General features: G+C 41.0%; 197 protein-coding genes, 1 tRNA gene, 1 other RNA gene and 1 pseudogene (2 of these 200 only partly in view). 107 read left to right on the top strand and 93 right to left on the bottom strand.

Annotation, left to right across the window (positions count from 1 at the left end):
• The 6 genes from FD725_RS22055 to FD725_RS22030 all read left to right on the top strand — a co-directional run.
• Positions 1-3056 carry the 3' portion of an AAA family ATPase gene (locus FD725_RS22055; RefSeq protein WP_179051642.1) on the top strand. It extends 2899 nt beyond the left edge of the window, so the window shows 3056 of its 5955 coding nt (coding positions 2900-5955); its start codon lies off the left edge, out of view; the stop codon is at positions 3054-3056.
• A 6-nt stretch (positions 3057-3062) separates the two neighbouring features.
• Positions 3063-3692: a response regulator transcription factor gene (locus FD725_RS22050; RefSeq protein WP_179050127.1), complete on the top strand. Its 630-nt coding sequence runs from the start codon at positions 3063-3065 to the stop codon at positions 3690-3692.
• A 217-nt stretch (positions 3693-3909) separates the two neighbouring features.
• Complete coding sequence (locus FD725_RS22045) at positions 3910-4491, top strand: DsbA family protein (protein ID WP_179050126.1); 582 nt, start codon at positions 3910-3912, stop codon at positions 4489-4491.
• A gap of 38 nt (positions 4492-4529) precedes the next feature.
• Complete coding sequence (locus FD725_RS22040; protein ID WP_179050125.1) at positions 4530-10514, top strand: AAA family ATPase; 5985 nt, start codon at positions 4530-4532, stop codon at positions 10512-10514.
• A complete protein-coding gene (locus FD725_RS22035; protein WP_179050124.1) occupies positions 10511-11140 on the top strand; it encodes a response regulator transcription factor in 630 nt (209 codons plus the stop codon). Before FD725_RS22040 ends, FD725_RS22035 begins: the two co-directional genes overlap by 4 nt.
• 217 nt (positions 11141-11357) lie before the next feature.
• The gene (locus FD725_RS22030) at positions 11358-12263 is read left to right on the top strand and encodes a WG repeat-containing protein (protein ID WP_256871703.1); all 906 of its coding nucleotides are present in this window, start codon (positions 11358-11360) and stop codon (positions 12261-12263) included.
• 155 nt (positions 12264-12418) lie between these two features.
• Here FD725_RS22030 and FD725_RS22025 read toward each other — a convergent pair whose 3' ends face one another.
• The 5 genes from FD725_RS22025 to FD725_RS22005 form a co-directional block, all read right to left on the bottom strand.
• A complete protein-coding gene (locus FD725_RS22025) occupies positions 12419-13147 on the bottom strand; it encodes an AIM24 family protein (RefSeq protein WP_179050122.1) in 729 nt (242 codons plus the stop codon).
• Between the two features lie 92 nt (positions 13148-13239).
• Positions 13240-14463: a DUF4336 domain-containing protein gene (locus FD725_RS22020; protein WP_256871701.1), complete on the bottom strand. Its 1224-nt coding sequence runs from the start codon at positions 14461-14463 to the stop codon at positions 13240-13242.
• A 61-nt stretch (positions 14464-14524) separates the two neighbouring features.
• Positions 14525-15505, bottom strand: a complete 981-nt coding sequence (locus FD725_RS22015; protein ID WP_179050121.1) for an aldo/keto reductase — start codon at positions 15503-15505, stop codon at positions 14525-14527.
• 191 nt (positions 15506-15696) lie between these two features.
• A complete protein-coding gene (locus FD725_RS22010) occupies positions 15697-16176 on the bottom strand; it encodes a hypothetical protein (protein WP_179050120.1) in 480 nt (159 codons plus the stop codon).
• A gap of 272 nt (positions 16177-16448) precedes the next feature.
• The gene (locus FD725_RS22005; protein ID WP_179051640.1) at positions 16449-17603 is read right to left on the bottom strand and encodes an extracellular solute-binding protein; all 1155 of its coding nucleotides are present in this window, start codon (positions 17601-17603) and stop codon (positions 16449-16451) included.
• Positions 17604-18021: 418 nt separating this feature from the next.
• On the opposite strand from FD725_RS22005, the gene FD725_RS22000 reads away from it, so the two are divergent.
• Positions 18022-18393, top strand: a complete 372-nt coding sequence (locus FD725_RS22000; RefSeq protein WP_179050119.1) for a hypothetical protein — start codon at positions 18022-18024, stop codon at positions 18391-18393.
• 688 nt (positions 18394-19081) lie between these two features.
• Here the strand turns inward: FD725_RS22000 and FD725_RS21995 are convergent.
• On the bottom strand, positions 19082-19357 hold the full coding sequence (locus FD725_RS21995) for a hypothetical protein (RefSeq protein WP_256871699.1): 276 nt from the start codon (positions 19355-19357) through the stop codon (positions 19082-19084).
• A gap of 210 nt (positions 19358-19567) precedes the next feature.
• Here FD725_RS21995 and FD725_RS21990 point away from each other — a divergent pair, with 210 nt between their 5' ends.
• The 7 genes from FD725_RS21990 to FD725_RS21960 all read left to right on the top strand — a co-directional run bounded on the left by FD725_RS21990 (position 19568) and on the right by FD725_RS21960 (position 28289).
• Positions 19568-21391, top strand: a complete 1824-nt coding sequence (locus FD725_RS21990) for a tetratricopeptide repeat protein (RefSeq protein ID WP_179050118.1) — start codon at positions 19568-19570, stop codon at positions 21389-21391.
• A gap of 149 nt (positions 21392-21540) precedes the next feature.
• Positions 21541-23931: an ATP-binding protein gene (locus FD725_RS21985; protein ID WP_179050117.1), complete on the top strand. Its 2391-nt coding sequence runs from the start codon at positions 21541-21543 to the stop codon at positions 23929-23931.
• Positions 23932-23978: 47 nt separating this feature from the next.
• A complete protein-coding gene (locus FD725_RS21980) occupies positions 23979-24476 on the top strand; it encodes a response regulator (RefSeq protein WP_179050116.1) in 498 nt (165 codons plus the stop codon).
• 224 nt (positions 24477-24700) lie between these two features.
• On the top strand, positions 24701-26479 hold the full coding sequence (locus tag FD725_RS21975; RefSeq protein WP_179050115.1) for a hybrid sensor histidine kinase/response regulator: 1779 nt from the start codon (positions 24701-24703) through the stop codon (positions 26477-26479).
• Between the two features lie 97 nt (positions 26480-26576).
• Positions 26577-27458 carry a tRNA pseudouridine(55) synthase TruB gene (gene truB, locus FD725_RS21970; RefSeq protein ID WP_179050114.1) on the top strand — a complete coding sequence of 294 codons (882 nt, stop codon included), beginning with the start codon at positions 26577-26579 and terminating at the stop codon, positions 27456-27458.
• Positions 27459-27502: 44 nt separating this feature from the next.
• Complete coding sequence (locus tag FD725_RS21965) at positions 27503-27868, top strand: Lin0512 family protein (protein ID WP_179050113.1); 366 nt, start codon at positions 27503-27505, stop codon at positions 27866-27868.
• A gap of 37 nt (positions 27869-27905) precedes the next feature.
• Positions 27906-28289 carry a nuclear transport factor 2 family protein gene (locus tag FD725_RS21960; protein ID WP_179050112.1) on the top strand — a complete coding sequence of 128 codons (384 nt, stop codon included), beginning with the start codon at positions 27906-27908 and terminating at the stop codon, positions 28287-28289.
• A 993-nt stretch (positions 28290-29282) separates the two neighbouring features.
• Here the strand turns inward: FD725_RS21960 and FD725_RS21955 are convergent.
• The 4 genes from FD725_RS21955 to FD725_RS21940 all read right to left on the bottom strand — a co-directional run bounded on the left by FD725_RS21955 (position 29283) and on the right by FD725_RS21940 (position 34992).
• Positions 29283-29489 carry a hypothetical protein gene (locus tag FD725_RS21955; protein WP_179050111.1) on the bottom strand — a complete coding sequence of 69 codons (207 nt, stop codon included), beginning with the start codon at positions 29487-29489 and terminating at the stop codon, positions 29283-29285.
• A 268-nt stretch (positions 29490-29757) separates the two neighbouring features.
• Positions 29758-31926, bottom strand: coding sequence for a peptidase domain-containing ABC transporter (locus FD725_RS21950; RefSeq protein WP_179050110.1), 2169 nt, complete (start codon positions 31924-31926; stop codon positions 29758-29760).
• Positions 31927-32055: 129 nt separating this feature from the next.
• A complete protein-coding gene (locus FD725_RS21945) occupies positions 32056-33882 on the bottom strand; it encodes an HlyD family efflux transporter periplasmic adaptor subunit (protein WP_179050109.1) in 1827 nt (608 codons plus the stop codon).
• Between the two features lie 498 nt (positions 33883-34380).
• Complete coding sequence (locus FD725_RS21940; RefSeq protein WP_179050108.1) at positions 34381-34992, bottom strand: hypothetical protein; 612 nt, start codon at positions 34990-34992, stop codon at positions 34381-34383.
• Positions 34993-35362: 370 nt separating this feature from the next.
• Here FD725_RS21940 and FD725_RS21935 point away from each other — a divergent pair, with 370 nt between their 5' ends.
• The gene (locus FD725_RS21935) at positions 35363-36214 is read left to right on the top strand and encodes a sulfurtransferase (RefSeq protein WP_179050107.1); all 852 of its coding nucleotides are present in this window, start codon (positions 35363-35365) and stop codon (positions 36212-36214) included.
• A 98-nt stretch (positions 36215-36312) separates the two neighbouring features.
• On the opposite strand, the gene FD725_RS21930 is transcribed toward FD725_RS21935, so the two are convergent.
• Positions 36313-37359, bottom strand: coding sequence for a sulfonate ABC transporter substrate-binding protein (locus FD725_RS21930; RefSeq protein WP_179050106.1), 1047 nt, complete (start codon positions 37357-37359; stop codon positions 36313-36315).
• A 43-nt stretch (positions 37360-37402) separates the two neighbouring features.
• Positions 37403-38158, bottom strand: a complete 756-nt coding sequence (locus FD725_RS21925; RefSeq protein WP_179050105.1) for a dienelactone hydrolase family protein — start codon at positions 38156-38158, stop codon at positions 37403-37405.
• Between the two features lie 716 nt (positions 38159-38874).
• Between FD725_RS21925 and FD725_RS21920 the strand changes: the two genes are divergently transcribed.
• Together FD725_RS21920 and FD725_RS21915 are read left to right on the top strand one after the other, a co-directional pair.
• Entirely contained in the window at positions 38875-41874 is a 3000-nt protein-coding gene (locus tag FD725_RS21920) for a COR domain-containing protein (protein WP_179050104.1), read from the top strand.
• 359 nt (positions 41875-42233) lie between these two features.
• On the top strand, positions 42234-43055 hold the full coding sequence (locus FD725_RS21915; RefSeq protein ID WP_179050103.1) for a RodZ family helix-turn-helix domain-containing protein: 822 nt from the start codon (positions 42234-42236) through the stop codon (positions 43053-43055).
• 77 nt (positions 43056-43132) lie between these two features.
• Here the strand turns inward: FD725_RS21915 and gatA are convergent, their stop codons facing one another.
• From gatA to FD725_RS21875, 8 genes are all read right to left on the bottom strand, one after another.
• Positions 43133-44590, bottom strand: coding sequence for an Asp-tRNA(Asn)/Glu-tRNA(Gln) amidotransferase subunit GatA (gene gatA / locus FD725_RS21910; RefSeq protein WP_179050102.1), 1458 nt, complete (start codon positions 44588-44590; stop codon positions 43133-43135).
• Between the two features lie 197 nt (positions 44591-44787).
• Positions 44788-45312 (bottom strand): GNAT family N-acetyltransferase, encoded by a 525-nt coding sequence (locus tag FD725_RS21905; protein ID WP_179050101.1) that lies wholly within the window; start codon positions 45310-45312, stop codon positions 44788-44790.
• A gap of 7 nt (positions 45313-45319) precedes the next feature.
• Complete coding sequence (locus FD725_RS21900) at positions 45320-45781, bottom strand: GNAT family N-acetyltransferase (protein WP_179050100.1); 462 nt, start codon at positions 45779-45781, stop codon at positions 45320-45322.
• Positions 45782-45942: 161 nt separating this feature from the next.
• Positions 45943-46671: an HAD family hydrolase gene (locus tag FD725_RS21895; RefSeq protein WP_256871698.1), complete on the bottom strand. Its 729-nt coding sequence runs from the start codon at positions 46669-46671 to the stop codon at positions 45943-45945.
• On the bottom strand, positions 46668-47192 hold the full coding sequence (locus FD725_RS21890; protein WP_179050099.1) for a GNAT family N-acetyltransferase: 525 nt from the start codon (positions 47190-47192) through the stop codon (positions 46668-46670). Before FD725_RS21890 ends, FD725_RS21895 begins: the two co-directional genes overlap by 4 nt.
• A 282-nt stretch (positions 47193-47474) precedes the next feature.
• Entirely contained in the window at positions 47475-47816 is a 342-nt protein-coding gene (locus FD725_RS21885) for a ferredoxin family protein (protein WP_179050098.1), read from the bottom strand.
• Positions 47817-47829: 13 nt separating this feature from the next.
• Complete coding sequence (locus tag FD725_RS21880; RefSeq protein ID WP_179050097.1) at positions 47830-49500, bottom strand: FAD-binding protein; 1671 nt, start codon at positions 49498-49500, stop codon at positions 47830-47832.
• 387 nt (positions 49501-49887) lie between these two features.
• Entirely contained in the window at positions 49888-50655 is a 768-nt protein-coding gene (locus tag FD725_RS21875; RefSeq protein WP_179050096.1) for a sulfite exporter TauE/SafE family protein, read from the bottom strand.
• A gap of 522 nt (positions 50656-51177) precedes the next feature.
• On the opposite strand from FD725_RS21875, the gene FD725_RS21870 reads away from it, so the two are divergent.
• The 11 genes from FD725_RS21870 (at position 51178) to FD725_RS21825 (ending at position 63044) form a co-directional block, all read left to right on the top strand.
• Positions 51178-52515 carry an LLM class flavin-dependent oxidoreductase gene (locus FD725_RS21870; protein ID WP_179050095.1) on the top strand — a complete coding sequence of 446 codons (1338 nt, stop codon included), beginning with the start codon at positions 51178-51180 and terminating at the stop codon, positions 52513-52515.
• Positions 52516-52598: 83 nt separating this feature from the next.
• Positions 52599-52847, top strand: a complete 249-nt coding sequence (locus FD725_RS21865; RefSeq protein WP_179050094.1) for a hypothetical protein — start codon at positions 52599-52601, stop codon at positions 52845-52847.
• 403 nt (positions 52848-53250) lie between these two features.
• Positions 53251-55617 carry a response regulator gene (locus FD725_RS21860; RefSeq protein WP_179050093.1) on the top strand — a complete coding sequence of 789 codons (2367 nt, stop codon included), beginning with the start codon at positions 53251-53253 and terminating at the stop codon, positions 55615-55617.
• Between the two features lie 144 nt (positions 55618-55761).
• Complete coding sequence (locus tag FD725_RS21855; RefSeq protein ID WP_179050092.1) at positions 55762-59130, top strand: PAS domain S-box protein; 3369 nt, start codon at positions 55762-55764, stop codon at positions 59128-59130.
• A 544-nt stretch (positions 59131-59674) separates the two neighbouring features.
• The gene (locus FD725_RS32645; protein ID WP_256871697.1) at positions 59675-59848 is read left to right on the top strand and encodes a hypothetical protein; all 174 of its coding nucleotides are present in this window, start codon (positions 59675-59677) and stop codon (positions 59846-59848) included.
• Between the two features lie 196 nt (positions 59849-60044).
• Positions 60045-60341, top strand: coding sequence for an Rpn family recombination-promoting nuclease/putative transposase (locus FD725_RS32640; RefSeq protein WP_256871696.1), 297 nt, complete (start codon positions 60045-60047; stop codon positions 60339-60341).
• 18 nt (positions 60342-60359) lie between these two features.
• Positions 60360-60899, top strand: a complete 540-nt coding sequence (locus tag FD725_RS32635) for a hypothetical protein (protein ID WP_256871695.1) — start codon at positions 60360-60362, stop codon at positions 60897-60899.
• 179 nt (positions 60900-61078) lie between these two features.
• A complete protein-coding gene (locus FD725_RS21840; RefSeq protein WP_179050091.1) occupies positions 61079-61453 on the top strand; it encodes a response regulator in 375 nt (124 codons plus the stop codon).
• Between the two features lie 226 nt (positions 61454-61679).
• On the top strand, positions 61680-62117 hold the full coding sequence (locus FD725_RS21835) for a hypothetical protein (protein ID WP_179050090.1): 438 nt from the start codon (positions 61680-61682) through the stop codon (positions 62115-62117).
• Positions 62114-62410 carry a Mo-dependent nitrogenase C-terminal domain-containing protein gene (locus FD725_RS21830; RefSeq protein ID WP_179050089.1) on the top strand — a complete coding sequence of 99 codons (297 nt, stop codon included), beginning with the start codon at positions 62114-62116 and terminating at the stop codon, positions 62408-62410. Before FD725_RS21835 ends, FD725_RS21830 begins: the two co-directional genes overlap by 4 nt.
• A gap of 160 nt (positions 62411-62570) precedes the next feature.
• The gene (locus FD725_RS21825) at positions 62571-63044 is read left to right on the top strand and encodes a CRR6 family NdhI maturation factor (protein WP_179050088.1); all 474 of its coding nucleotides are present in this window, start codon (positions 62571-62573) and stop codon (positions 63042-63044) included.
• 100 nt (positions 63045-63144) lie between these two features.
• Here the strand turns inward: FD725_RS21825 and FD725_RS21820 are convergent, their stop codons facing one another.
• A complete protein-coding gene (locus tag FD725_RS21820; RefSeq protein ID WP_179050087.1) occupies positions 63145-64104 on the bottom strand; it encodes a glycosyltransferase family 9 protein in 960 nt (319 codons plus the stop codon).
• Between the two features lie 159 nt (positions 64105-64263).
• Between FD725_RS21820 and ispD the strand changes: the two genes are divergently transcribed.
• Entirely contained in the window at positions 64264-64953 is a 690-nt protein-coding gene (ispD, locus tag FD725_RS21815; protein ID WP_179050086.1) for a 2-C-methyl-D-erythritol 4-phosphate cytidylyltransferase, read from the top strand.
• A 196-nt stretch (positions 64954-65149) separates the two neighbouring features.
• The gene (gene scpB, locus FD725_RS21810) at positions 65150-65689 is read left to right on the top strand and encodes an SMC-Scp complex subunit ScpB (RefSeq protein ID WP_179050085.1); all 540 of its coding nucleotides are present in this window, start codon (positions 65150-65152) and stop codon (positions 65687-65689) included.
• Positions 65690-65694: 5 nt separating this feature from the next.
• On the opposite strand, the gene FD725_RS21805 is transcribed toward scpB, so the two are convergent.
• Positions 65695-66654: an alpha/beta fold hydrolase gene (locus tag FD725_RS21805; RefSeq protein WP_179050084.1), complete on the bottom strand. Its 960-nt coding sequence runs from the start codon at positions 66652-66654 to the stop codon at positions 65695-65697.
• Positions 66655-67043: 389 nt separating this feature from the next.
• Between FD725_RS21805 and infC the strand changes: the two genes are divergently transcribed.
• The 7 genes from infC (at position 67044) to FD725_RS21770 (ending at position 74852) form a co-directional block, all read left to right on the top strand.
• Positions 67044-67577 carry a translation initiation factor IF-3 gene (gene infC / locus FD725_RS21800; protein WP_179050083.1) on the top strand — a complete coding sequence of 178 codons (534 nt, stop codon included), beginning with the start codon at positions 67044-67046 and terminating at the stop codon, positions 67575-67577.
• Positions 67578-67934: 357 nt separating this feature from the next.
• Complete coding sequence (locus tag FD725_RS21795; RefSeq protein WP_179050082.1) at positions 67935-70943, top strand: MFS transporter; 3009 nt, start codon at positions 67935-67937, stop codon at positions 70941-70943.
• 277 nt (positions 70944-71220) lie between these two features.
• On the top strand, positions 71221-73167 hold the full coding sequence (locus FD725_RS21790) for a di-heme oxidoredictase family protein (RefSeq protein ID WP_179050081.1): 1947 nt from the start codon (positions 71221-71223) through the stop codon (positions 73165-73167).
• A 111-nt stretch (positions 73168-73278) separates the two neighbouring features.
• The gene (locus FD725_RS21785) at positions 73279-73716 is read left to right on the top strand and encodes a hypothetical protein (protein WP_179050080.1); all 438 of its coding nucleotides are present in this window, start codon (positions 73279-73281) and stop codon (positions 73714-73716) included.
• A 48-nt stretch (positions 73717-73764) separates the two neighbouring features.
• Complete coding sequence (locus tag FD725_RS21780; RefSeq protein ID WP_256871693.1) at positions 73765-74025, top strand: DUF4351 domain-containing protein; 261 nt, start codon at positions 73765-73767, stop codon at positions 74023-74025.
• 135 nt (positions 74026-74160) lie between these two features.
• Positions 74161-74484 (top strand): hypothetical protein, encoded by a 324-nt coding sequence (locus tag FD725_RS21775; protein ID WP_256871692.1) that lies wholly within the window; start codon positions 74161-74163, stop codon positions 74482-74484.
• The gene (locus tag FD725_RS21770) at positions 74403-74852 is read left to right on the top strand and encodes an HNH endonuclease (RefSeq protein WP_179050079.1); all 450 of its coding nucleotides are present in this window, start codon (positions 74403-74405) and stop codon (positions 74850-74852) included. The genes FD725_RS21775 and FD725_RS21770 overlap by 82 nt, the downstream gene beginning before the upstream one ends.
• 37 nt (positions 74853-74889) lie before the next feature.
• Here the strand turns inward: FD725_RS21770 and FD725_RS33005 are convergent, their stop codons facing one another.
• The 3 genes from FD725_RS33005 to ndhD1 all read right to left on the bottom strand — a co-directional run bounded on the left by FD725_RS33005 (position 74890) and on the right by ndhD1 (position 80316).
• Entirely contained in the window at positions 74890-76929 is a 2040-nt protein-coding gene (locus tag FD725_RS33005; RefSeq protein ID WP_306296883.1) for a tetratricopeptide repeat protein, read from the bottom strand.
• A 3-nt stretch (positions 76930-76932) separates the two neighbouring features.
• Positions 76933-78498, bottom strand: a complete 1566-nt coding sequence (locus FD725_RS33000) for a CHAT domain-containing protein (protein ID WP_306296882.1) — start codon at positions 78496-78498, stop codon at positions 76933-76935.
• A 240-nt stretch (positions 78499-78738) separates the two neighbouring features.
• Positions 78739-80316 carry a photosynthetic/respiratory NAD(P)H-quinone oxidoreductase subunit D1 gene (gene ndhD1 / locus FD725_RS21760; RefSeq protein ID WP_179050078.1) on the bottom strand — a complete coding sequence of 526 codons (1578 nt, stop codon included), beginning with the start codon at positions 80314-80316 and terminating at the stop codon, positions 78739-78741.
• 351 nt (positions 80317-80667) lie between these two features.
• Here ndhD1 and FD725_RS21755 point away from each other — a divergent pair.
• The 3 genes and pseudogenes from FD725_RS21755 to FD725_RS21740 all read left to right on the top strand — a co-directional run bounded on the left by FD725_RS21755 (position 80668) and on the right by FD725_RS21740 (position 84191).
• Positions 80668-82716 (top strand): annotated as a pseudogene (locus tag FD725_RS21755) (restriction endonuclease subunit M).
• Between the two features lie 55 nt (positions 82717-82771).
• Positions 82772-84079 carry a restriction endonuclease subunit S gene (locus FD725_RS21745; protein WP_179050075.1) on the top strand — a complete coding sequence of 436 codons (1308 nt, stop codon included), beginning with the start codon at positions 82772-82774 and terminating at the stop codon, positions 84077-84079.
• The gene (locus FD725_RS21740) at positions 84045-84191 is read left to right on the top strand and encodes a hypothetical protein (RefSeq protein ID WP_179050074.1); all 147 of its coding nucleotides are present in this window, start codon (positions 84045-84047) and stop codon (positions 84189-84191) included. The genes FD725_RS21745 and FD725_RS21740 overlap by 35 nt, the downstream gene beginning before the upstream one ends.
• 45 nt (positions 84192-84236) lie before the next feature.
• Here the strand turns inward: FD725_RS21740 and FD725_RS21735 are convergent, their stop codons facing one another.
• The 5 genes from FD725_RS21735 to FD725_RS21715 form a co-directional block, all read right to left on the bottom strand.
• Positions 84237-84533 (bottom strand): type II toxin-antitoxin system RelE/ParE family toxin, encoded by a 297-nt coding sequence (locus FD725_RS21735; RefSeq protein ID WP_179050073.1) that lies wholly within the window; start codon positions 84531-84533, stop codon positions 84237-84239.
• Positions 84530-84760, bottom strand: a complete 231-nt coding sequence (locus FD725_RS21730) for an addiction module protein (protein WP_179050072.1) — start codon at positions 84758-84760, stop codon at positions 84530-84532. Before FD725_RS21730 ends, FD725_RS21735 begins: the two co-directional genes overlap by 4 nt.
• Positions 84761-84924: 164 nt before the next feature.
• The gene (locus FD725_RS21725; RefSeq protein WP_179050071.1) at positions 84925-87015 is read right to left on the bottom strand and encodes an NAD(P)H-quinone oxidoreductase subunit 5; all 2091 of its coding nucleotides are present in this window, start codon (positions 87013-87015) and stop codon (positions 84925-84927) included.
• A 254-nt stretch (positions 87016-87269) separates the two neighbouring features.
• The gene (locus FD725_RS21720) at positions 87270-87656 is read right to left on the bottom strand and encodes a co-chaperone YbbN (protein ID WP_179050070.1); all 387 of its coding nucleotides are present in this window, start codon (positions 87654-87656) and stop codon (positions 87270-87272) included.
• A 381-nt stretch (positions 87657-88037) separates the two neighbouring features.
• Positions 88038-88754 carry an NnrU family protein gene (locus FD725_RS21715; RefSeq protein WP_179050069.1) on the bottom strand — a complete coding sequence of 239 codons (717 nt, stop codon included), beginning with the start codon at positions 88752-88754 and terminating at the stop codon, positions 88038-88040.
• A gap of 186 nt (positions 88755-88940) precedes the next feature.
• On the opposite strand from FD725_RS21715, the gene FD725_RS21710 reads away from it, so the two are divergent.
• The 3 genes from FD725_RS21710 to FD725_RS21700 all read left to right on the top strand — a co-directional run bounded on the left by FD725_RS21710 (position 88941) and on the right by FD725_RS21700 (position 92687).
• Complete coding sequence (locus FD725_RS21710; protein ID WP_179050068.1) at positions 88941-89954, top strand: LysR family transcriptional regulator; 1014 nt, start codon at positions 88941-88943, stop codon at positions 89952-89954.
• Between the two features lie 342 nt (positions 89955-90296).
• A complete protein-coding gene (locus FD725_RS21705) occupies positions 90297-91634 on the top strand; it encodes a serine/threonine-protein kinase (RefSeq protein ID WP_179050067.1) in 1338 nt (445 codons plus the stop codon).
• 27 nt (positions 91635-91661) lie between these two features.
• Complete coding sequence (locus FD725_RS21700) at positions 91662-92687, top strand: PstS family phosphate ABC transporter substrate-binding protein (RefSeq protein WP_179050066.1); 1026 nt, start codon at positions 91662-91664, stop codon at positions 92685-92687.
• 420 nt (positions 92688-93107) lie between these two features.
• On the opposite strand, the gene FD725_RS21695 is transcribed toward FD725_RS21700, so the two are convergent.
• A complete protein-coding gene (locus tag FD725_RS21695; protein ID WP_179050065.1) occupies positions 93108-93866 on the bottom strand; it encodes a Crp/Fnr family transcriptional regulator in 759 nt (252 codons plus the stop codon).
• A gap of 306 nt (positions 93867-94172) precedes the next feature.
• Between FD725_RS21695 and FD725_RS21690 the strand changes: the two genes are divergently transcribed.
• Positions 94173-95003, top strand: a complete 831-nt coding sequence (locus FD725_RS21690; protein ID WP_256871691.1) for a glutamate acetyltransferase — start codon at positions 94173-94175, stop codon at positions 95001-95003.
• A gap of 463 nt (positions 95004-95466) precedes the next feature.
• Here FD725_RS21690 and FD725_RS21685 read toward each other — a convergent pair whose 3' ends face one another.
• The gene (locus tag FD725_RS21685; protein ID WP_179050063.1) at positions 95467-96318 is read right to left on the bottom strand and encodes a Cof-type HAD-IIB family hydrolase; all 852 of its coding nucleotides are present in this window, start codon (positions 96316-96318) and stop codon (positions 95467-95469) included.
• A gap of 20 nt (positions 96319-96338) precedes the next feature.
• Positions 96339-96968 carry a phosphoribosylanthranilate isomerase gene (locus FD725_RS21680; RefSeq protein WP_179050062.1) on the bottom strand — a complete coding sequence of 210 codons (630 nt, stop codon included), beginning with the start codon at positions 96966-96968 and terminating at the stop codon, positions 96339-96341.
• A 128-nt stretch (positions 96969-97096) separates the two neighbouring features.
• Here FD725_RS21680 and psaK point away from each other — a divergent pair, with 128 nt between their 5' ends.
• The gene (gene psaK, locus FD725_RS21675; RefSeq protein WP_179050061.1) at positions 97097-97351 is read left to right on the top strand and encodes a photosystem I reaction center subunit PsaK; all 255 of its coding nucleotides are present in this window, start codon (positions 97097-97099) and stop codon (positions 97349-97351) included.
• A gap of 298 nt (positions 97352-97649) precedes the next feature.
• On the top strand, positions 97650-98843 hold the full coding sequence (locus FD725_RS21670) for a site-2 protease family protein (RefSeq protein WP_179050060.1): 1194 nt from the start codon (positions 97650-97652) through the stop codon (positions 98841-98843).
• 87 nt (positions 98844-98930) lie between these two features.
• Here FD725_RS21670 and FD725_RS21665 read toward each other — a convergent pair whose 3' ends face one another.
• Positions 98931-99758: a lysophospholipid acyltransferase family protein gene (locus FD725_RS21665; RefSeq protein WP_179050059.1), complete on the bottom strand. Its 828-nt coding sequence runs from the start codon at positions 99756-99758 to the stop codon at positions 98931-98933.
• A gap of 91 nt (positions 99759-99849) precedes the next feature.
• Entirely contained in the window at positions 99850-100368 is a 519-nt protein-coding gene (locus FD725_RS21660) for a leucine-rich repeat domain-containing protein (protein ID WP_179050058.1), read from the bottom strand.
• Between the two features lie 483 nt (positions 100369-100851).
• On the opposite strand from FD725_RS21660, the gene typA reads away from it, so the two are divergent.
• Positions 100852-102642, top strand: coding sequence for a translational GTPase TypA (gene typA, locus FD725_RS21655; protein WP_179050057.1), 1791 nt, complete (start codon positions 100852-100854; stop codon positions 102640-102642).
• A gap of 256 nt (positions 102643-102898) precedes the next feature.
• Positions 102899-103741 carry a hypothetical protein gene (locus FD725_RS21650; RefSeq protein ID WP_179050056.1) on the top strand — a complete coding sequence of 281 codons (843 nt, stop codon included), beginning with the start codon at positions 102899-102901 and terminating at the stop codon, positions 103739-103741.
• Between the two features lie 54 nt (positions 103742-103795).
• Here FD725_RS21650 and FD725_RS21645 read toward each other — a convergent pair whose 3' ends face one another.
• The 4 genes from FD725_RS21645 to FD725_RS21630 form a co-directional block, all read right to left on the bottom strand.
• A complete protein-coding gene (locus FD725_RS21645; protein WP_179050055.1) occupies positions 103796-104002 on the bottom strand; it encodes a hypothetical protein in 207 nt (68 codons plus the stop codon).
• 114 nt (positions 104003-104116) lie between these two features.
• On the bottom strand, positions 104117-104719 hold the full coding sequence (locus FD725_RS21640; protein WP_179050054.1) for a superoxide dismutase: 603 nt from the start codon (positions 104717-104719) through the stop codon (positions 104117-104119).
• Positions 104720-105605: 886 nt separating this feature from the next.
• On the bottom strand, positions 105606-107210 hold the full coding sequence (locus tag FD725_RS21635) for a bifunctional pantoate--beta-alanine ligase/(d)CMP kinase (RefSeq protein WP_179050053.1): 1605 nt from the start codon (positions 107208-107210) through the stop codon (positions 105606-105608).
• Positions 107211-107410: 200 nt separating this feature from the next.
• On the bottom strand, positions 107411-108517 hold the full coding sequence (locus tag FD725_RS21630; RefSeq protein ID WP_179050052.1) for a septal ring lytic transglycosylase RlpA family protein: 1107 nt from the start codon (positions 108515-108517) through the stop codon (positions 107411-107413).
• A gap of 820 nt (positions 108518-109337) precedes the next feature.
• Here FD725_RS21630 and glsA point away from each other — a divergent pair.
• The gene (gene glsA, locus FD725_RS21625) at positions 109338-110312 is read left to right on the top strand and encodes a glutaminase A (protein WP_179050051.1); all 975 of its coding nucleotides are present in this window, start codon (positions 109338-109340) and stop codon (positions 110310-110312) included.
• Positions 110313-110674: 362 nt separating this feature from the next.
• Entirely contained in the window at positions 110675-111049 is a 375-nt protein-coding gene (locus FD725_RS21620; RefSeq protein WP_179050050.1) for a hypothetical protein, read from the top strand.
• Positions 111050-111257: 208 nt separating this feature from the next.
• Here the strand turns inward: FD725_RS21620 and FD725_RS21615 are convergent, their stop codons facing one another.
• Positions 111258-112535, bottom strand: coding sequence for an aspartate aminotransferase family protein (locus FD725_RS21615; RefSeq protein ID WP_179050049.1), 1278 nt, complete (start codon positions 112533-112535; stop codon positions 111258-111260).
• 140 nt (positions 112536-112675) lie between these two features.
• On the opposite strand from FD725_RS21615, the gene FD725_RS21610 reads away from it, so the two are divergent.
• Positions 112676-113740: a TrkA family potassium uptake protein gene (locus tag FD725_RS21610; RefSeq protein ID WP_306296881.1), complete on the top strand. Its 1065-nt coding sequence runs from the start codon at positions 112676-112678 to the stop codon at positions 113738-113740.
• Positions 113741-113743: 3 nt separating this feature from the next.
• Here the strand turns inward: FD725_RS21610 and FD725_RS21605 are convergent, their stop codons facing one another.
• The 5 genes from FD725_RS21605 to FD725_RS21585 form a co-directional block, all read right to left on the bottom strand.
• Entirely contained in the window at positions 113744-114301 is a 558-nt protein-coding gene (locus FD725_RS21605; protein WP_179050048.1) for a methylmalonic aciduria and homocystinuria type D protein, read from the bottom strand.
• Between the two features lie 271 nt (positions 114302-114572).
• On the bottom strand, positions 114573-114779 hold the full coding sequence (locus FD725_RS21600; RefSeq protein WP_179050047.1) for a glycogen debranching protein: 207 nt from the start codon (positions 114777-114779) through the stop codon (positions 114573-114575).
• A 358-nt stretch (positions 114780-115137) separates the two neighbouring features.
• Positions 115138-115770 carry a MotA/TolQ/ExbB proton channel family protein gene (locus FD725_RS21595; protein ID WP_179050046.1) on the bottom strand — a complete coding sequence of 211 codons (633 nt, stop codon included), beginning with the start codon at positions 115768-115770 and terminating at the stop codon, positions 115138-115140.
• 257 nt (positions 115771-116027) lie between these two features.
• Positions 116028-116627 carry a Uma2 family endonuclease gene (locus FD725_RS21590; RefSeq protein WP_179050045.1) on the bottom strand — a complete coding sequence of 200 codons (600 nt, stop codon included), beginning with the start codon at positions 116625-116627 and terminating at the stop codon, positions 116028-116030.
• Positions 116628-116670: 43 nt separating this feature from the next.
• Positions 116671-117852, bottom strand: coding sequence for an AGE family epimerase/isomerase (locus tag FD725_RS21585; RefSeq protein WP_179051634.1), 1182 nt, complete (start codon positions 117850-117852; stop codon positions 116671-116673).
• A 70-nt stretch (positions 117853-117922) separates the two neighbouring features.
• On the opposite strand from FD725_RS21585, the gene FD725_RS21580 reads away from it, so the two are divergent.
• Positions 117923-118960, top strand: coding sequence for an isochorismatase (locus FD725_RS21580; protein ID WP_179050044.1), 1038 nt, complete (start codon positions 117923-117925; stop codon positions 118958-118960).
• Positions 118961-119132: 172 nt separating this feature from the next.
• Here the strand turns inward: FD725_RS21580 and tatC are convergent, their stop codons facing one another.
• A complete protein-coding gene (gene tatC / locus FD725_RS21575; RefSeq protein WP_179050043.1) occupies positions 119133-119927 on the bottom strand; it encodes a twin-arginine translocase subunit TatC in 795 nt (264 codons plus the stop codon).
• Between the two features lie 290 nt (positions 119928-120217).
• Here tatC and FD725_RS32630 point away from each other — a divergent pair, with 290 nt between their 5' ends.
• The 4 genes from FD725_RS32630 to FD725_RS21560 all read left to right on the top strand — a co-directional run bounded on the left by FD725_RS32630 (position 120218) and on the right by FD725_RS21560 (position 121673).
• On the top strand, positions 120218-120346 hold the full coding sequence (locus tag FD725_RS32630; protein ID WP_256871690.1) for a hypothetical protein: 129 nt from the start codon (positions 120218-120220) through the stop codon (positions 120344-120346).
• Positions 120347-120369: 23 nt separating this feature from the next.
• Positions 120370-120549, top strand: a complete 180-nt coding sequence (locus tag FD725_RS21570; RefSeq protein ID WP_256871688.1) for a hypothetical protein — start codon at positions 120370-120372, stop codon at positions 120547-120549.
• A gap of 84 nt (positions 120550-120633) precedes the next feature.
• Positions 120634-120975, top strand: coding sequence for a hypothetical protein (locus FD725_RS21565; protein WP_179050041.1), 342 nt, complete (start codon positions 120634-120636; stop codon positions 120973-120975).
• On the top strand, positions 120975-121673 hold the full coding sequence (locus FD725_RS21560; RefSeq protein ID WP_179050040.1) for a DUF6745 domain-containing protein: 699 nt from the start codon (positions 120975-120977) through the stop codon (positions 121671-121673). Before FD725_RS21565 ends, FD725_RS21560 begins: the two co-directional genes overlap by 1 nt.
• Before the next feature lie 104 nt (positions 121674-121777).
• On the opposite strand, the gene FD725_RS21555 is transcribed toward FD725_RS21560, so the two are convergent.
• The 8 genes from FD725_RS21555 to FD725_RS21520 all read right to left on the bottom strand — a co-directional run bounded on the left by FD725_RS21555 (position 121778) and on the right by FD725_RS21520 (position 131301).
• On the bottom strand, positions 121778-123619 hold the full coding sequence (locus tag FD725_RS21555; protein ID WP_179050039.1) for a VWA domain-containing protein: 1842 nt from the start codon (positions 123617-123619) through the stop codon (positions 121778-121780).
• Positions 123620-123754: 135 nt separating this feature from the next.
• Complete coding sequence (locus FD725_RS21550; RefSeq protein ID WP_179050038.1) at positions 123755-124501, bottom strand: M50 family metallopeptidase; 747 nt, start codon at positions 124499-124501, stop codon at positions 123755-123757.
• Between the two features lie 104 nt (positions 124502-124605).
• Positions 124606-125448, bottom strand: coding sequence for an FHA domain-containing protein (locus FD725_RS21545; RefSeq protein WP_179050037.1), 843 nt, complete (start codon positions 125446-125448; stop codon positions 124606-124608).
• 355 nt (positions 125449-125803) lie between these two features.
• Complete coding sequence (pgl, locus tag FD725_RS21540) at positions 125804-126526, bottom strand: 6-phosphogluconolactonase (RefSeq protein ID WP_179050036.1); 723 nt, start codon at positions 126524-126526, stop codon at positions 125804-125806.
• Between the two features lie 320 nt (positions 126527-126846).
• Positions 126847-127560 carry a ribonuclease PH gene (rph, locus tag FD725_RS21535; protein ID WP_179050035.1) on the bottom strand — a complete coding sequence of 238 codons (714 nt, stop codon included), beginning with the start codon at positions 127558-127560 and terminating at the stop codon, positions 126847-126849.
• 225 nt (positions 127561-127785) lie between these two features.
• Positions 127786-128379, bottom strand: a complete 594-nt coding sequence (locus FD725_RS21530; RefSeq protein WP_179050034.1) for a nucleoside monophosphate kinase — start codon at positions 128377-128379, stop codon at positions 127786-127788.
• Positions 128380-128629: 250 nt separating this feature from the next.
• Entirely contained in the window at positions 128630-130309 is a 1680-nt protein-coding gene (locus tag FD725_RS21525) for a hypothetical protein (RefSeq protein WP_179050033.1), read from the bottom strand.
• A 41-nt stretch (positions 130310-130350) separates the two neighbouring features.
• Positions 130351-131301, bottom strand: a complete 951-nt coding sequence (locus tag FD725_RS21520) for an ABC transporter ATP-binding protein (RefSeq protein WP_179050032.1) — start codon at positions 131299-131301, stop codon at positions 130351-130353.
• A gap of 423 nt (positions 131302-131724) precedes the next feature.
• Here FD725_RS21520 and FD725_RS21515 point away from each other — a divergent pair, with 423 nt between their 5' ends.
• The 3 genes from FD725_RS21515 (at position 131725) to FD725_RS21505 (ending at position 134347) form a co-directional block, all read left to right on the top strand.
• Positions 131725-132927, top strand: a complete 1203-nt coding sequence (locus FD725_RS21515) for a hypothetical protein (RefSeq protein ID WP_179050031.1) — start codon at positions 131725-131727, stop codon at positions 132925-132927.
• Positions 132928-133031: 104 nt separating this feature from the next.
• Positions 133032-134234 carry a murein hydrolase activator EnvC gene (locus FD725_RS21510; RefSeq protein WP_179051633.1) on the top strand — a complete coding sequence of 401 codons (1203 nt, stop codon included), beginning with the start codon at positions 133032-133034 and terminating at the stop codon, positions 134232-134234.
• 40 nt (positions 134235-134274) lie between these two features.
• A tRNA-Arg gene (locus FD725_RS21505) sits at positions 134275-134347 on the top strand.
• 347 nt (positions 134348-134694) lie between these two features.
• Here the strand turns inward: FD725_RS21505 and FD725_RS21500 are convergent.
• The 3 genes from FD725_RS21500 to FD725_RS21490 all read right to left on the bottom strand — a co-directional run bounded on the left by FD725_RS21500 (position 134695) and on the right by FD725_RS21490 (position 137129).
• A complete protein-coding gene (locus tag FD725_RS21500; RefSeq protein ID WP_179050030.1) occupies positions 134695-135609 on the bottom strand; it encodes a TauD/TfdA family dioxygenase in 915 nt (304 codons plus the stop codon).
• Positions 135610-135631: 22 nt separating this feature from the next.
• Positions 135632-135790 (bottom strand): hypothetical protein, encoded by a 159-nt coding sequence (locus tag FD725_RS21495; protein ID WP_179050029.1) that lies wholly within the window; start codon positions 135788-135790, stop codon positions 135632-135634.
• Between the two features lie 94 nt (positions 135791-135884).
• Positions 135885-137129 carry an RNA-guided endonuclease TnpB family protein gene (locus FD725_RS21490; protein ID WP_179050028.1) on the bottom strand — a complete coding sequence of 415 codons (1245 nt, stop codon included), beginning with the start codon at positions 137127-137129 and terminating at the stop codon, positions 135885-135887.
• A gap of 69 nt (positions 137130-137198) precedes the next feature.
• Here FD725_RS21490 and tnpA point away from each other — a divergent pair, with 69 nt between their 5' ends.
• The 5 genes from tnpA (at position 137199) to FD725_RS21465 (ending at position 143214) form a co-directional block, all read left to right on the top strand.
• Positions 137199-137597: an IS200/IS605 family transposase gene (tnpA, locus tag FD725_RS21485; RefSeq protein ID WP_179050027.1), complete on the top strand. Its 399-nt coding sequence runs from the start codon at positions 137199-137201 to the stop codon at positions 137595-137597.
• Positions 137598-137753: 156 nt separating this feature from the next.
• Positions 137754-138008 (top strand): YlcI/YnfO family protein, encoded by a 255-nt coding sequence (locus tag FD725_RS21480; RefSeq protein WP_179050026.1) that lies wholly within the window; start codon positions 137754-137756, stop codon positions 138006-138008.
• Entirely contained in the window at positions 138001-138432 is a 432-nt protein-coding gene (locus tag FD725_RS21475) for a type II toxin-antitoxin system VapC family toxin (RefSeq protein WP_179050025.1), read from the top strand. Before FD725_RS21480 ends, FD725_RS21475 begins: the two co-directional genes overlap by 8 nt.
• 181 nt (positions 138433-138613) lie before the next feature.
• Positions 138614-138997 carry a hypothetical protein gene (locus FD725_RS21470; protein WP_179050024.1) on the top strand — a complete coding sequence of 128 codons (384 nt, stop codon included), beginning with the start codon at positions 138614-138616 and terminating at the stop codon, positions 138995-138997.
• Between the two features lie 20 nt (positions 138998-139017).
• On the top strand, positions 139018-143214 hold the full coding sequence (locus tag FD725_RS21465; RefSeq protein WP_179050023.1) for a tetratricopeptide repeat protein: 4197 nt from the start codon (positions 139018-139020) through the stop codon (positions 143212-143214).
• Between the two features lie 123 nt (positions 143215-143337).
• Here FD725_RS21465 and FD725_RS21460 read toward each other — a convergent pair whose 3' ends face one another.
• From FD725_RS21460 to FD725_RS21450, 3 genes are all read right to left on the bottom strand, one after another.
• Positions 143338-145545 carry a transglycosylase SLT domain-containing protein gene (locus FD725_RS21460; RefSeq protein WP_179050022.1) on the bottom strand — a complete coding sequence of 736 codons (2208 nt, stop codon included), beginning with the start codon at positions 145543-145545 and terminating at the stop codon, positions 143338-143340.
• Positions 145546-145940: 395 nt separating this feature from the next.
• Positions 145941-146423, bottom strand: coding sequence for an HNH endonuclease (locus FD725_RS21455; protein ID WP_179050021.1), 483 nt, complete (start codon positions 146421-146423; stop codon positions 145941-145943).
• 18 nt (positions 146424-146441) lie between these two features.
• Complete coding sequence (locus FD725_RS21450; protein WP_179050020.1) at positions 146442-146714, bottom strand: hypothetical protein; 273 nt, start codon at positions 146712-146714, stop codon at positions 146442-146444.
• 399 nt (positions 146715-147113) lie between these two features.
• Here FD725_RS21450 and lgt point away from each other — a divergent pair, with 399 nt between their 5' ends.
• Both lgt and cobM read left to right on the top strand, forming a co-directional pair.
• A complete protein-coding gene (gene lgt / locus FD725_RS21445; RefSeq protein ID WP_179050019.1) occupies positions 147114-147980 on the top strand; it encodes a prolipoprotein diacylglyceryl transferase in 867 nt (288 codons plus the stop codon).
• A 324-nt stretch (positions 147981-148304) separates the two neighbouring features.
• Positions 148305-149090, top strand: a complete 786-nt coding sequence (gene cobM, locus FD725_RS21440) for a precorrin-4 C(11)-methyltransferase (RefSeq protein WP_179050018.1) — start codon at positions 148305-148307, stop codon at positions 149088-149090.
• 67 nt (positions 149091-149157) lie between these two features.
• On the opposite strand, the gene FD725_RS21435 is transcribed toward cobM, so the two are convergent.
• Positions 149158-151233 (bottom strand): SPFH domain-containing protein, encoded by a 2076-nt coding sequence (locus tag FD725_RS21435; protein WP_179050017.1) that lies wholly within the window; start codon positions 151231-151233, stop codon positions 149158-149160.
• A 359-nt stretch (positions 151234-151592) separates the two neighbouring features.
• On the opposite strand from FD725_RS21435, the gene FD725_RS21430 reads away from it, so the two are divergent.
• The 5 genes from FD725_RS21430 (at position 151593) to FD725_RS21410 (ending at position 156802) form a co-directional block, all read left to right on the top strand.
• Positions 151593-152090 carry a DUF6174 domain-containing protein gene (locus FD725_RS21430; RefSeq protein ID WP_179050016.1) on the top strand — a complete coding sequence of 166 codons (498 nt, stop codon included), beginning with the start codon at positions 151593-151595 and terminating at the stop codon, positions 152088-152090.
• Positions 152091-152308: 218 nt separating this feature from the next.
• Entirely contained in the window at positions 152309-153199 is an 891-nt protein-coding gene (locus FD725_RS21425) for a hypothetical protein (RefSeq protein ID WP_179050015.1), read from the top strand.
• Positions 153200-153290: 91 nt separating this feature from the next.
• Positions 153291-154049: a red chlorophyll catabolite reductase gene (locus FD725_RS21420; protein ID WP_179050014.1), complete on the top strand. Its 759-nt coding sequence runs from the start codon at positions 153291-153293 to the stop codon at positions 154047-154049.
• Between the two features lie 165 nt (positions 154050-154214).
• Positions 154215-155276 (top strand): nitrilase-related carbon-nitrogen hydrolase, encoded by a 1062-nt coding sequence (locus FD725_RS21415; protein WP_179050013.1) that lies wholly within the window; start codon positions 154215-154217, stop codon positions 155274-155276.
• A 113-nt stretch (positions 155277-155389) separates the two neighbouring features.
• Complete coding sequence (locus FD725_RS21410; RefSeq protein ID WP_179050012.1) at positions 155390-156802, top strand: aldehyde dehydrogenase family protein; 1413 nt, start codon at positions 155390-155392, stop codon at positions 156800-156802.
• 214 nt (positions 156803-157016) lie between these two features.
• Here the strand turns inward: FD725_RS21410 and FD725_RS21405 are convergent, their stop codons facing one another.
• The 4 genes from FD725_RS21405 to FD725_RS21390 form a co-directional block, all read right to left on the bottom strand.
• A complete protein-coding gene (locus FD725_RS21405; protein WP_179050011.1) occupies positions 157017-157376 on the bottom strand; it encodes a helix-turn-helix domain-containing protein in 360 nt (119 codons plus the stop codon).
• Positions 157377-157385: 9 nt separating this feature from the next.
• Entirely contained in the window at positions 157386-157754 is a 369-nt protein-coding gene (locus tag FD725_RS21400) for a type II toxin-antitoxin system RelE/ParE family toxin (protein WP_179050010.1), read from the bottom strand.
• A gap of 171 nt (positions 157755-157925) precedes the next feature.
• Positions 157926-158993: a histidinol-phosphate transaminase gene (gene hisC / locus FD725_RS21395; protein ID WP_179050009.1), complete on the bottom strand. Its 1068-nt coding sequence runs from the start codon at positions 158991-158993 to the stop codon at positions 157926-157928.
• Positions 158994-159199: 206 nt separating this feature from the next.
• Positions 159200-159880 carry a Uma2 family endonuclease gene (locus FD725_RS21390; protein ID WP_179050008.1) on the bottom strand — a complete coding sequence of 227 codons (681 nt, stop codon included), beginning with the start codon at positions 159878-159880 and terminating at the stop codon, positions 159200-159202.
• Positions 159881-160068: 188 nt separating this feature from the next.
• Here FD725_RS21390 and FD725_RS21385 point away from each other — a divergent pair, with 188 nt between their 5' ends.
• From FD725_RS21385 to FD725_RS21365, 5 genes are all read left to right on the top strand, one after another.
• A complete protein-coding gene (locus FD725_RS21385) occupies positions 160069-160272 on the top strand; it encodes a hypothetical protein (RefSeq protein WP_179050007.1) in 204 nt (67 codons plus the stop codon).
• 5 nt (positions 160273-160277) lie between these two features.
• Positions 160278-160634, top strand: a complete 357-nt coding sequence (locus FD725_RS21380) for a type II toxin-antitoxin system VapC family toxin (protein ID WP_256871687.1) — start codon at positions 160278-160280, stop codon at positions 160632-160634.
• 304 nt (positions 160635-160938) lie between these two features.
• On the top strand, positions 160939-161178 hold the full coding sequence (locus FD725_RS21375) for a hypothetical protein (protein ID WP_179050005.1): 240 nt from the start codon (positions 160939-160941) through the stop codon (positions 161176-161178).
• A gap of 70 nt (positions 161179-161248) precedes the next feature.
• Positions 161249-162436: a sigma-70 family RNA polymerase sigma factor gene (locus FD725_RS21370; protein WP_179050004.1), complete on the top strand. Its 1188-nt coding sequence runs from the start codon at positions 161249-161251 to the stop codon at positions 162434-162436.
• Positions 162437-162441: 5 nt separating this feature from the next.
• On the top strand, positions 162442-163581 hold the full coding sequence (locus tag FD725_RS21365) for a DUF1822 family protein (RefSeq protein WP_179050003.1): 1140 nt from the start codon (positions 162442-162444) through the stop codon (positions 163579-163581).
• A gap of 185 nt (positions 163582-163766) precedes the next feature.
• On the opposite strand, the gene FD725_RS21360 is transcribed toward FD725_RS21365, so the two are convergent.
• The 6 genes from FD725_RS21360 to FD725_RS21335 all read right to left on the bottom strand — a co-directional run bounded on the left by FD725_RS21360 (position 163767) and on the right by FD725_RS21335 (position 168394).
• Positions 163767-164105 carry a P-II family nitrogen regulator gene (locus FD725_RS21360; protein WP_010996475.1) on the bottom strand — a complete coding sequence of 113 codons (339 nt, stop codon included), beginning with the start codon at positions 164103-164105 and terminating at the stop codon, positions 163767-163769.
• A 414-nt stretch (positions 164106-164519) separates the two neighbouring features.
• Positions 164520-165107, bottom strand: a complete 588-nt coding sequence (locus tag FD725_RS21355) for a hypothetical protein (protein ID WP_179050002.1) — start codon at positions 165105-165107, stop codon at positions 164520-164522.
• 405 nt (positions 165108-165512) lie between these two features.
• Positions 165513-165800, bottom strand: a complete 288-nt coding sequence (locus tag FD725_RS21350; RefSeq protein ID WP_179050001.1) for a hypothetical protein — start codon at positions 165798-165800, stop codon at positions 165513-165515.
• 82 nt (positions 165801-165882) lie between these two features.
• The gene (gene chlG / locus FD725_RS21345; RefSeq protein ID WP_179050000.1) at positions 165883-166905 is read right to left on the bottom strand and encodes a chlorophyll synthase ChlG; all 1023 of its coding nucleotides are present in this window, start codon (positions 166903-166905) and stop codon (positions 165883-165885) included.
• Positions 166906-167013: 108 nt separating this feature from the next.
• Positions 167014-168114, bottom strand: coding sequence for an ArsA family ATPase (locus tag FD725_RS21340; protein WP_179049999.1), 1101 nt, complete (start codon positions 168112-168114; stop codon positions 167014-167016).
• A gap of 88 nt (positions 168115-168202) precedes the next feature.
• On the bottom strand, positions 168203-168394 hold the full coding sequence (locus FD725_RS21335; RefSeq protein WP_179049998.1) for a DUF2862 domain-containing protein: 192 nt from the start codon (positions 168392-168394) through the stop codon (positions 168203-168205).
• Positions 168395-168613: 219 nt separating this feature from the next.
• On the opposite strand from FD725_RS21335, the gene FD725_RS21330 reads away from it, so the two are divergent.
• The 13 genes from FD725_RS21330 (at position 168614) to FD725_RS21270 (ending at position 183942) form a co-directional block, all read left to right on the top strand.
• A complete protein-coding gene (locus FD725_RS21330) occupies positions 168614-169453 on the top strand; it encodes a Uma2 family endonuclease (RefSeq protein ID WP_179049997.1) in 840 nt (279 codons plus the stop codon).
• 118 nt (positions 169454-169571) lie between these two features.
• Complete coding sequence (locus FD725_RS21325) at positions 169572-170378, top strand: ABC transporter permease (protein ID WP_179049996.1); 807 nt, start codon at positions 169572-169574, stop codon at positions 170376-170378.
• Complete coding sequence (locus FD725_RS21320; protein WP_179049995.1) at positions 170379-171119, top strand: ABC transporter ATP-binding protein; 741 nt, start codon at positions 170379-170381, stop codon at positions 171117-171119.
• A 59-nt stretch (positions 171120-171178) separates the two neighbouring features.
• Positions 171179-172726 (top strand): bifunctional 2-polyprenyl-6-hydroxyphenol methylase/3-demethylubiquinol 3-O-methyltransferase UbiG, encoded by a 1548-nt coding sequence (locus tag FD725_RS21315; protein WP_179049994.1) that lies wholly within the window; start codon positions 171179-171181, stop codon positions 172724-172726.
• Entirely contained in the window at positions 172723-173769 is a 1047-nt protein-coding gene (locus FD725_RS21310) for a glycosyltransferase family 4 protein (protein WP_179049993.1), read from the top strand. Before FD725_RS21315 ends, FD725_RS21310 begins: the two co-directional genes overlap by 4 nt.
• Positions 173766-175064: a glycosyltransferase gene (locus tag FD725_RS21305; RefSeq protein ID WP_179049992.1), complete on the top strand. Its 1299-nt coding sequence runs from the start codon at positions 173766-173768 to the stop codon at positions 175062-175064. Before FD725_RS21310 ends, FD725_RS21305 begins: the two co-directional genes overlap by 4 nt.
• Positions 175065-175423: 359 nt before the next feature.
• Positions 175424-175699, top strand: a complete 276-nt coding sequence (locus tag FD725_RS21300; RefSeq protein WP_179049991.1) for a hypothetical protein — start codon at positions 175424-175426, stop codon at positions 175697-175699.
• A gap of 366 nt (positions 175700-176065) precedes the next feature.
• The gene (locus FD725_RS21295; RefSeq protein ID WP_256871686.1) at positions 176066-178921 is read left to right on the top strand and encodes a YfhO family protein; all 2856 of its coding nucleotides are present in this window, start codon (positions 176066-176068) and stop codon (positions 178919-178921) included.
• 161 nt (positions 178922-179082) lie between these two features.
• The gene (locus FD725_RS21290) at positions 179083-180024 is read left to right on the top strand and encodes a glycosyltransferase family 2 protein (RefSeq protein WP_179049990.1); all 942 of its coding nucleotides are present in this window, start codon (positions 179083-179085) and stop codon (positions 180022-180024) included.
• A complete protein-coding gene (locus FD725_RS21285) occupies positions 180025-180402 on the top strand; it encodes a GtrA family protein (protein ID WP_179049989.1) in 378 nt (125 codons plus the stop codon).
• Between the two features lie 308 nt (positions 180403-180710).
• A complete protein-coding gene (locus FD725_RS21280) occupies positions 180711-181682 on the top strand; it encodes a GDP-mannose 4,6-dehydratase (RefSeq protein ID WP_179049988.1) in 972 nt (323 codons plus the stop codon).
• A gap of 5 nt (positions 181683-181687) precedes the next feature.
• Entirely contained in the window at positions 181688-182848 is a 1161-nt protein-coding gene (locus FD725_RS21275) for a glycosyltransferase family 1 protein (RefSeq protein WP_179049987.1), read from the top strand.
• A 5-nt stretch (positions 182849-182853) separates the two neighbouring features.
• Positions 182854-183942, top strand: a complete 1089-nt coding sequence (locus FD725_RS21270) for a glycosyltransferase family 1 protein (protein ID WP_256871684.1) — start codon at positions 182854-182856, stop codon at positions 183940-183942.
• 78 nt (positions 183943-184020) lie between these two features.
• Here FD725_RS21270 and FD725_RS21265 read toward each other — a convergent pair whose 3' ends face one another.
• The 3 genes from FD725_RS21265 to FD725_RS21255 form a co-directional block, all read right to left on the bottom strand.
• Entirely contained in the window at positions 184021-185853 is a 1833-nt protein-coding gene (locus tag FD725_RS21265) for an ABC transporter ATP-binding protein (protein ID WP_179049985.1), read from the bottom strand.
• Positions 185854-186019: 166 nt separating this feature from the next.
• Entirely contained in the window at positions 186020-189100 is a 3081-nt protein-coding gene (locus FD725_RS21260; protein WP_179049984.1) for a DUF4912 domain-containing protein, read from the bottom strand.
• Between the two features lie 603 nt (positions 189101-189703).
• Entirely contained in the window at positions 189704-190642 is a 939-nt protein-coding gene (locus FD725_RS21255) for an NAD-dependent epimerase/dehydratase family protein (protein ID WP_179049983.1), read from the bottom strand.
• Positions 190643-190912: 270 nt separating this feature from the next.
• Here FD725_RS21255 and FD725_RS21250 point away from each other — a divergent pair, with 270 nt between their 5' ends.
• From FD725_RS21250 to FD725_RS21225, 6 genes are all read left to right on the top strand, one after another.
• A complete protein-coding gene (locus tag FD725_RS21250) occupies positions 190913-192058 on the top strand; it encodes a glycosyltransferase (RefSeq protein WP_179049982.1) in 1146 nt (381 codons plus the stop codon).
• A 110-nt stretch (positions 192059-192168) separates the two neighbouring features.
• Positions 192169-192927 (top strand): exopolysaccharide biosynthesis polyprenyl glycosylphosphotransferase, encoded by a 759-nt coding sequence (locus tag FD725_RS21245; protein WP_179051631.1) that lies wholly within the window; start codon positions 192169-192171, stop codon positions 192925-192927.
• Between the two features lie 386 nt (positions 192928-193313).
• Positions 193314-194396, top strand: coding sequence for a GDP-mannose 4,6-dehydratase (gmd, locus tag FD725_RS21240; RefSeq protein ID WP_179049981.1), 1083 nt, complete (start codon positions 193314-193316; stop codon positions 194394-194396).
• A gap of 22 nt (positions 194397-194418) precedes the next feature.
• Complete coding sequence (locus FD725_RS21235; RefSeq protein ID WP_179049980.1) at positions 194419-195363, top strand: GDP-L-fucose synthase; 945 nt, start codon at positions 194419-194421, stop codon at positions 195361-195363.
• Positions 195364-195427: 64 nt separating this feature from the next.
• Positions 195428-196015, top strand: coding sequence for a 5-formyltetrahydrofolate cyclo-ligase (locus FD725_RS21230; protein WP_179049979.1), 588 nt, complete (start codon positions 195428-195430; stop codon positions 196013-196015).
• A gap of 44 nt (positions 196016-196059) precedes the next feature.
• Positions 196060-196899 (top strand): carbohydrate ABC transporter permease, encoded by an 840-nt coding sequence (locus FD725_RS21225; protein WP_179051630.1) that lies wholly within the window; start codon positions 196060-196062, stop codon positions 196897-196899.
• A 1-nt stretch (position 196900) separates the two neighbouring features.
• On the opposite strand, the gene FD725_RS21220 is transcribed toward FD725_RS21225, so the two are convergent.
• The 3 genes from FD725_RS21220 to polA all read right to left on the bottom strand — a co-directional run bounded on the left by FD725_RS21220 (position 196901) and on the right by polA (position 202051).
• Positions 196901-197566 carry a sugar transferase gene (locus tag FD725_RS21220; protein WP_372726688.1) on the bottom strand — a complete coding sequence of 222 codons (666 nt, stop codon included), beginning with the start codon at positions 197564-197566 and terminating at the stop codon, positions 196901-196903.
• 538 nt (positions 197567-198104) lie between these two features.
• Entirely contained in the window at positions 198105-199076 is a 972-nt protein-coding gene (locus FD725_RS21215; protein ID WP_179049977.1) for an alpha/beta hydrolase, read from the bottom strand.
• Between the two features lie 44 nt (positions 199077-199120).
• Entirely contained in the window at positions 199121-202051 is a 2931-nt protein-coding gene (polA, locus tag FD725_RS21210; protein WP_179049976.1) for a DNA polymerase I, read from the bottom strand.
• A gap of 291 nt (positions 202052-202342) precedes the next feature.
• Here polA and FD725_RS21205 point away from each other — a divergent pair, with 291 nt between their 5' ends.
• The 4 genes from FD725_RS21205 (at position 202343) to FD725_RS21190 (ending at position 205910) form a co-directional block, all read left to right on the top strand.
• Entirely contained in the window at positions 202343-203059 is a 717-nt protein-coding gene (locus FD725_RS21205; protein ID WP_179049975.1) for a choice-of-anchor E domain-containing protein, read from the top strand.
• 250 nt (positions 203060-203309) lie between these two features.
• Positions 203310-203783: a hypothetical protein gene (locus tag FD725_RS21200; protein ID WP_179049974.1), complete on the top strand. Its 474-nt coding sequence runs from the start codon at positions 203310-203312 to the stop codon at positions 203781-203783.
• A 184-nt stretch (positions 203784-203967) separates the two neighbouring features.
• Complete coding sequence (locus FD725_RS21195) at positions 203968-204636, top strand: iron uptake porin (protein ID WP_218653129.1); 669 nt, start codon at positions 203968-203970, stop codon at positions 204634-204636.
• Between the two features lie 629 nt (positions 204637-205265).
• A complete protein-coding gene (locus tag FD725_RS21190) occupies positions 205266-205910 on the top strand; it encodes a DUF1361 domain-containing protein (protein ID WP_179049972.1) in 645 nt (214 codons plus the stop codon).
• A gap of 200 nt (positions 205911-206110) precedes the next feature.
• Here the strand turns inward: FD725_RS21190 and FD725_RS21185 are convergent, their stop codons facing one another.
• Positions 206111-207196 (bottom strand): AI-2E family transporter, encoded by a 1086-nt coding sequence (locus tag FD725_RS21185; RefSeq protein ID WP_179049971.1) that lies wholly within the window; start codon positions 207194-207196, stop codon positions 206111-206113.
• A 109-nt stretch (positions 207197-207305) separates the two neighbouring features.
• Between FD725_RS21185 and pdxH the strand changes: the two genes are divergently transcribed.
• Positions 207306-207950, top strand: a complete 645-nt coding sequence (pdxH, locus tag FD725_RS21180) for a pyridoxamine 5'-phosphate oxidase (RefSeq protein ID WP_179049970.1) — start codon at positions 207306-207308, stop codon at positions 207948-207950.
• Between the two features lie 104 nt (positions 207951-208054).
• Here pdxH and FD725_RS21175 read toward each other — a convergent pair whose 3' ends face one another.
• The 5 genes from FD725_RS21175 to FD725_RS21155 all read right to left on the bottom strand — a co-directional run bounded on the left by FD725_RS21175 (position 208055) and on the right by FD725_RS21155 (position 213001).
• On the bottom strand, positions 208055-208915 hold the full coding sequence (locus tag FD725_RS21175; protein ID WP_179049969.1) for a DUF3153 domain-containing protein: 861 nt from the start codon (positions 208913-208915) through the stop codon (positions 208055-208057).
• Between the two features lie 121 nt (positions 208916-209036).
• Positions 209037-209573, bottom strand: coding sequence for a tetratricopeptide repeat protein (locus FD725_RS21170; RefSeq protein WP_179049968.1), 537 nt, complete (start codon positions 209571-209573; stop codon positions 209037-209039).
• Positions 209574-209743: 170 nt separating this feature from the next.
• Positions 209744-210637 (bottom strand): acetylglutamate kinase, encoded by an 894-nt coding sequence (gene argB, locus FD725_RS21165; RefSeq protein WP_179049967.1) that lies wholly within the window; start codon positions 210635-210637, stop codon positions 209744-209746.
• Positions 210638-210859: 222 nt separating this feature from the next.
• A complete protein-coding gene (locus FD725_RS21160; protein ID WP_179049966.1) occupies positions 210860-211390 on the bottom strand; it encodes a shikimate kinase in 531 nt (176 codons plus the stop codon).
• Between the two features lie 6 nt (positions 211391-211396).
• The gene (locus FD725_RS21155) at positions 211397-213001 is read right to left on the bottom strand and encodes an NB-ARC domain-containing protein (protein ID WP_179049965.1); all 1605 of its coding nucleotides are present in this window, start codon (positions 212999-213001) and stop codon (positions 211397-211399) included.
• A gap of 468 nt (positions 213002-213469) precedes the next feature.
• Between FD725_RS21155 and FD725_RS21150 the strand changes: the two genes are divergently transcribed.
• A complete protein-coding gene (locus FD725_RS21150; RefSeq protein WP_179049964.1) occupies positions 213470-213664 on the top strand; it encodes a hypothetical protein in 195 nt (64 codons plus the stop codon).
• A 109-nt stretch (positions 213665-213773) separates the two neighbouring features.
• Here the strand turns inward: FD725_RS21150 and FD725_RS21145 are convergent, their stop codons facing one another.
• From FD725_RS21145 to FD725_RS21135, 3 genes are all read right to left on the bottom strand, one after another.
• Positions 213774-214469 (bottom strand): LapA family protein, encoded by a 696-nt coding sequence (locus FD725_RS21145; RefSeq protein ID WP_179049963.1) that lies wholly within the window; start codon positions 214467-214469, stop codon positions 213774-213776.
• 244 nt (positions 214470-214713) lie between these two features.
• The gene (locus FD725_RS21140; RefSeq protein WP_179049962.1) at positions 214714-215331 is read right to left on the bottom strand and encodes a flavin prenyltransferase UbiX; all 618 of its coding nucleotides are present in this window, start codon (positions 215329-215331) and stop codon (positions 214714-214716) included.
• A 16-nt stretch (positions 215332-215347) separates the two neighbouring features.
• Entirely contained in the window at positions 215348-217705 is a 2358-nt protein-coding gene (locus FD725_RS21135; protein ID WP_179049961.1) for a ribonuclease R family protein, read from the bottom strand.
• An 838-nt stretch (positions 217706-218543) separates the two neighbouring features.
• Here FD725_RS21135 and FD725_RS21130 point away from each other — a divergent pair.
• Positions 218544-219389 (top strand): hypothetical protein, encoded by an 846-nt coding sequence (locus FD725_RS21130; RefSeq protein ID WP_179049960.1) that lies wholly within the window; start codon positions 218544-218546, stop codon positions 219387-219389.
• Positions 219390-219540: 151 nt separating this feature from the next.
• On the opposite strand, the gene clpP is transcribed toward FD725_RS21130, so the two are convergent.
• Positions 219541-220155, bottom strand: a complete 615-nt coding sequence (gene clpP, locus FD725_RS21125) for an ATP-dependent Clp endopeptidase proteolytic subunit ClpP (RefSeq protein WP_179049959.1) — start codon at positions 220153-220155, stop codon at positions 219541-219543.
• Positions 220156-220680: 525 nt separating this feature from the next.
• On the opposite strand from clpP, the gene FD725_RS21120 reads away from it, so the two are divergent.
• The 4 genes from FD725_RS21120 (at position 220681) to FD725_RS21105 (ending at position 224020) form a co-directional block, all read left to right on the top strand.
• Positions 220681-220833: a hypothetical protein gene (locus tag FD725_RS21120; RefSeq protein WP_179049958.1), complete on the top strand. Its 153-nt coding sequence runs from the start codon at positions 220681-220683 to the stop codon at positions 220831-220833.
• Positions 220834-220943: 110 nt separating this feature from the next.
• Complete coding sequence (locus FD725_RS21115) at positions 220944-223001, top strand: thioredoxin domain-containing protein (RefSeq protein ID WP_179049957.1); 2058 nt, start codon at positions 220944-220946, stop codon at positions 222999-223001.
• 6 nt (positions 223002-223007) lie between these two features.
• Complete coding sequence (locus FD725_RS21110) at positions 223008-223388, top strand: VOC family protein (RefSeq protein WP_179049956.1); 381 nt, start codon at positions 223008-223010, stop codon at positions 223386-223388.
• Positions 223388-224020: a molybdenum cofactor guanylyltransferase gene (locus FD725_RS21105; RefSeq protein WP_179049955.1), complete on the top strand. Its 633-nt coding sequence runs from the start codon at positions 223388-223390 to the stop codon at positions 224018-224020. Before FD725_RS21110 ends, FD725_RS21105 begins: the two co-directional genes overlap by 1 nt.
• Positions 224021-224184: 164 nt before the next feature.
• On the opposite strand, the gene FD725_RS21100 is transcribed toward FD725_RS21105, so the two are convergent.
• Complete coding sequence (locus FD725_RS21100) at positions 224185-224574, bottom strand: hypothetical protein (RefSeq protein WP_256871683.1); 390 nt, start codon at positions 224572-224574, stop codon at positions 224185-224187.
• Between the two features lie 724 nt (positions 224575-225298).
• On the opposite strand from FD725_RS21100, the gene FD725_RS21095 reads away from it, so the two are divergent.
• Positions 225299-226927 (top strand): alpha/beta hydrolase, encoded by a 1629-nt coding sequence (locus tag FD725_RS21095; protein WP_179049954.1) that lies wholly within the window; start codon positions 225299-225301, stop codon positions 226925-226927.
• An 85-nt stretch (positions 226928-227012) separates the two neighbouring features.
• Here FD725_RS21095 and FD725_RS21090 read toward each other — a convergent pair whose 3' ends face one another.
• The 5 genes from FD725_RS21090 to FD725_RS21070 form a co-directional block, all read right to left on the bottom strand.
• Positions 227013-227471, bottom strand: coding sequence for a response regulator (locus FD725_RS21090; protein WP_179049953.1), 459 nt, complete (start codon positions 227469-227471; stop codon positions 227013-227015).
• 496 nt (positions 227472-227967) lie between these two features.
• Positions 227968-229020 carry a Gfo/Idh/MocA family protein gene (locus tag FD725_RS21085; protein WP_179049952.1) on the bottom strand — a complete coding sequence of 351 codons (1053 nt, stop codon included), beginning with the start codon at positions 229018-229020 and terminating at the stop codon, positions 227968-227970.
• 87 nt (positions 229021-229107) lie between these two features.
• On the bottom strand, positions 229108-229827 hold the full coding sequence (gene rnc / locus FD725_RS21080; RefSeq protein WP_179049951.1) for a ribonuclease III: 720 nt from the start codon (positions 229825-229827) through the stop codon (positions 229108-229110).
• Positions 229828-229981: 154 nt separating this feature from the next.
• An RNA gene (rnpB, locus tag FD725_RS21075) (RNase P RNA component class A) lies at positions 229982-230424 on the bottom strand.
• A gap of 59 nt (positions 230425-230483) precedes the next feature.
• Positions 230484-230686, bottom strand: partial view of a hypothetical protein gene (locus FD725_RS21070; RefSeq protein ID WP_179049950.1) — the end only. It continues 502 nt past the right edge of the window; the window shows 203 of its 705 coding nt (coding positions 503-705); its start codon lies off the right edge, out of view; it ends in the stop codon at positions 230484-230486.

Raw genomic sequence — 230686 nt, 5'->3', positions numbered from 1 at the left:
ACGTCTGTTATGGAATTGTTTTGTGTGGCATAGTCCAAGATATAGAGGCTGGTTATAAATTTGGCAAATTAGCTTTAAGCTTAACCGAACGATTAAATATTAAAGAAGTTAAGGCGAAGATAGTGTCTACATTTGCTGTCTCTGTAATGCATTGGCAAGAGCATCTTAAAGAGACGCTACCACTTTTGCTAGAGAGCTATCAAAGCGCAATGGAAACTGGCAGTTTTGAATTTGTTGGTTATGGTGGATTTCACATACCCGAACATTCATATTTTATTGGACGGGAACTGACAAGCTTAGAACAGGAAATAGCAACCTATAGTCAGATCGTCAGCCAAGTCCGAAGGGAAAGTCCCTTAAATTGGATTGCCATACTTTGGCAGTCTGTTCTTAACTTACTGGGACGTTCTCAAAATCCTAGCTATTTAATGGGTGATGTTTATAATGAGGAGCGATCGCTCCCTCATGCAATTGAAATCAATGATATCAGTGAGCTTGTCTTTTGCTATCTCAACAAGCTGATCTTAGATTATTTATTCGGAAATTATGCTCAAGCTATTAAAAATGCCATGCTGACAGAGCAGTATCTCAGTGGCATACCAGGAAGGATTGCTGTGGGGATATATCATTTTTATAATTCTTTAGCGCATTTAGCTAGATTTGCCGAAGTTTCCCATGTAGAACCAGAAACTTGGCTGATTCGAGTTAATGCTAGTCAAGAAAAGATGCGGATATGGGCAGATCATGCTCCACAGAATTATCAGCATAAATATGACTTGGTTGCAGCTGAGAAAGCGCGAGTCTTAGGACAATTTTTGGCAGCAGAAGAACTATACGAACAAGCAATTCAAGGCGCAAGAGATAACGAATATCTCCAAGAAGAGGCACTAGCGTATGAGCTAGCGGCTAAGTTTTATTTGGCACGGGGTAGAGAGAAGATTGCTCAAACCTATATGAGAGAAGCTCACTACTGCTATCAGCGCTGGGGGGCTAAAGCCAAAGTCAAAGATTTAGAAACTAAATACCCCCAACTCCTGATTCAATCACCGACAATTCGCACGACAGATAGGCAGACAATCTACTCTACAACTTCCAGCAGCCACTCAGGTGAAGCATTAGATTTGGCAGCAGTCATGAAAGCTAGTCAGGCGATCGCCAGTCAAATCATGCTCGATCAATTGCTAGCTTCATTAATGAAAATACTGATCGAGAGTGCAGGAGCGCAATCTGGTTGTCTGATTCTAAACAAAGCTGGAGAATGGGCGATTGAAGCATCGGCTGTCATTAGTACTGATGCTGGTAGTGATATTTATACAACAGAAGTATTGCAATCTCTGCCCATCTGCGATCGCCTTCCTACATCCATCGTTTACTATGTCAACCGCACCAAGGAAAGTGTGGTTGTTAATAATGCAACGTTTGAGAGCGACTTTGCAAATGATTCGTATATTCAAATCCATCAACCTAAATCTATTCTATGTGCGCCCCTGATTGATCGAGGCGAACTAATTGCGATTGTTTATTTAGAAAATAATTTGGCAGTTGGAGCCTTTACCCAAAAGCGAGTAGACGTAGTTCAACTGTTATCTGGACAGGCAGCGATCGCCATTACCAATGCAAATCTTTACGCTCAAGTCAAAGAACGAGAAAGCCGATTAACCCAATTTATTGATGCAATGCCTGTTGGAGTCTCAGTGCATGATCTAACTGGGCAAATTACTTATGCCAATCAAGCCGCATTTCAGTTAACTGGTACTGATGCCATCAAAACAGCAAATATCGAGCAAATTTCGGCAGCGTATCAGGTTTATATAGTGGGAACAGGTCGGATTTATCCTACCGCTCAACTGCCTATCGTGCGCTCGTTAGCAGGTGAAACGCTCAAAGTGGACAATATGGAAATTCATCGTCCCGATCGAGTCGTTCCTTTGGTTGTCTCAAGTACACCCATCTTGAATGAAAAGGGCGAGATTACTGGAGCGATCGCAGCTTTTCAAGATATTACCGAGCGCAAACAAGCGGAGAAAGTTTTAGCCGATTACAACCGGATTCTGGAGGCGCAGGTAGCCGAACGTACCGAAGCTTTGCGGCAGCAGAAAGAACTCCTGCAAACCATCTTTGACCATATTCCTGTCATGGTAAATCTATATGACGCAAATGGTCGAATTCAGTTGGTCAACCGAGAGTTAGAAAAGGTTTTAGGGTGGAATAGTGCAGAACTTCAAAACATCGATTTACTAGTAGAATGCTACCCCGATCCAGAAGTGCATCAGCAAGTTCTAGAACACATGATGATTGCCAGTGGCAAATGGCAGGACTTCAAAACTAAAACTAAAAATGGTCGATATATCGATATGTGTTGGGCGCAGATTAGCTTGAGTAATGGAATGCATATTGGGATCGGTCAGGATATTAGCGACCGCAAACGAGCCGAAGCAGCCTCCATTCTAGAAGAGCGCAATCACATGGCACGAGAAATTCACGACACTTTAGCCCAAGCATTTACAGGTATTATCATTCATGCTCGCTCTGCCTCTAGTAAGGTAATAGCAGACCCAGAAAAAGCGCAAACTCTCCTTACCCAGATCCTCGACTTAGCTCGTTCTGGGTTGGCGGAGGCACGTCGTTCCGTAGAGGCACTACACCGCCCATATCTTTTAGAGAACGGTAACTTACAGGAGGCATTAAGCCGTCTTGCTGCTCAATTAAACTCCTCGATTGCCACTCAAATCGTCTACGAAGTCATTGGTACAATCTATCCCCTATCTTCCGATCTGGAAAATAATCTGTTTCGGATTGGGCAGGAAGCCTTGACAAATGCAATTAAATATGCAAAAGCGGATTTCATTCGTATTGAACTGATCTATGAGCCGACGCAGTGCAGCTTGCGAATTAAAGACGATGGGCAGGGATTTGAGGTAGAAAACCAGGCGATGCGGAATGGCTTTGGTCTACTGGGGATGGCAGAACGGGCTGAACGCATTAGAGCTGAATTAAAGATTCAAAGTGACTTAGGGCGAGGGACAGAAATCACAGTATCTATTGGTCGGGGGTAAGTTAGCATGAATCAGCCCAGTAGTATTCGCGTTCTGGTTGTGGATGATCATCCTGTTGTCCGTCAGGGTTTGATTGGATTGTTGGAGGAGGCTCCAGATATCGTTATTGTGGGTCAAGGGCGAAATGGGCATGAGGCGATCGCAGTTTTTCAGCAACAGCAGCCTGATGTGACTTTGATGGATTTACGGATGCCCCAGATGGGAGGTGTCCAGGCGATTACAGTGATTTGCAATGAGTTTCCCAATGCCCAAATTATTGTGCTAACCACGTATGACAGCGATGAAGAGATTTATCAAGGATTGCGAGCAGGGGCAAAGGGGTATTTACTCAAGGACTCTGAGCCAGAGGAATTATTAACAGCAATTCGTACTGTAGCCAGGGGACAAAAGTATATACCCCCCAACGTAGCTGCCAAGCTAGTCCAGAGGCTAACTGCTCCAGAACTGAGCGATCGCGAGCTAGAAGTTCTTCAGTTAGTCGGGCAGGGAATGAACAACCAGGAAATTAGCACTGCTCTAAATATTAGTGAAAGTACAGTGAAGACTCATATCAACCGAATTTTAAGCAAGTTAGATGTTAAAGATCGCACCCAGGCAGCAATTATTGCGTTGAAACGCGGAATTGCTAGCTTGTAAGGCAGGCAATCAAACCTAAGTTTGATTCGTTCTACTCCTTTAAATTGAATTATCCTCAATCATTTTGTTGATTAAAATACAGACCTTAAATTGACGACAATCCTCAACAAGGATCGTACATTAACCTCATACAAACGATTATAGGGTTAAAGGAAATAGATTTCAGAGTGTACGCGATGAATCTCTTTTTCGCAAAGATTTAGAAGCACGGTTTAAAATGAGCAATGTTATTCTTAACGACGCACTTGGCGATCGCCATCAATTAGTTGTACCCCCTTTTGAGCAAGACCATCGGCAAGGATCGTTCAATGCTCGCGTTGTGCTTGTTGAGTATGGGGATTATCAATGTCCTCAATGTGGTAGACTTTATACCACAATTATGGCAATTCAACGCCAGTTTGAGGCGACCTTATTAGGGAGAGATTCTCTATGCTTTGTATTTCGGCATTTTCCTCAGCCGCAAATCCATCTTCAAGCTCAAAAGGCAGCAGCAGCCACAGAAGCAGCCTCAGCACAAGGGCGGTTTTGGCAGATGCACGAGATGCTATTGAAGTATCCGCAAGCGCTGGGAGATGGGGATTTAGCAGAATACGCTGACAAGTTAGGGCTTGATGTGACTCAATTTCTTCGAGACATTGCTCGGAAAGTGTATGTTGATCGCATCAATCGAGACATTGCTAGCGGAATGGATAGTGGGGTGGTTAGCACTCCAGCCTTATTTATCAATGGTGTGCGTTATGTAGACGCTTTAGAGTTTGAGCCACTACTCGTTGCGATCGCTAAAGCTTCTTATGGCTAGTGATTTCGTCAATAAACTGCATCAAGGCTGTCGTGATCATGATTTCCTTACCCAATGTTGCGATTCAAGGAAAAATCTATGAAAGCTCTAATTCCTTAGTTTATCGAGGAACTAGAACACAAGATAACTTGGCTATTATTCTCAAAGTTCTGAAGCAGGACTATCCCGCTCCATCTGAGATTGTCCGCTATAAGCAGGAATATGAGATGACTCGCTCACTTAATCTTGAAGGGATAATCAAAGCTTACGCACAGCAGGAATATCAGAGAACACTTGTTATTCTCTTAGAAGATTTTGGTGGAGAATCTCTAGAACTTTGGATGCATCAACAACCAGAGATTTTCTGCCCCATGCCTCTATCTGCGTTTCTCAAGCTGGCGATCGATCTCACTGACATTCTTGGCAGAATCCATGCTGCTGGGGTGATTCATAAAGATATTAATCCCAACAACATCGTCTTGAATTCCCACACTGGCGTTGTTAAGATTATTGACTTTGGGATTGCTACTCAGTTTAATCGCACCAGTCCGACCTTCAAAAGTCCGCACGTTTTAGAAGGCACCCTCGCCTACCTGTCTCCAGAGCAAACCGGACGGATGAACCGTGCAATGGATTATCGCACCGATTTCTACTCGCTTGGTGTCACATTCTACCAACTGCTGACGGGACAACTACCCTTCCCCACAACAGATGTTCTGGAGTTAGTCCACTGTCACATTGCTAAATTGCCTACTCCACCGCATGAACTGAGTAGAACGATTCCTCAACCTGTCTCAGATATTATTCTCAAGCTGATGGCGAAAAATGCAGAAGATCGCTATCAAAGCGCTTGGGGTATCAAAGCAGATTTAGAACAGTGTGCTGAACAATTAGCAGCAAGCGGTCAAATTAATCACATCCAACTGGGTCTACAAGATGTCTCGGATCGGTTTCAAATTCCCCAGAAGCTCTATGGACGAGAAGCGGAGATTGCAATATTACTGGCAGTCTTTGAGAGAGTTGCAGGAAAGAGAGACGATACAGAGAGTGATAATACCCCCGCGTCCTCTGAAATGCTGCTCGTCTCTGGTTATTCTGGCATTGGCAAATCAGCGTTAGTACAAGAACTATACAAACCAATTACGGCAAAGCGGGGTTACTTTATCTCTGGTAAGTTTGACCAACTTCAGCGTAATATTCCCTATAGTGCGATCGTCGATGCCTTACGAAAATTAGTGCAGCAGTTGCTCGGTGAACCCGATGAGCAAATGCAACAATGGCGATCGCGCCTGCTCACGGCATTAGGCAGCAATGGACAATTGATTATTAACGTGATTCCCGAAGTGGAGTTGATTATTGGCAAGCAGCCGCCTGTAACAGAAGTAGGAGCAACAGAGGCACAAAATCGGTTTAACCTTGTCTTTGGGCAGTTCATTCGGGTGTTTTGTTCAAAGGAACATCCGCTTGTCATCTTCTTGGATGATTTGCAGTGGATTGACTCTGCCACGCTGAAATTAATTGAACTGATGATGCTGGATGAGCAAACTCAAGGACTGTTCCTGATTGGAGCATATCGAGACAATGAAGTGAGTCCAACTCATCCACTAGTACTGACGCTGGAAGGATTGCAAAAGCAAGGAGCAGTGCTGCATCAGATTGTTCTATCTCCTCTCACCCTGGAGCCGTTAAGCAAGTTAATTGCCGAGGCACTATATAGAGATACTCATACTGTGCTTCCCTTAGCTGAATTGGTGTTGCGTAAAACCGGGGGCAATCCCTTCCTTGTGTGTGAATTTTTGCGCTTGCTGTACAGCGAAAATCTGTTGCGCTTTGATGCCGATCACTTAAGCTGGCGGTGGAACTTTGATCAGATTCGAGATTTTAATATTACTGATGATGTTAATGTAGTAGATTTGCTGCTCAACAAGTTGAAGAAGCTACCAGAAGTGACACGGCAGTTACTCCAATTAGCCGCTTGCATCGGGGCTGAATTTGATTTGGGGACGTTGGCGATCGTGTATGAGCAATCGCCTAAGACAGTTTTTCAGAATTTATTAACAGCAATACTAGATGGACTCATCCAACCTTTGTCTGAACTAGACGAAGACTTGTTAGTTCAAGACTATAAGTTTTTGCATGATTGCGTTCAGCAAGCTGCATATACTTTGATTGATCCGTCGCAGAAACAAACAGTACATTTGCAAATTGGTCGTAATTTGCTGGAAAAAACTTTGCCAGAACAATTCACCGATCAATTGTTTGCGATCGTGGATCATCTCAATTATGGGATTGAGTTAGTTACCGATCGAGCCGAACGAGAGGAAATTGCCAGACTCAATCTATTGGCAGGTCAAAGAGCAAAAGCGGCGATCGCTTACAGTGCAGCCTTAGCCTATTTAGCAACGGGAATAAAATTGCTGGCGATTGATAGCTGGGGATGCCAGTATCCGCTTACTTTAGCTTTGCATGAAGAAATAACAGAAGCAGCATATCTAAGCGGCGACTTTGACGAGATGAAACGATGGGAAACGGTTGTCTTACAACAAGCAAAAACCGTTTTAGACAAGGTAAAAGTGTATCAGGTTAGACTTCAAACCTATATCTCACAGAACAAACGGTTAGAAGCGATCAAAATTGCCCTACAGATACTAGAGCAGTTGGGAATCAGTTTACCTGAAGCACCAACACAGTTAGATATTCAACAGAAACTGGCTCAAACAAAGGCTGCTTTGGCTAACAGAAGCGCTGAGTTGGCTGATCTGCCTATAATGACGGATGCTAATAAGCTAGCAGCCATGCAAATTTTGTCAAGTATTACTGCGTCTACCTATATAGCTGCACCTGATCTATTTTTACTAACTGTACTTGAACAAGTACTCTTATCGATTCAATATGGCAATGCTCAAGCCTCAACCTTTGCTTATGCTAGTTATGGAATAATTTTAAACGCAGTGTTTCAGAGTACTGAAGAGGCTTATCAATTTGGACTTTTAGCAAAAAATTTAGTAGAAAAGTTAAAGGCTAATTCATTTAAAAGTAAGACATTTCACGTTATTGCCTACTGTCTGATTTACAGAAAATACCATATTCGAGAGTCTATATCTCTTTTTGACAAGGCGTACTCTAGTGGAATAGAAAACGGAGATTTAGAATTTGCAGGATTCGCTATATTTAAGAGATGCCAACATTCCTATTGGAGTGGCTTTCAATTAATAGAACTAAGCAATGAATTTAGAATTTGCAGTCATACTTTAGCTCAAATTAAACAGAAAGGCATATTAAAACATAACCAGATATTTCAGCAAATGATTCTTAATTTAGTCTCAGTTCCTCAAGATCCCTGCTATTTGTCAGGCGACGCTTATAATGAGGAAGAATTGCTTTGTCATCCCATTGAATCAATTGATAAAGTTGAGCTTCTCTACTTCTATTTCAATAAATTTACTCTTAATTATTTATTTGAGAATTACCATCAAGCAATAGATTATGCTACCTTATCTGAGCAGTATTTAGACTGCATACCAAGTTCGGTTACAGCTTCTATCTTCCATTTCTACGATTCTCTCTCACGCCTAGCAATCTATTCACATCTTCCCAATTCAGAGCAAGAGAGCCTGCTTTTAAAGGTGAACAGTAACCAAGCGAAAGTGCAGACATTGGCCGTCCATGCTCCCATGAATTTTCAGCATAAATACAATTTAGTAGAAGCTGAAATAGCTAGAATTCAGGGCAATATTCTGGAAGCAGAAGAGTTTTACGAACAAGCTATTCAAGGTGCAAAAAACAATGAATATTTGCAAGAAGAAGCTTTAGCCTATGAATTAGCCGCCAAGTTTTACCTATCTCGTGGTCGGGAAAAGTTTGCCCGAACATACATGAAAGAAGCACATTGCTGCTATGAGCGTTGGGGCGCAACTACAAAAGTCAAAGATTTAGAGACTCGATATTCACAATTCTTTTCTCAGTCATCAGACACGACTAATATAGCAAGCCATAAAACCTCCACAACAACTTCTAATAGTTCACCAATTGCTTTCGATCTAGTAGCGGTATTAAGGGCATCCCAAGCAATTTCCAGTGAAATTGAATTCGATCAGTTGCTTCGCTCGCTAATGCAGATATTGATTGAGAATGCGGGCGCACAAACTGGATGCTTGCTCTTGGAAACTTTAGGAGAGTGGATGATTGAGGCTGCTTGTGAACTCAACGATGCTACAAATGCCTGTGTGACGCGAGTGCTACAGTCGCTGCCAATGACAGATCAACTGCCGGAATCCATCATTCAGTATGTGATTCGCACTCATGAATCTGTCATCCTTAATGATGCAACTCGTGAAGGTAACTTCATCAATGAGCCATACATTCAGCGCAACCAAACGCAATCACTGCTCTGTTTGCCTCTGTTGAAACAAAGTCAGCTCGTCGGCGTGTTGTATTTGGAAAATCGCTTGGCAACTGGTGTTTTTACACCCGCACGCTCAGAACTGTTACATCTGTTATCCACTCAGGCAGCGATCGCGATTGAAAATGCTAAACTCTACGCAAAGCTCCGTGCCAGCGAAAGTCAGATGAGTCAATTTCTAGAAGCGATTCCGGTGGGAATTGGCATCATTGACGGGACGGGTCGCCCTTACTATGTCAACCAGAGGGGGATTGAGCTGATGGGTAAAGGTGTCGATCCTGCCGCGACACCAGAGCAGCTTGCAGAGATTTATCAATTTTATGTGACGGGAACCGATCAAATTTATCCGACACAGAGAATGCCGATCATCCGGGCGCTGAGTGGCGAACGCACCAGGATTGATGATGCAGATATTCGCCAAAACGACATAAATATTCCCTGCGCAGTATGGGGAACTCCAGTCTTTGACGAACAGGGGAATGTGGTTTATGCGATCGCCGCCTTTCAAGACATCACCGAACGCAAACAAGCCGAGCGACTACTAGCCGATTACAACCGAACATTGGAACAACAAGTCATCGAGCGGACTTTGCTCCTGTCGCAAGAGATTGAAGAGCGCCAACGATTTGAAAACGCCCTGCGGCAGAGTGAAGAGCAACGTAGGCTGACAATGGATTTTACCAATATCGGCAGTTGGAACTGGAATATCCTAGAGAATACAACAGAGTGGAACGATAACCACGCTCGATTGCTGGGGTTAGTCCCAGGTGAAGTTGAGAGCAGTTATCAGGTATGGCGCGATCGCGTTCACCCAAATGATATTCATCGGGTTGAGCAAGCTGTGACAGTGGCTCTAGCAACACACACTGATTTTGAAGCTGAATATCGAGCGATCTACCCAGATGGTAGTATTCACTGGTTAGTTGGCAGGGGTCGAGGCATTTACAACGCCGCCGGACAGCCTGTACAAATGTTAGGTGTGATTCTGGATATTAGCGATCGCAAACGTGCCGAGCAAGCTTCAATTCTAGAAGAACGCAATCGCATGGCGCGAGAAATTCACGATACGCTAGCGCAAGCCTTTACAGGAATTTTGGTTCATATGGGTACTGTTGCTCGGTTAGTGACAACTAACCCAAAAGCAATACCAACGCATATTAACACTGTGCGCGAGCTAGCTCGTAGTGGGCTGGTAGAGGCTCGACGCTCCGTTGCGGCACTGCGTCCTCAGTTGTTAGAAACTGGCAACCTGTGGACGGCGCTGGAGCAGTTTGTATCACTGATGAAATCCTCAACCGAAACCAGCTTGATTTGTGAGATTGTGGGTACGCCTTACACATTATCCTCAGAAACAGAGAATAACCTTTTGAAAATTGGACAGGAAGCATTTACGAATGCAATTAAGTATGCTCACGCCAACGAAATTCGGATTGAATTAGTCTATGAACCTACCAGATGTATTTTACGGATTAGAGACAACGGACGAGGATTTGAAGTTAACGACACAATCTTAAGTCAGGGGTTTGGTTTGCTGGGTATGAGCGAGCGAGCGGAGCAGATTGAGGCACAGCTCTCGATTGAGAGCCAACTGGAGCAGGGAACAAAAGTAGTCGTATGTGTGAATCGGGAGACAGCAACATGAGTCAGTCCGCAGAAATTGGCGTTTTGATTGTTGACGATCACTCAATCGTCCGACAGGGACTCGCCGCAATGATTGAGAATGAGCCTGATATGAAGGTAGTGGGGCAAGCGGGTAATGGGCAGGAAGCGATCAACCAATATCGGCAACTACAGCCTGATGTCACCTTAATGGACTTACGGATGCCCCTCGTGAGCGGAGTCGATGCAACTGCGGCCATCTGCACTGAATTCGTTTGTGCCAGCATTATCATACTAACTACTTATGATGGCGATGAAAATATTTATCGCGGACTACGCGCCGGAGCCAAGGGTTATCTGCTTAAGGATGCCGAACCAGATGCACTGCTTAATGCTATTCATCTGGTTCATAGCGGACAATCATGTATTCCTTCTGAAGTCGCCGCCAAGCTGGTGCAACGGATGAACAATCCAGAGTTGAGCGAGCGCGAGCGCCAGGTAATCGCTCTGATGACACGCGGTTTGAATAATCACGATATTGGTATGGCTTTGAATATTACTGAAAGTACCGTCAAAGCCCACATCAACCGAATTCTCAGCAAATTAGGCGTGAGCGATCGCACTCAAGCGTTGATTGTAGCATTGAAGCGGGGAATTGCCGAGTTGTGATTGCCATTCATCAATACAGAAATAATCCGACTACAAGAACTTTTTTACCCGTTACCAACAAAAAAGAAGGTATTTTCCAGTGCAGCAATATATTTGTTTTTACCTGTGTTTAAATATTATATGTGGCATCTTCGCTAGTAATAATCAGCACTTACAAACTTCTATTCTGCCTGATCAACACAAGCAATCCTCAAGTTCATCACCAGAGTCTAAGATTGTGTCAACTCCACTATTTCGCATTGTTAAAAATGGTCAGTATGGTTTTATTGATCAAACAGGTAAGATAGTCATCAAACCACAGTTTGATTTAGCTTGGAGTTTTATTGACGAACGAGCGCAGATCAAGATTGATGATAAGTATGGCTATATTGATAAAACAGGGAAAAAAATCATACCACCCCAATTTCGGTTATCTTTTGCTTTCTCTAATGGATTGGCACTAGTATTAATTAATTATAAATATGGTTATATTAATCCTCGTGGTCAGGTGGTTATCAAGCCTCAATTCGATGAAGCTTTAGCTTTCAAAAATGGTTTAGCTGCGGTCAGTATTGATGATAAATGGGGTTATATAGATTTTACTGGTCGATTAGTGATCAAACCACAATATGATAAAGCTTTACACTTTAATGAAGGACTAGCAGCAGTTGAAATTAATAATCGCTGGGGTTATATAAATGCTAACAATCATTTAGTAATTCCCCCAGAATTTGATGAAACTTTGTTTTTTTCTCAAGGTTTAGCCGCAGTAAGAGTCGGGGATAAATACGGTTATATCAATAAATCTGGTAAGCTAGTTATCCAGCCACAATTTGATGATGCTTGGGAATTTACCTCGAATTTAGCAGTAGTGAGAATTGGGGAAAAATGGGGTTATATTAATCCCAATGGGGAGATAGTCATTGCACCTGAATTTGATAAAGTAACTAAATTTTCTGAGGGATTAGCTGCTGTTAAAGTTAAAAATAAATACGGTTATATTGATGAAAAAGGCAAAGTTGTTATTCCCCCAAAATTTGATTTGGGCTTGAGTTTTACCGATGGGCTGGCATTAGTATATATTGACGGTAAAGCCAACTATATTAATCAGCAGCAAGAGTTTATCTGGCAACAGGAAAATTAATATAGGAATCATATTTGATTTCCGTTGGCGTAGCCTGTGCTTACACAAAAAAACTCAGTACACCTCTATTACTTCTTTTTCTGTTACCTGTTACCTGTTACCTGCCTTCGCAAGAAATTTCAATAATCAAGTCGGATTCCTATATATAATCGGCTTTAACCTAATCCCATACCATCGGTTTCTGATATTAATAATTTACCTTCACCTTCATAAAACCAAATAAAACCTTCGCCACCCCCTTTACCAAAATGTCCTAATTTTCGATAATCTTCTTGAATCCCATTGGTAAATCCTTTAACTAAATCATAGTCAGCAATGACAGTTTCCCCTCTGTGGATCTCAATAATTCTAGCTGGTGTATTTGTGCCGGTGACAACTCTAGCTTTTTGTCCTGTTAAAGCTCGAATAGCAATGCGCCATCTCCCATCACTAGAACCTGACATTTGCCGAAATTTGAGTTTTTTAGTGCCTAAAACAACGTTGTCAGAACAAAATTGAAATATTCCATCATCAAATTCCCATTGTTCTTGATCTGATATTTCAATTGGTGTGTAATGTAAGAAATGACCTTTGGCTCTAGGTTCAAGATATACATTACCACTACCTTTGTAGACAGGGGCATTGTAATCTATCTCTGTCATTAAAGCTACCCAGACATCTTTTAAACGGTTATCAGTTTTATAAATGCCATGAGTAAGTTTACCAAGACATCTGTGCAAAGCACCCTTTTGAATAACTACACCAGAGTTTTCTAGTTTGATTTCAACTTGTTGGACAAAGGGAATATTTTTTGTGGGATGATAATATTTGTTTGTTTCTTTATTGATGTTGTTTTGCAGATACCACAAATCTGTTGGTTCTAAAATATTGACTTGGTAGTGCATAAATTTGATTTTATTGCATGAGTATTCAAAAGAATATACTTAGTGGTTATCACCAAGCATGAAAATCTTTTTGCCTAATCTATCGCTTTACGTTATAGCTTATCTTTTGCAGTTGGGACAATGCCAGTTTTAGATAAACCTGTATCAATTTGTTGCAAAATTTGAAAATCTTCTGCTGGTAAGGGATAACTGCTACTACTCAATAAACCTGCACTCACAGCAGGTTGTTTTTCTAAAAAGGAGAAGGCTTGACGAAATTGTAGAGGTGCGGCTTTGATTGGTGCATGAAAATGACAGGGAATAATCCATTGAAAAGGCCAACTTGCTACTTTATCAGCCCAGTTAATAGTTTCCTGGGGTGCGCGGTTGAGAATCAAAGTTTGTAGAACTGGGGCGACAAATAAACGTCCATCCCCTCGCAAGGCTGTAAACGATCGCTCCCAGTCCTGTTGCCATTTGAAGGGATACAAGCCAAAATAAGCTCTATATGAGCGTTCTGGTGCTTTAAACGCGGCGCTGATGGCTGCAATTAATGTGGGTATTTGTAAGGCACTAGGACGAAAATACAAAGCAAATAAAGTAATGCGTTCCCATCCCTTACGACGGTTGGCTTGATTATCCACCACCATATCTGAAGCTTGATCTTTAGCGTGGAACAGCAGAGGATAGGGATCTAACTGGACGATCGCCGGCGGATCTGCTGGTATGGAAACCACCGAGTCTGTTACTAATAGAGTATGCGATCGCCTGTGCAAAAATGCCACTTCTGCAAACTTACCAGGGCCGAGATCAATCGTATCTAAGATGGCATAGTCAAACTCAGCAGCAAAGGGCGTTTGCTTACTGTCTTGAGGCAGTACTTGTGTCCGTTTAGCAGGTAAACCCAGCCAACTCAAGGGCAGGTTGAGTGGAAAACTCCACTGATTAGGAGCGACAAACACCTGTGCTTGGGGAAAATATCTCGCAAATGGCCCGACAAAAACCTTATGTTCCAGTCCCGATATCGTGGGTAGAATAATATACTTCACATCACCGTGTTCTACCACTAATTCATTTACCAACCGGATACATTCTGGCGTAGGTGCAACAGGTGCATAAACCAACAATCCTCCCTCATCCAACTTCACCACAGTCATACGGATGGGGACAACCACATAAAAAATACCCTGTATTTGGTCAAAAGTCCAAATAGTATCTTTAATGATTTCCTGTCGGAGCGTCCGCCGCTTACCATAAGGGTAGAGTGGCAATGTAAACCAGAAAGACCATGACCAGTCTTTTGGGTTAATCAGTTCTAAATTCTCATCATCCACCACTCTGCCAACCCTCCAAATTCGCCGTCCCTAAACTATTATTGATTGGAGTGCTGAGTACTCTTCATTTAGTTTGAAAAATATTTTGCACCATTTTCTTATCTGAACTTGCAGCTGCTTTGTCTAGTTCAGCGATTTCGCCGGAGTCTAATTGCCAACCCAAAGCGCCAATGTTTTCCTGTGCTTGTATTACAGATTTTGCCCCAGGGATGGGAATTGTGCCTTTAGAGATGCACCAATTCAGGGCTACTTGAGACATGGTTTTATTTCTTGATTGGGCGATCGCCTGTAAAGATTGTAAGAGCGATCGCACTCCCGGCAACAATCTTTTAAATAAAATTCCGCGCACACCTTTTGGTAAGGGACTTTGCTCTGAATATTTCCCTGTCAACAATCCCAAAGCTAAAGGACTGTAAGCAATCAATCTTATCCCCAATTCATCACAAACATCTTTTAACCCCAATTGGGTAACGGGGTATGTAGATAATAATGAATATTGAACTTGTAGCGTCTTAATTGCTACTCCTCGCTCAGAAAACTTCTGATGTACACGTCGCAGTCTTTTCGTCCCGTAATTAGATAGTCCTACGCCTCTGACTAAACCTTGCTCATATAAGTCGGCTAAACCATCTAAAAGTCCTTCTTCTTGCCAAGGTGCATAATTGGCTGTTGACCAGTGCATCTGGACTAAATCAATATTTCTTCCCAAGCGTTGAGCAGAAGACTTGCCAGCATTTATCATGGACTGACGTGTCCATCGCCAAGGGTAAGCAGCCAATTTAGTGGCAATGCAAATCTCTGGTTGATTGACACCTATATACTCTCTAGAAAATTGCCCCAGCAAAGACTCACTACGCCCGTTTAATCTGCCTGTTCCATAAGAATCGCCAGTATCAAACAAAGTCACACCTTGACTCACACAGAGGTTAAACACAGCTTGTAATTGGCTGTCCATGCTTTCGTCATATCCCCAAAGCAGTTGATTACCCCATGCCCAAGTTCCACAACCCATATTAGGGAGGGATAATTCTTGGCTAGTCTGCATTTTCACCCTCTGTAGATTGCCTGTATTTTTCTAAAATTATCATGTTTGTAGTACAAACTTTAGTTAGTAAATATGGCATTGCTAAACGTGTAATGATTTCTATAGCACTATGCACAACAAAAGCACTTGTTCAAGTTTTGCAAATCCTCAATTTCATTACTGTCTCAGCGACCAGTGTTAAAATATCTGCTTTAAATTTGAGTCATTTGGATTGGCTGACCAAGCACTTGTTCTACAATCTGAGGTCGGATGGACTGTAAATACTGATTTGCAAGTTCAGGAGGCAGAAATTCTATCAGCAGTCGATTCTCTAACCAAAACTCAACCACTTTGAACACCCCACGGTCACTAAGCGCAACTTGCCAACCTTCACGCATACCGATTTGCTCAATCTGCTCTTGGCTAGCAGGGACAGAAATCGCGGCATGAGTTGCCACAAAGCTTGACGAACTGGACATTTGGATAACTTTGCTTGGTTCTGTGTCCGAACTGGGAACATACACAGATCCTGAAGGAAACACTTCAATTCCAGTGCCATAATCATCAAATAGAACCACGGCATAACTACCGACAGGATTTGGGAAATCAAAGAGCTTACCGTGACAAATTTCTGCCAGTACGCTGGCAACGCGAAGCGGATTTTGAGCAGCGATCGAAATGTGATGAATCATCAGGATAACTCCATTAATCAAGTTGAATCGAGAAAATTAGGTGTAGTCTGAGGGTGTTGGGTTACGCCTGTAACCTGTAACCTGTAACCTGTAACCTGCTCCCTCTCTTCACAAATGAATTTAATTTTGTGCGACTACTTACAAATTACGTCTGATGTGAATTATAAATATCAACGCAATATCGAGGATTTCGCGCTTGGTAGAGACGTTGCAATGCAACGTCTCTACACGAGAATGCGTGGTTTCAACGTCTAATACACATTAGGCGTAAATTACGAATTAGCTCTAATTTTGGCAAACAAAGATTCATACTCTTTTGTTGTCTCTGGTGATAAAGGTAGTAAAAATTCACCTTTATTTAAAACCTCCTGACTATTAAGTAATAAACTGCGGAAGGATTCTGGGATATCAGAGGTGACAATATTTGTGGCAATTGGCGAGTTAATTTTAGTGAGTAAAGCAATTTGTTTAGCAATGTTTGGCTGCCAACAAAAATCAATCCATTGTGATGATAAATTATCCTTAGCGGCAGCTGTAGGACTGACCCACAAATCTGCCCAGATGGCTGTACCAGAACGAGGGATAATTACATTCAGTTGGGGATAGCGGGGCAAAATTGAAATCAGATCACTTGACCAACCCACCGCTAACCAAGTATCTCCCATCAAGAGAGGTTCTAGGTAAGTATGGGAACTGTAGAGTTTTACTTGTTGGTTGAATTTTGTGAGTTCTGTTTCTAAATCTGGGACGGTTGCCAGATTTTCTGTATTATAAGACTTGCCTAGTTTCTTTAAAACTAAACCTATCACTTCTCTGGGTTGGTCGATGATAGAAATACGCGATCGCAACTCATCACGCCACAAATCACTCCAATCTTCGGGTTGCCATCCCAATTTTTGGAATTTATCCCGATCATATACAATAACCGTACTACCCCAACGATAGGGAGCTGCCCAAACTTTACCTTCGGAGTCTAAAATTCCTTGATCATTACGTCTGACTAATTGCTGCCATTGAGAACTGAGACTAGGCCACTGTTTTATTTGTGTGACCTCTAGTGGTTGAATTAGTTTGCGTTCAATTGCCGTGGCTAACCAATAATCACCCATAGTTACCAAATTAGCCACACCAGGCACTTGGGCTGGTCTAAATGGAATGAAGCGATTCCACCATCCTTCATCTTGCGCTTTTGGGTTATCTTGCCAACTAATTAGCCGTTTGTATAACTCTTGTAGCTGTTCAACTGGAGCAAACTTTAACTGTACCTTTTGTTTTAAACTGCGCTGAAACTGATTAACTACCTGACTGGGGATAGAACCTTTTAAGAGTTGAACATTAAGTTTTGTCTGGTTGCTGGCATTACAGCCTATCAGCATCTGTGATAGCGTCAGTCCACCGAGACTGAGCAAAAACGACCGTCGATTCATGGATTTGGGATGATTCATAAAATATTTATAACCAGACATAACCCCAGGCTGAGTGGTAAAACCAGCATTATATTGACTAATTTTAGGGATATAAACCAAAGATTTTGATTTTTTGGCGATAATTCTATCTCACTGTTGATCAATAGCGATCGCTTGTGATTTTTCCGACTCTTGATTATGACATTAAGTTGCCATAAATCCTTATACCGAAAGCTTTTGCTGATCAAAATATAGATAATTAATTTCCATGAGCGTCTAAATGAGTATTAACTATTGTAAACATTTAAATTTGTTTATAAATAAATAACTATGTTTCGTATTCCAACAGAAGATTTGAATAATTAAATAAATCATAAGTATATTTAACATTGCCAGTAAATTGAATAACATAGAGAAAATGTGCGGACGAGGGTATTAAATGGATTCATTACAACAACAAATCCTGACTTTGAGTCATAAGCTGGATGCCCTCTGCCAGGTGATAGAGCAGCTTGACATCAAAGTCGCTCAAACTTTTTCAGAATGTTCCCTAGCCAGAACTGAAGCAAAGGATAATTATCTGGAAAATAATGATCATAATCACACCCAGCTAAAAGGACATGGTAGTTTTAGTTCAGAATTAGAACATAAGGATGTATTAACAGACGGCTATTTAGACATGAATCGCCAAGGTGGAGATAGAGTCTTATCACCAGAAATTCAAATACAACGACTCACGGCACAACTAACAGCAGCCTATAACCGGATTGCCGCTTTAGAAGAACAATTACTCAGAGAAAGAATTCATTAAGATTCAAAAGGTAGGAAACCAGCACTCACGAGGTTTCCAACAGTTAATTTAGTCAAAAGTCAATCCCCCGATGCTCTGCCGGTATCTCTATGAGTCCGGTATTTTTTATTGGTCAATAGTCAATAGTCAATAGTCAATAGTCAGTGGTCAATAGTCAATAGTCATTGGTCAATAGTCAATAGTCAATAGTCAATAGTCAGTGGTCAATAGTCAATAGTCAGTGGTCATTAGCATTTCTTCTTCTTCCCTGCACCCCTACCAAATCAGTTACCAGTTATCAGTTATCAGTTATCAGTTACCAGTTAATAAACGTTCACTGTTCACTGTTTACTGTTCACTGTTCACTGTTTACACCCCTCACTCCCCCACTCCCTGACTTCCCTACTCAGCACGGGCTAAACGCCCCGCTACCGCTAACAGCACTCAGCACTCATCAGATTATGTTGGGTTACGCAAAGACTCCACCCAACCTACTAATACTCAGCACTCAGCACTCCCTCACTCAGCACTCAGCACTTGTATCCAAGTTACACGACTGTATAAATTATCTGCCAAAAAATTAATTGCGGGCAGTAATTTAGGACACAGGTTTATCGTAAATTTATAAAAAGCCTGTAAAATCTTTTTTTGAACATGAGACATTTAAGTATATACTTAAGTATACGGTTGATGGCTAGTTAGTATCTTGTTAATATAAGTCAGTTTTTATTTTAATTTTGCCAACAGCCCTACCAACTTTTTCCCAATCTCTAGCCGTTTCTAGGTCTTGCCAGTCGGTGCGGAGACACTGGGCTTTTTCATAACAAATTTGAGACATGATTTTGAGTATATCTGACAGATTCATACTATCTAGCAAAGCTTTGATGTCATCTTCGTTGTACATATCTTTATCTCCATCTGAGGTATCTAGTAATATAGCTCTGAGGTTATATTTATCTCTACTAGGGATATTTTGATAATACATGGGGGTGGAACATATTTATATATTGCAATGGAATGAGATAAAACCTAATCTGACTGCATCTAGGTATATGTCTTCTGACTAAATTGATTGTGAAATCAACACAAAATATCCTATTGTATTACTAGTGTTGTTTAAATTAGGGCGGCTAGAGTGGGAGTAGGTAACACCTACATCATCAGTTTGAGAAAGTGTAAAAACACGAAAAATTAGATGAATGCTGACTATTTTTTAAACCAGGGATTACACACAAGTTTGCTTGGTGATTATCAAAGAAAGATTACAGATGATACCCCAGCCAGCAAGACCAATGCTGATGCCGAAAAATACTGTAGTCGGGGAATTATCCTTAGTGGTGAACAGAAGGATTATCAAGGAGCCATTGCGTTTTTTAGTTTGGCAGTGGAAATTAATCCGTATCTAGCCAAAGCGTACTATCATCGGGGAAATGCACGGTACTGTTTAGGAGATTTTACGGGAGCGATCGCTGATTACAACGAGACGCTACAAATTAATCCCAAATTGGCAGAATCTTACTACAGTCGTGGCAATGCTTACTTTGCCCTCAAGGAGTATGATAAAGCGATCGCTGACTATATCAATACCATCGAACTGAACCCTCAATTAGCCAGCAATATTGGCATCAACATCGCTCATGCTTATCATAATCGGGGTGTGGCTCGTGGTGAGGCAGGGGATACAGGGGAAGCACTCACAGACTTACAACAGGCTATACAGTGGCATCCTTACTTAGCCGCAGCTTATGGCAGTCGGGGTAATATTTACTATAGTTTAGGGGAATATCAGCAAGCGATCGCTGATCACGAACGGGCATTACAACTAAACCCCAACATGATAGAAGCATACCAAAATCGGGGAAATGCTTACTACGCGCTCGGAGATTATGAAAAAGCGATCGCTGACTATAACTGGACACTAGAAATCAACCCTAATTTTGCGGGAGCTTATTACAATCGCGGGGTGATATACTATTGTCTCAAAGAATATCACCTAGCTTTTGCCGACTTAAATCAAGCTCTAAAACTGAACCCAGAAGATGCTCAAGCATATTATCAACGGGGTTTAATTCAAGAAATTTGGGAAGAATATCACAACGCCCTAGCAGATTATAGCCAAGCCCTAAAGATTAATCCTGATTTAGCCATAGCTTATGGTTTTCGTGCCAACATTCGCCGCCGCTTAGGAGACTATCCCGGTGCTTTGGCGGATAGTAACTGCTTATTAGCACTTGATCCGCATTTTGCTGAAGCATACTGCGATCGCGCCACAGCCAAACGCTGCTTGGGTGATTATCGAGGAGCAATTACCGATTATAATCAGGCTTTGCAGATGAATCCCCATCTGGCTGAAGCTTATTACGGTCGAGCCATTGCCCATGCTAACCTCAAAGACAATCTTGGCGCGATCGCTGATACTACCCAAGCTATCAAACTATCACCAGATTTTGCGCCTGCTTATTGTCACCGAGGCAACGCTCGTCGTCAATTGGGAGACACCAGAGGAGCTTTAGCAGACTATAATCAAGCTATCAAAATTAATCCGCGATTGAGTGAAGCTTATTACAACCGAGGCTCACTGTATTACGAACAACAAAACTATCAAAGTGCGATCGCTGACTATACCCAAGCCTTACACCTGTATCCCCACTCTGCTAGATTTTATAGCGATCGCGCCCATGCTCACTATGCCCAACACAACTATCAACAGGCGATACTAGACTACACTCAAGCAATTACCCTCAACCCCGGTTATGCTGAAGACTGGTACAATCGAGGTCGGAGTCATTTCCTGTTGGGAGAGTTAGAGCTAGCGTTAGCTGACTTAAACCAAGCCTTACAACTACAACCTCATTGGGCTTCTGCTTACCTGTTACGGGCTGATATTAGTCGTAGTTTAGGTGATTATCAGCAAGCAATGGTAGATTTCCAAACCTCTGCTCACCTTTACCAGCAAGAAGGGAATACACAATATTATCAGCAAATTCTAGAGCTAATTAGTGAACTTCAGACAAGTTAATTTACTCACTCATATCCTACTGTGTAATTTAACACAGAGGCACGGAGACACAAAGGTGTTAAGTTACAATTAAGTGTGCGTAGTTTTTCTCAAATCTTACTGGACTCATATATATTAAGTTCTATTAATAACTTGATAAAATTGATTATATGAGCCAGTTTCCAGATATTAATCACCAGATAAATATATTAACTGAACACGATCGCATCCCTATACACATACCTGGTTCGATTCAACCTCATGGTGTCTTGTTGGCACTCAATCCAGAGCTAAATGTACTCCAAGTAAGTCAAAATACGCAAGTTTACTTAGATAAAGATGTTCAAGATGTATTGGGTAAGCCTCTGAGCAACCTATTGGCAAATCCCTACGTAGAAGTTGTTAAACAGTGCTTAAGGAAAAACATTGGTAGTACAACGGGATTTAAAGTATCTATGAGTACACCATCAGGTGAACGATACTTTGATGGCATTGCTCATCGTACAGAAGATGGGGTGATTCTGGAGTTAGAACCGACAGACTCATTATCTGAGTTGAGTTTTTTTAACTTTCATAGCTTAGTGAGTACAGCGATCGCTAAAATGCAAAGTACTTCCAACCTCAGTGAATTTTTGCATTTACTCGCACAGGAAGTACAAAACATCACTGGTTTTGATCGGGTAATGATTTATCAGTTTGACTCCCAAGGAGCAGGTGCTGTAGTGGCAGAAGTCAAACGCGAGGATTTATCATCCTATTTGGGACTCCATTACCCAGCGACAGATATTCCCCAAGTAGCTAGAGATTTATATACACGTTGTTTGATTCGCTCTATACCCGATTTAAATGCTCAACCAGTCAAGTTATTACCAGAAAATAATCCAGTCACTCATCAACCTCTAGATTTAAGCTGGTGTGTACTCCGCAGTTTTGATCCTTGCTGTGTAGAATATCATCAAAATATGGGGGTATCAGCGCTTTTAGTCATATCTCTCATCCAAGAACAAAAGCTTTGGGGATTAATCGCTTGTCATCATCAAACACCAAAACAGATTCCCTATGAAGTGCAGCAGATGTGCGAATTTCTGGGACAAATCGTCTCGTTGGAATTAGCACACAAAATCAGTCACTCAGAATGGGACTATAAAGTTAAACTCAAATCTCTACAGTCGGAGTTTTTAGCATCAATTTCTCAAGCTGATAATTTTATCGATGCGTTGATTAAACCAGAAATCCGGTTGTTGGATCTTGTGAGTGCATCTGGTGCAGCAATTTGCTTAGATGATGAAATTACCCTTGTGGGAACAACGCCAAATATTGAGCAAGTACAAGCAATCATTGCATGGGCGGATACTCAAGTTAGAGATAACTTGTTTGCTACTGATTCTCTACCCAAGTTGTATCCAGAGGGATTGATCTTTAAAGATACAGCTAGTGGTTTATTATTGCTGCGAATTTCTCAAGTCAAGCGTTATTATATCCTTTGGTTTCGCCCCGAAGTTATGCAAACAGTTAACTGGGCAGGAAATCCCCAGGAATCTTTGAGAGTTGCGGCTGATGGTAGCGTTACGCTTTGTCCACGCCATTCCTTTGCATTATGGCAGGAAACAGTTAAACTAACTTCCTTACCTTGGAAACAGTGTGAACTTGATAGTGCGATCGCTCTCCATCAGGCGATCGTTGGTATTGTACTCTCTAAAGCCGACGAATTAACCAAAATCAACCAAGAACTAGAACGCAGCAACCAAGAATTAGCCTCTTTTGCCTACGCTGCTTCCCATGATCTCAAGGAACCTCTGCGGGGTATTTACAACTTCTCCAGTGTGCTGTTAGAAGACTACGCTCAGATATTAGACAATGAGGGAGTTGAGTATTTACAAACAGTAGTTTCCTTATCCGTGCGGATGGAGACTTTAATTAACGCACTCTTACGGCTATCGCAATTAGGACAAGCACAACTGCGACGCAAAACCACAGATATTAATGAATTAGTTAATCAAGTGATTGATGTGTTACGGGCTAGCCGTCAAGACTCCCAATTAATTGATATTCGCATTCCTCAACCATTACCGACAATCGAGTGTGACTCAGTTCTAGTGAACGAAGTCTTCAGTAACTTGATGAGTAATGCCCTGAAATATAACGATAAGACAGAAAGATGGGTGGAAATTGGCTACTGGGAAACACAGGTGGAGGGGATCAATGCAAAATTCAAAATTCAAAATTCAAAATTAAGAAATCATGATTTTTACCCAGATGGGATTAATAATATTTCTACCCAGCACTTACTTAATGCCTCCCTACCGTTAACAGAACTTCCTCATGCCTCATATCCAATCATCTTCTACGTGCGAGACAACGGTATTGGTATCCCCGAACATCATCGAGAAACCATTTTCCGCTTGTTTAAGCGCCTGCACTCGCAAGAAAAGTACGGTGGAGGTGCTGGTGCAGGGTTAGCAATTGTTAAGAAAATTGTTGAGCTACATGGCGGAAATATTTGGGTTGAGTCTAGCCTCAACGTCGGTTCAAGCTTTTACTTTACCCTGGATATAGTTTAAAATGATAAACAAATATTTCTTTTTGTTAAGTTTTTTAAAAATTACCGATGACAACAAAACTTCATGAGCCTTTGCTCGTTGTCGAGGACAGCAATGAAGATTTTAAAATGCTGCAACGCCTGATGCGACGCATGGCTGTTCAGAACCCCATACATCGCTGCACTAGCGGCGATGAGGTTTTAGATTTTCTGACACAACAGAGACGCAATGGGTTAAAACCAAGTCAAAAAGATGGCCTTGCGCCCAATGTCGCTGAACGCAACTCAGATGTACTCAAACCTTCTGTCATCCTACTCGACTTAAACTTACCAGGAATTGATGGTCGTGACATCTTAACCAGACTCAAGCAAGACCAAAGCTTTCGAGAAATCCCCATCGTTGTTTTTACCACATCATCCAACCCCAGGGATGTAGAATTTTGTTACCAAAAAGGCGCAAATGGCTATCTAGTCAAGCCAATGGATGCTCAAGAACTCCAAAGAACAATCCAAGCCTTCGTAGACTACTGGCTGCAAGTCAATACTCCGCCAGTGAGTGATGAGTGAGGGAGTGAGGGAGTGAGGGAGTGCTGAGTGCTGAGTGCTGAGTGCTGAGTGCTGAGTAGTGACCATTGACCATTGACCATTGACCATTGACCATTGACCATTGACCATTGACCATTCCGTAAAGAAATTTAGCTTTTATTTATATTTATTTTAGTTTTTCCTTAGAATTATGTAACAAATCACAATCTAAATCCGTGGGAGCTAAAATTTCTCCCTGTTATTCTATGTTAGATACATGGACGCTACTCATCATTGATGATTGTGCAGCAGATCGCAAAATATATCGTCGTTATCTTCTGAAAGATCCACACCAGTCTTACCAGATTTGGGAGGCAGATTGTGCAGCAGAAGCGATCGCTTTATGTCAGGAAAAGCACTTTGATGTGATTTTGCTGGATATTTGCTTGCCTGATATGAGTGGGCTAGAACTTTTAGATCAACTCAAACAGTATATGTTTACGGCTCCTGCACCTGTGGGTGTAATAGTCTTAACAGGGCGTGGTGATGAAGAAATCGCTGTGCAAGCGATGAAGCGAGGTGCGTTAGATTATTTAGTTAAACAACAACTTAAACCCGATGTATTACAACCAGCAGTCCGTAATGCCATCAAGCAATTATGGTTGCAGACTCAATTAAACAAAACTCAAGAACGACAGCGCCTCATTGCCACAACTGCCTTACGAATTCGCCAATCTTTAAACTTAGAGGAAATACTACACACCGTTGTATCAGAAATACAACAACTTTTGAAAAGCGATCGCCTCTGGCGCGGTGTCAGCCATCGCGTTATGGTCTATCAGTTTACCTCAGACACAAGCGGTAAGATAGTCGCCTCCTCCGTTGACTCCAGCCAAATTGCGGGAATGTGCTTTTGCGTCACTTCTCCAATAGATAATAGCCTGCAATGTATTTGCTATGAAGGGGATTGGGGATTGGGAATTGGGGACAAATCAATTCAAAATTCAAAATTCAAAATTCAAAATGAAGGAAGGGGACAAGGAGATAAGGAGATAATTCTTTCCCCCCATCCCCCCCTCTCCCCCTCTCCCGATCCCCTCTCCCCAATACCTCATCTAGTAGTTCCCATTAATATTAATAACAGTGGCACTACTAAGCTTTGGGGTTTGTTGATTGCTCATCACGATTCAGACACGCGACAATGGCAAGCTGATGATGTAGAAATGCTCTCGGAAGTTTCAGTGCAACTAGCGATCGCTATTCAACAAGCAGAATTACTGGCTAAAACTCAAGCAGCCCTGAAAAAAGAACAGCAACTCAACGCTTTAAAATCCCAAATCATTGCTACAGTTTCCCACGAGTATCGGACACCGTTAACTTCCATCTTGGCAGCAGCATCAACACTAGTCAAACATGGCCAGCAACTAGATGAATCTAAACAGCAAAAGTTTATGCACATTATTGAGCAAAAAGCAAGATATATGTCTGAACTTGTGGACAGTATGCTTTTAGTTGATCAGATGGATTTAGCTCCAGCCAAGTTTAAGCCTATCTCACTTGATTTGCAGCAATTCTTCTGGGAACTCATCGAACAAGAGAGAGAAGTTTTAGGGAAAAATCACGAAATAATAGGGAAAATTACTGGAAGTATTACAGAATTTTGGGGCGATCGCGGACTTTTACAACAAATATTTGTTAATTTAATATCCAACGCCGTTAAGTATTCTCCAGATGGCGGTACGATAGAATTCCATCTCATTGACCAGGAATCACAAGTCATATTTCACATCACAGATCAAGGAATTGGCATACCACCAGGAGAACAAGAAAACCTCTTTCAATCTTTGAGTCGTGGCAGTAATGTTGGTACAATCTCCGGCACAGGCTTAGGACTAGCGATCGCAAAAGCTTGTGTTGATTTACACGGCGGTGATATCAACCTGTCCAGCCAAATAGGACAAGGAACAACAGTAACAGTCAGCTTACCAAAGCAAATCAACACATGGGGAGCAAGAGTTTCTCCCGTTGAGGTGAGTGCTGAGTGAGGGAGTGAGGGAGTGAGGGAGTGAGAGAGTAACAATTGCTATTGACTATTGACTAATGACTATTGACTATTGACTAATGACTAATGACCATTGACCAATGACCAACGGTTTTATCAATCTCAACAAACCCTTTGATTGGACTTCCCACGACTGTGTGGCGCGGGTGCGAAAACTGCTGCGTCTTAAACGTGTGGGACACGCAGGAACTTTAGATCCCGCCGCTACTGGTGTGTTACCAATTGCATTGGGTAAAGCTACCAGATTATTGCAGTATCTCCCAGGCGACAAAGCTTATCAAGCGACTATTCGTTTGGGTGTGCGTACCACAACCGATGATTTACAAGGCGAAATCATTACTTCCCAACCTATCACGGGATTGAGTTTAGCCGATGTGGAAACTGCACTGACAAAATTTATCGGGAAGATTGAGCAAATACCGCCAATTTATAGTGCTATTCAAGTTGCAGGACAACGTCTGTATGATTTGGCACGTAAAGGTGAAACAATAGACGTGCCATCACGAATAGTAGAAATTTTTAAGATAGAGATTTTAGATTGGAGAGAAGGAGATTTTCCCGAATTAGATGTGGCGATCGCCTGTGGTAGTGGTACATATATTAGAGCGATCGCTCGTGATTTAGGTGCTGTGTTCAATACTGGCGGAACTCTCGCTGCTTTAACTCGCACACATAGCAGTGGTTTTGATTTAACCAATGCTCTCACCTTGACAGACTTAGAAACTCAACTGCAAGCTAACACATTTCAACTAGTCTCTCCTGATGCACCTTTACAACATTTACCCGCAGTGACGTTACCAACCATCTCTGCACAAAAATGGTGTCAAGGACAGCGAATTTCCCTCACTCCGGAAATGACTAGTAAAGTCCGAGTCTACACAGATGAAACTCGTTTTTTAGGTATTGGCGAATTCGCAGAAGGTGTATTAATTCCCCAGATGGTTTTTGAACCAGTTTCTTGATGAATTGGGCATACAGTAAAGAGTGAAGATTTGAGGAGTGAGGTGTGGCTTTAAAGCGTTTGATTATTGAAATGGGGATGGGAGTAGATCAGCATGGACAAGAACCGACAGTAGCAGCAGCAAGGGCTGTGCGTAATGCGATCGCACATAATGCTTTACCCGGTGTTTGGGAAGTCGCTGGTTTAAGTCATCCCAATGAAATGATTGTCGAGGTTCAGATAGCAGTACCCTATCCTGAACAAGTCAGAGAAGAAGAAGTACTAGCTGTATTACCTTTCGGGCGCAAAAGCCTGACTGTGGAATCTGGCGGTATGGTAGTTCAAGGGCGTGCTATCCCGGAACTTCAAGATAAAAATGATGAGATGCTAGTAGCGATCGCATCTGTAACAGTTTTAGTGGAAATTAATTAATTATTCTCGCTTGTCAACTATCAACAGAACGAAAATCATGCCACACGAAACCATTGAACAGGTGATTGCTGCCTACTTTGCCAATATTGCCGCGATGAATCCAGAAGGCTGGATAGATAACTTTGCTGAAGATGCTGTGAGTCACGATCCTGTGGGAGAACCACCCACAAAGGTTCATGAAGGATATCAACAATTCATCGGACAATTGCAGGCGGTGTTTGCGAAACTGGAGGCGACAACCGAGCATATATTTATTGCTGCTAATGAAGCCGCAGTTAAGTGGACAATGTCTGGAGTTAGTAAGAGTGGTAAATCAGTAACATTTGCCGGCATTACAATTTTTGAGGTTAATGCAGCAGGGAAAATACAAACGACTCGTGCTTATTGGCATCCAGCACAGATGATTGCCCAACTACGTTAGTATGACAAAAGATAAAAGTAAAGTTTACATTTTACTTTTATCTTTTATCTTTTGACTATTTAACAGTGAACAGTTATCAATGAACAGTTATCAGTCAAGATAATTGAATCAGCGTTAACTGATAACTGATAACTGATAACTGATTTAAATCCCCCACCATACGTCGTTAGGACTCTTCACTGATAACTGGTAACTGATAACTGATAACTGATTTAAAACTCCTGTTCTTCTTCATAAAACCAAATTTCAGCCAATAAACTTAAGCCAATTAGCCAAAAAAAGGCAAAAACCGTCCATAAAAATATTCCCATCATTTCTATTACCTCCACAAACCAAAACTATTGGTATTTCGACTTGGTTAAGTAAGATTGAAACATCATCCTCTAAGAGGACGCTTGAAAAGTCTGTTTCTTTGTCATGTTGAATGCAGCGTAGCGGAATGAAACATCTCGGTATCTGCCACAAAACCTAGATTCTTCCTGACGCGGAGCGTAAGGAAGAATGACATTTTTATACATAATGAAACTTTTCAAACATCATCTAACTAAAAGTCATAAATTTCCTAGTCATAGCCTGTTTGGCTGATTACTGAATAATCAAACTTGCTCTTGTAGCCAATTAACAACCCAATATATGTTGATATGTTGGGTGGCACTGCACTCTACCCAATCTACAACTACAACTTAAAACCCAAGTTAATTATTACCGAAAATTCCCAAAATTATTTACATAGTTAATAAAAATAAACCAAATAAGGCTTTGCGTACGATCTATCAGACTCCTATTTGCTTTCTATCCTCTAATTAAAAATGTAGGCTGGGTTGCGCTCTACCCAACCTACATTTTTTTGGCTTACGTAAGTCTTAAAGTTAAAGGCAGATATTATATTGACTATCTACCCTGACTAATTCTGCCTTATCTGTCTAATATTTTATCAAAAAATATCAGACTTTCTAAGACTAATGAAATTTGAGGAAAATGTAACTAGCATTTTCAACTTAGTTTGCGAACACTAACAATTGCAAAACTTCTAATTCTGTAACGACGAACACCAGTAGAAGAAGTATCTGAAGAGGAAAAATTATCGTCATCATCATCGCTTGTACCTGTATCTTCAGACAATCTTCCACCAGCTAGAAGTTGCTGTTGTTCTGCGGAAAGATCCATCATTAAATCATTGGTGGTCATTTGAGTAAGCATAAACTATTTACCTCACTTGAGTATATAGGTGTGTCATCACCTATGTTTCTATTATTAGGTCTTTTATGATGATTTAAATTATCCTAAAGTCAGAAAATAAAATAATATATTTACTTCTTTAGAACCATGAATTTTTTATATTTGATCTGGCTAATTCTTATTGTTTTTTGTTTTTCAAAACCAATTAAAATAATATTTATATATAAAAAAAGGTATACAATAGTATACCTCTAAAAATTTATATTTAATATTATTTTTTAACTTGACATTACACAGATAAAAACTTCAAATGTTCTCCTGGTAAAGCAAGAAAATCATCTAAAGTACCTTGTAATTGTACTTGACCTTGATCTAGTAAGACAATCCAATCAGCCCGATGAATTACACTAGGACGATGAGTAATCAGAATTGTAGTTTTACCTTGACGGGATGCTAAAAGCCGATCTAAAACTTGAGTTTCGCTTACTGGGTCGAGTCCAGCTGTTGCTTCATCGAGAATTAATACAGGTGGATGAGTTAAAATACCTCTAGCGATCGCTAATCTTTGTCTTTGTCCTCCAGAGAGGTTTGCACCAAATTCTCCTAACACTGTTTGATATTTATTAGGTAGTTGACTAATAAAACTATCAGCATCAGCAATATGACAAGCTGTCACAATTTCTTCAAAAGAAATATGCGGTGTTCCTAAACGAAAGTTATCTAAAATTGAGCGACTCCAGAAATGAGGTTCCTGGGGTACATAAACTACTTGTTGTCGCAAACAATCAAGCGCAAGGTCTTGAATATTATAGAAACCAATGCGAATATTACCAGAATTGGGTTGATATAAACCTGCCATGAGTTTCGCTAAAGAACTTTTACCACAGCCTGATTTACCAATCACAGCAATAACTTTTCCTCCTGGTAGCTTGAGAGAAAAATCTTCTAATAGGTCAACTCTACCAGGATGATGAAAATTGATGTGAGAAAAACGAATATCTGCATCACTAGATATTTGAGCAACAGGTTTTTGCGTCGTTTCATCTACTTCTGGAGTTGCATCAATAACTTCTAAAAGGCGAGACACAGCAGTTTGAGAACGAAAATATTCATCAACTAAACCGACTAAAGAGCTAATTAATGCCAAAACATTAATCTGAAGGGCATTAATCGCCAACATTTGTCCGATACTGATATTGCCTTGAATGACAAAAATACTCCCTAGTCCCAGTAAAACTACACCGCCAATAGTCGAGAGAAACTTAGCAATAGTATTGTTAATAATGCCTATTTGAATAGTAGTAAATGTGAGATTAGCTAAACGACCAAAACGATTTTGTAATTCATCCCAAAATTGCGGTGCTGCATTTGTAGTTTTTAGTACTTGTGCGCCTTTAAATGTTTCTACTAACACCCCTTGATTTTCTGAACCTAAAACTAAAAGACTGCGAGTTTTTTGCTGCAATATCGGTAAGAGAGGCAATGTTGACAAACTCATCAATGCACCGATAAATATCACTGCTAAAGATAGTTGCCAACTATAAAACAGCATTAAACTAAAAGAAATTACCGCAATAAAAAACTGGCTAGGTAAAAGCACAACAATCTGAGATACTAACTGGTTAATTTCATTAATATCTCGCAATCTGCTAGTGATTTCTCCACTACGCCGAGCTTCATAGTAAGACAATGGTAATTGTAAAATTCTCCGCCCAAATTCTAAAACTAAACTTAATTGCAGCCGTTGACTAAAATGAGCAATCATCGTGGATTCTAATACTTGCAAGCCACTACTAAATAAATTCATCATCACAACGGCTGTGACCACCACAGTTAATAGTTGAGTATCTCCCCGAACTAGAACATCATCTGTCAGCAATTGAATAAGTACAGGCGCACCCAAAGCTAATACACCCAAGACAATATTTAGCATCAAAACTTGAGATAATAGCCCACGATAAGGCAAAATGCGCTGAAGAAAACGTGTAAATCCTGGTTGTGGTTTTTCATGTGGTTGTTGAAAAAAGCGCTGATGATCTAGCTCAATTAAGAGCATGACTCCATTCCAAGCATCTGCTAATTCTTCTTTATGAATATAACGAATACCTACTGCTGGATCGGCAATGACATATTTTCTGCCATGTTTGCCATGTAAAACTACCCAATGATAGCCCCGCCAATGAATAATTGCTGGTAGTTTAATTTCCTTGATTCTATCTAAAATAGCTGGTGAAGCTTTCACTGCTCTAGCATTAAAACCTAGATTTTCAGAGCCGCGTTTTAGTCCTAACAAAGTTGTACCTAATTGTCCAGTTCCTACTGCTTCTCGGCTTTTATTCATGCTTAAGAAGCGTCCATAATGTCTACAAATTGCAACTAGACAAGCAGCGCCACAATCTTCTTCACTTAACTGCAAAACAGAGGGATATTTTTTGGATGATTTGAATAAGCCAAACATGGTAATAATTAGTTATTAGTCAGTAGTCAATAGTCAATGGTCAATAGTCAATAGTCAATAGTCATTAGTCATTAGTCAACAGTCAAAATTATTTTCCCCTTGTCCCCTTGTCTCTCACTCCCTCACTCATCACAAATCGGCAATTAATCTGGCTTTTCTGAGAATGAATTGCATGACTGTTTCTTGGCGAGAAATAATATCGGCGCGTCCTTCCATTCCTGATTTAAGTTGACATTGCTTGTCAGCTTTACCGACGTATGGTGTTTGTGGTTCAATAGTTACTTCATAAGCAGTTTTATTAGCATTATTAACAGTATTTGCTGATGTATTTGTCACAATTGGTAAAGCATCTGGAGCAATGGTTTTCACTATTCCTTTGAGAGTACCGTAGTCTGGATATGGACAAGCGGAAACTTGCATTTGGACTTGTTGACCGGGTTTGATTTTGTTAATATCTTGAGACTGAACATTAGCTTTAATTTGGATTGGTGCATTTATGGGAGCAATTTGGGCGATCGCATCACTTGGTTGTACAATTTGACCAGGGTTACGAAGGTTTAATTGCAGCACTGTACCCGCAATAGGAGCGCGAATTATACTCTGACTTAAATCATTTTCTAGCTGTTGTAATTCTTTGCTAGTTCTATCTAGTTGTTTTTGAAATTCTAGGCGTTGTTGCAGTAGAGTCTCTTTTTCTTTCTTCAACGCGGCTAAAGTAACTTCTCCCTTTGCCTGTTCTTGCTGAATTCTTTGAGATGCGACGGTGACAGTATAATTATTGGGAGCAATTTCCGTTTTCGCCTTAGCGAGATTTGTTTGAGCAACTATTAAAGCTTGGCCTTTTTCGTCTACGAGATTTTTAGCATTAGCCTTGGCTTGTTCAAGTTTAGCTTGTGCCGAGATGACAGCTTGGTCTTTTTCTTCCAGGAGATTCTTCGCATTAGCCTTGGCTTGTTCCAATTTCGCCTCCGCCGAGATGACAGCTTGGTCTTTTTCTTCCAGGAGATTCTTCGCATTAGCCTTGGCTTGTTCCAATTTCGCCTCCGCCGAGATGACAGCTTGGTCTTTTTCCTCAAAGAAATTGCGAGCGATCGCTCCTGATGCTACTATCGGTTGTAATCTAGCTCGTTGCACTCTAGCTAAAGTCAAAGCTGCCTCTGCTTCGTCTACAGTTGCAGTTAAAACTTTTTCTCGTTGCAATCTATCTTGTTGTGTTTTAGCTAGTCTTAAAGCTGTTTCTGCTTCCTCTATAGTTGCTGTTAAAAATTTTTCCTGTTTTAACCTTTGTCTTTGCGTTCTCGCTAAATTCAAGGCTACTTCCGTTTCCTGTACAGTGGCTTGTAAAAGTTTTTCTCTTTGTAATCGGTCTTTTTGCGCCCTTGCCAAAGTTAAAGCTGATTGTGCTTGCGTCATATCTGCTATAGCTTTAATTTGCTGGTCTGCATAGTTGCGTTGTGTACCACTGAGTTCAGCTTGAGCAGATATATTCGTCTGGTTATTTAAGTTAGTTTGTGCTGCAAGTTGCACATCTATTTCTCCTAGTTGAGCATCTATTTTATTTAGTTGTAATTGACTCTGCTGAATCATATTTTTTAGTTGACTTTTCTGGGTTTGCAGTCGGGAATCATCAATATAAGCAATAGCTTCTCCCTCAGTTACTATTTGATTTTCTTTAACAGCGATTTTTTGAATTTTCCCACTAATCGGTGATTGCACAACCCGTAGTTCTCCCACTGGACGCAGGGTAGCTGGCACTTTCACAGTCACGTTGTATTTAAAAACAAATGCTAACGCCACTCCAGCTATAAAAATACTCAAGATAACTCCCCCACCAATACTTATCCATTTACCAATGTGGGGAAGAAAATCGTTAGCTTCTAATATAGGCAGATGTTCGGTAATCTGCTCATTTGACCGATGCCAAAAATCATTTTCTCGACGATGTAAGGTGTTCACAATGTTGCACCTTTCGTATGTGAATATAATATGTAATTTGATTTTTATTCGCGTAGCTAAATTACTTGCTTAAATGTAGGTTGGGTTGACTTTAGGAAACCCAACACCAAGATATCGGTTAAGCTTTCAGTATCTATGTTGAGTTGCGCTGCGCTTAACCAAACCTACATCTGCTACATCTGCCATATCTGTGGCTTGTGAGAAATGCAGGATCTCTATTTAACAGAATACCTGTAAATTTAAGAATAACGACCTCTGCAATAATGATTGCAGATAATTACAGTTAGACCGATATTTAATAAAGAAATAACTGAAATATATAAATTTGCTTGACATAATTCCAGCCTCAGTTATGTGATTAGTTTAAGCCTCATCTCAGAACTTAACTATAAGCACTGTCTGCTAGTAATTCATAAATCTAAAGACATAAATCAGACTTATATTGTTACTACTTGCAGTAGTAGTAAAATTCCTTAAGTTGATTATTGATTATCAAATTTATAAGCCATCCCATTGAAATTCAGCTAAAATTAATAAGCATAAAGCCATCACAGCACCAGTAGTTAAAAACTGCCAAGCCATAATGTAAGGCAGTAAAAAAATTAATAGTAGATGCAGCATCCCTGTAAAAATTAAAGCCCGCGATCGCACACCCAATCCTGTACATAAGTAGCCAATTGTACTCAATCCTAACCACAGCGAACACAAATTTAATAGTATCCCACTCCAACCCATAAAAATACTGACATCGGTTAAAATTATACCAAAAAGTAACAATATTACCCAGCAAGATAATACCCATCTCACCTGTCTAATGCTTACCCAGTACTTAGTCCAACTGACCATGATAGTAATACCAATACAACTTAATATTGACCAGAGAGTCGCTTGTAAACTCCAACTAAGAGGCAAAAACTGAGCAGTAAAAAACATCGGGATAATTAATAAACTCCAAACTATACAAGCTTGATCTACACGAGTATAAAAAGTTGAATACAGTTTAGTGTTACCAATCTGCCAGTCAACATACACAAGTCCTTCTAGTTCATCAACATCGATATTTGTTTGTTTACGCCGTAAAATTGGCTCTGAGAAATCAAATAAACTCATTTTTTAAAAAACTGAATTTTTAAACCAATAATTGTTTTGGTTTATTTCTATCTAAACGTAATTAAACTGTGTCCAAACTCTTTCTAGAGTCATAAATCTAACTATGTTTGCTCAAGCAGAATCTATTTGATTTTTAAAAACCTCAGTACAAATTGCCTCCAAAAATAAATGTAGAGACGTTGCATTGCAACATCTCTACTGTTCCCTGTTCCCTATCACTTCTTTTTGTGTTACCTGTTACCTGTTCCCTACCTACACAAGAAATTTCAATAATCAAGTCGGATTCGTATAGTTCTGTGACTTTTAAGCCAAAATGTCAATTTATTGGAGGCGATAATGACAACTGACACGATAACAGAAAAATGAAAACGTGGATACAAACCTCCTAATTTCTCCTCAGAAACTCACGTTACTGTTAGTAGGAAATTCATCACAAATAGTTGTTATAGATACACGTACTCCTGAAGAATATGCTATTTCACATATTCCTAAATCTATTAATATTCGAGATTTCTTCACTTATCTTTTAGAGGATTCTTCCCCAGCAGGATTTAAAAAATTACAAGAGTATTTTGCAGAAATTATGAGTCGGGTAGGTATATGCGGTAAAGAACGGTTAATTGTCTATGAAGATACTTTAGATAGAGGTTATGGTCAATCTTGTCGAGCCGCTTTTCTACTCAAGTATTTGGGATGTCCTCAAGTCTCTGTATTGCATGGTGGATATCAAGGCTGGCTAGCTGCTGGCTTACCCACAACAGATGAAGTCCCAGAACGTGAAAGCAGCATTTTTAGACTCCATCCCCAGTCTGAAATGATGGTGACTACAACCGAGATGTTGCAAGCACTTGATAACCCATCAATTATAAAATTAGATGTGCGCGATCGCCCAGAATGGCACGGCTTAAGTTCTTCTCCCTATACACCTGATTTTTGCCCCCGCAAAGGTAGAATCCCTAACTCTGTATGGCTAGAATGGCATCGTCTGATGGACTATACATCAGGAATTCCCTTATTTCGTTCCCCAGCAGAAATCTTAGAAATTTGTCAATCAGTGAGTATTAATACTGATTCTATCGTATATATCTACTGCTTTAAAGGTTCTAGAGCCGCAAATACACTTATTGCTCTTAGCATAGCTGGAATTAATGCTAAAAATTATTTTGGTTCCTGGAATGAATGGTCACGTGATTTTTCATTACCTATAATTGATGGTGAATAAAGACATGATTAATTACATCTTTATTCACCAATAGTTTTGACCGAAAACTCTTCAGAAATCTATTGATTGACAACTGTCTAATTTTTAAATCAACACCGCTATTTCTGACTAATAGTTGCTGGGGTAATAGCTGCGTATTGTTCCGTAGTTAGCATTGCTTCTTTGATTTCAATCCGTTTAGGAATCACCTTTTCTTGAGCAAATAAATCAGCAATCTTTTGTTGTCCTGCCATAATTTCTGGAGTAATCGGTCTTAAGCCATAAGTCCGCCGTTTTACCATTGTAGTTAAGATATCTGGTTCTAGTTTGAGATGAGGTGCAGTTAATTTAACAACTTCTTCTGGATTTTTTTCAGCCCATTTACCAATATTATCTATTTCCTCCAAAACTAATCTTACCAACTCTGGATTTTCTGTGGCAAACTTGCGGGCAGCCATGTAATATCCACCTTGAGTAGCAATACCACTAGCATTTCTTAGTATCCTGGCTTGAGATAATTTCTGTGCTAAGGCTAGGTTAGGGTCCCAAGTTACCCAAGCATCTATTTTACCTTGAATAAAAGCGCCACGTGCTTCTGTCGGTGGCATACTAATTGGTTGGATATCACTGTATTTTAAACCAGCTTCCTCTAGGGCTTTTATTAATAAGTAATGAGAGGCAGAACCTTTTTGAAAAACAATTTTTTGCCCTTTCAAATCAGCTAAAGTCCGAATGGGTGAATTCTTCTGGACAACAATTCCACTACCTTGACTATTTCCAGGTTTATTACTAGCAATATAAACCAATGATGTCCCTGCCGCTTGAGCAAATATCGGGGGAGTTTCACCAACCGAACCAATATCTACTCTCCCTACATTCATCGCTTCCATTAATTGAGGGCCTGCGGCAAATTGCGCCCATTCAACAGAAACACCCAAAGGTTGCAATCGTTTTTCTATGACTCCTTTTAGTCTCACGATATCGCCAGGACTTTGATATCCCATCCGCACAACTTTAGTCGTAAAACCAGTAGTTTTATTTGCTGCTGTGGGAGTGTTAACTGAGCAACTGGTTAATGTAGTTGCCAGAGTAAATAAGCCAGGAACAATAAACAATGAAACGCGCTGGAAGATATTAATTTTTAGTGATTTGGCTGAAGTGATCATTGTTTTTAAAAGCTAGGAAAAATCAGAAACGGTATGATTGAATTTAAACTGTCTGAAGTTGGAGGGTTTTTTGGAAGAGTTCAAGAACTTTTTGCCAAGCATCAGTCGCCGCTTCAGGGTTATAGCTAGCACGATGATTGCAGAAAAAGCCGTGTCCCGCGCCAGGATAGCGGAAGATAGCATGAGGAATCTGATATTTCTTTAATTCAGCTTCTATTTGTTGTGTCTGTTCTAGGGGAATTCCTTGATCTTCATTACCAAAGAAGGTGTAAATTGGGTTTTTGATTGCTGATGTGTGTCTGATTGTCGGTTCACCACCTCCAGGTGTAGAGTTGGGAATACCGCCACCATAGAAGGATGCTGTAGCTTTGATATCTGCTAAAGTGGCTGCTAGGTAAACAACATGACCACCAAAACAGAAGCCGATAGAACCGATCGCATCTCCTTGCACATTTGCTAAAGTTCTTAAATAGGCTATCGCTGCTTGAATATCACTCAGGATTTCTGCGGCTGTTGTCTGTTCTTTATAGCCTCTCCCACGCTGGATATCTTCGGGGTTGTATCCAGCCTCAAAACCAGGTGCAATACGTTGATACAATGTTGGTGCGATCGCTACATACCCTTCATGAGCAAATCTCTCAGCGACTTCTCGGATGTGAATATTAACACCAAATATTTCTTGAATCACAATCACCCCTGGAAACTTTCCCGGTCTTGTCGGTTCCGCTAAGTAAGCATCGATTTGTAAATCACCATTGGGAACTTTGACGTAATTGGTGCGAATTTCTGTGTTTGTCATTTTAGAAAAAGTCCACTGTTGCTTTAGCCAGCCCTTAAACTACTTAAAATCTATCGATTTACCGTATTTTAAGAGTAGTATTTCATAAACTATTTATAAAGACAAGTCATAGTACTTTTGCACTATCTCACTATTGACCGATCCTGAAGGCGATAGAAGAAAAAACTGACACAAAATTTTTGGGATAAAGTAGGCGGATTTTTGTCGGAGCATCCGCCTATCACAACAAACAACAACACTATGAACTGATTCATCATGGCAGTTAATGAGTGTAGTGCAAAGTACTTAGTTTCTAAAATTTCATGCAAGCTATGCGTAAATTACATATTTGCATTGGGGATGGGGAAGATAATGGACTCTCATTCAAGCCCTACACAAATCCTGTGATATCAATTTCAATAATCTTGGTGACACATTAATAACTCTCAGAAATATCGATTGAAGATGAATTAAGGACAATAGCAAGGGAATTTTACTCAAGCAATTCTGGATACAAGCTACATTATTAGTTAGCTCAGTTACTCTGCTGCGTGTACAAGAGGATATCTGAAAAGTACTATACTTACAGACCCCCTATGGAGAGATGCTTTGAACCCTCCCTTAGGGATTAAGGGGTTAGGCTTCATTTCATCAGACACATAGTTCAACAAAATACTGATCAGATATGCTCAAAGCAGCAATTCGTCGTTACACATTGTCTCTGTAATCATATCTAAATGACTAACGAAGAACTGCTACAAATTATTGAACAAGCAGCCAGGGAGAAAGTGACCGTATTAGACCTCTCTGGGAAAGGTTTAACAACGCTTCCAGCAGAGATTAATCAACTTTCTTGTCTCAGTCTGTTTAAACTCAGTAAAAATCAACTGATGGTGTTGCCAGCAGAGATTAGCGAACTTTCCAATCTCAGTCAGCTTTACCTCAGCTACAATCAACTGACGACGTTCCCAAAGGAGATTAGTAAACTTTCCAACCTCAGTCAACTTTACCTCAGTTATAATCAACTGACGACGCTACCACCGGATATTGGTCAACTTTCTCGTCTCAGTCGGCTTAAACTGAGTAAAAATAAACTAACAACACTGCCCTCGGAAATTGGTCAACTTTGCTACCTAAGTCAGCTTGAACTAGTTGATAATCAATTAACAACGCTACCCCCAGAAATTGGGCAACTTTCTCGCCTTAATTATCTCTACCTTAGTAGCAATCAACTGACAACACTACCACCGGAGATTGGTCAACTTTCTCGTTTGAGTCACCTTTATCTCATTGGCAATCAACTGACGACACTACCACCGGAGATTGGTCAACTTTCTCGTTTGAGTCACCTTTATCTCATTGGCAATCAACTGACGACACTACCACCGGAGATTGGTCAACTTTCTCGTTTGAGTCATCTTTATCTTAGAGACAATCAACTGACAACACTCCCAACACAAATTGGTCAACTGCAACATCTAGAAACTCTTGATCTTGAAAATAATAACTTGATCAATTTGCCACCAGAAATACAGCAATTAACTCAACTTAAACAGCTAAATCTGCGTGGTGAAGGAAACACGAAGTTACAGATTCCAACAGAAGTTTTAGGAGATTTATGGGAAAAATTAGGTGAGCCAGCTAAAATTCTGAGCTATTATTTCTCTCTCCAAGCAGAACCAGATAAACCACTTAATGAAGCTAAAGTATTATTAGTAGGACAAGGTAGTGTAGGTAAAACTTCCTTAATAAAAGGGCTAATTGAAAATATTTACGACCCCCATGAATGTAAGACAGAAGGTATTAACGTCCAGAACTGGCAAGTGATTATTAATCATCAACCCATTCGGTTGAATGTGTGGGATTTTGGTGGACAGGAAATTATGCACGCCACTCACCAATTTTTTCTCACTAAACGCAGTCTGTATTTGTTGGTACTAGATGCTCGTCTGGATGAACGACAAAACGAATTAGAATACTGGCTAAAAATAATTCAAAGCTTTGGTAGTGATTCCCCGATCATTATTGTAGGCAACAAGATTGATCAACATCCCCTAGACATTGACCAAAAAGGACTCCGCGAGAAGTACACAACCATTAAAGATATCGTCTCTGTTTCCTGTGCAACTGGTGCAGGTTTACAGGAATTACGGTCAGTTATTACCCGTGAATTAGCAGCTTTAAAAGATATTCACGATCGCTTACCGAAAAGTTGGTTTCAAGTTAAAAATTGCTTAGAAGAAAAGAAAGAAAGCAAAATTGACTATATTTCCTACAAACAGTATCAAGATTTATGTAATGAAGAGCAAGTTACAAGCGATCGCCACCAATCCACTTTGATTGAACTATTACACAGACTCGGCATTATCCTCAACTTTCGTGATGACGATCGCCTAGAAGACACAAACGTTCTGAACCCAGAATGGGTAACAAATGGTGTATACAAAATACTTAATGACAACCAACTATTAACAATATTTCGAGGCATTTTAGATCGTGAACAACTCAACCGCATCTTATATAGTGCTTGCTATCCCCGAAATAAACAATTATTCATTGTTGATATGATGCAGAAGTTTGAACTCTGCTTTCCTTTAGAAGATGGTAAATGCTTCCTCATCCCCGACTTACTTCCCAAGGGAGAACCAGCCACAGGTAAGTGGCAAAATGTTTTAGCCTTCCAATACCATTACAATGTCCTTCCTAGCAGCATTATTTCTCGTTTCATTGTCAGAATGCACCACCTTGCCGATCAACAAACTTGGTGGCGTAGTGGAATTGTGTTGAAACACCGCGATAATCGTGCCTTAGTAAAAAGCGATCGAGAAGACCAAAAAATCTTCATCTCTATAAGTGGTAATTACTCTGGTAGACGAGAACTATTAGCCATGATTCGTTCCCAATTCGATGCGATTCATCAGACTATTAAAGGACTAATTACTCAAGAAAAAGTGCCTCTCCTTGCTCATCCTCAGATTTTAGTAGACTATACACATTTACTCGATTTAGAAGAGTTGGGTGAGACCAGCTTTATCCCTTCTGGGTTAAAAACAAAAGTTAGTGTCCAACAATTGTTAGATGGTATTGAACCGCGAACACAACGGCGAGAGAGACAGCATGATGACGAATATACTGATTTTGATCCATCTCTAATTACCCGTCAATCTCCATCAATCTTAGAGAAAGAAATTTTTATATCTTATACTTGGCAAGGGGAAAGCGAGGAATTTGTCAATAATTTAGACCAAGTATTACAGTCAAAAGGTATCACTACTGTTCGAGATAAGCGAGATTTAGGATACAAAGGACTAATTAAAGAGTTTATGCAACGAATTGGACGCGGTAAATGTGTGATTACTGTAATTAGCGATCGCTATCTCAAATCACCCAATTGTATGTTCGAGTTAGTCCAAATCGCTAAAAATGGAAACTTTTATAATCGCATTTTTCCTATTGTCTTACAAGATGCAAAAATATATGATCCCATTGACCGTGCAGACTATATCATCCACTGGGAAGCAAAAAGTCGAGAACTAGAAACAAAAATTAAACAATTATCTTCTACTGCCAACGTACCAAGTTTACAGAGGTCTATCAACGAATATACGGAAATCCGAGCCACTATTGATGGATTGGTAGATATTCTGCAAAATATGAATACACTGACAGCTGATATCCATAGCGAATCAGGATTTACAGAATTGCAGCAGGCAATCATAGACCGTTTAGATGAATAATGTATACAAATAGAACAAAAAACGATAAGCTTTGTCCACAGTAGGCAATGACGTTTCGCTTGGCGTAGCGGATCGCAGCCATTAAGGTAAGTTAGTACGGCTAAAACCCTTTTGTCCCCTACGTCTAAACTTTTACTAATATATTTTGGCGATTACCCCATAACTGCGATAATTGCATAAACATCAATAAATCAAACAATTATTCACTAACTTCTAGATGATAATATTCTTCAATTATAATTTCCCACTAAAATAAAACTGAGTACAACAATTTATTAAGGAAATAGTCATAATATTTACTTTACTGAAGTAGTCTCACTGCGGCATAGTAAAAATTAGCTCATATTTAGGAGAAGACAGTGAACCTATTAAATGAGGCTCAACAACAGCAACTCAAAGAAATAAGTAAATATTTAGTCCAGGTAAGACAAGAGCAGTCTATAAGGATAGAAGAAGTAGCTGCTAAAACACATATTAGACTATATTTCTTACAAGCTTTAGATGCTGGAAAATTTGCAGAATTACCTGAGCCTGTTTACATTCAAGGCTTTATCCGGCGGTATGCAGATATTTTAGGCTTAGACGGTCAAGCTTTAGCCAACTCTTTTACCGTCAATCCTCCACCGATTGAATCTCCAAATAATCCGCCAAAATCAGAATCAAAACCCAATATCCGCATCCCCCTATTTATACCCTATCTGGGATTACTAGCAGTTGCAGCGATCGCACTTATTTACATACTCAATCCCAAACTCATATCCCAGTCTCTAGCAAAAAAACAAGCATCCACAGTCACCAAAACCCAACAAACCAAACCTCCAGCAAAAAAGCCAAACTCAGTAGTTACCAACCCCCAACCAGCAACCCCATCACCCATAGCCACATCCCTAACCAATAGCCAAACAGTAACGCCATCACCCACAGCCAACGGGAATCTAGCAGTTACTTTAGAATTACAAGGCAAATCATGGTTACAAGTAAAAGCCGATGGTAAAACTGAGTTTATCGGTGAGTTAAGCAAAGGAGAGCGCAGAACTTGGACAGCCAAGAAACAATTAACTGTCCGTTCTGGTAATGCTGGCGCTGTCTTAGTTTCCGTGAATGAACAACCAGCCAAACCCCTGGGGATTAATGGCGTTGTCAAAGAAGTAACATATACGCCAGAGGTGATTAGTCAATAGTCATTGGTCATTAGTCAATAGTCATTGGTCATTGGTCATTAGTCATTAGTCATTGGTCATTAGTCATTTGTCCTTGTTCATATTTGTGGCTGTTGTAAATGCCAACTGGTAGACTGCTCGTAAGCATAGGCTACTTGTAGTATTTGATCTTCTCGTAGGACTTTGCCAATTAGTTGCAAACCAATTGGCAATCCTTGATCATCAAAGCCACAGGGGACGCTGATACCAGGTAATCCAGCTAGATTGACAGGAATTGTCATCAAGTCTAGTAGATACATACTTAAAGGGTCAGTATTTTTCTCGCCTACTTTAAACGCCGTTGATGGCACTGTCGGACAAGCTAGCACATCAACTTGCTTAAAAGCTTTCTCAAAGTCTTGTTTAATCAGGGTGCGGATTTTTTGAGCTTTCAAATAGTATGCGTCATAATAGCCGGCAGACAAAGCATACGTACCAATCATAATCCGACGCTTAACTTCCGCGCCAAAACCAGTGGAACGAGTCCGTGTGTACATTGATAACAGGTTATCTGCATCAGGTGCGCGGTAACCATATTTAACACCATCGTAACGAGCTAGGTTAGCTGATGCTTCCGATGGGGCGATGATATAGTAACTAGGTACGCCATAACGGAAACTGGGACAGGAAACAATATGAATTTCTGCACCCAGACTTTGTAGTTGGTCAATTGCTTTAGTAACTGCTTGTTCTACAACAGAATCTAAACCTTCGCCAAAAGTTTCTTTGATAATCCCAATGCGCATTTTACCTCTGGCTTTGAGGTCTGGTCTTAAGCTAGCTGCATAGTTAGGAATCTCCACTTTCAGACTGGTAGAGTCTTTAGGATCATAACCGGCGATCGCACTCAACAAAACTGCCGTATCTTCGACTGAGCGTCCAAAAGGGCCAATTTGGTCTAAAGATGAAGCAAACGCCACTAAGCCATAGCGAGAAACTAACCCATAAGTCGGTTTAATTCCCACAACACCACAAAAAGATGCTGGTTGACGGATGGAACCACCAGTGTCAGAACCCACAGAAACCACACATTCCTCCGCCGCTACAGCCGAGGCTGAACCTCCCGAAGAACCACCAGGAACCCGCGACAAATCCCACGGATTGAGAGTGACGTGATAAGCTGAGTTTTCTGTGGAACCACCCATCGCAAACTCATCTAAATTAGTTTTGCCAACAACTACTGCTCCTGCATCAAGTAGCTTTTGTGTCACCGTTGATTCATAAGGCGGCACAAAATTTTCTAACATTCGAGAGGCGCAAGTAGTGGGAATCCCTTTCGTACACAGATTATCTTTAACGCCAATGGGAATTCCCGCCAACAAACCAATTTCTTCACCTGCCGCTATCTTGGCATCCACAGCACTAGCCTGCTCTAACGCCTTCTGTGCTGTTACGTGTAAGAAACTATGCAATTTTGGCTCTAGAGTTTGAATACGGTCTAAAGTTTCTTGGGTAATTTCAACAGCAGAACGTTCTTTTTTTACTAGTTGTTCGTGCAACTCGCGGATGGATGCCATGATTGCTCTTAGTAGGGACTCAAGTCATTGATTTTAGTACATTTGTGAAGAATTGAGTATAGGGTGTAGGGTAGAAGACAAGGGGATGAATCAATTCAACATCCAAAAATGGCATCAGGGTACAAGGTGAGACAGCGCTGCCAGAGGGTTTCTCAAGGGATGATAGCGCACTGAGGCTTGGGGAAACAACCCCAAATTCATGGAGAGCGATCGCTAATTGTTAAGCGATATAATAAATGGGGTAAACTTGCATGGACAATTTGGCGATCGTATTGAAAACCCAACTTTTCCATAACTCTTTGTGACGCTTTGTTAGTCGTTAGAGTCAAGCAAATTATCTCCGGTAACTTGAGTATTTCCAAACCAATTTTTAATATTTCTGCACCCATTTCTGTTGCTAAACCTTTACCCCAGAATTTAGCTATCACAGCGTAAGCTAATTCTACCTCATCATTGCCTTCTATATTGGTATTCCGAAGACCAGCACGACCGACAAACTGATTGTTAACTTTGTCTCGAAATACCCACAAACCGAATCCAAAACATTGCCAATGATGCAAGTTATTGAAAATGAAAAGTCTTGTTGCTTCGCTAGAATAAACACCACCTAAAGTTGCCATCACTTGTGTATTTTGGTGCATATGATAAAGTTCATGCAAATGTTGAAAACGTAAGCGTTCGGCAAATAAACGAGGTGTAGAAAAGGTTTCTATTAACTGCATATTTTTACTAAAGCAATTGTTTCTGAAAAGCTAAAGACTGTTTTATATTGATGTAGCCAATTTTTTCATAAAATAAATGTGCCTCTTTGCGTCTAACATTAGAACGTAATATAACGGCTTCACATCCAACTAGAGAAGCCCATTGTTCAATTTGTTGCATTAAAATACGTCCAATTCCCTTGTGCCGATAATCTTTGTCAACAACTAACCCTAAAAGCATCGCTTGAGTGGGAATAACTAATAAATCACTAACATGAGCGTGCGCCCAACCAATAACATATTCATTTTCTAAAGTGGCAACATATACAATATGAGCATCATTATTTTGAATTTTAGTAAGTCGCTGCTCTGTTTGTTGATTTGTCACGGAATATCCAAGTTGTTCACAAAGATTCGTAATTCGTTGTGCGTCTCTAATATCAGCTTGTCTAATTTTAATTTGCTTGCCTACAGTGATCTTATTTGTCATAACTTTAAATTATAATTATTTAATTATCCACCGTGGCGCGGATGAAACGATAGCCTAAATCAATCTCTGTCAAATTGTGAATATCTCCATATTTTTTAGTCCATTCTCCAGTACTTAAATCTGCTGCTCACATCTTTTAAATAGGTTTCAACCAAAATTAATTATTTAAATAATTCCAGCAATTTTAAGAGTTTGTTTATCATAAATTTTGGTTTAACTTCTGGTGCTAAAGCTAGATTTTTTCTGTTGTAATAGCAAAAATCAATATTCACTTGCATTGCTCCCGCATAGTCATGATTGAGAGAATCCCCAACGTAAAGTACTTGTGCTGGTTTTAAATCTAATTTTGATAACGTATGATGAAATATTTCAGGAGATGGTTTAGCAAACCCAATTGCTTCCGAAACTACAATTTCCTGGAAAAAGTGGTCAATTCCCGCAGCTTTCATTCTGGGTACTTGTGCTGATACAAAACCGTTTGTGATGACGGCTAATCGATAACTGGGTGCGAGAAAAGTTAGCACTTCATCTACATCGGGTTCTGTTATAGCTGAATTATTGAAAATATGCCAAAAGCTTTGACTAAGATGGTTAGTTTTATCTGTTTTTATTTTTAAATGAGCAAGTGTACTTTGATAAGACATCTCAATTATTTTATGAGGAGAAAACACATCTCGTTGTCTCCAATACTGTGAGTTATAAGTTTCAAACACTTGCAAAAAAGTAGTTTCACTTATTTCATGTAAATCTAAAGATATTGCACAAACTTCTAACGCATCAAGAATGGCTTGACGTTCGCATAGCTCAAAGTTCAACAGTGTATTATCTAAATCAAAAATTATTGCTGAATAACCCATTGTAATTTTATCAAGCTCAAATAAATTTGTCATAAATCAATCCAATAACGAGAAATTACTTTGTCCGAATTTTCCCATAATCCCTCACTTGTTAATTTACCTTGATTTTTCTGAATTATACGGGCAGAAGCAAGATTATCCTGGTCACAAGTCAAAAGAACGCGACTTAATCCCATATTTTTAGCTTTCTCTAAAGTCATAGCGAGTATTGTTGTACCATATCCTTTACTTCTCTGGAGAGGACGAATCATATATCCAATATGTCCTCCTCGATGTTCTAAAGTAGGTACTAGCCAGTGACGCAATTGGCTTTCGCCTAGAATTATTTTACTGTTCATCACTAACCAAAAATTTGTCGCCGGCACAAAACCCGGCTTTAAATTAATACCTTGGGAATTATTTTCTAAATATTGAATATAGGTTGAAAAATCTTCCTGGATTAACGTCAAGTTATTTTGATCGAACATACGAAACTCACCAGCTTGCTGATATTCAGCAACCAGATCGAGAAACTCTAAATGTAAATTGTAAGTTGGGGTAATTAGTTCCAGCATTTCAGATAAAAAAACTTTTTAGCGATGAATTTTTGTTGAGTTTCAGAAACTTTCACCCAATTATAGAAGATGGCGATCGCATCATCACTAAAAGGTTCTTCCGAATGATTGCGTCAGGAAGCTAAAACCACGATAAATCGATAGATTTACCGTGGTTTAATTATAGATCATTGCCCAGTTACAGTTACAATACAAGTACTGAGGAAGTAAAGTATACGTAACTCAAAACGCCTCTGGATATTGCTGAAGATAAATTGCGATCGCCTCTTCACCCTAATGGAATTAACTTTGATAAGGGCGTGGCAATTGACGTAGTTTATGAGCAGTATCTAATTCACTATTATTTTTTCTACCATATCCCCAACCCAATATCCGACGATATTCACCCATAATGCCACTTTCAATTAACTTATCTTCATTGACTGCAACCTCGGTATGAGATTGGGGGGCAACATAAAGCGCATCCGCCGGACAATATGCCTCACACATAAAACAAGTTTGACAATCTTCTTTACGGGCAATTACAGGTGGTTCGTCGGGAACTGCATCAAAGACATTAGTAGGACAAACTTGAACGCACAGATTGCAATTAATACAGAGTTTATGGCTGACAAGCTCAATCATGATATTGCTCCTGCTACAAATTTGATACAACAGGTGTAGTTTGAGTTGTTTGTAATGGTGCTGAGGCCAGAGTATCCGTAATCCAATCACGCCGTACCCATAGCTTATCTAAGCCGCCTGTGGCTTGATAATAACGTTGGTGGGGATCAGTCTGGAGATAGTCTACGCGGATATGTTCGCTGCGAGTTTCCGTGCGGTGTAAAGCACTAAAATATGCCCATCTCGCTACAGCTGTGAGCGCAACGGCCCGACGAGAAAATTCTATATCGCGCACAGTATCTTGTTTGGGACTTTTTTGTACCTGTTGCCACAGAACTTCTAGTTTGGCAAGAGAATCGAGAAGTTTTTGCTCAGAACGCCAGTAATTTTTCTCTAACGGGAACATCTGCGCTTGGACACCGCTTACAATCTCCTCACTATCAAATTTTTGAGACGCAGGAGAGTTTGAGCGCAATCCCACTTGACCAGCTGCACGTGCAACCCTTTCATTTGCACGTGCGCCCAGACTCTTGGCAAAAGCAGCAGCGCCTTCTCCAGCCCATTGTCCTGTAGAGATTGCCCAAGCAGCATTAGGGCCACCACCACCAGAAGCTAACCCTGCTAAAAACTCCCGCGATGCTGCATCACCAGCCGCAAAAAGTCCAGGCACTTTTGTCGCACAATGATCATTGACAATCCGAATTCCACCCGTACCTCGGACTGTACCTTCTAAAATCAGGGTTACAGGTACTCGCTCCGTATAGGGATCAATGCCAGCTTTTTTATATGGTAGAAAAGCGATGAAATGAGACTTTTCAATCACTGCTTTAACTTCAGGTGTAGCTTGATCTAAACGAGCATAAACGGAACCTTTCGTCAGAGCATCAGGGAGGAACCCAGGATCGCGACGACCATTGATATAACCACCAAGATCGTTACCTGCCTCATCAGTATAACTAGCCCAGCCAAAAGGAACACCCCTCGTCACCGTAGCATTAAAAGCCGTCGAAATTGCATAGTGATTGGACGCTTCCATACTGGAAAGTTCACCACCAGCTTCTACTGCCATCAGCAGTCCATCACCTGTATTAGTATTGCAACCTAAGGCTTTACTCAAGAACGCACAACCACCATTTGCCAAGACCACCGCACCAGCACGAACGGTATAGGTACGATGGTGCTGCCGTTGCACACCTCTTGCTCCTGCCACTGAGCCGTCTTCAGCCAATAAAAGCTCTAAAGCCGGACTTTGGTCGAGAATCTGCACACCAGAACGCAACAGGTTTTTCCGCATTACCCGCATATATTCTGGGCCATAATAACTCATGCGCACAGATTCCCCATTTTCCTTGGGAAACCGATAGCCCCATGTTTCTACTAGGGGCAAACTGAGCCAAGTTTTTTCGATGACACGCTCAATCCAACGTAAGTTAGCTAGCTCTTTTCCTGCGCGATAACGCTCTGATACAACTTTGTCCCAATTCTCCGGAGAAGGAGCCATAATCCCATTGCCACTGGCCGCAGCTGCACCGCTTGTACCCAGAAAACCTTTATCAGCAATGATGACTTTGACACCTTGAGATGCTGCTGCCCATGCTGCCCACGCAGCAGCAGGGCCGCCACCAATTACCAGCACATCAGCACTTAGTTGTAGTTCATTTTCTGTTAGCAATTCCTTTTCCTCCTGCTTGGCAGTCAGTTTCATACTTTGTTACTGCGAATGGCTTCTACAGGCAAAATCTACACGCTTGCATTTCTGCTAGTAATTCGTCATTAATGCCATCTTCGACAATGAGCTACTATACTGGCGTGTTTTGCTTATCTGTTTTTTTGTTGATTGAATTGCGTTAGCGGTAGCGATAACTGAGTTATCGCTAATTTGTTTGTGACTAATCAATGCTGCTTTGTCTAAGTTTGCATGATATTTACAAAGAGTATGTACAGCACATCACAAATAGTATCATACTCTAATTATTAGTTTTTCTAACAATAAGTAGTGCAAGTTAATTTTCTATCTGGCTGAAACGGTTGTGGCGCAAAAATCTTTTAGGGACAGCCGTCTTCATCCCCTACACCCTTCTTGTTGACATCACTATTTCTTGAAGAAGAAGTAGGAGGTCATTGCAAAACCAACAACCGTTACAAACCGCTTCACCCACTTTGGGTCTAACTTACGGGCATAGTAAGCGCCACTGTAACCTCCTGTCACCGATCCTGCCATCATTAGTAGCGCTTGTGGCCAAGCAACAATTCCAGCTAACACAAATGTAATAACCGCAAAACCATAGGTACAACTAATTAACAACAGTTTCAGAGCATTCATCTCATGTATTTGCTTTATTCCCAGTATTTGTAGAGTAGCAAGGATCAAAAAACTAATGCCTAAACCGTAAAATCCACCATAAACAGCAACAAAAAAAAAGATAAAAGCTACTTTCAGCAGATGATACCAGTTGGCTTGGTCTACTTCTGTAGGATTGCTCTGTAAGCGAGTCGTAATGGAATTGCCGAAAGTAAAGAGCAACATGGATACCAGTAGTAGATACGGTACAAGTCGATCGAATGTTGCAGTTGGAGTGTAAAGAAGCAATATTGCACCCAATATTCCACCAACTAAACTCACGCCACTCAAAAGCCAAGAGAGACGCAGATGATTCTGCAATTCTTTGCGGTAGGCAGCAACACCTACAATATGACCTGGCCAGGAAATGACTGTGCTTGTTGCATTCGCACTGATGGGAGATAAACCAACAAGTATGAGAGTTGGAAAGGTGATTATCCCGCCTCCACCCGCAACAGAATTTAAGGCTCCGCACACCCAGGAAATCGGAAACAGAACACAAGCCTGTGCAAAAGTCATATCTATTGAATAAAGCTAGGAAAACTTTAGAATCTTATATTTAGCGTTTCGGTAAATCAACTTCATAACTAGCATCAATCAGTTCATCTGGCGCATTGAGAGGGCCAAAGTTACCCCCAACAGGCGACCAAATACCGTAGCGTGGTTTTGACATTGTCTATCTCCAGATTAATTAAATAGGAACTGGGGAAATACAGAATCTACCTACTCCCTTGTTTTTTATCCTCATATATGCAAATCTCATAAAATACTACTACAAATCTACCGATTTAACGTAGAATACTTCAGCTACAAAAGTAAAGTTTTAATGCCGACTACAAAGGTTCGAGAAAGCTATGTCTGAACTACGCTATGGGATTTGGATTCCTGTTTACGGTAACTGCGGCGTAATGAACCATCCTCTTGAACCTCGTGATGCTAGTTATTCACGAGCCAAGAGCCTGATTTAGTTGGCCTGCTGAAAAAGTCTGATAGCGAGGACAGGGAACAGTTTTACCCTGATATTGATAATACGGAGGAATAATGAGCAAAGCGAAGCAATTGAAACTTGGTGCATTCATGCGTCCAGTAAGCATACATACAGGGGCTTGGCGTTATCCTGGGGCTTTGCCTGATGCTAATTTCAACTTCTCAGCACTGAAAAAATTCATCCAAAAACTAGAACAGGGCAAGTTTGACGCATTCTTTATGGCAGATCACTTAGCGGTGCTAAATATGCCAATCAACGCCCTGAAACGCAGTCATACTGTCACCTCATTTGAGCCATTTACTCTGCTTTCTGCCCTCGCTACCGTCACCGAACACATCGGACTAGTAGCTACCGCTTCTACAACCTATGACCAGCCTTACCACATTGCTCGCCGCTTCGCCTCCCTCGACCATATCAGTGGTGGTCGCGCTGGCTGGAACATCGTCACCACAACCAATCCAGACGCAGCACTTAACTTTGGTTTAGAAGAAGAGATAGAACATGATGAACGCTATCGGCGGGCTAGAGAATTTTATGATGTTGTCACAGGTCTTTGGGATTCCTTTGCTGACGATGCGTTTATTCGAGACGTGGAAGCAGGGATCTATTTCGACCCTGACAAGCTTCACGTTCTCAACCATCAGGGAAAATATCTCTCAGTGCGGGGGCCATTGAACATTGCTAGACCTGTCCAAGGCTGGCCAGTAATCGTTCAGGCTGGTGCATCCGAAGCCGGACGGCAATTAGCTGCCGAAACCGCCGAGGCTGTGTTTGCACCTGCTGGTAATCTGGAGGCTGGTAAGGCTTTATTTGCAGATATTAAGGGACGCGCCAGGGCAATTGGACGTGACCCTGAGAGTATAAAAATCCTGCCAGGAGCTTTAGTTATCGTAGGGGAAACTATCGCCGAAGCACACGCCAAGCGTCTTTATTTGGATAGCCTAGTACATTATGACAGTGGGATTGCTAGCCTCAATGGTGCGCTTGGCTACAACGTGTCGGGTTTTGATCCGGATGGCCCCTTGCCCGAAATCCCACCGACTAATGCTGGTCATTCTTCACGAGAAAGAGTAATAGCCCTAGCGCAACGTGAGAATTTGACTATTCGACAACTGGCGCAACGCATTGGTAGTTACGGGGGGCTGGCTTTCGTCGGCACACCACAAGCGATCGCCGATGAGATGGAACAATGGCTATTGGAGGAAGGTTCTGATGGTTTTAACATCATGTTCCCTTTTCTGCCTGAAGGATTGGATGATTTTGTAGACAACGTTGTGCCAGAACTCCAACGGCGCGGTATCTTCCGCAAAGAGTATGAAGGCAAGACACTGCGCGAAAACCTCGGACTGGCGCGCCCCGCTAACCGCTTCTTCCAGACAACTGTCGTATAAGTACAGCTTCAACAGGTATATAAAGTTACTTTTGGGGGTGGGTGAACGCGATAGCGATCGCATTCTGCCTTAATGGTAAATATATGTTTCATGACACAGAAAGAGAATTATTAGATGGAGAGGATTGGTTATTTGGGCAGCAGGCTCATTTACCACATGATCTCGAATTATCAGATCAGCAAAAAGATGAAATATGTGATGTCTGGGAATTACCACTACAAGAATCTACTGATCATGAACTTATTCCCCAGGGAAAGATAAAAAAGGTTGAGGTTTTGAGTAAGTTAAAAAGTTTTTGTTTAAAAGCGATCGCCCAAAAAATCACTTTTTAAGAGTCCAGTAGGCTTGTAAGTATACCGTATTTTACTGATCTGCTGCTGGGAAGATTGCACAGACTATTTTTAGATCAGTTATTTGACGGGATTAGACATCTGGTAGAAATTAATTCTACGTTGCCCGAAATCCTTGTAGAGACTTTGCAGTGCAACGTCTCTACATTCATTTTCACCAGATGCCTATTGGTAGATAAATGCAGCCAATGATACATGACAGCTGACACGCGAAGCTTCATAAATTACGTAGCTTGCTTCTCGCCTTTGGCGAGTATTACGAATTACAAATTAGTCATGAGGTAAAGTGAGTTAGCCTGATGATGTAACTTTCCTACAGTCTTTACATAGAGTTATTTATTTTTTTTACAATTGATTAGATACTGATTCGCGGTGATTAACCGCTATGAGAATCCTTTTAGTAGAAGACGATGAACTTGTTGCTGAATCACTGATCAAATCGCTGACAAGTCAACATTATGCCGTTGATTTTGCCAAGGATGGACAGGAAGGCTGGGATTTAGCTGAGTTATTTACTTATGACTTAATTTTGCTAGATTTAGTATTGCCTAAACTGGACGGACTTAGTTTATGTCGGCGATTACGAGCGAGTGGTAATCAAACACCAATTCTGTTAATAACTGCCCAAGACACCAGCACCATTAAGGTGACTGGCTTAGATGCTGGTGCAGATGATTATGTTGCCAAACCTTTTGATTTCCAAGAATTATTAGCACGAATTCGAGCTTTATTACGTCGTGGTGGTTCAGCTTTACCACCGCTATTGGAGTGGCAAAACCTCCAACTTGACCCCAGTACGTGTGAGGTAAGTTGTGATAGTAATATATTACACCTGACACCAAAAGAATACGGTCTTTTAGAACTTTTTCTGCGTAACAATCACCGCATATTCAGTTGTAGTGCTTTGATAGACCATTTATGGTCATTTGAAGAACCACCAACAGAAGATACAGTTAGATCCCATATCAAAGGATTGCGGCAAAAGCTGAAAGCTGCGGGTGTAACTGAAGATCCCATCGACACGGTTTATGGAATTGGGTATCGGCTTAAGTTAACACCTACAGTTAAAAAAGAAGAACCTCCAGAGATAGAAGTACCAGAACACTCAGTAGACAAAGTCATGAGTTTTTCCTCTGGGATGCCAAATCAGCTAGTGACGGGAGTCAGTCAAGTTTGGCAAGAGGTAGTGGAGAAACTAGAAGAAAGGGTAAGTGTGATTGAGCAAGCTGCTAGTAAATTGCTACAAAGTAAACTGAGCGAGAAAGTGCGATCGCAAGCCAAACTAGAAGCACATAAATTAGTTGGTTCCCTGGGAATGTTTGGTTCTGATACAGGTTCTCGTCTCGCTCAAGAAACAGAATCCTTGTTAGAACAGGGCAATACCTTGAAAGCCCCAGCAAAACAGCATTTGGGACAAGTAGTAACAGCATTGCGCCAAGAATTACAACAGTTAAAAACTGGGTATAAAACGAAACTATTTGTTGGCAATAAATTAGTAGATGAACGTCCTTTACTGTTGATTATTGATCAGGATCAGGAATTTGGGGAACAGTTAGAGAGAGAAACGAATACTTGGGGTTTGAGGGTACAAATTGCCCCCGATGCGATCGCTGCTAGGCAATTAATTGCTGAAAATTCCCCCAGCTTTGTCCTGATGAATCTTGCTGTCGATGCGCCACAAGAAGCGCTGAATTTAATCACCGAACTGAGCTACTTAACACCTCCTGTACCAGTTGTCGTGCTGACTACTCAAGGTAGTCTGTTAGATCGGGTAAAAATTGCCCGTTTGGGTGGACGAGGCGTGTTACAAAAACCCATAGCGCCAATGCAAGTTTTAGAAACAGTCAATCAAATATTACAGCAATCTCGTGCTACAGAAGCCAGGGTCATGGTTGTAGATGACGATCCGCAAATACTGACGGCACTGCAAAAATTACTGAGTCCTTGGGGTTTAAAAGTATACACCTTAGATAATCCTCTACGCTTTTTAGAAGCCCTGGAACTGGCAGAACCAGAACTATTAATTTTGGATGTGGAAATGCCGGGGGTTAGCGGTATAGAATTATGCCAAGTTATTCGCAATGAACCGCAGTGGAGCAACATACCAGTTTTATTTCTCACGGCTCACGGTGATACAGTTACAAGACATCAAGTATTTGCGGCTGGGGCTGATGACTACATTAGTAAACCCATTGTTGAACCAGAATTAATGACAAGGATTCTCAACCGCTTAGAACGGACAAGATGGTTAAAGAATCTAGCAGAAATCGACACCTTAACGCTAGTAGCCAATCGCCGCAAATCTACACAAGATTTAAATCGCTATCTGCAATGGAGCCATGAACATCATCAGCCCCTCTGCTTTGCTATTGTCCAACTAGATGAATTGAAGCAAATTAATTATCAGTATAGTCATGTCGTTGGCGATCGCGTCTTATCTCGACTAGGAGAATTGTTACGGCAAATGTTCCATGCTCAAGATGTAGTCGGACGTTGGGGAGGTACAGAGTTTATCGTCGGTATGGCTGGGATGACCAGACTTGAAGGAGTACGTAGACTTGTAGAGGTGCTAAAAAGTTTTCGCCAAATGGAATTTACTACAGGTAATACGCAAACTTTCCACGCCACTTTTACCGCCGCAGTTGTGGAATATCCCCAAGCCGGAGACAATCTCAAAGCACTCTACCAAGCAGCCGATAAAGTACTAAATGAAGCAAAAGTAATGGGTAGAAATCGAGTGGTTAGTCAATAGTCAATGGTCAATAGTCATTAGTCATTGGTCAACAGATTCTCTTCTTGTCCCTCACTCAGCACGGGCTAAACGCCCCGCTACCGCTAACAGCACTCCCTCACTCAGCACTCATCACTCTCTCACTCAGCACTCTTAAAAACCTATATGTTAGAACTATTACACTCAATTTTTATTTCCAGTCCTTTTGTGCCGCATGGGCATTGCTATCTGTGGAATCCAGGGTTGGTGTGGTTACATTTGTTATCTGACACTATAATTGCGCTGGCTTATTACTCGATTCCTTTGACGTTGTTTTATTTTGTCAAGCAGCGTCAAGATTTTCCTTTTATCAGGATTTTGTTACTCTTTGGTGCTTTTATTGTTGCTTGTGGCACTACTCACATTATGAATGTGTGGACGCTTTGGTATCCTACTTATTGGCTATCTGGGTTGATTAAAGCAATTACGGCGGTGATTTCGCTGTATACAGCATTTATTTTAGTGGATATTGTGCCAAAAGCGCTGGAATTGCCTGGTACAGCAGAGCTAGAAGCTGCAAATCAAAAACTGCAACAACAAATTAGTGAACGTCAAATAGCAGAACAGGCGCTGCGTGAGAGTGAGAGAAGATTTCGGGCTATCTTTGACCAAACCTTTCAAATGATAGGGCTATTACAACCCAATGGCATACTTTTAGAAGCGAATCAAACTGCGCTTAATTTTGCGGGCATTACTGAAGCTGATGTCATGGGGAAACCGTTTTGGGAAACTGACTGGTGGACATTTTCCCTAGAAACACAAAATCAATTAAAAAATGCGATCGCTCAAGCTGCTTGTGGAGAATTTGTCCGTTATCAAGTAGATATCAGAGGTGCTGGTGATAGATTTGCCACGATTGACTTTTCCCTCAAACCTGTGTTTGATGAAACTGGGCAAGTAGTATTATTGATACCCGAAGGTCGTGATGTTACCAGTCGCAAACAAGCCGAAGCTGCATTACGTCAAGCCTATGATGAGTTAGAACTACGTGTCCAAGAACGTACTACAGAGATAGTCGAGTCTAACGCAGCATTACAAGCGGAAATCAAAGAGCGTCAGCGCATTGAGTCGGAACTCAGAGACACTACAAGGCTACAACAAGCCATTTTAGATAGTGCCAACTACACAATTATTTCCACAACAAAAGACGGCATTATTATGACATTTAATGCTGCTGCTCAGAAGTTTTTAGGATACACACCCCAAGAAGTAGTTGGTAAAAAAACGCCGATTATCATCCACGATTGGGATGAAGTAGTCCAAGCATCAAAAGAGGTATCTCAAGAACTGGGGATAGAGATTGAGCCTGGATTTGAGACATTTGTGGCCAAATCTCGACTAGGACAAATTGCAGAAAGAGAATGGTCTTATATTCGCAAAGATGGTTCCCGCTTCCCAGTGCTGTTGTCAGTGACACCTTTGTATGATGCTGAGAACAATATTACAGGTTTTTTGGGTATTGGTAGTGATATTACCACGATCAAACGAGCAGAAGAAGAACTACGTCATTTAAGCAAAGCTTTAGAGAGTGCAGTAGAGGGTATATCGCAGTTAGATACACAAGGGCATTACATCAAAGTCAATCCAGCCTATGCCAACACAGCAGGTTATCAACCAGAAGAAATGATTGGCATGGAATGGCCTGTGACTGTCCATCCAGAAGATATGGACAAGATGATTGCTGCTTATCAACAGATGTTGAAAAATGGCAAAGTCGAACTAGAAGCTAGAGCCATCCGTAAAGATGGTTCAGTGTTTGATAAACAAGTAGTGATGATTACAGCTTATGATCAACAACAGCGATTCATTGGGCATTATTGCTTCATGAAAGATATTAGCGATCGCCGAGAAGTCGAAAGGCTCAAAGATGAATTTGTCTCAGTAGTTAGCCATGAATTGCGTACTCCCCTCACTTCCATTTCTGGTGCGTTAGATTTGCTGGCAAGTGGTGTTCTAAGAGCCGATTCTGAAGATGCCCAAAGAATGTTAAATATTGCAGCGAATAATACAGATAGATTAGTTCGTCTCATCAATGACATCCTCGATATTGAGCGCATTGAGTCAGGTAAAGTCCAAATCACCCCTCAAACTTGTAATGCTGCCGATTTAATGAATCAATCGCTCGAAATTATCGCTGAAATGGCAGAACAAGCCGAGGTAAAAATATCTGTTTCATCAGTATCGGCTCACCTCTGGGCTGATCCTGATCGCATTATCCAAGTTTTTACCAACCTCTTGAGTAATGCCATTAAATTTTCACCTCCAGGTTCTATTGTTTCAGTGAGTGGTGAATTAATAACTGGGGAAAATCAGCACAAAACTAACCGAGGAATCAATCAGGGCAAAGAATTGACGACTCCTCTTGCCAACAACATCAGCGAAAAACGTTATGTTCTATTTCGAGTCAAAGACCAAGGCCGGGGTATCCCAGATAATAAACTTCAATCCATCTTTGAACGTTTTGGACAAGTTGATGCCTCAGACTCTCGGCAAAAAGGAGGTACAGGTTTAGGTTTAGCGATTTGTCGCAGCATCTTACACCATCACGGAGGAGAAATCTGGGCTGAAAGCACCTTGGGCGAAGGTAGCACTTTTTTCTTCACCCTACCAATTGTTTCAGGAGAAGACGATGAGGGGACAAATCAATTCAAAATTCAAAATGACGCTCGCGGACTCGCTAACGCTGCGCTAACAAAATTCAAAATGAAAGAAGGGGACAGGGACAAGGAGATCATTTATTCCTCTCCCCCCCCACACCCTTTAATACTGCAATGTGACGATGATCCCTCAGTTCGGGCTGTTGTGAAAACTATGCTAGAACGGCAAGGTTACAGGGTGATGACAGTCGCATCAGGACAAGAAGCAATAGAACAAGCAACATTAAACCAGCCTGATGTGATCTTACTCAACTTAGTGATGCCAGAGATGGATGGTTGGGAAACCTTAGCCATTCTCAAACAGCAACCACAGACTCAAAATATTCCCGTGATTATCCTCAGTGGTGTTTCACCGGAAACGAGTCATAGTATTCCCGATGACGTGAGTGCTTGGATTATCAAACCGCCAAACGTGAATTTATTGTGTCAAGCTTTAGAAAAAGCTACAGCCAAACCACAACAAAATATTAAGGTACTAATAGTAGAAGACGATCCAGATTTGGCACAAGTGTTAATTGCCATGTTTAATCGCCACGGTACAACTACTTTCTCTGCCCAAACAGGACGAGAAGCTATACAAGTTAGCCAAAACCTGATCCCTGATTTGTTGGTGCTAGATTTAGGATTACCAGAATGTGACGGTTTTGCTGTGGTAGATTGGTTACGCCAGCATCAAAAGATGTGCCATGTGCCATTAGTAGTTTACACAGCTCGTGATTTAGATGAGAGCGATCGCCAAAAACTAAAACTCGGACAAACACTCTTTCTCACCAAAGGACGCATTAACATATCAGAGTTTGAACAGCGAGTGATTAACTTGCTAGATCGAATAATTTAAACGAGTGATGAGTGAGTAATGAGTGCTGTAAAGTCCTTCTCCTCAAGGAGACGCTACGCGAACGGGCATGGCTGCGCCTAGAGCGGAAGCGGGGCGATGCAGCCCGTGCTGAGTGAGGGAGTGAGGGAATGAGTGAGAGAGATTTTTGTAGTGACCCTTGCTACAAAGCGGTCTATGATGACCAAGGTTGGGACGGTCTACTACTTCTCTTAAGATACAAGGTTGGGGAGCCACTCACGTGGGCGGGTTCCCCGACTTGAGTGAAGTGGCGTTGGAGGCACAAGTAGTATCTTGGAAACACAATGAGTAATTAATATTGTGCCGTAACCCAACGAGAGATAATATGAATTGTAGAGAATGATTCAATATAGAAAAAATATTAACAATTAATTTTGTTCTAGAGTTTTAGAGGCATTTATAGTAGAAATATTTTCTGTTTTACTAATAGGATTTGCTGGGTTCCACTGTGTTCCAGCCAACCTACGGGAGATGGCGATAAGCAAAGCTTAAGCCTTCGGCTATCGCGTTTTCTTGCAGAATCAACATGACGACAGACTCAAGGAATTTAAAAGTGAATTTTTATGAACTTTTACAAGAAATTAAAAGAAGACCAGCTTTGTATTTAAGTAGAAAAAATATTTTTGATTTTCACTCATTTCTTCAAGGTTATGAAATAGCACGAATAAATCTTGGATTTACTAAAACTGAAGAGAAATAGAGTTTGATGACTTTTTAGAGTGGCTAAGAGAAATATGTCCTGTAAAAACACATCATACATGGTCTAATTTAATACTGTTTTACTCAGCAGATGAACGCGATGCTTTGGATAAATTATTTGCATTGTTTGATGATTACCAAGCACAAAAGCATAATGAAACTGAAAATGATGCCGGGTCAAAACAGGAGAAAAAATTATGATCGACCATGACCGCTTGTTCAAAGAATTAATATCTACATTTTTTGTTGAGTTTTTAGATTTATTTTTGCCTCAAGTAGCCAGCCAAATAGACCGAGATTCTATTCAATTTTTACCCCAAGAAGTTCTTACTGATGTCACCTCTGGAGAAAAAAAGGAAATTGATTTGCTGGCTCAGGTGCGTTATCAACAGCAAGAAACTTATTTTTTAATTCATGTTGAAAATCAGTCTTACACCCAGACAATATTAGCTAAAAGGATGTTTAAGTATTTTGCTCGGCTGCATGAAAAATAGGATTTACCGATTTATCCAGTGGTGATTTTCTCTTTTGATGAACCGAAGCGTCCTGAGCCACACAATTATCGCGTTACTTTCCCTGATTTAAATGTACTGGAGTTTCAGTTTGCAGCTATTCAATTAAATCGTTTAAGTTGGCGAGATTTTCTTACACAGCCAAATCCAATAGCAGCAGCTTTGATGTCAAAGATGAATATCTCCAAAAAAGAACGCCCGCAAGTAAAGGCAGAATGTTTGCGGCTGCTGGCAACTCTAAAATTAGATCCAGCCCGAATGCAATTAATTTCTGGGTTTGTGGATATGTACTTGCGCTTGGATGCAACTGAAGAGCAATCTTTCCAAGCGACCATCAGTACAATGGGGTTAACTGAGCAGGAGGAAATTATGGAAATTGTTACTAGTTGGCAACAGGAAGGCGCACAAAAAGCTTTAGAGAAAGTAGCGATAAATTTACTGCGCGAGGGGATGGCAACTGAGACAATTGTACGTGTAACAGGGTTAACTTTAGAGCAAGTGCAGCAATTACAGACACAGCCTCAACAAAACAATAACTAGATTTTGTCGATTAAGCACCCAAGGTTGGGACGGTCTACTACTTCTCTTAAGATACAAGGTTGGGGAGCCACTCACGTGGGCGGGTTCCCCGACTTGAGTGAAGTGGCGTTGGAGGCTTTGCGTAACCCAACATTCTGATCTCTAATGACTAATGACTAATGACCAATGACCAATAACCAATGACGACCAAAAAAATTCTAATTATTGATGATGAATATGATATCCGAGCAGTGGCTGAACTAGCGCTGAAGGCAGTCGGGCTTTGGCAAGTGTCAACAGCTGCATCTGGTAGCGAGGGAGTAGCTAAAGCAATAGCTGAACAACCAGATGTAATTCTTTTAGATGTGATGATGCCCGACATGGATGGAATCGCTACTTTTCAGGCTTTAAAAGCCAATCCCGTCACTCAACAAATTCCTGTGATTTTGTTGACAGCAAAGGCACAAGCCTCTGAACAAAGGCGATTTGCAGAATTAGGAGTTCGCGCCATCATTACCAAACCCTTCAAAGTGATGACATTGCCAACTCAAATCTCTACCGCTTTAGATTGGTAGCCTGGAAAAAAAATCTCTATCTTTAGTCGTATCTCCACAACTTCTGCATTTTTCAAGTTTAAAGTTAGAAGCAACTAGGAAACTAACACGTGGATAGTAGTTTTACCAAGAGGTGTATCAATAATTCTCTCTTACCAAGCTCTAGTTTTATCCTCAAAAAACTAAACTACTAACTTCCTGGTGAAAAATAGGTTATCTAGTTGTTTTTACCTAATATCTTAGTAAAATGAACGAGCTAGAATTATTCCATTTTCATCTTGAAAGAGCTATTTATATTTTTAATTTCCAAGATAAACAGCTCATTGAAACCTGGATAAATCAGTTAAATCATAGTTTGGAAACTGATTATATTGAAGCTTGTCTAACCGCAGCTATTTTAGAACTTTCCAGTACACATTCTGATACCTTTCACTGGATTGTAGATAATTTAACTGACTGTAAAGCTTGTGTACAACTACTGGAAGCTGTCACCAGGTTTGCTCTCAAAAAGCTGATTCAACATGGGTTTATTCCCGGTCAAGATTTCAGTTTTACGGCTGATGGCAAAATCTTACTGATGGAAAATACCAAAAATTTAATTATCCAAGATGCTGCACCGACAGACGGTCTCTTACTAGAAAAAGTCTTGTTAACCCCACAACAAAATCACTTATTCGTGACATGATGTCTAATATTACATTCACTTTCATCTCTGTTGTCAATCTGCTACTGCAACCAATTCGTCAATGGCTAGAATCTCTAAAAATTGAAGACTACCGATTTGCACTGTGGGTTTGCACAATTATTCCTGCTAGCTGTCCATTTGAACGAGAAATCAAATTTGGCGATCGCACTATCGTTTACATTCCGCCTCTATGTAAACTCAATCCTTTTTACGAACAACTAGTCGAAATTCGTTTCAAAGCCTTAACTTATCTAGCCGACACCTGTGGTGAAGATGTTACACAGTTTTGTTAGAAGAGTGCTGAGTGCTGAGTGCTGAGTGCTGAGTGCTGAGTAAGAAGTATGTTCCCTTTTAATCTCCACTCCCCAAAAAAAGATAGCGTTAGTTCCAGAAAGCTGGTACTGTGGATTCTCAAGCCTACTACTGAGCAAACAATAAGTAGCTGTTGAGTCCATGACAATCACGATCGCACTCAATACTAACGCCGTCAACAGTCTTGATTTATCAACTGCACAAGCGGTAATAAGTCAAGTACTGCAAGAGGAAGTTATTACTTCCTACGAACAACAATTGCATTTTGATATCGACTATCCCCTAGAACCAGGCGATCCCCGCGAATTGTCAGAAATTCCCGAATTAAGGCTGTGGTTTGTCCGGTTGGATGCAAAATATCCCTGGTTGCCATTTTTACTGGACTGGAAAGCCGGAGAACTGGGACGTTATACGGCGATGCTTGTACCTCATCAATTCAGTTCTAAAGAAGGCATCCAGTATAATCCCGAAGCTTTAGAAATATTTTTAATGCACAAGATATTTATTTTAAGCGACTGGTTAAAGCAACAAAATATACCCTGGCAATCGCGTCTCAAGTCAATGGCGCAAATGCTGGGTTACGAATTGGAAGATGCTTTTTTCGAGATGATTTGAGGTTGAGGAGGGACAAGGAGACAAGGGGACAAGGAGACAAGAAGAAAATTACTTAATTACTCTTTCTCCCCATCCCCCACTCTCCCCATCCCCAAAGATTTCAACCGCCCCAGATTTTTTCCAGGACGGTTTTGGGTGAAATATCAGCCACCCTGGCTGTCGGAGATTTGATACCCAGGAATTTATCGCTTTTTGGCAATAACCTGGCTGGATCTGTGGGGCCGACTAGGGCAATGGTATAAGTTTGGACTGCCACACTTAGGTGTAGTGGTGAACTGTCGGTAGTCAACATCAAGTTAGCGCCGCCAATCATTGCAGCCAGTTTACCCACATTATCAGGGGAAGTTACTTTAATGTCTAAAGATGAGTCTCTGAGCGATCGCACAAATTGCTCATCATCAGGGCCTTGAATGACAACCACGGGTAAATCTGGTTGTTTGTATCGAAAGTCTTGAATTATTTCCTGCCAGTTTTCCACAGGATAGATTGTATCAGCAACTGGAGATGGAGATATCCAGCTAGAGCCGCCGTGAATGAGGACGTAACCTGTTTCACTCACACCCAAACGTTTTTGCTCGTTTTGCGCCCAGTCAATGTCTGGTTTCGGCACATTTACAGCCAATTCTGGACTAGGACTTTTTATACCTAATGGTTCTAGCAAATCGTGATAAACTGCTGCTCCATATTGGGACGGTTTAAACGGGACAACATTGGTGAAAAATGCTGCTCCTTTGCCCTGGTAACCGATACGTGTGGGAATTCCTGTTAACCAGAGTAACAGTCCCACTAACCAGCTTTGCCCCACAGCAATGGCGACATCATACTCGCGATCGCGAATTGTGCCGACTAGGTTACCCCAATCTGCTAGGCTATTACGGTCTTTGTAATCGAAGGTCAGTACCTCATGCACTGACTTACTCACCCGGTAGGCTGCTTTTGACCGGGGTTCCACAACAACATCCAACTGAGCGTTTGGGTAATAGCGCTTCAGATCGTCTAGAGTCGGAAAGAAGAGAATTTGATCGCCAATTCCGCCAGGTACAAGGGCTACTACTCGCATAATATTTATTGACGCTTACTCGCTCCTTATTTTAGGGGAATAAGGGGAATTCAAAATTCAAAATTCAAAATTCAAAATTAAGTCACTTTGAATTCATAATTTGGAATTGGGGGATCACGAAAGTTTTCTGTATGGTAGTCCCTTAATGTTGAGGAAACTGTGTATTTATTAATTCCTGCTGCCGGTGTTGGTAAAAGAATGGGGAGTCATCGCAATAAACTCCTCTTGGAGGTGCGATCGCAACCTCTCATCGCTTGGACTCTGTTAGCTGCACAAGCAGCAGAGGAAATCAGTTGGATTGGGATTATTTCTCAGCCAATAGACTGGCCTGACTTTAAAACGATTCTTGCCGATTTAAAGCTGACTAAACCAGTGGAATTTATCATTGGTGGTTCCACTAGGCAGGAATCAGTTTATCACGGCTTACAAGCGCTGCCAAAGGAAGCAGAACAGGTTTTAATTCATGATGGGGCTAGATGTCTGGCAACGCCAGATTTACTCAACTCCTGCGCGCAAGCTATTCGTCAATGTGCTGGTTTAATTGCTGCTGTCCCAGTCAAAGACACGATTAAAGTTGTTGATGCACATGGCATAATTCAAAGTACACCCGACAGAAGCAATCTCTGGGCAGCACAAACTCCCCAAGGATTTAATGTTCAGTTATTGAAACAGTGCCATGACCAAGGTGTTCGCCAAGGTTGGGAAGTAACTGATGATGCGGCTTTGTTTGAAAAGTGCGGTATGGAAGTGCGAATTGTGGAAGGTGAGGAAACAAATCTCAAAGTCACTACTCCCCAAGATTTAGCGATCGCCGAATTTATTCTTGGTAGTCGAGATTTGAAGGTTTAGGGGTGTAAGGGTGTGGGAGTGTGGGGAGAAGCTTTCTGATAACCAGCTTAAATACTCTTGACTTACAAGCCAAAAACAAGTATAATCCCACACACTTATGAACAGTGGATCATGAGAACTAGACAACAGTCAACGCTCAGTTACTAATGACGAATGACTATTGACTCTTGACTATTGACCATTGACTCTTGAATAAATGATTACACTCACAGCAACTAACACAGCAACTAAGATAGAAGCGATTCTCTACTTGAAAGGTAAGCCGTTGTCGGTCGGTGAAATTGCCGAGTATGCCGCCTGCGATCGCGCCACTGCCGAGGAAGGTATTATTGAGCTAATGGATAGCTATGCTCACAGAGATAGCGCCTTGGAAGTGATCGAAACCCCAGATGGTTATAGCCTGCAATTAAGGCCAGACTTCCAGGACTTAGTACAAACGCTGATTCCTGTAGAATTAGGGCTAGGTGCATTACGAACATTGGCAGCGATCGCTCTCAATAGTCCCATACTCCAAAGCGATTTGATTAACCTGCGTGGTTCTGGAGTATATCAACACGTTCCCGAATTAGTTGAACTCGGTTTCGTTCGCAAACGTCGAGATAATGAATCTCGTTCCTACTCACTACAAGTAACACCAAAATTTCATCAATATTTCCAAATAGAACAACTACCCCAACCCTTTGAACCAGATCAAAAGCAACAGCAATTAGAGTTAAACCTGGAAACAGAAGTTTAAAGGTTTCAGATAATATCTTTATGCTCTTGTATTGACGCAGTAATTAACTGTTGAGAATCTCCAAAAAACCTGCTCATCCAGTCTAAAATTGCTTGGTTTACCTGTTCTGGACATTCATCATGAGGACAATGCCCCACATCTTCTAAGTTGAGTAACTCTAACTTTTCGTTGTATTGAGCAAATTGGTTAGCCAGAATGGGTGGGACAAAGCGGTCTTTTTGCCCCCAAATTAGCAGCATAGGAATTGTTAAATTTGGTAAAATTGCTTTGACATTAGGACTAAAATTAACACCGATCGCCGCCTTAAACAAAGCACTAAAAGCACGCGCTGAACCCCTATCTTGAGGAGGCCCCGCTAAAATCTCAATCAGTTCATCAGTAATAGCATCGGGATTAGCATAGGCCAAACCAGCCCAGCGACGTAAGATACTTGGCCGACGGACGAAGTAAAATACAGGTTTTAAGAATAATGGTGAAGCGACAATATTTTTAATTGTCTTTACTACTGGTCTGAGGAGAGGCGGAATCATTTCTTGCTCTAATGATGGATCAGGTAGACTCATCATCACAATCCCTTTCACCATATCGGGATGAGCCGCAGCCGCAGCCAGAGAAATCAGTGAACCATTGGAATTACCTATTAATACCACTGGTTGACCAATAAAAGCTCGCCAAAAATCATATACCTGCTCCACCCAAAGTTCGATGCTGTAATTGGCTGGGGCTTTTTCCGAACCACCAAAACCCAACATATCTAGAGCATAAACTGTGTGAGATTTACCTAAAATTTCTAAGTTATGTCGCCAATGACCAATAGAAGCCCCAAAACCATGTAATAGTATCAGAGGAGTATTTTCTGAGCAATTTTGGCTAGCGCGGATGTAGGTATAACGAGTCTGCCACCCCCGCCAAACCCAATCCCTCTGATTTCCCACCCGTTCTCGCCAGTGAATCGTAGTAATCACACTTCCCCCCATTTCAGCAATTTACCTTCTATCTTACAAAGTGGGTATTGGGTATTGGGTATTGGGTATTGGGTATTGGGTAAGAGTTTTACCAATTACCAATGACTATTGACTATTGACTATTGACCATTGTTACAATAATTAACTATTCGCTAGGTTGTGTGATTAAAATTAACGATCGCAGAGAATTTATCCGAGAGTGAGTAGAATAACAAATACAGAGACAACAGACTAATTCATGGATTAGCCACAAAGACTATAGACTCATTTTTAAGTCCTCAGTTATTTTAGTATTATGCTGAGGCATACTAATCAAGACAAGGCTAACTTTAGTCCCATCTGTATCAAGTCCACATTCAATTCTTCACAAAGAACTCCCAAAAATCATAATGCCTGTGATTGAGAAAAAAAGAACTCGCGATCTGCCCCAAATTAACGAACGAATCCGCTTCCCAAAAATTCGAGTCATTGACACTGATGGCTCCCAGCTAGGAATTCTGGCTCCACAGGAAGCGCTGCAACTAGCAGAAGAAAAGGAGCTGGATCTGGTACTGCTCAGTGACAAGGCTGACCCGCCAGTGTGTCGGATCATGGATTACGGGAAATATAAGTTCGAGCAGGAAAAGAAAGCGCGGGAAGCTCGGAAAAAGCAGCACACGGCTGATGTTAAAGAAGTTAAGATGCGTTACAAAATCGAAGAACACGACTACAATGTGCGTGTGAAACAAGCAGAGCGCTTCTTGAAAGATGGTGATAAAGTCAAAGCAACTGTGATGTTCCGGGGTCGAGAGATTCAACACAGTGATTTAGCAGAAGATTTGCTCAAGCGGATGGCAACGGATTTAGAACCGTTTGGTGAAGTGCAACAAGCACCGAAAAAAGAAGGGCGTAACATGATGATGTTGATATCGCCGAAGAAGTAATACGCAAAGTATTCTCAAACCCAAGTAATCGACCAACGAAAATATCCCAACGGCTTAACTGTCGTTGAATTTGATTAAAAAGTGATAGTCCTGAACTCTGAGTGGGAAACATAATACTCAGTTGTTCAGGACTTTTGCTGTTTGGGGACGAATCAATTCAAAATTCAAAATGACGCGACGCTCCTGCGTCGCTAACGCTGCGCTATCGCGGACTCGCTAACGCTGCGCTAACAAAATTCAAAAAAATACAAGGGGACAAGGGGACAAGGAGAAAATACTTGTATAGGTTCTTTCCCCCCATCTCCCCATCCCCCCATCCCCCTATCTCTCCTTCTCCCCACTCCCTAATAAATAAATATGGAATTGAAAAATTACTCGTTGGCGGCGAATGCAAGTTTGCTGACGCAAATGTTGAAGTGGGTAAATCTACGTCCAGAGGAAGGTGAGCGAACTTGGCTGATGTTTGCTTTCTATACTACTGTGTCTGTGGGGTTGCGTTGGGCTGAAGATACTACGGTAGCTTTGTTTTTAGATGAATATGGTGCTGGGCCTTTGCCGTGGATGTACATTGCCAGTGCGGTGATGGGTATGGGGCTAGTTTTTCTCTATTCTTGGTTGCAAAAGATTTTTCCTTTGCGCTGGGTGGTGGTGGCGATCGCTCCTTGTATGGTTGCCCCATTAATACTGCTAGTATTATTACGCTGGGGTATTCATGTTTCTTATTTATCAGTCATTGTGGTGTTTTTACTGCGGTTGTGGGTGGACTCGCTGTATGTTGTCAATGACTTGAATACTTCTATTGTTGCTAATCAATTGTTCAATATCCGGGAGATTAAACGCACCTACCCCTTGGTTAGCAGTGGTGTACTCGTGGCTGATGTGATTAGTGGCTTTAGTTTGCCTTGGTTATTAGAGTTTGCCAAGCTGAACCGGGTAATTATCATTGCCTGTGGGGTGATTATTCTAGGCTCTGCTATTCTCTCTTATTTAAGTCATCATTATCGAGCTGCTTTTCCCGATGTACCACAGCGCCTAATTCCCCAAGAACAAGCTTCGCGCCACCGTCGTCTGGAAGCACCACTCAAGCGTTATACATTACAGTTATTTGCCTTTGTTGGTTTTTTACAAGTAATTGGCTTATTAATCGATTTTCAATATCTCCAAGAACTCAAAATTAATTTGGGTGACAAAGAGTTAGCCAGCTTTTTGGGTTTGTTTGGTGGCTTTGTGGGATTGTGTGAATTAGCAACTCAGTGGTTTCTCTCTAGCCGACTCATTGAACGTTTCGGGGTGTTTTTTACGGCTGCACTTTTACCTGTGGCTGTAGGCTTTATTGTCCCTATACTGATTGCTGTACTGAATATAGTTCCGGGAATCCAACCAGTTGCTTTTTTCTGGGGACTGGTAGGTTTAAAATTTTGTGATGAGCTGCTGCGTTATACCTTTGTTGTCAGTAGCGGCCCTGTATTATATCAACCGATTCCTGAGCGCATTCGTAGCCGGATGCAAGCTTTATCCGGAGGTACAGCAGAAGCGATCGCTACTGGTTGTGCAGGATTAATTATTATTGCTACTCTATTATTTGGTGGGCATTTTCTCTCGGCAACAGCACAAAAGTGGGTGTTTGTGGGAGAAACAATTTTAGCTGCTATGGCTTGTTTGCGGGTTGTTTGGTTGTTGCGATCGCGGTATGTTGATTTACTAGTGTTAAGTGCCGAACGTGGCGAACTGAGTGCGTCTAATGTGGGTTTACGTGCCTTTAAACAAGGGGTAGTTAAAGCTTTAGAAGAGAAAGGTAACACGGCTGATAAACACTCTTGTATTGAACTTTTAGCCCAAATTGATCCCCAAGGAGCAGCCGAAGTGCTGGCTTCGATATTATTTAAGCTAGCGCCAGATTTACAACGGCACAGTTTAGAAGTCATGCTGGCAACTGGTGCAAATCCTAATTATGTCTCGGAAGTGCGTTGGTTATTAGAAAGACATCCAGAAAATATTGATCCAGAAGTTTTTGCTTTAGCACTGCGTTATGTCTGGCTAGCTGATCCCAATCCTAATCTCAGCCAAATTGAAGAATACCTCAATTCCCGTCACCATTCACTCATCCGCGCCACGGCGGCGGCTTTACTTCTGGGACAGGGTACAGCTATGCAAAAGGTAGCCGCAACTAAAACTATGCGCCGGATGCTAACTCATAAGCAAGAACAAGAACGAGTGAACGGAGTTAAAGCTTTACGAGAAGTGGTTTATTTACAGGCCCTGAGAATACATATCCCTAATTTGTTGCAAGATGAATCCTTACGGGTACGGTGTGCTGTCTTAGAAATGATTGCAGCGACTCGCATGGAAGAATATTATTCAGCACTCTTGGCAGCGTTGTACTATAAGTCAACTCGCTCTACGACTATGCGCGCCTTAGTCAAAATGGAGAATGAAGCTTTAGAAATGCTGTTGCAAATGGCTACAGATGTTTACAAACCAGAAGTATTACGGATGTATGCTTGGCGGACGATAGCGCAAATCTCCACGACAAAAGCGGTAGAGACTTTATGGTTACATTTAGAATCTTCTTGGGGTGCTACTAGATATCATATTCTACGTAGTTTGTTGAAAATTCAGAAACAATCAGAAATCTCAAATTTAGTAGATCGATTTCAACATAGCCGAGTAGAAACTTTAATAGACCAGGAATTACGATTTTTAGGTGAGATTTATGCTGCTTATTTAGATTTACAACTACCAGCTAATGAGCCAGCCAATCAACGAGTTTTAGTTGTTGCTGATTTATTACAACGCGCTCTAGCAGAAATGGAATGGGATATTCGAGAAAGGTTATTGTTGCTCTTGAAACTGCTTTATTCTCCCGAAAAAATGCAAGCAGCTGCTTTTAATCTGCGTTCTGAATCGGGGGTGAATTTAGCGAGGGGATTAGAGATATTAGAGCATACAGTCAACTTACCCACAAAATCTCTGTTGTTGAATATTTTAGATCAGCGATCGCCCCAAGAAAAACTCCACTATCTTATAGAAGCAGAATTCACCGAATATGACCAGTTATCAGCCAGCGAAAGACTCCGCAAAATGCTTACTTTGGGGAATTTTCTATCTGATTGGTGCTTGGCTTGCTGTTTTCATTTTGCCCAAGTCAGCCGCATTCGCCTTACCATTAACGAGATTTTACTGGCTTTACGTCATCCTACCAGCTTTGTCCGCGAAGCAGCGATCGCCTATCTCAATGTAGTCTCCCACCGCGTCCTCTTAGAACTTTTACCTAAATTACAAAAAGATTCTCACCCCTTAGTTGCAGCTCAAGTCAAAGAATTGATAAGTAAACATTCCCTGACAAATCATCAAAAAAATTCATAAGTAGAGACGTAGCAATGCTACGTCTCTTGTTTTTTGTGAATAATTAAGAATTTTTATATTATTAAAGAATATAAGAAAAATTACCATTTAAATTTATGTACTTAAGAATATGCTATAGCTACTAAAACGCTTTTAACGTACTCTGCAAGATGAAACAAAAAAAAACAACCCTAACAATAGTATCACTAGGGTTTTATTAGGTTTCAAAACGAAGCTGTTTTTATTAGTGTGCGTTTTTATCACTAGCTTGTTTGGCATTTTGTTATCAAACTTATTGATGACCAATCAAACAGCATTCGCTAAAATCGACCTCTTACAACCAGCACCAACACAGCCAATCGGATATTACGATTATTTCGGCAAACTCCTCAGCCCCCAAGCAGCATCACAGCTAGTGGCTAGCAAAGGACTAGATACTCAAGACCCTGTATCCTATGAAAAAATAGGTGCAGTTCATATTACCCAAGATTTAATCGCCAAAGGTCAGAACATCTTCTTCAACCGCAAAATTGGGGATGATTTTGGACTACAAGGAGTCTTTGGTTTTGGACTAGGCGTTGAGAGAATTTTGCCAGAAATAACGACAGCAATAGTTAAATTGCAAGGTCAGCCAACAACAAACCTAGTTATTACCCTGGAGAAAGATTTAAAGATCGGGAATAAGGTATTTCTTAGAGGATCTGATATTAGCACAGGTTTAAAAATACCAAAAGGTAGTTTTTCACCATTAGGAATAACTGCCCAAGGGGGAATTACCTGTGTTGTCTGTCATGCCTCTGTATCCAAACAGGGTGATATTCTTACAGGAGTGCCAAATAATGAACTTGCTATTTCTTTATTGGTGGCTTTAGCACCAAATTCAGCTGCGGCATTTCCCCGATTAAATTTAAATCCACTTGATCTCAAATACAGAGGAAAAGGGCAGATTATTCGGGATAGTAAGGGAAATAAAGTCGAATTACCTGATCCAGATAAATTTGAAAGAGCGTTTGATGATGCAGTATTAAGTGTCCCATTTGGTAATTTTGAAAGTTCCACAGATGGGATTAGCAATACAACTCAAATTCCCAGCGTTTTTACATTTCAGCGTCAACCTTATGGTTTCTCGGGAGAATCTGGGTTTGGGCCATTTGCTGGACTGAGTTCATTAAACAATAGTGTTCACTCTTCAGAAATTAACTTGTTAGCAGCAGCTCAACTGAGTCAAGAACTTCTGGGTATTGATCCTGAAGTTTATATTGGTATCTTCCTACAAAATGCGGCTAATCCCAATTTACGTATACAACCAGGATTTCCAGGCAAACCCTCAGATTGGCTACGAACAATTTTATCTGATCCCACACAAGCAGAATTACAAGACCAAGTTCCGGCTCCTGGTACAGGAACTTATCCTAACCTCAAACCCAACTTATTTACATTTAATGGTTTGGTTTTCAGCCCCAATACTAGCAACTCTACTGACATTGCTAGTGGCAAATTTATGTTTGCTAACAACGCCATGTCTGCTTTCCAAAATAGCTTAGTTCCACCTGCAAACCGCACCCCTGAAAACGAGCTAGCCTTGAAAAATAATTCTGTTAGGCGTGGAGCAAAAGTTTTTGAGAAAGCTAATTGCGCCAGTTGTCATATTCCCCCCTTCTTCACTGACAACAAAATTTATCCACTTAATAAAATTCAGACTAACCCAGCTCGTTCTCAGGCGCGTTTAGCATTTAAGAACTTGTTAGTAGCGCCAAAACTCTACAGTTTCAATACTCCTGTTCCCATACCCGCCAATGCAGAAGTCATAGATGTGCCAACCCAAGGTATATCAGATACTCCCACAACCCTACCCAAACAAGGTTACAAAACTACTTCTTTGCTGGGGATTTATGCAAGTGCGCCCTATTTACATGATAGTGGTGTAGCAGTACGGGAAAAAAGTTTAACTGTTTATCCCAACGGGACTTTTACGATAGCTGATCCCAGTGGCTTGGGATTACCCGGAACTCTGCGTTATGGTATACCTGCGGATGCTGCTAGTAGTTTACGAGCTTTAGTTGATCGCAATCTGCGTACTAAAGTCATAGAAGCTAACCAGAAGGATCTAGGTTTAAGAGTTAGTAACATTGATGGCACAGGACATAACTTTTATGTAGACTGGCAAGCTGGGTTTAATCCTCAACAGCAAACAGATTTGATTAATTTCTTACTGGCGCTGGATAATGATCCTGGTAGTTTTTAGTTAACAATCAAGAGCGCAAAACTTTGCGCTCTTACAGAAATGAGGTTAAGTAACTAGTTTAAGATTTACTTGATAAATAGTCTTCTATGATTGCTTTAAATCTGAAACAGTATGAATGCACAACTAACTCCAGACGAAATTCACTCAGTACGCGAATTACTCAAGGAATATCAACCAGCAAACAAAGCCATTGATGCGGTGGAACGTCACAACGGGAATCTCGATACCTCTTTTGAGGAAATGTGGATTGAGAAACACGGCAAACCAACCATGACAGGAAAAAACATCTGGCAAACGACATTAGATGTTTTGCGGGATGAACTCTGTGGTGATGAAGGTTTTCGATCGCGTTTGAGCGATTATACCAAAAGCCCGGAAAATGCTGTGTTACTGACGGCAGCAATTACATCCCTCATGGCTTTAACCGCAATTCCTCTTGATCCATCGATCGCTACTATTATTGTTCTCTACATCCTCAAAATCGGCTTAAATGTCTATTGTAAGTACACCGAACCAGGTGATAGAGAAAATTTACCACCGGGGAAATAAAATACAGCTGCGATAACTTCTTCATCCGCGCGATCGCACAATAAAACCTTGATTCGTCAATTGCTAAGTGAGGACATGATGCAAGAATCAGTAATTTATCAAGATATTTTGCAAAAAGGTAAACAACAAGAAGCTTTTTCTTTATCTATGTCTCTAGTGAAAGAACGTTTTGGTGACATTGATGAATCAATTTATCAAAAAGTTCAAAGTTTAAAAATTGAACAATTAGAAGCTTTATGTCGATCGCTCTTAAGAATGTCTGAGATGAATGATTTAGTCGCTTGGTTGGAACAACAACAAAGTAGTTGAAGTTAAATAGATTTCCAGAAAGCGATCGCACTCCCCACAAACCCAAATACGTAGACTCAACGCGGCTTGTCGCTAGACATCGCATATTTGGGTACAAAAGCTAAAATATAGAAGTTGCATTCCATATTCCAACCTATGACGACTCCCAAATTGATGATTGAACCTTCATATTGGTTAGAAACGGGAATAAAATTGGAAAAAGTCAATAATCTCAATATTTTTAAATTTACCGACGAATTACAATCTCGTTCGGATGAGCTTTTAGAAAAAAGTAAATTGGGATTAATTACAGCCGCAGAAAAAGCAGAGTTAGATGGTATATCTGAATTAGCGCAAATTTTTACTTATGCTAATTCGGTTTTAGCTTCTCAATCTACATGGTCTCCAATTACATCCGAGAAATTGTTGCAGAAAGAGCAAAATACCTGTGCGAATATTGCCACTCCCCAGAATTTATAAACACAGACCGCTTTACTGTAGATCATCTTATTCCACAATCTCTAGGGGGTTCGGATGAAGTCGAAAATTTAGCTTTATGTTGTCGTCGCTGTAACGAACGTCGTTATAATTTCATATCAGGTATCGATCCTGAAACAAAACAAGAAGTCAATTTATTTAATCCTCGAAAGCAAAAGTGGTCTGAACATTTTATTTGGTCGCTCGATTGTGTAAAAATTGTTGGTATAATCCCTATCGGTAGGGCAACTTGTAATCGGCTTGATATGAATGATGAACGTAATGGCAATGGATTTATTCAAAAATCTCGTCGGTTATGGGTTTGTGCTGGTTGGCATCCTCCCCAAGAAGATTCACGTCAGGAAATTTAAGATTAATAGCACTCTAAAACTATCGCTCATCTTTCCCCTACTCCGGTAAACCCTCTAAAATCTCCCGCACTACCGTAGCCCAATATTCATCCTCAAACTCAACATATATCTCCAACGCTCTCTGCAAATTAGCCCTAGCCTCTGAATAGTTTTGCTCTGCTTGTGCCAGGGTTCCTAAACAATGAAGAGTGAGAGCTTGCGAATAGCGATCACCAAATGGGATTTTGATTTCCAGGGCTTGTTGATAATAATCCCGTGCCTGGTTGTATTCCCGCAAATATTGAGCAACCATTCCCAACTGGTGGTAAGTAATAGCACAGGAGTAGCGATCGCCAAATGGGATTTTGATTTCCAGGGCTTGTTGATAATAATCCCGTGCCTGCTGGTATTCTCGCAACTCTTCGGCAACCCTTCCCAACTGGTGGTAAGTCCTAGCACAAGAGTAGCGATCGCCAAATTCAATATATATCTCCAGGGCTTGTTGATAATAATCCCGTCCCTGCTGGTATTCCCGCAACTCTTGGGCAACCATTCCCAACTGGTGGTAAGTCCTAGCACAAGAGTAGCGATCGCCAAATTCAATATATATCTCCAGGGCTTGTTGATAATAATCCCGTCCCTGGTCGTATTCCCGCAACTCTTCGGCAACCGTTCCCAACTGGTGGTAAGTCCTAGCACAAGAGTAGCGATCGCCAAATTCAATATATATCTCCAGGGCTTGTTGATAATAATCCCGTCCCTGGTCGTATTCCCGCAAATATTGAGCAACCATTCCCAACTGGTGGTAAGTCCTTGCTAAGGAAGACTTGATTTGTGTTGCTTCTACACCTTGGAGTTGTTGAGATAATTCGAGAATTTGCAGATAGGATTCTTTGGCTTGGAGATAATTTTTTGTGTCTAAATAACAACTAGCCAGGCGAGAAAGTGCCATCAAATTTTCCCAACCTATCTCACCTGTTCTAATTTCTGGTGGATAAGCGACTTGAGCGTTATAGACAAATTCCGACAGTTTCAAATTACTGAGAATATCATGATTTATATAAAAGTATTGAAACAAGCAAAAGAAAATATCAACAGTTTCTTGTTTCTCTAAACAAATTTGCAACGCATTATATAAATTTTCATACTCCAGCCGACAGAAGAAAATCCCGATCTGTCGTTCTTGCGGTTCCTTGGATTCCATATAGCGATTGTAGTCACTAGCTAAACCGATATAGTGGTTTTTAAAACCCTCCCATAATGCTTCGCGGGTAGCTGCGTCGAGTTCTGCTAATTTCGCTTTTAAAAAGAAGGGAAAAACAGGTTGAATTTGTAGTAACCTTTCTTCCCCTCTCTCAGGAGATGGGTTAGAGGAAATATCAGAAAGCAAACCCCAATTGATCGCTTCTTGAATTGCTCCATCAAACTTATCAAAGTCATAATGCTGAAACGGCTCTAACTTCTGTAATTCATTGGCATAAAGAGGAATACAATCCCGCCAAATAAACCCACTGAAGGGAGCCAAACACAATAACAACTTCTGAGCATCCGGTGACAAATTACTGTGGGAATATTCCACACATTTAAGAATACTCTGGGTTTTATCCTCACTTCCCGTATCTAAGTTAATATCTGCTGCTGCCAACTTCACCAGAATTTCCTGACATGACAGATTTTTCAAATTCCCTAACACCACCTCCATCGCTAAGGGATACCCCGCCAACACCTTCATCAACTTCTGAAAATCCCCATCTTCTCGTATCTTGGCTATCTTCCTTGCATCCCCCACATTCCGTTCTAAAATCTTATTGGATAACTCCGTCCTCGCTTCCCCATCCAATCCCCGCAACTGATAAATATTCTGTCTAAAAGCCCCTTGTAACCAACTTTCATCACTGCGAGAACCTAAAATTACCCGCGTTTCTCCTCCTACCAACCGCGTCAAAAAATCCCGTAGTTGCTGTTGCTCTGCTGCTGGTAAAGTATTTGGAATTGCTAAAGGTTGTCCCGTCACTGATTCCAAATTATCCAAAATCAAAGTATGCGATTCTGACCGCAATTTTGCCAATAATTTCTGCATCTGAGCAGTTAAATTCATCGCCTAGAAATTCGCTAACTCAAACCTTTTATATAACCGCTTGCCAATCTCAAATAAAATCTGTGTCAGCGTCCAAGCCCTTTCATCGTAACTAAAATAAAATATCTCCGGTGCAAAATTCGTCGTCTGCCACCAACTCCGCAAATAATTTAACAGCGTTGTTTTCCCAGTTCCACCCATTCCCTGCAACAGCAAAATATTATGACGAAACAAAGCCTTTTCAATCTTCAAAATCTCCAAGTCTCGCCCAATAAAACCATATTCAGGCGGCTGATATTGATATAAATTCCCTAACTTCTCAAAATACGCTTCCTCTTCCTCTGCTCTAAATTGCCGCAAATGTAAATTCACCTGTCGGTTACTATAAACCACAGGCAAAAGCCAATCTTCCAAATCAATATTCGTATTAAAATAAGCCTTGCGCGTCTTATTATTAAATAACTCCCTTCTCCCTAACCGAATCGCTTCCGTGATCTCCTTCCCCCCAAACAAGTTTTGATAAACCTGTTCCATCATCAACCGCGCCGCCGAAACCGTCACCGAATACCCCATTGCTACCACCATTTGCATTCCCGCAGTCATCAACCGACTACCCAAACTCGTCTCTCTTGTCTCCCCTGCTCCCCCTGCCTCCTCTGCTCCCTGCTCCCCATCTCCTCGTACCTGCTTCCCCGACTGACAAGCATTGAGAATACAAACAGGAATCCCCTTCCCCGTCAACAAATTGGCTAATTCCCCCGCTTCTACAGGATCGGCTTTTCCCTGACTTTCCCCATCCAAAAACAAAAATGCCTTTACCCCCTCATAGGGTTGAATATCTTCCCGTCCCCATCTGGCTTGATAAGTATATCGGTTGCGTTTCACCCCATCCTGAATATCTGCGTATGCCATCAACGCCCCATGACAGTCAAAATGGATGATATGATAATATTCCGCCCCCATGGCTTCTAAATGCCGTTCTAAACTTTCATAGGTTCCCGGACGCAATAAGTCAACATTTACAGGCAATTGACTCTTTTGAATCACTTCAATCAACGGACGAGCAATGGTACGATAACCTACATCATTTTCTTCATCTGGTCGGGAAATTACCACCAACAAGTTAATCACCGGAGATTCTGCTAGATGGGTTGCCACTGATGCTGATTTATCAATCCGCTTCCGTACCATTACGCAATCCACACTCAAAGGACGTGGCAAATCCTTATCCCGCATAGCTTCCCAGTGCAGCGCGTGAAATTCAGGACTATTACCAACTATCTCAATTTTTACCTGCTTCAGATTTCCCCGCAGTTGACGATAATCGCTATAAGCATCAACATCAGCCTGAAAAACCTGCTGAAATAAACTTTCCCCGTAACTAACAACACTCGTTTTCGCCGCTTCCGCCTTCTGAGCATTCAACATCGGGAAAGTCAGCCATTCCTCAAAATACCATTCCAGCACCCTTTCTTGCTGTGGTGTAAACGGGTCGGTAATATTAATTGCATACTCACCACCCTCAAAAATCAAACTTGCGGCAAAACCCGTCTCTGTTGGCTGCTTTTCCCGAATCGTGATGACTGTCATGCACAACACCATTAGCTCGACGTAAATACCAAGATATATTTAGATACTTACGCATAACCGACAATTTCAGCAATTTTTCACCAAATTTACTCTCTTGCTGACAAATTGGTATTAGAGGTAGGGTGTCTTATGCCGTAGGCTAACGCACCTGAGATTATTGATGGTGTGTTACTACATAAAAAAAGAGCGAGTATTAAACTCACTCTAAAAATAATCTCAATGGAAAGTATCAATCTTTGACTAATTACCAATTGCCGGTGCATTGAAAGAAACTTTTGATGCTTCTGGTTTTTCCTGTGCCAAAGTAGGAACAGAATCACGCAATCTCGCTGTCAGTTGTACAGTTGTAGAGTCGTACATCTGAGTTAACAGCTTGGGATAGAAACCGATACCAATAATGGGTACTAACAAGCAAGCAATGATAAACACTTCGCGGGGTTCAGCATCGATGAGTTGCTGATGAGAAACTAATTCTTCGTTTTCTTGACCGTAGAAAATTTCTCGCAACATTGAAAGCAGGTAGATGGGAGTTAAAATTACCCCAACTGCCATCAAAAATATGACGATGACTTTAAATGTAGAGCTATAAGCATCGCTCGTGGCAAAGCCAACAAACACCATTAATTCGGCGACAAAACCACTCATTCCTGGCAATGCTAAGGAAGCCATTGAACAAGCAGTAAACATGGCAAAAATCTTTTGCATCCGCTTACCGACACCACCCATTTCATCTAACATCAAGGTGTGTGTCCGGTCATAAGTTGCACCCACAAGGAAGAATAAACTTGCCCCAATTAGCCCGTGAGAAACCATTTGCAATACTGCCCCACTCAAGCCTAAATCAGTGAAGGAAGCAAAGCCAATAATTACAAAGCCCATGTGGGAAATTGAGGAGTAAGCAATCTTTCGCTTCAGGTTACGCTGGGCAAAGGATGTTAAGGCGGCGTAGATGATGTTTACCACCCCCAAAACCACCAGCACAGGTGCGAAATAAGCATGGGCATCGGGGAGCATTTGGGCATTCATGCGAACAAGGGCATAACCACCCATTTTCAGCAAAATACCTGCCAGCAACATATGTACAGGGGCTGTAGCTTCGCCGTGGGCATCTGGTAGCCAGGTATGTAAGGGGATAATGGGCAACTTGACAGCGTAGGCAATCAGGAAGCCAGCATACAATAATAACTCAAAATTCAAGGCGTAATCTTTGAGTGCGAGCGATCGCATATCAAAAGTCACATTATCGCCATAAAAGGCCATTGTCAAAGCCGCTACTAAAATAAATAGCGAACCACCAGCCGTATACAAGATAAACTTGGTGGCTGCATATTGGCGCTTTTTACCTCCCCAAATTGCCAACAGTAGGTAAACCGGAATCAATTCTAGTTCCCACACCAAGAAGAACAGCAGCATATCCTGAACGGCAAACACGGCGATTTGACCGCCATACATCGCCAGGAGTAAAAAGTAAAATAGCCTGGGTTTTAAGGTTACAGGCCAAGCTGCTAAGGTCGCTAGGGTGGTAATGAATCCTGTCAACAGAATTAGAGGCATAGACAAGCCATCTGCCCCTACCGACCAATTTAAATCTAGCTGGGGAACCCAAGGATAACTCTCCACCAGTTGCAAATCGGGGTTAGAGAAGTCATACCCGGTATAAAAAGCGTAAACAATCAGAGCAAAATCAATCAAACCGACAATTAAGGCGTACCAACGTATTGTTTTGCCGTCTTTATCTGGGATAATGGGAATTAGTAGCGACGCTGCGATCGGTAACAAAATAATCGTCGTCAGCCACGGGAAGTTAGCTGTATTCATTGCAATTTGTCTGCTGTCAAAATCATGTTTGTCAATGAGGCACTAGCTATTAAGTAACAGCTTTTTGCGAATTTGCCCTTCATTGTTAGGTTGATTTAATTAAATTGGCAACCCCTGATTTTTTCTTGAGGGAATCTATTTTGACATTTCAAAATGGCAAATATACGTAATATTACTGTCAGTAAAGTCCAAATATGAGCTAAAAAATACTTCTAAACTAGAATTAAGCAATCCTGTGTGGTAATTGTTCAAAAAAACGGTTTGTGCGATCGCCAAGCTTACCTTAACTTTATGCGGGCGATCGCATATCATTTATCTACTGTGTAGTCTGTCTCCCATAGCAATAATTTCATGCCCTTCTCCGATTTCACTAATCCTTACCAAAATCCGGCTAACATACCGCAGAACTATCGCCAGCATATAAATCTACAGAAGTTATTTAAAGCTGATGGTTCTTATGTGCGTCCAGCAGAAGACCCTGTAACGATGTGGGCGCTTCAGATTTTAGTAGAAGAGTACGGTGTTCCACTAGAGGCAATGGAACTAGAACTAAATTCAGATTTTGCCGAGGGAACTCATCAAGGTGGGCGACGCTATCTAGGACGGGTAGACGTTGTAGTTTACGATGACCGTTATGCTGATTCTGTAGGTAATTTGGATGTAGCCTTCATTGTGGTGGAGGCTATGGAACCAAATAAAAGAGTTGGTGGAACTGAGGCAGAAGGTTGGGTAGAGCATCTTAACCGACTCAATGCTTACATGAGTGCTTCACCATCTGCCCGTTATGCCATTTTAACCAGTGGTAAACATACAGTAATTTATCGCCGTGACCTTGACTACCCAAGAAAATTAGAACCTATTGGCGATTTACCTAAGTATGAAAGCGCCCGTGAAGCCGCACAGCACAGTCCTTATACTGTAATCCTTAATCCCAGTGAACCAGATGGGATTCAAACAGGACTCACGCCCTTATCTCGTGATAGGTTTCGGGAGGTTTTGGGAGATACACGCTCTGGTTGTCACTCTATTCTCAGAGATAACGAGGGTTTGCAGCCACAAGAAGCCGTTGATGCAATGGTTAAATTCTTGTTTGCTAAGTGGTATGACGAACAGGCAACAATTGACTTGGTAAAGCAAAAAGGCGAATCACGGGCTTATGTATTTAGTGTTAGTAATGAAACTGACCCAGAACGTTTATTAGTTCAGGTAAGAGAGACTTTTGAGAAAGCAAAGCGGTGGGAACAGGAAACACTAGCGAAAAAATTTGGTGATGATTTGGGTGTACGTTTAGCTTTTAATGAGGCTGATGTGCTGCAATTCAAGCCTCACACGACAATGGAAATCGTCAAGCGTTTACAGCCCTGGAGTTTGCGAAAATCTTCAGCAGATGTCAAAGGTGGGGTGTTTGAGGATTTTTTGAGTAAGACTTTCCGCGATGATTTAGGGCAATATTTCACACCTACACCAGTAATTAATTTAATGGTAGGGATTTTGCAACCTACAGTAAATGATTATGTTGGCGATCCTGCTTGCGGTTCAGCGCGGATGTTGACGCACGTTTTGGATTATGTGCGTAAGCAGGAGTATGCAAAAGCGATCGCAAATAATGGTGGTAATACTGAAGGGATTAATCCTGAAGAACCAACACAAGAGTTTATCAAGTTTCGAGATAATCATTTATTTGGTGCTGAATATTCTCGAAATGTTATGCACGTAGCGCGAGTTAATACTTTAATGAATGGCGCACAATATGCCGATTGAAAAGTAATGGATTCGCTGGAGCGATTGGGTAGCATTACAGGAGGAATTACAGAAGGGCTTCCAGAACGTCCTGGGTTTTACATGGGAGGGTTGACAATGATTTTAACTAATCCTCCATTTGGTTCTAAATTGACAAATGAAAGTGTTTTGAAAGACTTTGCTGGACGAGATGGGGTGACAAAAAAAAAGTGTAAGATTGCAAAAAGTATTCCTCAAGAAGTTGCTTTTTTAAATCGTTGTTTGGAATATATTGCACCAAATGGAAAGTTAGCAATTGTTTTACCTGATGGCTTGTTAGCGAATAGTTCAATGCAGGATGTAAGGGACTGGATTTTACGTTGGGCTAGATTAAAAGCAGTCATTAGTTTACCACAACAAACATTTGCACCTTATGGTGCAGGTGTTAAGACTAGCGTAGTTGTTTTAGAAAAGCGGAAAATAGCTTTATTAGCTGAAGGACAGTTAGAAATAGGACAAACACTTGTTGAAATAGATGAAGATTACGACGTTTACATGGCTCGTATTGATGATATTGGTTACGACGCGGCTGGTCGTATGTTTGTCTCTGAAGATGAGTCTCACGAACCGCTACAAGTCAAGGAGACAATTGCAGATTTTGCTCTGAGGCTGGGATGGTAGGGTGGTAGTTAAAGAATCAATGATTTTGCAAAACTGCTAGGTGTTTTAAGGAGAAATGAATAGAAGTTGGATAACTAAATCACCGATGATTATAGGTCATCGTTGGGATCATGGATATCACGCTTTTGAGCAATTATCTTTCTTTGATATTTGGTCAAAAAAGTTTGAGCTAGTGCCTCTAGGTGACATTATTCAGGACGATTCGTATGGCATCCTCACTCCGGGGGATGTTTATTTATCAACACATCCTATAACTTATGTTCGTGTTACTGATATGCGTGATAACCTACAAATAGACTTTGAGCAATCACTAAAAGTTCCAGAGGAATATTATCGTCATAAGCGAGCAAGACTCAAAAAGTATGATGTAATCTTAGCTGTCAAAGGAGCGTCAATTGCCTCGAATAAATCAGTGGCATTTATTGCTCGTGAAGTTGCTTCAAAAACAATAGTTAATGGAACTATTTTCCGATTTCAAGTCAAGCCTCCTCATAATCCTTTATATGTTGCTGTAATGCTTGAGAGCGAAATTTTAAAAAGTCAAATTCGTAAACTTCAGATTCCCAATAATGCTGTATCTTATATTGATAAGCCTTCTATTCATTCACTTCGTATTCCCCTTCCATCTAGTATTATTCAAGATTGCATTGCTCAAATAATGCAGAATACTTATGCTAGACGACAGAATAAATTATCTGAAGCAGAACAATTGTATAGAACAATTGATCAGTATATTTTAGGAGAATTAGGAATCGACCTTACTAAACTTCAAAGTCAAAATCGATCTGTAAAATCAATTAATTCTATTGCTGGCGGTCGATTTGATTTTGAAGCGGTAGTTACTTTGCAAGAAATGAATTTTGGATTTATTAAACCAGTTTTACTTAAAGAAGTTGTTAGGCAAGTTAATCAACGTGTTACTCCAGTAGATGAGTATGTAAATGAAAATATTAATTATATTGGGCTAGGTAATATTGCTTCAAATACTGGTGAATTAGTAGATTTTTTCCCAGTTAAAGGAGAGGAAGTTTTGAGTTCATCACCAAAATTTGAACTTGGTGACATACTCTTCGGGCGTATGCGGCCATATCTGAACAAAGTCTGGTTAGCTGAATTTGATGGTGTCTGTTCAGGTGAAGCAGTTGTACTTCGACCTAACAAACAAAAAGTAGACCCTGTTTTTTTACAAGCACTTCTTTTAAGTCAAATTACTCTTAATCAAGTTGTGCCATTACAGAGTGGTACTTCACTTCCTAGAGTTTCGGCATCAGATATTCTTAGTATTAAGCTGCCAATACCGGAAGACTTAAACAAACAAAGAAAAATCAGTGCCGAAATCTCACACCGTCGCCCGTTTTGCTAACCGCCAAGATGCAGACGACCACTTAAGATTTTTGCGTCGAACTATTCCCAATGGAGGTTTTGAGATTGTATTTGAACCGCCAGATGATGTAAAAAAAGACTTGAATATTTAACAAAATTTAGGGGGTTTAAATCCCCTACTAATTGATTTCTGAATTCTATTCTCGATCAATCCAGTACACAGGCTTACGTTTGTGATGTGCTATGGCTAGAATCCGAATTAAATCATCATCAACAACACGGTACAGGAGTAAATAAGGAAATTTAGGCAGAATCAACTGACGAACAGCTCCTCGAACCACCACACCAGCAGAGGGATAACGCATGAGGAGATTGACTGCACCTTCTACTTCTGCCAAGTATTCTAACCCTAGTCCCTGATTTTGTTCCTCGTAATAATTTGCGGCATCAACCAGTTCTTGCTCTGCCAATGGATGAAATACAATTCTTGTCATTGTAAAGAAGCACGAACTCGTTGAAACACTTCTTCAGCAAGAATACCAGTAATTTGATTAGTATTCATAGTTTCATCACGCTTTTGGGCTTCTTCCGTCCAACTAGCAGCGATTTCTTGATTGATCGCACTTTCTTGACCTAACCTTTCCAGTAATCTTGCTAATAAAATCACTTGAGAATCTTTTGGAAGTGCAAGAACTTCAGCTTCAAGCTGTTCAAGGGTCATAGTGAGTACCTAAACTCTCTAGTACAGTACCTCTTATTTTACTGGAAGTAAAAACCATAAAACCTCAACACTAAATACTGCTGAAGAATTCAAGCCAAAAAAAAAGAGTCTAAATTAGACTCTGAAAAAACTTAGGGGTGGACACCTGCCCACCCCTATTAAAATCAGGTGACACCAAAGAATATGACTAAGCCCAAAACAGCCCCAAAAACAATTAAGGCATAGAATTGAACACGACCATTTTCCAGGTATTTCAGACCTTCGCCACTAACGAGGGTGAAGAAACCTGTCAAGTTAACAGCACCATCGACAACGCGGAAATCAACTTCCATGACCTGTCTAGCGAGGCGGCGTAACCCAAGGACAAATACACGATGGTAAATGTCATCGAAGTACCACTTGTTGAGAGATAGTTCGTAGAGTGGCTTGATTTTAGATGCGATCGCAGCTGGGTCAATTTTACGCTGTAAGTACATCAAAGAAGCCAAGGTAATGCCAATCAAGGAAATACCCACTGAACCACCCGCCATGACGTAAAACTCATTGGGGTCGAACTCAGCCGCTTTTTCTAGAACTTCAGCCAAACTTTCTGTGGGCGAAAAAATGAACCGTTCAAAGTAATTGTTGTACGGTGTGCCTGTTAACCCAATCAAAATTGAAGGTACAGCTAAAACTAGCAATGGCAAGGTCATTGTCCAAGGTGACTCATGAGGTGAATCGCTATGATGACCATGAGAACCATGATGATCCCCAGTTGCCTCTAGTTCGCCTTTTTTCATCGCCCCAGGGCCAAAAGTTGGTACGGGTTCTTCTGACTCTATTTCCAAGACGATGGTGGCAGCTTGCTTGAGTTTATCCTTGATTTTCTGGTCAGTACCCCGGAATTTGCCTTCAAATGTCGAGAAATACATTCTAAACATATAAAAAGCAGTGATTCCAGCCGTCAACCAGCCCACTAACCACAAAAATGGGTTAGCTGCATAGGCTGCACCGAGAATTTCATCTTTTGACCAGAAACCGGCAAAGGGAGGGATACCAGAAATTGCCAAGCAACCAATCAAAAAGGTCAATCCCGTCACGGGCATATACTTCCGCAGTCCGCCCATTAAGCGCATATCTTGGGCCAAGGCGGGATCATGGCCGACGACTCCTTCCATGCCATGAATCACAGAACCAGAACCCAAGAACAGCATCGCCTTGAAATAGGCGTGAGTCATCAGGTGAAACAAGCCAGCACTATAAGCGCCGACTCCCATTGCCATCACCATGTAACCCAATTGGGAGATGGTGGAGTAAGCCAAGCCCTTTTTGATGTCATTTTGGGTAATGGCAATAGTCGCGCCCAAAAATGCTGTAAATGCTCCTGTGAAGGCAATCACGTTCATTGCAGCTGGAACGTGTTCAAACACAGGGTACATCCGCGCGATCAAGAAGACACCAGCTGCCACCATTGTTGCCGCGTGGATTAAGGCTGAAATGGGGGTGGGTCCTTCCATCGCGTCTGGTAGCCAGACATGGAGGGGAAATTGGGCTGATTTAGCCACTGGGCCCAGAAACACGAGGATTGCCAGCAGAATGGCGAGGAAATTGCTCACAGAACCAGTCTGTACCAAATCGGCTAGGCGATCGCCCATTATGCCAAAATCGAAGCTGCCTGTTGCCCAATACAAGCCCAGGATGCCCAATAGTAGACCAAAGTCCCCAACGCGGTTGGTGACAAATGCCTTTTGACAAGCATCTGCTGCTGACTTGCGATCGTACCAAAAGCCTACCAGCAAGTAAGAACACATCCCCACTAGTTCCCAGAAGATATAGACCTGGACTAGGTTGGGGCTAACAACCAGACCCAACATCGAGGAGCCAAACAAGCTGAGATAGGCATAAAATCTTACGTATCCTGGATCATGAGCCATGTAGCCATCAGTGTAAACCATGACTAAAAAAGCTACAGTTGTGACAATCACCAGCATCAGAGATGTCAGGTTGTCAATCGTGTAACCCATGCTCAGATGGAAATTGCCTGCTGCTGCCCATTCTAGAGTGCGGAGATATGGGGCGTGTCCTTGGATTTGACTCCACAGCAAGGCAAACGACAGACCCATTGCTGCGCCCATGAGGGAAATGATCAACACAGCATTCAGCTGGCGCAGGTGGTTTGTCGTCTGATTTACGGAAATTAAGCCTAGACCGACCAGCATTGCCCCTAGAAGTGGCAAAACCGGAATCAGCCAAGCATATTGATAAATTACTTCCATCACTGACGCTTACTTTTAGGATTCTTGACTAACTGAGGACAGCGCTGTGTACGGCTACCACCGCAGGCGACTGTCCGCGTCGGAACTGTTAATAATTGTGACACACACCCTAGAGGATAAAATACCCCGCCTAATAACAATTAGACGGGGTATTAAGCATGGTTTTAGATTTGAGTAGCAGGAAGCAGGTATTGGTGCATGGAAACCGGGCAAAAATTTTACCCAATCCCCGAACCCTGATCCCCCATCCCCAATCATGCTGTCCGACATTCCCACTCTGCCGTTTTAGCGCCACTGTAGACTTTAGAACGGGTACTGTAGGTAAGTCTGATTTCTTCTAACGCCAGACGCAAGTCATCCCGGCCACGAAAACCTTCTAAACGATGGCGCACAACCCCATTTTCAATCAGAAGTAATGTGGGTAATGATTTTAAGCGATAAGTGTTAGACAGCTTGAAATTGTCGTCAGCGTTAATCCCCACTAGTTTTATGTGTTCGCCGCATTGAGATTGGAACTGTAATAGCAGTGGGTGGATAATGCGACACAAGCCACACCAAGGCGCTTCAAAATTAACTAAAACTGGAACTGGAGATTCTAAAACTTCTTGAGTAAATGTCCGCTCACTAACCGACAACACCATGATGCCTCTAGAATTATAGGGTTTTACTATCAAACTAGCTATCAGCAAAAGAAGTTAGCAAGCTAGTTAATGTCTTATGGCAGCTATATTTCAACATTGCTTTTGACTCTGAACCAGAAAGTCACTAGACATTAAAGACTGCTTTCAGGCTTTTTGCCTCTGATATTTATTCTACTGGAGAGAATATCTTGACTGCTGTGTCTTATTCTTCCGAGGAGAGTTGACTGCTTGGCAACTTAACGACCATGAAAATATCCAAATAAATGAGCATACCCCCACTAACAGCTGTTTCAATTCATCCTACATTGATTTGGTAGCACTTGATAAGTAGGAATTTTCACTAAGTTAGTATTTTCTTTTGATAGCGGGGATCATGTAAAACTACCACCTTAACCTACTGGTGGCGACAAACAACAGGGGGTGCGCCCACCAAAGTAAAGCGACAAAAACAGCAACTCCTAAATAAGCAGGACGAATAAACTCTATCCATTTGATAGATTGGCGGCCATCCAGAACTGCCAGAAAAGGGATAATTGATGTGCGTTGTTTGACCATGACAAAAGCATCGCCGTAACGCGACAATAGACGGCGATCGCCATGCCAAACCCCAAATAAATGGTGCAAAATCAACCCCACAGAAGTCACCAAGGTAAAGCTAGTCCCTAGCCACAAAGTATGGGCTACACACCAAATTATCTGCCCTACCATCTGGGGATGGCGAGTGATGCGGATAATTCCTGTTTCATACAAATGTACTTGGGGCTTTTGAATGGCAGCAATTTCTAGTAGATTGAAGGTGGCAGGATACAAAAACAAAAATGAAATCGCTGACAACACCCAAACTAGCGCTTTTATACCTGGTACACCTTGTACCTGCCAGAGTTGCCAGCCATCGTAGCGATGATTAAAAAAGTAAATAATTAGTATGCCAGCCAACGGTAGACTGATTAATGCAAAAATAATGCGATAAAGCCTTGGCCCAATGTACTTTTCTGCCCAAGGTCGCAAAGCTGCTCCACCACTATGGGCGATCGCAAAGGATAATTGTAACCCCAGCATGACAAAATGACTCGGAGTCAACCAAGGATTCAGCATCATAGACACAGGTGAAGTAATTTAAAGAAAAGTTAATTCCATACCACCAATACCACAAAGTATTCAACAGGAGACTTCATCTAAAAATTTAGGACTTACCCAATTTCCCAGATTTTTCATGCTTTTTGTCTCATTGACCATTGATTTGTTACTAACGCTGCTCCTTTCCATGTTTGTAGGTTGAGCCTTATGTCTGACCTTCCTTTCACTTTAGATCAACTACGTATTCTCAAAGCGATCGCTGTAGAAGGGAGCTTCAAGCGCGCTGCTGATAGTCTTTATGTCTCCCAACCTGCTGTGAGTTTGCAAGTGCAAAATTTAGAACGGCAGTTGGATGTACCTCTATTTGACCGTGGCGGACGGCGCGCTCAATTAACTGAAGCAGGGCATCTACTGTTAAGCTATGGGGAAAAAATCCTCAGTCTGTGCCAAGAAACTTGCCGCGCTATTGAAGATTTACAAAATCTCCAAGGCGGTACTTTAATTGTCGGCGCTTCGCAAACTACTGGTACATACCTTTTGCCCAGGATGATTGGGATGTTTCGCCAAAAATACCCCGATGTCGCAGTCCAACTACACGTCCACTCGACTCGCCGCACTGCTTGGAGTGTCGCTAATGGACAGGTAGATTTAGCCATCATTGGTGGCGAAATCCCTGGAGAATTAGCAGAATCTCTAGAAATTATCCCCTATGCAGAGGATGAATTAGCTCTGATTTTGCCCGTCTTCCATCCTTTTACCAAACTGGAAACCATTCAAAAAGAAGATTTATATAAACTGCAATTCATTGCTCTAGATTCACAATCCACAATTCGCAAAGTCATTGACCAAGTACTAGCTCGCTGTGAAATTGATACTCGACGATTTAAAATCGAAATGGAATTAAATTCCATTGAAGCCATTAAAAATGCTGTGCAATCTGGTTTAGGTGCAGCCTTTGTTTCTACCTCCGCCATAGCTAAAGAACTGCAAATGAGTGTGCTACATCGCACTCCTATTGAAGGTGTAGTTGTCAAGCGAACTTTGTGGTTGATTTATAACCCCAATCGTTATAGATCAAAGGCCGCAGAAGCTTTTAGTCAAGAAATTTTGCCCCAATTTGCTACACCTGACTGGAATCAAGATGTGTTAAAATTAGAACAAAAAAGGATAGTGGTAAATGCACTGGATGCAGCATTACCCAATGCTGGCGACGAAGACTAATCCTTTGTCAACAGTCAACACCTGCATTTCTCACAAAATGGTAGGGGCGGGTTCACAAATATGCTTCAATCATTCATAAATATCTCGTAAACCCGCCCCTACAGCCTCTGGACTTCGGTTTGATAAATTTCGTGAGAAATTCGGGAACAGTAAGATAGTGCGTTTCTGAGCCAAATCCGTGGGCAAGTTTCCCACGCCACTTGCTACAACTTTGTCAACCAAAGCAACGCAGTGGCTTGACTTGAGAGGTGGCGTGTCGCCTGGCATCGGCAAGCAACTATCTAACCTGTAAGAGTCAATAACTTTTGTCTGGTGACTAATGGCTAATGACTAAAAACAAACATGGAAGTCTACTGTACTCGTCCACGTTGTCCCAGTCCACAAAATCATTTTTCCGATTTAGATGACATCGCCACATTAAGAACCGCACAGCAGAAATACTGCATCAGTTGTGGTATGCCTCTGATGTTAGATGGTCGCTACGTACCAAACAAGTTATTGGGTAGAGGTGGTTTTGGTTCTGCATTCCTAGCACGCGATCGCCGGATTCCTGGAATGCGTTCCTGTGTAGTGAAGCAGTTCCAACCTGTCGGCAATTTAACACCAGAACAAAGAGAAATTGCCGAAAAACTGTTTGAAAGAGAAGCAGAAGTATTAGCTTACATAGGCGAAGAACACGAACAAATTCCCAATTTATTCGCCTATTTTCCCATGACAGTTACCAACTCTCAACCAGGACAAGAAGACCAGTTTTTTTACTTGGTACAAGAATACATTGATGGGCAAAACTTAGAAGCAGAATTAGCCCAAAAAGGTAAATTTTCCGAACAGCAAGCCATAGATTTACTGCAAGAAATTCTCCCCATCCTCAAATTTATCCACGATAAACACATCATTCACCGAGACATCAAACCTTCTAACATTATGCGTCGTCGGGATGGCAAACTCGTACTACTCGATTTTGGTGCAGTTAAACAAGTCACAACTGTCTCGGCTGTTGGTGCTGGTTCTTCCACCGGCATCTATACTCCGGGCTTTGCCGCACCTGAACAAATCACAGGCAATCAAGTATTTCCTGCCACAGACTTATACGCGCTAGCTGCAACTATTCTCAACCTCTTGACAGGAGAAGAACCGACTAAATTGATTGATCCTCAAACAAATAAATGGATCTGGCGACAGCACGCGAATGTCAATCGTCATCTGGCTTATATTTTAGACAAAATGCTCTTACCTGCTGTCAAAGAGCGTTTTCCCTCAGCCGACGAAGTACTAGTGGCGATCGCTCAGTACTTAGCACCCCCAACAGTCTCACTACCTGCCAAATCCAGAAAATCTCCAGCAACTTTCTCCACTCAGGAATTATTAGCAGGTGCGGCGTTTAGTGGCTTTGAAGGCGCATTTATTGCGATCGCCTCCTCCTCTCTCATCCAATCACCCATAATTTCTGTGAGTCTGTCAGCTGTAATATTAGGATTGTTGATATTTGCCCAAAGCAGACGATGGATCGAAAAAATTGATTTGTTAATCATTGCTGGCGTTAGTTTGGCTATTCTTTTGTTTATTCCGGGAATTACCTTTCCACAGGTTGTAGTTTTACCAGTTGCTGCCAGTTTAATCGCGATCGCAGCTACAGCAATATTCCGTCTCGTTTATAAATTACTATCTCGGATAATTTAACAAAATTTTTCGCGTTAATAGAGAGATATGTCTCAAAAAAACGAAACACTTTTACTTTTATTATCCAGCATTATCCCCATTGGCTTAATATTAGCTGGTTTATGGTTTTTTAGAGATATCTGGCAACCAAAGCCAAATAGCAATCAGCCTAATAATATTGCGCAAAATCAGTCCAACGGCAAATGCGAAGTGCCAAACCTACCCCAAGGAACATTCAACTACGGTGACAGCACTACTTGGGCCCCCATTCGCAAAGATGTAGACTCAGAACTGCAAAAACGCTGCCCCGGCTTTATCTTACGTTATGTCCAACCCCCCTCTGGTAAACCCGGTTCTGGCACTGGTATTCGGATGTTGATAGATAATCAACTAGCTTTTTCTCAATCTTCTCGCTCAGTTCAGCCCCAAGAAAACTCCGCCGCACAACAAAAAGGATTTACTCTCAAAGAAATTCCCGTAGCAATTGATGGTATTGCTATTGCTGTCAATCCCAATCTCAATATTCCTGGTTTAACTGTCTCTCAACTTAAAGACATCTACACTGGCAAGATTACCAATTGGCGTGAAGTAGGTGGAACCAATTTACCTATTACACCCTTTTCTCGTAATCAAGAAGCCGGCGGTACAGTGGAATTTTTTGTGCAGAATGTGCTGGAAGGGGAGCGTTTTGCCAATAATGTCAGCTACATTGGCACAACTACAGAAGCTTTGCGCAAATTAGCTGCCAACCCTGGGGGAATTTACTACGCCTCAGCCCCAGAAGTTGTACCCCAATGTACTATTAAGTCTTTAGCAATTGGACGCACAAGTCAGCAATTGATCACTCCATACCAGGAACCATACATTTCCCCATCTCAATGCCCCAATCAGCGTAATCAATTGAATGCTCAAATGTTTCGTAGTGGTGAATATCCTATTACCCGCAATTTATTTGTCATTATCAAACAAAATGGTCAGGTAGACCAACAAGCTGGTGAAGCTTACGCCAATTGGCTACTGTCATCTCCAGGACAAGAACTGTTAGAGAAAGCAGGTTTTATTAGAATCAAGTAATTAATCTTGACTCCAGGCAGAATAATTTTAGATTTGTAATTTTGAATTGTTACCCAAAGTTGGGTTCCTCAATGTCCAACCAGACCCTTGCCGTTGGGGCGAATGTAGGGACTTAAGATTAGTCTAGACCGAGAAGCGATACTTACGGTAAGCTGCGCTAACGTCCTCCCTAAATGTCTCGGTGACTAGATAAATTGAACATTGAGGCTTTGCTAAAAGACAGCCCGATTGCACAATCTTTAATTGAGTTGAGCAGTAAGTGAGTGTTGCTGGCGACGACTTACTGCTAAGAGATCGGGGGATAGGAACTGATGACTGGAGCTTGAAAGTCTAAATTTTACCCACATTTGCTATTGCTGTAGACAAAGTGGTAGTTCCCAACCGTAGATGCCCTATAAACAATAAACAGTCAAAGATGCTTTAGCTAGCTCTATTAATTGACTCTGCTGGCAAACAAATAAGATTATCCCCTTGCGTGAGGATTAAACCACGTTGACGCAGTTTACCCATTAAGCGGGTGACAGTTACACGAGTGGAACCGATCGCACTACCAATTTGAGCATGAGTCAAAGGGAAAGGCAAACAATAACCACGAATCACATCGGGATCGGTGTCGCTCATGGCAGGCTCTCCATATTCCTCAATTAACAAAGTGAGGAATCCTAAGAGTCTATCAATTGTACGCCGTTGACCCAAAGCACTCAGCCATAGTAGCTTGCGCTGGTGTTGATATCTGAAAGCATCCATTACTTCACGGCGGAAGTGAGGCCAGTTATCTAAGTCGTGCCAATACATCCACAGCACGGCTGTTTGATCAACGTGAGCGTATGATTGGAGCGTAAATGGAGACTGAGCAACAATTTCAAACGGCTGTCCTGCGCCGACAAAACCCAAGAAAGCTTCTTCTGGAGTTCTGTTGATGCGTCGAGAAGTCAGTTGACTGGCAGTAGCACTCACTTGGGCTGTTCCCACCATGCGGATTGCGCCTCTCTGCACAAGATACAGCAAACCAGGTCTGGCTGGAATGCGTTCATCTTTGCTGAAAGTACGACAGCGATAGTGTTCTTGAGCCCAGTCAAGAATTCGTTGCCAAGTCAAAAAAGGCCGTGATGCCTCAGAAAAGGAGGATGGAGATTGCATAGGTAACAAAGAGCGTTCGGCTGAAAACAAAGACGTCATAAAAAGTGCAAGGAGTGTCTTTGTATTTGTTGAAGTAGGCTTAACGCCTAACAGCGTCAGCCACCCAAAAAGTAGAGGGTAAATTACTCTCTACTATTTTGTTATACTTTCTACTGTACAATGACGGTAGTAAAGTTTACATATTATTCATCGAATATTTATCAAATTTTATGCTATTCTCATTTTTCTTCGATCAGAATAATATTATATCTAAAGACAGATGACAGGCTTATCAGTAATTTATGAAACAAAAATTTTCATAAAGACTAAGTGGAGCATGACTTATCAGTAAGTAAAAGTACAGCATTGAAGCAGTTAGTATACAGTTACTTACTAGCTGTTCTAGATAATTACAACCATCATCTAAAACAGCAAAGCATATTAAACAGAAAAATTCCTCTGTATAAAGGTAGAGATAACCAAAAAATTTTATATATCTCAGACCTAGCGCTGATGTTATCAAAATCTCATAATCGAGCCACAACTGAGGTCAGCAATTTTATCGCTTCTCATCTTTGGGCTATTTCTAGTGAAATATTTCTTGTGCAAATTGTATCTCCTGGATCGATTCATATCACAATCACAGATTCTTTGTTAGCAATTTGGTTGCAACATCTGGCAATCAAAGGTTTAGGAGAAAATGAGCTAGGTGTAAATCACAGGAGAGTAAAAATTGTAGATTCATCTCGCTTATTTACTATTTTTCACGCTCATGCACGTTGCTGCTCATTGATATTATTAGCTGCTCGTGAGGGATTAATTGAAATTGAGAAACAACTTCCAGACAATAGTGAATTATTGGGGAATTTGCGATTAGTAAACACAATCCCTTGGCTAAATAGTCATACCAAACTACGCTGCCATCATCCCCATGAGATGAGGTTAATTTCTGAGTTAGTCAGAGTAGTAGATGAGCTTATGTGTTCGGATAGTGGTGTGGTGAATTGGGAAAAACTGGGATTAGACTTGAGTCAAGCTTTTGCAGATTTCTACCGCTACTGTCGTATTTGGGGTGAGGTGAAAACTAACTTTCCAGAACTAGCTCAAGTCAGGTTGGGCTTGGTCATGGTCACGCAAAAAGTGTTGAGGTTTTTGCTAGAGACAAAATTAGGAGTAATTGCACCTTGGGAACTTTAGAGATTGATGAGTGCTGAGTGCTGAGTGCTGAGTGATGAGTGCTGAGTGCTGAGTGCTGAGTGCTGAGTGATGAGTGCTGAGGATCGAACCAATGAAAAAATCTTAGTTTCCTTAAACCCCTACACCCCTACCAAATCAGTTACCAGTTAACAGTTATCAGTTATCAGTTAATAAACGTTCACTGTTTATACCCCTACACCCCTAAACTCACAAAAAGACAATAAAAACTTTTATTACTAAGTATTGACTCATGAGATTACCTCGGTTATATTATCTGGTGTGTGAGGAGCGAACCAGCAAGAACACCGAGACGAAACACGGCCAGTCGTCGGTGTTCTTTCTGATTTTTAGGGTTTTTTATCGGGTTCTAAATTTAAAGTTAGGCAAAATATCCAAAATAAAAAAGGGAGATAAGTCCCTGTTTTTTTGTACTTTTTGATAAAGAATTTGACAGAATATTTCTTCAACCCAGGAGAAATTTTTCAATTGCCACGGCTACACCATCTTCCTCGACGCTGGGGGCGACCCATTGGGCGATCGCTTGCACATCTGGAGGAGCGTTACCCATAGCGATACCGATGCCGGCATACTGGAGCATTTCGACATCATTGAAGTTATCACCAATGGTGATCACGTTGGTGTTTTTGATTCCTAGTAATTCTTCTGCTAGGTAACGTACAGCATTACCTTTGTTGACAGTGGCATGAGTCGCCTCAAAGAAAGTGGCAACGGATGTAGTCAGATAAAGTTCGGCTGGTGTATATTGACGACGCAAACTGCCTAAGAGTTTGTTGATTACCTCTATGTCATCACATAATGCTAATATTTTTGTCGGTTCATTGGTTAAAACTTGGCGTAAATCACCTACAGCAATCGGTGTAATACCTGAGCGTTGCCCATAAATTTGCGTTTCTCTGGTGACTTCTCGCACATACAGCTGATCATTGATGTAGAAGTGGATAGATAAAAGCGATCGCCATTGTGGTTGTTCAAAATAATTTAGTAATTCATAGGCAATTTCTCTCGCTAGAGGTAGATGCTGATGGATTTTTTGGTTAGTGGGGTCTTGAATCCAGGCTCCTTGATAAGCTACCAATGGCAAGTTAGAGTTAATTTCCTGATGAAAGCGTAGTGCCGAGCGATACATTCTACCCGTGGCGATCGCTACATGAATACCTCGTGCTTGCACGGCGGCGATCGCTTGCTTGACAGTTGGACTGATAGTATTCGATTCCCCTGAAATTGTCCCATCTATGTCCAATACCAGCAGTTTGATCTCTTCCGTAGCCTGAGTAGCAATGGATGTTTGATTCATAAATTTCTCAGAGTTGTGAATTACCGATTGCCTAGTTTCTGAAATAAACAACCTACTTTCTCTAAATCTTTATCACCTGGTTTAATTTCTACACCACTAGATAGGTCAATCCCATCAGGATGAATTTGGCTGAGGGCTGCTAAAATATTATCTGGTGTTAGTCCCCCAGCTAGTAACCAAGGGCAAGTAGGGACAAATTGTTGCAACATTTGCCAATCTAGGGTTTGACCTGTACCACCTAATTTTTGGGGATGATAAGCATCCAGCAGTAAAGTATCTATACATGGAGTGTAAATCGCTGCTAGCTGTAGGTCATCAACACGACGAATTCTTAAGGCTTTGAGAATTTCTACTTGGGGTAGAGATTGCCGTAATTGGTAGCAAAATTCTGGTGTTTCATCACCATGTAACTGAACACCAGTTAAACCCGATTCCCGAACGATGTGACTAATTTCGTTGATACTGGTATTGGCAAAGACTCCGATTTTGTCGATGTTTACTGGTAAGTTTGCCACTACTAGCTGGATTTGTGCGGCGCTGATGTAACGAGGAGACGAAGGTACACACATAAATCCTAGCGCTGTTGCCCCTAAAGCAGCGATCGCTTCTGCCTGTTGTGGTTGTGTAATACCGCAAATTTTAACCCGCATAAAAATTTCAGATATTTGATAACAAAAAAAGAGCGAATTTTTGTGGATGAATTTCGGTTGTGTCCTGACTAACTCTATAATTCTCTAGGTATACATTAACTTTTCACCTCATATTAGGAGACAAAAGATTGATTTCATCAACTTTATTAGCAGCAGCTGCAACTGTACCCGCAACACCTGAGTGGAGTCCCACTGTCGCAATTATTATTAGTGCTAGCAGTATAGTTGCGCTGCTGTTGGCTACGAGAATTCAATATCCCCAAGTCGGCCCGAAGTTACCTGGGTTACCTATTAGTCTCCCAGCCTTTATTGGTGCAATGGCCTTTGGTCATGTTCTTGGTATTGGCATAGTTTTAGGATTAACTAATATCGGTCGTCTGTAAATTGGCTGACGTTAAGATTTGATTATTCATGTCTTAACGAATCAATAGAGACGTTGCACGCAACGTCTCTACAATCAAAAATATATTTTTTTGTTTTTTAAATATTCGCATCGGCTGGATTGCTATTCTAAAATCTAGGAGATATTGACCAACGACTGCTGACTAGATAATCTCTGTGGGTGAGAAATTTTGGATTTAGACACTTTAAAGTACATAAATAAAAGAAAATTTGTATACAAAAAGCACGCTGAAAGTGTCTGCTATGTCGGCTGAAAATATTTAGTTTCAGGACAATGTAATGCAAACGAATTGGAGAATTGGTTCTTTATTTGGTATTCCCCTATTTTTAGACCCTTTATGGTTCATCATTCTGGGGCTAGCAACTCTCAATTTCGGTGTGGCTTACCAAGAATGGGGAACAGTAATAGCATGGAGTGCTGGGATCACTATGGCGCTGTTGCTGTTTGGTTCAGTATTATTACACGAATTAGGTCACAGTTTAGCAGCGCGATCGCAAGGAATTAAAGTTAACTCGATTACTCTATTTTTGTTTGGTGGGATTGCGGCGATTGAAGAAGAATCGAAAACTCCTCTGAAGGCGTTTCAAGTAGCGATCGCTGGGCCTTTGGTGAGTGTTGGTTTATTTTTGCTGTTACGATTGGCAGGGGTGATTGTCCCAGATGCTAGCCCTATCAGCGTGATGGTGGGTGATTTAGCCAGAATTAACCTTGTTGTTGCCTTATTTAACTTGATTCCGGGGCTACCTTTAGATGGGGGTCAAGTTTTGAAAGCTGCTTTATGGCAAATCACTGGGAACCGCTTTCAAGCAGTACATTGGGCAGCCAAGGCGGGACAAATTTTAGGATATTTGGCGATCGCTCTGGGATTTGTGGTAGATTTCTTGACTAGGGAATTAGTCACGGGTTTATGGATTGCTCTACTAGGTTGGTTTGCTATTCGTAATGCTAATTCTTATGACCGCATCACTACATTACAAGAAACTTTGCTGAAGCTGACAGCCGCCGATGCTATGACTCGTGATTTTCGTGTCATCGATGCTGATCAAACTTTACGTTCCTTTGCTGATACTTACCTATTGGAGACTACAGCACCAGAGGTTTATTTTGCTGCATCTGATGGACGTTATCGAGGTATGGTGGCTATTGAGGATTTACGCTTAGTGGAAAGAAGCGACTGGGAAAAGCAAACTCTCCACAGTATTGTTCATCCTTTGACAGAGATACCTACTGTTTCTGAGTCAACTTCTATTGCAGAAGTAATTAATCAACTAGAAAATAAACAATTACCCCGCATGACGGTACTGACACCTGCTGGTGCTGTCGGTGGTGTGATTGATCGTGGTGATATTGTCAAGTCATTAGCACAAAAATTAGGATTGCGAATTAGCGATGCGGAAATTAAACGCATCAAGGAAGAAGGTAGTTATCCGTCTGGGTTACAGTTGGGGGTAATTGCCAAGTCAGTGAATTAGTAGCGATCGCTCCCACGAGAAGTAATGAGTGCTGAGTGCTGAGTTGTCAGTTGTCAGTTCTAATAACTAATGACTATTGACTATTGACTATTGACTAATGACTAAATCATCTAATTCTTGCTGCATTCGTGTACAAACAAGTTCGTAACAAGCATTTACATAGTTACGGTCTTTGGCTGCATCTTCGCCATACCTTTCAAAAATAATCGGACTACAAACACGAGTATGAATTTTGATTGGTAGGGGAATATTTGGTAGAGGGCCGATAGATAAACCCCAGGGCAAACCTAAATATATGGGAAAAACACCTGGATCTATTTTATATAACCAAGGTAAACCCTGTTGATGTAATTGTTTTACTACATCGTAGCAATCACCTAAGACAATCAACGTATCATGAGCGCCAACTGATATCAAAGGAATAATGGGAACGGCTTGTTTTAATGCCAGTTTGATAAAACCTTTATGACCGGCAAATTGGATTTGATAACGTTGGCTGTGAGGACGAAACATATCATATTGTCCTCCAGGATAAACGAGAACGCTAGCACCCAAATCAAAAGCAGCATTAGCCATTTTTGGGTGTGCAGGAATCGCGCCTAATTTTTCCGCTAGTCCAGCTATTTGTGGACTCACCTGCCAAGCATAAGGGTGCATTAAACCATACACCAAACGCCCAGTCCCAAATCTCCGGAACCAATCGTACATCATCATCACCATGTCAGGTGAAGCCATGCCACCATTATGAGAACCGACTAGCAGCACTTTGCCTTCCCTGGGGATATGATGCCATCCATCAGTGGTGACTCGGAAGTAATAACGGTAAAACCACTCCCATACAGGCATTAATGATGCAATAAACTGAGGATCTCGCGCTGTTAAGAGCGAAGCTTGTGTATGGGCAGATGTAGTCATTACTAGATTACTGTCATGATCATGGATCTATTTTGAAGTGTATCCGAGAAAATAGCAGATACTTAAGACTAGCCCTTTCAACTATTACGAATCAATGCTTTTGGCTATCCTCTAAAGTTTCTCGAAGATAAGTGAAAATTGCCTGCTTTCCTTGTTTGACAATTTCAGGTGGTGGAAAGATTAATGGATTGTTATCGAGGAATAGCCATTTCAAGTTGGAGAGTTGGCAAATTTCTGGCGGTAGGCTGCTCAGTTGATTATTATCAAGGTGTAGCCCCATCAACTTTGAGAGTTGGCAAATTTCTGGCGGCAAGCTACTCAGTTGATTGTTCTTGAGAGTTAGCATGATCAAGTTGGAGAGTTGGCAAATTTCTGACGGCAGGCTGCTCAGTTGATTATTATCAAGGTATAGCCCTGTCAAGTTAGAGAGTTGGCAAATTTCTGACGGCAGGCTGCTCAGTTGATTGTTATCGAGAAATAGCCACATCAAGTTAGAAAGTTGGCAGATTTCTGACGGCAGGCTCCTCAGTCCCTCGCCAGAGAGGTCTAGCTCTGTTAGATTTTCTCTAGCAGCTTTTTCAATGATTTGCAACAGTTCTTTGTTTGCCATCGATCATATATCGATCATATTAAGTATTTTAAGGTGAAACAGACTAAGTTTATTAAGAGGACGTTGGAAAAGTCTGTTTCTTTGTCATGTTGAATGCAGCGTAGCGGAATGAAACATCTCGGTATGTGCCACAAAACCTAGATTCTGACTGACGCTCCGCTCCAGTCAGAATGACATTTTTATACCTACTGAAACTTTTCCAACACCCTCTAAACCTGATGTTCAATGTTGCAGATTTATTTAAGTGGGTGTTCTTTGGCAAATATGCTTTGTAGGAAATGTGACGCTGAAAGCTATTGATCTCAATCGGCTATTTACTTCTCCATCGCAGCCACATTTACAAAGCTCCTAGAATTGTGACAATTACGCTAGAATTATTAAAGCTTCTTTACAGAATTTGCCGAACATCCCCAATTCTGTTAAAACAGCCTAGCACACCAATGTAAACTCAAAAATTCTCTCTAAATTTTACCGAAAGCCTCTATGACGCTCCCAATTCGTAACGTCGCCATTATCGCCCACGTTGACCACGGCAAGACCACCCTGGTTGATGCACTCCTCAAACAATCCGGCATTTTCCGCGAAGGCGAAGACGTTCCGGATTGCGTCATGGACTCCAACGCTCTAGAACGAGAACGGGGTATCACCATCCTGTCGAAAAATACAGCCGTTCGCTACAAAGAAACCCTCATCAATATTGTTGATACTCCGGGACACGCCGATTTTGGTGGTGAAGTGGAACGGGTACTCGGCATGGTTGACGGATGTCTGTTGATTGTCGATGCCAATGAAGGCCCCATGCCGCAAACACGGTTTGTGTTGAAAAAAGCTTTGGAAAAAGGGCTACGCCCCATTGTTGTCATCAACAAAATTGATCGCGCCAAGGCTGATCCCCACGTTGCTGTTGATAAAGTTTTGGATCTGTTCTTGGAACTAGGTGCAGATGAAGACCAATGTGATTTTACCTATCTGTTTGCTTCCGGTATGGGCGGTTATGCCAAAGAGAGCATGGAAGCAGAAGCAGTAGATATGCAGCCTCTGTTTAATGCCATTCTGCAACACGTTCCACCACCAGTAGGCGACATCAACAAGCCTCTACAATTGCAAGTCACAACCTTAGATTATTCTGAATATCTGGGACGGATTGTCATTGGTAGAATTCACAACGGCACTATCCGCACTGGACAACAAGCAGCACTTGTGACAGAAAGTGGTAATATTGTCAAGGGCAAAATTACTAAGTTGATGGGTTTTGAAGGCTTGAAGCGGGTAGAAATGGAAGAAGCTACCGCCGGTTACATTGTGGCTGTGGCTGGTTTTGCTGATGCTTATATTGGCGAAACAATTACCGACCCCAACGAACCCCAAGCTTTACCACTAATTAAAGTAGATGAACCAACCTTACAGATGACTTTCTGGGTGAATGATTCACCTTTTGCGGGTCAAGAAGGTAAATTGGTGACATCAAGACAAGTACGCGATCGCCTATTCCGCGAACTAGAAACCAACGTCGCCCTGCGAGTAGAAGAAACCGATTCTCCCGATAAATTCCTCGTTTCCGGTCGTGGTGAACTCCACTTGGGTATTTTAATCGAAACCATGCGCCGTGAGGGTTTTGAGTTCCAAGTATCTCAGCCACAAGTAATTTACCGCGAAATCAACGGACAACCTTGCGAACCTTATGAATTGCTGGTGCTAGACGTTCCTGCTGATGCTGTTGGTAGCTGTATCGAACGCTTAGGACAACGCAAAGGCGAAATGCAAGATATGCAGCCTGGTAGTGGCGATCGCACTCAACTAGAGTTTGTCATTCCCGCCCGTGGTTTGATTGGTTTCCGGGGTGAATTTATGCGGATGACTCGTGGTGAAGGCATCATGAACCACAGTTTCCTAGATTACCGTCAACTCAGTGGGGAAATTGAAGCCCGTAACAAAGGTGTTCTCATCTCCTTTGAAGAGGGTGTTTCCACCTTCTACGCCATGAAAAACGCTGAAGATAGAGGCTCATTCTTTATCACTCCCGGTACTAAAGTTTACAGAGGTATGATTGTGGGAGAACACAATCGTCCCCAAGATTTAGAACTGAATGTTTGCAAAACCAAGCAGTTAACTAACCACCGTGCTGCTGGTGGCGATGAACTAGTACAATTACAAGCGCCAATAGACATGAGTTTAGAGCGTGCTTTGGAGTACATCGGCCCTGATGAATTAGTGGAAGTTACACCACAATCAATTCGGCTGCGGAAGATGGCGAAGAAATTGGCAAAACGGTAAGTACAGCCATAGTTTATTCCGTCATTAATTGAGAAAGCCCACATCCGTGGGCTTTTTGTTTATTTACAGACTAGATATATTTTGAAAAATTGATGAATAGTGCTTATAGCAATAGCCAAGGTGATTAAAACATTAACAGATGATCAAATTTAGACACCGAAAGACTTTTCACCCTGTTCCCTGGATAGTTAAATATAGTATATTAACCTTGACTATGAGCTTGACTCTCAGTAGTTGCACACAAGAAAGAAGAACAATGTTGCGAATAACTACTGAGAAATTTCATGAGCAAGTAGTAGAAGCGATCGCATCACTCAAAGAAATATATCAACTGAATAATGTTCCACTATCCCCAGAACTCTCTCGTGATTTAATTACTCAACAATTACTCACAGATCCCACTATTAACTTTAGAGATATTAGAGCCGTAGATAAAATTATCACCCAAGATAACGAAACCAATAAACAACCATCCAGTTTTGATCAAGATTTAGCAGCATTAACAGCAGAATATGATACAGCATTAGAGATATTTCAAAATCTCGAAAACATAGATTATGGTAGTTCTAAAATAGTTTCTCAATCTGCTCAACCTGCGAGATGCTTAACAGTTAAGATGTTACTCTTAGCAAAACAAATTCAAGAAAGACCACCTAAACCCAACAATCCCCAACGAGTACTTATCAGTATCAAGTTACAGCAACTCCGCAAACAGTTTAATAATTCACCAGCAAATTCTGAGGATATTAAACGTCAAGTAGCTGAACAAATAGATAAATGGATACAAGTTAACACTGCTGAAAAAAAGATGCTAGAAGATGCTGTATCTAAACTTGTAACGGCGGCGGATACAGGACGGCAATTATCAAAACTGATTGATGATTATGCCAATATCAGTTTTGAAATTATGGCTACCAGAATTACTCAAATTCTTGGTGTCACAACTACTTTGAGTGGTAGAGATTACAGTTCAATACTGATCAGAATGAAGACAGTAGAAAGCGCTATCAATCAAGACAAAACTTTAAAAGATTTTGTCAGAGAAGTATCTTTTAATAGAAGACAGCCAGAAATATCCAAAGCTCAACTATGTCAATAAATAGAGGCTAGGGCGTGTTTTCTTCGTCTAATTTTTTTACCTATAACTCTACCTCTAAAACACCTCATCTTCAAGTCCTTGCCACCATTCTCCCAGATTCATTAAGTCTTGGTGAATATCTGCTAATTTTTCAGCATAGTCATTTTCTGACATAGTGTCTCGGCATTCTTGTAATTTTTTTAAGCGCAACTGCACTAATAGCCAGGGTTTAGCAATGCTATTTGTGGATTCTATATATTGTGCTAATTCTTTACTATCCATATTATTTTTAGCTTTTTGATATGCAAATATGTGACTATTTAGAGAATAAAACAGCCACGATTAGAGTCGTGACTGCTTACTTTATTTACAGATCAATGTTAGAGAAAATTGGAGTTAAGCTTGAGCATAATTTGCTGCTGCAAATTCCCAGTTAACTAACTGATCTAAGAAATTTTTGATAAAAGCAGGACGAGCATTTTTAAAGTCGATGTAATAGGCGTGTTCCCAAACATCTAAAGTTAAGAGTGCCTTTTGTCCATAAGCTAGAGGATTTTCGGCGTTTGGTGTTTTAGTCACTTTCAGTGTGCCGTTATCATTAATTAGCCAAGCCCAACCGCTACCGAATTGTGTTGCAGCCGCGTTGGAAAATTCTTCTTTAAATTTGTCGAAGCTACCAAAATCTTGGTCGATTTTAGCTGCGAGTTCGCCTGTAGGTGTACCACCACCTGCGGGGGTCAATGAATTCCAGAAAAAGGTGTGGTTCCACACTTGAGCCGCGTTATTGAAGATGCCGGCTTTAGCAGAGTCTTTAAAGGAGATTTTAATGACTTCTTCTAGAGACTTATCTGCTAGTTCTGTACCGTCGGTGAGCTTGTTCAAGTTATCTACATAAGCTTTATGATGCTTGCCGTAGTGATACTCAAAGGTTTCACCTTTCATGCCATACTTCTCTAGAGCATTGAAGTCGTAGGGTAAGGGTGCTTGTGTGAATGCCATTTTGTGAAGTCCTCTCTTGACCGGTTTCCAATTGAAAGCTATGTACAGAGCTTAGGAAATTGCAGTTTTTGTCTTGACTAGTTTTGTATCCTGAATACGGGATATAAAACTTAACATCGTCATTCTACTACCAAAGTGAAGATTAAGACAAAGTAGTTTTTAAATAAGCTAAAATCTGGTCAATCAATGCTCATAGATAAAAACAGCTAATACTTTTGGTATAGAGGCTAATCCCGGATTTCTCACCAGACTTATTAAACTGAGGTTTTCTCTTTGTCCAAAGATTGTAGGGGCGGGTTCATTAAGATCATTGTTAATCATTAATCATTTCTGTAAACCCGCCCCTACCGCTTGTGAGAAATGCGGGTAATGAGTAGTGAAATGTTTGATCATTGATCATTTATATAGTATGAGAACTGAGAGAACAAAAGCTGTCTCTAAAAAAATTAAGTTTCAAAACTTGCGTTTTAGAAATGAAGTTAATTCTTGATTTAAGTTTACGATAAGTTGTAGTTGACTAAATTTAAGAGTTGGTGTTTGGAAATTTTTATTGTTTCTACCTTTAGGTGTAGTACTTAATTATTAAAAATCTATCTCAAGTTAGATGACTTTGTTTTCCCATGCTTGAGAAGATTTGACGAAAATACTTAACTTAATTTAAATATAGCTAATTTTACAGTCTTGTGGCTCTACCCTTTGGATGTCAAATAAAAATAAGAAGTAAGTTTGATGTTACTTACTCCTCATAAATCTATAGTATTAAACGTAGTAGGTTAAGGCTTTGGGAAAACCAACACCTATATCCATACTGGATTTTTAAGATCCATGTTGGGTTGCGCTGCACTTAACCCAACCTACAATTTTTCAGATATCTAGAAGGTGATAATTACCATTGAGACAAACGGTTTTGGTAATAGTCAACAATTTGTGCGGTAACATCTGATATGCTCAAGCCATCAGTTTGAATCTCAATTGCATCTGCGGCTTTTTGCAGAGGGGAAACTTTGCGAGTGCTATCTTTCCAGTCACGTTCAGCAATGTCTTTTTCTAGTTGTGCTAGATTTACTTCCATCTGACCTTGTTTTTGAAAGTCTTGCTGACGACGACGGGCGCGTTCACCTACCGAGGCCGTTAAAAAGATTTTTACTTCCGCATCGGGGAAGACATGAGTCCCAATATCTCTACCTTCAGCTACTAGTCCGCCTTTTTTACCCCAGCTTTGTTGCTGCTTAACCAACGCTTCGCGGACAGCAGTTTGAGCTGCGATCGCTGATACTTGAGATGTCACCTCAACGGAACGAATTGCTTGAGTCACATCAGTATTATCAATCCACACCCGCACTGGTGATTTTAAATCTTGATTGGGGGTAAGCTCTATTTTACATTTATTGGCTAATTCAGCGATCGCACACTCATCGTCAATAGCAATACCCTGTTGTAGCACTAACCAAGTGACAGCACGGTACATGGCTCCTGTATCTAAATACACTAAACCCAGCTTAGTTGCTACTTGACGAGCCACGGTGGATTTTCCCGCACCGGCTGGCCCATCAATAGCGATGATAAGTTGACGATCGCGCAAGATGGTATTGTCAATCAAACGTGTAGAACCAAGACGAGCTGCGATCGCGAGCATTCCTTCCTCCTGAATTTTATCTAATGGCATTAACGTAGTCGGCTCAACCAATTCAATATATTCCACGAAAACAGTACTTACCTTAGCTAATTCCTGCTGTACCACTGCTATCAATTCACGACTGTGGCGATCGCCTGCCTTAAATGCAGCTTCAGCTTGCAACAAGCCACGATACAATATTGCTGCCTGCTGTTTTTCTTCGGTAGTCAAATATTGATTGCGAGAGCTACAGGCTAAACCCGATGCTTCCCGCACCGTAGGACAAGCAACAATTTCCACAGGCAAATTCAAATCAGCCACTAACCGTTTAATCACAGCTAATTGCTGACCATCCTTTTGACCAAAATAAGCACGATCAGGTTGTACCAAGTTTAAAAGCTTGGTCACAATCGTTGCCACACCCTGAAAGTGACCTAGCCGAGAACGACCACACAAGCCAGATATCATAGCAGATGGAGGGATTACTTGTGTAACCAGAGATTCCTGTATATTTTTCGCCGGAATTCCCAATTCTTCCGGATTAGGTGCAAAAATGGCATCCACACTCGCTTGTTCACACAATTGTTGGTCTTGTTCTAGCGTTCTTGGATAGCGTCCATAATCTTCTTTGGGGCCAAATTGCAAGGGATTGACAAAAATACTAACAATCACCGTGGAATTTTCTTGTCGCGCCCGTTCAATCAAGCTTAAATGACCTTGATGCAAACTACCCATAGTCGGAACCAGACCGATTGCTGTCTGATACCAGTTAGTTATGCCATCCAGTATCTGTTCTGCTGATACTGTCAGCTGATTTTCTAAGCGACGTTTCTTTAAATAGCAGCGTAAAGCTGCAACCGTTGTCAGCAGGCGCACAAAAAAATACCCCTAGTTCTTCTTGAACCTCTCCCCCGTTAGTTTATATCTGAAATAGGGGTTAAGAGATAGTTGAACCAGAGGATTTAGGAATTGGAGATTAGTGATTGGCGATTGGGGATTGGCGACTAGGGACTAGTTCAGCGTCCTTTCCATATTATGTGCTTTCTCCCAGTACCCAATCCCCAGTACCCTGTCCTCTATCTTCCCAATACTTGAATATGCACTGGAGCAACGCCACTGCCGATCATACCCAAAAGTCTGGCTGCACCAGTAGACACATCAATGATGCGACCCCGAATGTATGGGCCACGGTCATTGATTCTGACAACTACAGAACGACCGTTGCGGGTGTTGGTTACTTTCACTTTTGTCCCCAGAGGCAAGCTGCGGTGCGCTGCTGTCATGGCTTCGGGGTTAAATCTCTCGCCACTGGCAGTTTGGCTACCAGAACCGTCATAGCCATAATAAGATGCTATCCCTCGGAAACTCAGCCGGACTCCGCCGATCGCAATCTCCTGCGGTATTTTGGGGATGGACACTGGTGAACGTGTCGGTAAATTAGCAATCTGGCTGAGAGGAGAGGCATTACCTATGAGTCGCCGTAGGCGATTAGTGGCTTGTAATGCGTCTTGTGCCAAACTGTTGGTGGTATCCGCTAGGCGGGTATTTTGATTAATTTCCACCAATTCTTGATTACTGGTTTTGATGATAAAGCGATCGCCGTTCGATTGTTGGTTAGAGGAACCTTTGTTTTGAGCTTGAGTAGCGACCGATGATTTGTCCTCGCCTTGCCAACTGACGGTAATCTGATCGGCTTTTACATCTTCCCGAACTAGCTGGTTGATTTTTGCTGCTACTAAACTAGCTCTTTTGACTGGATCATCATTTAGCGAGTCAACTTGGGTTCTGGCATCCGCTAAATTTCCAGCACTCGCCACTTTAACTGAGTTATCAGTATTAAGGGCGTACGATCGCACGCCCTCAGCATTTCCAATTACACCCTCTTTTGTCTCCACATTGGCAACTGGCTTAGAACTCGTAAAGGTGAGAACTGGAATATTCCGGATAAACAGGGTTGCCGCCCTGCGACCTCCGATGTTGTGAGGATGAATGCTCGTAATCACAGCATCCGAGGTTATTTTCCCCTCTGAGGATTTAAACTCCCCTACTTTAACTACGTCACTAGTTGCGGTTGTTTGAGCAACTGGTGCGGTGGTGTTCGTAGTTTGAGTCCTACCGACTGTTGGTGTTCCCAAAACAGTTACAGATAGGGCGGCAATAGTCCACAAATGTCTTTGATTCATGCGTCCGATTTTAAAGCGACTGTAGAACAGCAGTTTTATTTACTCTTAAGACTTGTTTCACTTTTAGTGGCAACTCCTAAAAATGCAAACTCGTTCCGCTTTCACTTTCTGTTTATAACTGCATCAGACTAGCACGAACTTCTAGCCTTGGGGATCAGGGTTTTATCGTAGGTATTAGCAATTTTTTCCAAATTAATTTCGCTGCACAAGGGTGAAACCTTGTTCAAATGCGGATTTTGCCCATGTAACCTTTTTTTCTAAATACCAAGTTTTTCTTAGTAAAACTTAACAATTTTCTAGGAGGAATTCGCCCAAAGTATGCTGATTTTTTTCAGGGAATTCTCTAGGATAATCTGTAGTTTTTATAACTTATACCAATTTCTCATCAAATTAATAATAATCTATTATACTACAAGATTTTCATCCGGAAAATACTGAGTTGTAATTGCTTTACATTTATTTCATGATAGCTGACAATTTAGTATTGTCAATAGTTTCAAGCAATAGATTTTTACGGTGATCGAAAGATAAGTATTTATCTTTATCTATTTTTTATGATACATAAATATGTGATACTACTCTTAAAGTAGTTAAAAAACGTGACCTTAGTGACATTTAATCACCGTAATCCCAAGTAAAAAAAAGTGCTATTTCTTGTAGCTAAATTTTTTGCACGACAAAGTAAAATAAATTGTAAAGAAAGAGAAAATCACCCATAATCGTGAGTGCAGCAATTTTGTCTTGTATCAAAAGTAACATTTGATTCTTAAACACTAGATTAATTGATAAAGCGTACTTTTTGAGAGCAAACTATTAGCTCATGGCAAATCCAGGAGATTTAGAAATACTACCTTCCCCTCTACTAACTGTGATCAACGATTTGCATTCTCAATACAAATCGCTCAAAGAAGGAATAGTCGCTAACTATATACCAGAACTTGCGAAAGTAAACCCAGACCTATTTAGTATTTCCATTGCCACAGTAGACGGTCAGGTTTATCAGGTGGGAGATGATCAACAACTATTTACTATCCAGTCAATTTCTAAGGTACTGGCTTACGGACTCGCTTTAGAAGATCATGGACGAGATTATGTCTTGACTAGAGTGGGAGTGGAACCAACAGGAGACGCATTTAACGCGATTATTTTAGATGAGCAGTCCAAGCGACCATATAATCCCATGGTAAATGCTGGAGCGATCGCCACCACTAGTTTAATTAAAGGTGCTGGAGCTACAGAACGACTGAATCGAGTCCTAGAAATGTTTCGTCGGTACATTGGTCATGACGTATTTGTTGATATTTCCGTCTTTACCTCCGAACGCAGCACCGGACATCGCAACCGGGCGATGGCGCACCTCATGCTCAACTTTGGCATGATCAACCAAAATATAGAAGAAGCTTTAGACTTATATTTTCAGCAGTGTGCTGTGATGGTGAACTGTCGTGACTTAGCTGTGATGGCGGCGACTCTAGCCAACAAAGGTGTCAACCCCATCACAAAAGAACAAGCTGTAGATAGTACATATATAAAAGATATCCTCAGCGTCATGTACACCTGTGGGATGTATAACTTTGCTGGTGAATGGGCTTACAAAATTGGCATTCCCGCCAAAAGTGGCGTTTGTGGCGGAATTATGGCTGTAGTCCCTAACCAGATGGGAATTGCTGTATTTTCCCCACCTCTTGATATTCGCGGTAACAGCGTCCGAGGGGTGAAAGTCTGCGAAGAACTCTCACAGCGCTTGGGGTTACATCTGTTTGAGTGTAGGGGGAAAGGAGTCAGTGGTCATTAGTCATTGGTCAATAGTCAATAGTCAATGGTCAATGGTCAATAGTCCGATTCTTCACCACTCAGTACTCCCTCACTCCCTCACTCCCTCACTCTCTCACTCAGCACTCAGCACTCTCATCTTCATTGTCACGAAAGGCTAAACAATATTGATTTTTGTAGATTAATTGCTAAAGAAATCTGAGGAAAATGAGAGAACAGGCTAAGTCAACTATATAAACAGTTGTAAGGGAGTGAACGGAAGTCACACTAAACGATGTTTGTACCAGATGTAACTAACCAATTAATGATGATGCTTCTGTCATCATTACCAAAGAGTTGGGGTTTACATCCGTCATCTACTCTAGAAAATTAGGGCGAACTTCTATGAAACAACCATATCTTTCTCCCGACGATTTGCCCACACATAAAACAACGCTGATTAGTGAAATATTACTCAGTCAGCTAGAAGAGACAACCAAGAAGAGTTTTTATTTAGCGTGTAAGCATTCAATACGCATTTTGTTATCTAGTTGTCATTGGTATTTTAAGGTTAATAGCGGTATTCTCATGCTAGTGATGGTTTGTCATGATATCGAGAGTTACCAAAATATCATGATGATTGTTCCTTACTTGGCCAGTCAGTTAAAACGTTATGCTAACCAAGCTAAAATTAGTATTAGTTCTCCCGTAAATCAAGGTATACCCTGGGTTATTAACGTCAATCAAATCTTACCTGAGGAAGATTCATCTAATCATTAGTCATTAGTCATTAGTCATTGGTCATTAGTCATTAGTTATTAGTTATGAAATCTTAGCTATGGACTAGTGACTTAGGACTTACGCACTCAACCAATAAACTCTTTTGAGGGTGGTTAATAGTCAATAGTCAATAGACATCGACCGAATTTAATTCTGCGTTGCCTGAAATCCATGTAGAGACGTTGCACTGCAACGTCTCTACATTCTTTCATATGATGTTGGCGATCGCTTTCTCAACTGCTTGCAACGCCGCGCTGACTTCTGCCTCTGTCACAATCAATGGTGGAACAAAACGAACGACTTTTGGCCCTGCGGGTACAAGTAATAAGCCTTCCTTAATCGCAGCGTTGACGACATCAGCAGCAGTTAACTGGATATCTGCTTGTAATTCCAAACCATTGATTAAACCCCAACCGCGCACTTCAGTGAGATGATGGGGATATTTAGCAGCGATCGCTCTCAATCCTGCTCTTAGTTGTTCACCTCTAGCTTGCACATTCTGCAAAATATTCTCTTTTTCTAATGTCTGACAAACTGCCAGTGCGACTCCACAGGCAAAGGGATTTCCGCCAAAAGTGCTAGCGTGTTCTCCTGGTTGGAACACATCACAGAATTTCTTACTCATCATTGCCCCAATGGGGATACCGCCGCCTAAACCTTTGGCGCTGGTGAAGATATCCGGCTCAACACCCAGATATTCATAACCCCATAATTTACCACTGCGTCCCATACCAACTTGCACTTCGTCGAAAATCAACAAAATACCAGTCTCATCACAAATCTTCCGCAGTCTTTGGAAATATTCTACATCTCCCGGACGAACGCCACCTTCACCTTGTAATGGTTCAATTAAGATGGCAGCAACGCGGTAATCTCCCTCATCTAACTCACTAATTGCTGCTTCTATAGCACTAATATCGTTGTATGGTACGTAATGAAATCCTGGTACTAGAGGGTCAAAATATTTCTGGTACTTTGGTTGGGCTGTGGCGGTGATAGTTGCTAAAGTCCGACCGTGGAAACTGGCGTTAGCTGTGAGGATAATTGGTTTTTCAATGTCCAAAACTGTGTGAGCATATTTGCGCGCCAGTTTAATTGCGGCTTCGTTTGCCTCTGCACCAGAGTTACAGAAAAATACACGATCAGCACAGGAGTGTTGAATAATCCATTTAGCTAGTTCACCTTGTTCGGGAATGTAGTACAAATTAGAGACATGATGCAGCTTCTGAATCTGGCGTGTCACTGCTTCTACCATCGCTGGGTGGGCGTGTCCTAAAGTACAAGTGGCAATCCCCGCCACAAAATCTAGGTACTCCCGTCCTTGGGTATCCCAAACTCGACAACCTGCACCCCGTTCTAGGGCGAGGGGAAATCGGCCATAGGTGGACATGACAGATGCGTCAAAGCTATCTGCGCTAAAGGGACTAGATGCAACAGAACCTGATGGGGGGTTCGTGGCTTGCTCTAGCAGAGTTTGTAGGCTCACTAACGCTCCTCCTGCGGATGCTTAATCGTATACTTACTTACTAGTTTCCTAGAGATTCTTAAAAATTTAGTGTGTCTTTTACATTATCTTGAGCTTAACATTATATATCTTCAAACCTGTGACGATGGTGAAAAATAACTTTGTATTCAACCTTTGAGCAAAAATACAAACGCATTCAACAAGAATTAATGGCCGGGACGATCGCTCTCGGTGGTGTTTTTCTCATTGGGACTTTGTGGTATAAGCTAGTCGAGGGCTGGTCATGGGAAGATGCTGCTTACATGACGGTCATCACCTTAGCTACTGTGGGATACGGTGAAACACACCCCCTGGGTAGCCGAGGCAGGTTGTTTACCATTGCCCTGATTTTATTGGGTGTGGTGAATATTGGTTACATTGTCAACAGGTTTACGGAAGCAGTTATTCAGGGCTACTTTCAACAAGGTATTCGACTAAGACAACAAAGGCGATTAATGGAATCTCTATCAGAACATTACATTATCTGTGGATTTAGTCGCACTGGTCGGCAAATTGCGAAGGAATTTCGCGCGGAAGGTGTACAGTTTGTCGTGATTGATTCTGAGTTGGAATCCGTAGAAAGAGCGCAAACCGAAGGTTATATAGTCTATCAAGGTGATGCTACTTTAGATGATACCTTGTTGAAAGTGGGTATTGACCGGGCAATGTGTTTAGTTGCTGCTCTACCTTCTGATGCTGAAAATTTATACACTGTATTGTCAGCGAAAACCTTGAATCCAAGAATTAGAGCGATCGCCAGAGCCAGCACGGAAGAAGCGCTACAAAAATTACAACGTGGCGGTGCAGATGCAGTAATTTCACCGTATATTACAGGTGGTAAGCGCATGGCTGCGGCAGCCCTCAGACCACAAGTATTAGACTTTGTAGATGGGATTCTTACAGGTGCAGACCGTCAATTATACATGGAAGAATTTTTACTTGACCCAGCCTTTTGTCCCTTCGTCGGTCAAACCTTGCAAAAAGCTAAATTGCGATCGCAAACAGGAGCATTAGTCCTGGCTATTCGTCGTCTTGATGGTACACTCATCGGTGGCCCCACCGGCGATACCGTCTTAATGCCAGGAGACACCCTAATTTGCATGGGAACCGCCGAACAACTTAGAAGCCTCAATCAAGTTCTCGGCCCCATCAATTCTCAGTATTTGCGACAGCCTAAGAATAGTTGAAGCTTAACTAACCTCTTGCCACCCGTGACTAGATGCTACGCTTTTAGTCGCCCATTCCACAATCATTGGTGGTGCGGCGGAGATAAAAATACTGGGATAAACAAACGTACCCCAAGTGGGATGTACGAGGACACAACATTTGTTTTTTAAAACAGGGTAGTGAAGTAAAGCCTTGACAACTGCTGTATCATTGTGGGGGATTGCCCCAGGACGAGAAAGTAGAGGGTAGCCAGTACGAGGATCTATGAGGTCTGCTAAATAATTGCGATCGCGTAAATTAAAAGCAAGGTCAAAACCAAATCGCATAAACCTCTCCCGCAAAAGTTCCTTTTCTATTTCTATTTCGGGTGTACTTGTCACTAAAGGATATCGGGACTTTTGTAAAACAATCACAACCCAAAATAGAGTTTGCTGTTGCCAATCTGGTAATATCCGTTCGCGGTTGGCACAGATATACTGACTGGGAGAGTGAATAGAAATTTGCACCGCTTGTCCCTGTTTGCCAACCAAATTAATGGGACAAGTATGCTCCGCAGTATAAACTCTGGGATAATTCACCACATCGATTCGGTTTTCGCAACTTTTTAATTTACTCTTTAAAATCGATGATAACTCTTAACACTTCCAAAAACTTATCAAATTTTTAGTCAAAGTTAGTTTTTGATCAAAGAGTTACCTCTTAATTGTGAAGTTTTAATCTGATTTTTATAATTTATTAACCTCGTCTGATACTAATCTTGCAGATAAATAATCACCATATGTAAAACTTCTTACCCACTTCTCTCTCCCTGTCTAAGCAAATCATCTCAAAAATTCAGCCAAATTATTCTAGTTAATCAAGTTTTAAAGCATTAACTGGTACTTCATCCCAAGATGCAACTGTCCGCAAACTTGCCACCCAACCAGCTGATTTTTGGAAGTCGGTTAAATTGTTCTGGAACGACTCATGACAGTCCTTAGCTTGCGACTCATCACAACAAGCAATACAGGCATGAATCATTCCTGATGGATCAATTTGTTCATTTACCCAAATAGTCATGAATTATCCTCTGAAAAAAATTGCCTATTTTAAATAGTAATAGACTTAGGACTTACGCACTCAACCAATAAACCCTTCTGAGGGTGGTCAATAGTCCATAGTCCATAGTCCATAGTCAAAATTAAGTTTTTTGAACTGTTGAGTATTGACTATTGGCAAAAAAGCCAGAAACTTTAGTGACACTACGTAAGTCCTAAGACTGTGAAATCCTCAAGCAATTATTTACAATAAAAAAACTTTTAATCCTGTCACCTGTCACCTGTCACCTATCACCTGTCACCTATAACCCGTCACCTATCACCTGTCACCTATCACCTGTCACCTGTCACCTATCACCTGTCACCCGTCTCTCTTCTAGCTAACTTCTTCTTTCATAGCGACGACGATAGAGTAATTCTAACTGTCCTCCATACTCTTGAATCCAAGCAATCTGGCGTTGATAAAGTCCACGAAAGCTGTTAGCAAAAAACAGGGTAAATATTGCCACAACTAATCCTGATGCTGTAGACACCAAAGCTTCACTAATTCCCGATGTGACACCTGCGGTTTTTGTGCCACCGACATCACCAATATCCAAAGCAGCAAAGGAAGTAATTAATCCCAAAACAGTACCCAGCAAGCCGAGTAAAGGTGCAAGTCCAATGATAGTGTCAAAAATACTTTGAAAGCGTTTGAGTATAGGTATTTCCGCTTGGGCTTCACTTTCCAAAGCCAAACGAAATTCCTCTGGTGTTGGTTCCTCTAATTCTAAAGCAGCCAGAAAAATCCGCGCGATGGGTAAATCTGTATGTTGCTGCAATGTTTCCAATGCACCAACTACATTATCCAGACGATAAAGTTTTAGTACTTCTTTCACTACACGGTTTTGCTTACCACTAATTCTCACCCAAAAACTCACACGTTCAATAATCAACCCAACTGCTAGTAACGAAAATGCCAGCAGAGGCCACATCACCACGCCACCTGCTTGAAATAAATTATTAATTGCCATCTATTATTGCTTAACTCAATTGATGCAAACCCAGATTACCTGCATTTCTCACAAAATGGTAGGGGCGGGTTCACAAATATGCTTCAATCATTCACGAATATCTCGTTAACCCGCCCATACAGCCTCTGGACTTCGGTTTGATAAATTTCGTGAGAAATTCGGGATTAGCATTAGTCATTGGTCATTAGTCATTGGTTTTGAATTCCTGGTTTGCGTAGCGTCTTGTAGGGAAAAGGATTGGCTATTGACTCCATTCATCAGAGTTTATCCTTGTCAGTTGCGCTTGAGAGAAAAACTCGACTCAATTCTAATGAAATATCTTCAAACCCAGGAATAGCTACGGACTGATTTGGTAAAGAAATTTGTTTACTCAGATAATTAAATTTACCATGAGTATCTTGATAAGGCTGACTATAACGCTCAAGTTGAAGAGCATTTAAATCTACAATCCAATAATTTAAAATTTCTGCTTCTGCATATATTTCTAACTTCTTGGTTTGGTCATAGGTTAATGTAGAATCGGAAATTTCTATCACTAGTAAAATATCTTGGGGGTAGGGATGATGAGCGAGATAATCTTCATCTCTCCCGCGTGCAATAACTACATCTGGTTCTGGTTCACTCTGATTGGGTAAAGTAATTGGGTCTTGTCTACGAATCACAACTGTGTCACCCAAAAGTCGATCTAATTGACGACAGAGAATAGAACCGCAGACTGTATGAGGCGTTCCCTTAGCTACCATTTGGATTAATTCTCCTCTGATTAATTCTATGCGATCGCCTTCTTTTAAAAATCCCAGTTCTATCAATTGATGATATTCATCTATAGTGAATCGCTTTGGTGTGACAACACTCATAAGACCAATTACCAAAAATCTCTAGTCTTAGCCTAATTTAAAATTAACTTGACTGTGAACTCAAAGCAGCAAACTGTTGCCAGCACAAATATAAAGCACGGGGTACATGAAAACATCCCTTCCATTTGCCACCTTTCAGATTTAATAATACTTCACCACGGCGATTTAGGTAGCCAAACCATTCGCCATATTCTGAGTCGGCAAAGTGCGCCCAAGTATAATCGTGCATTTTTTCATACCATTCCCAACAGTCTGTACGTCCTGTTAAGCGATAAGCCATTGCCAATGCTACCAACGATTCTAGGTGTACCCACCACAATTTTTGATCCCATTCTAGTTGCTGTGGTGGATGACCATTAGCATCCATAAAATAGTACAAGCCGCCGTATTCACTATCCCAAGCAAAATTGAGAATATTCAACACTACATCAACAGCTTGGTTGATAGTTTTGCTGTCGTTTTGCCGTTGGGCAATATCCATAATAAACCACATCGCCTCGATCCCATGACCAGGATTAATTAGTCGTCCTTCAAAACAATCAATATGGGAACCATCAGGAGCAACATTTTCGTACATCAACCCCCGTTCTGTGTCCAGAAAATCACCCATCACTTCTTGAACAGTTGCAGCTAAGACTTTTTCCAACGTTTCCGGAGATAACAACCACTCCATTTCTAAAGTGAGATTGGCTAAAATCATCGGCACAGATAAAGATTTCATGGGACGTGTGCCGGGGTAAGCTTTAGTATATTTTCCCTTGGGATTTGCTTGGCGGCGGAGAACGTTGTTATATGCTTGCATAGCGACATCTTTGGCCCATTCTGCACCAGAGGCTAGGGCATATTGACTAAATGCCATTGCTGCAAAGCAATCAGAAAAAATATTGTAGGGTTGAACTAATGGTTCCCCTGTGCGAGTGAGAGCAAAATACCAATTACCCTCTGCATCTCGGCCGTGTTGAGCTAAAAATTTAGCCCCATTTTTGGCAATGTTCAACCAGTTTTCCCGTTTTTCTAACTGGTTGCATATCATAGAAAAAGTCCAAACTTGGCGATTTTGCAACCAGATAAATTTGTCTGTATCATACACTTTACCCTGGCGATCGAGGCAAGTAAAGTAACCGCCTTGTTCCCAGTCGAGGGAGTGATTTTCCCAAAAGGGCAATACATGATCAAGGAGAGTATTTTTGTACAGTTCTGCTAGCTGTTGCCAATCTTGCCTCATCATATCCTCTCCTGTTCCAAACCAACAGCGTTAATTATAAGTAATTTCCGGAAGCAAATCAGAGTGCTATATGAATAATCTCATCACAACTCAATTACCCACTCCTCCTCACTTTCACTCAGAAAAAGTTAGCGAAGTCTGGCGTGTACCCTATCAAGAAAGAGCAGCAGCAGCAACAGCATGGCAAAAAAAACACAATATTCAACCTGCAATCTTAGATCAAACTCGTATTTGCCTATTACTGATAGATGTTCAGAATACTTTCTGTATTCCCGGATTTGAGTTATTTGTTGGTGGTAAATCTGGAACTGGAGCAGTTGACGATAATAGAAGAATCTGTGAATTTATCTATCATCATTTAGGCGTGATTACCAAAATCATTCCTACCCTAGATACTCATACAGCAACACAAATATTTCACCCAATTTTTTGGGTAAATCAGTTAGGTGAACACCCCATACCAGCAGTTACCAATATCTCTCCGACAGATATTGATCAAGGTATTTGGCAAGTTAATCCAGATGTAGCTAACAGCATTACTCATGGTGATTATGAGTTATTAAAAAAACACGCTTACCACTATGTCAAACAACTCAGTCAAAATGGCAAGTATCCTTTAATAGTTTGGCCTTATCATTCTATGTTGGGAGGAATTGGTCATGCTTTGGTTGCCTCAGTCGAAGAAGCGATATTTTTTCATAGTCTGGTTCGTCAAAGTCCCACCCAATTTGAAATTAAAGGTGATAACCCTTTAACAGAAAATTATTCTGTTTTGCGTCCAGAAGTTTTAATTGGGTTTGATGAAAATCCTCTAGCGCAAAAAAACCAGCGCCTAATTCAGCAACTTTTAGAATTTGATGCTGTCATCATTGCTGGACAAGCTAAAAGTCATTGTGTTGCTTGGACGATTGATGATTTATTAACAGAAATCCAACACATAGATCCTAGTCTTGCTAAAAAAGTTTACTTGCTAGAAGATTGTACTTCCCCTGTCGTAGTTCCAGGAGTTGTGGACTACACAGAACAAGCCGATGCGGCGTTTGCTAGGTTTGCAGCAGCAGGAATGCACATCATTAAATCTACTGAACCTATGCCAATCTCATCTTAATTTGATAGATGAATTTCAATAGTTATCAGTTATCAGTACTTTGATAACTGATAACTGATATAGCGGTATTCACTTGAATGAGATACAGAATTGACCACAAAATTCATACACTAATAGACTTTCAACCCTGTTCCCTGTTTCCTGTTTCCTGTTTCCTGCTATAACTGATTCGCTATTTACCTGTCAGCTTTACTAAACCAATCCCACCAAAATAAAGCCCAAGTACTGCACCAGCCAACAAGCTTTGAGTTAGAGGATCTGTAGAAGGAGTGAGAACAGCGCCTAAGACTACTGCTGCCATAATGACAAAGCGCCAACCAGCAAGCATTCTACCTGAAGAAACTATGCCTAAATTAGCCAATAACAATTGAATAATCGGGACTTGAAATGCTAAACCAGTACTGAATAATAGCAGCAGCACAAATTCAAAATATTTGTCAATTGACCACAATTGTTCGACAACATCTGCACCATAGCTGATGAAAAAATTCAACGCGGCGGGAATTAAAAGTAAATAGGCAAATACTAAACCAGCTACAAACAGCACACTTGAACCTAAAACTATCGGCCCAAGTAACCCACGTTCACGGCGAGTTAAACCTGGAAGCACAAATAAAATGATTTGATAGAGGATGAAAGGGCTAGAAAGCAACAAGCCACTGTAAGCGGCTACCTTGAGAGAAACAAAGAAATACTCTCCTGGTGCTAGTTGGAGAAATTTTACTCCCTGGGCTGGGACTTCTAAGAGTTGGACAATTGGTTTGACAGCAAAGAAACAGCCAACAATACCTACTGCTACAGCAATTAGGGCATAAAAAATCCGTTGGCGTAACTCTTCGAGATGGTCAAATAGAGACATTTCCACTTCATCTGGCAACTCATCTTGAGCCTCCATTTCTGAGTTGCCATATCCTTCTGTATCAATGTCAGGGGTGGTTCTGGTATCTACGTCTTGTGAGGGGGTCATGAGTCAAGTGGTAGGCAACATTTGCTAACTATTGTATCTGGGGAAGCAACTACGACAACAGGACTAACCCATTCAAAGCAAAAATTAAATTATGGGTTTGGGATGCAAATAAACAGAACTTATATGAGATTATGAGAATATATAGGAATGAACCGACTTTTGACTCTGCATTTTGGGAATATTCTTGGTTGGTAATCCTAGACAGCCTTGATGCGTAAGTCGTGCAAGATGTTTTTTGAGTAGTATCTGCATAATTAGTCACAAATTCATCTCCTCAAAAAGCCGGAACAGTGGTGATTAAATCACGTCTGTGGCGATGGGTGGCAGCATTAGTCAACAATGCTCAGTTTTTGAATTCCGGTTCATCAGGTGGTATCTACAAATCAAGCGATCGGAAATTTTTGCTGAGGTTGGTATGAATAGGAGGATTTGCATTACCCTCATGGCATTGCCCATTTATTTTTACAATGCCGGGGTAAATTTGGTCAGTAATGATTTGTCCAGTTTGACAAATCGTATTTTGAGTGTATCTTCTATCGTTGAGCATAGGCAAACTTGGCGAATTTCAGCTAGAGATGAACAAACAGGTGATTGTTTGCGTCAACGTAGATGTAAAGATTAGCCCAGTCTGGATTTTTTAGTATTAATGTACTATAATAAATCAGCTTTTCTCAGGCGAAATATAAATTTTTCGTTGTAACTAAATATGCTGAATCACAGTAAAAACTTTCAAGTGAATTTAGCTAACGCTCTTTATAGACACGGTGACGTTTTAATTAAACGTATTGTTACCATACCTCAGAACGCTCAAAAGCGCGTAGGTACTATTCTCGCTCATGGGGAACTCACAGGACACAGCCATCGTATCCAACAGACTCAGGCTGTTCAGTTATGGGTGCATGGTAGTGAACTGTTTCTAGAGGTCAAACAAACAGGCGCTACTTTAGTTCATGAGGAGCATCGGCCGATTGAATTACCGCCAGGAGTTTATCACGTTTGGCGACAACGAGAGTACCGCCCTGATGCTTACGTAGAGGTGGAAGATTAATGCTGAGTTTGATGTCTAAGGGACGTGTGCCAAAAAAAGTAGCGAAGCCACGCCCAAACCTACATGAGCAGCCTGTATCGGCTGAACTTGCCCGAAAACTCATCCTGGAAAATCGTGCTTGGGAGGGGATGCGGGTTTTGGGTAACTTAGATTTAAGCGGTGCGTCACAGCTTGATCATTTGCCCGAAAATCTCACTTGTGAAACCCTCAATATTAGCGACTGCGTAAATTTAACTCATCTTCCTAAAGGTCTTCATGTTACCCAATGGATTGAGTTAGCTGGGAGTGGAATTAGCAATTTAGGTGCAGGACATGGTTTTGTTTTGCGCTGGCGGGGTGTACAGGTTAGTGATCAAATCATCTTTGCTGCCGAGTCTATTACAGGACAAGATATCCTGAATACAGACAACGTAGAATTACGCCGTGTGCTAATTGAACGGCTGGGATACGAGAAATTTTTACAACAGGTAGGTGGGTTGATCCGCGATCGCGATCGTGATGTAGGCGGGGAACGTCAACTAGTGTATATTCCTTTTGAGGATGACGAAGCCCTGATGGTTTTGCGGGTAACTTGCCCATCCACAGGACACACTCATATCCTCCGTGTTCCCCCCTATATGCAAAGTTGCCATCAAGCAGCAGCCTGGGTTGCCGGGTTTACTAATCCTGATGAATATCATCCCGTAATTGAAGCCTAAGCTGACCAAATCAGTTACCAGTTATCAGTTATCAGTTAATAAAAGTTTACTGTTCACTCTTCACTGTTTACTATCTCAATCACAACTCTGCCCCATTCCCCAGTTTACACAGTATTGGGTTGAACAAAACGCTTAATTTCACCACAGGCAATATAGGATTTGCCATCAGGGGCTAATTTGACTTCATCAACAACATAGAGCATACCTTCTTCACGGATTGAGCGAGGAAAGCGCATATTCCAATCAGGCTCATATCCGTCAGCAACTACCCTAGCACGCAACTTGCTACCATCTTTGACACACTGAACAAGAATGCCACTATCTACAGTGTCAGTAGTAGGAAGATTAGCAGCGCTAGCTGGCGCTTTAAAAGTTTTACCACTGCTGATTGTTGGCGATCGCCTAGCAACAAAGATATCAGTTTCACCGGGTTTAGCAAAGCGGTTAATTGTGCCACGTACCCGATAGAAACTGCCATCTTGGGAAAGTTCGACCCCTTCCACAACGTAGCGCGCCCCCTCCGCACGCATGGCGCGGGGAAACTGAACGTTTTTACTGGCATCATAACCATCAGATACGACCTTAACCCGTAACTTACCCCCTTCACGCACACAGGACAATTCCACACCTGAACCAACTTCATTGACTGTGGGAATTGCGTATATTTCTTCTCCCGCAGTCACACCACGACCCGCTAAATCACTACGATTGCGCGTCATTGTCTGATATGTTTGATCCAACAGTTCTTTACGTCCGGCATTACCCAGAGCTTTTTGAGCAATGCGTCCGGCGAAATATTCCAGCTGATCTATTTCCTCAGCAATCTCAAAATTTTCATTTAAGCCTTTATTTCGCAGTTCTTCCACCAGAGAACGGAGAATTTGTTCAGCTTCTTGGTGCTTACCATGTTCTGCCAAATCGAGGGCAGTTTCTTTAGCTTTAGCAATAGTTAAACGGGTTAAATCAAGAATAATATGACTAGAAGAGGCAAAAGCTGATTCCTCAACTGTACCAACTTGAGCCACAATATCTGTTGTCCCAGAAATGCTTTGAATGATATTATCTTCCACCACATCAGCACTGTAATGTAGCTTCATCACAGGTAATGCGCCGATTTGAGTTGAGGGAATTTCTAGACTTAATCCTAAAAGTTTGTCTTCACCTTCGTACAGTTCGCCTAATGTCATCACAGGTTGATTAACCTGATTGTGGCTGACTTTAGCGAGACTTAAAATATCTACAAGATTGACATGATCAGCCAACTCCAGCGTTACTTTCAGGTTTTGCCCTACCACTGCTCTGAGACTATCTAGCTCAATACTAAACACTTCGGTAGCTTCATCAACGCTTTGAATAAAGTAGAAGTTACCATTAGCAGCTCTTGCCATGCTAATCAGCAAATCCTCATTAAAACCCTGGGCAAAACCCAATGTAGTTGTGATAATGCCTTCCTCCGCTTTTTGCCCAGCTGTGGCTGTGAGTATTTGCGGATCTTGAATACCCATATTAGCGTGACCATCGGTTAATAGCAGGACACGGTTGATTTTTTGGGGGTCAAATTGGTTTTTTACATATTCGCAACCTTTGAGCCATCCCCCAGATAAATTGGTAATACCACCTGCGTAAACTTTGCCTAACGCATTTTTTAATGCAGATTTGTTAGTCACAGGTTGAGGTGGGACAACAGTATCCACGGTATCATCATAGACAACCACCGAAAGAATGTCATTTGCCTCAAGTTGATCCACTACAGATTCAGCAGCTTTGAGTGCATGAAACAAGGGTGCGCCTGCCATAGAGCCAGAACGATCAATTACAAGCGATAAGTTAAGATCACGTCGGCGAGACTCAGGTGTATCAACCCGAAACCGCAGTAACAGATTAGTTTTTGATGAAGCACCAACAGGTAATATTGCTTGGTCAAATGTGTAACTTGTTTTGATCATTTTGTAAACCTTCGCAATTATTTTTCATCACTGGTTATCTTGATCATCCGGAGACAACAAGTGTTGCTTTTAGTTTACCCAGTCAGCCCAAAAGTCGTCCTGAACTCAAATTTAACTGTTATGTAAAACTGGAAACTACTGTGCTGAACGATAGGCAACACGGAGACTCTGCACCAGTAGGATGAGAGAAGCGATCGCCATTAATCCACCCCAAAACCAATAAGGTAATAATAAATACTTTTGGATCTGGGCTGTATCAGAAATGCCCAAGGGGCCAGCCGAAAAACTAAATAGATAATCTAATTGATGATAAGTACTCACACAGGCTTGCACACCCAAAAATTGAATGGCAAATCCTTGCGCCCATCGGGGAGCCTTGAGAGCAGTTCCTAAGATAATTAAACCTAGTAAAGGAATAGCCACAAATCCAAACCAGGAACGTACCCAAATTAATGTAGAAATTAGTAAAAAACTCCCCAAAATTTTGAGACTGAGGGAAGCGGTTTGAAAACTGCGGGAAGCTAAAATTAAAGCCGCACCAGCAAGCGGTGGCCCCATTGGCCCGGCGGCGGCAACTAAAGCAGGGCCAATCGGGCCAAATGATGTTCTGATGGCATAGGTAGCAACACCAGAACCATTACTAAAAATCTGTAACTTCTGAAACTGCCCACCTAATAACAATGCCATCAAGCCATGACCCATTTCATGAAACCAAGTAGCCAGAATAGTAAATGGGTATAAAATATAGTCACCTCCTGGAACTTGCCACAGTAAAGCTGTAGCGATCGCAGCTCCTATTAACCAAGTTAGTCCCATCCGTTCCACTGCCGGTGGGGCTTCTTGATGTAGCAAGGTGTCAAATTGTTTCCCTGGTTCAGCCATAGTAATTCGTAGTTCGTAATTCGTAATTATTACTATTGTGGATGATTGATAGGGTGTAAGAGTTGTCCACAAAGATGGACAGCCTTACACCCCCATACCCTGAGTTAAGCGAGTTTAAACAGGAATGTCATTAAATCCCCTTTACCTAAGCTGATGCGATCGCCTGGTCTGAGACGGTGTCTATTACCTGGTAAAAGCGGTAAATTGTTAATGTAAGTGCCGTTAGAACTGCCAACATCTTCTATATAGTGAGCATCTCCTTCCAAGCGAATATCTGCGTGTATCCGTGAGACAATCTCAGAATTGGAAAACCCGGAGACATCAACATCGGGAGGAATGCGATCGTTCGGTTTGCCAATGTGAATTACAGACAAATTGGGCGACAATTCAATTTCTCTATCACTTTGAACATGAACTAACCAGGCTGTTACCTGTTGTAATTGCGTTCTGGCAGGAGATGGAGGTGCAACTGGTGGCGCTACTGGAACCGGAACTGGTTCTGGTTCTGGTGCAGGTTCGGGCGGAGGTGTTGGCATACTTTGTTCCGCCATTACAGGAGTAGCAACAACAGTTGGTGGTGGTGCTGCGGGTGTCTCTGGCGGTGCAGCCATTGCCGTTGGTGGTATGGCAGAAGCCTCTAGTGGATTTTGGTTAGCTACAGGATCTAAGCCTAAAGCATTGGGTTGTAACAATTCTAAAAGTGGATCGGGGTTAACTAATGGTGGCACTTCCATTGGGATATCAGGAGCCACTGTCGCCACTGTAGCCACAGGTGCAGCTGCCGACGAGTGCAAGTTAAAGCCACATTGACCACAAAAAGCAGCATCCGCTTGCACAGTTACGCCACAATTAGGACAATTAGTAGTAGCAGGTAACGGCGTATAGCACGCTTCACACTGGACAGCGCCATCTGGATTGGGGTGATTGCAGTTAGGACAGACGATCATTGATTTAAGCCTTTGTTCAAGAGCATCCTAAAAATATATTGCTAACAAGCAAAATAACTTTGGGCGGCTATTCTTGCCGTATCCGCCCAAAGTTGCTGGCCTGTCGTCAGACATGAAAATGCGGCAAGTGTGAGACTCTAGCTTCCGATTTTAACAATTACAAAAACTAAGGGAGTGGGGGAGTGGGGGAGTGCTGAGTGCTGTAAAGCCCTTCTCCTCAAGGAGACGCTACGCGAACGGGCATGGCTGCGCTTAGAGCGGTAGCGGGGCGTTTAGCCCGTGCTGAGTGAGGCAATCGGGGAAAAACTGTCCCCTTGTCCCCTTCCTTGTCCCCCTGTCCCCTGTCCCCTATTCCCTATTCCCTATTCCCTGCACCTGCGGCTGCATCTAATAACCACCACAATTCCCCTTGGGGTTGAATTAAACGGGATGGATAAGTAGAGTCATCAGCCACGGGTGCAAAGACTTGAGCTAGGGCTGGACGTTTATTTGCACCTGCCACTACAAAAATTACACTCCGCGCAGCGTTAATAAATGGGTATGTAAAAGTGATGCGGGGATTGCCATCTTTGTTACCTACGGTAATCAGGCGATCGCACACTTGTAAAGCTGCTGTGTGCGGAAACAAAGATGCCGTATGCGCGTCATCACCCATGCCCAGCAACACCACATCTAAAGCCGGGAATTCTCCTGGTGCAACCTGAAAAAATGCTTGTAGATGCTGTTCGTATTTGGTAGCTGACAATTCCGGATTATTATCTAGAGTGGGTACGGCATGAATGTTAGCTGGAGGTATATCCACCCGATTGAGCCATGCAGTACGCGCCATCAATTCGTTACTATCGGGATGATCTGGAGAAACATAACGTTCATCTCCCCAAAAAACATGAATTTTATCCCAAGGTAATTTTTGCTTGGCGATCGCTTCATACAACGGCTTAGGTGTGCTACCACCAGATAAGGCAATGGTAAATTGCCCCCGTTCCTTGATAGCAGTATCTAACTTGGTCAGGATCAAATCCAGCGATCGCGCTATCAATGCTGTTTGATCCGGTAAGACTTCTACCGTTTTTTTCATGGCTTCATCATCACATTGCCGACTTCCAGCAATACAATACCTAACTTCTGACAGCCCCCCTTTTGAACTTTTGAAACTCTTAACATCAAAAGCATTTCTCTACTTCACTTAGAGGGATAGGTCAATATAATCCTTATCATTTTCAACGGGCGCTTGTCAGTAGTCACTGGCACGAAAGGTTGAATGGGGCGGCAATAGGCAATAGGCAATAGGCAATAGGCAATAGGCAATAGGCAATAGGCAATAGATTTTCTTCTTCTCTCTCACTCCCTCACTCCCTCACTCCCCTACTCAGCACTCATCACTCCCTAACTCAGCACTCACATTGCCTCTCGTTGCGCGATTAACAGTTGCTGAATGCCTTTTTCGGCGAAATCTAGTAGTTGATTTAACTGTGTACGGCTAAAGCTGCCTTCTTCGGCTGTGCCTTGGACTTCAATGATATTCAAGTCTTGATTCATCACCACGTTGAAATCTACTGTTGCTGCCACATCTTCGATGTAGTTTAAATCTAAATATGGTTCTTGGGCTAACAAACCTACAGAAACTGCTGCTACTTGTCCACACAGAGGCGATCGCTCTAATACCCCTTTCTCTAATAATTGGGATATTGCTTGGGCTAAAGCGACAAATCCGCCTGTAATTGCTGCTGTTCTTGTACCTGCATCAGCTTGTAAAACATCTGTATCTACTGTTAAAGTTCGCTCTCCTAATGCCTCAAAATCTATGGCTGCTCGTAAACTACGTCCAATTAAGCGTTGAATTTCTTGTGTCCGTCCAGACAATTTCATTAATTCTCTTTCCTGGCGTTGTTGAGTCGCTGATGGTAACATCCGATACTCTGCTGTTAACCAACCTTTACCACTACCCGCCAAAAACTTGGGTACTCCTTCCGTAACACTAACCGTACAAAGTACTTTAGTTTCGCCACATACAGTCAGTACTGAACCAGGAGCAAAGCGAGTAAACCCAGTCTGAAATGTCACAGGACGGAGTTCATAGGGTTCTCGGCCATCAGGACGCTGCCAAACCATAAGAGTTGCCTCTAATTTTTAATTGTGGAATACTGCCTTAAAGTTACCTTAGTGCTGCAACTCGTTTACGTACTGTATCGCAGGATCAGCATCTGAAAAATTATAAAAATAAAAGATTCCTATTTGATTTTTGTTGACTTAGCCTCTCTTATTCCCTATCCCTCATGCCTTAAGATACCGTCAAAAGTGAACAGTGAACGTTTATTAACTGGTAACAGTTAACTGTTAACTGGTAACTGATTTGATCAACAGTGTTAGGATATTTTGCAGTACTGATTCTGGTGACTGTTCGCCATTGATTGTTAACAAACGACGACGACGGTCGTAATATTCTAAAATGGGGACAGTGCGATCGTAGAAAACTTCTACCCGACGCTGGACAATTTCTGGTTGATCATCAGGCAAAGAACGCCCTAAAGAGCGACTGACCATAACTGCCTCTGATACCTGTAAATAAATTGCCCAATCTAGCTTTTGCTCTAATTCATCCAGCAAAAAGTCTAACTCTTCCGCTTGGAAGGCAGTACGGGGATAACCTTCTAAAATCCAACCACAACTGACATCTGATTTTTTTAAGCGCGACTGAATTAACCTGATGATCATGTCATCGGGAACTAGTTCACCCTTCACCATGTATGGCTTTGCGTAACGGCTTAATTCCTTAAGATCACCGTAAATACCGTCAAGGGGTTTATCCCCAGATACTACATCTCGTAAAATCTCACCCGTAGAAATCTGAGGAACGGCAAAGTGACTGCAAAGTCTTTGTGCTTGAGTGCTTTTCCCCGATCCTGAACCTCCCAGAATCACTAATCTCACAAAAATTCACTCCTCAACCAATAATGTCTACCACATAATAAATTTGTTTTGCCCAACCCTAGAGGAAATCTAACATTGAGGGAGATGGGGAGATGGGGAGATGAGAAAGTTCTCCCCATTACAGCTTGCTTCTCTGTACCCGTAAGGAACCATAGGAAAGGAGTGCAAACTTTTGCAAACAAATTTTAAATCTTGAAGTGGTGACGTAGTAGGAGATATTAATAATTGACAAATTTTTATCCCAAGTGCGTTAATTTGCCATTAGTGCTTTGCTGGCTGATGCTCCTGCTTTTTTCAGTTGGTCGTTTAGTTTCCACAGCAGTACACTTAAAATTACCCCATGTCCGATTAGTCCTAATAGAATACTTGTTAGTGATATGTATCCTTCAGTTGAGTACAAAGTCACAAGTGGTGCAGCAACAGAGAATAACCAGACTATATTGTGTACTCCAGGATAACCGAAAAATGTTATCAAGATGATGGGTGGCAAAATGATCAGAGTACCCACAATACCGAGCGCCCAAAATATTCTTTGTCCATTTTTCATGAATAAAAATAGTTGCACTAAAGCTGCATAAATGACAACTAAACTAGTAGCAAAAACTAAAGATATCAAAGTAAGAACTTTATAACCACTGTTATTTGGCGTGACAGCCACAAAGAATTCTAAACAGGCACTAGCAATAATGGCATTGATAGCGATCGCTATTAATCCTGGACTTTTTTCACCCCAAATTAAATCCTTAGTTAACTTTTTATTAATTAGTAGTTGAGAACTAGGAATATAGCGAAAGCGTGTCCAGTCTTGTAATTTTTGCCGATTTGGTGTCAATGCTACAATTAAAAAAAAGAACAGCCAGAAATCCAGACCCATTAAACAAGCTATATTCTCTGTCATAAGTGATGAGTTATATCGCTCACTAAAAACTAATTCTTGCCAATTTGCACATCCTAAAGTAACAATTGCAAAACTAGTAGTTAGTAAATAACTCTGCTTTTTACTCAACATTGTAGTATGTGGATCAAGATAGCAACGCTCTAAAGATTGCCAGATAAAATACGTTCCTAAGAAGTACACTAGTAGAGTAAAGCCGACTGTAGCTAAAAAACTAGTTCCTAATCGAATACCAAACCATTTAAATTCCGCAAAGCTTGAACTTTGAGATGTAAATAAAGAACCAAACGCAAAATAGGGAATAAAAAAATATGGATTAACTAGCTTGAAGATCACAAAGGGATAATTAATTAATGCTCCATAGTTTAGCGCTTGCTGTGTGAAGACGAAAAAACCTAAAATTAAGCCACTTCCTAACCAAGCTTGAAATCCCCAAAGCCAAGTAAAAACTAGGCTAAATAGCAAGGAAATACTATAATAAAATACACTAGAAGCTATCAAAATCACATAAAAACTCAAAATTATACTGAAGGGAATCCCAGCATTTATTCCCAACCACAAATGTCCAGGTATTGCTAACAATACTCCCAAGTACAATAAAATAGGAACACCAAGTATCTTACCAATGAGAATACTTTGTGGTGATTGGGGGCTAAGTCGAACGAAGTTGAGAGTATCCCGTCGTTTCTCAGTAGCTAAATCGCTGATGAGTAGATAGCTTCCACCAATTATCAGCACAAAAATCATGACTAAACTTAGCAATCCAAAAATTTCATGAAACCATAATTGCCAGTTGATTAATTCATTACCACGACTATCGAATAAGCATTGAGTTATGCCAGATTGAATCCCTCCAGTACAGTACTTATTTGCATAAGTTTTGTATTGATTGGGCAACAGAGATTGGAAATAAAGAAATATTCCTAGCTGAATGAGAAAAGATATAGTGATAGTTGGCAGAATATGAAGTTTTTTGCAACGTCCTTTAATTTCTCGTAAGAGTTGAGGGTTAAATTCACCTAGTTTGTCTAGCATCAGTAAAACTCCAAAAATAGGCTGTGATGATTACTGAACCATTAAGAAGCTTGTTTGTGTCCTAATTTTAAGAAAATACTTTCTAAGTCTTCTTGAATGCAGCGAAAATCAGTTATAGAGATACCAGAATAAATGAGCGATCGCAACAATTCCGCAGCATCTTCTTCTCGCCCCGAAAAATTCACCTTCACACTATTTTTTTCTGGTATAATTTCCCATTCTTCCACTAAATAATGATTTTTTAACTCACTCACAAGCGAGTCTAAATCACCCAATGTGGATAACAAAATTTGTTGCTGAGACAGTCTTTGATATAGTTGTGAGAGTGTAGCACTTTCTACTAAAAAACCCAACTCCATAATGCCGATAGAAGTACAAAGTTCTGCCAAGTCGCTGAGAACATGAGACGAAATTAATATCGTCATTCCCGCTTCTTGCAAGGCTTTGATAATTTCTCGAAATTGCATCCTAGCAATCGGGTCAAGTCCAGATACAGGTTCATCCAAGAAAAGTAAAATTGGTTCATGAATAATCGTTCGCGCTAAACTCAAACGCTGCTTCATCCCCCGCGACAGGGTAGAAATTAAGCTATGACGTTTATTACCAAGTTGAATCAGTTCTAAAACTTCATGCAAGCGTTGCGTCCGTCGTGGTTCTCGCAAACGATACAACCGGGCAAAATAATCCAAATAATCCCAAACGGTTAAGTCTTCATACAAGGGATAGTCATCAGGTAAGTAGCCCAGACGACGCTTGAGAGTATGATTACTCTGATCATGACGTAAGTATTCACCACTAATATATATTTCACCCGTAGTTGGTTCTTCAGCTGCTGCCAACATCCGGATGAGAGTAGTTTTCCCCGCGCCATTCGGCCCTATCAGTCCGTATACTTCACCAGTAGGAATTTCTAAGTCAATATTATGCACAGCAATATGCCGTTCAAATTGCTTGGTTAATCCACAGGTACGAATTGCTAATTCTTTTACCATAGCTGCTAGAGTGCGGCTGTTAATTACAAACTAACTTAACCTCTATGTAACAACTATGCCCATCTCGTTGCAGAAATTGAAACTGGATTCAAGGCTAGAGGGATAATATAGGGGGAGTGCAACACTATACTCCGCTACAGTCACTCCTAAGTTTTAAATTTCTGACATGAGTATAATTTCCTAATTTTTGTTTGACCTCTATATTCAAGTATCTATTATGTGACTATTTCAGAGTGTATCTTGTAGAGTTAGCGGTAAGCGACGCATTTTACAGCCAGTAGATGGTAAATTCGACGTATGGCTAGACTTTAAACTATTTATTTTAAACAGCATGGGCTTCAAAACAGTAGTCTTCTATGATTCCTACAGGAGCGATCGCCGTTTTAACTCTCAGAATTTACCAGATGTTTGGAGAAGGTAATTATGCAAAGAATTATATCGTTAATTGTATTTTTTTCAATACTGCTAATAAGCAGTTTATTAACTTCCTATGCTTTTACACCTTTATCTTTTTATCAGCCTCTTCAAGTTATAGATGGCGCTGGGTTATATAAGAAAAATTTAAACAATGGGAATGAAGCTTATTTGCAAATTATCGATTTGTCAAAAATGCACATTGATCAACTGATTGGAGAAGTCGATAGAATGGGTGTAAATCAGGGAAAATATTATAAAGGAGAAGAAGGATATTTTAGCCCATTTTTTCAGAGTAAATTGTTTTCTGAAGTATCAAAAGAATATAAACAACTTTACAATAATGATGTTTTTTCTCTGATTAATTGCTCTTTTTTTGAGCAGTATCAATCTAGCACACAGCTATCATTCCCAATTAAACTCAATGGTATAGTGATTAGTGGTGGAACTAGCCCTTATGGACCTATTAGGCAACCAAAAGATCAGTTTTATAGTAGAGTTCGTCTGAAAGCTTTAGTTTGGGACGATAAGCAAGCATATATCACTGACTACAATCCTGTTAGCGGTACGCCTCTAAATCAAAAAAGTGTGCAAAATGCGATCGTTACTTACCATTACAGTGATCACCCAGCAAAAGTTTTAGCCCAAAATCCAGCAAACAAGTATCAAGTCATTGGTACTTTGAATAAAGATGGTATCAAGGGTGATGAATTAATGTTAATTATGACGGTGAACAAAGCTACGTTAGATGAAGCAGCTAGTTTACTACGTCAATTAGGAGTTAAGGGAGATATCATTACAGTTGATGGTGGTACTTCAACATATTTATTCAATTCTCAAAAAGAAAATATTGTCCTTCCACAACTATCTAATTTAGCTGAAAAACCTAGCTTTTCTAAACTACCGCACTATTTAGGGTTTCGGAGAAAAAGTAAAAAGCAGCTTTCTCCACGTATTTTTGTTAGTCAGCCTGCGGGGAAGGTAATTTTAGCAAAAAATCAGCCTTATCTCATATTATGGCGGGATAATCTTGATGGTGATGTAAAAATCGGATTGTACGATAATACACAATTGATTAAAAATATTGCTTCCCATACTCCGAGTGACGGAGTTTATGAATGGAAGCCAGACATATCCTTGAAACCAGGTTATTCTATTTGGATTTCTAGCCAATATAACCCCAAAATTTTTGGGGAGTTTCACCTAGATTAATTATGGGGATTTCCCCATTGCCTGTTCCCTTTTAATGTTAGATTCTTGTGCATTTTGGGCAAGATACTGTTTATGCTGGCAATTCTCTGGCTGAATGTAACGGCATGAAAGCGCTAATTGTGCAAAAAACAAGATTATTGGGATTATTCACAGCATTTTGCTGTATTTTGTGGACATTGTTTGTATTCATGCCAGCTTTGGCAAATACCTCAACGTCAATTGATACACTTAAACAGCAGCAGCAACAGATTCAGCAAGAACGGCAAAATGTCATTCAGGAACGCGATCGCTTAACTAATCTACAACAAGCAGCCCAACATCGCTTGACTGGGATAGCGAAAAACTTGCAAACCACAAACACTCAAATTCAAGATAGCGAACTGCGACTACAACAAGCTAGTCAACGCTTAGAAAAATTAGAGACAGATTTAGCGATAGCAGAACGTGCTTATGAAGAACGACAAGTAGCCACAGTCGCCCGATTAAGATATCTTCAGCGATCGCCAATTAGCCAAGGATGGGCTGTGTTACTGCAAAGTCGAGATATTGGCGATTTTATCAGCCGTCGTTATCAGTTGAAGTTAGTCTACCAAGCAGATCAGCAAATCTTAGCCAAACTCAACAACCAAGCCAATCTCATCAACCAGCAAAAAACAGGTGTAGAAGAACAGAAAAATGCGGTAGCTTTGATCAGAGAACAACTATTGGGGCAAAAAGCAGATTATCAAACCCAAGCCCAATCCCAATCAGACTTGATTCAACGCCTCAATAGCGATCGCCTCGCCCTAGAAGCAGCCCAAAACCAGCTAGATAGGGATTCTCAAAATTTAGCAGTCTTAATTCAGCAAAAGGTAGCTGAAGCCCAAGCCAGAGAAGCAGCCCAAGCAAAAACTAATAGCCGTAATAGCGTCATTATCAAAGGCACAGGATTATTTGCTTTTCCCAGCAATGCACCTACTAGTAGCCCCTTTGGTTGGCGGATACATCCCATTCTCGGCTATCGCCGCTTTCATAGCGGTCTAGATTTTGCAGCAAACTATGGTAGTACAATTCGGGCAGCTGATTCGGGAACAGTGATTTTTGCAGGTTGGTATGGTGGCTATGGTAAAGCTGTAATCATCAACCACGGCAATGGTATCACCACACTCTACGGTCACACCAGTGAATTATACGTTGTTGAGGGGCAAGCAGTGCAGAGAGGACAGGCGATCGCTGCTGTTGGTTCCACGGGATTATCTACCGGGCCACATCTCCATTTTGAAGTCCGCCGCAATGGTTCTCCTGTCAACCCCGCCGACTATCTGTAGCGTCAAAAGTCTCACAATATGATATAATCAACCAGTACAAGGGCGCGTAGCTCAGTGGATAGAGCAACAGATTCCGGTTCTGTTGGCCGGGGGTTCAAATCCCTCCGCGCTCGTTGGTTTTTGATAAAAGAAGTTTTAATCCCTAATAGGGATTTTAGTTGTACCTTGCTTCCGGGAGGGGTACGCCCACAAGGGGCGTTAGGTAGCGGGAGGTAGTATAAGCTTTCAACCTCTATTTTTTGTCAACAGAGTATTCTTCCTTATCTTAAAATCAAGGGTTTAAGACCCCTACGTCTACACTTAGTATCAGTTGAGTTGGGGTTTAAATCCCCAACTCAACTGTCTTTAATTTTGAATTTTGCGGAAAGTTCTGTAGGCGGGTTTCCCGCCGTAGGAAACTTTTCAAGACGAATTTTGAATTTTGAATTGTTAACTCTTCATCCTCGGCACTTTTCCTTGCCTACGCCAGAACAGGTTCCCGGCGGTTGTAAGCAGAGGAATCACCTTTGATGGCTTCGCTTTGTTTACCATCAATACCCACTGGAATATCACCAACAATGGTTACACGCTGTACATGACGGGGTTGATCGCCATAATCAGCGATCGCATAATGTTGAGTAGCCCGGTTATCCCAGAATGCGACATCACCAACTTGCCAACGCCACCGCACTGTATTCTCTGGACGAGTCACATAAGCCTGTAACAATTTGATAATTTCGTCGGATTCGTGCTGTGATAAGCCACGGATGCGGCGGACAAAACCACCAATAAATAAACCACGTTCTCCAGATTCAGGATGAACGCGCACAACTGGGTGTAAAGTTTCGTATACAGTCGAGGTGAAAACTGCGCGATAAGCACGCACTGCTTCTGGAACATCAACTACGGCAGCTGCATAGTCGTAGGCGTTGCTGTGTACTGCCCAAAGTTCGTTAGCTAAGTTACGTAAATGAGTTGGTAAATCTTCGTAGGCAGTGACAGAGTTAGCCCAGATAGTATCACCACCAGAAGGGGGAATGACTAGCGATCGCAAAACAGAACCCAGAGGGGGACGATCAACAAATGTGACATCAGTATGCCAGTTATTCGCCCGTGCTACTGTATTGCCATAGTTGAGATCCAAAACTTCGGGATTGTCGGCAAGTGAGGGTACTGTAGGATGAGCTGTGGTAACTTCTCCAAACCGCCGAGCAAAGGCTACTTGTCCCTCAGCATCAAGGTTCTGCCCCCGAAAGAAGATAACTTTGTATTTAACTAACGTTTGACGGATATCGCTGATAATTTCGTCGCTTAGATGACTATTCAAGTCAACACCGATAATTTTTGCACCGATACGTCCGGCAATTGGTTTGATGTCAAAGTATTGAGAACCCATATGTTTATCTCTCCAAGTTGTACTATTCAGACTTGACCAGATGGTTTGTATCTCTGTTGATGTGCAGAAAAGTAGGTGGACTGGCGTGGGAAACCCGCCCAGACAAGTGTCCAGCAAGTATTTTGCTCATATCAGCTTGTTCTAGTTTAGAGGTGAGTTTCTTAATCAGTCGGTTTTGCATAGTACTGTAAACCTATCAATTTACAGTACTTTAAGGTTGTAGAAAAAGCTATCACACACCAGCCTGAAGAAGCAAGCACTTTGCTGCAAGATTTTTACTTGACATACTCACCTGCCTGAAGGCGAGGTGATTCTTGACGCTTCGTTGACAGATGCGTAACCGTTGTAGTCTTATCCCGTCTCTGCGCCCATTTAGAGTCGTGGCAATGCCCTATCCCGACTTTGTTTATATTTTTCGCGGCGTTCTCGTCTCGGTCGTGTTGAGTGTTGCAATTAATGCACTTCACCGAGCGCACTGATAAATCAAGTTTCCCCCATTTGTAGCCGCACTCTGAGCAGACTTGACTAGTTGGTTCCCATCTACTAATGACGCGAAAATTTCTACCCAGCTTGGCTGACTTTGCCTCGCATTGTGTCCTAAACTCTCTCCATCCTTGAAGACTAATTGACCTAGCAAGCCTACGGTTTTTGACTAAGCCCGACACATTCAAGTCTTCCAAAACAATTGTTTGGTTTTCACTAACTATTTTGGTAGAAAGTTTGTGCAAAAAGTCTTTGCGGGTATCTGCAATCCGATTGTGTAGTTTTGCAATCTGGATGCGAGTCTTGGCTCTGCGCTTTGATTCTTTGGGTTGCCGCGCTAATTTCTTCTGAAGCTTGCGTATTTTTCTATCAAGAACAGAGTAGATGGGGCTTTCGGCTTTCTCGCAAAGCTCGCCACGGGGAGTATCCCCGGTGGCAGACTTTGCGCCATTGCTCATCACAGCAAAAGTTTTGATACCTAAATCAATCCCGATACTTTGGTTTTTGGCATCGATTTGAATAGGTTCAATTTCTACTACAAAGCTTAAAAAATAGCGATTTGCACAGTCTTTGATTACTGTTACTGAACTAGGCGCGGAGGGCAACTCTCTCGACCAAATAGGACTAACTTCCCCAATCTTGGCAAGATAAACGCGCTGTCCTTTGATTGAAAATCCGCCAATTCTGAACCTTGCTGACTGCTGGCTCGTCTTCTTTTTAAATCGTGGTGTCCCAACCTTTTTACCTTTGCGTTTGCCTTTTAGCGATTCAAAAAAGTTCTTATAGGCAACTCCTAAATCTGCTATTGACTGTTGCAAGGGGATATTTGAAACCTCTCCAAGCCATGCGCGAGATTCAGTCTTTTTAGCTTGGGTAATCACCAACTTTTGCAAGTCGTTGTTACTAGGTAGCTTCTCAGATTGCTTGCAGATTGCCAGCGCGTCGTTCCAAACTACCCGAACACAACCAAACAACTGAGCTAAACTCCGTTGTTGTTGGTCTGTTGGGTAGAATCGGAACTGGTATCTGGCTTTCATGGCTCGTGTTAAGATTGGTCTGATAGTATTATACCTCGTCCTTAAGGACGGGGTTTGGGTCTACACGTAATGACAAGCCAGTTCCGGAGAGAAAGACACAGCGTTACAGATTTAAAAATTCACTTGGTCTGCGTTACCAAATACCGCAGGTCTGTATTTACAAAGGATAGCCTTGGATTAATTGATAAAACATTTAGAGAAGTAGCCAAAAAGATGGATTTTCAAGTAATTGAATTTAACGGTGAAGATAACCATGTTCACGCGCTTATTGAATATCCACCTAAATTGTCTATCTCTCAAATTGTTAATGCCTTGAAAGGTGTTTCTAGTCGCAGGTATGGGCAAGCTAGATACAAAAAACCCCACAAAGAATCCTTGTGGAGTCCCAGTTATTTTGCTGTGTCCGTAGGAGGTGCGCCATTAGAGATCCTAAAGGAGTACATCAGAAATCAAGAAAAGCCGTCGTAGAACGACGGGGCTTGCATCCCATTCTTTTGGTCAATCGCTTAACTCGCGATCGCAATCACTTAAACAACTTTACTCCCGAAACGCCTGGATGTATTACTTTTGCGTTAAAGCAGTTACATAAAATGGTATCATAAATTGGTTGCAAAAGGTGTAATTATGGAACGTGAAGCCTTAACAATTCGCTTCCCTGCGGAATTACTTCAGAAAATCCGAGCATTGAAGCGAGACGATGAATCTCTCAACGATCTAGTCGTTCAAGCGCTGGAAAAAGAAATGAAGTGGCGTAGTTCTTGGGCAGCCCACAAACAAATTCAAACCATTCGAGAACAGGTCAAACAGCGAATCGGGGTGCATCCCGATCCAGTACCCATGATTCGTCAACTGCGCGAAGGAGAAAGTAGACGTGACTGAGGCACTGTGTATCGATACCAGTGTGATGATGAAGTACCTCTGCCCAGATGAACAAACATCAGAAGCGATCGCTTTAATTACCAATGCCTTAACTCAACAAACCAGACTTGTAGCACCGTGCTTTGCCTGGGCAGAGGTGGGTTCAGTTCTTCGTAAAAAAGTGAGAGTCAAGCTATTGACTTCGACTGAAGCCCAACAACTTTACACAGCCTATATCAGCCTACCGATTGACTACATCGACAGCAAAACTCTCCAACTCGAAGCTTGGCAACTTGCTGAACAATATGGAATGCCAACGTTGTATGATGCAGTTTTCTTAGCCTGTGCCAAAACAGAATCCGCTAACTTTTGGACAGCAGATGATGCGATGCTCAATCTATGTTCTCCTCGACCCGCTTACGTCTACAGCCTGAAAGATTACTGATAGCGATCGCCTTGGTTATAAGACTGTAATTCCCTATTCATAAAAAGTTCGCAAACAGCTGTGGTAGGCTGCGATCGCTCTTTAGTATAAAGAGTATAAATTTTTCTAAACTCCAATATTTTAGTATGCCAGAGTCTGTGCTACAGTCAGCTTTATTGTTGAAATACAGGAGTTGGAAACGATGGAACCTGTCTCTTTAATTACCGCCGCCTTAGTTGCTGGTGCAGCTAAAACCGCAGGTGAAGCAGTGCAAGATGCTTACAAAGGATTAAAAGAATTAATTAAACGCAAATATGAGGAAAAGGGTAAATCTGATTTTGTGTCAACCTTAGATAAATATGAGCAGAAACCTGAAAAAACTAAAGGGCTTTTAGAAGATGAATTAACGGAAGCTGAAATTGATCAAGATAAGGAAATCATGAAAAAAGTTAATGAGTTACAAGAGTTACTAAAGGCAACTAAATCTGCCGATTCCACATCTCAAAAAGTATTTAATTCAACTTTTACAGCAGAAAAACAAGCAATTCAACAAGGTGATGGCGGTAACCAAACAGTTAATATGTAATCAAAGTCAAGAGGTTATAAATGTCTGATGCTAGTCCTATAAATCATTTTCAAGCTGAAAAACAAGTAATTCAACAGGGTGATAATAACACGCAGATTGTCAATTTCAAAACAGAGATTAGATATGGTGATGATTCTGAAGAAGAATCTTATAAAAATTTCAATTTTAAGGCATCATCACCCTATCAAGGACTAGCACAATTTACTGCTACTGATTCTAGTAGATTTTATGGCAGAAATAAACTGATTGAAGATTTATATAATAATTCAAAAGAGAATAATTTACTGATTCTTCTAGGAGCATCAGGTAGTGGAAAATCATCATTAGTTCAAGCAGGTTTAATTCCTAAGTTTTCTAATGAAAATAAAAAAGACTTTGTTTATTTTTATTTAGTTCCTAACCAAAGCCCCTTTTACTCATTTTATGGACAAATTATAGCTTTTGTTTCGACAAATACCAATTATTATAAACAATCAGATGCTCAAATTGCTTTACCTCCTAGCAAAATAGATACTGATGAGGATTTGCAGAATGCATTAAATCTTTTAGTCAAGGTTGTAACAACACTCAAGAAAAATCCTGATTCTGTCTGGCTAATTTTTATCGATCAATTTGAAGAGATTTTTACAAGAACTTCAGAGTTTGAGAGAGGTTTATTTATTCAGTCTCTCAGTAATTTAATTAACCATCTAAAAAACTCAAACGATAAGTCAGTAAAAGTTGTCTTAGCAATGCGGACTGATTTTTTAGATCGGTTGATGAATGAGTTTCCTGATTTTGTGGCAGCAATCCAAAATGAGGGTAAAGAACCTTTCAGTTATATTACTCCAATGACAGACCGGGAATTGAAATTAGTTATAAAAAACCCTGCGGCTAGTCATGGAGTGAATGTTGATAAAGATTTAATTGAAGAAATTATTAATGATTTTCGTGGTGAATCTCGGTCGTTACCTCTGTTGCAATATACCCTTGATTTGCTTTGGAAGAATGATGACTTGTCGGATAGATTACTTAATCAAAAAACTTATGAAGATTTAGGTCGTGTTGGTGGTGCATTACAACAGCAAGCTGAAAAAATCTATCAACACTTTGATAATCAAGGTCAAAGTCAAGCGATCGCATATATTTTTATCAAATTAGTAACGATTACTGGTGATAGTAAAAGAGTCAGTAAACGGGAAAATAAATCTAGATTTATTGGTGAAGTATTAGAAACAATTGTTGATGAGTTAATTAAAGAACATCGTTTATTAATTAGTGGTCGTCAACCGGATACAATAGAAATAGCTCATGAAGCATTGATTAATTCTTGGTCAAGGTTGCAAGGGTGGATTGATACCCATGAAGAAGCGATCGTTTTAGAAAGACAGTTAAAAGAGTCTGCACAAAGTTGGGAGAAAGCCACAAATAATCCAGATAAAGCAAGCAGTGAATTGTGGCGAGGGTCAAAATTAGAGCGAGTTTTTGAGTTGAGAATTTTTGGATTCACTCAAACTAATTTTAATAGTGATTTAGCAGCCAGCGATTTTAAGAAAACGGTTGAAGATTTTGTTAAGGCAAGTATTGAATTGCGGGATAGAGAAAAGCGGGAAAAAGATGAGCAAATTGCCAAACTCAATCAAGCTTTAACAGAAACATCTCTGCGAGAGAAATCAGCACGAATTTTAAATTTATTACCTACTCAACCTTTAGACGCATTAATATTAGCGATTCAAGCAATGGGTGAAAATTTAGATAAGTTACCTCAGAAAATTCTTACTCCCGTTCAAAGTAGTTTAAATATTGTCATGGAACGAGCAAGAGTTCCACTTTGTTTTGAAGGATATCAACACGATGTTAATGCTGTTGATTTTAGCTTTCAAAGTCAGAGAATTGTTGGTGGTAGTAATAGCGGAATAATAAGTTTATGGGATTTACAAGGCAATTTAATCAGCCAATTTGATAAAAGTCATGATAGCTGGATTGCTAAAGTGCTTTTTAGTTCAGATGGGCAGAAAATTATCAGTGTATATGGAGATGGAACGCTAGGCTTATGTAATTTACAAGGCTCGTTAATTGGTAAACCATTTCGTGTACACCCAGAAGGGATTAGAGTAATTGCTTTTAATCCCGATCATGATAGGATTGTTAGCTCAGGTATTATTAGTGTAGATAGCGATCGCTCTCTGTACTTGTGGGATTTACAAGGTAATCTTATCTGTAATCTTCTTGATGAAACTAATGAAAATTGGGCTGAGTTAGTAATATTTAGTCCTGATGGTCAGATAATTATTGGTTCAATTAGTGAAAACAAAAGCAGAAAACTATGTTTATGGGATTTACAAGGAAATTTAATAGATGAGTTTTTCTATGATGCTGAAAGACAAATTATGTCTTTTAGCATTAGTCCTGATAGTCAGATGATTGTTACTGGCAATTTGGATGGAACATTATGTTTATGGAATTTACAAGATAAATCAGACAGCAAAATCTTTCAGCAAGATGGTGGAAGTATTGGTTCATTAGCTTTTAGTCCTGATGGTCAGCTGATTGTTACTGGTAGTTGGGATGGAACACTACATTTATGGGATTTACAAGGTAACAGTATAGGTCAACCTTTTCGTGGACATCAAGAAAGTGTTGAGTCAGTTATCTTTAGTCCTGATAGTCAAATAATTGCTAGTGGAAGTCGGGATAAAACAATCTGTTTATGGGATTTGAAGGGAAATTTGATCAATCAACCTCTGCGAGGACATAACAATTGGGTTACTTCAGTAGCCTTTAGTCCTGACGCTAAACTACTTGTAAGCCAAGATGTACACGGGACATTATATTTTTGGGATTTACAAGGGAATGCTATTAACCGACCTTTTCGTGGACACAAAAATTTAGTTACGTCAGTCGCTTTTAACTCTGATGGTCAGCAGATTGTTAGTGGAAGTGCAGACAAAACCCTGATTTTATGGAACTTACAAGGAGAGCAAATTACTAAACCTTTTGTAGGACATGAAACAGGAGTTGAATCAGTTGCTTTTAGTGCTGATGGTCAAAGAATAGTTAGTGGCGGTTGGGGTTGGGATGGAAAAATCCGGTTATGGAATTTGCAGGGAGATGAGATTACTAAATCATCTGTTCTAGAAGATACTCCTAAACATGAAAATAGTGCTAGTTCAGTGAGTTTTAGCCCTGATGGAAAAATTATTAGTGCAGGTGTAGACGGAATTATACACTTATGGGATTTTGAAGGAAATCATATTTGTCAACTTCCTGAAAAACATCAAGGAGCAATTAATTCAGTGGCTTTTAGTCCTGATGGAAAGAAAATTATTAGTGGTGGTTGGTATACAGTATTAAATTTATGGGACTCTGAAGGAAATCATATTTGTCAACTTCCTGAAGAACATCAAGGGGAAATTAATTCAGTTGCTTTTAGTCCCGATGGACAAATGATTGTGAGTGGTGAACGTAGGAGAAATATAGGTTTATGGGATGTACAAAATAACTGTATTATTCGGCTTTTTATAGCACATGAGTCTGATGTTACATCAGTTGCATTTAGATCTGATGGACAAATGATTGTGAGTGGTGGAATGGATGGAACAATACGCTTGTGGGATTTAGAAGGAAATCCAATTATTCAACCTATTCAAGCGGATCAATTTAGTATTAGAGCAGTAGCTTTTAGTCCAAATGGTCAGTTTGTTGTCGGTGTAGGTGGTGGAGTAGATGGAACAATACGCTTGTGGCGTAGTCACTGGCGGGAGTGGTTGCAGGTGTGTTGCGATCGCCTCCGTCATCATCCTGTATTCAAAAATCCTCAAACAGATATCGAACAGCAAGCTAAAGCCACTGCTGAAAAATACATTTTTAACCCACAAATTGGGGCAAAAGAATTATATGATAAAGCACTACAACGTGTAAAAGAAAAAGATTTCACTACAGCCATTACCCTATTACATCGTGCTATTAGTTGTCATCCTGTTTATACTCAAGCTTACTATCAACGTGGCATTACTTACTACCAAGTAAAGCGTTATTTTGATGCGATTAAAGACTTTAATCAAGTATTAACAAAACACCCCAATATTGCCGAAGCTTACCATTCTCGTGGTTTATGCTATCGCCAAGTCAATAATCTAGAAAAAGCTAAAGCTGACTGGCAAAAGGCTATCCAACTTTATCAACAACAGGGTAAACAAAAAGAAGCCCAACAAATACAACAATATTTATCTGAATAGAATTCAGGAGTCAGGAGTCAGAATTCAGCATGAATTCTGTACCTGACTTGTGATTTCTAGTCTAAGGATGATTTGCCAAAACAGGATACTCCCAGAGATTATAGTTTCATCCACCCCTATCCCCTATTCCCCCTCCCCTGGCAGTTTGGGATGTTGGGCTGAATATTTAGCTACTGTTTGAGAGATTTCAGGATTATATAGCCGCAAGTAATTCCAATAATTACCAAACACTTGACGCACATAATTTCTAGTTTCATCAAAGGGGATGGCTTCGACAAACTCATCTGGATCTTCCTTCGAGATGGTTTGCAACCATTTAGAGACATTACCGGGGCCAGCATTGTAACTAGCGATCGCCAACAAGGAATTGTTACCATATTGCTCATGGGTATGATCCAAATACCATGTCCCCAGCATGATATTGTCGTTGGGATTTTCCAGATTGATCGTTTTGATATCTAAAGGAATTTTAGAAGCAATCCATTTAGCTGTATCTGGCATGACTTGCATTAAACCAGTCGCACCCACCACCGATTTGATTTTGGCTTCAAACCTCGATTCTTGACGCATCAAAGCCGTGACTAACAACGGATTAAGTTGCCGTTCAGTTGACCATTTTTCAATCTCTTTCAGGTAAGGAAAGGGATAACGGGCTTGCCAGTAGATAATCTGTTGACTCAAGGCTTGATACTGGGCTTGTTCTTCAGGTGTTTCCCTATCTTCTAATTTGGAAATGATATCAATCCCAGAGAGATTTTCTCCCCGCGCTAGGCGCATTAAACCTTCAGTAAATTGTTCTGCAACGGTGGGCTGTGGTTTAGTTTGATATTCTGTTTCCCATTGCAACCAAGCATCCCTATCTTGCCCCAGGAGATACAATTCTTGGAAGGTAGCTGAACCAGCAGGTGGTAGAGGACGTTGGAGGGGAACTACTTCTGGGTTGAGTTGGCGGACGTTATTAAAATCGCCGACATTTAACCCTAATATATTCGCTGATCGCCAAGCATAGTAAGATTGAGGAAACTGGCTAATCACGTACTCATAAGCAGTTTTAGCTTCCTGTTGTTTACCGACAGCCGTTGCCCATTTACCCAACCAAAAGCCAGCTCTCGGAGCCAAAATACTATTAGGGTTATTGGTGACAATTGGTTGTCCCCATTTCCAAGCGGCGGTGTAATCTCCAGCCTTGGCTTTTTCCTGGGCGATTTTCCAGCGATATTCGGCAGATTCATCCGACTTAGCATATTTAGTAATTAGTTCCTGCCAAGTCTGTTGTGCTGATGTTTGATCATTAAGCGCTTGGTAAATTTGCGCTTTTTTGACTAGTGCTGTACTCGCTTGTTCTGGAAATTTAGCAATGACTTGGTTGAGATAAGGTAGAGCATCTTTACCAGTTTTTGCCATCTCTGCCAAACGTAACCAAGCAGTTCCGGTTTCACGAGCATCAGGAAACTGCTGTATTAGTTGATTATAAGTGGCGATCGCTTTTTCTCGATCCTTTCCGCCTACCTGCAATCCTCGTGCTGTGCGGTAGAGATTACGGGCTGTTTTCGGAGCTTTGGCATAAGCGTTAGCAGCCTTGAGAAATTGATTGTTCTCCCAGTAAGCCGTCCCGATGGTTTCCCAATCTTGTGGTTTGAGGGTAGGCTGTTGTACTAACTTATCCAACACGCCCACTATACCGATACCTGGTTGACTATAGGCATATTTCGCCAAGACTAACTGCAACTGTGGCTGATTAGGATTTTCTTGCAAGCGCTTGTTGATGATTTCCCAAGTGAGGGGATGAGAGGGAAATTTAGCGATCGCGCTATCCTGTAATTTAGGTTGAGCAATCAGATAAATTGCTTTGACAGCAGCAGCTTCTTGGGGATACTGTTTTAATACCTTTTGTCTCAAATCAGAAGCTTTACCATCTTCACCCACAAGATCCTGTGCTTGAGCTTGTTTCAGCAAAATGTAGGGAGCAATCACAGGATAATCTTTCTCCAATCCTGTGAGCAATTGCAACGCTTTCTGCCCCTGCTTAGTCTCAATATAATCACTCGCCAACAGATAACGGGCTTGTTCTCTTTCTGGTGAACGAGAATTTTGTGCGAGTTGTTCTAATTGTGCCGCACGTTCTGCTGGAGATTTTGATATCAGTGAGAACACAGCCGATTTTACTTTCGTTGACTGTGATAACTGTTCTGGCTGCCCTTTAGCAAAATTCAGCCATTGCCCCAAGGATTTACCAACTATAGGTGCTGACACCATCGCCCCAGCTGAAAAGGCAAACAGTGCCGCACCAGCGATGAGAGAAATTTGCTTTTTTTGTAGTTTCTTCAGCATGGATACTCGATGAAAAGTGCCGACGAAGTTCCTGAAACTCTAGCATTACTTGCCATGAGTGTAATCATCCTTTCATTTGAAATTTTTATTTTTCGGAAAAATATTACAATTCGTAGATGCTGATTTCGTTTTTATCATGTAAATGATACACACTTTAGATAATCGACAGTTTCCATACTTCCCATAAATCTCATCAAATTAACATATGGTGGTCATTGGTCATTGGTCATTAGTCAATAGTCATTGGTCAATAGTCAATAGTCAATAGTCATTGGTCATTGCGCTTTAGCCAATGAGACGGTTATTTCTGGGGAAAAATCTAGTCGAAATTTAATGGTTGCCGATAACAGGATGCTAACTACTGATCAAAAATATTACTAGTATGTAGGTGCTGATCAACTGAAACCTAAAAAGAGCCAATTTATAAATCTCCAACTTTGAATTGGGTCATCAGGTGGAGGATGCCGTCTAATTTCTCTATCAGCAGCGCGAATATTAATGATTCTCACTCGATTAAATTCCAATGCTGTTACTGTCGCGCGTCCTATTGGTGTTAAGCCAATAATAGAAAGTGTATCTTTTGACCAAATAAAATGTTCTTGCCAACTGTCAGTGCGAGGATGAAATAAAAGTACTTCCGATGAGGACTGTTCATCAAACACTTTAACTTTATCAGATTTTTGGCGATTGCAATGAAAACAAGCCAAAGCCAAATTATCAATTGAGTTAGCCCCACCTTTTGAAATAGGAATCACATGATCTACAGTGAATGTGATATACTGCCATTGCTCTGACGCATGACAATATTCACACACAGACTTGGCTCTTTGTCTGACTTGATTTTGAATAGCTTCACTAATATAACGATTCGCAGACAAATCTCTAATTTCCTAAAATTAGCTTTCGTTTTGAATTAATGCTGTGTTTCTAATAATCCGATTCACCAAACTTAGATAATCATCTAATTCTTCATATCCGTCTAATTCGGTTTCTTCTGCAAAAGTTAGAGATGATTCTTTTTGTTTAATTAATAAAGCTTCAATTCGCCCTTGGACTAAACTGGATGCACGAAATATTGGCACTCCTTCTACTAACTCAATGCGAACAGCACCATCTAAGGGTAGACTATTGGGTAAGTGTGACAATTTCAGAGGTAAATTGATTGTCATGATATTTATTTCCCAATATAGGAATCTGATTTGATTACTGAAATAATTTACGTAGGTAGGCAATAGGCAATAGGCAATAGGCAATAGATAAGAAGTTTCTTGACTGGTACTGATTTTTTTCAATAATCAAATACTAGTCCTATATTTGAATTAAAATTATAGCGTTTCTTGCTTTAATGAGGTAAATTTCATTGAGTTAGGGACTAGAAGCTAGGCAAGCAGAGAAGCAGAGGAGAATAATTAATGACTACCCATTACCCATCCCTCGCTCCCTCACTCCGTCACTCCCTTACTCCCTCACTCAGCACTCATCACTCAGCACTCATCACTAAATGACTGTCAAAATGTTCTAATTGTTTATGTACGAAAATGCTCAATAGTTGATTTAGGTAATTTTACATGGCACTGGAATCTTTCAATTTGCCTCTGGCGTTTCTATTTACTTCTCCAGGCCCTATTCTAGTGAAAATCGGCCCCATCACTATTCGCTGGTATGGCTTGTTGATTGCCTCAGCCGTGTTAATCGGTGTGAGCCTTTCCCAGTATTTAGCAAAACGCCGACAGGTTAATCCAGATTTACTCAGTGATTTGTCAATTTGGCTGGTAATTGGAGCGATTCCCGCCGCTAGACTTTATTACGTTTTGTTTCAGTGGGCAGAGTATGCAGAAAATCCCGAAAGGATCATTGCGATTTGGCAAGGTGGTATTGCGATTCACGGGGCAATTATTGGTGGAACATTGGCGGCGTTAATTTTTGCCAAGCTGAAGCGAGTGTCTTTTTGGCAACTAGCAGATTTAGTAGCTCCTTCCTTGATTTTAGGACAGGCGATCGGGCGATGGGGCAATTTCTTTAACTCAGAAGCTTTTGGCGCTCCTACTAATTTACCCTGGAAGCTCTACATCCCCCTAGAACGTCGTCCCCCAGATTTAGCAAATTTTGAGTATTTTCACCCCACATTTCTCTACGAATCTGTGTGGGATTTAATGGTATTTGCTCTACTGTTAACATTATTTTTCCGAGGCTTATCTGGCAGACCACGTCTACGCTTAGGCACTTTGTTTATGGTTTACTTAGTAACCTACAGTTTCGGTCGTTTGTGGATTGAAGGACTCCGCACAGATAGCTTGATGCTAGGGCCTTTACGCATAGCCCAAATTGTCAGCCTAAGCGGTATTGTTATAGGATTAGCCGGATTAGCTTGGCTCTACATTAATAAACGCTTTCTACCTGATGTGGTTTCTCCATTGAAAGAGAATGGGGAGTGATAGAGAGTGCTGAGTGCTGAGTGCTGAGTGCTAAGTGAGGGAGCGAGGGAGTGAGGGAGTGAAGGACAGGGGGAAAAGGGGAAAATAATTTTGACTATTGACTAATGACTAATGACCATTGACTAATGACCATTGACCATTGACCAATGACTAAAAATAAAAAATGCCCCAGAGAAATCTCTAGGGCTTAACCAGGGTGCATCTACCATTACTCTCTACTAGGGCTAGGGAGTTAATCCGGAAAGATACTGAGCAAATTTCCAAAAATTTTTTTGAGGCGAAAATATCTACCTGTAAATACTTAGTGTTTTTAGAAAATTTTGTATGAAAAATAGTTTAAATTCCCTAGAAGCCGCAGTCTATATTGTGGGAGCAGGGCCTGGAGATCCGGATTTACTGACGGTTAAAGCACAAAAGTTGCTAGAGGTGGCTGATGTAATTTTATTTGCGGATTCTTTAATCCCAGAACAGCTTTTACAATTTTGTCGGGAAGATGCGGAAATTATTCGGACGGCTGACAAGACTTTAGAGGAGATTTTACCGTTAATGATTGACAGAGTGCGATCGCAAAAAAAATCTCTGGTACGTCTCCAATCGGGTGATCCTTGTCTTTACAGCGCTATCCATGAGCAAATGCACCTCCTCGCTGATGCAAATATTCCTTTTGAGGTGATCCCCGGTATTAGTGCTTTCCAAGCCGCAGCCGCTAAACTAAAAGTTGAATTAACTGTTCCTGGTTTAGTCCAGACTATTATCCTGACGCGCATCAGTGGACGTACACAAGTCCCAGCTAGGGAAGAATTAGCCACTTTAGCAGCCCATCAAGCGAGTTTGTGTCTGTATTTAAGTGCGCGTCATATCGAAAATGCCCAAGCCAAATTATTAGAACAGTATCCAGCCGATACCCCCGTGGCTATTTGCTTTCGCATCGGATGGCCCGATGAAAAAATTCGTGTAGTCCCTCTCAACCAGATGGCTGATTGTACTCAGGAAGAAAACCTGATGCGTACCACATTATACGTGATTAGTCCAGCATTATCAGAGATCAGGGGGCGATCGCGTTTATATCATCCTGAGCATGATCATCTGTTTCGCAGTGCTAAGAATTAGCAAAAGTGTCTCAAGTCTAAAATTAGGGTGGCATAGCTTTACCACCCTACAACTTACGAAATCTGTACTATTGCTTATCCTTGGGTAATTCCAGAACTAAGGGAGGATTACCGTTTTTTTCTGCTGATTCTGTTGTCTCACCCGGCTTATTGGTTTGATTCCACAAAATCATGGATAGTAACCCATCAACCAAACCATTGGTACTGCCATTGCTGCCACCAACTAAGACATCGGGGATTAAACGGACATGGCGATCGCCTATAATCTGCATCAGTTGCATAGCGGTATAACCTTGTGTACCCAAAGCTTCTACACCAGTGCGGTAGGTTTCCGCTTTAGCATTACCTGTAGCCCGAATTCCTTCTGCCTCGGCAATTGAGCGCAATTTTGTCGATTCTGCTTCCCCATTGGCGTGTTTAATTTGGGCTTGGGCTTTGAGTTCGGCAATTTGCACACTCTGTTCTGATTTCACCATCTCTTGTTGGATATCCGCCAGGGCTGTTTCCCGCACCAGTTGTTGACGCTGAGTCTGCGCCATTTGCTGCACTTCATAAGTCTTGCGTTGTTCTTCGGCAATTTTTCTATCTGTTTGTGTCTGCATCAACGATGCTGGCGGTTGAATATCCCCAATCAAAGTATCAATTGCCTGCACATCATAAGCCCGTAAGGCAGCTTTAATATATTCAGATGCTTCTACTTGACGTTCACTGCGAGCATTCAAGAAGTCTAAGACTGTGTAATCTTGAGCCGAGTTGCGGAAATAATTACCAATACTGGGTTCCAGGACATTATCAACCAAGTTTTGCATGGAACCGACACGGGAAATTACCTTGGGTGCATCCAAAGCGCCGACATGGATAATTTGCGACACTTCTAAATCGAAGGCAAAACCATCTGTAGAACGTACTGTCAAAGCTTCTAAATTCGCGTCGTACTTATGTCGTTCGGTACGCCCCGACCAGTTCAACACTATATTAGTTGTGGGAACTAGTTCCACTTTCATGATTCTAGTGTTTAGTGGATGCTTACCAGGATACAAAGCTTCGACCCACACACCCTTATGGCCAGGATTTACCAAGTTACCGTGAGTAAAAGCTGCACCACTCACATCTTCTTGAGCCTTACCTACAAAGGAAATCACTACACCTACATAACCAATGGGAATTTCCGTCATTGGTACTTGCTCAACATTCACAAACCAGGGATTGAGATTCCACGAACCAGAAAGTAAAATCTGCTCTTGTAAACCCCTGCGTCCTCCGCCATCAAGAAACTTTTGGCTGTTTTGGAAGTTATCGTGTCCCGTAATCACTGGCCCAGCGATTTCACCCACCGTAATGGGCATCCCATCCAAAGTAGTGACAACACCCACCTTATCAGAGGCAACTGTGTACACCCGCAACTGTTCGGGACTCATCCCATGAGCATTGGCATTAGCAGTTGTAATTACCTTAAACAGTGCCGTATTAATCCGGTACGTACCTGCCGTCAGAAAACCCATTTGCCGACCTTTTTCACCACTTTGAGTGAGAAATTTCCGGGCATCTTGGAAGTTATCACAATCAAGGATTTTGCCTAAAATCCTCTCTGGTGGAATCGATGCGCCATCAGCCGCCACAATCAAGGCAATTTCACTTTGAGGCACAACAATGACACTTTCTTTACGTACCGAATACTGCCAAGGCCAATAACCCCAATGCCAACCAGGGGCGAGAGTATCAGCCTGCAAACCAGCTTCATTGTTGAGGGCAATCAACTGTCCAGCTGGCAGTCCTTTTCCTGAAACCGCAAACTTCTTGACAACGATGCCAACTTCTCTCTCACCAATGACTACCAAGCCACCAAAAAACAGGGGGACGAAGATCACAAGTCCACCCACCAGCACAACAGGAATTAATACAAAAGGGTCAACCGCAGCAGCTTGATATTGTGTTCTCGTAATTTGTACTTGAGCAATATCAGGCTTGGTTTGCTTTAGCTGAACTGACGCGGAAGTATTTTCTTGAGGAATAGATGTCTTTACATTCGTGGCATTTGCTGCCTGAATACCACTAGTCAGAGCCAATGTAGCTATTAATGTTGTTGCAAAACGAGCTAATTTATTTTTTTGACTTTTACCAAGGGAAGCCGAAAAGCTTTTCATAACTTGCGCCCTTCTGGGCAACTAATTGTCTAAGGTATCACTTCATTTGCGAGGCATGGGATTTCTTAAACTTGGTGTAATTTTTCAACTGGAGTGGAAAAGTTAATTACCCGGATTTCTCACCAGACTTATTAAACTGAGGTTTTCTCTTTGTCCAAAGACTGTAGGGGCGGGTTCATTAAGATCATTGTTAATCATTAATCATTTCTGTAAACCCGCCCCTACCGCTTGTGAGAAATGCGGGATTAGCTGTAGTGGCGTGGCAAGTCTTAATCAAAGTATAAAGTCAACTTAACCTATTGCCAGAAAAATAGTTAAAATATTCCCAGTAGTTACTGTAGATTCAATTAATAACTAATATGCGTTTACCTTTGATCATTGGTGTGGGATTGTTGGTATCTTTGAGCTTTAACTTGCCTGTATTGTCTCAACCAAATACTACCGTCCAAATAGCACAAGCAACATTAAACAATAAACTGAATTTAAGATTATTAAAATACAATCGCAGCTTGTGGAATAGCAAAAATATTTTCAATTATCGCTATACACTCAGCAATAGTTGCTTCTGTATACCTGATGCTAGAGGCCCAGTAATTATCGAAGTCCGCAATGGTCAAACAGTTTCAATTACATCTGTGGCTACTGGTCAACCAGCTGATCCGCAGTTTTTTCAAAGATATAATACAGTTCCCAAATTATTCGATGTGATTCAAGATGCTATCGCACGGCGAGCAGATAGCTTAAATGTGAGTTACAATCACAGGCTGGGCTATCCTACACAAATTAATATTGATTACGAAAGCCAGATAGCAGATGAAGAGTTATTTCTCACTATTGAGAATTTTCAAAAACTGTAATGAATTGTGAATGCAGGGTAGAGAAGACTCTTAATTTCTAGCGCTCAAGTTTTGGCTTTTCCCTCTGTGGTTAAATAAAATATGATTACCACAGAGGCACAAAGACACAAAGAGGATTTTAAGATTTTTGGTCATGTATAAATAGCGAATTTGTTGTAAAGTAGTTCCAGCATTGATAGCCATAAGTCGATTGTTGGAAAAACTAATTTACAAAATCTATGGCAGAACCAATTCGTATTCTTTTGCAAACGACGATCGCTTCAACTGAAGATGACTGGAGTATTGCTCGATTCTCGTTATTACGGGATTATATACAATCCATTAATGATGACGCAGGAAATTCCCTGTTTGCTGTCACAGCACGCGATCGCTTATCAGATAATCAAGGTAATGATCCTATCTTAGGCACACTAGACCAATCAGATTTTGATGAACTCTGGCTATTTGCTTTAGATACTGGCGACGGTTTAACTGAAAAAGATATCGCTGGGATTAATGCTTTTAGAAAACGCGGTGGCGGTATTCTGACAACTAGAGATCATCAAGACATGGGCTGTTCTATGTGCAGCTTAATTGACATTGGTGATGTCCATTATTTTAATACCAAAAATCCCGACCCTGATGATTCTCGCTGGAGTCGAGACGACCCACATACAACATATATATCTTGGCCTAATTACCATTCTGGGGCTAACGGCGACTATCAAAAAATTATCCCTGTCGAACCAATTCACGAACTTTTAAAAAACCCTAATTCCACCTCTGGACTGATTGACTTTTTTCCCGCCCATCCCCATGAAGGTGGTATCGGTGTGACTCCAAACCAAACAAATGCACGAGTGATTGCATTAGGAAAAAGTCTAGTAACAGGCAGGCAATTTAATTTAGTTGTAGCTATCGATCATTATACAGATGCTCAAGGCGATCGCTTAGGACGGGCGATCGCTACCTCCAGTTTCCATCACTTTGTCGATTACAATTGGGACATTACAAAAGGTTGTCCCTCATTCGTAGATGAAGTACCAGGAAACACGATGACAAAAGAACCACGCGCACTAGAAGATATCAAAACCTATGTGCGAAATGTGGCTTTATGGTTAGCTGAGTAGGGAGGAGTCGAATTCTGACACAAGCTAGATGCCAAGATTGTGCGTTTAGACTAACTTTGTTTGCATTCATGCCAAAGGATATGTATAAACGATGGATAAACAGCAATTTTCTGTAGAGAGTACAGCTATATTTGAGCAGTTATGGAATATCACGAAAGAACTACGGCAAAAATTAGATGCACGTTTTGAAGTACATCTGCATCCCTCTACTCAAGATTTACAGAATTATGCGGCTCAAGTAGGAGCAGCGCACGGTTCTCTCAATGCTTTCACTGGTACAGAAATCGATTGGTTAGTCCATTCATGGTTGCGTGAACCACAATCAGGCTTTTGCAATATGCACCTGACAATTTGGTTGGGTTCGCAGATTCGTGTGCCTCATTTGGCTTTTGCCTTTGCCACTGTACCGCATCTATTCTTTTATATGGATTATGTAGCGCGGAGTGATTTGTTTACTGACTTAGATTATTTAGATCGTTACTATGAACCTGTCAACGCAACATACTTAAAATTTCTCGATGATGCTCGATTTCAACAGTATATGAGTAAAACTCTGTACATCCGTCAAGTACAGTCGCAAACCAGTTTATGTTACACCAGTCCCGTAACAGAAGAAACGATCGCCACTGTTCAAACGGTAGCTCATGAGATGATGGATCGGTGGTTGGGTTGGGTAGATGAAGCAGAACCCGTACCAGAATCAGAACGTGCGGCTTTAGCAAAACGCGATTTAATTATCCGCCGAGCGATCGCTGAACGTGACCCAGATAATAAAATAGCTACACGCCTATTTGGTGAAGCCATGACTGATAAATTAGTGCGATCGCTCTGGGGAGAAGTGAGAGAATAAGTAGTCAATGGTCAATGGTCAATAGTCAATGGTCATTGGTCATTGGTCATTAGTCAAAATTATTTTCCCTTTGTCCCCTTGTCCCCTTGTCCCTCACTCCCTTACTCATTACTCAGCACGGGCTGAACGCCCCGCTTCCGCTAACAGCACTCCCTCACTCCTCTCATGGCAGATAACTCTGGTAATCTAGATTCATATCGAGCTTTGGCACTGCAAGTTACTTGTCATGCAGTGAATCAGGCGAGCGATCGTCAAGAAGCTGGGTTGATGATGCAAAATAGTATTAGCCGCTTGGCACGACAAATTGCCGCTAGCATCGCTTTTATTGGTTTTGACTGCCGTTTAATTGTGTTACCAGAATATTTTCTCACAGGCTTTCCCTTGGGGGAACCTCTAGAGGTATGGGCAAATAAAGCTTGTTTAGAAATCAACGGTGCTGAATATGAGGAGTTGGGAAAAATTGCCCAGAAACACCAAATTTTTTTAGCTGGTAACGCTTACGAACTCGATCCCAATTTTCCTCAACTATACTTTCAAACCTGCTTTGTCATCGACCCTTCTGGTTCAGTAGTTTTACGGTATCGGCGGTTAAATTCCTTGTTTGCACCTACACCCCATGATGTTTGGGATAAGTATTTAGATTGTTACGGTTTAGAAGCAGTGTTTCCTGTAGCCAAAACGTCCATTGGGAATTTAGCAGCTTTAGCATCAGAAGAAATTTTATATCCAGAAGTAGCAAGATGTTTAGCAATGCGGGGAGCAGAAATTTTTCTCCATTCCACATCAGAAGTATATAACAAAACACTCACCCCCAAAGATGCGGCTAAAATTACCCGCGCTGTAGAAAACATGGTATACGTAGTTTCAGCTAATACAGCCGGACTAGCTAATAGCCCCATCCCCATAGCCTCAGTTGACGGTGGCTCAAAAATCATTGACCATCGCGGTATTGTCCTAGCAGAAACAGGTGCAGGCGAAAGCATGGCAGCATTTGCCGAGATAGATTTAGTCGCATTAAGACGCGATCGCCAAAGACCAGGGTTAAATAATTTACTTTCTCGCCAAAGATTTGAACTCTACGCTCAAAGTTACTCCCAGTCAATTTACCCAGCTAACACCATGTTGGACAAAGAAATCAACCGTCAACACTTCATCCAAACCCAACAAGCCACCATCGAGCGTCTGTCACAATTAGGGATAATTTGTAAGGGGAGTGATGAGTGCTGAGTAGGGAGTGAGGGAGTGAGGGAGTGAGGGAGTGCTGAAGAATCGGACTAATGACTAATGACTAATGACTAATGACTATTGACTATTGACCATTGACCATTGACTATTGACCAATGACAAAACCAATGGAAGTTCGTAATCCCAGGACGGGAAAATTTGATTATGTGATTATTCCACCGCCGCCGAGGCTGTTGGCACAGCAATGTAATCGGGCGCGGCGATCGCAACCTCGTTGGTTACAATTGGGTGTAGAGGGAAGAATCACCGCTTTGCAGCAATGGAAGCAAGCGATTATATCCAAACGTGAACAGTTAACAGAAGCTTTGGTCAATGATACAGGTAGATTATCGATATCTGTGTTAGAAATTGATTCTTTTTTAGCTAGTATTGACCGTTGGTGTGGTTTAGCGCCAGAATTACTGCAAGAATCAGCTAAAAATACCAGCATTCCCTTCATTGCTCTGCAACAAACGGCTGTACCTTACTCCTTAGTTGGGGTGATTAGTCCGTGGAATTTTCCCCTATTGCTCTCGATGATTGATACAATTCCGGCTCTCATAGCAGGTTGTGCGGTAATTGTCAAGCCTAGTGAAATTGCACCCCGATTTGTCGCACCACTGTTGACAGCTTTGAATACAGTCCCCGAATTGCGGGAAGTTTTGGTTTTTCTGGAGGGAGGTGGAGAAACTGGTGCAGCTTTAATTGAGTGTCTAGATTTAGTCTGTTTTACAGGTAGTGTCTCTACAGGGAGAGAAGTAGCCCAAGAGGCGGCTAGACTATTTATTCCCGCTTATTTAGAATTGGGAGGTAAAGATCCAGCGATCGTTTTAGAGTCAGCTAATTTAGAATTAGCCACCTCAGCGATTTTGTGGGGTGCAGTGGTGAATACGGGACAGTCTTGTTTATCTATTGAAAGAATTTACGTTGCTGAATCTATATTTGAAGACTTTTATCATAAATTAGTAGCCAAAGCCCATCGTCTGCAACTAGCTTACCCCACGGTAGAAGATGGAGCGATCGGCCCTATCATTGCAGAAAGGCAAGCTGGGATTATTAATGATCATATTTTAGATGCAGTGGAAAAAGGTGCAGTTATTCATTGTGGCGGTAAAGTCGAAGAACTAGGCGGTGGTTGGTGGTGTCGTCCAACAGTGCTAACGCAAGTTAATCATTCCATGAAAGTCATGACAGAAGAGACTTTTGGCCCTATCATGCCTGTGATGCCGTTCCCCACTGTAGAAGAAGCGATATATTTAGCCAACGACTCCATCTATGGACTGAGTGCGGCGGTGTTTGCAGGTTCCGAAGCAGAAGCTTTAACAGTTGCGCGACAATTAAATGCAGGTGCTATCAGTATCAATGATGCTGGACTCACAGCGATGATGCACGAGGGAGAAAAAAATGCTTTCAAGTTCTCCGGTATGGGTGGTTCACGCATGGGTGCATCAGGCTTAAAGCGGTTCTTACGAAAACAAGCATTTTTAATTAAAACCAACTCTAATCATGACCCTTGGTGGTTTGAGTAGTGAGTGCTGAGTAGTGAGTGCTGTTAGCGGAAGCGGGGCGTTCAGCCCGTGTTGAGTGTTAAGTTCTGATACCGTTGGGTTACTCTCCCTTGAAGGCTTACGCCTACATTCTTTAAGCCAACTTACACCAGTTGTAGTTTTTAGTCTTAACTGAACCGTATTGTATTCTATTTCCAGTTTGCGATCGCACTTTTTTATTTGACAGTAAAAATGCTCATTTTACTGGTAGAGTGTGATCGTCTTCTAGCTCCTCTGATGCTGCAATTTCTGAAAAACCTATAAGCCTGACAGGGGGACGTTCGGGAAATTCCACAACAAGGCGTAATTCTCCTCCCATTGCTGCAATATACTTCTGCAAAGTGGACAGCATTAAATCTGCGCGCTGTTCTAGTTTAGAAATATTCCCTTGGTCAACTTGCAGAAGTTCTGCCATCTGTGCTTGGGTGAGTTTAAGTGCGAGCCTTAGTTGCTGTCGAGTCATTTCCTCGGCGATGAGCAAGTTCGATTCTTCTTCAATCTTTTTTTGTCGTTCTGGTGATAACTGTTCTAATTTTTCTTTCAGTGTTCTACCCATAAATAATCCTCACTTTTCCTCATGTTCAGTCTTTAATTGAGCTAAGTGTGCATCAAATCTAGCATCGGCTGTTTTGATCAGTTGTTTGTAAAAACGACTTTCACTACCACCTGATTTGTCACCTGCGACTAGCAATATTGCATAACGTTTAGGATCAAATGCAAAGGCGACACGCCAAACACCATCTGCTGCTTTAAATCTGAGTTCCTTCATGTTGCTATGTCGTGAACCATTAAGTGTGTCAACATGAGGTCGTCCCAATTCAAAACCAAAAGCTGCCAATAGACTGGCACGAGCAAGTAACTTATTTTGCACCTCTTCTGGTATGGCATCGAATTCCGGTTCAAAATCTGGATGAAATTCAACAACCCAACTCATTAATTATGCACTCAAGAACATATACTTTCAAGAGTATATTAAAGCTTCGTAATTCCTTGGGAAAACTAAGTTGTTTACGAACACGCTCCGAGCAACTTGCTTCCCACTTGCAGATTGATTCACAATAGAATAACTCAGCAAATTTAATACTTATTAACCAGCTTGAAAAACTTATTCTGTTGGCAACTCTTGTAGTAGATAGCCCAGCGCTTTTACTAAAGTTTGATTTTGCTCATCAGTGCCAACTGTGATCCGTAATTTATCATCTAATCCTGGTTGTTTAAAGTAGCGGATGAGAATTTTCTGTGCTTTCAATTGTTGATAGAGGTATTCGGCATTGTTTTGGGGAGGTTGCACTAATAAAAAGTTGGTTTGAGAATCCCAAACATGAAAACCTAAGTTTTTTAAGTCTGTTGTTAGTTGATTTCTGGATGCTTGAATCTTGGCTACACAGGCATTTTTATAGGCTTGGTCGATAATAGCGGCTGTGGCGACCGTAGAGGCGATCGCATCCACATTATAGCTGTCTTTCACTTTCAATAATCCATCTAATAATTGAGGATTTGCCACCCCAAAACCCAACCGCAACCCGGCTAGGGAATAACCTTTAGACAGTGTGCGAATTAAAATGACGTTTGCATACTCCTGCACTAAATCCACAGCATTTTCTTGAGCAAAGTCTACATATGCTTCATCAATAACTAACACCCCAGATAAATGACTGGCTAATTTGCGTAAGTCAGCCTTCGCTACTATATGACCAGATGGACTATTGGGAGAAGCAATAAATGTAACCGCACCATCAGCCGCAATCAACTCATCTAAAGGTAAACTATAGTCTTCCTTGTAGGGAATCTCTACAACATCCGCCGCCTGCATCTCGGTTAATGTGCGATACAAAACATAAGTAGGCATGGGATAAACTACCTTTCGTCCCGGTTCTGTACAAGCACGAATAACTATACTCAAAATTTCGTCGCTACCATTACCGACAATCATCCAATCACTAGGAACACCCAAAACTTGACTAGCCGCTTGGCGAAATTCTCCCCCAAATGGTTCGGGATATCGCCGCAACTGTTCACCATCAATATTTTGCAACGCGGCTAAAGCTAGAGGCGAAGGAGGGTAAGGATTTTCGTTGCTGTTGAGTTTAATGATTTGCGTCCCCCGTGGTGGCTGTTCACCGGGAATATAGCTAGCCATTGCATCAACATTGGCGCGGAAGTAATTGGGCATAAGAATTTAAAATTCCCAGTCAATAGAACTTAGGCTGTTGCCATACTAAGTAAGTTGACACAATAAAATCAAACTTTATCAAGAAAAATCAATTAGGCTAAAGTCATTATTCCTATTAGAAATCGACCGAATTTAATTCTGCGTTGTCCGAAATCCTTGTAGAGACGTTGCACTGCAACGTCTCTACATTCATTTTCACCAGATGTCTATTGCTCGGCAAGTTTCTGGACAAAGGCTTGATGCTCAGGTGATGTTAAACCTGTTTGCAGAGTATTCAAGACATCGATCATTCTACCTTCCAATAAAGCCGTCACTGCTAGCCACAGCCCTGGAAAGATGCTACTACGAATTATGCCAGACTCATCTGGCTCGATGAGAACAAATTCCTCAGACTGCAACCGAAACCAACTCAGCCGATTTTCAAAGGTTTGCCACACAAGATACTCTTGCACTCCGTTACGGCGATAAGCATTTTTTTTAGCCCCCAAATCAATAGCCGCACTGCTAGTGGCAATTTCGGCAATCAGTTCGGGTGTCCCCTCGATGTAGCCGTCTGCACTCAGGGTAGAAGTACCGCCAGTTTCCATCCGCAGCATCGCATCCGGTTGGGGTTCATTGTCTAAATCCAACCTTGTAGTGGTGTTATCGGTTCCGCTAGTACCAGGAGTTGCAGCGCTGTAAACTCCCAGCCAAGTAATCAATGCAGCATGGGGAACACCATGAAAAGCTCTAACAGGGGATGCCACGTAAACGATTCCTTCAATGAGTTCGGCTTTGAATTTTTCTGGGGTTGCTTCGTAGCGGCGCTCAAACTCAGCACGAGTAAGGCGATCGCCACTGGCTAAAACCGGAACTGGTATAGAATGAGGAGGTTGATGCAAAACCATAGAGACTATTTGCAGATGAGGGTGAGAGGCAAGAGTTAGTCGATAATTTAGCGCTCAGGAGTTAGCGTTTCCCTAATTTTAACCCTAAATACTTTTTTACCTTTTAACCAATTCCGTTGTCCTCAAAACACTTGCTAATGCAGCGATAGTTATGATTAGGGTATCTAACTTGTGAAGGGAGATTATTAATGAATATTCAATTAGTAACATCGATTAAACAATTGATTTTAGCGCTGTCTCCAGAGGAGCAGGACTGGTTAAAAGCACAGTTAGCAACACAGAATAATCTCCAGATGACTCGTGTTGTTGATCTAAATTTATTTAGTGGTATTCTTCAACTACAAGAAGATCCTCTAGAATTTCAGCGTCAAATTCGGGATGAATGGACATAACGATAATGCGATATGTTCTTGATACTAATGTAGCTTTGTATCTTTTAGGAGGAAAGCTGCTTAACCCTTTGCCTGTTGGCGAGTTTTACTTATCTGTGATTAGTGAAATAGAGATGCTTTCTTATCCAGCGATCGCGGCAGATGAAATGCTGAGAGTACAGCAGTTTCTATCTCAAGTCACAGTCATTGGTATCGACGAAGATATAAAAAATCAGACAATTATACTACGTAAAAAATATCGATTGAAATTACCCGATGCAATTGTTTGCGCCTCAGCTTTATCTACTAATTCATTACTTTTGAGCAATGATGCACAGTTGAGTAGAGTAACAGAAATCAGCATTAATACTGTTCAAGTTTAATGTGCAACCCAACCTTGTTTGTCGCCAGCTAGTAGTGGACTGATTAGACTAAAATGTGGCAATAGATTTAGATAAAATTAACCGCAGATGGACGCAGATAGACGCGGATGATAATGCACTATTTTACCCTTGCCACGCACTGTTGCGCTACGCGACAACACACCCTACCTGAAGATAAAAGAAAAACCCAAAAAGATTCTCTGTGCTGGTGTTTGATCAATTCGTGATCGTTGTCGTAATCTGATTTCAAGGCTAACTGTGTGATACACTAAAAATACTTATTATTAGTGTGTACTTTACGTTAATGGCATATCAGCGAATTAACATCACACTCCCCGCCCAAACGCTGCAAGAAATTGATAAATTTGCACCCAAAGGCGATCGCAGTCGGTTCATTCATGCGGCAATTCAGGCTTACATCACTCAGATTCAAGCAGAAAAACTTCGCCAACATCTCAAAGAAGGGGCAATTCGTCGAGCTAAACGCGATCGCCAGATCACTGATGATTGGTTTTCCCTATCGCTCAACAACTGTATTTTTTGATATTTAGGGATTTTTTGCTAATCTTGAACACATAATAATGTTAATTTAATTAATCTCAATTTTTTAATTCATGCGCTCTCGGCAAAGTATACCGGAAATGTTTGCGACTTTCCTACAATGGGAAGCTGATCGCTTTAGTGGTTGGGTATATGATGCCAAGTTAAGGCGTAGTATCCAAAATTGCTTGACTCAGTTATCCGAAACTCAACACTCAGAAACTTTTTGGGCAATTTACTGGCATAAAAATTGGCAAAATCAACCAAATTCTTTAGCGGAAGGTCATTTGTCTGCTTATTTACAGGAAACTTGTTATTGGGCTGCGACAAGAACGATTCCCCAATATGCTAGTGTCCAGTGTAAATTATCAGACTGTTTTCAAATAGCGATCGCCCAATTACCAAAAATCCTCAAAGGTTGCGATCCTGACCAAAAAGCTAGTCTCAAAAGTTATGGTAATGTCGCTTTTGCCAATATCATCCGCGATGCTTTACGGCAAAAACAAGAGATAGATTATTGTCATGATTGGGCTTTATTGTTGAAGTTAAGCCGCAAGCGATTACAAGAGTCTTTAGAAAATGCGGGATTAACAGAGGAAATTATTAGCTGTTACTTATTGGCTTGGAAATGTTTTGTTGATGCTTATATTCTCAGTAAATCGCCAAAGGTGCGGAAGTTGCAAAAACCTGATGAGGATACTTGGCAAACGATATCTCAACTCTACAACCAAGAAGGAAATCCGCCACAGACTCCCGCAACTCTAGAAAAATGGCTAATTTTATCAGCAAAACACGCACGTGCTTATCTATATCCCGTGGTTTCTTCCCTCAACCTACCTAAACTAGGACAAGCAGACGGGGAGTTGCAAGATGATTTACTTGACACTACAAATGAGTCTCTATTAGCAAATCTGATTACCGAAGAAGAAACCGCAACTCGCCAAAATCTACAACTAGAAATTCAAAATATTTTAAAAGATGCCTTGACAAAATTACCACCACAAGCACAACAACTGCTGCAACTATACTATCAAGAAGGATTGACGCAACAGCAAATTGCTCAACAACTGCAAATCCAGCAATATCAAGTATCACGGCAATTATCTAAGGCAACAGAATCTTTATTATTGACAATCACGAAATGGAGTCAAGAAAAAACGCATATTTCTCCTACTTCCCACGTGGTTAAACATATTAGTGCAGTGTTAGAGGAGTGGTTACAGAATTATTTCCGTAATCTGCCTCACTCTTTACAGGAGTAGTCGTTATGTCGTTGTTCTGTGTTCCTCCAACTCAACTTGTGTTAGAGGTTTCAGCTGAAGTTCAAGAGCAATCATGGCAGCAAAGCCAGGCTTGTGTTAGTCCCCGTGGGCGTTGGAATGCGTTTTTGAGTCAAGTTAGCCTCAATACTTTTTTACCTTGGTTGCAAGCCGAATATGCACCAGCAGCCAGCGTGAGTATTGATGTTAACTTGTTGCCCCAGTATTGGGAATTGGTTAATGGCGTTGCTATCACCATGGATACAAAACGCCTGATTCTGATTCCGGATAAAAATTTAGAGACGAGAGAATTTGCTGTACCTCAAGAATGGGTAGACATTCCGGGATGGGCAGGAGATTATTATTTACCAGTGCAAGTTAATCCTGATGGGGCGTGGATACGTATTTGGGGCTATACCACTCATGAACAACTGAAAAATCAAGGTAACTACAATCCTGATGAACGGACTTACTCTTTAGATGCTACTCAAATGATTGAGGATTTAAATGTGCTTTGGGTAGTCCGGCAATTGTACCCTGATGAGCAAACACAAACAGCGATCGCTCCTCTACCAACTTTATCCACTACCCAAATAGACAATCTCTGGCAAAGGTTAGCAAATCCAGCCATCACTAATCCTCGCTTAGAGTTACCTTGGGAAACCTGGGGAGCTTTGTTAGCTACCGGACAATTAAAACCACAAATAGAGTCTATCAACTTGCGTCAGTGGTTGCAAAATATCTTTACTGATAGCTGGCAAACCATCGAAGCATTGTTGGGTACACAGCCAGATTTAGCTTTTAGCTTTCGCCAAACCAATGATGTCAGCGAACAATCAATCCAACGAGTTAAGGAAATTACTTTACCCAGCAATCAAACTGTGGTCTTAATGTTGACTTTGACACCAGAAACCGATGGTAGAGTCAGCATCCGTACTCAATTATATCCCAGAGGCAGCACGCGCTATTTACCTGACAATATTAAGTTAGGGTTGATTTCTGGTTCCGGCCAAGTAATTCAATCAGTAGCAGCACGGGAAACTGATAACTCTATTCAACTCAAACGCTTCCGTTGTCCCCAAAACACCCACTTTCGGCTTGAGGTTGGGTTGGATGATTTTAATTTCACGCAAGAGTTTGCTAGTTAATTAGGGCTTGCTGAAAAAGTCCTTTGGTGGAGGTAGGTAACAGGTAACAGGTGACAGGTGACATCGACCGAATTTAATGCTGCGTTGCCTGAAATCCTTGTAGAGACGGCAATTAATCACGTCTCTACTAGCATTCAGCACTCAGCACGGGCTAAACGCCCCGCTTCCGCTAACAGCACTAACTCTCACACTGCTTCCGTGTTCTTTTCTCCAGTCCGAATCCGAATCACTTGCTCTACAGGTGAGATGAAAATCTTACCATCACCAATTTCGCCAGTGCGGGCAGCCGCGATAATCTTATCAACCACCATATCAACTTGATTATCCTCAACTACAATTTCCACCTTGAGTTTTTGCAGAAACTCTACGGTGTACTCAGAACCGCGATAACGTTCTGTTTGCCCTTTCTGCCGTCCAAAACCCCGGACTTCCGAAACTGTCATCCCGACAATGCCAGCATTGACTAGAGCGATTTTTACTTCGTCTAACTTAAATGGGCGGATAATTGCTTCTACTTTTTTCACTTGTTCGACTCCTGTTTTGATAGTAGGTTCGTTTATATATCTAACCAGATCCAATGTCTGACACTTTCACCATTTACCTAATTTTCCAGATACTTATGAGAATTACAATTTTTTTTAACTCTATCTGCTTTGTATGAGCAGTTATAAGTATGGTGAAAAGAATTGATTAATCAGTTAATTTTGGAAACTTGAAAAGCAAATAGCTGTTTTTTGACAAAATTTTTCCATGCAGCCTTTGTAACTCAAAACAAATAGATATCAAGTTTAAGTAAGTTGGTACAAAAAAATCAAACTATGTGAAGAAAAATGAACTGTTGCCGGACTACAACAAAAATCATTGCTGTTGACTTGCTTATGCCGTAGGAATCAAAAGTATAAGAGTGAAGGTTGTTTCATTGAGACTATCTTGTTTTACTAACGACTTTGGTGTTCAAATAGGGGACGCACAATTAAATACCCAGCACCAAAAGCACTTAGCATAATTAGCAAGATACTGATGGCTAACCACAAACCATTAAATTCCTTAACTTTTGCTTTTGTGGAAGGATAATAACCTACATCTTGTTCTTCAATCAAGACTGTTTCTGAAATCGGGGGATTGATTTCCATCACAGGCAAGGAAAACTCCACCTGACGGTTTCTATTGGTCGATGGGTCGGGGACGACGGGTTGACGGGAACGAACAGTCTGGGGACGTGGCGGTGCTTCTGTAGGGTAATAGTTGCTAGGAATGTTCATTTCCGGATGGGAACCGGGAATCCGATCATCTACCAATTTTTGTAAGTGTAAAAAAGACTGCACAACTTGACTAATTTCTTGACGTAATAATTGATTTTCTTGCGCTATCTGTTGATTTTTTGCTATCAGGGCATCTAACTTAGCTTGTGTTGCTTTTAATTCTGTCGCTAATTCTCGATATACGTACATGGGTACAGAGGGAGGATAGCTAGGAGAATTGGGGTTTGACGGATTGCCATTAGCCGAACCGGTAGTTGTTCGCATCAGTTAATTGGTATCAAATAGTAAGTTAATAGGGTATCAGAAATGTTATCAAAAGATCACTGACTCTGAAACTAGCCCCAGAATAATAGAAAAATGCGCGTAGTGCCAGTATATCTAAATTTACATTGTCAGGGAGTGGGGAGTAGAGAGTGCTGAGTGATGAGTCAATACGGTTCGGTTAGTGTCATTGCGAGCGAAGCAATCCCAGAGACTTTGTGATTGCTTCGCTTCGCTCGCAATGACTGTAAATATTTTTGCTCATTTACTTAAAAACTTTGTTTGTCTCTTTAACCGAACCGTATTGAGTGCTGAGTAGCCATTAATTATTCTCCCCTGCTCCCCTTGTCCCCTACACCCCTACACCCCTACACCCCTACACCCCTACACCCCTACACCCTTACCCCCCTAATAAAAATAAGGGTTAGTTTTTGGTTGATAATCAAGACAATTGATGGCTTCTTCGGTGTTGGCGATGGACGGATGTACTGTGCATTTGAGGCGGTAGTCATCGGTAAAGAATTGGCAGCCGGTACAGGGGATTTGGTGCATTTGTTTGGCTGTGGTGACGCTATCTCGTGCTGCTGACCAAATACTCCAAACGAAGAGAATCATTACAGCCCAAGCGACAATAAAGCAAACAGGGACTAGGAACTGTTGAATCCCACTAATAAGAAAAGTTGTCAATCCTAACACGGCAAATTCTCAAAAAATGAAGAGCTAGAAGTATATTAACTCCTAACTCTCTCATCGTAACTTCTGACTGGGGAAGTATAAATTAGATGGCTGCATGACCCAAGGCTAAACCAGCGACTAACATTCCTAAGACTAGAAATGGTTGAGCGCTGGCTTGGTATTTGACATCGTTCTTGAGGGGGTCACGCAGAAAATACATATCTTGGAAGGTGATTTGGGGGATGATTAACAGCACTAAAATTGCGGCGTAGAGATTCTCATGAATGGTAACGAGATAAGCGGCAATCAAGCCTTGAAATACGTCAATCATGACGACACAAATCCAAGCGGCGGTGTTGACACCAAACATTACAGGTAATGATTGTAGTCCGAGTTGGCGATCGCCTTCTACACTTTTGAAGTCGTTGACAATGGCAATCCCTAATCCTGCCAAGCTGTAAATTAAGGTGAGAACAACAATCTTCCAATTGAGTTCACCAAATAAAGCATGACCTGCCCACCAAGGTAAGGCAATGTAGCTTGCACCCAAGGCGTAGTTCCCTAACCAACCATTTTGTTTGAGTTTTAAGGGTGGTGCAGAGTAAATAAAGGCGATGATGGAACCAAACAGCGCCAGGGCTGTCACATTGGGAAAGTCATGGCCTGCCCATAAATCCAGTACAAATGCTAAAGCAATACCAGCCAGAAATAAGACAACAATCTGGGTAAATACTTGAGGGACAGAAATTGCACCGGAAGGGATGGGGCGATAAGGTTCATTGATAGCATCGATTTCTCGGTCATAGAAATCGTTCAGGGTTTGGGTATAACCTGTGAGTAATGGCCCCGACAGCAACATACAAGCTGCTGCTTTCAAAACATTTTCTAGTGTCCAAGTGTAGTTACCAGAAGAAGCCGCACCACAAACGACTCCCCAAATCAGAGGAATCCAGGTAATTGGCTTCATCAGTTGCAAGCGGATTTTCCAAATCGAGGTTTCCCCTGGTGCAGCACCTTTCATCCCTAACAACTGCCGGGTTTTAGCACTGCGGTCATCAGATGCTATTGCGTCTGTGCTAGAAACTAATGGCTGAGAATTGGAATCAGTTGGATTTGATTCAGACATAAGAGTTACTTATCGGTTGGGTATTGGGTATTGGGTATTGGGTATCGAGAAGCAATTTTGGACTTAAAAATTCCTAATCCCCAGTCCCCAGTCCCCATTACCTCTACATTAAAAAGAAATGATCAAATAATTATTTTGAAATTTTGCCCCGGTGATAGGTCTACCACTCAGCGCTGGAGGTAGAGAAATATTCCGCCGTTGGTCTCCTGCTTCCACTGTCACTTCTGGCCCATACTGAGTGAGTTTCACCTGTTTTTTATCAAATCCAGGTAAAAATAAGCGCACCTGACGGTTATGGATGTCAATGGTGATGGGTGTAGGAGCCTGTAAGGCTTGCTCAACAAAGTTAGGCAGGGCATCGATTAGCGATCGCCACTCACCATTAACCAGATCAGGAACTACACTTACAGCTAAAGGGGCAAATTCTTCTGACAGATTACTCTCAACCTGGGAAGATAATTGAATTACACCACCCACAGTTAAACCGAGTTGTTGGGCGCTACCCCACAAATAACGAGCGCTGGCTACTTCCAAAGGATCTGCGGTAGTTACTACGAAGGCAGCAACACGCTTGGGGTCAGCCAGTGCTGCTTTCCCCTGATCTAGGAAATTATTGACTTGGTTGGTGGGTTGAGCAAAGTTGTCTGCTGTCCAGTTGACATTGAAAAGACTACTGATAAGAGGCTGAATTAATGGTGATTCGGTAATGGTCTTCCCTAAATCAGAGTTGACAAATAATTGCCGAAAACGCCGCACATACCAACTTAAAGACTCTGGTAAGCCCAACATCCGCAAACTAGCAGCATCACCTGTGCCATCGTAAATAATCACGTCATATTTGCCACTGGCATCATATTCGCGGATCGCATTCAAGGCGAGGGCATTGTCCATACCTGGCAATACTACCAGTTCTTGACCATAAACCTCTTTGATGATCGGTGTCCGGAGATATTGCGCCTCCAGCTTTTTGACTTCTTCCCAATTCCGTTCTAGCAGTACAGATGCTTGGAACTGCACAACTTGCAAATTAGGCGCTATTTCTTGAGGGTCAGGGGCAAGAGGTTGGTCTAACAGCAGTGGTAATACTGGTTCCGCTAGTCCTGCTAGGAGTACCCGCTTGCCTTGACTGGCCAATAACTTGGCTGCGGCGATCGCTACTTTAGTGCGAGCAATCCCGTTTTTGCCCAAAAATGTCAGTATGAGGGACATTATATTGATTTCCAATTATCGGCGATTTTGATCAATTCCAACTTAACATTAGGCAAATACTCTTAGCTTCTACCTTGAGTGCCTTCTACTACGCTGGTTTGATTTCATCTTCAAAAAACCAAGTTGAAGTATTATCGTCAAACTTCACCACTACACCAACACCACCACCATCAGTGACTTTGTAGCCTTCAATAATCCCTACTTTTCCTAGTTTCTGAGCAATGGGAGCAGAAACGCGATCGCGCAAACGAAACACCTTAACCTTTTGTCCGATTTCCATGCCTACATAAAACGCAATAAACCAAGATTTAGTTTAGCCGAATCCGGGACTTATCTGTCATCTGATTTGAAAGAGGCTAGAGGTTAGGGGCTAGAGGCTAGAGAAGAGAGTAGGGGATGGGGGGATGGGGAGACAAGGTGAGAAAACTATTGCCTATTGCCTATTTGCCTATTGCCTAACCAGCTTAAAATTAAATCAATAGCTAAAACAATTGAGAATATGTATCAACCCAATCCACCTCGTTCGCCGCAAGAAAGTATGCCGACGATGTATGATTTACCTAGTGAATTAGTGGGAGAATCAGGATTGCCGGACGAATTTCACCGCATCCAAGCGGATTTGCTGACTGAGACTTGCCAACCTGCTAACTATTCACCTACAGAAATTTTACTGGCTAGTGATTTAAATCTCTACTACGACCCTCGCTATCCTTTGTGGTACAAGCGTCCTGACTGGTACATGGTTGTGGGTGTAAATAATCCTCAGCAACAGCAAGATTTACGTTTGAGTTATGTAATCTGGCAAGAAGGGATTGATCCATTTTTAATAGTAGAATTACTTTCCCCCGGTACAGAACAGGACGATTTAGGACAAACATTACGGGAAGTTAACAAACCCCCAACCAAGTGGGAAGTATATGAACATATTTTGCGTGTTCCCTACTACGTGGTCTATGACCGCTATGAAAATAATTTCCGGGCGTTTAAAATAAATGGGACTCGTTATCAGCCAATATCTCTACCAGAGCAGCGATTTTGGTTAGAAGAGTTAGATATGGGACTAGGTCTATGGCAAGGTGATTATCAGCAGACCACTGGTTTATGGTTGCGTTGGTATGATCAAGCAGGCTGGCTACCAACATTGAAGGAAAGAACCGAACAGGAACGCCAACGGGTTGAACAGGAACGCCAACGGGCTGAACAGGAACGCCAACGGGCTGAACAGGAACGCCAACGAGCTGAACAGGAACGCCAACGAGCTGAACAAGAACGTCAACGGGCTGATAAACTAGCAGAGTATTTGCGATCGCAAGGAATAGATCCAGACCTGATAAATTAAATCACACAGCAGACTTAAATTGTGCTTGTATATTTAACAATTACTGAATGCTGCAAAATGCACTCTTATAGTATAAAATGCGCGAATAACTTGCCTCTGCTGCGTGGTGTATTGAACAATGGCGCTGTTGATAAAAGATAAATTCAATTGGTTGGAAGTGCAGCGCTACTGGGAACTGCTGCACGTTTTAGTAGTCCGAAATCTCAAAGTCCGTTACCGAGGCTCTTTCTTGGGAGTATATTGGTCACTGTTGAATCCATTGATCATGACACTCCTGTACACTGCGATTTTTGGCACAACTTTTGCATCCTATTATCAAAACTCCATACTCAACTATATGCTGGCAGCGTTTACAGGGTTAGTAGTCATCAATTTTTTCTCAGCTTCAACATCACAAGCCTTGAGTAGTGTAGTCAGCAATGGCGCATTGTTAAATAAAATAAAGTTACCAGTCGGTATTTTTCCAGTATCAATGGTTGCCGCTAATATATTTCAGTTTGCAGTCGGAGTATTTCCCTTGCTGGCAGTAATGACTCTCGTTAATTCCAAGAGTTTCATTAATGTGCTGGCTTTATTACTACCATTTTCAGCATTAGTTGTAGTATGTATGGGAGTTGGGTTTATAGTTAGCGCTTTATACGTTTTTTTTAGAGACTTACCTTACTTTTACGAATTAATTGTGTTTGTACTGTGGATTAGTAGCCCTATATTTTATCCATCTGCTATTGTTCCAAAGTCAGTACAACCATTTTTAGGTTTAAACCCGCTTTCCCCAATCATTGAAAGTATGCGTCAGATTGCTCTATCCACAAGTTTACCCGATTTAGAGTTGATTGTTGGAGCGTGGCTGAGTGGGGTAATAATACTGGCAGTCGGTTGGGCTTGTTTTCAATTGTGGCGGCATCAGTTCATGGATTTGCTCTAAATGGAAGTAATTCGCCTAGATCAAGTGTCGCTATGGCGACGAACACAAGAGGAGTTTTCCTACGATCTCAAGAAAACTTTTCTCTCTTTTTTAGAAGGTAAACATCGTCAACCTGTTAAAAAATTAGTCTTGGATAAAATTGATTTAACAGTTACCAAAGGAGAAAAAATAGGTATTGTCGGAGCAAATGGTTCTGGTAAATCAACACTACTAAAAATTATCTCTGGCATTCTGCGACCAACTCGCGGCACAGTTAGGATAAAAGGTCAAATTGCCCCATTAATTGAATTAGTAGCAGGATTTGATCCAGAAATTTCCGTCATGGATAATATCATTCTTTATGGTGTATTCTTGGGATTTTCCAAGGCGGAAATGCGAAAAAGAATGCACTCAATCTTAGAATTTGCCGAGTTGCAAGACTATTCACTAGTTCCAGTAAAAGGGTTATCTTCAGGTATGGTATCGCGTTTAGGATTTGCTATTGCCACAGATGTGCAACCAGACATTTTGATATTAGATGAGGTTTTATCAGTAGGTGATGAAAGTTTCAAGTACAAATGCAAGCAAAGGATCAATAAATTATGGGATGATAACTCTACAGTTTTAGTAGTTTCCCATGATTTAGAGTTTGTTCAACAGTCTTGTAATCGGGGCGTTTGGATTGATCAAGGAAAATTACGATTTATCGGTGATCCTAATGCAACTGTTAACCACTACTTAAACTCAGTTAATAAAACATAAATTTGCACAACTATATATTGTGTCAAGAGTCTTTTCATAGCGTGTTACTCCCTATATATATGTTTGATTCAAATAATCCAGAAATTAATATCGATGAGTTGATGCAAAAGATTCGCCAAGAAGTTGCTAATCGCCAAGGAGAATCTCAAGTATTAGTTACAAACAATCATACAAATGCAACAAACTTAATGTCAAAAATCGACTATATTGAATCTCTCCTGAAAAATGCAGAATCTAGAGCTTATGCACGCACGAAATGGCCTAATAAGCTTGATCGCTTTCCTTTTAATTTCAGTTCAAAATTACAAAAATTTATTTTAAAAATTATTAATTTTTTCTTTAAAGACCAGAGAGAGGTAAATTTCAACTTAATTCTTGCCTTAAAAACTTCTGTAAAAGTTAATAGCCAGTTAATGGAGCAAATCAACACTCTAAAGACACAAATAGATCAGCGCTTGGTTAATGTGGATAATCACTTCCAAACAATAGATCAGCGCTTGGTTAATGTGGATAATCACTTCCAAACAATAGATCAGCGCTTGGTTAATGTGGATAATCACTTCCAAACAATAGATCAGCGCTTGGTTAATGCGGATAGTCATTTCCAAACAATAGATCAGCGCTTGGTTAATGCGGATAGTCATTTCCACGAAATAGAGCAGTTATCAGGTGTTATAGATATTCGTTTTCAAGGTATAGATAATAGTTTTCATGACATTAATGAATGTGTAAATAATCGGAATACTGATATAGAAGAGCAGTTAAATAATTTTAAAACGCATATTCAAAAACTAGAACATCATCATATTAGAAACGACAATTATCTTAAAAACGATCTAATACAGCAAAAGCGCATGATTACCTTATTCTTAGAAGAAGCGCGGAGGCGACTACCAGAACCGTTCAATTTAGAACAAATAAACACTTTTGTCAATGAAGAGAAGCATTTATTAGATGGTTTTTATGTTGCGTTTGAAGATATGTTTCGGGGTAGTAGAGAGGATATTTTCAACAGATTGAAAGTATATCTACCCATAATCAAAGAGGCTAATATTGGTACATCAGACTCACCTATTTTAGATATAGGTTGCGGACGTGGTGAATGGCTAGAACTGCTGCAAGAGAAAGGATATACGGCTAGAGGTTTGGATATCAATAGAGTCATGATAGAACAATGCAGAGTCAGAGGACTGGAGGTAACAGAAGGAGATGTCATTAGCTATTTACAATCTCTTCCCGATGCCAGTTTAGGCGCAGTAACTGGCTTCCATATTATTGAACATCTACCATTTGAGGTCTTGCTAAAGTTATTTACTGAGGCTGTTAGAGTGCTTAAGAGAGGGGGATTAGTGATTTTTGAAACACCAAATCCAGATAATATTTTAGTGGGTAGTAACACATTCTATCTAGATCCGACACATCGGAATCCACTGCCAAGTCCTATGATTACATTTGTTGCACAATCATTTGGTCTATCAGAAGTTAGATGTATCAAGCTTCATCCTGATACTACTCAAACTAGATTAACTGGATCAGCAGTAGCTGAACGTTTCAGTGATTACTTTTATGGCTCACAAGATTATGCGATCGTAGGATTGAAACCATGAGAGTATTGATAGTTACAACTCAGGTTCCTTTTATTAGGGGTGGAGCGGAAATACATGCAGAAGAACTTGTTAAGGCACTCAATACAGAGGGTCATGAGGCTGAAATAGTTGCAATTCCCTTTAAATGGTATCCTCCAGAACGAATTTTGGAGCATATGTTAGCTTGTAGACTACTAGACTTAACAGAATCTTGTGGACAAGTTGTTGATCGAATTATTGGGATGAAATTTCCTGCATACTTAATTCCTCACCCTCAGAAAGTGATGTGGTTACTTCATCAGTATCGTTCAGCTTATGATTTATGGGGGACACATTACGGTGACTTGATAAATGCTGCAAACGGATTACAAATTCGTGAAGCAATTGTCAATGCTGATAATAAAGCATTTAGTGAATGTATCTCTATTTTTGCTAACTCACAAAATGTTGCTAAAAGATTAAAATACTTTAATCATATAGAGTCTATTCCTCTTTATCATCCACCAAGAAATGCAGAAACTTTTTACTGCGAAAATACAGAAGATTATTTGTTTTTTCCAAGTAGACTTTGGAGTATTAAACGGCAGGAACTTGTAATAAAAGCATTAGCGGAAACTACAAATCCTGTCAGGATTTTGTTCGCAGGTAAGGCAGACAACAATGAATACAACGAGTATTTAAAAAAATTAGCTAAAAAATTAGGAGTTACAAAGAAAGCAGTTTTTTTAGGAGAGATAAGTGAAAAAGAAAAAATTATAACTTATGCCAGAAGCTTGGGAGTTGTTTATCCACCCTTTGATGAAGACTATGGCTATGTCACCTTGGAAGCCATGTTGTCATCGAAGCCTGTTGTTACTTGTACAGACTCAGGAGGCTCTTTAGAATTCGTCCGACATGAAGAGACTGGATTGATAGCAGAACCTAATCCTAAATCTTTTGCAGCAGCAATGGATCAATTATGGGAAAATCGTTCTTGGGCGCAAGCTCTTGGTAAAGCAGGAAAAGAGTATTATGATAGCCTAAATATTTCATGGTCTACAGTCGTTCAAAAGCTAATCTCATGAAACTGAATTGGTTTTCTCCTATACCCCCAGCCCAAACAGGTATAGCTGAGTATACAATGCGTTTGCTGCCAATTTTAACTAACTATGCTGAAGTATTAGTATGGACAGATGAACCGAAATGGAATTTAGATATTGAAAAGTATGCTAAAGTTCGCCAATATAATTTGGCTAGTGTTCCTTGGAAAGAAATCAACCAAGCTGATTTAAATATTTACCATATAGGCAATAATTCCAATTTCCATTACCAAATCTGGCAGATTAGCAAGCAGTGTCCGGGTCTAGTTATTCTTCATGATTGCAGACTCCAGCATTTTTTTGCAGGGATCTATAGAGAAAAACATAATGATTGGCAGATTTACGCCTCATATATGAAACAATACTATGGTGTAGAGGGTGAGCAAGCCAGCTTAAGGTTCTGGAATGGTGATTTAACAACTGAATATATGGCTGAATACTATCCTCTAACTTTTCTAGCTTTAGAAAATGCAGTAGGAGTAGTAACTCATACAAAAGAGGTTTTTCAGAAAATTCTTAAGCATAAAAATCGCTGGGTTGTTGGTTATGCACCTCTACCGTATGTTAGTAAATGGCAAGGAACAAGAAATGGTAAAGTCATTACTCCACCCTATCGTCTCATAATTTTCGGATATCTTGGCAGTAATCGTCGTCTAGAAGTTTTTTTAAAAGCTTTATCTAATCTTAGCGAAAAGAATCAGTTTCGTTTAGATATTTACGGTCAAGTTTGGGATAAAAACTATATTTGTCATCAAATTCAACAATTAGGTCTTACTAATTTAGTAAAATTACATGGTTTTGTCGAAGAAGCTAAGTTGGACTCAGCTTTAGCCAATGCTCATTTAGCTATTAATCTGCGTTACCCAACAATGGGAGAGGCATCAGTAAGTCAACTTAGGATTTGGAGTCATGCACTTCCTAGTCTAGTTACACAGGTTGGCTGGTATGCTGAACAATCTGAAAGTACAGTTGCGTTTGTACGTCCAGATCATGAGATAGAGGATATACAGCAACATCTCAAAAACTTTCTAGCTAATCCTCTAGACTTTTCACACTTAGGAGAAAATGGTTGGCAGCTTTTACAAGATTATCATAACTTAGAAAATTATTCTCAAGCAATTATTGACATTGCAAAAAAAAGCGGAAAATTTAGACACACTACAATAGCTTACAGCTTTGCAGACAAGATAGGCGAGGAATTAAGTAACTGGATCAATTACGAAAGAGTAGATATGGATATCAGAGGAGTTGCACAAGCTATACATTTTATTAGTACCTAATTTTTCTCTCAGCATGGCATCCTTTTGCTCACGATGTTTGCGTTTTTCATCCACCTCATATTCGGATAGATAAACGTGAAAGTATTGAAGAAAAAAACCTGTTTTTTGAAAAAGATGCTCTGTTAATGAAAAAGCATCCTGAACGTTATCGAGAGCTATTTTCAAGGGAGTCTCACTATAGAAAAAGTTTTGGATTTGGTGATAATTTTCTTAGAGGAGCAAAGAAATATAATGTACCAGTTGATGATTTTTACTTGTATCTTTTGCAAGGAGAAAGATTTCAGTGATTAAATTTTAAAAAAGTATTATTGATGTTATGAAACTTTTTTTGTAATAAGACAGAACAGCCATCATTAGAAATGATAAAAGAAGTAATTCCAGATGAAGAAATTCTCTCAGAAGTTGCTTTTGCAAAGCAACTTCTTATGCAGTCCAACTTTAATTCATTATTTTCAACAGATATACCAGAGAAAATACAGCCACATTTAGAAGCATCACAAAATATATTGAACCAAATAGAACAATTAGTTAGTAATCAAGGTCACGGAGATTACTTTAAGGCTTCCGTTCCCCGATACCTTAATTACTTGGCGGCTGCAATGACAATACTAAGAGGATGTTTTAAAAGTCCTTGATGATGTATCAAATATTTTCCGATCCCCCTAAATCCCCCTTAAAAAGGGGGACTTTAATTCCGGTTCCCCCCTTTTAAAGGGGGGTTAGGGGGGATCAATAGGTTCTTAAAAACACAACTAACCACTTTTAAAACATCCTCTAAGTAAAGTAAGAGGAGTATTCTTAATTAATATTTGTTCATTTATTGATGATAGCCTATAAGTTTAAAATACACATAATTGAGCGAGGTGGTAGAAATATTCAATAAATTCTTTACGTAACCCGCTAAAGTTTATGTATTTTAATTATTTTTAGGACTTGATTTAAATACAGCTATTATGCTCATAACAGCCAATATTTTGCATTTAAAAATTTAAACGAAATATATGTCTCTAATGTATAATTTGATGCCTGAAAGTTACAGACGTATTATTCATGTCATATCAGTAATACTTTTGTACTCTGTTCTTTACACTCTTTTCTTCTTTCCTGTTATCTTCTCCGATAAATTATTAGCGCCTGGAGATGGAATTATTCAAAGCATACCAGCTTTTTATTCTTATCGAACTCTATGGACAGATTTACTTCTTTCAGGATTTCCGGTAGCAGCAGATCCGCAAACTCAAACTTGGTATCCTATTTCAGTAATATTTTCTCTTATTCCTAATTCTTGGAATGCCTGGGTCATCTCAGCTTATATACTAGCCAGTTGTTTCTCCTATGGTTACGTCTATACAATTACTAATTCCAAGTTAGCAGCGATCGTCGGGGGTATTATTTATGGCATGAGTGGTTTCATGATGGCTCATCTAGGGCACACAATGATGATTCATTCTGCTGCGTGGATGCCCATGATCATTTGGGCGTTGGAGAAGCTTCGTCATAGTTTCAGCATTAAATGGTTTGCATCTGCATGTTTTGCTATTGCCTGTTGCATTCTTGCAGGACATCCACAAATTGCTGTTTACAGTATAGGGATGAGTGGAATATACGTTTTTGCTCATGGATGGAAAACTCCAATTAGTGTATGGAGATATTATCAATTTTATATAGCTGCTATATTATTAGGAATAGCTTTATCTTGTATCCAAATTTTTCCTACTGTCGAATTGATTAACCTGGGACTGCGCTCGAAATTAAGTTTTAAAGATTTTAATTATTGCTCTCTGCCTTTAAGTGAAAGTATTAGAATGTTATTCCCCTGGATTTTTGGTAGTAACTCACCAGAACATACCATTCCATATTCAGGAGAATGTATATGGGGACTTACAGAAGTAACCGGTTACGTTGGGATACTGACTTTAATATTAGCAATTATTGGATTTTTAGCACATCGTCATAGTTTTACAGCTGTATTTTGGCTGTACGCAACGTTTTTTACATTTTTATTAACTCTTGGCGATGTCACACCTCTTGCTAATATAATGTATCACTTACCTGGTTATAACAAGTTTCGTGTACCAGCACGTCACTTAATTGAGATGACTCTGTCCTTAAGTGTGCTAGCAGGCTATGGTGTGTCTGCTATACAAAAACAAGTTTTTTCATATCGTTGGATACGTAAAGCTATTCTTATTAGCACTGGATTAATGCTTGCTAGTTTATTAAGTAGTTTAGTGTTATTTATTTATCTTCAAACCCAAATAGCTAACCAACAAAAAATAATAAATTTTCTCCCTTGGTCTAATCTGTCGTTAGGCATACCAATACTAATTTTTACAGTAGTAACATTTACCCTATTCTATTGGAGTCGATTGCCACAGTCTAGGACTAGACAATTATTGTTAGTGATCATTTTAGTTATAGATATAGGAAGTTTTGGCTGGTTTTATGAGTGGCAATACTCTTCGCCTAGTAAGGATTTGCTTACACCAACTGTTTTGTCCCAAAAGTATAAGAAACTTATAAGTACCAGCCACCAAAGAATTTTACCGATTCGGGGTGGACTTGCTTCTATGGACGAAATTCCAGTTAATATGTCCAGACTATGGGGTATACCTAGTGCTAGTGGGTATGGGCCATTGATTCTATCCAGAGTTAGTCAGTTATTACAAATGGGTGCAGCAGGAGATGTTAGTGGAACCTGGGCTTCGCCATCCGACAGAAGTCTAGATATTATGTCAATAAAATATGTTTTTACCCCTAAAGATTTATCACCCATATCCAATATTAAAGGAATTAATTGGTCTACTGAGAATCTGACTACATCGCTAGGTTCGGGTTGCAATACTCAGCAGTCTGATTCTGTTCAGTTTCCAATTTCATCTGCCAACTCTATTCCCAATGCGAATGCTATTGGTATTGTCAGTTCATTAGCGTGTTCTACAGGTATCGTTAATAATTCAAAAGTCCTCAATGTTCGAGTAACAGATAGCAATGGTAGAGTAGTTACTAAGAGTCTTTATGCTGGACAAGATACTTCTGAATGGGCTTATGACTGTAGTGATGTAGTTTCGTTGATGCAACATAAGCGAGCATCTATATTTGAAAGTTTTACCGTTGAAAAAGATGGTTTAAAAAAATGTGATGGACACAAATATATAAGTATTTTACCTATAGATGAAATGGATAACATCAAAAGTTTAGAAATTGATTGGGTGGGTACATCAGGAGCTATTAATATTCACAAAATTAGCCTTATAAATAGTAAAATACAAAAATCCTATCCTCTTACAGAAAATTTAAATTTTCTAAATGACCATAGACATTGGCATCATATTGAGAATGTTAACCAAACCAGCATATATAATAATCTTCTTGCTATGCCGCGTGTATGGCTAGTACCTGAAATAATTAGTTTTAAGGCTAATGAAGTGCTTAATATAGTAAAATCATCTAAGTTACCAGATGGACGTTCTTATGAGCCATCTAAAGTAGCATTTGTAGAGGAAAATATAAATTTAAAAACTCAAAATTTCGATTTAGGTGCTACTACTAAGTTTACTAAGTTAAATGATACACATAATCAAGTTCTAACAAATTCATCTTCTCCGGCTTTTTTAGTATTAAGTAATATTTATTATCCTGGATGGCAGGCCAAAATTGATGGTAAACCGACACATATCTTTCAAACTAACTATGTACTCCAAGGTGTTTTAATACCCCAGGGAAATCATTTAATCGAGTTTGAGTTTAACCCTATAAGCTTTCATATTGGTGCAGGAATTAGTGTCTCATCCCTGTTCTTGCTAGGTTATATTTTAACTAAGGATAGCAAGAATCAAAGTAGTAAAGAAAATTAAACAGGAAATACTTACATGAAAAACTATAGTTATTAGGATGAAATCCTTGTTTAAAATTTTAATAACTTATCGATCAAACTTTTGAGAGATTAATAAAGTGAGCTTTAGAATACAGATAAGCTACAGAATATATTCTAGTCATAAAGAATCTAGAGAATCTAATGTATAGCCAACCTACGTTGAATGTTGTAATTCCAGTATATCGAGAGGGGAATCATCTAAATGTAGTTATTCAAGAGGTGATTGCAGCATTAGAAAAAGTAACCAACAAAGAATCTTATCAGATTATATTAATAGATGATGGATCTCCAGACAATACATGGGATGTTATAAAGCAAATATCTCAAGATTACCCAATATTGAAGGCAGTGCGTTTAAGCAGAAACTTTGGTAAAGAATGTGCTTTATGTGCTGGCTTAGAAATGGCTAAAGGTGACGCAGTAATTATCATGGATGGAGATTTACAGCATCCTCCACACTTAATTCCAGAGATGGTGAGTATTTGGCAAAAATCTGATGCCGATATAGTAGAAGCTATCAAAATATCTCGTGGGAACGAGTCTTTTAGCAGCAAGATAGGTGCTGAGATTTTTTATGCAATATTGAATCAACTATCTGGCTATAATCTTAAGGGTGCATCAGACTACAAGCTTCTTGATCGTAAGGTGGTAAATGCTTGGCTAAGAATGGGAGAGCGTAATCTTTTCTTTCGTGGTATGACGGCTTGGCTAGGATTCCAACGCATAAAAATTCCTTTTGAGGTTGCATCTCGCATTAGTGGCAGATCAAGATGGTCTACTCTTAATTTAATGAAACTTGCTATTACTGGAGTTACATCATTTTCATCATTACCACTACATTTGATTACTTTTTCTGGTTGCTTATTTTTGACTTTTGCCATCATACTAGGATTGCAAACTCTGTTTTTTAAGTTGACAGGACGATCAGTTGACGGATTTACTACCGTAATTCTTCTTCTTCTCATTATTGGAAGTTTAATCATGATTAGCTTGGGTATCATTGGATTATATCTCGCCAGAATATATGAAGAAGTTAAATGTCGCCCTCGATATATTATTTCAGAAATAATTGATGAAATGTAAATGAAAACAAGCAGTAAATTTATTAAATATGCAATAGTTGGAGCGTTAGGAACTTTCACTCATATAGGTTTGCTAACATTGCTAGTAGAGATTTTGACTTTACCTCCTGTAATTAGTTCATCTGCCGCTTTCATAGTTGTAGTTATAATTTCTTATTGGCTGAATTATAGATGGACTTTCCGATCAAAAAGCAAGCATAGGAGAGCTTTGCTTCGTTATTCAATAGTCTCTTTATTTGGCTTCAGTTTAAATTTAGGAATTATGTATCTGATAGTTAATGTTTTACATTTGTGGTATTTAATTGGGCAAATAATAGCAATTATTTTTATACCTATAAGTAATTTTTTTCTTAATTCAAGGTGGGCATTTAAAGCATGAAAATCAGTGATTACTTTATCACTTTTATTTGGGTATATGGCAATTCCCAGCCACATGAAATACACCCCACCCGCGCTGTCGCGCACCCTCCCCTTAGTAAGAAGAGGGTTGGGGAGGGGTAATTTTGTACCTTACCAGAATTGGAAACGCTATATTTAGTATTGATACTTTGTCCAATATTTTTGAAAAATTACTTGGTTTGGGGTAATTCATGTAGCCGAAGGCTTCTCGAAGGATATTTCCCCTACAAATAATTTTCGTACCTTATAATTAACAGCTAATCTTGATAATTTATTTTGTTATAGCATATGACCAAAAAAGCTCTAATTACAGGTTTAACAGGACAAGATGGCTCTTATTTAGCTGAACTCCTTTTAACGAAAGGCTACCAAGTGTTTGGCTTAGTTCGCCGTTCTAGCACCAGCAACCTAGAGCGCATTCATCATCTCTCAGGTAGCGTCCAAATTTTATCTGGCGATCTTTTAGATCAATCTTCTTTAATGGATGTGATTAGCGAGTGTCAACCCGACGAAATTTATAATCTCGCTTCCCAAAGCTACGTTCCTCTCTCTTGGACACAACCAGCCCTCACAGCTGAATATACAGCCCTTGGTGTTTCTCGCCTTTTAGAATCTATCCGGCGCTGCAAGGCGGATGCTCGATTCTACCAAGCATCTAGTAGTGAAGTTTTTGGTCAACCCGACGAATCACCTCAAACCGAACGTACTGCTTTTCGTCCCCGAAACCCTTACGGTGTCGCCAAAGCCTACGCCCACTGGATGACAATTAACTATCGCCAACAATACAATTTATATGGTTGTTGCGGCATTACCTACACCCACGAATCACCGCGACGTGGTGCAGAATTTGTGTTTCGCAAAATTACGCAGACAGCAGCCCAAATTAAACTCGGTTTAGCAAGTGAATTAAAATTAGGCAATCTTGATGCTCGTCGTGATTGGTGCTACGCGCAAGATGCTGTTTACGCTATGTGGTTGATGTTGCAACAAGACGAACCCGATGATTACATTATTGCTAGTGGTGAAACCTACTCGGTAAAACAATTGGTTGAGTGCGCTTTTAACTGCGTTGGTTTAAATTGGCAAGATTATGTATCTGTTGACCCCACTTTTTATCGTCCTGATGAACCAGTACAGTTAGTTGGCTCTGTTGATAAAATCAAGACTAAATTAGGTTGGCAACCTCAACATACTTTTGAGAAAATGGTTGAGTTAATGGTTGATTATGACCTAAAAAAATTAAGCAACGGCGGAGTCTGATTTGAATGTTAAAAGTTGTCATTGATGCCACCCCTATAGATCCAAAACCAAGTGGGGTTGGCTTTTATGTTTTTAATTTAATATGTGCATTAAATTCACTACAAACAGCAGAAAAATTTCAGTTAGGAATAGTATATCAACCAGGGTTAAAAAATTGGCTGAAGCGTGACTTTAGTTTTCCTGATTATTTGAAACCATATAGTGAAAACTATTTCCTGCCTTTACCGGTGAGAATATCAGATTTACTACTAAATTTACAATTTAAACCTGGATTATCTTACTTTGAACAATATTTGGGTGAACCAGATATATTACATGGGACAAATTACTCAGTTTATCCTTGTAATCAGAGTTTAAAAGTGATGAATATATATGATCTGACTTTTGTGAGGTATCCTAATTATATAAACTCAGTTGTCAAAACATATACGACAAAAATCAAGAGATGCTTACAATGGACAGACCTAGTTTTAACTATTTCCGAAAGCTCAAAAAGAGACATTGTTGAATATCTACAAGTAGAGCCAGAAAAAGTTTATGTGACACCTTTAGCTAGTCGTTACAATGATGATTATTTATTTAACACAGATAATGATTTCTTAGAAAAGCAAGCAAACTATGATTTTTCTAAACCATATTTACTCTTTGTCAGTACTATAGAACCGAGGAAAAATATTCATGGGATAATCACCGCTTTTAATTGGTTGAAGGAAAAATATAAAATTGAACATCAATTAGTGTTAGTTGGTAAAAAAGGATGGAATTATGAACCAATATTTAAAGCTATAGAAAATTCTCCTTGGAAAAATGAAATTCACCATCTTGACTACTTATCTGATGAATTAGTAGCACTGTTTTATACAAAAGCTGACGTTTTTGTTTATCCTTCTCATTATGAAGGATTTGGTCTGCCTGTATTGGAAGCTATGACTTTAGGTGTACCAGTTGTTACGTCTAACGCCTCATCTATACCAGAAGTAACAGGAGATGCTGCTATCCTAATTGAGCCAAATGATTATACTCAGTTAGCAGAAGCAATATTGCAGGTAATTAGTGATTCTCAATTACGACAGGATTTAATTACCAAAGGTAGAGAAAGAGCCAAATTATTTTCTTGGGAAAGAACAGCAAAGCAAACATTAAATGCCTATAGAAGCTTAATTTAATGACAATGGTAGATTATGTCTCATCGAATAAATTAATAATCAATTTATCTATACTGTTATCTCAACCAACTGGAATCAGTAACTATGCTAAAAATATTTTTCCTTATTTAAAATTACTTAAGCCCACTTTATTAACATCTCAAAATTATTCTGAGTTTAAATGCTATCTTGTACCAGATAATTTGACTCCTAAGCATGGTACAAGAGGACACTTCCATCGGTTGATGTGGACACAATTTCGATTGCCTAGAATTTATCAACAGTTTCAATCCCAATTACTGTTTTCACCTTTACCAGAAGCACCTCTTTACAACAACTGTCGCTTTGTGGTTATGTGTCATGACTTGATACCGTTGCGCTTTCCGAGACGGTTTTCACCGTTGACACAATATCATCGCTATTACGTTCCGCAAGTATTGACGCAGGCGCAACATATTGTTTGTAACTCTGAAGCTACAGCTAAGGATATTGTTGACTTTTACCGAATTCCCGCGAGTAAAATCACTGCCATTCCTTTAGCACACGATCGCCTACATTTTCGCCATCTTAATATACCAACTCGCAACTACTTTCTCTACATCGGCAGGCAAGATGCTTACAAAAATCTACAACGATTAATCAACGCCTTTGCCGCATTATCCAAGAGTAGCGACTATGAACTATGGTTAGTCGGCCCTACTGATGGACGTTACACACCACTTTTACAGACGCAAGTTGCCGAACTGGGGATAACCCACCGTGTTAAGTTTTTGGATTATGTCCCCTACGCTCAACTACCCATTATTATTAACCAAGCGATCGCTCTTGTGTTCCCTAGTCTTTGGGAAGGTTTTGGTTTTCCGGTTCTAGAAGCAATGGCTTGTGGTACTCCGGTGATTACCTCTAACTTGTCATCCTTACCGGAAGTTGCTGGTGATGCAGCGATTTTGGTTAATCCCTACAACACAGATGAAATTACCCAAGCCATGCGGATGATTGCTGATGATGTAGAATTGCGATCGCATTTATCTATTCAAGGTATGGCTAGGGCCAATCAATTTAGTTGGGAAAAAACTGGCAAAGCGACTGTAGATGTCCTATCTCGTTATTTATAAATTTTTGTCACTAGTTTAGTTTTGCAATTGTTAGCAGTGCGTTGCGCTGTGCGACAACACACCCTACACTCTATTGTTCTACTGATAACCCGCAGCTTGTAACCAAAAAAGTCTGGCATAATTGCCATCAGCTGCCAGTAATTCTGTATGAGTTCCCTGTTCTACCATTTCCCCATTTTCAATCACCATAATTTTATCAGCCATTCTGACAGTGGAAAAACGGTGGGAAATCAAAAACACCATTTGATTTTGTGTTAAGGCGCGAAAATGATTGAAAATCTCAAACTCAGCTTGAGCATCTATAGCTGATGTGGGTTCATCTAAGACTAAGATATCTGCTTGCGATCGCATAAAAGCCCGCGCTAAAGCAATTTTTTGCCATTGTCCCCCCGATAATTCCTGTCCGCCCTTAAACCAACGTCCTAACTGGGTTTGAAAATTTTGGGGTAATCGCTCAATAAACTGTTGGGCCATGCCTTTTTGGGCTGCTACTTGCCAACGACTGCTATCTTTGAGATTGTTGACATCGCCCACACCAATATTCTCGCCCACAGTGAACTGATAGCGGACAAAGTTTTGAAAAATCACCCCAATGCGACGACGTAAAGCATCGACATTCCATTCTTGTAAGTCCACACCATCTAGTAAAATCCTCCCAGATGTGGGTGTGTAGAGTCGGGTGAGCAGTTTAATTAAGGTAGTTTTTCCTGAACCATTTTCACCCACGATCGCTAATTTTTCTCCTGGTTGTAAATGCAGAGAAATATTTTTTAGTGCAGGTTGAGAACTACCGGGATAAGTAAAAGATACATTCTCAAACCGGATACCATCTTGGGGATTGATCCCTTGAGTGATATTTCCCCAAGGTTGATTGACTGGCTCTTCTAAAAAATCGTATAGGTTGGAAAGATATAAATTGTCTTCATACATCCCCCCAATAGAAGTGAGAGCATTAGCGAAGGTAGACTGTCCTTGACGAAACACAGTCAGATACATCGTCATGTCTCCCAAGGAAATTTGCCCCACCACTGTTTCTACCACAATCCAAGCATAGGCGATGTAAAAAGCCGCAGTACTCACCAAACTCAACAAATATCCCCACATTCCCCGGCGGATAGTTAAATTTCGGTCTTCGCCATAGAGTTGAGTAAACACACTATGGTAGCGTCCTAATAGCATCTCTCCTAATTGATAGAGTTTAATTTCCGTGGCAAAGTCTTCTCTGGCTAAGAGATTTTCGATGTAGTGCTGGTGACGGGTTTCTGGCGCACGCCAACTAAATACACGAAAAGCTTCCCCAGCAAATCTGGTTTCAGCGATGAATGCGGGTAGGGCTGCTAAAATCAACACTACTACTGCCCAGATGGACAACTTGATCAGTAAAACGCCGTAAGTAATGAGAGCCAAGGCATTTTGTCCTAAACCAAAAGTGCGGTTGACTAGAGATAGGGGACGAATAGAGGCTTCCTTTCTGGCGTTGGTTAATTTGTCATAAAATTCTGAGTTTTCAAAATGAGTCAGATCAAGTGTTAAGGCTTTCTCTAAAATCAGCACATTGACTCGTTGAGCGAGTAGCACCCGCAACAAAGACTGACAAACAATTAGCCCCTTTTGACTAGCTGCTAGTAAAGCTACAGCGATCGCCTCTAAAAGCACATAAAATAATGGTTGAGAAATATTGACAAAACTCTGATTATCTGGTTTGAGTTGGGATGAGAAAACTACCCCATCCACAATCAACTTACCTATGTAGGCGATCGCCCCAGGTAACAACCCAGCCACTAAAGTTAAAGTAGCCAAAATTATCGTCATCCTGCGGCTCGTAGTCCACACCAAGTTTATGGCTCTACCGCTATAACGGAAAACTGCGAGTGATTGGCGCAGGGTGTTTCGTCGCTTTTTTATCTTCATTATTCTGGTTATAGCGTAGAAACACCCACATTTGCTGAGGTAGGTAGTTAGGGGTATTGCCTATTGCCTATTCCCTCCCATCCTCTCCTATTGCCCATCCCCTCCTATTGCCTATTCCCTCCTATCCCCTATTGCCTATTGCCTATTGCCTATTGCCTATTCCCTCCTATCCCCTATCCCCTTCAGAAGTTTCTTGGAAAAACTTCTTGTGGATACTTTTAGTTTGTCCTTCACTGGCGACAGAAATCAGATACTCAATCACCTTTTCGGAGAAAGGTATCCGCAAGTGGAAAGTACCGTCTGATTTCAAGGTAATGGGTTTACCAGCAATCATCACTTTTGCACCTGGCTCAGTTGCACCGTGGATCATTAACTCAGTGTCAGCAACAAACCAAAAATCGCCGTGAGGACTGTTAAAGACACGGGCGCTAGCAGAACGAGCGATAGTTACCCAGCGATCGCCTGTTGTCTGATAACCGATTTCTGTCATATAATCGCGTTCACTTTGAGGAATTGATACATAGCGATCGCTAGTGATTTCTTCAAATTCGTATTGCTGTACTAACTGGGGATGTTGATAACTCAGGTCAACATTGGTGACATCATACAACCGCAGTGCTAGTTGAGCGATTCCCTTATCTTTGAGTATTTGCTTGTGAGTATCAGCAATTTCCCAATTGACATAAGCCCATTTAGGTGTACGGGGAGTAAAGACAACAATACTAGCCGCATCTGTTGTGGGTAATTCTGCTGATAGCGATTCCGTATAGGGACGATTAAAGACACGCACCGTCAGAGAACGTGCGATGGTTTCCCAGGTTTCGTTGTTGCTGAGATAGCCAACCTCCATCATGTAGTCATGTTCGCTAGCAGGGATGGGGATATAGCGATCCGTTGTAGCTGGCTCACATTCATACTGCTGTACCTGATGGGGAGTTTGATAACTCAAGTCAAGTTCCGTCACATCATAGAGGTGCAGAGCTAATTCGGGGCTACCTGCATCTTCTAGTTTTTGGCGATCGCTAGGAGAAATATACCAGGAAACGTATGCCCATTCAGGGCTACGTGGTCTGAGGACGATGCTGCTTTCTTCCTCTTCATCTGGTAAATCAGCTGTTTCTGCAACCACTGTTGGTAAATTTTCTTCAGGAGTGTCACTGACTACAGGTACAGGTAATGTTTCTGTTTCCTCAATGCTAGAAACAACATTCCAGGTAGCGACTCCTGCGCCTGCTAAAGCTGCACCACCTGCCAGAGTCCCTAAACTGGATGGGGTTAAGAATTCTGTTTCCTCCAAGGTTTCACTCTCACCCAGTTCGGCAGCATCAGCGACCAAATTTAAAGCATCTTCAGGAATTTCTGCAAATGTCGAGTTTGTTGGAGGTTCTTCTGCACTCTCAGGCCAGCTAATTGTTTCTGCGGTTGGGGATATTGTCTCCTCTTGGGTAACTTCGCCTTCATCCGCAAAGATTTGGTAGATATCCGGCATATCGGGGAATGAATCTAAATCCTCCGAGACTTCCTCATCAACTACTGGAGTTAATTCTGTCGTCGGTTCCTCTGGGTTGCTGTTTGCCAACTCTTCGGTTGTAGACCAAATATCTGTTACTGCTGTAGTGGTATCTGGTAAATCCTCTGGGAATGGAGGTTGTAAGACTGTCAATTGTTCTCTATTCGATGTCGTCAGTTCAGGAATATCGGGTAACTCTGGAATATCCTCAGTCGGTACTTCTAAATGAGTGGGAGGTACTGATACGTCTCTGAGTTGGGGATATGAGGTGTTAACAACAGCAGCAGGTGCTTCCATATCCCAAGGCGATTGCTCTAGTTCTGGGGGAATGGCTACTGGATAATTTCCCAAATTATTGGTTGTTGCTGGTACTTGATGGTCTATCTCTTTGTCAGCGATCGCCAAATGATCACCATCAGCGACAGTAGAGTTAGGAGTAGTGTGATTATGGATCTCTACTAATGGCAACTCAGCTACAGGTGGTAGAGTCAACTGATCACCATCATCTTGGGGAGTGGGTTCTGGCTGATCATTAGTCACCTTACTAGCTGATGGCCGCCTCAGCCACCAAACCAGTGAGCCTGCGATCGCTGCTAGAGGTAACAATAACCACCATAGTAAGTTGCGCCCCATAGGGGTTTCTGGAGAGGTCGCAACCGCAGGCTGATTGACATTGGCGTTTGCCGTTTCCGCATTGGGGAAACCATTGTCCGCAGGTGTAGTGAAAGGCACAGTTGTTGGGGTACTACCGACTATAGGAGTAGTGGTAGCAGCAGGTGTAGTTCCCGGGGTACTGGTGAGGTTATTAGCTGTGAGAAATATTTGCTCTTCACCTTTAGCGATCGCTACTGCTTCCGCCACTCTCGCTGTTTCTATAGCTTTTTGTCCTGGTGATGCTAGGGCATAACCTACAAAGGCAGCCACCCCAGGACTAGGATTTTTGTTGACAACGTAAACTAATGGTTGTGAAAACGGATACTTAGGATCTGTTGGTGAAGTATCGTGTAATTGCAGAACTCGCACACCCGGCAGCTTGGAGATTTGATTAGCTCTGGCGTAGCTAATGCCATCTTTACCTAGCTGTTTGACAATTTCTGCGGTGTTGTCTTCTGTCACCTGGGTAGCAGTGGAACCTGTAGCAAATTTAGCAGCCTTGAATACAGGATAGTTATTCAAAGCTTTGCGTGTGTCACTCTCACTAGGGCGATCGATGACACGAATCTTGGTGTTGCTTCCCCCTAGTTGAGACCAATTGGTAATTCTCCCTCGGAAAATTCTGGCAAATTGTCGATCAGTCAAACTGCCTTTAAAAGAATTTTCCTCACCGACAATGATGGCAATCTTTTCTCTGTGCAGTCTGACTTGCTCTAAACCTTGGGCTTTTTCTTCTGGAGTTAAACCACGCCCAATTGCTGCTACGTCAATTTTTCCTGCTAACAAAGCTTTCAGTGCTGCCTCTGTACCACTATTCGCCACCTCCACCTTTGTCCCAGCAAACTGCTCCTCAAAACCCTGTTTCAAGCTTTGATTAACGGCCGCCAAGGTAGTCGAACCATCTACTCGCACCGTAGTGCCATTTTCTACAGTTTTCGGTAGGGGAAAAGCAGGTATATCAGCTTCCGATTGTGCCAGTATAGGCGCTGACACTAACAGGTTTGTAGCGATCGGGGTGGTAGCCAAGGCCAGAAACAATGCCAAATTAACTATGCCACTATCTTTTTTGTCTTTTTGCCACATATGCTCCTTACCAGGTACAGGGAACAGAAAATCAGCCAGTCTTAAATTTATCTTGTTATATCAGGAAGAGACGCGCTAATTATACATCCACTGTCAATATTTGTTTTCTGTTTGTTAATTTACTTGCTTTGACTACTCCCCCGAATTAAATTCGGGGGATTCTAAAAGGATGCTACGCGACGGGTTGAAACCACATCGCTCTGCTTCTTTTTAGCTGTCACCCAGATATAGATCCGAGTGGGGTGAGTCAAAGCACCCCTAGACACTCCACTTAAATCAAGTCCAAGTGTTGTGCTTACTTTACGGATGATTCAGTTGCCAGGGTTATTTAGTTTGTTAAGGTATTATTTTTATCAACTGAAGCACAGAACAGGAGGCAGGAGAAATACTACTGCCCTCTCTGCCCTCTGCCCGATGAGAGCAACCAAAGGGGTTTATTGATGCTTCTACTCAGATCATCACCCACCCTTCAGGTCAGCAGGAAAGAGAGGACAAGTAACACTACCCCCAATCCCCAATCCCCAATCCCCAATCCCCAATCCCCTGTCACCTATCACCTATCACCTATCCCCTATCACCTGTCACCTGTCACCTATCCCCCCTCTAATGCGCTTGTAAAATCTCCTCATCTACAGAAAAATCTATTTCTGCTTTGTCTCGCCCAGTTGCTAAATAATCGTTGGTAAAAGCATCCTTCAGCCCAGAAATTAAATCATATTCAGGTTGCCAATTTAAATCTGTTTGGGCTTTGTTGATGGCAGCGAAAAAGTGCTGTACTCTCATGGGAAAAGCTTTGCGTTTGCCAAAATCAAAATTTTTTGGGTCGTAATGCCAGATTTTGATATCATCTGGTGATTTACCGGCAGCTTGGATGCAAGCACGAGCTAAACCATCAAACGTTACAAAGCGATCGCCCGAAACATTATACACTTGCCCAATTGCCTGCTGATTACCCACAACCTGCGACATAGCCTGAGCCAAGTCTTTGACATGACCTAGTTGTGTAATGTGTAAACCATTACCAGGAATCAGAATTGGGCGATCGCGGACAATGCGGTCAAAAAACCAGCTTTCTAAATCGTTATAGTTGAGCGGCCCGTAAATATAAGTCGGACGAATCGAAGTAAAAGGTAATCCCTGTTGCTGTAAATAAGCTTCAGTTTCGTGCTTACCCTTATGGCGACTCTTGGGGTCTACCGAATCTCCTTCCATGTGGGGTAGTTGATCAGATTTGAGATACACCCCCGCAGAACTCATGTAGACAAAATGCTGCACTCGGTCTTGAAAAATCTCTGCCAACGGTTGAGTATCAGTTAATTCCCGCCCATTGTTGTCAAAAATGACATCAAAATTTTCTCGTGATAATTTTTCTTTCAGCTGTGTGGCATCAGTGCGATCGCCTATAATTTGTCCTACTCCTTGTAATTTCGGTAGAGGGCGATTACCACGATTGAACAGTACTACCTCATGTCCCTGTTTCACCAGAATTTGCGTCAGATAGACACCAATGAACCTAGTACCACCCATAATTAAAATTCGCATAAATTATCAATTCCTATGTATATTTTCAGAGGCTAGAGGCTAGAGGCTAGTAATTAGGGTTAGTGTCAGACTCATACCTAGTACCCATTACCCAATCCCTAGTCCCTCATTTGAGGTTATCAGCTTGCCGTACCCCTCTGGAACCACTTCTGAGAGAATCGCGTCTTAACGATAAATCTGGGGCGCTTCCCATCGCTTGCTCGCCAAGGGAAACCTTGCAGTTAACCTCACACATTGCTTGAGTTCTTTTCTACACCTTAAAAGTTAGCTGTGCCCTTGAAATATGCTGTTGTTCATGAGTGGCTGACACCAAAAGCCACAGGTGGTTCAGAATTAGTCGTGCGAGAAATTCTCAATCACATTGATGCTGATTTATATGCCTTGATTGACTTTGAATCTAGCAATACTGATAGTTATTTATACCAACGTCAGATTGGCAAGACTTTTCTTCAGCATTTCCCCTTTGCCCGCAATGGTATCCAAAAATACCTACCTTTTTTACCTTTGGCAGTAGAACAACTAGATTTGCGTCAATACGATGTAATTCTGTCTTCTTCTCATGCTGTAGCTAAAGGAGTGTTGACAACTGCCGACCAATTACATATTTGTTATTGCCATAGTCCCATGCGATACGCTTGGGACTTAACATTTGATTACTTACGCCATAGCCAAATGGGGAATGGTCTGCCGGGATGGGTAACTCGTTACTTGTTACATCGTTTACGTCAGTGGGATGTACTGAGTGCCAATCGAGTTGATTACTTTATTGCCAATTCTCAGTACACGGCTCGGCGCATCTGGCGTTGCTATCGACGAGAAGCAAAAGTTATATATCCACCAGTCAATGTAGAGGCATTTCCTTTTTTACCGCAGAAAGAGGATTTCTATCTGACTGTTTCCCGGTTAGTGAGTTATAAACAAGTATCTCTAATTGTTAAAGCGTTTAATCAATTGCAGCGCCCATTGGTGATTATTGGTACAGGTGGAGAAATGAGCAAGATTCGTGAGCTAGCGAAGCCCAATATTCAAATATTGGGTTGGCAATCTGAGGATGTAGTCAAAAAGTACATGGCTAGAGCCAAAGCATTTGTGTATGCAGCTTGCGAAGATTTTGGTATTGCTTTAGTAGAAGCACAGGCTTGTGGAACTCCGGTAATTGCTTATGGTATGGGGGGGGCAACAGAAACCGTTAGGGATGTACGATCTTATAAAGATACAGGAACAGGGATATTCTTTACAATGCAGACAGAAGCAGCTTTGGTAGAGGCAGTGGAAAAATTTGAAATGTATCAAGATACGCTCAATCCTGAGTATATGCGATCGCACGCCGCCGAGTTTTCGCCGCAAATTTTTGCCCAGCGCTATCTAAATTTTTTAGAACAGTGCCATCAGCAAAAGCCTTATTTAGCAGGATAGCCAAAATTTTTTGTAATTGTTTTGTATGCTTTTGGCAATTTAACCCCAGAAGCACCTCCTTTTGGCTTTAAGATTGGGACTATGTGTGGTGTGGATTATTAAGGAGTATGATGACTGCCCAGAGCTCACTCCTCTCCGGCAAGCGACGTTTACGGCAAGAAGCTAGCCCGTCTATGCGTTCTACTGTTAAGCGTGGTCAAAAAACAAAGACACCTAAAATCAAACCCAAAGGTTTGTCTTTGCAGGATTTAAACGGAGAGTTTGCTAAAAGACTTTTCGATATTGTGTTTTCGTTATTGGTGTTGATCCTGTTCTCACCCGTCTATCTAATTTTGGCTTTGCTGATTGCTCTCAGTTCAGAAGGGCCGATTTTTTACGTACAGGAAAGAATAGGCAAAAATTACAAGCCCTTTAATTGTATTAAATTCCGCACAATGGTGACCAATGCAGATGAAATCCTCATGCAAATGATGGAAACATCCCCACAGTTGCGGCAAGAATTTGAAAATAGCTTTAAGCTCAAAAAAGACCCTCGAATCACTAGTATTGGTCGATTTTTACGAATCACTAGTTTAGATGAGTTTCCCCAGTTCTGGAACGTTTTAAAAGGGGATATGAGTGTTGTTGGGCCACGCCCCTTAGTAGCAGAAGAATTACCAAAATACGGCGATCACATCGAGCAAGTTTTAACAATCCGACCAGGAATTACCGGATTATGGCAAGTCTCTGGACGTAATGACATTCCCTATCCACGTCGAGTCCAAATAGATTTGTATTATGTCAAATCCAGGAACCTGTGGTTGGATCTATGGATTATATTTAAAACCATCGATGTCGTCATTATGCCAAAAAATAACGGAGCATACTGATGCAATCATAAAACTTTTCTTTTCAGGGGCAGTTAATGCCCCTCAATATCAATTTAAAATTCAAAAACCAAATTTCACTTGATACATTTCTCGCTTTTTGTTAACTTTGACTGAATAAAATCTCTCTTATGTAAAGTTTTGGCAAAGAAAAATCTCGCGCAATTGTCTCAAATATTCAGTAAAATTTCTGATACAGCTTTATTTATGCTGCTTCAGTCGTAAATTTTCCTAAAATCTTCAACTTTATTAAGTATATTTATTTACGATAAAATCCCTGTGTCCTGTAAAACTCGTAAGTTCACCATTAGGCAATTTAGTGATTACCTGCTAGGTTGTATCAATTGACCTACCAAAAATTCAATACACACAAAAAGGAATAATAGAGCATGGCGCAAAACAAGCGAGCGTTGATTACCGGTATCACTGGTCAAGATGGTTCATACCTGAGTGAATTTTTGTTAGAGCAAGGCTATGAAGTTCATGGTATTATTCGCCGGACTTCTACCTTCAATACTGACCGCATCGATCACATTTATGAAGACCCCCATAAAGAGGGAGTGCGGTTATTTCTTCACTACGGTGATTTAACCGACGGTACAACGCTGCGAAGGATTTTAGAAGAAGTCCAACCTACAGAAATTTATAATTTGGGCGCTCAATCCCACGTCAGAGTTAGTTTTGATTCACCAGAATATACAGTAGATGCCGTGGGTATGGGAACCCTGCGCCTACTAGAAGCCATTCGAGATTACGAAAGACGCACAGGTATTCAAGTGCGCTTTTATCAAGCAGGCTCCTCAGAAATGTATGGTCTAGTTCAAGCCGTACCCCAAAGTGAAACAACACCGTTTTATCCCCGCAGTCCCTACGCTTGCGCCAAAGTCTACGCTCACTGGCAAACTGTCAATTACCGCGAATCTTATAATCTATTCGCTTGCAACGGTATCCTTTTTAACCATGAATCACCCCGTCGTGGTGAAACCTTTGTGACTCGCAAAATTACCAGAGCTGTGGCTCGAATTGTCGCCGGGAAGCAGAAAAACATCTACATGGGTAATCTTGATGCCAAGCGAGATTGGGGTTACGCTAAAGATTATGTCCGGGCAATGTGGTTAATGTTGCAACAAGAACAATCAGATGATTACGTAATTGCCACAGGGGAAACTCACTCGGTAAAAGAATTTCTAGAACTAGCCTTTAGTCATGTCAATCTCAACTGGGAAGATCATGTGGAGTTTGACGAACGTTATCTGCGTCCAGCCGAAGTGGATTTATTAATCGGTGACTCTACCAAAGCACAGCAAAAGTTGGGCTGGAAACCTTCCGTTACTTTTCCAGAACTAGTCGCGTTGATGGTAGAGGCAGATTTACAAGCTTTGGGTCTGACTTCACCCAATGGTAATGGTTCACACCTGTCACAGCGCGATATAGCCACTATTCGTCAAGAATTGGGCGCTCTCCACTTCTGATTAACCTTCCAAGGATAAAAATATGACCGCCTTAGAACTAAAAAATAAGCGAATTCTCGTCACCGGTGGGGCAGGGTTTTTAGGTCGTCAGGTGATTAATCAGCTATGTCAGGCTGGGGCTGATGTAGCGAAAATTAGTGTACCGCGATCGCGTGACTTGGATTTGCGTGTCATGGAAAATTGCCAGCGAGCAGTTGATCAGCAAGACATTATCATTCACTTAGCGGCTCATGTTGGTGGTATTGGACTCAACCGCGAAAAACCCGCAGAGTTGTTCTACGATAATTTGATCATGGGTACGCAACTCATCCATGCAGCTTATCAGGCCAATGTAGAAAAATTCGTGTGTGTGGGAACAATCTGCGCCTATCCTAAATTCACCCCAGTACCTTTTAAAGAGGATGATTTGTGGAACGGTTATCCAGAAGAAACTAACGCTCCCTACGGAATTGCTAAAAAAGCTCTATTAGTCCAACTGCAATCTTATCGGCAGCAGTATGGTTTTAATGGCATCTACTTACTACCAGTAAATTTATATGGGCCTGAAGATAACTTCGACCCAGGAAGTTCTCATGTCATTCCCGCGTTAATTCGCAAAGTCCATGAAGCTCAAATCAGGGGAGATAAACAACTCCCTGTTTGGGGTGATGGTAGTCCTACCCGTGAGTTTTTGTACTCTGATGATGCCGCATTGGGTATCGTCATGGGGACGCAATTCTACAATGAATCTGAACCAGTTAACTTGGGAACTGGTTATGAGATTTCTATCCTTGATTTGGTCACTCTGATTTGCGAATTGATGGAGTTTACCGGAGAAATTGTTTGGGAAACTGACAAACCTAACGGTCAACCCCGGCGTTGTTTGGATACTGAACGAGCCAAGCAAGCTTTTAACTTCACTGCTCAGGTAGACTTTAAGCAGGGGTTGAAAAATACGATTGATTGGTATCGGCAAAACGCTGTTTAGGGGACAGGGGACAGGGAAGTGTAACCTTTATCCTATAACCTGTTCCTCATAACCTAAGATTTCGATGGATAATGTTGACCATCAAAAAAGTAAAACTGAATTACGCCGGACTTTAATTAAAACTCGGCAGTCAATGTCTGTTGGAGAGTGGAAGGAAAAAAGCGATCGCATTTGCACTCAGCTACAATCTTCTACTCTCTTTATCCAAGCAAACACAATACTTGCTTATTTCAGTTTTCGTCAAGAACCTGATCTCAGTCCTTTATTTACCAACACGAAACATTTTTGGGGGTTTCCTCGCTGCGTTGGTCAATCCCTCTGTTGGCATATTTGGACACAGACAGATTCTTTAAATATTAATAATTACGGTATTTCAGAACCATCTTCTCAAGCCCCGATCATCAATCCTGACGACGTTGATTTAATCCTTGTCCCCAGTGTTGCTTGTGACTATCGTGGATATCGCTTGGGCTATGGTGGAGGATATTACGATCGCTTGCTCAATTCTCCAGAGTGGTCACAAAAATTCACTATAGGTATTGTCTTTGATTTTGCTTATTTACCCCAATTACCTGTTGCTAGTTGGGATTTGCCATTACAAGCTGTTTGTACAGAAACTGAGTTCAAGACCAGCCACTCTGATGCTACCTGAAAGTAGTTAAACTTAGGCTGTAGTCAAAATTAAGTGGGTCAATGATGACTGGGAAAACTGCAAACTGGCGTTGGCGAATGGTGGTAATGTATGGGTTATTGGCAGCGATCGCTCTAGTAACTCTCTTTCCTCTACTGTGGCTGATTAGTACAGCTTTAAAGTCACCCAGCGAAAATATTTTACAGTCGCCACCGCAGTTATTACCTAGTCAACCTACAATAGACAACTTTGTCACTGTCTGGAATTCTTTACCTTTTAGTCAGTATTTATACAACAGCACCTTGGTAGCGGTGTTAACTGTGGGCTTGAATCTTTTATTTTGTGCTTTAGCTGCGTACCCTTTAGCAAGATTATCATTTCCGGGAAGGGACTGGATTTTTGTGGCGATCGTATCTACGATTATGATTCCCTTTCAAATTGTCATGATCCCCCTATACATTCTGACTGTGCAGTTGGGGTTACGCAATACTTATCTGGGCATGATTTTTCCTAGCTTGGCTTCTGCTTTTGGGATTTTTCTCTTAAGACAAGCTTTCATGGGTGTTCCCAAGGAAATAGAGGAAGCCGCAAGGATGGATGGTAGTTCAGAATTAGGCTTGTGGTGGCATATTATGATCCCAGCAGTTCGTCCTGCACTGGTAACTCTGGCTATTTTCGTATTTATTGGCTCTTGGAGTGATTTTCTCTGGCCTTTAATTGTGATTCAAGATGAAAACTTGTACACCCTACCTCTAGGTGTAGCCAAACTGGCAGGGACATTCTCTCTTGACTGGCGTTTAGTTGCGGCTGGTTCAGTTATAGCGATCGCACCTGTATTAATATTATTTTTAATCCTACAGCGTTACATTGTCGCTACAGATACTGGTAGTGGTATCAAAGGTTAATTTAACAAGCCCCACTTTTTTTCAAGACTACCCATATAGTTTTGTATACAAGATGGAGATCGTAAGCGATCGACCATTTACGCTGATAATCTAGATCCATTTGCACAATAGTTTCAAAGTCTTTAATACTAGAACGTCCTCTTGTTTGCCATTCTCCAGTCATCCCCGGCTTCACTCTTAATCTTTCCCAGTGACGCGGTTCATAGTGCATCACTTCATCAGGTGTGGGTGGACGAGTTCCTACCAAACTCATATCCCCAATTAAAACATTCCAAAATTGGGGAAATTCGTCTAAGCTGGTACGACGTAAGAATTTCCCGACAGAAGTGATGCGTGGATCATTCACCGATTTGAAAATGTGACCCTGGGCTTGATTTTTCACCAAATGCTTGAGTTTATCGGCATTAACCACCATAGACCGAAATTTCCAAATGCGAAAATTCCGTCCATTTAAACCGCAACGAATTTGCGAATAAAATATTGGGCCGGGGTCAATGATCAAAGTAATAATTGCTATGGGGATGGCAATTACAGTTGTGATGAACAACCCAACAATTGCTCCTAAAATATCAATAAATCTTTTTGTTATACTGATAGTGGAAGGATGTAAAGACTGTTGTGAAAACTTATTTAAATGTGGATGATGTACAACAGATAGTTGATTCACAGAGGTTTTTCCTAGCTTAGAAGTCAAATTGGGTATTAACATAACTACAAATTAGTTTTTATATTTTTGTAAAAGCAATTATTTTATACCAACTGCAAATATACACAAAAACTTCATTCATCAAAAAATTAAATCCTCAAGGTTTACACAATCTTTCAATTTGCCTTGAACATTTTAAATTTTGATGATTTTTTGATTAAGAATAGTAATTTAACTTCTTGAGAACTCAATACAGTTAAGTGAATGCTAATAGCAGGTTGTGTAGAACTAAGGCGTAAAGGGTAACTCTATCGCTTTAGTGAGCAGGGGAGGCAGGGGTGTAAACAGTGAACAGTGAACGTTTATTAACTGGTAACTGATAACTGTTAACTGGTAACTGATTTGGCAGGGGAGGAAAAATCCCATAATCATATTTGCTATCACCCATTGAATATTTTATTTTCTGGAAGTCTCTAAATAAGAGTCCAACACCCTGCTCTATTCTCTATTCCCTATTCCCTGTCACCTGTCACCTGTCACCTGTTCCCGTTAAAAGAGTTTAATCTTGCCAATCACCCAATTGAGTCACCAAAAAATAGCGTACATGATCGACGAAGGAAACACCCCAGTGTCTTGTTCCATGTCCCATCCCAGGAACAACATAACATTCTCCATCAGGAAATTTTTGAGCGCAAGTCCGGGCATCTTGAATATTGACAATGGAATCGTTAGCACCAAGTAAAAAGCGAACTTTACGAGGTAGCCTGACTTGTTGAATGTAATTCATCGGGTTACAGTTCCAAGCATATTCATCCTGATATTTCAGCTTTTTAGTTAACTGTAACAACTTGATTACAGACCGCATATCTGGACGTAATCTTTTTAACACTATTTCGGCTAATATACCAACAGGTGAAGCGGCGATGTCTGGCAAAACTGGATAACCCCAACTTTTAGCAAAAGATGGCAAATCAGCATGACCAATGGTTCCTAGCAATCTTTCTCCTAAACCATTGGCGGTAAAAGCGTAGGCGGATAGCAGCACACCCATACTGACACCAAATAGTGCTATTCGTGGATCAGTGAGTCCGTAGCGATCGCCACAAAATTCGCGTATCATGGCAATGTCACTGGCTGTTCTCTGAAATATAGACAAAAACAGGGCTGTATCGAAGGGAATACCCCGTTCAATTAATGGTTTGATCTCGTTCTGGACTAAAGCTGTGGAGGTACGAACTAAGCTACGTTCACCCGCCAATGGTGGGTCAAATAAAGCTACGGCTATCCCCATTTGTGTCAGTGTCGGGACAATAAAGGCGTTCCAACCATAAGGCGCACACATACCCTGCAAACCGATGACTAGGGGTGTGTGCTGTCTTGGCCTGTGATTTGGCAAAAAAACGGCGACAGGAAAGCCACTGAGACGTTCATCAATATCAGCCACGCCAGTATAAGCATACGGCTCGTGGAACCAATAGCGATCGCCATTCACCCCATGAAAATTAATTGCATCCGCACCGTAGATTGGCATATTTGAGTAGATAACACCAGTAATCTCGATTGACTCGGATTAATTTACTTTGTTTCCATCCAATTATCCCCTGCACGAGCTTCTACTAACAAAGGCACAGTTAATTTCACTGCATTTTCCATCACCGATTTAATTTGTAATTGTAATTCTGCCCATTCAGAAGGAGGAACTTCTAACACTAATTCATCATGAACTTGTAATAACAATCGCGCTTGATATTGTTTTAGAACTTCGTGCAATCTGACCATAGCAATTTTGATAATATCAGCACTAGAACCTTGAATGGGAGCATTGGCTGCGGAACGCAGTAATCCAGCATCATAAGCACCAAGATTTTTTAATTTACTCAAATCAATATCTTCTGGATTGCTGCCTTTTAACCTGCGTAAACTATTACTAGTAAAATCAAAATATCGCCGCCGACCAAGAATAGTTTCCACATAACCTTGAGCGATCGCTTGTTTTTTCACTCCCTCTAAATAAGCAAACACTTTAGCATAGCGTTCGTTAAATCGCTTGATAAATTCGTTAGCTACATTTTTATCTATACCTGTGGAGCGAGAAAATTTCAAAGAACCCATTCCATAAATTACACCAAAATTAATTGTCTTAGCTATTCTGCGTTCATCTGCTGTAATATCTTCTTTTTCAAAGACTAATTTGGCTGTGACTGTGTGAATATCTTCATTCTGCTGATATGCTCGCACTAATAATGGTTCTTGACTCAAATGAGCCAATATTCTTAACTCAATTTGCGAGTAATCAGCAGCCACCATTAACCAACCCGATTCTGGTAAAAATGCTTTGCGGATTTGCCGACTAAAGGCTGTACGAATGGGGATATTTTGTAAGTTGGGATTAGAAGAAGATAACCTACCAGTTGATGTGGCAGTTTGATTAAAATCAGTATGTACCCGTTGCGTATCTGGACGGACTAACGCTGGCAAAGCATCCACATAAGTAGACTTTAATTTAGCCAAAGTCCGATATTCAATAATGGCATTGACAAAACCAGTTTCATCAATTTCTTGCAGCCTTTCTAATGTTGCTGCATCGGTAGAATAGCCAGTCTGAATTTTTCGGGAATATTTGGTGCTTAATCCCAATTTTTCAAACAATATATAACTCAGTTGTTTGGGAGAACCTAAATTAAATTTTTCTCCAGCTAATTCTGTTGCTTGCTCCTGCAATTTAGCTAAATCTATTTCTAATTGCTGAGAAAGTTCTTTTAGATAGTCTGAATCAATGCGAACACCAGTGTATTCCATTGTTGCTAACACGGCTTCTAACGGCTGTTCTATATCTGTTAGTAGCTGGGATAAAGCCGGATTTTTTGCTAGTTCCTCACGCAATTTTGGCACAAGTTGATATGTGGCATGAACTTGCAAACAACAGTAATCTGCAACCACAGCGATATCGATATCAGCAATAGTTTTTCCTTTGGGAACTAAGTCTACATAGTTTTGAATGATTAAACCCAAGTAACGCAGAGTCAAATCACTTAAATTATGGTTAGTATCTGGATTTAAAACATAGCTAGCCAACATCGGATCAAAGACAATACCTGCTAAGTTAATTCCTTGAGTGCGGAAAACTAAACGATCAAATTTGCCATTTTGGAAAGTTTTGGGATAATCAACACTTTCTAAAATTGGTCGCAATGCTGTCAGGGCAATTTCTAGAGCTAAATTTTCCCCAGTTCGATGATTTAAGGGAATATAAGCTAACTCATCTGCTTGTGTTCCCCAGCAACAGCCGATACCTACCAAAGCCGCATCTCGTGGTTCTAAGTCGCTGGTTTCTGTATCCCAAGCCACGGGATTTGCTGGGTTGGTAAATTTTTGTAGGATGTTAACTAATGCGGTGAGTTGAGCTTCTGTATTAATTATGCGTGGTTGAATTGATGAAATAGGTTTCTTTGGTCTTTGTTGTGCTAGTTCTGTTTCCGCAGCAGTGTAGAAAGAAATATCTGCATCATCAAAGTCAGTTTCTATATCTAATTTTTCTGGTTGTGGTATTTCTGCAACTTGACCACCAAACTGTTGTTGCAGTTCATTGATTTTCTTTAGAAAAGAGCTAAACTCTAATTTTTCTAAAATAGGTGCAAGTATAGTATTATCAAATCCTCTTAAATTACAATCTGCTAAATTAACTTCTAAAGGCACATCTGTAACTATTTTTGCTAAATATTGTGATTTCTCAGCGTTTTCTTTACCTTCTACTAATTTTTTTTGTGTTGCACCTTTAATTTCACTTAATGATTTATAAATATTTTCTAGAGAACTATAGGTATTGAGTAACTGGACTGCTGTTTTCTCGCCAATACCTCTCACTCCAGGAATGTTATCTGATTTATCTCCACACAGGGCTTTAAAATCTACAATTTGTGTAGGTAAAACACCCATTTTCTGTTTGACTTGTTCGGTACTAAATTCAGTAATCGTATTTGTAGAGCGCTTAAGAGCATCGGGGCTAAAATTAAGGACTGTAATTTCCTTTTCAGGATCGACTAATTGAAATAAATCGCGATCGCCTGTTAAAATTTTCACCTTATATCCAGCCGCAGTTGCTGTTTGAGCCAAAGTTCCCAGCACATCGTCTGCTTCATAGCCAGGTGCAGTATAAATTTGCAGGTTCAAGCCTTGGAGTAATTCGTGCAGATTTTTTAAGTCAGGAACAAAATCTTCTGGGGTTTCTGGACGATCTGCTTTATACGTATCGTCGGCTTCGTGGCGAAAGGTTGGTAAGCCTAAGTCAAAAGCTACAGCTATTGCTTGCGGCTGCTGTGTAGCCATGACTTCTAGCAAAGATTTCAGAAAACCAAAGCAAATACTCGTGGGAATACCGGTTTGAGTACGTAAGCCGCCATCCCGCCCTTTAGCAAAGGCGAAGTATGAACGGTAAGCCAGAGAATGTCCATCGACTAAGATGAACGTTGGACGTGTATCACTCACAGAAGCAGAAGTTTGAGACATAGCCTTATTGTAGCTGTAGGCTGGGCTGACCTCAGCAGACCCAACACTGAGATCCAAATTGAGCTTTCAAAGTCTACATTGAGTGCTGATGCGCTCAACTCCAGCTAAATCTACACCTTCCTCAACAAAAATTCATATACATATTGGAAAAGGTAGATTTTGCCAACGCATTTCCTCGCTAAAGCTTTACATAAATTTAGGTATATTTCTCAAGCCAATTAACTCCATTTCAAAGATAGAAATAAATGAGGAATCTTGCTGGCAATCTTTTGTTTGAAAAAGTTATTTACCATGACAACAACACTGTTCAAAACTCTAGGCGCGGCTACAACCTTAGCGGGAATCATCGCTACTGCTGGCTCGGCTAATGCTGCTTCACTCAGCTACACTACTGCTACTAATTTTGCAAATACAGACATTGTCGATTCTACTATTAGCGTTCAGAAGTTCAACTCTGCTCTGGGAACTCTCAAGAAAGTAACATTGAACTTTGTTGGCGACTTAACTGGAGATGCAAAATTTGAAAGTAGAAACGCACGGAATTCTACGGTTACAGTAGATTTGAGTGGAGAGATATCCTTAACACAAGTGAACTTAGAGCCAAAACCTCTATTGTTACTAACTCCACAACAAGTTAACAGTTACAATGTGAGTCCCTTTGACGGAGTAACAGATTTTGGTGGCACATCAGGAAGAACTCTTACTGGTCTATCCGCCACAAAATCTACAGATGCAATTTTTACTGATAGCCCATCTTTGCAAGTATTTACTGGTACTGGCAATTTAGACTTTTTATTCACAGCTTTCGCTAACTCAGTAGTGAGTGGTTCTGGTAACATCACTAGCTCTATCAATACATTAGCTAAAGCAAGTGTCCAAGTCACCTATGACTATGATCCTGCTAAATCTGTACCTGAACCTTCTGCTGCTTTGGGCATTGGTTTAATTGCAGGTCTTGGTATGCTATCACAACGCAAAAAAAGCTCAATGAAAGTCAGCAACTCATAGGATTTGCTGAAGTGAATTAGCTTACCTCAAAAAGTTCATTGCTTAACCAGGTTGTGCAGACAAAGACGTTCATAAGATAACTCAATAATTTCCTAGCCCAGTTATTAATTAACTTGGGTTTTTTATTTTTTGTTCGATCATTCATTTAGACATCGGCTCTCTGGTTGCCTTCAAGCAGTCGAGGAGCTTGATATCAGATAAACTCAATTATTAGCTACTATTATTTGTATTTGACTATTGGTGCAGATGTATGTCAGTTTGGCGTAAGTATAATCTTATTATTAGTCTCAGTATTGCTTTATTGATGACTGGTTGTATTGAAGATAAAGCCTCCCAGTGTCAGCGACTCATTCAAGTTGTCAATGCAGGCAATTCTCTGATAGAGCAAAATAAAGGACAGCAAGTCATTACGAGTTTTCAACTGTCCAAGGATTTAGAGGCTATCACCACATCCCTGAAAGAACTCAACTTAACAGATCCTAATCTCCAAGACCTTCAAAGCCGTTTTGCTAAGGTGTTCCAGAATCTCAGTCAGGCGATCGCCAAAGCATCTAGGGCGCTTGGTATGGCTAAAACGGCTGAAGCATCCTCAACTGGGAGAGAAAAATTACAAAAGGCTAGAAGCGAAATTGATACTGTACTTACTAGTGCAGCTAAAACTGCTGGCAAAGAATCGGATATGTTAGTTGAGGAACTGAATAAGTACTGCGTACAGCCTCAGTAATTTCTTGAAGATATCCGTTATGATTCACTGGGGATTAAATTTCAGTCCCCAAATAATTTTAAAAATAATAGTAATTTTTAGCACTGTTTTTTTTAAAACTTTCCTGAATAACACCATGATTCATTGTCAAATGTAAATATTGGTGTTAGTCAAACCATATACAATGAGTGACATAAGTCTACTGATGGCTAGTGTATTAAGTGCCAGCCAAACCTCTTTGCGTGACAATTTACCAGCACAGCCGATAATTCAGTCAGACAAAGCTGAGGAAAATCTCCAGCGAGATCATTTACCTCTGGCATTTCCCAATGCGGAAATTATCCCACCTGAATTTACACAAGCAGATAACCGCAGCGACTACGCACTTTCACCCATAAATAAAGTTATCCGCGAAGTAACAGCGCCAAATTTCGCTAATTCTCACTTTGTTACAGCAGTACCAGAAGAACTAGTCAATAGAGCAGAATTCTCGCCATCTCTCTCTTTTTATCTGTCTCCAGAAACACCCGATGCAGATGAATCGATGTCTCAAATCAACTCTGTCTCTCAACTGGATGATATACAACCTACTGACTGGGCATTTAGTGCTTTGCAATCGATAGCAGAGCATCATGGTTGTATAACTAACATGGATAGCGGCTATTTAGGGCATCAGGCAATTAGTCGTTATGAATTTGCAACTGGTTTAAAAACTTGTCTCCAGCAAATTCAGGAGTTAATCACTAACAATAAAAATAACGCTATTAGTCATGAGGATTTAATGCTACTACAACGCCTACAAGGTGAGGTGTGGTCAGAGTTAGAAGAGTTGGGAGAAAGTATTACAGCAATTTCATATCAAACTAGCGAATAACAGACAAATCAGTTTTCCACAACGACTAGACTGTTCTGACAAGCGATTTTCAGCCTCCAAGGAACTAACAACAATGATCTAGACTAAAAATTATTTATTCAATAATTCGGGAATCTCCCACCAGCAGATTGTAATTAATATCGAAGCTAGGAAAAGAGCGAGATTTTATCACGAACTTTACTGAAGTTCTTAGTAGTTGTTTTTACAGCTAATGAGAACTTTTTTTTATAAAGACTCATACTTATCATTACCCACTTTCTACTTTCCGACTAGGCAACTAATCTCAAACCCTGCATTTCTCACAAAACGGTAGTGGCTGGTTCATGAGATATTCGTGAATAATTGAAGCATATTTGTGAACCAGCCCCTACAGCCTCTGGACTTCGGTTTGATAAATTTCGTGAGAAATTCGGGAAACATCGTCAAAGACTACATAGATTTACCATTGATGATTTTCTCGCTATACTGTGATTTAATAGTGTTGGTTTTTATAATCGAGCAAAGCCAGTAAGTTAAAGAGAAAATACTGTTTTAATGACTTATCAATCAAACCAAATATTGCTAGCTTTCTAGTCAATAGATTGGTTAATTGTACAAAGCAAATTCATTCATTTTGTGAGTAAACAATTATGACAGAGGAATTGATAGCTAGAGTCTTACAGGTTTTAAGTATAAATGTACGTTGGATGACTTGGAATTTGTTTCTGGCTTTTATACCTTTGGTTTTGAGTGTTTGGCTATTTCGTACTAGACGCAGAAACTCTGGGATATGGTGGTTAGGATTCTTAGTTTTCTACGCTTTTCTACCAAATGCGCCTTATCTATTAACTGATGTAATTCACTTGATACATGATATTCGCACGATTCAATCAGTTTGGTTGATTACTTTGGTGCTGATTCCAGTTTATCTAATCGTTATTTTTGCTGGCTTTGAAGCTTATGTCATATCTTTAATTAATTTAGGCTACTATTTACATCGAATTGGGAAAAGTCAATGGATTTTAGCAGTTGAGTTAATTACACACGCTCTCAATGCTATTGGAATTTACTGGGGTAGATTTTTACGTTTTAACAGTTGGGATTTTATCACTCAGCCAGATGAAGTACTCACTAGAGGCGTTGAAGAACTTTTAGGAAAACAGCCTTTGATTATCATTACTGTTAGCTTTGTGATCCTGCTTGTTTTGTATTTGATCATGAAGCGAGTATCTCTAGGTTTCATTACGCAAAGAAATAATCACATAAACATGAAATCAGAACATACAGAATATTAGAAGAGTAAGGGAGTGAGGGAGTGCTGAGTACTGAGTGAGGGGTGCAGGGGTGTGAACAGTGAACAGTGAACGTTTATTAACTAGTAACTGATAACTGTTAACTGGTAACTGATTTGGTAGGGGTGCAGGGGAGAAGAAAAAATACTAATGACTAATGACCACTGACTAATGACCAATGACTATTGACTATTGACTAATGACTACTCAATATTTGAATCATGAGTAATAGTGACTATTGATCCAAAATCACTTTGCTTACCACTCTTGAGAGCATCAAAAGTACCTTTGATTGTGCCGGCGATGGGAACAGCAACTAATGTACCTAGTAAACCGGCGATTTCATATCCCATTAAAATAGATACAAAAATCCAGATTGGATTAAGCCCAATAAAGTTACCTAATAATTTGGGAGCTAACAAATTATCTTTAATTTGTTGCAGGATAATTGCGGCTATGGCAACTTGAACTGCTAACCACCAGTCTTGTAAAAGTACTAATATTGTCACCAAGCCAATACCTAAAGTTGCACCGATAAAAGGAATAAGTTCAGAAACACCGATGAGTATGGCAAATAATAAGGCAAAGGGTACTTTGAGAGCGAGAAAAATGGGGGTGAGAGCGATAATCATGAACACCCCTAGCAATAACTGACTGAGGAAAAAGTTCTGAAAATTGAGTTGTAGAGAAGCGGTGAGAGGGATGCGAAGATTGGATGGTAACAGATTGATTAAACCATGCCAGACGCGATCGCCATACAAAAGCATATAAAATGCCAAAACCACCACTAACACAAAGTTGAGTAATCCAGACAGCAATGTTCCCGCCAAGCCAACTGCACCAGAAGCCAGCTGTTGTACCAAACTCTGAATACTAGCGTTAATCTGATTGCTCACTACTCGCAAATCAAGAGGTAAACGGCGCTGCTTGGCAAATGTCTCAAACTGCTCTAGGTTGGCTTGACTAGCTGTTAACCAATCGGGAATCTTATTTAATAGTTGGATTGTTTGATCAATGAGCATTGGCACTAAAGTCACAGCCAAGATTCCCAACAGAGTTAAGGTGACAAGCAAAACAATCACCACAGCTTGAGTGCGAGTAATGCGGGCGCGCTCAAAGAATTTTACTGGATAGTTCAGCAAAAAAGCCAAAATTGCCGCAACACTCAAAATCGTAATAGGATTTTGAAAATAGCGAAACAGTACGGATAATAACCAGATATTCAGAGCGACAATCGGGCCACTCAGACCATAGATCAGTAAAAGTTTCAGGGATGGCGAACGGCGCATCTGGGGTAATTTATTTCCGCTACTTTTTGAGACAATTTGTGCAGGTAGTGTTGGCGCTGATCATCATAATAGATATTTTTAACTTTGAACCAGGAGGAAGTAAATTACTATGGATAAAGCTATTGCCGACCTTCGGAAAGACTATACTTTGGAGAGTCTGAGCGAAACTGAAGCCGACCCTAATCCTTTTATACAATTCAAAAAGTGGTTTGAGCAGGCACTGGCAGCCCAACTGCCCGAACCCAATGCGATGACACTGGCTACTACCACACCTGATGGCAAGCCCTCAGCCAGAATGGTACTCTTAAAAGACTTTGATGAAAGAGGATTTGTCTTTTTCACTAACTATAACAGTCGCAAAGGCCAAGAACTAGCAGAAAATCCCCAAGCAGCCATAGTTTTCTGGTGGGCAGAATTAGAACGCCAAGTCAGGATTTTAGGGACTGTAGAAAAAGTGTCTGAAAGTGAATCAGACTATTATTTTGAAAGTCGTCCAGCTAACAGTCGCCTGGGTGCATGGGCATCCAATCAAAGTGAGATTATCCCGAATCGCCAAGTTCTAGAGCAACGGATGCGAGAATTGCAGAGTCAGTATGCAAATCAAAAAGCTCCCAGACCCCCGCATTGGGGAGGCTTGCGAGTGATCCCCACAGAAATTGAGTTCTGGCAAGGACAATCTAGTCGGCTGCACGATCGCTTGCTTTATACTCACTTAGATGATGGTAGCTGGAAGATTCAGCGATTATCACCTTGAGGAGTGCTGAGTGCTGAGTAAGGGAGTGAGGGAGTGCTGTTAGCGGTAGCGTGGCGTTTAGCCCGTGCTGAGTAGTAAGTGAGTGCTAGCGTTAATAGCAATTATTACTCTGTTGCTGCGGGTTTGGGGGTAAACTGAATGCTGGGATCTGGCATGAAGATGTATCTCAAGTACAAGCCACCTAGAACAAAGAGAATAATTAACAGACTACCAATGCCTAAAGGACTGGGGAGCCAAAATACTACTTCTATGTGGTTAAGTTCTCCTGGTTGGAGATGCCATACTAGCTGTCCACCTTGTTTTTCGGGTGCGATGGCGGTTTCTGTTATTTGAATGTTTTTAGCTCCCCAAGGTGTTTTTAAACTAAAATCCAAGTCGAGAATAGAGCTAGCATCGGCTGATACGTTACCTTGACTACCGATCAAAGAGAGCGATCGCAAATCTAAATCATAAATCAATTCATTTCTCACTACTAGCAAGAAGTTATTTTGTGTCACTAGTAAGTTAGACTCAATTTTTGGGAGTTCTGAATTGGCTTCATTGCTTTTATTCTCGGTTTTTTGATTGGCGCGAGAACTGAAAAATTCATTGAACTTGGTTTGTAATTCTTTACCGTTGCTGAAGGGAATTGTGACAAATACTTCTTCTCTAGAAACACGTCTGGCTGTACCTTCTAGTTTGCGAGTACGGCGTTCAATGCTGTTTAACCATTCATAAACATAGTCACCGCTAAAACTGGTCAGTTGTTCTCCTAACTTAATATGTTGTACCAGTTCTCCACGATTGGAGTTATCGAATTTCACGCCCACATCGTATTTAACACAACCAGACATTAACAGTGCTGTTAACAGTATTAATAACGAAATAGGTTTATTGATGCGAGGTTTATGAGGCAATTTTGCTAGTAAAAACCTCAACGGTCTAACTAAAACTGTTAAAAGTTTACCAATAAGAGAATAGTTCATTAATATATGTCCTCTGCAAATTTTGAGTTTGTCAAAGAGAGTGAGAGAGTGCTGAGTGAGTGTACTTCAACTGCGTTCAGTAACTGGGAATGAGGGAGTGCTGAGTAAAAAATTCTCGCTTCTAGCCTCTAACACCGAGCCAGATCAAATACGAAATAGTGATCCCAACGGCAATGAGTGCTACCCAGATAAAACGATTATCTTTGGTATTGACCTGAGTGAGATCAACAAATTCGACTTCAGTCGGCTTTTTCCGTTCAGATGATTGGCGTGGTTTAGCTGTGATGCGAGTTTTGGCTTCATTATCAGACAATGCTGCCAAATCGGGAATTTGTGTCATCCAATTACTAGGTCTTTTGAGCCTTGGTGCTTGCAAGATGTAAAGTAATCGCCGGGCTTGTTGACTTGTTTCTGCATGGGGATGATGACGGAGTTGCTGACAAAGAGCGATCGCATCTTCTGTACGTCCGGCGGCTTCATAAGCCGTGACTAACCAAATTTCTACTTCACCTCCCAAACGAGTGTTTCGTGCTAATAATCCACTGGCTGTTTCCAGATTTTCTACAGCTTCTCGATATTGCCCACTTTCAAAGGCAATTTTACCCGCTTGGTATCTAGTTTTAGCTAGTTCTAAACTTTCTGTATTCACCTTAGTCATTGGTCATTGGTCATTGGTCAATAGTCAATAGTCATTGGTCATTGGTCATTGGTCAGCACTCTCTCACTCCCTCACTCCCTCGCTCCCTCACTCCCTCACTCCTCTACTCAGCACGGGCTGAACGCCCCGCTTCCGCTAACAGCACTCACTACTCACTACTCCCTTACAGATTAACTATACTGAGAACCGAGGATCATTGTACCGATCCCCACGTCAGTAAAGATTTCTAACAATAGGGCGTGAGGCAAACGGCCATCGATGATGTGTGCTGCACGGACTCCTTGAGCAAGCGATCGCACACAGCAATTCACTTTGGGGATCATGCCACCACTAACTACACCACTATTAATCAACTCACGGGCTTCACGAATATCTACTTTAGGAATTAAGGTTGAGGGGTCTTTATAATCTTTTAAAATACCTCTGGTGTCAGTCAATAAAATCAATTTTTCTGCTCCCAGCGCAGCTGCTATTTCACCAGCTACAGTATCAGCATTGATGTTGTAAGCTTGTCCCGATTCATCAGCTGCCACACTAGAAACCACAGGGATGTAGCCGTTACTGGCTAGAGTGTCCAAAATTTTGATATTGACATTACTGACTTCCCCGACAAAACCAATATCCTCTTGACCTTGAGGACGAGCAGTAATCAAGTTACCATCTTTACCACAAAGCCCCACTGCCAAACCACCAGCTTGATTAATTAGGGCAACAATTTCTTTATTAACTCGACCAACTAGCACCATTTCTACCACATCCATTGTGGGGGCATCGGTAACTCGTAGACCATTCTTAAATTGTGCCTCAATGCCCAGCTTATCTAACCAACTATTAATTTCTGGGCCGCCACCATGAACTAAAATTGGTCGCAACCCGACGCAAGACAAAAACACAATATCGCGGATCACCTGATCCTTGAGGGTGCTATCTTTCATTGCTGCACCACCATATTTAACAACAACGGTGCGCCCGGCAAATTGTTGAATATAAGGTAGTGCTTCACTTAGGACACGTACTCGTGTAGCTTCGGCTTGCCTAATGTACTCAGTATCGTTGACCATCACTAACAGCTGTTGAGACTTAAATACTTATGCAGTAAGTGTAAAAGACTTTGCCATTAGTCACAATCTCTTGTGATATAAGTCATTAGTCATTAGTCATTGGTCAATAGTCAATAGTCATTGGTCAATAGTCAATAGTCATTAGTTATTTTCTCTTTTTTCTCATACCTCTACACCCCTAAACCCCTAAACCCTTACACCTCCATACCCCTACACCCCTAATTCTTACTTCAAAACACTGGGTATTGCTGCCATGACTTTATTGGCGATTTGTTCTGGTGTTTCACCTTCATTTACAGTGATGCGTAAATCGGCTTGAGAATAGAGTGGTGTTCTTTGGGCGAAGAGCGATCGCAATTTGCCTTGGGGATCGGGTTCTTGTAGTAGCGGTCTTGTGGTATCTTCTGCTAGGCGGGCGTAGAGTAAATCTACTGGTGCATCTAGCCAGACAACTAAACCGTGATGTAGATAACCCCAGTTTTCTTGTCGTAAGATAATGCCTCCACCAGTAGCGATCGCTAGTTGAGTATAAGCACAAATTTGGGCTAAGACATCACTTTCTAATTGGCGAAATGCTTCTTCTCCGGCTTCGGCAAATATCTGATTAATAGATTTTTTGCTGGCTTGACAAATAATCTCATCAGTGTCTACAAATCTATAGGCTAATTGTTGGGCTAGTAAGTTGCCGACTGTAGTTTTACCAGTCCCCATCATGCCAATTAGGTATACGTTGACTCCCTTTAATAAACTACTCACGCTCTTTCAAATCTCCAATTTCTCATGATGTTCTCTGGTGTGGTTGTTTAAATTTGCACTGACAATTGTCTGACTCATTAATAGATTACCTTTTTGCTCGGCACTTAATAGCCAATTTTCCTCTATCAAGCAGTCTATTATGTATTCCTGTAGGGCTGGATTTGGCTTAAAGCCTGACGATTGCTTTGTGATTAAAGAACGTTTTTGTAGTAACTCTATGGCTTCTAAGATTAGTCTTTGGGAAATTCGAGGTGACAATCCTGGTATAATACTTGCTGGCAACTGATTAACCCCAACAGAGTTTTGATTGCTAGTAATCCAATAGATGATCTGTTTTTCTAGATGGGATAAGCGATGAAATTGCTGATTGAGAATGTTTCTAATATCTCCAAAAATCACCGTACCTTGGGCGATAAATTCAGCAATTTGCCCAGAAAATAATTCTTGAATAGTATTAGCTACTAATTTTAAAAATAATGGATTACCTCCATACCAGTTAAATAATACTTGCAATTCTGTTTCCGCAATTTGACTCAATCCTTTGTCTTGCAGAATTAATCTGCTGTCTTGTCTTGTTAAACCAGTTAATTGTAAAGAACGAACAGGTAATCTATCTCCTTCTAAAAGGGTAATTTCCGGAGTTTTTTCTCGGCTAGTAAAGATTAAACAGCTTTGATGTTGAGATTCTCCTACCCTTCTAATTAATTCTTGATAAATCTCATAACTGGAATTGTATTTGATTTGAGATAAAATATTAGGATTTGGGATATTTTTTATACCTACAGTAGTTGCTTGTGTGTGTTGATGGTCATTAGCGAGAATAGAGTCAAGATGATCCAAGATGATTAAGCAACGTGCAGAACGTAAACAATCTATGAGGCGAGAAATTTTAGTTTCTACAGTCTCAGTCACTTTTGATTCAATATGAGGGGATAAAAAGGCGATTATTTGATCTAATATCCCCTCTGGGGTAGGTGCGAGAAGTAGCGATCGCCAGATAATATAATCAAAATGTTCTTGAACCTCTTGAGCTAGTTTGATGGAAAACGCTGTTTTTCCAGTGCCACTCATACCCAAAAGTGCAATTAGCCGACAGTGTTCCTGAATAATCCATTGTTGAACTTTTGTTAGTTCTGCTGCTCGTCCGTAGAACATACTTACATCAATTGCTTCACCCCAGTCTTGGGTAGAAGTAAGTTGAATTTTTACTAACTCAGTTCCTGTTTCTTGGTGTATTTGTTGATGACTATTAATTAGTTGTGGTAGTAACCTATCCTTTTTGTAGCCAGCTTTTTCGAGCAAATAAGTAACACGACTCCAATTTTTGACTTTGACTGAATACCCTGCTTGAATACTCAGCATTTCTTCAATGTATTTGTATAAACCATTAGATAGGTAAACTCTCACAGTGCTGCTACTACGGCTTTGATAAACGATACTAGCAATCTCTGCTGGACTACAGCCACATAGTAAGCCTCTGAGAAATTTCTTTTCTACTGGTGTGAGAGCTTTTCCCTTAGTTGATGCTAAATCTATGTATAACTTTTCTAACTCCCAGTTGTTTATGGCCTCGATAAATTCCTCTATCTGATGAGAATCATTAGTTGCCATTACTGTTTTCTATGTATTGGATGTAACTTAGGCAATATGTTAGCGATTCTTTGATAAAGTCAGAATAAATTGCAGGTGAATTTATAACAAATTTACTAACTGTTGTTAGGTGACTTCAGAGTAATCGATTAGGTATGTTTGGCTTAATATAAATTTAATCAAGCTTCTTTGAAACTTTATGTAGACAAATGCTGTCAATACAAACTAGTGTCTTTCTATCTCTAAAGGAGCTGATTTATTTGGCTAGAATACGGTGTTTCTTAAAGCACAGGCATGAAGTTATTAGACTGAATGACAGTCAGCTTTAACTAATAATTGTTGCAGATAAAAGTGTAAAAAAAGACAATGCAACTTTCAAAAAACCATTAAGCTGTTTGATCAATTGGCATATCGAAGCGTAAGCAAGACTGCATATTCTACCTGGTTAGCCCAGATTAATTAATTGTGGTGTGTAATGAGGCATCAACCATGACTCGAATTCGTGACGTTGTGCAACAAGCTATAACAACTGGTTATCTGACGGTTGACGCAGAAAATCAGCTACGGCGTTTATTAACCACTCATTATGATTTAGACGATTTAAATGCTTTCATGAGTTTGCAAGAAGCTGCTATGAACGGTAGAGTCAAGCAGGAGTCTCGTGAGCGCTGTGGAATTAAATAAGTAGGGCCCAGAAAAATAGGTTGGGTTAAGCACAGCCCAACCCAACCTTGTATCTTAAGAGAAGTAGTAGACCGTCCCAACCTTGGTCAAAATAGATGGCTGATTTGCATTATTTACGAGGGCGTTCATCCTCAAAATCATCGTCATCGTCGTCAAATCCCCAATCATCTTCATCGTTAGCTACTTCATTGGCTGGAGGTTGATAAGGAGGGATGATTACTCGGTAATCAGCATCGTAGACAGATTCAGTTTTACCTGCGGCGGTGTTTTTTGGCTCACGATAGCTATAAGAATAGGTGGAACCAGATTGAGAACTGCTTTTGGGTTGTTGTTGACGTTCGTAGACAGTAGAGTCTCGAACTGATTGGGCTGGAGAATTAGGATTTGCCGCTTCTTGTGGCTTTTGTGCAAAATCCCAATCATCATTTGCACCAGTATTCGTTTCCCAATCATCAAACTCATCACTATTAGACTCATCTTGCTCACGAACTGGTGATTGACTAGATGGAGGGGGTGTAGATGCTGTTTGGCGGGTAGTTGTGGCACGTCTAGAAGTTGTAGTTGATTTGAATGGGGCTGGGCGTGGTTGTCCCCCAAAATAATTTGATAATTTAAACAAGCTGGTAATTAGTAAAGATGTGCCAGCACCAGCAGCCGTACTAAATAGTATCCACAACGCTAATGGCAATGGTTGACTCCGCATCCCTAAAAACACCAGTGATATAACAGGTGACCAATTTTGAACTAACAACAGTGTTAGTCCACCCATTACTGCTACTAATAGAATTAAGCGAATTAGAGGCATAAATTATTAGTCATTGGTCATTGGTCATTGGTCAATAGTCAATAGTCAATAGTCAATAGTCAATAGTCAATAGTCATTGGTCATTAGCATTTCCTCTTCTCTCCTGCACCCCTACCAAATCAGTTATCAGTTAATAAACGTTCACTGTTCACTGTTCACACTCCTGCACCCCTGCACTTCTCACTCAGCACGGGCTGAACGCTCCGCTACCGCTAACAGCACTCAGCACTCACTACTCCCCTTCTCATCTTCCTTGCCACCTTTGAATAGGGATGCAATCGATGTCGAGTTGATCTAAGGCACGGGCTACGACAAAATCAACTAAGTCCTCGATGCTTTGAGGGTTGTGATACCAAGCGGGAATGGCTGGGACAACTCGAACTCCGGTTTCTGCTAAGGTTGTTAAGTTTCGTAGGTGAATTAGGCTCAAAGGAGTTTCTCTAGGGACTATTACTAGCTTACGTCCTTCTTTGAGATGAACATCGGCAGCGCGTTCTAGTAAGTCGGAACTCAAGCCAACTGCTAGCTTTGCTACTGTACTCATACTACAAGGAATGACAATCATTCCTAAAGTCCGAAAGGAACCACTAGCAATGTTAGCGCCAACGTCACTCCAAGGATGGCAACGCAGTTTACCAGCTAAAGCAACTCCGGCTTGTTCTCGCCAGAATTGCTCTTGTTGATTTGGTTCGGAGGGCATTCGAGTTTCCTGTTCTGCTTGCCAAACCATGTAAGTTGATTTAGAGGCTACTAATTCAATTTCATAATCAGCTGCTAGCAGATATTTAAGGGCGCGAACAGCGTAAATTAGGCCAGATGCTCCTGATACGCCGATAATTAGGGGTTTGTTATAATTTGTCACCGGAAATTAACAAAATTTATTCTTCCTCAGCATAATGGTCTAAATCGTCAGACTCAAGGTCATTGGGCATATACATATGGGAAATATCATCGTTAACTGCGCCCACGCCGACATTTTTGACTAAGCCATCGCTACCAACAGTTACTAAGTCTATTTGCTGGCGATAGTAATCAACGCTTTTCACTTGGACGGAGACGCGATCGCCTAATCTATAAGAAGCGCGATTTTTTCTGCCAAAGAGTGCTTGCTGTCTGGCGCGATATTCATACCAGTCGTCTTTGAGGGAACTGACGTGTACTAGCCCTTCTACACGTAAAGGTACGCCAACATGACTCTTGGCTGTGGCTTCGACGGCGGAAACTTCGATTTCTACAAAGAAACCATAAGATTGCACACCAGTGATTACCCCTTGGAAAACTTGCCCAATGCGTTGCTTCATCAGTTGGGCTTTTTGCAACCCGGCTAAATCGGCTTCTGCTTCTTGGACTTCTTTTTCTCTGTCGTTGATTTGGATAATCACTCTAGTCAAGTCGCTTTGCAATTCCTGTTGCAGTTCTGGCGGTAAAACATTCCAGTTAATTTCGGCGTGGCTGGAGGAGTGGCGCAGATTGACTCGTTCTTTGACTCTGGTATTACGGCGATCGCGTCCATGTTCCAATAGCTGATAGTATACTCTCTGCATCAGTAAATCTGGGTAGCGTCTTAAGGGTGCAGTGAAGTGTACATATTGCTGTAGCGCCAAACCAAAGTGGGATGCTTTTGTTGTACTGTATACCGCAGGCTTAAGTGTATCTTGCAACAGATAAGTTAAGACTTGCTCTGAGGGAGATTCAGCAAAGGCTCTGGTTAACTGCTGATAATCTAGAGGCTCAATCTCTACTTCTGGTTCTAGAGACAGTTCAACACCGAGATTAATTGCCAGTTTCAGCATTTCTTGCACATCTTCCGCATCGGGTGTACCTTGGACGCGCCAAATAGCTGGGACACCTAAAGCACTCAAATGGTGGGCGACTAATTCATTTACTAATAACACCAATTCAGTCAGGAGCGATCGCACTGGTGAATCATTAACGATGACAGCCCCTAAGATCCCTTCATCATAGTAGGGGTTGTGATTCGATGGCAGATTTAATTGCAAGCTACCACGGGAGAGGCGGACTTGTTTAATTGCTTGGGCGATGGTTGCCAGGTTTTGCAGTAATTGGACTATTTGGGCTGAGTCTTTTTTGCTAGCTTGTCCCTGGAGAATTGCTTCAGCTTGCTGTTTACTTAAGGCTGTATCGACATTGACGACACTGGGCTGGATTTCCCATTCCAACACTTCTCCTGTTTCAGGCGAGATGCTAATTAAAAAGGATAGTGCCAAGCGATCGCTTCCAGGAACGAGGGAACAGCGTTCAGCTACGGTATCGGGAAACATAGGTAAAACTAAGTCACCCAAATATACAGACCTACCGCGTTTAATTGCTTCTCTGTCTAAGGGTTCATCTGGTTGGACAAAGTGAGAAACATCAGAGATATGAAAACCTAACTGCCAATTCCCAGCGACAGTTTTTTCCAGACTAATGGCATTTTCTACTAACTTATTGTCACTATTCATATCAGTGATAATGACAGTAAGTATATTACGTAAATCCAGTTTGGTTTTCAGGTCTGCTTTGAGTAGCCTTTTCGGTAATCTAGCGGCGGCTTCTTGTACCGTCTCCGAGAAATTACGGGATAGATCATGTTTACAAGTGACTAAATCTATATCAGCCGCCGCTTCTGCATCACTACCGAGAATTTGTACTACGCGACCGACAGGGGGATACTGAGCTAAAGGATAGCGCAGCACCTCGACGTGAGCTAAATGATCGAGTGCTTCTTCTAATTTCAGTTTATTGGCTTGAATTTTCAGTTCAAACAGCAATCGATCATCCAAGGGTACAGCCCGAAAACCGCCTTCTACTTGCTTAATCCGTGCTAATAAAGTGTGGTTAGAACGTTCTAAAATCAGCTTGACTTCGCCTTCCGGAGAACGGCGACGACTACCTTCCTTGAGAACTCTGACTAAAACGCGATCGCCATTCCAAGCATTGCTGAGATGACTTTCTCGGATATAAATATCCTCAGCCCCTTCTACATCTTGGATGGCAAAGCAAAAGCCCTTGCTAGAACAACGCAGTTTTGCTTCGATTAGACCTTCTTCTGTAAGGCGGCGATACTTCCCGCGTTCCTTGACTAAAATCCCGATTTTCTCCAAAACTTCTAAGACAATATGAAGTTTGTGTAAACTGTCTTCATCCTCGCAGCCAAGTTTCTTTTCCAAAACTTTACGAGCTACCAATTTATCATCGGTGAAATTGGCAAGGAGTGTAGCGATTGAAAATTCCATGCAGTGAACCGACCTTTGGTCAAAACATCATGTTTGTTTGAATTTGGTTCTTTGCCGTATACCCTCACGGCCTACAGATATTAGCTGGATCACGAATTCCCCTGCAATAGGGTTCCCGAAATTCCAACCAGAAAAGCTAACCCACTTTGATGGTAAGCTGCTTCTTCAACAGACGCTCCGCGTAGCTGGCTTTTTTGGAGGAGTACACCTTTGACGAACTTCTCACTGCACGACAACTCAGAGTTAGCTGGCGCTTGAGTTCCTTCACCTAAACCAAACTGATAAAGTACGCCTGATGCGATCTTTGCCCCGTTAGGTAATTACGCAAATGGTTTCGAGAGGCTGGTAGAAAATTTACTCTCCACACTACCCAAAAGCGATTTGTCGGGGAAAACACAGGTGTTTGATTGTCTAGCTTGAAGGTACTTTTACGCTATGATACTCTGATTTTTACTAGGAGAAACTGCGGAATTACCTAATTTGTCCCCATGTAGAATCGGCCACAATTAGGCAGCAGTCCAACAAGCAGCGAGAGCGAACCTTATCTCCATTATTGTAGATTTAGAGCGCATTTCCAGAAAAAAGTTCTGGATCTTGAGTTGGGTAAATAGTATAGCATTAATAGCAAGGCCACTGAGAATTAATCAACAGTAATCTAAAATCACTGCTACAAGGTGAGTAGTGAGTGCTGAGTTGTGAGTCAAGTTTTCCCTAGACCCCTAAACCCCCAGACTGGCAAAACTAAGGTAGGATAGGGAATTACAAAGGGTAATAAGACTAGGGTATACAGGTAGCATCAACCCCCTTATTACGTAGAGTTAAGATTGGTGGCAGTATTATGTTGGCTCAATTCCAGAGCTTGTACCCTAACGGTAGTCTCATTTCTGAATTAGTACAAATTTTTCAGGGAAAATATATCGTTCGGGCAAGCGTACAAATTGAAGGTGTAACTCGTGCCACAGGTATGGCTGCGGCTGAAACTGTGGAAGTTGCTGAAGACCAAGCTAGAAATAGAGCGCTGATGGTTTTGGGTATGCAAAATACACCACAAACACCAGTAGTCTCATCTCCTCAACCAGAACTACAGATACAGACACAGACAAATCCTACATCCCATGAGTCTACCTATACTTCTGCTCAAGATGGTGATGGTAAAGATCAGGATTTTGCCAGTAATCAGTGGTCAATCACTAGTAATGATAGTCAAGAAAACCCAAATCGCTTTTCTAATACACCTGAGACGTACACCATCCCTAAAAGTGATACCCAAAACTTAGATTTTCATCAAAGTTTACTCAGTACTGGTAATCACGAACCAGAATTAAATACAGCAATAGAAGATTTACCCCTACTGTCTGCTAAACAACCAGAAAATCTGACTGTACCCGAAATAGCAGCTAGTAATGTCACGCCATTTACACCCCGTAGCTATAGCCAACCAGAAAATGTCACTAACATATCAGGCACAGGCAAGAAAAAGAAGAAAGCCGAACCTGTAGATTTATCTGATGTCATTGCCAAAACCGATGTCGAACTGCAACGCTTAGGCTGGACACCAGAACAAGGAAGAGAATATTTAATTAAAACCTACGGTAAACGAGGACGTACTTTACTAACAGAAGACGAATTACACAGTTTTCTTAAACACCTTGAATCCCAACCAGATCCTATCGCCGGGTTTTAATGAGTCATTAGTCCCAAGTCAGCAGTATTAGATGTAGGTTGGGTTGAGGCTTTGGGAAACCCAACACCAATATCCATACTGGGTTTTTAAGATCCATGTTGGGTTGCGCTGTACTTAACCCAACCTACTACTAATGACTAATGACTAATGACTACTGACTAACCATAGCCACCGGACGGCTACCAGCAGCGTGACGGTCAATTACTTGGTCAATCAAGCCGTAGTCTTTGGCTTCCTCTGGCGACATAAAGAAATCGCGTTCAGTATCTTCTGCGATGCGCTCAATTGGTTGACCAGTGTGTTCAGCTAAATAATCATTGAGCCGTTTCTTGTGATACAGAATTTCTCGCGCCTGAATTTCGATATCAGTTGCTTGACCTTGTGCGCCACCTAGCGGTTGGTGAATCATAATCCGTGAATGAGGTAAACTCATCCGCTTACCTTTAGTACCAGCACTCAACAGAAAAGCACCCATACTTGCTGCCAATCCTGTACAAATGGTACAGACATCAGGACGGATGTGTTTCATGGTGTCAAAAATTCCCATACCAGCAGTCACCGAACCACCAGGAGAATTTATATATAGATAAATGTCTTTCTCTGGGTCTTCGGCATCCAAGAACAGCAGTTGGGCAACAATTAAGTTAGCTAAATTGCTGTCAACCTGTTGTCCCAAGAAGATAATCCTCTCACGCAACAGTCGTGAGTAAATATCAAAAGCGCGTTCGCCCCGACCCGATTGTTCAATTACGATAGGAATAGTCATGCAGCGTTCTTGTAGCTAATTTACATTTATTTTATCGATGAGAAAGGCAGATTGTGGGATTGTCGTTGGTCATTGGTCAATAGTCAATGGTCAATAGTCATTAGTCATTAGTTAGCACTCTCCGACTTCCACTCAGCACGGGCTGCATCGTCCCGCTTCCGCTAACAGCACTCAGCACTCCCTCACTCCCTTTGGCAGAGGTCGATAATTTATCTTGGCACTTTTTATAGGGGAATACGTCTAAGAAGGTAACTGAATTTTAGTCAGGGAAATTGGATTTAAGAATCCTTAGTGATGTCTACATCATCTATAAAATTAAAGTTTACTACCCAACTGCTGTAACCAATACAGACTAAATTTCCTGATTTGACCCGGTTGAAAAATTATTTTTTTTCAACATTTCTTTAGCTTTTTTATCAGCAATGATACTGGATATTGCTAACAAATCCGGTAAACCAGAAGAAGGGTGTGTAGTTAGACTGACCGATTTCATTTAGTAATGCTATCAACTGAAGGAGACCTGCCATGCCAGAAAAACTTGTGCAAGCCGCCATCATTACTTTCTTGCTCCATGTGATAGCAGGACTGAACACAAATAATAGATTTGATATCAAAGTAGCCTCACCATCATTAGAACCACCAGCATCTATTGTAAGTTTGTGGCGATCGCTACGTTAATTAAAAAAACTAATTTATTGATCACTCCTCACTTCCCAATCCGCAGAATATCCTCAAGAACGAGTTAGACTGGGCAAAGAAGGTAACTACCTCTATTTGCTATCTGCACCATGACTAATCGTCTTGCTCAAGCTAAAAGTCTTTATCTCCGCAAACACGCTGAGAATCCAATTGATTGGTGGCCTTGGTGTGATGAAGCTCTAGCTACTGCTAAAGCAGAAGATAAACCGATTTTTCTGTCGATTGGTTACTCTAGTTGCCACTGGTGTACTGTCATGGAAGGCGAAGCTTTTTCTGACCAAGCTATAGCCGAGTATATGAACGGTCATTTTTTGCCTATCAAAGTCGATAGAGAAGAAAGACCAGACCTTGACAGTATTTATATGCAGGCATTGCAGATGATGAGTGGTCAAGGGGGATGGCCTTTAAATGTCTTTCTTTCACCAGAAGATTTAGTCCCGTTCTATGCTGGTACTTACTTCCCTGTAGAGCCACGCTATAATCGTCCCGGCTTTTTTCAGGTGTTGCAAGCGCTACGTCGCTACTATGATACAGAAAAAGATGATTTGCGCCAACGTAAAGCCCTAATTGTTGAGTCTCTACTCACTTCTGCTGTCTTGCAAACAGAAGCGACACAAGAGACTCAAGCAGGTGAATTGCTCAAGCAGGGTTGGGAAACGAATACAGGGGTAATTACACCTCAACAGTACGGGAACAGTTTTCCGATGATTCCCTATGCCCAATTGGCTCTACGGGGAACTAGATTTAATTTTGCATCCCGATATGATGGTCAGCAAATTTCTCGGCAACGAGGGCTAGATTTAGCTCTGGGAGGAATTTATGATCATGTGGCTGGTGGTTTTCACCGCTATACTGTTGATCCCACTTGGACAGTACCCCACTTTGAAAAGATGCTTTATGACAATGGTCAGATTGTCGAGTATCTAGCAGATTTATGGAGTGCAGGTTTCAGAGAACCAGCATTTGAAAGGGCGGTGGCTGGTACTATCCAATGGTTACAGCGAGAAATGACTGCGCCTGCTGGTTATTTTTATGCGGCTCAAGATGCTGATAGTTTTACTAATCCTCACGCCTTAGAGCCGGAGGAAGGTGCTTTTTACGTTTGGAATTACGCTGAACTGCAACAGCTATTAACACCCACAGAACTGACAGAATTACAACAGGAGTTTACCGTTACTCCGGATGGTAATTTTGAGGGTAAGAATGTTTTGCAAAGGCGACATCCAGGGCAATTGAGTGCAAGTGTAGAAGTGACATTAGCAAAATTATTTGCAGCTCGTTATGGTCATGTTGCGGATGTGTTAGAGACTTTTCCACCTGCACGGGATAATCAAGAAGCCAAGAGTAGTAACTGGCCAGGACGAATTCCTGCGGTGACGGATACAAAGATGATTGTGGCTTGGAACAGTCTAATGATTTCTGGCTTGGCGAGAGCTGCTGGGGTGTTTAAAGAATCTTTGTATCTAGATTTAGCGACAAAGGCAGCAAAGTTTATTTTAGAGCATCAGTTTGTTGGGGGACGGTTCCAGAGGCTAAATTATCAAGGTCAACCAACTGTTTTGGCTCAGTCTGAAGACTATGCTCTATTTATTAAAGCGCTGCTAGATTTACAAGCTTGTACACCAGCAGATAGTTACTGGCTAGAAAAAGCGATCGCTCTGCAAACAGAATTTAACGAGTTTCTCTGGAGTGTAGAATTGGGTGGATACTTCAATACCTCCAGCGATGCTAGTCAAGATTTAATTGTCCGCGAACGCAGTTATGCAGATAATGCTACACCATCAGCTAATGGGGTGGCGATCGCTAATCTCGTCCGTCTATCACTACTAACTGAGGATCTACACTATCTAGATTTAGCGGAACAAGGTTTAAAAGCTTTTACCAGTGTTATGTCTAGCGCTCCTCAAGCCTGTGCTAGCTTGTTTACAGCTTTAGATTGGTATCGTAATTCTACTTTGATTCGCAGTACTATTGAGCAAATTAATTCTCTAATTCCACAATACTTACCCACAGCTGCGTTTGCTGTAGTATCTGATTTACCAGAAAACAGCGTCGGCTTAGTTTGCCAAGGTTTAAAATGTCTCGCACCAGCTGCTACTGTGGAACAGTTGTTGCAGCAAGTGCAGCAGAGTCAAAACAGAGCTTAGAGAACTATGAATAAATTGCCTGTATTGGGAAACATCACTCCCATTATTCCGGCTGGTGGGGACTTAGAAAAATCAATTGTTTTTTATGAACAACAGTTAGGTTTTACCACTTTATATAAAGAAGGTAATCCGGTCGAGATAGCAATTATTAAACGTGACTCGGCAGAAATTATCCTACAAAGAAATGATGACCGATACTTGGCAGAATGGACAACTTTTCGTATCCAAGTTGATGACATTGAGCAACTGTATCGGGAATTTCAGTCCAAGGGGGGGCAAATGATTCATCCAAACGGTATCTTAGAAACAAAACCTTGGGGTATGAAAGAATTTGTCATTCTGGATGTGGCTGGCGTGTGCATCACATTTTATGAGCCAGTAAACTGATGAATGACTTAAGTGCTATCGTTCTAGCAGGTGGGAAAAGTTCCCGTATGGGACAAGATAAGACTTTGATCCCAGTTCATGGTGTGCCGTTGTTGCAGTTGATGTGTAACATTGCTGCAAGTTGTGCTGAAACTGTTTATGTAGTCACACCTTGGCCAGAACGCTATCAACACTTGGTTTTACCCAATTGCCAATTTATTCAAGAAGTTCCATTCACTCCGCTAGATGAGAAGAAAGGAACACAAAATATTGCTGATTCTTTCTCGACTCCCGGCCCTCTGGTTGGCTTTGCTCAAGGATTAGCACAGGTGCAGACTGAATGGGTGTTGCTTTTGGCTTGTGATTTGCCGAAGTTGCGAGTTGAGGTATTGCGAGAGTGGGCTACTGGACTTGATAGTGTACCAGATGAAGCGATCGCTGCGTTAGCGCATCACCCTAAAGGCTGGGAACCTTTATGTGGTTTCTATCGCCGTCGCTGTTTACCTCAATTGTTAGAGTTTATCAATCAAGGGGGGCGATCGTTTCAACAGTGGTTACAGCAGTATTCTGTCCAAGTTTTACCTTTGTCAACTCCGGAAATATTATTTAACTGCAATACACCAGAAGATTGGGCTGTGATTCAACAGTCGTGAGTCAGAATCATTAGACTAGGACTTACGCACTCAACCAATAAACCATAAAAGAGGGTGGTCAATAGTCAATAGTCAATAGTCAAAATCAAGTTTTTTGGACTGTTGACTATGGACTATTGACAAAAAAGCCAGAAAATTTAATGACACTGCGTAAGTTCTAAAACTTAATTATTAGGGCGATCGCTTGCTACTCGGCAAACAATTTCCATTGAGGCAGCATCAGCCGTTTTTGGCTTAGGAAAAATTTCTTTTTCAGTGCGATCTTCACTAGTTAATTGACCATTGGCAGAATAGAAAGATAGTCTTTTAGAGAATAATCTACGTTGACTACAAGCAGCATGAAGGGTTCTTTTGGCGATGCCATTTTCATGTTGTTGTACTAGGGTATAGTCTGTTCCTTTTACAGACGCTAAATCTAGCGCGATGGGAAAACCACGATTATCAGCTCCTACTTGAATATAAAAATTATTCTTTGTGGTTTCGGCACTCGCAATGCCACTAAATGATAAGCATACTATTGCTACTACGCTACTTAATCGCTGCAAAAACATCATAATTAAAATAGAAAACTATATTTACTTTGTATTCATAAACAGTATTTTTTGCTGCGGTGAAATCACGGAAAATGTGAATTTATTGATACAAATGTCCGATTTAATTTTAGTATTTTTGAGCATAAAAAAACCGTAGAGGGAATACTACGGTTGATTTGAGTGGACTACTGAACTCTAAGTCTGATGAAAATTTGTATCTTACAATTACTTAGCTGTAATTGATTTCTTAATAAATAGTCTAACTACTAAAAACAAATTCGTCATTACTGAATTATGCAATTGATTATGGTGAAAACTTTCTTTAAATTAACCGTGGAATTATATATATTGTGTGAAATCAATGGATAGCTTTAAGTTAATCAACCAGTATTTTTACAGTCTTTGTTGCATAATTAGTATTATTTATGGCGATGAGGTAATTCCTAAAAATAAACCCCGTTGAGGCAACGGGGTAATATTTGCGACAATTTAATATCATTGCCACTGCATGAAATCTGAGTAGCACAGCAATAATCATGATTCATGCAAATCCTACCCTATTGATTAAAGTATCCTTTCTATCTTTGTACATATATAAATATCTATCAATAGACTGAGTTTTTGCGGTTTGGCTATGCTATTTATGCTTATATTTTTTTTAATAGTTATATCAGTTTTCAAAGCACAGTAGTCAAATACACCAATATCAGCTATATTCCCCTCAGTATGAATTGGTCATGACTTTATGGGAAAAAATCTGAAATTAGCAGCAAGTTTCGGTTGTGCGATCGCCTTAACGCAGTTTTTTGGTACAAATACTGCTGCACACGCGGCTGATACTCTTGTGGTGCGGTTTGGTTTGTTTGCAGAATCCATTCCTGTAGCTGATTTACAAAAGGCGGCGGATACTGGCAAATTCCCCAGTAGTTTGAACACATTCACCAGCCGACTATCTGAACAGCAACGTAATTCCCTCATCGGTGCGCTGAGAATGAGAATACCTTTGAGTGTAGTTACTCTTAGTAGATTACTCAATACGCAAATTGGTACGACCATACTCAATGATTTATCAACAGCTGTGGCTCGTAAAGACCAAGCGGGAGCAAAAGCGTTAAGAGCCGGATTGGTACTGGGGGCTAGTTCTCCTCAAGGTCTTTCTGTGATTAGTTTTATTCGTGCTTATCCTAGTCAAAGCTTGGAAATTAATTTGCCCCAAGCCTTTAAAGTTGCAGGTAGTTTAAATAGTGGTTTCTGGCGTACACAACAGTTTATGCTGTCGATCGCTTCTTTTATTAATCCCACAACACCGCAGATTTCTTTACCTTTTGATCCTAGTCAACGAGGGACGGCCCAAGTACAAGTACTTAATTTAAGTTTGAATGACGAAAAACGCGAACGCAACATCCCTGTTGATATCTATTGGTCAACTGCTGCAACTCAAGATAAACCTCTGATTGTCTACTCTCACGGTTTAGGTTCAGTCCGCACAGATTTACGCTATCTAGCAGAACATCTAGCTTCTCACGGCTATGTATTTGTCGCCTTAGAACATCCCCGCAGTAATCAGGCAAATGCTAATTTAGCAGCGCAGGGTAAAGCTAGGCTTTTGCCACCTCAAGAGTTTTTAGATCGTCCCCAAGATGTAAGTTTTGTCTTAGATGAATTAGCAAAACTCAACCAAACAACTGGTAATCCCCTGCAAGGAAAACTGGCAACTAATAATACAATGATTTTGGGTTATTCTTTTGGCGGTAGTACGGCTTTATCTTTAGCAGGAGCCGAATTACAACTAGCAGAACTAAAAAAACGTTGTCAAAGTAAATTATCTATTTTGAGTTTTGGCGAAACTATTCAATGTTTAGCTCAAGAATTGCCAGAAAACAATTATCAACTGCGGGATGCCAGAATTAAACAAGCAATGGCGATGAGTCCCACAACTTCCTTAATGTTTGGGGAAACTGGTTTAACTAAAGTGCAAGTACCGACTTTAATTGTCGCCAGTTCCGCAGATAAAACTACTCCAGCATTAACCGAACAAATCATTGGATTTAGTAAAATTCCTTCACCCAAATGGTTAGTAGGTATTGTTGGCGGGACACATTTGAGTGTGAAAGATCCCAGTACAACTTTAGATCAGGTAGGACAGCCAGATACACCTTTTAGTGGCGGTGAAATCGTCGGTGAACAAGCTGTTGATGTCCGTAGATTTATGAAAGCGATCGCTCTAGCTTTCGTCGCTCAACTCACACCAGAAGCCCAAAAATATGCTGTGTTTCTGACTCCAGAGTATGCCCAAGTAGCTTCCACTAAAGTCTTTCCCTTTCGCATAATCAGAGAAATTCCTCCAGAAGCTATTCCTGTCGGGAAAAAATAGGTGATACGATTTCACGTTCATCATGACATATATAAATTATGTAGAGACGTTGCATTGCAACGTCTCTAGCGTTTCACATTAATGCTTAACTATTGCCATTTTGTGATGCAGAACTTCCCAGAATTTTGAGGATTTCTATGATTAAAACATTGGGATCTATGGGTTTATTGACATAGCCTTGAAAACCAGATATCAAAGCCATGTTAGAACTTTCTTCTAAGCTTAACGCTGTGAGAGCGATCGCTGGAACATTGGTGTTTTCTGTGAGGAGGTTTTTTCTCACTTTGCGAATTAATGAGTATCCATCCATGTCTGGCATAGCAATATCAAAGATTAACAGATCAAACTTTGATTGCTCGATTGCCTCCAGTGCTTCTAAAGCTGATGTTGCAGTTAATACTTGAACACCATAACTTTCCAAAATACAAGTGGTTAGGAATAGGCTGTCAGGGTTATCATCTACTACGAGAATTTGTAACCCTTCTAAAGATTGAATGTTATTTGTAACGTTTTGTGGATGCAGTTCTTCCGAATTATTTGTCACGATATAATTGCCTCCCTAGTTGCCCAAATCAATTACGGAGGAAGACCTAATAAACAGCTAGTGGCGACTGGCTGTTTATTAGGCATCTTTAAATTAAATTACCATAAGGTAGATAAAGATTTTTTAAATCTGTCGAACTTAGATTAAGTCTAAGATTTCCACTTTAAAAACTTCTTGTACAATTGAAAGTCTTTACTAGTCATTGATGCAACCGAAATTTTTGCTGGAGATAATATACCTTGGTTGACTGTGATACTTTTTCTGCCTTTTTGTATATACCTGTATATATCTAAGGTATGAGTTCAATCAAAGTAGGTAAGTAGCAAAGCTGCAATTATGTCAACTCACATCTTGCACCTAGCCCTAGCGATTAGAAATCGCGGCTATACAGACCAAGTCCGCCTGCGCGGACTAACGTAAAATCAAGCTTTTAACCCGCGTAGGCGGGTTTCGTCTGTGTAGCCGCGACTTCTAGTCGCCTGCTGCAAGATATGAGTCAAGAGGTTTCACTAAGATGAACAGATTTACCTCCTTGATTCAGCGATATTGTCAAAGCAGCGAGAATTTTGACTAATTCTGTGCCAACCCAGCCAGAGGAAATCTCAGGAGTTGTATTTTGGGAAATAGAATTGAGAAAGCGATCGCAAACTCGCTGTAACGGTTCACCTGTTTTTAATTCCAGCACCTCTCGGCTTTGATTCACAGGTAAAAACAGATTTTCTTGGCGTTCAAACTCACCATGCAACAACGTCAAAGGTGATGATGCTGACATTTCATCAAAAATCAACGTGCCAAGACTACCCACCACAGCCAATCTACGCTGTTTATCAGGATTGAGCCAACAAAGATGGATGTAAACTTGAAACCCATCAGGATATGTCAATGTTACCCAGACTAAATCGGCTAAACCTGATGGGGGTTGGGGAGAGGGGGAGATGGGGAGATAATTCGCACCTTGTAACCAAACTGTACCTGTCGCCTGTACACTAATCGGTACTTTTCCTAACCAGTTGTTAAAGATGGCAATATCATGAATGGCTAAGTCCCATAGTGCATCTACATCTTGCCGCACGGGGCCTAAATGGGTGCGAGCAGCGTAACCGTAACGTAACTCACCTAATTTACCAGACTGGACAACGGCCTGTCCTTGTTCAACGGCTGGGTGAAATAAATAGGTGTGATCAACCATCAAGATTAACTGCTGTTGCTGTGCCAATTGACAAAGTTCTTGGCACTCTATCGGATCTAGAGTTAAAGGCTTCTCGGCGAGAACATGGTAGCCAAAGTTGAGAGCGTCCTTGATTAAAGCATAGTGGGTAGTGGCGGGAGTAGCGATCGCCACTGCTGTCAATTCGGGAATTTGCTGCAACTCAGACCATTGAGTCGTCAATAATACATCATCATCTAAGTTAAACTGCTGCTTTACTATAGCCAACCTATCTGGATGGGGATCTACTACTGCCACAACATTGGCTTGCGGATGTGCTAAAAAGTTCCGCAACAGATGTACTCCCCAACGTCCCACCCCAATCACAGCGATGTTAGTCATTAGTCATTAGTCATTAGTCATTAGTCATTAGTCAATAGTCAAGGGTAAATCCTGAAGCGTCAATAGGTACTGATAATTACTTGACCCTTACACCTCTTCTTGAGGTGTAATCCCCATAAAAGCGACTTTAGCGGCTGCTTGTTCGGCGGCTTTGATAGAGCGTCCCTTACCTTCACCGAGCTTTTTATCGTGTAACCATACCTCAGCCGCGAAACGCTCTTGAGTGCGGTTGGCTTGATTGATTTCCACAACGCGGTATTCTGGTAAAACTTTAAATTGTGCTTGTGTCCACTCTTGTAGAGCTGCTTTGTAGTTGAGTCGAGCAGGATCTGAGCGAATTTCTGCCGCCAGTTGTTGAAAATGACGGTCTAACCAAGGACGAATCAGGTCTAAATTATTGGTGCTGAGATAAAGCGCACCTAAAACAGCCTCAAAAGCATCAGCAAGGCGTGACTCTTGACCAATTTTGTCACTGGTGGCGCTGCCAGCAACGAGTAAATGTAACTCTAAACCATATTCTCTAGCAAGTTGGGCAAGAATGCGATCGCTCACCAACACCGAACGAATTGCCGCAAAGTCTCCTACTTGGCAATCTGGGTAAACCTCCCACAACATCACAGCCGCCGCCAGTCGCACTACTGCATCACCAACGAACTCTAACTGTTCATAATTGGCAGACTCAGACACTGTTGGATGAGTCAGTGCCAAATCCAGCAATTCCCATTTAATAGGTGCTGTTGTCGGCAGACCTAATTTTCTTACTAAACTTTCAAGTTGCCTCTGACGGCGTGGATAAACAAGGCTCATTGGTCAATAGTCAATAGTCAATAGTCAATAGTCAATAGTCAACAGTTGTTACCTATGACTATGGACTACTCACCAAAATTAGTTGTTAGTCAACAGTGTATAGCCTATGGTGGTTACTTTTGACTATGGACTATAGACTGTTGATTCCTTAGAGAGGAGAGAGTTGGTAGTAAGCCGGGTTCTGTTCATTGTCTAGATTGCTCTATACAAGGACGGTTATCTATCTGGGACGTTTGTTACCAAACGCCTCTAGCGGCTCTATGTTCACGGAACTGGTAAAAGACCAACCATAGTTCCTCTGACCTTGCTCCCAACCGGGGTTTACCGAGCCAGTGCCTCTCGACACTGCTGGTGCGCTCTTACCGCACCTTTGCACCCTTACCCTTTTCAGTTGTCAGTCATCAGTTATCAGTTATCAGGTATTAACTGTTTACTGATAACTGTTCACTCTTCACTGAAAATGGCGGTATCTTTCTGTGGCACTATCCTCACGATCGCTCGCACTGGACGTTATCCAGCAAGTCTGGTCTTTGGGGAGTCCGGACTTTCCTCAAATTAGTCACTACAACTAACCTGCAACCGCCAACGCCTACTCTCTCCTTAGTTCCAGTGTAGTCTTGGATGGTGTCAAGTGTCGTTGTTGATTATGTTGTTAATTATTTCTTTTTATTCCAAGGTAAGGCGTAAGTCCAGGGTAACTTTCTGACAGTGAAGGGACAATCGATAATGCACACAGGCGGAACGTTGACACCTGGAGCTAAACCTGCACGTACCTCAGATAAACGTAAAACTAATTGTAGAGAAAATTTTAATGATTCTCTTTCATTAATAAAGTCATTATACAACTTTTTCTGATTCT

It is taken from the genome of Nostoc sp. TCL26-01 (assembly GCF_013393945.1).
GTDB lineage: Bacteria > Cyanobacteriota > Cyanobacteriia > Cyanobacteriales > Nostocaceae > Trichormus.
Note: the sequence above shows the minus strand (reverse complement) of the source record. Positions and strands in the feature narration are given on the sequence as shown.

Coding starts and splice junctions, on each gene's coding strand:
- FD725_RS21545 (WP_179050037.1), bottom strand. CDS start 125,448: ATGATCGTCTGTCCTAACTGCAATCACCCCAATCCAGATGGCGCTGTC.
- FD725_RS21875 (WP_179050096.1), bottom strand. CDS start 50,655: ATGACTTTTGCACAGGCTTGTGTTCTGTTTCCGATTTCCTGGGTGTGC.
- FD725_RS32640 (WP_256871696.1), top strand. CDS start 60,045: ATGATCGACCATGACCGCTTGTTCAAAGAATTAATATCTACATTTTTT.
- FD725_RS21370 (WP_179050004.1), top strand. CDS start 161,249: ATGCGCTCTCGGCAAAGTATACCGGAAATGTTTGCGACTTTCCTACAA.
- pgl (WP_179050036.1), bottom strand. CDS start 126,526: ATGAAAAAAACGGTAGAAGTCTTACCGGATCAAACAGCATTGATAGCG.
- FD725_RS21435 (WP_179050017.1), bottom strand. CDS start 151,233: ATGAAAAGCTTTTCGGCTTCCCTTGGTAAAAGTCAAAAAAATAAATTA.
- FD725_RS21375 (WP_179050005.1), top strand. CDS start 160,939: ATGGCATATCAGCGAATTAACATCACACTCCCCGCCCAAACGCTGCAA.
- FD725_RS21215 (WP_179049977.1), bottom strand. CDS start 199,076: ATGCCAATCTACGGTGCGGATGCAATTAATTTTCATGGGGTGAATGGC.
- FD725_RS22010 (WP_179050120.1), bottom strand. CDS start 16,176: ATGATTCATCACATTTCGATCGCTGCTCAAAATCCGCTTCGCGTTGCC.
- FD725_RS21295 (WP_256871686.1), top strand. CDS start 176,066: ATGTCTCTAATGTATAATTTGATGCCTGAAAGTTACAGACGTATTATT.
- FD725_RS21840 (WP_179050091.1), top strand. CDS start 61,079: ATGACGACCAAAAAAATTCTAATTATTGATGATGAATATGATATCCGA.
- FD725_RS21365 (WP_179050003.1), top strand. CDS start 162,442: ATGTCGTTGTTCTGTGTTCCTCCAACTCAACTTGTGTTAGAGGTTTCA.
- FD725_RS21390 (WP_179050008.1), bottom strand. CDS start 159,880: ATGGTTTTGCATCAACCTCCTCATTCTATACCAGTTCCGGTTTTAGCC.
- FD725_RS21890 (WP_179050099.1), bottom strand. CDS start 47,192: ATGCTGGAACTAATTACCCCAACTTACAATTTACATTTAGAGTTTCTC.
- FD725_RS21355 (WP_179050002.1), bottom strand. CDS start 165,107: ATGCGAACAACTACCGGTTCGGCTAATGGCAATCCGTCAAACCCCAAT.
- FD725_RS21880 (WP_179050097.1), bottom strand. CDS start 49,500: ATGAAACTGACTGCCAAGCAGGAGGAAAAGGAATTGCTAACAGAAAAT.
- FD725_RS21795 (WP_179050082.1), top strand. CDS start 67,935: ATGGAATTGAAAAATTACTCGTTGGCGGCGAATGCAAGTTTGCTGACG.
- FD725_RS21640 (WP_179050054.1), bottom strand. CDS start 104,719: ATGGCATTCACACAAGCACCCTTACCCTACGACTTCAATGCTCTAGAG.
- FD725_RS21980 (WP_179050116.1), top strand. CDS start 23,979: ATGACAACAAAACTTCATGAGCCTTTGCTCGTTGTCGAGGACAGCAAT.
- FD725_RS21660 (WP_179050058.1), bottom strand. CDS start 100,368: ATGGCAAACAAAGAACTGTTGCAAATCATTGAAAAAGCTGCTAGAGAA.
- FD725_RS21515 (WP_179050031.1), top strand. CDS start 131,725: ATGCAAAGAATTATATCGTTAATTGTATTTTTTTCAATACTGCTAATA.
- FD725_RS21170 (WP_179049968.1), bottom strand. CDS start 209,573: ATGACTAAGGTGAATACAGAAAGTTTAGAACTAGCTAAAACTAGATAC.
- FD725_RS21150 (WP_179049964.1), top strand. CDS start 213,470: ATGACTCGAATTCGTGACGTTGTGCAACAAGCTATAACAACTGGTTAT.
- FD725_RS21195 (WP_218653129.1), top strand. CDS start 203,968: ATGGCTAGTGTATTAAGTGCCAGCCAAACCTCTTTGCGTGACAATTTA.
- FD725_RS21865 (WP_179050094.1), top strand. CDS start 52,599: ATGTTTCATGACACAGAAAGAGAATTATTAGATGGAGAGGATTGGTTA.
- FD725_RS21950 (WP_179050110.1), bottom strand. CDS start 31,926: ATGTTTGGCTTATTCAAATCATCCAAAAAATATCCCTCTGTTTTGCAG.
- FD725_RS21870 (WP_179050095.1), top strand. CDS start 51,178: ATGAGCAAAGCGAAGCAATTGAAACTTGGTGCATTCATGCGTCCAGTA.
- FD725_RS21680 (WP_179050062.1), bottom strand. CDS start 96,968: ATGCGGGTTAAAATTTGCGGTATTACACAACCACAACAGGCAGAAGCG.
- FD725_RS21315 (WP_179049994.1), top strand. CDS start 171,179: ATGTTTGATTCAAATAATCCAGAAATTAATATCGATGAGTTGATGCAA.
- FD725_RS21465 (WP_179050023.1), top strand. CDS start 139,018: ATGTCTGATGCTAGTCCTATAAATCATTTTCAAGCTGAAAAACAAGTA.
- FD725_RS21225 (WP_179051630.1), top strand. CDS start 196,060: ATGACTGGGAAAACTGCAAACTGGCGTTGGCGAATGGTGGTAATGTAT.
- FD725_RS21325 (WP_179049996.1), top strand. CDS start 169,572: ATGGCGCTGTTGATAAAAGATAAATTCAATTGGTTGGAAGTGCAGCGC.
- FD725_RS21895 (WP_256871698.1), bottom strand. CDS start 46,671: ATGACAAATTTATTTGAGCTTGATAAAATTACAATGGGTTATTCAGCA.
- FD725_RS21175 (WP_179049969.1), bottom strand. CDS start 208,915: ATGAACTATTCTCTTATTGGTAAACTTTTAACAGTTTTAGTTAGACCG.
- FD725_RS22040 (WP_179050125.1), top strand. CDS start 4,530: ATGATTTCCTTACCCAATGTTGCGATTCAAGGAAAAATCTATGAAAGC.
- FD725_RS21580 (WP_179050044.1), top strand. CDS start 117,923: ATGAATAATCTCATCACAACTCAATTACCCACTCCTCCTCACTTTCAC.
- FD725_RS21120 (WP_179049958.1), top strand. CDS start 220,681: ATGCCAGAAAAACTTGTGCAAGCCGCCATCATTACTTTCTTGCTCCAT.
- FD725_RS21460 (WP_179050022.1), bottom strand. CDS start 145,545: ATGCTGAAGAAACTACAAAAAAAGCAAATTTCTCTCATCGCTGGTGCG.
- FD725_RS21255 (WP_179049983.1), bottom strand. CDS start 190,642: ATGCGAATTTTAATTATGGGTGGTACTAGGTTCATTGGTGTCTATCTG.
- FD725_RS21430 (WP_179050016.1), top strand. CDS start 151,593: ATGCGTTTACCTTTGATCATTGGTGTGGGATTGTTGGTATCTTTGAGC.
- FD725_RS21745 (WP_179050075.1), top strand. CDS start 82,772: ATGAATAGAAGTTGGATAACTAAATCACCGATGATTATAGGTCATCGT.
- FD725_RS21960 (WP_179050112.1), top strand. CDS start 27,906: ATGCCACACGAAACCATTGAACAGGTGATTGCTGCCTACTTTGCCAAT.
- FD725_RS21560 (WP_179050040.1), top strand. CDS start 120,975: ATGCTGAGTTTGATGTCTAAGGGACGTGTGCCAAAAAAAGTAGCGAAG.
- FD725_RS21320 (WP_179049995.1), top strand. CDS start 170,379: ATGGAAGTAATTCGCCTAGATCAAGTGTCGCTATGGCGACGAACACAA.
- FD725_RS21925 (WP_179050105.1), bottom strand. CDS start 38,158: ATGACAAACACAGAAATTCGCACCAATTACGTCAAAGTTCCCAATGGT.
- FD725_RS33005 (WP_306296883.1), bottom strand. CDS start 76,929: ATGAATTTAACTGCTCAGATGCAGAAATTATTGGCAAAATTGCGGTCA.
- FD725_RS21155 (WP_179049965.1), bottom strand. CDS start 213,001: ATGGCAACTAATGATTCTCATCAGATAGAGGAATTTATCGAGGCCATA.
- FD725_RS21110 (WP_179049956.1), top strand. CDS start 223,008: ATGAATAAATTGCCTGTATTGGGAAACATCACTCCCATTATTCCGGCT.
- truB (WP_179050114.1), top strand. CDS start 26,577: ATGACCAACGGTTTTATCAATCTCAACAAACCCTTTGATTGGACTTCC.
- FD725_RS21135 (WP_179049961.1), bottom strand. CDS start 217,705: ATGGAATTTTCAATCGCTACACTCCTTGCCAATTTCACCGATGATAAA.
- FD725_RS21400 (WP_179050010.1), bottom strand. CDS start 157,754: ATGAGTTGGGTTGTTGAATTTCATCCAGATTTTGAACCGGAATTCGAT.
- FD725_RS22050 (WP_179050127.1), top strand. CDS start 3,063: ATGAATCAGCCCAGTAGTATTCGCGTTCTGGTTGTGGATGATCATCCT.
- FD725_RS21335 (WP_179049998.1), bottom strand. CDS start 168,394: ATGGAAATCGGACAAAAGGTTAAGGTGTTTCGTTTGCGCGATCGCGTT.
- FD725_RS21405 (WP_179050011.1), bottom strand. CDS start 157,376: ATGGGTAGAACACTGAAAGAAAAATTAGAACAGTTATCACCAGAACGA.
- FD725_RS21940 (WP_179050108.1), bottom strand. CDS start 34,992: ATGAGTTTATTTGATTTCTCAGAGCCAATTTTACGGCGTAAACAAACA.
- FD725_RS21670 (WP_179050060.1), top strand. CDS start 97,650: ATGCAAACGAATTGGAGAATTGGTTCTTTATTTGGTATTCCCCTATTT.
- FD725_RS21565 (WP_179050041.1), top strand. CDS start 120,634: ATGCTGAATCACAGTAAAAACTTTCAAGTGAATTTAGCTAACGCTCTT.
- clpP (WP_179049959.1), bottom strand. CDS start 220,155: ATGACTATTCCTATCGTAATTGAACAATCGGGTCGGGGCGAACGCGCT.
- FD725_RS21855 (WP_179050092.1), top strand. CDS start 55,762: ATGTTAGAACTATTACACTCAATTTTTATTTCCAGTCCTTTTGTGCCG.
- FD725_RS21480 (WP_179050026.1), top strand. CDS start 137,754: ATGGAACGTGAAGCCTTAACAATTCGCTTCCCTGCGGAATTACTTCAG.
- FD725_RS21525 (WP_179050033.1), bottom strand. CDS start 130,309: ATGCTAGACAAACTAGGTGAATTTAACCCTCAACTCTTACGAGAAATT.
- FD725_RS21705 (WP_179050067.1), top strand. CDS start 90,297: ATGGAAGTCTACTGTACTCGTCCACGTTGTCCCAGTCCACAAAATCAT.
- FD725_RS22015 (WP_179050121.1), bottom strand. CDS start 15,505: ATGCAGACTAGCCAAGAATTATCCCTCCCTAATATGGGTTGTGGAACT.
- FD725_RS21190 (WP_179049972.1), top strand. CDS start 205,266: ATGACAGAGGAATTGATAGCTAGAGTCTTACAGGTTTTAAGTATAAAT.
- FD725_RS21725 (WP_179050071.1), bottom strand. CDS start 87,015: ATGGAAGTAATTTATCAATATGCTTGGCTGATTCCGGTTTTGCCACTT.
- FD725_RS21825 (WP_179050088.1), top strand. CDS start 62,571: ATGACAATCACGATCGCACTCAATACTAACGCCGTCAACAGTCTTGAT.
- FD725_RS21995 (WP_256871699.1), bottom strand. CDS start 19,357: ATGTATTATCAAAATATCCCTAGTAGAGATAAATATAACCTCAGAGCT.
- FD725_RS21985 (WP_179050117.1), top strand. CDS start 21,541: ATGAGCCAGTTTCCAGATATTAATCACCAGATAAATATATTAACTGAA.
- FD725_RS21710 (WP_179050068.1), top strand. CDS start 88,941: ATGTCTGACCTTCCTTTCACTTTAGATCAACTACGTATTCTCAAAGCG.
- FD725_RS21930 (WP_179050106.1), bottom strand. CDS start 37,359: ATGATCACTTCAGCCAAATCACTAAAAATTAATATCTTCCAGCGCGTT.
- FD725_RS21105 (WP_179049955.1), top strand. CDS start 223,388: ATGAATGACTTAAGTGCTATCGTTCTAGCAGGTGGGAAAAGTTCCCGT.
- FD725_RS21425 (WP_179050015.1), top strand. CDS start 152,309: ATGGCAGAACCAATTCGTATTCTTTTGCAAACGACGATCGCTTCAACT.
- FD725_RS21410 (WP_179050012.1), top strand. CDS start 155,390: ATGACAAAACCAATGGAAGTTCGTAATCCCAGGACGGGAAAATTTGAT.
- chlG (WP_179050000.1), bottom strand. CDS start 166,905: ATGTCTGAATCAAATCCAACTGATTCCAATTCTCAGCCATTAGTTTCT.
- scpB (WP_179050085.1), top strand. CDS start 65,150: ATGATTACACTCACAGCAACTAACACAGCAACTAAGATAGAAGCGATT.
- FD725_RS21595 (WP_179050046.1), bottom strand. CDS start 115,770: ATGGCAATTAATAATTTATTTCAAGCAGGTGGCGTGGTGATGTGGCCT.
- FD725_RS21775 (WP_256871692.1), top strand. CDS start 74,161: ATGACGACTCCCAAATTGATGATTGAACCTTCATATTGGTTAGAAACG.
- FD725_RS21245 (WP_179051631.1), top strand. CDS start 192,169: ATGACTGCCCAGAGCTCACTCCTCTCCGGCAAGCGACGTTTACGGCAA.
- FD725_RS21820 (WP_179050087.1), bottom strand. CDS start 64,104: ATGCGAGTAGTAGCCCTTGTACCTGGCGGAATTGGCGATCAAATTCTC.
- FD725_RS21380 (WP_256871687.1), top strand. CDS start 160,278: ATGCGATATGTTCTTGATACTAATGTAGCTTTGTATCTTTTAGGAGGA.
- FD725_RS21715 (WP_179050069.1), bottom strand. CDS start 88,754: ATGATGCTGAATCCTTGGTTGACTCCGAGTCATTTTGTCATGCTGGGG.
- FD725_RS21955 (WP_179050111.1), bottom strand. CDS start 29,489: ATGCTTACTCAAATGACCACCAATGATTTAATGATGGATCTTTCCGCA.
- FD725_RS21620 (WP_179050050.1), top strand. CDS start 110,675: ATGAAACAACCATATCTTTCTCCCGACGATTTGCCCACACATAAAACA.
- FD725_RS21330 (WP_179049997.1), top strand. CDS start 168,614: ATGTATCAACCCAATCCACCTCGTTCGCCGCAAGAAAGTATGCCGACG.
- rnc (WP_179049951.1), bottom strand. CDS start 229,827: ATGAGCCTTGTTTATCCACGCCGTCAGAGGCAACTTGAAAGTTTAGTA.
- FD725_RS22045 (WP_179050126.1), top strand. CDS start 3,910: ATGAGCAATGTTATTCTTAACGACGCACTTGGCGATCGCCATCAATTA.
- FD725_RS21205 (WP_179049975.1), top strand. CDS start 202,343: ATGACAACAACACTGTTCAAAACTCTAGGCGCGGCTACAACCTTAGCG.
- FD725_RS21590 (WP_179050045.1), bottom strand. CDS start 116,627: ATGAGTGTTGTCACACCAAAGCGATTCACTATAGATGAATATCATCAA.
- FD725_RS21470 (WP_179050024.1), top strand. CDS start 138,614: ATGGAACCTGTCTCTTTAATTACCGCCGCCTTAGTTGCTGGTGCAGCT.
- FD725_RS21420 (WP_179050014.1), top strand. CDS start 153,291: ATGGATAAACAGCAATTTTCTGTAGAGAGTACAGCTATATTTGAGCAG.
- FD725_RS21495 (WP_179050029.1), bottom strand. CDS start 135,790: ATGCAAAACCGACTGATTAAGAAACTCACCTCTAAACTAGAACAAGCT.
- FD725_RS21300 (WP_179049991.1), top strand. CDS start 175,424: ATGATAAAAGAAGTAATTCCAGATGAAGAAATTCTCTCAGAAGTTGCT.
- lgt (WP_179050019.1), top strand. CDS start 147,114: ATGGCACTGGAATCTTTCAATTTGCCTCTGGCGTTTCTATTTACTTCT.
- FD725_RS21340 (WP_179049999.1), bottom strand. CDS start 168,114: ATGTCCCTCATACTGACATTTTTGGGCAAAAACGGGATTGCTCGCACT.
- FD725_RS21310 (WP_179049993.1), top strand. CDS start 172,723: ATGAGAGTATTGATAGTTACAACTCAGGTTCCTTTTATTAGGGGTGGA.
- FD725_RS21230 (WP_179049979.1), top strand. CDS start 195,428: ATGGATAATGTTGACCATCAAAAAAGTAAAACTGAATTACGCCGGACT.
- FD725_RS21450 (WP_179050020.1), bottom strand. CDS start 146,714: ATGACAATCAATTTACCTCTGAAATTGTCACACTTACCCAATAGTCTA.
- FD725_RS21990 (WP_179050118.1), top strand. CDS start 19,568: ATGAATGCTGACTATTTTTTAAACCAGGGATTACACACAAGTTTGCTT.
- FD725_RS21100 (WP_256871683.1), bottom strand. CDS start 224,574: ATGATGTTTTTGCAGCGATTAAGTAGCGTAGTAGCAATAGTATGCTTA.
- FD725_RS21235 (WP_179049980.1), top strand. CDS start 194,419: ATGACCGCCTTAGAACTAAAAAATAAGCGAATTCTCGTCACCGGTGGG.
- FD725_RS21265 (WP_179049985.1), bottom strand. CDS start 185,853: ATGAAGATAAAAAAGCGACGAAACACCCTGCGCCAATCACTCGCAGTT.
- polA (WP_179049976.1), bottom strand. CDS start 202,051: ATGTCTCAAACTTCTGCTTCTGTGAGTGATACACGTCCAACGTTCATC.
- FD725_RS21645 (WP_179050055.1), bottom strand. CDS start 104,002: ATGGATAGTAAAGAATTAGCACAATATATAGAATCCACAAATAGCATT.
- glsA (WP_179050051.1), top strand. CDS start 109,338: ATGGCAAATCCAGGAGATTTAGAAATACTACCTTCCCCTCTACTAACT.
- FD725_RS32645 (WP_256871697.1), top strand. CDS start 59,675: ATGACGACAGACTCAAGGAATTTAAAAGTGAATTTTTATGAACTTTTA.
- FD725_RS21520 (WP_179050032.1), bottom strand. CDS start 131,301: ATGGTAAAAGAATTAGCAATTCGTACCTGTGGATTAACCAAGCAATTT.
- FD725_RS21280 (WP_179049988.1), top strand. CDS start 180,711: ATGACCAAAAAAGCTCTAATTACAGGTTTAACAGGACAAGATGGCTCT.
- FD725_RS21145 (WP_179049963.1), bottom strand. CDS start 214,469: ATGCCTCTAATTCGCTTAATTCTATTAGTAGCAGTAATGGGTGGACTA.
- FD725_RS21900 (WP_179050100.1), bottom strand. CDS start 45,781: ATGACAAATAAGATCACTGTAGGCAAGCAAATTAAAATTAGACAAGCT.
- FD725_RS21285 (WP_179049989.1), top strand. CDS start 180,025: ATGAAAACAAGCAGTAAATTTATTAAATATGCAATAGTTGGAGCGTTA.
- FD725_RS21685 (WP_179050063.1), bottom strand. CDS start 96,318: ATGAATCAAACATCCATTGCTACTCAGGCTACGGAAGAGATCAAACTG.
- FD725_RS21920 (WP_179050104.1), top strand. CDS start 38,875: ATGACTAACGAAGAACTGCTACAAATTATTGAACAAGCAGCCAGGGAG.
- FD725_RS21270 (WP_256871684.1), top strand. CDS start 182,854: ATGGTAGATTATGTCTCATCGAATAAATTAATAATCAATTTATCTATA.
- FD725_RS21290 (WP_179049990.1), top strand. CDS start 179,083: ATGTATAGCCAACCTACGTTGAATGTTGTAATTCCAGTATATCGAGAG.
- FD725_RS21665 (WP_179050059.1), bottom strand. CDS start 99,758: ATGACTACATCTGCCCATACACAAGCTTCGCTCTTAACAGCGCGAGAT.
- FD725_RS21200 (WP_179049974.1), top strand. CDS start 203,310: ATGTCAGTTTGGCGTAAGTATAATCTTATTATTAGTCTCAGTATTGCT.
- FD725_RS21600 (WP_179050047.1), bottom strand. CDS start 114,779: ATGACTATTTGGGTAAATGAACAAATTGATCCATCAGGAATGATTCAT.
- FD725_RS21700 (WP_179050066.1), top strand. CDS start 91,662: ATGTCTCAAAAAAACGAAACACTTTTACTTTTATTATCCAGCATTATC.
- typA (WP_179050057.1), top strand. CDS start 100,852: ATGACGCTCCCAATTCGTAACGTCGCCATTATCGCCCACGTTGACCAC.
- cobM (WP_179050018.1), top strand. CDS start 148,305: ATGAAAAATAGTTTAAATTCCCTAGAAGCCGCAGTCTATATTGTGGGA.
- FD725_RS21735 (WP_179050073.1), bottom strand. CDS start 84,533: ATGACAAGAATTGTATTTCATCCATTGGCAGAGCAAGAACTGGTTGAT.
- FD725_RS21115 (WP_179049957.1), top strand. CDS start 220,944: ATGACTAATCGTCTTGCTCAAGCTAAAAGTCTTTATCTCCGCAAACAC.
- FD725_RS21835 (WP_179050090.1), top strand. CDS start 61,680: ATGAACGAGCTAGAATTATTCCATTTTCATCTTGAAAGAGCTATTTAT.
- FD725_RS21905 (WP_179050101.1), bottom strand. CDS start 45,312: ATGCAGTTAATAGAAACCTTTTCTACACCTCGTTTATTTGCCGAACGC.
- FD725_RS21260 (WP_179049984.1), bottom strand. CDS start 189,100: ATGTGGCAAAAAGACAAAAAAGATAGTGGCATAGTTAATTTGGCATTG.
- FD725_RS21770 (WP_179050079.1), top strand. CDS start 74,403: ATGGTCTCCAATTACATCCGAGAAATTGTTGCAGAAAGAGCAAAATAC.
- FD725_RS21275 (WP_179049987.1), top strand. CDS start 181,688: ATGTTAAAAGTTGTCATTGATGCCACCCCTATAGATCCAAAACCAAGT.
- tnpA (WP_179050027.1), top strand. CDS start 137,199: ATGACAAGCCAGTTCCGGAGAGAAAGACACAGCGTTACAGATTTAAAA.
- FD725_RS21185 (WP_179049971.1), bottom strand. CDS start 207,196: ATGCGCCGTTCGCCATCCCTGAAACTTTTACTGATCTATGGTCTGAGT.
- FD725_RS33000 (WP_306296882.1), bottom strand. CDS start 78,498: ATGACAGTCATCACGATTCGGGAAAAGCAGCCAACAGAGACGGGTTTT.
- FD725_RS21885 (WP_179050098.1), bottom strand. CDS start 47,816: ATGATTGAGCTTGTCAGCCATAAACTCTGTATTAATTGCAATCTGTGC.
- gmd (WP_179049981.1), top strand. CDS start 193,314: ATGGCGCAAAACAAGCGAGCGTTGATTACCGGTATCACTGGTCAAGAT.
- gatA (WP_179050102.1), bottom strand. CDS start 44,590: ATGGCATCCATCCGCGAGTTGCACGAACAACTAGTAAAAAAAGAACGT.
- FD725_RS21555 (WP_179050039.1), bottom strand. CDS start 123,619: ATGATCAAAACAAGTTACACATTTGACCAAGCAATATTACCTGTTGGT.
- FD725_RS21730 (WP_179050072.1), bottom strand. CDS start 84,760: ATGACCCTTGAACAGCTTGAAGCTGAAGTTCTTGCACTTCCAAAAGAT.
- rph (WP_179050035.1), bottom strand. CDS start 127,560: ATGGTTTGGCAGCGTCCTGATGGCCGAGAACCCTATGAACTCCGTCCT.
- tatC (WP_179050043.1), bottom strand. CDS start 119,927: ATGACCCCCTCACAAGACGTAGATACCAGAACCACCCCTGACATTGAT.
- FD725_RS21830 (WP_179050089.1), top strand. CDS start 62,114: ATGATGTCTAATATTACATTCACTTTCATCTCTGTTGTCAATCTGCTA.
- FD725_RS21695 (WP_179050065.1), bottom strand. CDS start 93,866: ATGACGTCTTTGTTTTCAGCCGAACGCTCTTTGTTACCTATGCAATCT.
- FD725_RS22000 (WP_179050119.1), top strand. CDS start 18,022: ATGGATTCATTACAACAACAAATCCTGACTTTGAGTCATAAGCTGGAT.
- FD725_RS21305 (WP_179049992.1), top strand. CDS start 173,766: ATGAAACTGAATTGGTTTTCTCCTATACCCCCAGCCCAAACAGGTATA.
- pdxH (WP_179049970.1), top strand. CDS start 207,306: ATGGATAAAGCTATTGCCGACCTTCGGAAAGACTATACTTTGGAGAGT.
- FD725_RS22035 (WP_179050124.1), top strand. CDS start 10,511: ATGAGTCAGTCCGCAGAAATTGGCGTTTTGATTGTTGACGATCACTCA.
- FD725_RS21860 (WP_179050093.1), top strand. CDS start 53,251: ATGAGAATCCTTTTAGTAGAAGACGATGAACTTGTTGCTGAATCACTG.
- FD725_RS22005 (WP_179051640.1), bottom strand. CDS start 17,603: ATGAATCGACGGTCGTTTTTGCTCAGTCTCGGTGGACTGACGCTATCA.
- FD725_RS21550 (WP_179050038.1), bottom strand. CDS start 124,501: ATGGCTGAACCAGGGAAACAATTTGACACCTTGCTACATCAAGAAGCC.
- FD725_RS21130 (WP_179049960.1), top strand. CDS start 218,544: ATGTTGGCTCAATTCCAGAGCTTGTACCCTAACGGTAGTCTCATTTCT.
- FD725_RS21785 (WP_179050080.1), top strand. CDS start 73,279: ATGAATGCACAACTAACTCCAGACGAAATTCACTCAGTACGCGAATTA.
- FD725_RS21095 (WP_179049954.1), top strand. CDS start 225,299: ATGGGAAAAAATCTGAAATTAGCAGCAAGTTTCGGTTGTGCGATCGCC.
- FD725_RS21570 (WP_256871688.1), top strand. CDS start 120,370: ATGGCATTGCCCATTTATTTTTACAATGCCGGGGTAAATTTGGTCAGT.
- FD725_RS21720 (WP_179050070.1), bottom strand. CDS start 87,656: ATGGTGTTGTCGGTTAGTGAGCGGACATTTACTCAAGAAGTTTTAGAA.
- hisC (WP_179050009.1), bottom strand. CDS start 158,993: ATGCCCAATTACTTCCGCGCCAATGTTGATGCAATGGCTAGCTATATT.
- FD725_RS22025 (WP_179050122.1), bottom strand. CDS start 13,147: ATGCACTACCAAGTCAATATTTTAGAACCAACAGATTTGTGGTATCTG.
- FD725_RS21630 (WP_179050052.1), bottom strand. CDS start 108,517: ATGAATCAAAGACATTTGTGGACTATTGCCGCCCTATCTGTAACTGTT.
- infC (WP_179050083.1), top strand. CDS start 67,044: ATGCCTGTGATTGAGAAAAAAAGAACTCGCGATCTGCCCCAAATTAAC.
- FD725_RS21385 (WP_179050007.1), top strand. CDS start 160,069: ATGAATATTCAATTAGTAACATCGATTAAACAATTGATTTTAGCGCTG.
- FD725_RS21085 (WP_179049952.1), bottom strand. CDS start 229,020: ATGACTAACATCGCTGTGATTGGGGTGGGACGTTGGGGAGTACATCTG.
- FD725_RS21415 (WP_179050013.1), top strand. CDS start 154,215: ATGGCAGATAACTCTGGTAATCTAGATTCATATCGAGCTTTGGCACTG.
- FD725_RS21490 (WP_179050028.1), bottom strand. CDS start 137,129: ATGAAAGCCAGATACCAGTTCCGATTCTACCCAACAGACCAACAACAA.
- FD725_RS21975 (WP_179050115.1), top strand. CDS start 24,701: ATGTTAGATACATGGACGCTACTCATCATTGATGATTGTGCAGCAGAT.
- ndhD1 (WP_179050078.1), bottom strand. CDS start 80,316: ATGAATACAGCTAACTTCCCGTGGCTGACGACGATTATTTTGTTACCG.
- FD725_RS21650 (WP_179050056.1), top strand. CDS start 102,899: ATGTTGCGAATAACTACTGAGAAATTTCATGAGCAAGTAGTAGAAGCG.
- FD725_RS21500 (WP_179050030.1), bottom strand. CDS start 135,609: ATGGGTTCTCAATACTTTGACATCAAACCAATTGCCGGACGTATCGGT.
- FD725_RS21510 (WP_179051633.1), top strand. CDS start 133,032: ATGAAAGCGCTAATTGTGCAAAAAACAAGATTATTGGGATTATTCACA.
- FD725_RS21585 (WP_179051634.1), bottom strand. CDS start 117,852: ATGAGGCAAGATTGGCAACAGCTAGCAGAACTGTACAAAAATACTCTC.
- FD725_RS21790 (WP_179050081.1), top strand. CDS start 71,221: ATGACCAATCAAACAGCATTCGCTAAAATCGACCTCTTACAACCAGCA.